This is a genomic window from Streptomyces sp. NPDC058052 (assembly GCF_042885515.1).
Lineage (GTDB): Bacteria > Actinomycetota > Actinomycetes > Streptomycetales > Streptomycetaceae > Streptomyces.
The window spans coordinates 1-226,740 of the sequence record NZ_JBHVRX010000006.1 but is presented as its reverse complement, the minus strand read 5'-3'; the positions used below and the strand labels follow the sequence as shown (position 1 = coordinate 226,740).

Here is a 226,740-nt window from a genome sequence, read left to right as displayed (position 1 = left end):
CGGTCACCAGCGCCACGGGTCGTCGGGTCTCCGGCATGGATGGCTCGTCCGCGATCGTCACGGCGCCATCCTTGGATCGCGAGGCGTTTCGCGCAACAGGGTTTCCGCGGGGCGCACTTCGGCCAGCAGCGCCTCCACCGTCACGTCCGGGTCCCCTTCGGGCGCCAGGCCGGTGAGGTGCTCGGCGACGCGGTGCCAGGCCGCCGGGTCCGTGCCCAGGCGGGAGCGGACGAGGTCGGCCAGGGCGGTGCGGGCCTGCTCGGCCTGGGGCGGTGCGTCGGTACGGCGGGCGGCGGCGTTCAGATAGGCGAGGATCCGGGCCGCCGGGGTCGCGAGGCGCAGGAGGTCCTGGGCGTCGAGGAGGCCGGCGGTGAGCAGGCCGTCCAGCTGGGTGGTCGGCGCGCGGTGGAAGAGCCCGCCGAGGCCGTGCCGGGCCCGTTCGCGGGTGAGGCGCGGACTGCCGGGGATGCCGTCGGGGCCCGGTTCGCCGAGCAGCGCCGCGTGGCGGAACCGTACGTCCTCGGGGACGCCGTCCATGCTGACGATGTCCTTCCAGTGCGGAAGCGGTTCCTCGGCGTGAACCGCTTCGAGGGTGCGCCAGTCCACGGCTTCGCCGGGCGGGAGGGAGGCGACGAGGTCGCGTGCGTGGGGGGCGTGACGCGCGCGGCGGAGCTTCCGGACGAGTTTCTCCGGGGCCAGTTCGCGGTCGAGCCGGGCGCGGAGGACGGCGGCGGGGTCGGCGGACGCGAGGGCCTTCGCGCAGAGGGCGGTGGCGGTGCGGCCCAGGACGTCCCGGCCCGCGAGCCGTGCCAGCCGGTCGGTGCCGCCGTGCTCGTACAGCCGCAGGCATCCGAGCAGTTGGTGGCCGAGGCCGAGCCGGGAGCCCTCTCGGCCGAGCAGTTCCTCCACGAGGTCGGGTTCGGCGGAGCACAGCCACGCCAGACCGCCGGGCGGCCGTGCGGTGCCCTCCGTGCGCCAGGCCGCCAGGACCAGGGCGCCGAGGGACGGGCGTTCCGTGGCGGGGCGTGACCTGGTCACGATCCGGTGGACGGTGGGCCGGGGCGTCCAGTGGCGGAGCAGGGCGAGATCGACCTCGGGGTCGTCGAGGTCCGCGAGGCGCTCCACCGCGCCGCTCCGCTCCATCCAGCGGGACTGGGCGGCGAGGACGCGGAGCGCGTCGGGGTCGCGGTCCGCGAGCAGCCGGTCGAGGGCGGCGCGGGGGGTGCGGTCGTGGCGCAGGAGGTACGCGGCGAGCAGCCACGGCCCGTCGGGGCCGAGCCGGGGCAGGACGGCCTCGACGACCTCGGGGTCCGCGAGGCAGAGCAGGGTGCCCTCCGGCCAGCCCCACAGGTGGTCGCCGCGCTCCAGGAGGCCGATCGCCTCGTCGGGGGTGCCCGGCCTGGTCCGGCCGAGGGGCGCCGCGCCCGGGTGCGCCGCCGGAGCCGAACCGGACCCTGCGCGGTCCAGCAGCTCCGCCCAGGTCAGTCCCTCGGAGGCGGCTTCGGACGCCCTCGCGGTCGCGGCGAGGCGCAGCCACGCGTCGGGGTCGGTGCCGAGTGCGGTGCGCAGGGTGCGGGCGAGCGCGGTCCGCCAGGCGGTGGCGAAAGCGAGCCGCTGCCAGTCGTGGGGCAGCAGGAGCAGGCGCCGGGCGGGGAGGAGGGTGAGGAGTTCCTCCGCGGACAGCACTCCCTGTACGTAGGCGTGTTCGATGTGCTGCGCGCCGGAGCCGTACGTCTCGGGGAGTCGCGCGCGGACCTGCGCGAGGGTCGGCGCCTCGTACGCGGGGCCGTTCTCGGAGGCGGGGACGCCGTGGGCGGCGCAGGCGGCGGCGAACCAGTGCGGGGTGGCGAGTCCGGGCGCGGTGGCGCGTTCGTAGGCGGTCAGCGCGTGCAGGACCTCGGGGTCACGGGGGCGGGGCGCCCCGGCGGGGGCGACGGCGTACAGCAGGTCGAGCGCGGCCAGGGCGTGCACCCGCTGGTACCGGTGAAGGAGCCGCCGGGTCGGCGGTTCCGTGGCCGACGGGTCGGGCCCGGTGGCGGTCGCCTCGGCGGCGCGGCCGGGTTCCGTGGCGCCTTCGGCCGCCGGCGCGGGGTCCGCGCCGGTCCCGTCCGGGGTCTTGCCCGCCTCGGCGATCAGCTCCGCCACGGTTCCGTCGTGTCCGGGCAGCAGCGTGTCGAGCGCGGTCCAGGCCGGCGCGCGCTCTCCCAGGTGTGCCCGCGTCGCGTCGGCGAGTACGGCGCGTGCCGTCGGGCCCAGGAGGTCGCGTCGGGCGAGGCGGGCGAGGGCGGACAGGGCGTGGACCGCGGGGCGTGCGGTGCCGATCAGGTCGGCCGGGTCGAGGAGGCCGGCCGCCGCCATGCCTTCCGCCCAGTCGGCGGCTCTGTCGTCGAGCCGCTCCCGCGCGAGGCGCCGGGCGGGCGGGGTGGAGTTCCCGGTGCGGCGGCCTCCGGGTCGCCACGACTCGTTGAGGACGCTCAGGCGGAAGGCGCGGCGCTGCTCCTCGGTCGCCGCCTCGTGGCGGGCCAGCTCCTCGCACGCCTTGGGCATGAACGGGGTGGCGGCGTGGGCGGCGGCGAGGGCGTCGATGTCGTGGGCGTACGGCTCGGAGAGCAGGTCGCGCAGGGTGCTGGTGCCGCGCGCGGTGGCGAGCAGGGCGGGGAGCCGGGCCGGGTCCTCGTACGGTTCGCCCTGGGCGCGCAGCCGGTGCCGTCCCTCTCCGTCCGGGGCGTCGAGGGCCTCGGTGAACGCCTTCACGACGGCCGGGCTCGGCCGGCCGGTGGAGGCGGGGGCGTCGAGGACGGCGCGCACGGCGTCCGGGCCGGTCCGGTCCCAGATCCTGAGGAGGGCGTACTCCTGGGCGACCTGGCGGACGCCCCAGCGCAGGGCCGGCAGGACGAGCCGCGGGTCGCCGGAGCCGAGGAGCGGGACGAGCCAGGTGCGGGGGACGTCGCCGTGCGGCGCCGTGAGCTCGGCACGCAGGGTGTCGTCGAGCGGGACGGTGTCGAGCCGGTCCGCGACGGTGCGGCGCAGGGACGGGGTGGTGCGGGGGTTGCGGTAGACGGCGGCGGTGACGCGGGGGTCGCCGAGCTCGACCAGCAGGGCGAGGGTCCGGGTGTCGAGCCGGGGGTGGCGGGCCAGGGCCGCGCGGGTGCGGGTGTCGCCGTGGTCGACGACGGCGGTGACAAGAACGGGCGGCGGGAGGGTCCCGCCGGCCAGCAGCTCCGTGGTGACCCGCTCGGGCAGGGCGGCGAGCGCGGCGGCGGCGTGCCGCGGCTCGGCGTGGGCGAGGAGCAGACCGAGCGTGCGGTGGACGCTGCGCGGCGCCGGCGTGCGGAGCCCGTCGTCGGGCACCGGCGGGGCGGGTGGGACGGTGAGCAGCTCGGGCAGCGCGCCGCGGTGGGTGACGAGGGCGTCGTGGAGGGCGCGCCAGCGGTCCGTGTCCGCCGCCAGGTGCCGCCGGGTCAGTTCTCGGAGGAGTACGGCCGCTTCGGCGTCGGCTCCTCCGGCGGCCTCGACCTCGGCCGCCACCGAGCGCGCGGGGCGGGACCGCAGCACCGCCCGGAGTGCGGTGTCGCGCGGTGGGCCCGCCGCGTCCGCCTCGGTCCGGCCCGCCCCGATCACCTCGCGCAGCAGTCGCTCTGCCGCCCCCGCCTGCGTGTCCGTCATGGCCGCCATGCTAGACACGGCGTCTGACAGCGCCCTCTTCCCGGTCCGGGGCGCCCGGCCGTCCCTTCCCCGTCCCGCCGGGCCGAGCCGGAGGGGTCGGGGGCGGAGGAGAACCGGCCTACGCCCGCCCGGGGACGCGTCGGGCGGGGTCGGCCGGGCGGCCGAGCTGTGCGACCAGGGTGCGTCCGGCGCCGTCCAGTTCGTAGAAGACCCGGCCGCCGACGCGCTGCTTCCAGGCGATGCCGGAGTCGGTCAGGACGGTGAGGTGCTGGGAGACCGTGCTCTTCGCCAGGCCCAGGGAGGCGGCGAGCGAGGTGGTGGTCTGCGGCGATTCCAGGGCGCGGACCACCTGGGCCCTCCCCCGGCCCAGGAGGATGGCCAGCCGGTCGTCGGCCTCCGGATGCGGGGTGTGCTCGGTCAGGACGTGGAAGTGGCCCGTGGCCCGGGCCTGGTACGCCATGGCGACGGCTCCCTCCTGGCTGCGGAAGAGGCGCAGGCCGCCGGCGAACGCGGTCGGCACCAGCAGGAGCCGGGACCGCGTCACGGTGAGGTCCAGGTCCTGGTGGGAGGGCGCGGTGAGGGTGGGGCGCGACCACATGACCCGGCCGTCGAGCTCCCGCAGCATGGCTTCGGGGCCCTGGACCACCAGGGTGCGTCCCCGGAAGAGGGTCTCCTCCTCCAGGGACGAGCGGATGGCGGCCCAGTGCGGGGCGATCGCCCCGTCCCAGTAGCGCTCGACCAGGCTGATGAGGTGGTCGGTGCGCCGGGTGCGGGGGTGGGCGGCCCGCAGGTGCTCCAGTTCGTCCGTGAGGGTGGTGCGGTCGGGGTCGGGTACGGGGACGAAGTCCGGGTCGAGGAGCGGGGAGTCGCGCCGTCTGAGGGCGTCCACGAGGTCGCGGTGGAGGTCGTGCGGCAGGCCGGGCCGTACCGAGCGGGCCCAGCTCGTGTACGGGGACGGGACCTCCCCCCGGTAGCGGGCGAGGAGGGCCAGGCTGCCGATCGCCTCCCACAGGGGGCTGATCGTCAGGCGGATCCGGTGGAGGCTGGCGTCGTCGATCTGGAGTCGGATCAAGAGGCCGGTGCCTCACCGGGAAGGGGGGCTACCACGTGACGATGCCCCTGTCGGTCATGTCGTCGAGGAACTCGCGGACGTCCGCCTCGACTTCCTCGGGGTCGGCGTCGTACTCGTCGGCGACGGCCCGGATGACTCCGGCGACGCTGCGCCGGCCGTCCAGGGAGGCGAAGATGGTGTTGGCGGGGCCGGTGAGGTGGAGGGCCTCGCTCTCCATCCCGATCACGAAGTCGCCCCGGACCAGGCGGATGCGGGTGCCGAGCACGCGGCGGGGGACGTCGTCGGGGTGGCGCGGCACGTGGGCGTTCGTCATGAGGTCTCCACCCGCATCGAGATGTCCTGGCAGATCGTCAGGACCCTGGTGATCCAGGGCCGGGGGTCGGCGGGGTCGTAGGTCTGCATGGTCTCGATCTCCCAGTACTCCTCGAAGGAGATCGCCGTCGGGGCGGCGGCCCTGAAGCGGTTGGGACGCCATTTGGGGGTCTGGCTGCCGTACTCGCTCTCGCCGTCGAGGAGCGCGTCGATGGAGTGCCCGAAGGCGATGCGCGCGGACATCGTCGCGGAGTGCAGGTCGCCCGAGTCCATCTGGCCGAGGGCGTCCTCGACGGCGTCGTCGGCCAGCACGAGGGAGCGGACGACGGTGAAGGAGCGGAAGGCCGTCCCGGCGAGCTTCTTCCTGGCTGCGTCGAGCCAGTCCTGTCCGGTGAGGGGAAGGCTGATGAGCAGGCGGGCCAGGGACTGCTCCTCCTTCCTGACGAGGGTCGTCTCGGCGACGGTGCCCGCCTCGTACGCCTCCCAGGAGACCTTGGCGAGCATCTGCTCGATCTGGCTCTCCAGCCAGTAGGTCACCTCCCAGCGCTTCCCCGACTCGAAGAAGACCTCGCTGCGGGAGCAGGGGGGGTCGAGCGGCAGGGGGGTCGCGTTCGGCGCGTCGGGCAGTTCCCGGGCGTCGAGGACGACGTAGATGTCGTAGTCGCTCCGCGCGTTGTCCCAGCCGCGCGCGGTGGAGCCGACGAGGTACGACGCCAGGGCGTTCGCGGGGAGCAGGTCTCTCGCCCGGAGCGGCGCCAGCCAGTCGTCCGTGGTCATCTTCCGCATTGCACGCGCCTTTCGCCGAATGACGGTCCGGGTCCTGCTGTCACGGTCGTGTCTCCCCCGTGGGTGGGTGGCCGCCGGGCGGCGGACGTGTGTCAGTCCTGGTGGTCGTCGCTCAGGTCGCGCCGGCGGCGGACCGAGGACATCAGGAGGATCAGAGGGGCGAGGAACGCGCCCGCGCAGGTGACCCACAGGGCGGTCCGCAGGCCGGCGCTCGCGGCGAGCACGCCGCTCAGCGCGGCGCCGAGGGGCAGCGCTCCCCACGAGACGAAGCGGACGGTGGCCATCACCCGGGAGAGGAGTTCCGGCGGCGAGTCCGTCTGGCGGTGGGTCCTGGTCATGATGCTGCCGATGACGACACCGAAGGCGAAGCCGGCCGTGCCGAGCCCGAAGAAGTAGATGTTCGAGAACGAGGTCGTCAGGGGGATGAGCAGGGCCGCCGCGCCGCCGAAGACGCAGGCGGCGATGACGGCGCGGGCCGTTCCCAGGCGCGTGGCGAGCTTCGTGGCGACGGTCGAGCCCAGCAGCGCACCGACTCCGTCCATGGCGATGACCAGGCCGACGACCGTGGGCGAGGCGTGCACCTCGCGCACGAGGTACAGCGGGGTGAGGGCGACCAGGGCCGCGTTCACGAAGTTCATCCAGGTCGCCCAGATGAGGCAGGGGCGCAGCACGGGATGGCGGACGACGTAGTTCCAGCCCTCGCGGATCAGCTGTGTGGCCTTGACGTGCGGCTGCTCCGGCGGCGTGCGTTCGGGCAGGGTGCGCAGCGTCAGTGCGGAGAACAGGTAGCTGAAGGCGTCGAGGGCGAGCACGCCGACGGGGCCGGTGAGCTGGATGAGCACACCGCTCACGGAGGGTCCGCCGGTCTGGGTGACCGCGAGGGTGCCCGACATCAGGCTGTTGCGGGAGCTGAGCTCGTTCTTGTCGATGATGGCGGGGAGGAAGGTCAGGTTGGCGACGCCGAAGAGCACGGTGGCGAGGCCGCTGACGAACGCCGCGATCATCAGATGGGGGAAGGTGAGGTGGCCCAGCCACCAGGCCACCGGCACGGAACCGATCGCCGCCATCCTGACGAGGTCCAGGGTCACCTGGAGCCCGCGGAGCGGGTAGCGCTGCACGATGACGCCGGCGGGCAGGCCGAGAATCAGCCACGCCACCCGGCTGGTGGCGACGAGCAGCGTCGTCTCCAGGACCGACGCGTCGAGCGCGGTGACCGCCACCAGGGGCAGGGCCACGGTGGTCATGGCCGAGCCGACCTCGCTGACCGTCGTGGCGAGCCAGTACCTCCTGAACACCTGACCCGCGCCCGTCTTGGCGGGTGCCGTCGTCTGCGTGGTCATGCCGTCACCTCCCTGGGGACGCGGCCGGCCTTCTCGGCCTCATGGGGGATGCCGACGAGCCCGGCCTCCTCGAAGGAGGAGAGTGTCCGAGAATCGCCGAGCGCGCCTACCTCGGTGAAGTAGTACGTCAGTTGGGCGGCGGCCTCCGCGATGCTCCGCCGCACCTGGTCGGCCGGCCATGCCTCCGAGACGACCTGGTCGATCTCGTCGCGGCTCAGCCCGGCGCCGGCCAGCTGGTGGGCGGCCCGCTCGTAGTCGGGCGCGAGGAACGCGTGGATCGCGGCGGGCACGAGGGGGCCCACGGCGCGCCGTTCGGACGGCGTCAGGGCCGGCCAGAGGCACTTGAGGACCGAGCGGAAGTAGACGTGGTGCCGTCCCTCGTCCTCGGCGTGGTCGCGCACGAGCTCCCGGACGGCGGTGGGCAGCCGGTCGTCGCGCGGGAGGTCGGAGAGGATGCCGGAGATCAGCGTCTCGCTGACGATGGCGAAGAGGAGGGACTCCACTCCTCTGAGGCCGTGCGGCAGGCGGTGCCGCAGCTCGTCGAGGCGGGTGACGAAGGCGGGCCCGGCGGGGTTCTGCGGCCCGAGGCGCGGGCAGCCCGTCTCCGTCGCGATCTGCCGGGCGAAGTCGTCGGAGAACTGGGCGTGCCACGCCTCGTCGGTGACGATCTTGTGGGCGTCCGCCCGCATCTGTTCGGGCAGGGCCAGGCCGGAGCGCCCGCGGCTGATCTTGGTCGCGACGGGGATGACGGCGAGGTTCTCCAGCTCGGTCGTGAAGTCGAGGTAGTCGTAGAGGCGTTGCAGCAGCAGCCCGGAGACCACGGCCTCTCCCCGGGCGGCGACGAGCGGGTGCAGCACCACCGGATACAGCTCCGGCGGGAAGTAGAGGCCGGCCGGGTCCGCCTCGAACTCCCGCCGGGGCTTCCTGCGCACACTGGCCAGGCTGTCCCAGCGGGCGAAGCGGCTGGTGTAGTCCCGGCCGTGCGGCCGGGCCTCGGCCGGTCCGCCGAGCAACTGCTCCTTGAACGCGTGCAGGTACATGGGGGCCGCCTTCACCCCGCGCTGGCGAGGAGCCGCTGCTCGAAGAGCGTGTCCAGCTCCGGCTTGACGTCCTCGAAGGCCACGCCGGCCTCGGCCAGGACGGCGGCGAGGGTGGACTCGCCGTCGACGAGCCGCAGGACGGTGAGGATCGGGGTCTCCTCCTCCAGGACGAACTCGATCTGGCCCTGGTCCGTCAGGTACCAGGTGCCCTCGCCGTCGGTGAGGAGCAGGACGTCGTCGCCCGTCGTGGGGATCCCGTCGAGGTCGTAGGCGGGGGGCTTCGCGAAGAGGTCCTCGGTGTCCGCGACCGGGTCCTGCCCCGCGGGCAGGGAGATCCGCAGCGGGCCGGCGGACAGGTCCTCCAGGCGGGGCGGGCTCGCCACCAGGTCGGAGAGGAGGCCCATGTTGACGATCCGCATCAGGAGCTCGACCGACGCCGAGTCCGTGTCCCGGCCGGCGAAGCGGGCGAGCTGCCGCCGGATGGCGACGGCGTCGAGGTGGTCGCCGGCGCCCGGGGCGGCCAGGGCGCGCTCGATCAGTTCGTGGTCGTCGGCACGGAGCAGGTTCACGAGCATGCGGTACGCGTAGTGGGTGCCGGGGCCGTAGAAGAACGGGCCCTTCGGGCGCTCGGCGATCCGCTCGGGCAGCAGGGACCCCACGCCGTCGCGGAGGATCCGCTTGTCCCACAGGAGACGCGGCCGCAGGCGGTCCGGGATGGACGCGGTCAGCTCGACGAGCCGGTGGTCGAGGAAGGGGACGCGTGCCTCGATGCCGCTGCCGGCGGCGGTGCGGTCCTCGTGCCAGACGTTGTACTGCTGGATCTTGCGGTACTCGGACTCCACGTAGGCGCGGTAGGCGTCCCCGCCGCGGGCGCCCCGCGGGTCGCGGAGCATCCGCTCCGACAGGAAGGACTCCCCGCCGGACCACCAGTGCCGCAGCTCCGGGCGTCCGTCGAAGCGGGTCTCCCGGTCCATCCCCTCCAGGTTGGCGAGGAAGCGGTCCCAGTCGCCGCCGATGTTGTCGGAATAGCCGCCGTTGAACTCGTCGCTCGCGGCTCCCAGGAGCATGCCGCGGAGTTCCGGGCGCTCGCTGCGGGCGAATCGGTGGAGTTCGTGCTTGTAATAGATCTCGACGCCGGTCAAGGGCGTCTCGGTCAGCCAGAGAAGACGTGTCCATTCCTCCGGAGTGGGCACGTGGTCCGGGCCGAAGACGACCTGGTGATTCGGGGCGCCGAGTTCTCCTGCGAGCCAGTGCGCATTCTCGGAGTCGCCGTTGAGGCGGGTCCCTCCGGAGAGCGCCGTGAACGAGTGGATCTCCCCTCCCTCCGCGCGCGCGAGGGCCAGCACGATCGCGGAGTCGATTCCGCCCGAGAGGAAGAGGCCGAGTTCGGTGTCGGCCGTGGCACATTCCCGGACGGATTCCCTGAGGATTTCCCCGTAGCGCTCGACGAAGAAGTCCGCCTCGGACGTTTCGTCCCGCTCCGCGGGAAGCTCCCAGTAGCGGTGCCGCGTGGTCCTTCCGCCGTTCAGGTCGATGCGGAGGATCGTGGCCGCGGGAACGCTCTCCACGCCCTCGAACCAGGTGCGCATCTCGGGGCTGGAAAAGCGCGGGGCGGCGGCGACCGACGGGGTCGTGAGCGCTTCCTCCCAGAGGAAGCGGCGGGGCGTCGCCGGGTCGGCGAAGAGTCCCTTGATCTCCGAGGAGAGAATGATGCGCCCGGCGTCGCGGTGGTAGTACAGCGGCTTGATGCCGAAGCGGTCGCGGGCCAGGACAAGCTGTCCCGCGGCGCGGTCCCAGAGGATGACGGCGAACATGCCGCGCACGTCGCGGAGGAAGTCCAGGCCGTGCCGGCGGTAGAGGTAGAGCAGGACCTCGCAGTCCGAGCCGGTCTTGAGCTTCACGTCGGAGGGGAGCGAGGCGGCCAGCTCTTTGTGGTTGTAGATCTCGCCGTTGGCGATCAGGACGAGATTGCCGTCGTCGCTGACCAACGGCTGGGTGCCGTCCGCCGGATCGACCAGCGAGAGCCGGGTGAAGGCCAGGCCCACGGGACCGTCGCGGAGCAGCTCCCGCTCGTCGGGGCCCCGGTGGTCGAGGATGTCCGCCAGGTGACGCAGCAGGGCATCCGTCTCGGGACCGAGATTCCGCCCATCAAGCCGGGCTATGCCCGCGAGACCGCACATGTCCATTCCTTCGCATTCGCGTGTCCGCTTCGTGGGCCGACGCGGACAGGGTGTGCGCGCCCCTGGGAAGTGCGCGCACACCCGAATTGGCCCCTGAATTCAGAAGGCACGTCTGGATCAGAGGTCGCCACGCAGGATGGTGCCCTGCGAGACCGTCTTGGTGCCCGGCTTCGTGTACTTACGCATGCGAATCACCTCCCTCCCCCTGAATTTCCGGTTCGAGGGACCTGCCGGCCCCGGTGTCCCGGTGGCAGGAGCTAAGCACGGCCGCTCGCCGCCCTGCCACGGATTCGCTCCTGACCGAACACCGCTGTCCCATCCCCGACTTATGATCCCTCCCGGGAGCTACCGGGATCTGCCGGGATTTGTCCGTTGTGGGGGGTGTCGTACGCCCTGGTCAGCGGCCTGTCTCAGTGGGTGAGAAATTGATGGGATCTCCTTGTTCGCATGGAGCACGCTGTGCAGGATGCAACATGATCCGGGGGGACGGCGGCTTTACCGTCGAGGCACGTCGAAACCCTCTTCGTGCTTTCGAACTCCCGAGGTGGTTCGGTGTGAAGCTGCTCTTTGCCCCTTCTGGGAAACGGGTTATTCCGTATCCCCCGGTCGGTATCGCGATACTCGCGGCACAGCTCCGGGACAAGGGCATCGAAGCCGAGGTGTGCGACCTGGAGATCGAGCTCGCCGCCCGGCACGTCGAGGGCAAGGAGACGCTGCTGCACCGCAGGTCCTTAGATCCGCTGGAGACGGTCGCCGGCGAGCTGGACCCGGAGCTTCGGGCGTACGCGGACCACCTGTGGTCGCTGGCCGGTCCGGGCGGGCAGTCCCCCGTCGGCATCTCCGTCATGGGCTTCGAGCAGGTCGCGTCCGCGCTGCTCCTGGCGCGCACGGCGCTCGAACAGGGCCGGCGGGTCATCTTCGGCGGCCAGTTCTGGACGGAACGGTCGGCCTCCGAGGCGCTCCATCTGCTGTCGCCGTTCGGGTCCGTCAGTGTGACGATCGGGGACGGCTGGGAGGCCATCGCCGCGTTCGCCGCCGGTGCCGACGCCTCCGAGGTGCCCAACACGACGTCGAGCGCCGGTGCGGGCGAGGTGGTCGCGGGTCCCCGCGTCCAGGCCAAGAGCCTTCCGCCGCAGCCCCGGTACGACTGGGTCGGCTGGGACGCCTACGAGCGGTTCGGGTCGGCCACGTACCGGGACGACCGCCGCGTCCGCCGGGCCCATCTGTACGTGTGGGACAAGCAGTGCAACTTCCGCTGCGCGTTCTGTCGCGTCGCCACCGGCAGCCGTGCCGTGCTGACGCCGCCGGCCTCGGTCGCCGACTCCTTCGCCGGTCTGCGCGCCGCCGGTGTCACTCAACTCAACTTCATGACCAACGAGTTGAATCCGTCACGGACCTATCTCCTGCGGCTGCTCGACCAGATGGAACAGCACGGGGCGACCGGCTCCGACTGGTTCACCTATGTGCGCGCCGACCGTCTGGAGCAGGACGACTTCGCGCGGATCCGCGCCCTGGGGGGCCGGCTCGCCCGCTACGGCCTGGAGAGCGGGTCGCAGCGGCTGCTCGACCTGATGCGCAAGGACTACGACGTGGCCACCATGTCGCGCACCCTCAAGAACGCCGCGGCCGAGGACGTCTGGAACCACGTCAACCTCCTCGTCGGCTTCCCCGGCGAAGTGGAGGCCGACATCGACGACACGATGCGGTTCCTGGAGCAGAACGCCGACACCGTGCACTCGGTACGGATCAATCCGTTCTACCTGCCGCCGGACACGCCGATCGCGAAGGCGCCGGAGGAGTTCGGCATCCGGCTCACGGAGTTCGCCGCCGGCTGGTGGAAGTACGAGGAGCGGGACGGGTCGCAGCCGGACGCGGAGGCGGTCGTGCGCCGCATCGAGCGCATCTCGCAGGCGTGCGTGGACCTCGGCATCGGATTCGCGGGGACCGACCCCTTCTTCCTGCTCGACGTCATCTCCCGTTTCGACAGCGTGGAGAAGGCGCTCGCCCACCTGAAGGAGGGCTATCCCATCTTCTGGGTGCCGGCTCCCACGGACGTCTACAAGGCGGCCATCGGCGGGTACGAGACGACCGCCGACTGGCGGAAGACCGCGCTGAAGCGCGGCCGCAACTACTCGCTTTCCATCTGCACGGACTGACGCGCTCTCCCCTCCGGGGGATGCACGGACCGACTGATTGACGAGGGTGCCATGGTGATTCCTGCTGCCGAGCTACGCCAGCGGATCAAGGACGACAACGACCGCATGGAGCTGGACGCGGCCACCGCCGAGCGGATCGACGACATGTACGCGGCCGTGGACTGGCAGGGCCTGTCCGGCCAGGGCTTCGACAAGCGCGGCGACTACTGCTTCATCTACAGCTATCCGCCCGTGCGGACGCTGCGTCCCCTCGGGGCGGACGCGATGTTCGAGCGGTCCGAGCTGGAACCGGCGGCGGACGTGCTCAACGTCTACCTGCACATCCCGTACTGCAGCGGCATCTGCTCGTACTGCTACTTCGCCAAGGTGGTCGACAACAAGAACGCGCCCGTCCTCAAGGACGAGTACATCGACCTGCTCATCCGGGAGATGGACACCAAGCTGGAGCGGTACAACCCGTCCGCCGGCATCGGCACGGTCCACTTCGGCGGCGGCACCCCCTCGACGCTGGAGCCCCGGCAGATCGAGCGGATCATGTCGTACCTGCGGGGCCTGCCCCGCGGCGGCGAGCTCGAGGTGACGTTCGAGTGCGCGCCGGAGACGATCCACGCCGACCTCGACAAGCTGAAGCTCCTGCGGGACACCGGCGTCACCCGCATCAACCTCGGCGTGGAGAGCCTCGACGACCGGGTGCTGAAGATCATGGCGCGCCGGCACGGCGCCGACATGACGCTGCGCAGCCTCGAGAACATCCGCGAGGCGGGCTTCGAGAACGTCAACGTCGATCTCATCTACGCGCTGCCCGGCCAGTCGACCGCGTCCTGGGTCGACACCATGCGCGAGATCTGCCGCTGGGAACTGGAGTCCGTCAGCGTCTACCGGCTGCGCATGCACCCGATGAAGCGGATCTCCAAGCTGGAGCAGGACCTGTACCCCAGCTACGAGGACGGGCTGCGGATGCAGCTGGCGCACGGGCTGGTCATGGGGGACGGCGGCTACCTGCGGGTGCAGAGCCACAAGTACGCGCGGCGCCGAGACGTCATCCAGCAGCAGACCGAGCGCAAGCGGGGCGTGGACTCCACCCAGCTGCTCAGCGCCGGCTGCGGCGCGTACGGCTTCCTGAACTCCACGTTCTACTGGAACACCAAGTCCCTGGGCGAGTGGGGCGCCGCGCTGCGGGAGAACCGCCAGCCCACCTGGGTCGGCCAGAACCTCGACCGCGAGGAGCTGATGCGGAAGACGCTCGCGCTCGGCGTGCACACGAGCTCCGGCATTCCGCGGGCGAGCTTCGCCCGCAAGTTCGGGGCCGATCCGGTCGAGGTGTTCGGCGAGGAGATCCGGCGGGCCGTCGACGCCGGTCTCTTCGAGGTCACCGACGAGGTGGTGCGCCCGACCGAGCTCGGCTACTTCTTCGGGGACGAACTCAGCGTGCTGTTCTACTCGCCGGCCGTGCGGGGCGAACTCGACGCGCTCGGAATGAAATACGGCATGTTCTTCGAACAGGACAAGTACGCATGACAGATCAGCGCCACCCCATCGACACCGTGGTCTTCGACGCCATGGGCGTGCTGTACCGCAGCGCGGACGACGTCGCGGAGCTCCTCGTCCCGTACGCGACGGGCAAGGGCAGCCCGCTGGACGCGCCGCGGATCGGCGAGCTCTACACCGAGTGCAGCCTCGGCCGTTTCGACACGGACGAGCTGTGGCGGAGGCTCGGCGTGTCCGGTGCCTCCGACGAGGAGTACTGCGCGCTGCACGAGCTCACCGAGGGCACCCTGCCGCTGCTCGAACGGCTCACGGACCGGGGTGTCGGCCTGGCCTGTCTGAGCAACGACGTCAGCGAGTGGTCGGTGCTGCTGCGGCGTCGGTTCGCGCTCGACAAGCTGATCCCCACGTGGGTCATCAGCGGCGACATCGGCGCGCGCAAGCCCGCTCCGGAGTCCTTCGGCGCGCTGCTGGCCACGCTGGACGTGACCGACGCGCGGCGTGTCCTGTTCGTCGACGACCGGAAGGCCAACGTCGAAGCGGCGCGGGCGGCGGGGCTGACGGCCGCGCACTTCGGCACCGGCTCGACCTCGGACGACCTCCGGGAGGTCCGGGACATGAACTCACTCCAAGAGGTGCTCGACACGTGGATCTCATAGCGCTGCCGCCCGGCCTGGCGCCGGAAGCGGACACCGCGCGTTCCGTGGAGGACCTGTTCCGGGCCGCCTACCACGAGTACCACTACCTCGACGACCTGCACCGCACGGACCGGCACCGCTTCCTGGCCCACCGGGACGGCCGGGTCGTCGGCTACGCCACCGCGCGCGTCGTGGGGACCAGGGCCGTCCTGGCCAATCTGCTCGTCCACCCGTCGCTCCGCGGCTCGGGGCTCGGCCGGCAGCTGGAGACCGCCAGGAGCGGCCGTCTGCGCGAGCTCGGACTGTCGCTCTACACGAGCTGCACCTGCGAGGACGGGGGGAGCCAGCGGCTGAAGTGGTCGATCGGCATGCGGCCGGTGGCCCTGCGGATCGGCTACCGGCGCGGCGTCGCCCACGCGGGCAGCTGGGGCAGCTCGGTGGTGTTCACCGACGAGACGCCCGAGGTGGGCCCGGTCGGGGAGGACCGGATCCACGAGGACGCGGAGCGGGGGCGGACCCGGTGGATCGGGGCGGACCCGGACCCCGCGCCGCTGCGCGGGATCCCGGGCTACGTGGAGCTGCTGACCGGGGCGTCCGGCGCCGCCCGTCTGCACGAGGATCCGGGTGCGGTCTACGCGGGGGTGGACCTGGACCTGGAGACCGGCACCTGGCTGTACAGCTTCCAGCTGCGCAACGCCGCGTACCGGGCGGGGCTGGCCGAGCGGCCCGTGGTCCTGCGCGCCCCGGCCGAGGTCTTCGTGCCCGTCGAACCGCAGGAGGTGGCATGAGTCCCGACGGCCCCTCCCCCACCGCGGTCCGGTTCCGTGAGGACCTGGCGGCGCTCGTGGCCCTCGACACGGTCAGTCCGCTCGACGCGGCACGGCTGGAGGCGTGCGGCGCCGAGCTGGCCCGGCACGGCTGCGTTCCGGTCGGTCCGGGGCTGTTCGGCTACGGCGACCCCCGGTCCCGCGTCTGGCTGTACTCGCACGTCGACACCAAGCCGGCGGTGCCCCCGGAGGAGTGGACGGCGGACCCGTTCACGCTGCGCGTCCTGCCCGACCGCTGGGTCGGCCTCGGCGTGTCGGACGCCAAGTTCCAGCTGCTCAACGCGCTCGCCGCGGCCGACCCGGACCGCCACTTCGTCCTGGTCGACACGTGCGAGGAGTACGACGGCGACGGCGACGCCGCCGCGTATCTCGCCGCCCACCGCCCCGACACCCTGCTCATCTGCGACGGCGCCTACGCGGGGCACGAGACGTACGCGGGGCATCTCGGCCAGGTCGACGGCGAGTTCCTCCTCGACACCGGCCGGCAGCCGCTCCACCCCGCGCGCCGGGGCGGTGACGTCGCCGGGCGACTGGCCGCCCTGCTCACGGAGCTCGGGGAGAGCGATCTCGCCTGCACGCTGACCGGGCTCTCCGCCCCGCGCACGGAACGGTCGCTGAGCCTCCAGCAGGTGACGGTCCGCTTCGACCTGCGGTACGGCCCCGGCGACGAGGGCCGCGTGCGGGAACTCCTCGCCGGCCATCCGCACCGGATCCGGCAGTGGATGCATCCGGTACTGGGAACGGAACCGGCGGCCGCGGGCACGGGCGGACCGGCGAGCTCGGCCAGCCGGCTCGGGGTGCGGGGCCCGCTGGGCGTCCGCCGGATCCTCGTGGTCCCCGGCGCCGACCCCGACAACCGCAACCACCAGCCGGAGGAGTTCATCCGGCCGTCCCAGGTGGACCGGCATCTGCGCACCCTGCGGACGGTGCTCGGCGCGCTCGACCGGGAGACCGTCCCCACCGCTGACCATCGAGAAGGGCACGACAGATGAGTGTGAGCACCGCCTCCGCGCGGACCGCGGACGGAGTGCGCCTGCGCATTTGGGGTCTCGACACCGAGCTTCACGGGTTCACCGAGCGCGAGGTCGCCGAGGTCGAGGAGACCTTCGCCGGGTCGGTCGCCCCGGCGGACGACGCCGGTCCGGCGTCCGCGGACCTGATCCTGCGGCGCGGCACCACGGCCTCCCCGGAGCGGTCCGGGCGGCGGAGGTCGCGTCACCGGGGCGGATCCTCGGCCCGCAAGTTCTTCCTGGACGGCACTCCGTACCGGGCCGAGGAACAGCACCGTGACATCACCGTCGTGTCGGAGACCCCTGGTCTCGACGTCTACGCCGAGGGTCCCGCCCGGGTGGAGGTGCGGGGGAACACCGTGACGGTGTCCTGCGACGGGCCCGTGCCGCCGATGCTCCTCGCGGACATCGTCGAGGACCGGCTGCTCAGCCGGGTCCGTGCCGTGCCCGCGGTGCAGATCCACTGCGCCGCCTGGCTGCGGGACGGCCGCGCGTCGCTCATCACCGGCGACTCCGGGGCGGGCAAGACCACCACCCTCTTCTCCGCGATGCGCGACGGCGGCGTGTTCCTCAGCAACGACCGCGCGTTCCTGCGGATGCACGAGGGCCGCCTGGAGGTGCGCAGTTTCCCGCTGCCGGTCAACGTCGGCTGCGGGACGATCCGTTCGCTCGGCCTGGATCTGCCGGACCACGGTCTCAGCGACCACGACAAGATCCGCCTGCGCCCCGCCGAGGTGGCCGAGCGCTTCGCCGCGGACTGCGAGGGCTGGTACCCGCTGGACCGCGTCCTGGTGCGGGATCCGGCGGAGCTCGACCGCAACATCTACTGGGACGAGGACGACTGCCACCCGTTCTGGGTGCGTTCCTGGCATCCGGGACCGCTGCCCGCGGAATTCCGCGCGGCGCTCTCGGAGGCCGTGCGGGCCATCGCGGTCACCGCGCCCGCGTCCGTGCCGCGGTGACCGCGATGGCCCGTCGCTGAGCACACCGGGCCGCCGGGCCGGGTGGGACGCCGTCCTCGGGCCGCACGCCGCTGCCGCCCGAGGTGAGCGTCCGCCCCGTCGTGCCGGCGCCCGGCGGGCCGTCCCGGCCCCGGTGCCGGAGCCTGCCGACGCGCCCGGGCGTGCGCCGTCCGCCCCGCGCCCGTCCGCCGGAGAACCGCTCAGGCGTCGGCCAGGGAGGCGTGGAGCCGGCGGACGGCGCGCAGGATCTCGTCCCGGTTCTTCGCCCGCTTGATCCACGCCGGCAGGCGGGCCACCAGCGTCATCTTCCGCCCCGTCTCGTACCAGGGCGCGCGTTCGCGCAGCGGCGCCTGGACGTACCGGCGGATCAGATCGAGGTGTGCGAGGTCGTAGGCCCACAAGCGGCCGTGCCGCGTGTCGGTCTGGAGCCACAGCGGCACGCCGAAGTAGGGATCCGTCGCGGGCCCGGCCGTGCCGCCGGAGAAGAGGACGTGACAGCCGTTCCATCGCCGTGAGAATCCGCAGGCACGGCACACCAGATGCCGCGGCAGGAACATCTTCGGGATGTCCGGGCCGAGGTCCACGCCCGGCGCCGGGACCACCCGGGCGGCGCGCGCGCAGCCGGGGCACCGCACGATGATCGAGTCGAGATACTCGTGCTTGGCGCTGCGCGGATCGCGGAACCGGGTGGAGTCGGCGGTCATGGGGTGAGTATGCGGCCACCCCGCGCTCCGGCGCATCCGTGTTCCGCCGCTCGCCTCCGGGCCTGCCCGTCGACCCGGCGCCGCCACGTCCACCCTCCTCCTCACCTCCGCCGGCCCGGTCGGTCGGGGCCGCGCCGTCGTCCCGTGATCTCCCCCCGATTGCGTACCGGCATGCGCGATTCCGGAGCATTGTTGCGCGAGAATGCTTCGAACGGGAGCTGAATGAACATCTATTGACATGCCTGTGACCGCCCCGTCAGAGTCGTTGCCGCACCCGCTGCCCGCCGTTTCGAGGAGCGATGACGAACATGCCTGACATCCGAGCCGTCTCACGCCGTTTGCTCCTGGGAGGGGCGCTGGCGACCACGGGGGCCCTCGCGGCCGGGGTGGGAGCCTCGCCCGCCGCCGCCGGCGTACCGTCGGCGGTCCCCGCGCCGCGGCGCCGTCCGGGGCAGACGTCCATGATCGACGTGCCCTACGCCGTGCACCGGACCGTACGGGTCGGGGTGATCGGGCTGGGCAACCGCGGCTCCGGCATGACCACGGGATGGTCCGCCGTCCCCGGCTGTGTCGTCACCGCCGTCTGCGACATCCGCGCCGACCGGGTCAAGCGGAGCGCCGACGGACTCGCGGCGGCCGGCAAGCCCCGCCCCGCCGAGTACGGCGGCTCCGCCGACTCCTACGCCCAGATGCTGAAGCGCGACGACATCGACCTCGTCTACATCGCCACTCCCTGGGAGTTCCACTACGAGCAGGGCCGGGCCGCGCTGCTGGCCGGCAAGCACGTCATCGTCGAACTGCCCATCGCGACCGGGCTGGACGAGCTGTGGGACCTTGTCGACACCTCCGAGCGCACCCGCAGGCACCTCATGCTCGCCGAGAACTGCAGCTACGGCCGCAACGAGCTGGCCATGCTCAAGATGGCGCACGAGGGGCTGTTCGGCGACATCACCAACGGACACGGCGGCTACCTGCACGACCTGCGCGCGCTGCTGTTCTCCGACACGTACTACACGGACGCCTGGCGTCGGCTGTGGCACACCCGCAGCACCGCCTCCTTCTACGCCATGCACGGGCTCGCGCCGATCGCCGCCGCCATGGACATCAACCGCGGCGACCGGATGACCACGCTGACCGCCACGGCGACGGAGCCGAAGGGCCTGGCCGACTACCGGGCGCGGTTCGTCCCGAAGAACCACCCCTCGTGGAAGGAGACGTACGTCAACGGCGATCTGGTCACCTGCATGATCGAGACCGCCCAGGGCCGGGTCATCCGCGCCGAGCACGACGTCAGCTCGCCCCGGCCGTACAGCCGGATCAACTCCCTCGCCGGCAGCCGGGGCATCTTCGAGGACTACGCGGGCGTGGTGTCGGCCGGCGGCGGCCGCATCTACGTGGAGCCGGACCACGGCGGGCACGCGTGGCGGGACTTCGGCTCGTACCGCAAGGAGTTCGACCACTGGCTGTGGAAGAAGATCGGCGACGACGCCGCGAACAACGGCGGCCACGGCGGCATGGACTACGTCCTGCAGTGGCGGACCGTCCAGCTCATGCGCGCGGGGCTGGTGCCCGACATCGACGTCTACGACTCCGCCGCCTGGTGCGCACCCGTCCCCCTGAGTGTCATGTCCCTGGCGGCCAAGGGGCGTCCGGTGGAGATCCCCGACTTCACCCGGGGCGCCTGGGTCAACCTCCGCACGGGCCTCGACTCGCGCACCACCGAGATGCCCCCCGTCGCCTGACGCAGCCTCCGCCCCTCCCCCGAAGGAGCAGCACGTGAGACCAGCAGGACTGATCGGATCGCTCGGAGCCATGGCCATGGCGGGCGCGCTCACCCTCCTCCCGGCCTCGACCGCCACCGCCACCGCGGACCGGGCCCCCTCCGTCACCGCGGCGGCCGCGGCGGCCGGGGAGACCCGGCCCGCCGCGGCCGGGACCGAGGTGACGATCTCCCCCGTCGACCTGGACGGTCCGGCCATCTCGACGGTGAAGGTGACCGTCAGGAACGCCGGGCCGGAGCGGATGCGCGGGCTGAAGGTGACCTTCGGCGGGCCGGCCGGCTGGGCGGTGCAGCCGTCCGCCGTGCAGGTGGACGGTTCCGTGGCCGCGGGCGCCTCCGCCCAGGCCACCTTCCGGATCCAGGTGCCGGAGCGGCGCGCCGGCTTCACCGTCCGGACCTTCACCGCGACCGCGACGTACAAGGGCGGCGACGGCGCGGGTTCCGCCACCGTGACCCGGTCGCAGCACAGCGGCACACCCCTGGCGAGTCTGGCCGCCGCGTACAACAACGTGGGCGTGACCGACGAGAGCGACACCGGGCCCGGCGACTACGACGGCGAGGGCAACAGCTTCTCCGCGCAGAAGCTCGCCGCCGCCGGGATCCGTCCCGGGGAGCCCGTCACGGCCCTGGGCGCCCAGCTGCGCTGGCCGGCCGTGCCGAGCGGCACCAAGGACAACGTCTCCGCCGCCGGCCAGGCCGTCACCCTCGACGGCACCGGCAGCCGGCTGGTCCTCCTCGGCTCGGGCGTCACCAGCGGGGCGTCCGGGACCGTGACCGTGTACTACACGGACGGCACGAGCGGCACGGGCACGATCGGCTTCCCGAACTGGTCGTTCGACCCGGCGAACGCGCACGGGGCGACGCTCGTCGCGTCGAGCGACGGCCGGAACCGGCCCAGCGGGTACGGCAACGCCGGCATCGCCTACCGGGTCTTCGCCCACTCCGTCCCGCTCGACCCCGCCAAGCGCGTCGCGTTCGTGGTGCTGCCGGCCAACGGCAACGTCCACGTCTTCGACATGGCCATCGCCCCCTGATCCCTCCGCCGCGCCGCCGCCCCGGACGTCCGCCTCGGACGTGCGGGGCGGTTCGCCGTCGCCTCCCGGGCCGCCGCGGCGCAGGCCCCGCGCCCCTCGTACCGGACCGGGCGCGACCCGCGCCCGGGCGGCCGGGTCAGACCCGGATCACCTTGATGCCGACGTCCTCGAGACGGGTGACCGCGTCCGCCGGGGCGGCCGCGTCGGTGACGACGACGTCGACGGCGTCGAGTCCGCAGATCCGGGCGAAGGCGCGCCGGCCCATCTTCGACGAGTCGGCGACCACGACGACCCGCTGGGCGCGCTCGGCGAAGAGGCGGCTGATGCTCGCCTCGTCCTCCTGGCGGGTCATCACGCCGAGCCGGGGGTCCAGCCCGTCGACGCCCAGGACGGCGACGTCGAGGACGACCTCGTTCAGCACCCCCGCCGTCAGCGGGCCCACCAGCTCGTACGTCTGGGGCCGGGCGACGCCGCCGGTGACGACGAGCTTGACCTGGGGGCGCACGGCGAGTTCGCCGGCGATGTTGAGGGCGTTGGTGACGACGGTGAAGACGGGGGCCGTGACGTCCGTGGCGTCCGAGGTGTCCCGCCGTCCCCCGCCGGCCCGCAGCGCGAGCGCGCGGGCCACCTCGGTGGTGGTCGTTCCCCCGTTGAACCCCACGACGTCCCCGTCGCCGACGAGTTCGACGGCCGCGGCGGCGATGCGCTGCTTCTCGGAGGCGTGGCGGGACGACTTGTAGCGCAGGGGCAGCTCGTACGAGACGCCGTGGGCGAGGGCGCCGCCGCGCGTCCGGACCAGCATCTGCTGCTCCGCCAGCTCGTCGAGGTCACGCCGGATGGTCGCGGACGAGACGTCCAGCGCCGCGGCGGTCTCCTCGACCTCCAGCCTGCCCTCGGTCGCCAGCAGTTCCAGCAGCGCGTTCCACCTCTCCCGTTTGGACATGCTTCGGAACTCCTTCGACCTGTGGACCGCGGGCTGTCGATCCAGCCTACTCTCCGCGACCAGGGCTGCTCGATTATGTTCGAAACAGTCGATCATCGCGCGTTTTCACACAGAGACGTGCGCGCCCCCTGGGCGAACACGGGTACCCGCGGGGTCGACCACGACTACCCGCGGGGTGGATCCGGAAAGCCATGGCCGACCTGGGCTCCACGATCATAAAGTCGCACCATGATCGAGAAGAACCCGGCCACCGCGCCGTTCCCGCCCCTCCTGACCCGGCACGACGAGGCCGAGACCTGTGCCGATCCGAGCAGCGTGATGAGGCTCCTCGCCGACTCGGACCGTACGGCCGACGGCTTCACCAGCTACCGCTCCACCTTCGCCGAGGGGGCCGTGGGGGCGCCCGCGCACTTCCACACCAAGGCGACCGAACTGTTCTTCGTGATCAGCGGCTCCCTCCGCGTCCTCGTCGGCGAGGAGGTCACCGTGCTGCACGCGGGCGACTTCCTCGCCGTGCCGCCTCACACCCCGCACGCCTTCGCCGCCGCGCCCGGCTGCGAGGCGGACGTCCTGTTCGTGTTCACCCCCGGCATGGGCCGCTTCGACTACCTGCGGCTGCTCGGCCGGGTCATGCGCGGCGAGGCGGACTTCCAGGAGATCGCGGACTCGGCGGAGCGGTACGACAACCACTACGTCGACAGCCCCGTCTGGCGCGCCGCCCTGGAGGCGTCCGCGTGATCACGCCCACCACGCACGTCCGGGTCGCCCGGCCCTCGCGCGATCTCGCCGCCGCCGAACGCTTCTACGTCGACGGCCTGGGCCTCGCGGTGCTCTGGCGTTCGACCGCGCGCGAACCGGGCAAGCACGACCTGCTGATGGTCGGCCCGCAGGACGGCGGCTGGCACTTCGAGCTGACCCGTGACCCGGAGGATCCGCTCGACCCGACGCCCACGGTCGAGGACCTCTTCGTGGTCTACCTGGGCGAGGCGCCCGACGAGGCCCTGGTCGAGCGGCTGGTCGCGGCAGGCGGGACCCGGGTCGCGTCGCGCAACCCGTACTGGGACGAGTACGGCGTGACCGTCGAGGACCCCGACGGCTACCGGCTGGTCCTCTGCTCCCGCACCTGGGCCTGAGGCCCCGGGACGGGGTGGCGGCCCGCGGACCGCTGCCCCCTCCCGCCCGCGCGGGACGCGGTGGAAGCGGCGGTGGCGGTGGCGGCCCTGAAGAGCCGGTCGCCCTGGTTCAGTCCGAACGCCTCGGCGGCGGAACCGCCGCGCACGACGAGCTCGGCGAAGCCGACGCCGGAACTGCCGACCGTGATCCCGGGCTCCCCGAGGGGGACGTCGGGCAGCCGGTCGTAGCAGCGCACCGGGACGTCGCGGCCTTCGCGCCGGTTGTGGACGAGGAGGCTCTCCGCCCCTTCGTGGCCCGGGAGTTCGCCGACCGGCCGGTCCAGCTTGCAGTTGCCGAAGTTGTCGACGACGGCGATCCGCACGTCGTCCTCGCCGGACGGGTCCACCGCCAGCGGCCGGGCGGGGACCGTGCGGCCGTCCGTCAGCCAGCGGGCCAGCAGGGGCACGTACCAGAGGCTCCGGAACTGGGTCCGCACCATCTCCTCGACCTCGGCCCGCGTCAGGTCGGCCCAGCCGTCGGCGGCGGCCTCCAGCACCTCGCGCACGTCGGTGACCTGGACTTCCTTCAGGCCCAGATGGGTCGCCAGCGGGGCGAGGACCCGCCGGCTCAGCGTGCTGACGACCAGGTGGTCCCCGTGGCGGAAGGAGCAGAAGGGCACGCCGTTGGGCCAGTGCCCGTCCCTCGGCGCGATGTTGACGAGGATCACGACCGGACGGGTCGGGCCGCCGATCAGCTCCGTGGAGCGCAGCACGTCGAGCAGCGTGAGCGCGGCGGCGCCCTCCGGGTCCGGACCTCCGAGCGGGAGAACGGTCGGCGTGGAGCCGAAGAGGGTGGCGATACGAGTGGCCTGCCGGGCGAGCGCGTTGGGATCGGAGCAGTCGGTGAGGGAGACGACCGGGGGGAGGGTCATGGCGGGGAAGCGCCCTTCTGTCGGGAACGAGGGGGTCGGCAGGATCGGATCGGTCGGTCGGGCGGGGCGGGCGGGCGGACCGGGAAGGCGGGCGGGCCGGGAAGGCGGGCGGGCCGGGAAGGCGGGCGGGCCGGGGAGGGCGGGCCGGGGCAACAAAAAAGGACCCTCCGTCTCCGGAGGGTCCGTCGCATCCTGTGCGCGCACGGCTTCGCTAGCGAAGCGCCTCCGGTGTCGGGGGCATCATTCGCATCATGGCGAGGGTGGCGGTGCGCTGCATGGGCGGGACGATAGCACCCGCCGGGCACGCCTCGCGCGCCCGTCCACGGCGTGAGCGGACCGCGTGGACGCGGACCGGCGCGGGCGGAGGCGGCTCGGCAGGTCCGCCGGGCACCCCGGGTGACGGCCGTCGCGGCGGTCCCGGCGGGCGGCTCCGGTCACGCTCCGTCACCGCCGGTCCGGAGCGGTGGCCCCCTGACCGGTCGTCTCCGGGGTGCCCGGCCGGTCACGCGGGCGCATCCTGTCAGCAGGACCGGATTCCTCCTGGCCCGACGAGGAGGCCGCGTGGCACCGAGCAACCAGGCGGGGCGTGCCGGATCCCGGGCTCCCGGGGGTTCGCCGCTCGCCGGTGTCGCGGCGGCCCTGGTCGACGCCGACGGGCGTGTCGTGTGGTGGTCGAGAGCCGCGCAGCGGTTGCTGGGCTGGACCGGCGGGGAGGTGACCGGCCGGCCGGCCCGTGAGCTGCTGGGCGAGGTGGGTGCGGGGCGCGACGGCTCCGCCGCGATCCGACGGGTACGGCTGCGGCACCGGTCGGGCCGGGTGGTGGAGGCCGACCTCCGGGTGTCCGGGGCGGACGGCTCCGCCGAGCGCCTGGTCCTCGTACTGATGCCCGGAGACCCGGGCGACTGGGACCAGGACCGGGACATCGCCCGGGCGCTGCTGGCCCAGGACGGCATCGGCGTCGCGCAGTACGACATGACCGGGCGGCTCGTACGGACCAACGCGGCCATGGAGGCCCTCCGGCCACCGGGGGCCGGGGAGGGCTGGCTGGCGCGGCTCGTGGCCCGGGACGGCGGCCGTACGGCGCGGGCCGCGTTCGCGGAGGTGGCCGCCACCGGAGTCCCGCTCGCCGGGCGCGTCTACGGCCTGGGCCCCGGCGGCGCGGCGGCGCTGTCGGTGTCGTGCTTCCGGATCGACGACGTGCTCGGCACGCCGCGGGGCGTCATGGTCGAGGCGTCCAGGGTGGCCGACCTGGGCACACACCTCGACGCCGCCCTTCTGGGGGCCTTCGAGATCGGGCAGTCGCTCGACGTCGTCCAGGTGGCGCGGGACCTGACCCGGGTGCTGGTGCCGGCCCTGGGCGATCACGCGACGGTGGACTATCCCGACGACGTGCTGGAGGGCCGCGATCCGCCGCCCGGCTATCCGGGGCAGGAGGCGTCCGCCCCGCACCGGGTGGCGGTGCGAGCCGCCGACGGCCGGTGGCCGGCGCCGCTGATCCAGGTGGGCGAGGCCGTCCCGCGTGTGGCGGAGACGCCGGAGATCGCGGCCAAGTTCGTGGGGGACGTCCTCGTCGCCGACGCGGAGCAGGCCCGCCGGATCCTGGGGGACGATCCGGAGCGGATCGCCCGGTTCCTGCCGGAGGGCACCCACGCCTCCCTCGGCTGTCCGCTGTACCGGCGCGGACGGTTCTTCGGGTACGCGGCGGTGTACCGCACCCGTACCGCCGCCCCGTTCGACGAGTCCGACATCAGGCTGATGCACGACCTGTGCGCGCGGACCGCGACCGCCATCGACAACGCCTTCCGCTTCGCCCGCGAGCACCAGACGGCGGTCGTGCTCCAGCGGAGCCTGCTGCCGCCGGCGGCGACACGGAGCACCGCCGCGGAGACGGCGGGCTTCTACCTGCCCGCCGGGGGTTCGGTCAGCGTGGGAGGCGACTGGTACGACGCCTTCGACCTGTCCTCGCTGCGGGTCGGGCTCGTCGTCGGCGACGTCGTGGGCCACGGCCTGGAGGCGGCCGCGACCATGGCCCGGCTGCGTACCGCGGTGCAGACGCTCGCCGAACTGGACCTGCCGCCGGACGAGTTGCTGGGCCGGCTCGACGACCTGGTCCGGCGGATGCAGATCGAGGCCGACGAGCCGGACACCGTCGGCGGCTCGTGCCTGTTCGCCGTCTACGACCCGGTCGCCCGCACGTGCCGGATGGCGTCCGCCGGGCATCCCCCGCCGGCGCTCGTCACCCCCGCGGGCGAGGTGGCGTTCGTGCCGCTCACGCCGGGGCCGCTGCTCGGCGTCGGGGACCACCTCTTCGAGGTCACCACGCTGACCCTGCCGCCGGGGAGCACGCTCGTCTGCTACACCGACGGGCTGCTGGGACGTGACGTGGCGACCGGGTCCGAGCGGCTCAAGGCGGACCTCGCCGAGCTGAGCCAGGACGGCGGGAGCCCGGCGTCCCTCGGCGACGCGCTGCTCGCGCGGAGTCCGCACGCCGAGAACCCGGCCGACGACATCACCCTCCTGCTGGCCCGTACGCACGCCGTGCCCGACGAGTCCACGGCGGTGTGGGAGTACCCGGCGGACCTCACGGCGGTCGCCGACGCGCGGGCCGACGTCCAGGCGCGGCTGAGGGAATGGGAGCTGGACGACCTGCTGTTCAGCACCGAGCTGATCGTGAGCGAGCTCGTCACCAACGCCATGCGGTACGCCGGCGGGCCGGTCACCGTACGGCTCGTCCTGGACCGTGTGCTGGTGTGCGAGGTGTCGGACCCGAGCAGCACCCAGCCCCGGCTCCGGCGCGCCCTCGTCACGGACGAGGGCGGCCGGGGTCTCTTCCTGGTCTCCCAGCTGACGAGCCGCTGGGGCAGCCGCTACACGTCCCGCGGCAAGACGATCTGGACGGAGCAGAACCTGCCGGAGCCGGCTCCCCTCCCCGGCGGGGACGGTGCCGTCAGCGGCCGGAGCACGGCAGGAGGGCCGTCTCCCGGGCGTTCCTGACAGCCGTGGCGAGGGCCCGCTGCCGCCGGGCGGTCACGCGGGGAGGGTTCCGGCACCGTCGCGCCGGGCGGTGGCCGGGTCGTACGGGCGAGGGGTCAGCCGGCGTCGAGGAGGGAGTCGAAGGCGGCGGAGAGTCCCTGCCACGTCTCGGGGCCCGAGGCGTACTCCGCGTCCGTCAGGAGGCAGGAGTCCAGGATCCGTTCCAGACCCTCGCGGTCGAGGCCGGGCGAGGTGAAGACGAGGTGCTGGCAGCGGTCTCCGTGCTCGGGGTGCCAGTCGACGGCGGCGGCGGCCCGGCGTACGGGAGGGACCAGCTCCCAGGCCGCGCCGGGCAGCGACGCCAGCCACGGTCCGGCGTTCTCGACGCGGAGCGCGCCGCCCGCCGCGTCCCAGGTGAGCAGGGTGTCGGGCCGGTCGGCGAGCCAGAGCCGGCCCCGGCTCCGGGCGGCGGCGCAGCAGAGGTCCTCCAGCGCCCGGTAGAGGCGTTCGGGGTGGAACGGCCGTGTGCGGTGCCAGACGAGGGTGGCGACGCCCGACTCGTCCGCCTCCTGGGGCAGCAGGGCGCAGGCCGGGTGCTGGGCGGCGGCCGCGGCCTCCACGTCGAATCCGGCGAGCGCGGCGCGGGCGAGTTCGGGGGAACCGGCCGGCACGCGGTGGGCGGTGGGGTGCAGCTGCGCGAGGAGGGCGTGGTCCTCGTCGTCGGCCGCGTCGCTGTCGACGACGGCGAGGACGGGCGCGTACTCCAGCTGCCGGGCCCAGGTGTCGCTCACGGTCCGCCGGTCGGTGGCGGCCGCGGCGAGGCCGGCTTCGGCCAGGTCGTCGCCGTTGGCGAGGCAGGGCAGGACGAGGGCGGGGTCGACGGCGGTGATCACGCCGGTCAGGACGAGCCGGTCGCCGTGCGCGGCGATGACCTCGGCCATGGCCTTCGGTTCGACCGAGTCCCACAGCTCGACGACCGCGAGGCGGGTCGGGCCGCCGTCGGCCAGCCGCTCCAGTTCCGGGACGAGGTCCTCGCGCAGGGCGCAGCAGGCGCAGTCGTCGACGAGCGGGGTGACGCCGCGGGAGAGGGTGCCGGAGGCGTCGCGGACCGAGCGGACGACGGTGCCGCCGGGCGCGTCCGCCAGATCGTGGTGCAGCGCCACGCTGCCGGGGACGGTCGCCAGGAGCCGGTCGACGACCTGGGTCCTGGCGTCGGCGTGCAGGCCGGCGACGATGACGACGGGGAGCCGGTACGGGTCTTCGCGGCCCATCAGCGGGCTCCGTAGCGGCGCTGGAACTTCTCGACGCGGCCGGCCGTGTCGAGGACGCGGGCCGTGCCCGTGTAGAAGGGGTGGCTCGCTGAGGAGATCTCCACGTCGACGACGGGGTAGGTGTGGCCGTCCTCCCACTCGACGGTCTTGTCGCTGGTCATGGTCGACCGCGTCAGGAACGCGGTGCCGGAGGCGGAGTCGCGGAAGACGACGGGTTCGTAGGCGGGGTGGATGCCGGGCTTCATGGCAGGGCCTTTCGACTGCGGGGTGCGGCGGGACGGGCGGGGTGGCCGGGGTGGCCGGGGCCGGGTCAGCGCTCTTCGCGGAGGTCCACGTGGCGGCCGGCGGTGGGGCGGATCTCGGTGCGTGGCATGCCGCTAGTATATGACAATGATTTCCATTACCAACACTGTCTCCCGACGAGAGAGGTGGCTCACACCATGTCCGCCCACTGCCAACTGACCGGCGCCAAGCCCGGATTCGGCAACAACATCTCCCACTCGCACCGGCGCACCTCGCGCCGCTTCGACCCGAACGTCCAGCGGAAGCGCTACTGGCTGCCCGGCGAGGGGCGGCACGTCCGGCTCACGCTGAGCGCCCGGGCGATCAGGACGGTGGACACGATCGGGATCGAGGCCGCAGTGGCCCGGATCCGCGCGCGGGGAGGGAAGGTCTGATGGCGAGGAAGAGCGGGATCGCGCGGAACGAGCGGCGCAAGCGGGTCGTCGAGCGGTACGCGGCCCGGCGGGCCGAACTCAAGGAAATCGTCCGTCGCCCGACCTCCACCACGGCCGAACGCGACGCCGCCCAGGCCGAGTTGGGGCGGCAGCCGCGCGACGCCGGCGCCACGCGCGTGCGGAACCGCGACAGCGTGGACGGCCGCCCCCGCGGCTACCTGCGCACGTTCGGACTCTCGCGGGTGCGCGTGCGGGAGCAGGCCCACGCCGGGTTCCTGCCGGGAGTGACCAGGTCGTCCTGGTAGCCGACGACCCCGAAGCGTGCGCCGGGCACCCCCTGCCCGGCGCACACCCGCCCGGTGGAGGGCGACCACGCCGCAGCTGGTCCCCGTCACCGTCGACGGGTCCGTGCACCGGCTCCCGCAGCGGCTGGTCGAGACGGCACGCTCGGGCCGGGCCCGGTGTCAGCGGGGTTCCGCCGCCGGTTCCGCCGCCTCGTCGGCCAGGAGGTCCTGCTTCAGCCTGCCGAGGACGCGGGCGAGGATGCGGGAGACGTGCATCTGGGAGAGGCCGACGCGGACGCCTATCTCGGCCTGGGTCAGGTCCTGGCCGAAGCGCAGGGCGAGGATCGTCCGGTCGCGCGCGTCGAGGCCGGCGACCAGCGGCGCGAGCGACTCCAGGTCCTCGATCAGCTCGTAGGCGGGTTCGGTGACGGCGACGCGGCGGCCGACCGTGCCCTGCGGGGCGCCGTCGTCGTCCTCGCCGCCCACGGGGGCGTCGAGCGAGTGGACGCTGTAGGCGTTGGCGGCCAGCTCGCCCTCCGCGACCTCGGCTTCGGTGAGGTGGAGGCGGTCCGCGAGTTCCCTGCGGCGGGGACGGTGCCCCTCGTCCTGTTCGTACGCGTCGGAGGTCCGGGAGAGGGCGAGGCGGAGCTCCTGGAGCCGGCGGGGGACGTGGACGGTCCAGCCGGTGTCACGGAAGAACCGCTTCATCTCACCGACGATCGTCGGCAGGGCGAAGGCGGAGAAGTCGACGCCGCGGTCGGGGTCGAACCGGTCGATCGCCTTGATGAGTCCGATCGTGCCCACCTGGACGATGTCCTCGGTGGGCTCGGGCCGGCCGCGGAAGCGGCGCGCCGCGAACTTGACCAGGCTGAGGTTGAGTTCGACGAGCATGCCGCGGAGGCAGGCGTGCTCCGGCGTTCCCTCGTCGAGCTCGCGGAGCCGGTCGAACAGCGCCACGGAGAGATTCCGCGCGGCGTCGGTGGAGACCTCGGTCGGGCGTTCCGGTGCGGCCAGGCCGTCCAGCGCCCGCAGGCGGACGGCGGCCGCCGGGCGCGCACCGCGGGATCGGGCGAGGGTGTCGGTGGCTCGGCCGGTGGGCATGGCGCTCCTCCTGCGGTTCCTGTGGACCCGCGCCACCTCCCCCGGGGAGGCGAGGTGGGGTGTGTGGCCCTTCGGCGGTACGCCCCGGACGGTCTCCGCCTGTGCGGGGCGGTCGGTGTCGGGGTTCATGGCGCTGACCGATCGGGGCGGCCGGGAGAGGCCGGGAATCCGAAGAGGGGTCCGGTCCCGGTGAGGTCCAGGAGGCGGGCGACCTGGTCGCTCGCCGAGGCGATCGACAGGGAGCCGTGCCGGCGCAGGGCGAGACGGCGTACGCGCAACAGCGTGCGGAGTGCCGTCGAGTCACAGAAGGAGACGCCGGACATGTCCAGGACGAGCGGGCCGCCGTCCGCACTCCCGGACAGGACGTCGATGAGGGCCGTCTCCAGCTCGCCCGCGCTGTCCATGTCGATCTCGCCGCCGAGGCGGACGACCGTCCTGGTCCCGGCCGGCATCGGCGTCGCGCGCACACGCATCCGCGTGCGGCCGGCGCGGTGCCCGTCCGGGGCGGGCGGCGGAGGTACGGGGGTCGTGGTCATGGCTCCTCCTGAGCGGGAGGTCCTTCACCCCGAGTTTCCGCCATAGGGACATATACGTCAATTTTTACGTGAATTTCGCTTCGCATAACGCGGGACGGAGGTGACCGGGCCCGCACAATCGCTCACCCGGTGTGTGCGCGACGGCGTCCCCGGTCGCCTTTCACGCGGGGAGGCCAGGGGCGCGATCCGGCCATCATGGCGAAGCCGCCCTGCCGTCCACCGTGACCCCTGAGACCGCGGCACCCACGCCCCGCGCCCCGGCCGCGGCGCGACCTCGCGGTCGGGCGGGAGCGCGGAGGACGGTGAGGCGGCGCGGCTCCTCGCGCGGGTCGCGCGGACGTCCGCCACGCCGGCCGCGGGTCGCGCTCACCCCGGTGCGGACCCCTTCGAGCAGGAGCTTCCGCACCGTGTGGAGGCCCGCGCCGGGCCCGTGGAGACAGGCTCAAAGTTTGACCACAAATTGCCCACATCATCGCCCCAACTCCCGCCGGGATGCTCTAGATTGACCATGCTTCAGCCGCTCGGGGCACGAGAACGACCACTCGTGATCCTCCCGTCCGGCGCCACGCACAGCGAGAAGTCAGGCCCCCGGTACCAGTCGTGGGGGTGTTCAGTTCTTCGGGTCCGGGAGGACCTTGGGCGCGGGGAGCGCCCGGGGTCTCGACGGGTTTCCGCGCACCTCGTGAGTCCGACGGCGGCAGACGACCGCGCTGCCGTCGGTGTGAGTTGTCCACAGAGCTCTGAAGACACCGGGACGTCCGCGCCGTGGAGGGGGCGGGGGCTTCCCGAAGAGTGCCGGGCGAACACCACGAACCACTGGGGACCTGGGGGGTTCCGTGCCGCAAGGGGGATTAGCCAGCCCGTTTCCGTCGACGCGCGAGCGTCCGGCGACCGGGACCGCCGACCAGCCCGCCGTCGAGTGGGAACAGCGCTACCGCCGTACCGTCGTCATCAGCGACACCCTGGCCACCGCCGTCGTGGTGACCGCGATCGGCGACTTCTTCGGGGTCAGGGACGCCGCCGACTGGCATGAGAAGTGGGGCATCCTGGCCTTCGGCACCCAGCTGCTGGTGCTGGCCTCGCTCGCCGTCGGCCGCGCCTGGGCGCCGGCCGTGCTCGGCCAGGGCGCGGAGGAGTTCCGGCGGCTCGGCCGGTCGCTGTTCGCGGCGACCGTCGTCCTCGCACTCGGCGGGATCGCCCTGACCTCGCGCAACATCAAGCTCTGGATCTTCGTCGCCGTCCCGGCGATCGCGCTCGTCACCATGACCGCGCGTTACCTGCTCCGCCTCTGGCTGCACAAACAGCGGAAGGAGGGCCGCTGTCTGCGGCCGGTGCTCGCCGCCGGGAGCCCGGACACCCTGCGCGACCTGATCACCCGGACCCGCAAGTTCCCGCACCTCGGCTGGCGCGTGGACGCGGTGTGCACGACGGACGGCCACGGACCCGACGGCGACCAGGTGGACGGCGTCCCGGTCGTCGGCCCGCTGACGGACGTCTCGAACCACGTCCGCCGCGACGGCTACCGGGTCGTCGCCGTCACACCGGACCCTCACTGGTCCCCGGACCGGCTCCGGCGGCTGGCCTGGAACCTCGAAGGCAGCGACGCCGAGATGGTCGTGGCCCCCGTCCTGATGGAGGTCGCCGGCCCGCGGCTGCACGTCGACGCGGTGCTCGGGATCCCGCTGCTGCGCGTCAGCATGCCGGCCTTCACCGGAGGCCGCCGGGCGGTCAAGGAGGTCGTCGACCGGCTGGGCGCGGCGGTCCTGCTGGTCCTGTTCGCGCCCCTGATGGCGCTCGTCGCGCTGCTCGTCCTCGCCGACAGCCGGGGCGGCGCGTTCTACCGCCAGCGCAGGGTCGGCAAGGACGGCCGCGAGTTCACGATCCTCAAGTACCGCACCATGGTCGCCGGGGCCGACCGGGCGCGGGCCGGACTCGCCGGGCGCAACGAGGGCGCCGGGCCGCTGTTCAAGCTCCGGCGGGATCCGCGGGTGACCCGCGTGGGAGCCGTGCTGCGGCGCTACTCGATCGACGAGCTGCCGCAGCTCTTCAACGTCCTCGCCGGATCGATGTCGCTCGTCGGCCCCCGGCCGCCGTTGCCCGAGGAGTCCGCCGCGTACGGCCCGGACATCCGGCGGCGGCTGCTCGTCAAGCCCGGACTCACCGGGCTGTGGCAGATCAGCGGACGGAGCGACCTGTCGTGGGAGGAGACGGTCCGGCTGGACCTGCGGTACGTGGAGGACTGGTCGCTCGCCCTGGACACGGTGATCTTGTGGAAGACGCTGCGTGCGGTCCTCCACGGGCAGGGGGCGTACTGATGCGCGGGGGGCGGCGCCGTCGTACGGCCGGCGCCGGGACCGCAGGCCCGCAGGGCCTGCCTGGGGGGAGGAACGCTTCATGAGGGTCAGCGTTTTCGGGCTCGGCTACGTGGGCTGCGTCTCGGCCGCGTGCCTCGCGAGCCTGGGGCACGACGTCGTCGGGGTGGACGTCAACCAGGTGAAGGTGGACCTGGTCAACGACGGCAAGGCACCGGTGGTGGAGGAGGGGATCGGCGACCTCGTCGCCGAGGTCGTCCGCACGGGGGCGCTGACCGCCACCGGCGACGTCCGCGAGGCGATCAGGAACAGCGAGGTGTCCCTGGTCTGCGTGGGCACCCCGTCGGAGCCCAACGGCAGCCTCTGCACCACCTATCTGGAGCGGGTCACCGAGGAGATCGGCGCGGCCCTGGCCGAGCGGGGCGGGCGGCACACCGTCGTCTTCCGCAGCACCATGCTCCCGGGCACCTGCCTGAACCTGCTCGTCCCCATCCTGGAGAAGGCCGTCGGCGGCACGGCCGGCGTGGACGTCGGGGTCGCGGTGAACCCGGAGTTCCTGCGCGAGGGCACCAGCGTCCGGGACTTCTTCGACCCGCCCAAGACCGTCATCGGCGAACTCGACCCGGCGAGCGGCGACGTGGTCGCGGCGCTCTACGACGGCCTGCCCGGCGAGGTGTTCCGGGTGCCGGTCCCGACGGCCGAGGCGATCAAGTACGCCGACAACGCCTTCCACGGCCTCAAGATCGGGTTCGCCAACGAGCTGGGCGCGGTGTGCCGCGCCCTCGGGGTCGACTCGCACCAGGTGATCGACGTCTTCCTCGCCGACCGCAAGCTCAACATCAGCCCCGCCTATCTGCGGCCCGGCTTCGCCTTCGGCGGCTCCTGCCTGCCCAAGGACCTGCGGAGCCTGGTCCACGCGGCCCAGCGGGCCGACGTCTCCGTGCCCATCCTCGCCCATGTGCTGCCCTCCAACGCCGACCACCTCCAGCGGGCGGTCGGACTGGTCGAGCGCACCGGCAGGCGCCGGGTGGGCCTCTTCGGACTGTCCTTCAAACCCGGCACCGACGACCTGCGCGAGAGCCCGCTCGTCGAACTGGCGGAGCGGCTCTTCGGCAAGGGCTACGACCTGCGGATCCACGACGCCAACGTGAACCTGGCCCGGCTGCTCGGCGCGAACCGCGAGTACATCGAGACCCGGCTGCCGCACCTCGCGCAGCTGCTCGCGGACTCCGTCGCCGAGGTCGTCGACCACGCCGAGGTCTTCCTGGTCGGGACCAGGGACCCGGCCGTCCTGGCGGCGCTGCCCCGCGGCGGCGGCGCGACGGTCATCGATCTCATCCACCTCCCCGACGCCGACGCGCGCCGGGCCGAACCGGGGTACGTGGGCCTTGCGTGGTGACTCGACCAGCGGCGACCGGGCGGACCGGCGCGCGCTGATCCTGGTGGAGAACCTCTCGGTGCCGTTCGACCGGCGCGTGTGGCAGGAGTGCACGACGCTGCGCGACGCGGGCTGGGAGGTGCACGTCATCTGCCCCCGGGGCAGCAAGCGGGACACCGAGCCGGAGGCGGTGGTCGACGGGGTGCGGATCCACCGCTACCCGCTGCGCGCGGCCACCGGAGGCCCGGCCGGCTACCTGCGGGAGTACGGCTCGGCGCTCTGGCACACGGTCCGGCTGGCCCGGAAGGTCGGCCCGGTCGACGTGGTCCACGCCTGCAACCCGCCGGACCTGCTGTTCCTGCCCGCCCTCTGGCTGAAGCGGCGCGGCGCGCGGTTCGTCTTCGATCAGCACGACCTGGTGCCCGAGCTGTACCTGTCGCGGTTCGGGCGCGGCAAGGACCTGCTCTACCGCGGGGTGTGCGCGCTGGAGCGGATGACCTACCGTGCGGCGGACGTCGTCCTCGCCACGAACGAGAGCTACCGGGACGTCGCGGTGCGCCGCGGAGGCCGGCGGCCGGAGGACGTCTTCGTGGTGCGCAGCGCGCCCGACACCGAGCGCTTCCGGCCCGTGCCGCCCGAACCCGGGCTGAAGCGCGGCAAGCCCCATCTGCTGTGCTACCTCGGCGTGATGGGCCCGCAGGACGGCGTCGACTACGCGCTGCGGGCGCTGGCGAAGCTGCGCGACGACCTCGGGCGGACCGACTGGCACGCGGTGTTCGTCGGCGCCGGGGACACCTTCGACGCGATGGTGCGGCTGGCCCGGGAGCTCGGGCTCGCGGAGCACGTGCAGTTCACCGGACGGGTTCCCGACGCCGATCTGGTGCGCTACCTGTGCACCGCCGACGTGTGCCTCTCCCCCGACCCGCGCAATCCGCTCAACGACGTGTCGACCATGAACAAGGTCCTGGAATACATGGTGATGGGCCGTCCCATCGTCTCCTTCGACCTGCGGGAGGCGCGTGTCTCCGCCGGTGACGCCGCCGTCTACGCCCCCGCGAACGACGAGGCCCGGTTCGCGGCGCTCGTCGCCGAGCTGATGGACGATCCGGAGCAGCGCGCCCGGATGGGCAAGATCGGCCAGGAGCGGATCCACGGGCCGCTCGCCTGGCGGAACTCCCAGCAGGCGCTGCTCGCCGCGTACGCCGCCGCCTGCCGCGGCCGGGGTCCGTCGGCGGGCGGCGACGGCCGGGCGGGGACGAGGCCGCGCCGTTGAGCGACGACACGATACGCCTGGTCACGGTCGGGCGGATGATCCGTCGGCGGCGGAGGCTCCTCACCCTGCTCGCCGTGCTGGGCGCGCTCACCGGGTACGGCACCTCCCTGCTGGTCCCGCCGCGGTACACGACGTCGGCGTCGGTGCTGCTTCCGGGGGCGTGGGAGGAGCGCGAGCTGCTGACGCAGGCGCAGGTCGCGACGAGTTCGGTGGTGCTCGACCGGGTCGCCGCCGCGCTCGGCCGGTCCGGGCCCGACGCCGGCGGGCTGCGCGAGCGGGTGCGGGCCGAGGCCGCCGACGGGAACATCATCAAGGTCTCGGGCACGGCCGGGACCCCGGAGGGCGCGCAGCGCCTCTCCGATCTGGTGGCCCAGGAGTTCGTCGCCTTCGCGACGAAGATCGTGGGCGACGACGCCGACCCGGAGGCGGCGGCGCGGCTCCAGGCGCTGCGGCAGACGGTGGCGCAGACCGGCCGCCGCATCACCCAGCTGGCCGAGGCCGCGGGTCCGGGGAAGTCCGTGGAGAGCGTGCAGACGCGCACCGAGCTCGCGAAGCTGCACACCTCGCTCCAGGAGGCCATGGACAAGCTGGAGCAGGCCGCCCCGGCCGCCGGCAAGGCGAACATGGTCGTCATGGGGGCGGCGGCCCGGCCGCGTGGCGAGGCGCCGCCGACGCGGCCGCAGCTCGTCGCCGCCGGAGCGCTCCTGTTCTTCCTGTGCGCGGTCGTCGGCCATCTCGCCGCCGCGCGGATGGGCCGCCGGCTGCGGACCGAGCCCGAGATCGCGGCGGCGCTGGGCGCGACGCCGCTCGGCACCGTCGACGTGCCGGGTGGGCCGTCCTGGCCCCGGCACGAGGACCGCGGCCCGCGGGCGGGGATCCGCCGGCTGCTCGGCCTCGACGTCCGGTGGGACGTCGAGGTCCCGTACGCCTCCGGGGACGAGACCGGCAGGCTGGTCCGCTACCGGCGGGTGTGGGCCCGGCTCCAGAACCTGCTGCCCGGCCCCGGCCGGCTGCTGGTCGTCGTCGCGGACGGCGACGCGGTCGCGCGCCGGGCCGCCGGGCAGCTCGCCGCCGAGGCCGCGCGGGTCTCCCCGGGCTCCCGGCACTCCCCGGAGGCCCCGGACGCCCCGGACTCTCCGGATTCCCGGGTCTCCCCGGCGGGCGGGGAGACCGTCCTGCGGGTGGTGGAGGTCTCGGTGGACCGTCCGATGGTGCCGGACCGCGCGGACGAGTCCGGTGCCCTGGTGGTGCTCAGCGCGGGCAGCTGGACCGCGGGGGAACTCTCCGCGATCGCCGAGGCGTGCGCCGACGCCGGGCACGAGGTCGTCGGCGTCGTCCTCGCCGGGCTGGTCAGGACCCGCCCGGCGCGGTCCGGCGGGCGCACCCGGAAGTCCGCCGCCCCGGCGCGCCCGGCCCCGGACGGCGCCACGGACGGCGCCCCGGAGGTCGCCCGGTGACGACACGTACGGCTCCGGAGCCGTCGGACGCGGCTCCGCTCCTCGACCTGCACACCCTGGTGGTCGCGGTCCGCAGGCGGCGGCGCCTCTGGGGCTCCATGGCCCTGCTCGGGCTGATCGGTGGCGCGGGGACGGCCGTCCTGCTGCCGCCGGCGCCGACGGCGGTGACCAAGGTCCTGGTCGCGCACCAGGAGGACCAGCCGACCGACCCCGGGACGCTGATCCGCACCGACGTGGCGCTGCTGCACACCACGCGGATCGCCGACCGCGCGCTGGCGTCCCTCGGATCCCCGGAGAAGCCCGAGGACTTCATGAAGGACTACGAGGGCAGCGGACTGACCAACAACGTGCTGCTGATCGAGGCGACCGGTGACAGCGACGCGGAAGCGGTGGCGCGCGCCCGGGCGGTGGCGGACGCGTTCGTCGCGGACCACGTACGGCGCATCCGGGAGGCGTCGGAGGCCGAGGCCCGGACCCTGCTGGAGCAGCGCGACCGGCTCCGGGACGAACTCGCCCAGGTCAACGGGGCGATCGGTGACGACACGCCGGACAGCGGGCCCGGGGCCTCGGCGGACAGGGAGTCGCTCTTCGCCCGCCGGGCCGAACTCACCTCGCAGATAGCCGAGTTCGGGCAGCGCGCGGCGGAGGCGCGGATCGGCACGCCCCAGCTCGTCGCCGGCACCCAGATCGTGGACGCCCCCCGCGCGGTGCGGCACTCCCTGCCGAGGACGGCCGCGGCCGACGCCGGGATCGGGCTGGCCCTCGGGCTCGCCCTCGGACTCGCGGTGGCCGCGGTCGGCACGGTGGTGGCCGACCGGCCCGTGCTGCGCAGGGACGTCGCCGCGCACCTGGGCGCCTCGGTCCTCGCCGAACTCCCCCGCCCGTCACGCGGGGCGTGGCGGCGCCGGCGGATCCGGGCGGCGCGGACGAGGCTCGCCGTCTCCCTGGCCCGTACCGTGCGCGGCTCCGCGGAGCCGGTGTCGCTGCTGGAGCTGGGGTGCCCTCGGGCCGCGGGCGCGATCGCCCTGGAGCTCGCCGAGGCCCTGGGGGCGGACCGTCCGGTGGTCGTCGTCGACGGCCTGCCCGACGCGCGGCTCGCCGGCCGGGGGCCGAAGCCGGGCGGCCCGGCCGTGGTCGGCGTCGACGAGGGCACGGCCGGGTCGCGGCGGGAGCTGCGGCTCGGTGTCGGCTCGGTGGCGCCGGGCACGGCGTGGAGCGACCTGCCGTACCTCGGCACCCGGACCGTGCTCGTCGTCCGGGCCGGGCACGGGAGCGCCGCGTGGCTGCACACGGTGGCGCGGCAGCTCGCGGAGCAGCGCGTCGAGGTGATCGGCGTGGTGCTGATCGACCCCGATCCGCGGGACCGGACCGACGGCACGCTGTGGGACGGGCCGCCGCGCGGCGGCGTCCGGCCGGCTCCGCGGATCGGGGTGGGGCGGCCGCGTATCGAGCGGCTGCCGAAGTGGGCGGCACGGGTGCCGGACAGCGAACAGGAGGCGCGGTAGACATGTGTGGCATCGCGGGCACGTACCGGTGGCCGGACGGGAAGGCCGTGACCGACCGGCTCACCGAGGTCCTCGCCCATCGCGGTCCGGACGGGACGGGCCGGTACGGTCATGCGGCCGGTGACGGCGAGGTGCACCTCGGGCACCGCCGGCTGGCCGTCGTCGACCTCTCGCCGACGGGCGCCCAGCCGATGGTCGCGGACGGCCTGGTCCTGACGTACAACGGCGAGCTGTACAACGCGCCGGAGCTGCGGGCCGAGCTGACCGCGGCCGGGGTGCGGTTCCGTGGCACCTCCGACACCGAGGTGCTGCTGGAGGCGTGGCGGCGTTGGGGCACGGACTGTCTGCCCCGGCTGCGCGGCATGTTCGCCTTCGGGGTCTTCGACGAGCGGACCGGCGAGCTGGTGCTCGTCCGCGACCAGCTGGGCGTCAAGCCGCTGTTCCTGCTCCGGCGCGGCGGGGGGCTGGTGTTCGCCTCCGAGCTCAAGGCGCTCGCCGCCGCGACCGGCGGCCGGTTCGAGGTGGACCACGCGGCGCTGGTCGCCTCGCTGCTGTACTACTGGGTGCCGGACTCCCGGTGCGCGTACCGCGGGGCGGAGAAGCTGCCGCCGGGGAGCTGGCTCCGGATCCGGCCCGACGGGCGGGAGGAGCGCGGCCGGTTCTGGCACCTGAGGGACGTCGCCGCCGAGGGCCGGGAGCGGGCCCGGTCCGGCGGACTGCCGGACCTGGCCGCCGTCGTGGAGGACTCCACCCGGCGCCACCTGCTCGCCGACGTGCCCGTGGCGACCTTCCTCTCCGGCGGCCTGGACTCCAGCTATCTGACGGCGCTGGCGGCCCGTGAGCGGCCGGGGATCTCCGCCTACACGATCGGGTTCCGCGCCGAGGACGCCCGCTTCGAGGCGATGCCGGACGACCTGCGGTACGCCCGGCAGGTGGCGGCGCGGTTCGGCGTCGACCTGCACGAGATCGAGATCGCTCCGGACGTCCTCGACCTGCTGCCGCGGATGACGTACCACCTGGACGAGCCGATCGGCGACCCCGCCGCGATCAACACGTATCTGATCTGCTCGGCGGCCCGGGAGGCCGGGGTCAAGGTGATGCTCTCGGGGATGGGCGCGGACGAGCTGTTCGCCGGCTACCGCAAGCACCTGGCCAATCTGCTGGCGCTGCGCTACCAGCGGGTCCCGCGGCCCCTGCGGCGCGGGGTGTCCGCCGCGGTGGACCGGCTGCCGGTCGCCACGGCCCGCCGGGGGTACCGGTCGGTGCGGTTCGCGAAGCGGTTCCTCTCCTTCGCGGACCTGCCGGAGGAGACCGCGTTCCGCCGCAGCTACACGATGTACGACCGGGGGGAGCTGCTCGACCTCGTCGACCCGGACCTGGCGGGGACGGTCGACGACGTGCTGACCGAGCACGCGGACGTCTACGAGGACAACGACCTCGACGACTTCGTCAACCGGATGTGCCTGGGCGACGCCCGGATGTTCCTGCCGGGGCTGAACCTCGCGTACACGGACCGGTCGAGCATGGCCGCGTCGACCGAGGTGCGGGTGCCGTACGTGGACGTGGAGGTGGTCCGGGCGGCGTTCGCCGTGCCCGGCGACCGCAAGATCGTCGGACGGCAGGGCAAGGCGGTGCTGAAGGAGGCGGCCGTCTCGGTCCTGCCCCGGGAGATCGTGTACCGGCCCAAGGGCCTCTTCAGCGCTCCGCTGCGGGCGTGGATGAGCCGGGACCTGGCGCCGCTGGTGCGGGAGGTGGTGCACGACGGCGTCCTCGTCGGTTCCGGGCTCCTGCGCCGCGACGCGCTGGCGCGCATGGTCGCCGAGGACGCGGCGGGGCACCGGGACTACTCCAAGCACCTGTGGCATGTGCTGACCCTCGAACACTGGTACCGCGGCGCGACCTCCGGGTCCGGGCGGACCGCCTCCTCGAACGCGTAGAGAAACAAGGGGACTTCGGGTGAAACAGGTTGTGCAGAACTACAAGAGCGGCGAGCTGGCGGTGCTCGACGTGCCCGCGCCGGGGTGCAAGCCGGGCGGGGTCCTCGTCCGCACCTCGTACTCGCTCATCTCCACCGGCACCGAGCTGATGAAGGTGTCCGAGGCCGGCATGTCGATGCTGGGCAAGGCCCGCTCCCGGCCGGACCAGGTCGCCAAGGTGATGCAGAGCGTGGCCGTCAACGGGGTGCCCGCCACCTACCGCAAGGTGATGGGCAAGCTGGACTCCTACACCCCGCTCGGGTACTCGCTGTGCGGGGTGGTGGAGCAGGTCGGCGACGGGATCGACGACGTCAAGGTCGGTGACCTCGTCGCCTGCGCCGGCAACGAGCACGCGCTGCACGCCGAGCTGAACTGGGTGCCGAAGAACCTCTACGCCCGGGTGCCGGACGGCCTCGCCGCGCGGCACGCGGCCTTCGGCACCGTCGGGTCGATCGCCCTGCAGGGCGTCCGGCAGGGCGAGCCCCGGCTGGGCGAGGTGGCGCTGGTCGTCGGCCTCGGGCTGATCGGGCAGCTGGTGGTGCAGCTGCTCACCGCCTCCGGGGCGCGGGTCGTCGGGGTGGACCCCGATCCGGTGCGCTGCGGGCTCGCCGAGCGGCTGGGCGCCGCGGTGTGCGGCGATCCCGCGTCCCCGGCCGTGGAGGCGGCCGTCGCGGAGCTGACCGACGGGCACGGCGTGGACCAGGTGTACCTGGCGGCTGGCGGCGCCGACAACCAGCCCGTCGAGCTGGCCGCCCGGCTGAGCCGGGACCGCGGCCGGGTGGTGGACATCGGCAAGTGCCGGCTCGACCTGCCGTGGAACGCGTACTACGAGAAGGAGCTCGACGTCCGGTTCTCCCGCAGCTACGGCCCCGGGCGCTACGACCCGGAGTACGAGCTGGACGGGCGGGACTACCCGATCGGCTACGTGCGCTGGACCGAGCGCCGGAACCTGGCGTGCTTCCTCGACCTGATGCACCGGGGCCGGGTCGACGTGGAGCCGCTGGTCTCGCACGTGGCGGACTTCGACGACGCCGTCGAGACGTACCGGTCCCTCAAGGACGGCGACCTGAAGGCCGTGGCGGTGCTGTTCCGGTACCCGGGACAGACGGCGGAGGCGGTGGAAGCGGCGGTGCCCGAGGTCGCGGTGCCCGCGGTGCGGGTGGCGCCCCGGCCGGTCCTGCCGGTCCGGTCGCCGGTGCGGCTCGCGTTCGTCGGCGCGGGGAACTACGCGACGTCGATGCTGCTGCCGCACCTGGTGGGGCGCGACGGCGTCGAGCTGTCCACGGTCGTCACGACGACGGCGCTGTCGGCGGCCAACGCACGGCGCAAGTTCGGCTTCGCCCGGGCGACCACCGACCTCGACGCCGTGCTCGGCGACCCGTCCGTCGACGCGGTGTTCGTCGTCACCCGGCACAGCTCGCACGCCGCGCTGACCCGCGAGGCGCTCCTCGCGGGCAAGGCGGTGTTCGTCGAGAAGCCGCTGGCGCTGTCCGGGGACGAGCTGGCCGGGGTGCTCGCGGCGGTGGAGGAGTCCGGCAACGACCGGATCCAGGTGGGCTTCAACCGCCGGTTCGCGCCGCTGCTCCAGGAGGCCAGGCGGCGGTTCGGCGCCCGGACCGGTCCGGCGAGCCTGCGGTACCTGGTCAACGCGGGCCGGCTCCAGGACGGCAGCTGGTACCTCCGGCAGGGCACCGAGGGGTCGCGGTTCGACGGCGAGGGCGGCCACTTCATCGACACGGCGAGCTGGCTCCTCGGCGCCGACCCCGTCTCCGTGTACGCGACGGCCGCGCCGGGCGGCGACGACCTCCAGGTCGTCCTGGGCTACCCGGACGGGTCGACGGCCGCCATCGGCTACGTCACCACCGGCCCGTCCGGCTTCCCCAAGGAGACCCTCGACCTGATCGCGGACGGCAAGGTGCTGAAACTCGACGACTTCGTCCGCGCGTCGGTGCACGGCCCCGAGCGGTGGGTCAGTTCGCGGCTGCCGAAGGCCCGCGACAAGGGCCAGAACGCCGAACTGGCCGCCTTCGTGCGGGCCGTGCGGACCGGCGGGCCGATGCCGGTGCCGCTGGAGTCGCTGGTCGCCACCACGGCGGCCACCCTGGCCGTCCGGGCCGGCCTGGCGGCCGGTGCGCCGGTGACGCTGGCGGGGCCGCGATGAGCATGAGCCCGGGCTGGTACCTGCGGCGGCTCTCCCGGATGGGGCCGCGCGAGGTCGGCGGCCGGACGGTCGACACCGTGCGCCGGCGCCGCTGGCGCACGGCGCGGACGGACGCCCCCCAGGTCACCGGCGCCCGGTTCACCGCCGTGCTGCCCGCCGGGACCGTCGCCGCGGTGCCGCCGGACGCCGCGAAGCGGCTCGTCGCCGAGGCCGACCGGCTGATGGCCGGGCACGCCCGGTACTTCGGCGTGGACCGCGACGACCTGACCGACCCGGACTGGTGGTACGACCCGAAGACCGGGCGCAGGGCTCCGTGGGGCTACGCCTTCGACGTGCCGTACCGGGACGAGGAGGCGGTCGGGGACATCAAGCAGATCTGGGAGCTGTCCCGCCACCAGTACCTCACCGTGCTCGCCGCCGCCTACGCGGTCACCGGGGACGAGCGGTACGCCGAACGGGTGGCCCGCCACCTGCGGTCGTGGTGGGCGGCGAACGCGCCGCTGCGCGGGGTGCACTGGACGAGCGGGATCGAGCTGGGGATCCGGCTCCTGTCCTGGGTGTGGATCCGCCGGCTGCTCGACGGCTGGCCGGGCGCGCCCGGGCTGTTCGAGGACAACCCGGTGGCGCTCCGGCAGATCTGGCACCACCAGCGCTGGCTGGCCGCCTTCCCCAGCCGGGGGTCGTCGGCGAACAACCACGTCGTCGCCGAGGCCGCCGGACAGTTCGCCGCGGCCTGCGCGTTCGGCTGGTTCCCCGCGTCGGCGCGGTGGCGGGCCGAGGCGCTGCGGTCGCTGGAGCGGCACCTGCGGAGCAACACCTTCCCGTCCGGCCTCAACCGCGAGCTGGCCACCGAGTACCACGGCCTGGTGCTCGAACTCGGCCTGGCCGCGGTGGCCGAGGCGGACGCCGCCGGCGTGCCGGTCCCGGCGTCGGTCCGGCTGGTGCTGCTGCGGATGACCGACGCGCTCGCCGCGGTCGTGGACGACCGGTTGCGGCCGCCCCGGCAGGGGGACGCGGACGACGGGCACGGTCTGGTCGTGGACGGCGCGGGCACCGACCGCTGGGGCTCCCTCCTCGCCACCGGCGACGCCGTGTTCGGCCGGCTCGCCTGGTGGCCGCGGGTGACCGGCACCGATGTGCGCACGGTGCTCCTCGCCGGGCTCGTCCGGCCGTACGGGAAGGGTGTCGCCGCTCCGGCCGTGCGCCGCCCGGCGGCCCGGCCGGCCCATTTCGCCGACGCGGGGATGACCATCCTGCGGGGCCCCGGCGGGATCTGGTGCCGCTGCGACGCCGGCCCGCACGGGTTCCTCTCCATCGCGGCGCACGCCCACGCGGACGCCCTGTCCATGGAGGTCCGGCACGACGGGGTGGACGTGCTCGCCGACCCGGGGACGTACTGCTACCACGGGCAGCCCGAGTGGCGGCGGTACTTCCGGTCCACCCTCGGCCACAACACCCTGGAGTGGGACGGCGGGGACCAGTCCGTCTCCGGCGGCCCGTTCCTGTGGACCCGGCAGGCGCGCAGCCGCGTGCTGGTCGCGGACGCCGCCGGCGCGGAGCCGGCCGTCTGGTGCGCCGAGCACGACGGCTACCGCCCCGCCGTGCACCGCCGGCGGGTGGAGCTGGCCGCCGCGAGCCGGGAGCTGCGGGTGGTCGACGAGGTCCGCGGCGCGGCGGGGGCCGTGCGCCTGGTGTTCCACCTCGGCCCGGCGATCGGCGCGGAGCTGGCGGGGAACCGGGCGGTGCTCGGCTGGGACCGGGACGGCGAGGACCGTTCCGCGGTGCTGGAGCTGCCCGGGGAGCTGTCCTGGGCGGCGCACCGCGGCGAGACCGGGCCGCCGCTGGGCTGGTACTCGCCCGGCTTCGGGCGCAAGCAGCCGAGCACCACGCTGGTCGGCACCGGTCGCTCCGGCGGTACGCGGGAGTTCACGACCGTCCTCAGGTTCCACGGCTAGGGAGGGGGAGGTTTGGGGAGCACGGGGGGCGCGGTGCCGGGGTCCGGCGGGGCGCCGGGCGGCGCGCTCACGGAGGGGTCGCACGGGGCGGCCCGTCCGGCGGGGCCGCCGCGGGCCGTCGGCGTCGTCTGGCTGCTGCTGGGGCTCAACACGCTCGGCTCCGCCGGGGCGAAGACGGTCGTGCCGCTCCCCCGCTCCCTGATCCAGATGGCGACGATGGGCGCGCTGGTCGCCGCGTTCGCGCTGGCGCTCGCGCTCAATCTGCGGCTGCGCTTCCGGCCCAGCGCCTTCGTTTTCCTGCTGACCCTGCTGCTGGTGCCGAGCGTGATCTCCAGCGCGCAGCTGGAGGTCGGGTTCGGCGCGCTGTTCCGCTGCGCGCGGCTGGCCCTGTTCGTCGCCACGCTGTGGCTGCTGAGCCGCTGGTGGGACGCGGGCCTGGCGTTCGTCCGCCTCCACGTCCGGATGTACGTGGCGGTGCTGGTGCTGGTCGCCGCGGGCCTGCTGGTCGCGCCGGGCACGGCGCTGCCCGAGTACTACGGCGGGCGGCTCGTCGGCGCGCTGTGGCCGCTCACCCCGCCGCAGATCGGCCAGTACGCGGCGGTGGTCGTGGGGCTGACGGTGCTGCTCCTGCTGGGCGGCAGGACGACCCGGGCCGGTGCGGCGGTGGTCATCGTGCCGGCCCTCGTCCTGCTGGCGATGACCCACACCCGGACGGCGACGCTGGGTCTGCTGATCGGGCTGGTGCTGGCGATCGGCTCGCTGGTGCTGACGAGCGCCCCCGCCCGCCGGTTCTTCGCGTGGGCGGTGGTGGGCGCCACGGTGGCCGCGGTGGTGTTCAGCTCCGCGCTGCGGGCGTGGTTCCTGCGCGGTCAGAGCCAGGAGAACTTCTCCAATCTGACCGGCCGGGCGAAGGTGTGGGACGCGCTGCTGTCCGAACCCCGGACCGTCCGCGAGCAGGTGTTCGGCGTCGGCCTGAGCGACAAGTCGTTCGACGGGCTGCCCATCGACAACAGCTGGCTGGCCGTCTACCACGAGCAGGGTCTGCTCGGCGTGGCTCTGGTGGCGGGGATGCTCCTCGCCCTGGGCGGCGTCGCGCTGCTGCGCCCGCCGTCGCTGCCGAGGGCCTGCGCGCTCTTCCTCATCGGCTACTGCGCCCTCTCGTCCTACACGGAGGTCGGCCTCGGCGACGCCTCGGCCTATCTGCTCCATCTGACCCTGGCCGCGGCGCTGCTCGCGGCGCCCGCTCCGGCCGCGCCCCTCCCGGCGCCCGGGCTTCCCCGACGACGTGTCCCGCGATGGGCCCGGAGGTGATCTGAGCATGCATGTCCTGGTGGTGCACAACCGCTACGCGTCGGCGCAGCCGAGCGGCGAGAACAGGGTGGTGGACGAGGAGGTGGGGCTGCTGCGCGCGGCGGGACACCGGGTCGAGGTGTTCGAGCGGCGCAGCGACGACATCGCCGGCCGGTCGCTGCTCGGCAAGGTCGCGGTACCGCTGCTGGTGCCGTGGAATCCGGCGGTCCGCACGGAGCTGGCCGCGCGGCTCCGCGCCGACCGGCCGGACGTGGTGCACGTCCACAACGTCTTCCCGCTGCTCTCCCCCGCCGTGCTGGCCGCCTGTGCCGACGCGGGGGTGCCGGTCGTCGCGACGCTGCACAACTACACCCAGGTGTGTCCGCCGGGGACGCTGCACCGGGACGGCCGGCCGTGCGGCGAGTGCGTCGGGTCCGCGGTGCCGCTGCCCGCCGTGCGGCACGGCTGCTACCGGAACTCCCGGCTGGCGACGGTCCCGCTCGCGGTCGGCCTGGCGGTCAACCGGCGGCGGTGGTGGTCCGGCGTGGACCGGTTCCTCTGCATCTCCGCGGCGCAGCGCGACGTCCTGGTGCGGTCCGGCATGCCGGCCGACCGGCTGGTGGTGAAGCACAACTTCGTGCCCGAACCGGGCGTCCGCCGTACGAACGCCGGAGAGCACCTGCTCTTCCTCGGCCGGCTCGCGGAGCCCAAGGGGGTGCGGCTGCTGATGGACGCGTGGGACGCGGTCGCGGCGGACGGCGGCGTGGGGGTGCCGCTGGTGCTGGCCGGCGCGGGTCCGCTGGAGCCGGAGGTGACCGCCTGGGCGGCGGGCCGGGACGACGTCCGGTACGCCGGGCTGTACGACCCGGCCGCGTGCCGGGAGGCGGTCGCGAAGGCGGTCGCCGTGGTGGCCCCGTCGCTGTCGCGGGAGACGTTCGGCCTGGTGGTCGCGGAGGCGATGGCGGCGGGCGTCCCGGCCGTCGCCGCCGGTCACGGCGCCTTCGTGGAACTCGTCGAGGACGGGGTGACCGGGCTGCTGCACCGGCCGGGCGAGGCCGGCTCGCTCGTGGAGTGTCTGCGCCGGATCACGGCCGGGCCGGAGCGCAACCGGGCGATGGGCCGGGCGGCCCGGAGCCGTTACGAGCAGGGGTTCGGCCCGGACGTCGGGCTCGCGCGCCTGCTGGAGGAGTACCGGTCCGCGATCGCGGACCGGTCCGGCGGCGGGAACAGCGCGCCGCCGGTGGGGAACGACAACGCCGGCTCGCGACGGGGCACCCGCGCGGGCGGAGATGGGGGGCAGGAGAAATGACACGATGCCGACTCTGCGGCTCGGCGGCGCTGGCCAGCGTCGTCGACCTGGGGGCGACCCCGCCGTGCGAGAGCTTCCTCGCCGCGGACGAACTGGACCGGCCGGAGCCCGCGTACCCGCTGCACCTGCGGGTCTGCACGGCCTGCTGGCTGGCGCAGATCCCGCCGCTGATCACGCCGGAGGAGACGTTCACGCAGTACGCGTACTTCTCCTCGTACTCGACGTCCTGGGTGGAGCACGCGCGCGCCTTCGTCGCGGGCTCCGTGGAGCGGCTGGGCCTCGGTCCCGGCGCCTTCGTGGTGGAGGTCGCGAGCAACGACGGGTACCTGCTGCGGCACGTGAGGGACCGCGGGATCCGCTGCCTCGGCGTCGAGCCGTCGGTGAACGTGGGCGCGGCGGCGCGGGAGGCGGGCGTGCCCACGCTCACCGCGTTCCTGTCGCCGGAGACCGGTGCCGCCGTCCGGGCGGAGCACGGCCCGGCGGACCTGGTCGTCGCCAACAACGTGTACGCGCACATCCCCGACGTGATCGGGTTCACCCGGGGCCTGCGCGCCCTGGTCGCCGACGACGGCTGGGTCTCCGTCGAGGTGCAGCACCTGCTGTCCCTCATCGAGGAGAACCAGTACGACACGATCTACCACGAGCACTTCCAGTACTACACGGTCGCGTCCGCGGCCCGCGCGCTGGCGAGCGGCGGGCTCACGCTGGTGGACGTGGAGCTGCTGCCGACGCACGGCGGCTCCGTCCGGCTGTGGGCGCGCCCGGCGGAGGCGGCCGGCGAGCCGTCGGACCGGGTGGCGGAGGTCCTCGACCGGGAGAAGGCGGCCGGGCTCCAGGAACTGTCCGGGTACACCGAGTTCTCCGCCCGGGTGGCGAAGGTGCGGCGGGACTTGCTGCGGTTCCTCGTCGACGCGGCCGAGCGCGGCGAGACGGTCGTCGGCTACGGAGCCCCGGGCAAGGGCAACACCCTGCTGAACCACTGCGGCGTCCGGCCCGACCTGCTCGCCTACACGGTCGACCGGAACCCGTACAAGCACGGCAGGTTCACGCCGGGCACCCGCATCCCGATCCTGCCGCCCGAGCGGATCGCCGCCGACCGGCCGGACTACGTCCTGGTCCTGCCGTGGAACCTGCGGGACGAGCTGATCGAGCAGCTGTCCTACGTGCACGAGTGGGGCGGCCGGCTCGTCTTCCCCGTCCCGGAGCTGAGCATCGTCGAGGTGACGCGATGAAGGTCGTCCTGTTCTGCGGCGGTTACGGACTGCGCATGCGCGCCGGGGCCTCCGACGACGTGCCCAAGCCGATGGCGATGGTCGGGCCGCGTCCGCTGATCTGGCACGTGATGCGCTACTACGCGTACTTCGGGCACACGGAGTTCATCCTGTGCCTCGGGTACGGGGCCCACCACATCAAGGACTTCTTCCTCAGCTACGAGGAGACGACGTCCAACGACTTCGTGCTGCGGGGCGGGCGGACCGAGCTGCTGTCCACCGACATCGCCGACTGGACGATCACGTTCGCGCAGACCGGCATCGAGTCGCCGATCGGCGAGCGGCTGCGCCGGGTGCGCCACCATCTGGAGGGCGAGGAGATGTTCCTCGCCAACTACGCCGACGTGCTCACCGACGCGCCGCTGCCGGAGATGATCGACCGGTTCACCCGGCGCGACGCCGGCGCGTCGATGATGGTGGTGCCGCCGCAGTCCTCGTTCCACTGCGTGGAGCTGGGCGAGGACGGCCTGGTCGGGGGGATCACACCGGTGAGCGAACTGCCGCTGTGGGAGAACGGCGGCTACTTCGTGCTGCGCCAGGAGGTCTTCGACCACATCCCGGAGAACGGCGACCTCGTCGCCGACGGCTGCGCCCGGCTCGCCAAGCGGGGACGGCTGGTGGCGCACCGGCACCGCGGCTTCTGGAAGCCGACCGACACCGTCAAGGAACGGGCCGCGCTCGACGAGGCGTACGCCCGGGGCGAACGCCCGTGGGCCGTGTGGGAGCGGGACCGCGCCGGAGCGGGGGCGTGATCCGGCTCGGGGCCGGACCCCTGGACCGGATCGTCGCGGTGGGCGCGCACTGCGACGACATCGCCATCGGCGCCGGCGGCACGCTCCTGTCGCTGTGCCTCGCGCGGCCGGGCCTGCGGGTCGACGCGCTGGTGCTCACCGGCGGCGGAGGCGACCGGGAGGACGAGGAGCGGGCCGCGCTCGCCGCGTTCTGCCCGGGCGCCGACCTGCGGCTGACGGTGCTGAAGCTGCCGGACGGCCGGCTGCCCGCGCACTGGGAGGAGGCCAAGGCCGCGGTGGAGGAGCTGCGCGGCCGGACCGATCCGGACCTGGTGCTCGCCCCGCGCGCCGAGGACGCGCACCAGGACCACCGCGGTCTGGCCCGGCTCCTGCCCACGGCCTTCCGCGACCATCTCGTGCTCGGCTACGAGATCGTCAAATGGGACGGCGATCTCGGCCGCCCGGTGGCCTACCAGCCGCTGTCGCCCGAGGTCGCCGAGCGGAAGGTGCGGCTGCTGCTGGAGCACTACCCCTCGCAGCGGCACCGGCCCTGGTACGACCGCGAGGCGTTCCTGGGCCTCGCGCGGATCCGCGGCATCGAATGCCACGCCCGCTACGCCGAGGCGTTCGCCGTCACCAAACTCACTCTCGATCTGGGGGAATGAACCGTGCGCGTACTGCTGACCGGACACCAGGGCTACCTGGGCACCGTGATGGCCCCGGTGCTCACGGCCGCCGGGCACGAGGTCGTCGGACTCGACGCCGGCCTGTTCGCGGACTGCGTGCTGGGCCCGCGTCCCGCCGACCCCCCGGGGCACCGGGTGGACCTCCGGGACGTCACGGCCGAGCACGTGGCCGGGGTGGACGCCGTCATCCACCTGGCGGCGCTCTCCAACGACCCGCTGGGGTCGCTGGCGCCGGACCTCACCTACGACATCAACCACCACGCGTCCGTCCGGCTGGCGCGGCTGGCCCGCGACGCCGGGGTGCGGCGCTTCCTGTACGCGTCGACGTGCTCGGTCTACGGCGCCGCCGGCGGCGACGACCTGGTGGGCGAGGACGCCCCGCTGCGCCCGGTGACGCCGTACGCGGAGTCCAAGGTGCGGGTGGAGGACGACCTGCACGCCCTCGCGGACGGCGACTTCACCCCCGTGTACCTGCGCAACGCCACCGCGTTCGGCCACTCCCCGCGGCTGCGCGCCGACATCGTGCTCAACAACCTGGTGGGCCACGCGCTCCTGTCCGGCGAGGTCCTGGTGCTCTCCGACGGCACCCCGTGGCGGCCGCTGGTGCACGCCGCCGACATCGCACGGGCCTTCACGGCCGCGCTGACCGCGCCCCGGGAGGCGGTCCACGACCGCGCGTTCAACATCGGCGGCGAGGCCAACAACGTCACCGTCGCGGAGATCGCCGCGCAGGTCGCGGAGGCGGTGGACGGCGCGAAGGTGGTGATCACCGGCGAGACCGGCGCCGACCCGCGGTCGTACCGGGTGGACTTCTCCCGGTTCCGTGCCGCGATCCCCGGCTTCGAGTGCTGGTGGACGGTGAAGCAGGGCGCGCTCGAACTCGCCGACGCCTACCGGAGGCACGGCCTGACCCGGCAGGACTTCGAGAGCCGCTTCACCCGCCTCGCCGTGCTGCGCGCCGCGTCCGGCGCCGGCACGGTCGACGAGACCCTGCGGTGGCGCCGATGACCACGCCGGGCGAGGAGATGCACGCCCTGGTGGAGCGGCTGTACCCGATCTGCCGGAGCATCACCGGCGACGGCGTGCGCGCCACCCTCGACATCGTCGGCGCGTACCTGCCGCTCGACGTGCACGAGGTGCCGACCGGGACGCGGGTGCTGGACTGGACGGTGCCGCAGGAGTGGAACATCCGGGACGCGTACGTCGCCGACGCCACGGGCCGCCGGGTCGTCGACTTCGCCGCGTCCAGCCTGCACGTGCTCGGCTACAGCGTCCCGGTCGCGGCGACCATGCCGCTGTCCGAGCTGCGCGGACACCTGCACACCCTGCCGGACCACCCCTCCTGGGTGCCGTACCGCACCAGTTACTACCGGCCGGAGTGGGGCTTCTGCCTGGCCCAGGAGACCCTGGACGCGCTGCCGGACGGCGACTACGAGGTGCGCATCGACTCCACCCTCGCCGACGGGCACCTGACCTACGCCGAGCACGTGGTCCCCGGGCAGGTCGCCGACGAGGTGATCGTCTCCTGTCACGTCTGCCACCCGTCGCTGGCCAACGACAACCTGGCCGGGATCGCGGTGGCCGTGTTCCTGGCCCGGGAGCTGGCCCGGCGCACGCCCTACTACACGTACCGGTTCCTCTTCGCGCCCGGCACCATCGGCGCGATCACCTGGCTCGCGCGGAACGCGGAGCGGGTGGACCGGGTCAAGCACGGCGTCGTGCTCGCCTGCGCGGGCGACCGGGGCGATCTGACGTACAAGCGGAGCCGCCGCGGTGACGCCGAGATCGACCGGGTGATGCGGTACGTGCTGGAGAGCTCCGGACGCCCGCACGAGATCGTCGGGTTCACGCCGTACGGGTACGACGAGCGGCAGTTCTGCTCCCCCGGGTTCGACCTCGGCGTCGGCTCGCTCACCCGCACCCCGTACGCCGGCTATCCGGAGTACCACACCTCGGCCGACGATCCGGGCTTCGTCTCCCCGGCCGCGATGGAGGACACCCTCGCGGTCTGCGCGGAGGCGTTCGCCGTCCTCGACCGCAACCGGCACTACCTCAACCTCAGCCCTTACGGCGAACCGCAGTTGGGCCGGCGCGGGCTCTACGAGGCGCTCGGCGGGCGCAGCGACACCCGGCAGGCGCAGATGGCCATGCTCTGGGTGCTCAGCCTCTCCGACGGCGAGCACGGCCTGCTCGACGTCGCCGAGCGGTCCGGGCTGCCGTTCGACACGGTGGCCGCGGCGGCCGAGGCGCTGCTCGGCGCCGGACTGATCAAGGCGTGACGCGGGTGACCACCGGGGAGGGGACGACGACACGGGCCGAGGGGCGGACCGGCCGGCGGGCCGTCGCGGGCCGGCTGTCGTGGGGCCTCGCCGACCAGGCGGCCTCCAGCATCTCCAACTTCGCGGTGGGGATCTACGTGGCGCGCTCGCTCGGGCTGACCGCGTTCGGCGTGTTCAGCCTGGCCTGGGTGACGTACGGCGTGGTGCTCAACGTCTCGCGCGGGCTGGCCACCGATCCGCTCGTGGTGCGCTTCAGCGGCGTGCCGGACGCGCCCTGGCGGGCGGCGGTGGCCCGGTCGTCGGGGACGGCGCTGGGTGTCGGCGCCGCCCTGGGCGCGGTGTCCCTGGCGGGCGGTCTCGCCGCCGGCGGCCGGGTGGGGACCGCGTTCGCCTGCCTCGGCGTCGTCCTGCCGGGGCTGCTGCTCCAGGACGCGTGGCGGTTCGCGTTCTTCGCCGCGGGCGCCGGCCGGAAGGCGTTCGTCAACGACGTGGTGTGGGCCGCCGCGCTCGTCCCGGCCCTGATGGTGGCGGCCGGAGCGGGCACGGTGTCCGCGTTCGTGCTCGCCTGGGGCGGGTCCGCCGCGGTGGCCGCCGGGTACGGCTGCCTCCAGTCCGGGGTCCGGCCCCGGCCGACCGGTGCGCGCGCGTGGCTCCGCGACCACCGCGACCTCGGCTCCCGGTACCTGGCCGAGAACGTCACCAACAGCGGCGCGAGCCAGCTGCGGGCGTACGGTCTCGGCGCGATCGTCGGGGTCGGCGCGGTCGGGGTGGTCCGGGGCGCGGAGCTCCTGCTCGGCCCGTTCCTCGCCGTCCTGATGGGCCTGTCCCTGGTCACCGTCGCGGAGGCGGCACGGGTGCTGCGCAGGGCCCCGCACCGCCTCGGCGCGTTCTGCCTCCTGCTCGGCGGCGGACAGGCGGCCGCCGCGCTGCTCTGGGGCGGGGCGCTGCTGCTCGTCCCCGACCGGCTCGGCACGTTCGTGCTCGGCGGCGTCTGGGCGGCCGCCTCGGACCTGATCGTGCCGGTCACGCTCGGCGTCGCGGGCGCCGGGCTCGGCACCGGCGCGGCGGCCGGACTGCGCGCGCTCGGCGCGGCCCGGCGCAGCCTGCGCAGCCAGCTGTTCTCCTCCGCCTGTTACGTCGCCGGCGGGCTCGGCGGCGCGGCCGCGGCCGGCACGGCCGGTTCGGCCTGGGGCGTCGCCGCCGCGACCGTCGCCGGCTCGGCCGTGTGGTGGCTGCAGCTGCGCTCCGCCCTGCGGGAGCACCACCGGAACCCCCTTCCCGAAGTGAGGACCCCATGACCGCCCGACCCCGGCTGAGCATCGGCCTGCCCGTCTACAACGGCGAGGAGTACCTCGCCGAGTCCTTCGACGCCCTCCTCGGCCAGACGTACGAGGACTTCGAGCTGGTCGTCTCCGACAACGCCTCGACCGACGGCACCCAGGACATCTGCCGCCGGTACGCGGAGAAGGACTCCCGCGTCCGGTACGTCCGGCTGCCCCGGAACATCGGCGCCGCGCCCAACCACAACTACGTGTTCACCGAGTGCCGCGGCGAGCTGTTCAAGTGGGCGTCGCACGACGACCTGTACGCCCGGGACCTGCTGCGGCGGTGCGTGGAGGCCCTGGACGAACGCCCGGAGGTGATCCTCGCCCACGCCGACCAGGCGGTCATCGACGAGGACGGCCGGGTGAAGGTGCCGTACGCGTACGGCCTCGCCACCGCCTCCCCCTCGGCTCCGGAGCGCTTCCGCAGCATGCTCTTCGAGCCGGGCGGCGACGACTTCTACGGGGTGATGCGCGCCGACGTGCTGCGCCGGGTGAAACCGCACGACAGCTACCACCACGCGGACCGCACCTTCGTCTCCGAGATCGGCCTGCACGGCCCCTTCCACCAGGTGCCGGAACTGCTGTACTTCCGCCGCGACCACCCCACCCGCGCCGAGCGGGCCAACCCCTCCAAGCGGTCCCGGTGCGTCAACCTGGATCCGCGCCGGGCCGGACCGCTGCACCCGACGCCCCGGCTGCTCGCCGAGTACGTCTGGGGTTTCGTCGCGGCGATCCGGCGGGCGCCGCTGTCGTCGGCCGACCGGCGCGCCTGCTACCGCCACCTCGCGGAGTGGGCGGCGAGCCGGTCCAGGCCGGGCGCCGGCGAGCGGGTCGAGGACCGCGCCCCGGTCGACCCGGAGCAGCTCGACGTCTCCGTCGACGACCTGGTCGCCGGGCGGGAAGGCCGGCGGACGTGACCCCGGTACGGGTGGGGGTCTTCGGTCTGCTCGGCTCCGGCAACCTCGGCAACGACGGCTCGCTCGAAGCCGTGCTCGCCCATCTCCGCGCCGCGCACCCGCAGGCGGTCGTGGACGCGCTGTGCGGGGGGCCCGAGGCCGTCACGGCCCGGTACGGGATCCCCGCGACGCGGCTGCACTGGTACCGCGGCGAGTACCGGACCGCGTCCCGGGCGGGCGCGATCGCCGGCAAGGGCCTCGGCAAGCTCGTGGACGCGGTCCGCACCGCCGCCTGGGTGCGCCGGCACGACGTGGTGATCGTGCCGGGGATGGGCGTCCTGGAGGCCACGCTGCCGCTGCGGCCGTGGGGCTTCCCGTACGCGCTGTTCCTGCTCTGCGCGTCGGGCCGGCTCCTCGGCACCCGGGTCGCGCTGGTCGGCGTCGGCGCGGACGCGATCGCCGACCGGGCGACCCGGGCCCTGGTGCGCTGGTCGGCCCGGCTGGCCGCGTACCGCTCGTACCGGGACACCCACTCCCGGGACGCGATGCGGGCGATGGGCGTGGACACCACGGGCGACGCGGTCCATCCGGACCTGGCGTTCGCCCTGCCTGCGCCTCCTGAGCGCGCACCGGGCCCGGCGGGCACGGTGTGCGTGGGTGTCATGGCCTTCCACGGCGGCAACGACGACCGGGCCCGGGCGGAGGAGATCCACGCGCGCTACCTCGACGGCACGATCCGGTTCGTCCGCGCGCTCGTCGAGGACGGCAGGCCGGTCCGGCTGCTCACCGGCGACGCGTGCGACGCTCCGGTCGTCGACGCGATCCTCGGCGCGGTGGACTCGCCGCTGGTCACCGCCGCCGGCGCGGCCTCGCTGGCCGACCTGATGCGGGAGGCGGCGGCCGCCGACACCGTGGTGGCGACCCGTTACCACAACCTGGTCTGCGCCCTGAAGGCCGGCACCCCGACGCTCGCCCTCGGCTACGCGGCGAAGAGCGAGGCGCTGATGGCCGGGATGGGCCTGGCCGCCCACTGCCATCCGGCACGCGAGGTCGACGCCGGCCGGCTGCTCGAACAGTTCCGCGAGCTGGAGAAGGACGCGGCCGGCGTGCGGCGGACCCTCGCCGACCGGAACCGGGCCGCCGCCCTGCGACTCGACGCCCATTTCGGCGCGCTGAGCGCCTTCCTGTTCCCCTCGACCGTCCCCACCCCGCGAGAGGCACCATGAGAGCGACCGAAGTACCGGCGATCGCCGGCGCCTACCTGTTCGAGCCGACGCCGCACGCCGACGAGCGCGGCTCCTTCTGCCGCACCTTCGACGCCGATGTCGTCCGCTCGGCCGGCCTCGACCCGCACGCCTTCGTCCAGGACAGCCTCTCCCGCTCGGCGCGGGGCGTGCTGCGCGGGCTCCACCTGCGCTCCGGCGAGGGCGAGGCGAAGCTCGTGCGGTGCTCGTACGGCAGGATCTTCGACGTCGTCGTGGACCTGCGGCCCGGCTCGCCGACCTACCGCGCCGTGGCCACCTTCGAGCTCTCCGGCGAGACGCAGACGACGCTGTACATCCCGGCGGGGTGCGCGCACGGCTTCCAGGCACTGACCGGGCCCGCCGACGTCTCGTACCGCATCGACCGCCCCCACGACCCCTCCGAGGACGTGACGATCGCCTTCGACGACCCCGACCTCGCCGTCCCCTGGCCCCTGCCGGTCGCCTCGGTGTCCCGGCGGGACCGGGAGGCGCCGAGCCTCGCCGAGGTCCTGAAGCGGAGGGAGGGCTGACGTGCCCAGAGAGAACGCGGAGTTCGCACTGCCCCGGTCGCGCGCGGCGAACGAGCGGCTGCACGCCCTGGTCCCCGGCGGCGCGCACACCTACGCCAAGGGTGACGACCAGTACCCGGAGGGGCTCGCGCCGGTCATCAGCCACGGCCGCGGCGCCCATGTGTGGGACGTCGACGGCAACCGGTACGTCGAGTACGGCTCCGGCCTGCGGTCGGTGAGTCTCGGCCACGCCCACCCGCGGGTGACCGAGGCGGTGCGGCGGGAGGTGGAACGGGGCGGGAACTTCGTCCGCCCGTCCGTCGTGGAGGTCGAGGCCGCGGAACGCTTCCTGGCCACGGTACCGACGGCCGAGATGGTGAAGTTCGCGAAGAACGGCTCCGACGCCACCACGGCGGCGGTGCGTCTCGCCCGCGCCGCCACCAAACGCGCCCGGGTGGCGGTCTGCGCCGACCATCCGTTCTTCTCCACCGACGACTGGTTCATCGGCACCACGCCGATGTCGGCGGGCGTCCCGGCGGCGGCCACCGACCTCACCGTGACGTTTCCCTACGGCGACCTGTCCGCCACCGGGGAGCTGCTCGCCCGGTACGAGGGCGAGATCGCCTGCCTGATCCTGGAGCCGGCCACCCAGACCGAGCCTCCCCCGGGGTACCTGGCGGGCCTGCGCGAACTGGCCGACCGGCACGGCTGCGTCCTGGTCTTCGACGAGATGATCACCGGCTTCCGCTGGTCCGAGGCGGGCGCCCAGGGGCTCTACGGCGTCGTCCCCGACCTCTCCACCTTCGGGAAGGCGCTCGGCAACGGCTTCGCCGTCGCCGCGCTGGCCGGCCGCCGCGCGCTGATGGAGCGGGGCGGGCTGCGCCACTCCGGCGACCGCGTCTTCCTGCTGTCCACCACGCACGGCGCGGAGACCCACGCGCTGGCCGCCGCCATGGCCGTGCAGACCACGTACGCCGAGGAGGGGGTCACCGCGCGACTGCACGCCCTCGGCGAGCGGCTGGCCGCCGGCGTCCGCGAGGCCGCCGCGGCCATGGACGTCGCCGACCACGTGCTCGTACGCGGCCGGGCCAGCAACCTCGTCTACGCCACCCTCGACGAACACCGGCGGCCCTCGCAGGAGTACCGCACCCTCTTCCTGCGCCGGCTCCTCGCGGGCGGGGTGCTGGCACCGTCGTTCGTGGTGAGCGACGCGCTCGACGAGACCGACATCGACCACACCGTCGACGTGGTGGCGCAGGCGTGCGCGGTGTACCGGAAAGCGCTCGACGCGGGCGATCCCACGCCGTGGACGGGCGGACGGCCGGTGAAGCCCGTGTTCCGACGGCGGGCGTGACACCGCGTCGGCGGGCTGGGGGGCCGGTGGCCGGTGGCTGTGACGCGCGGGGGGAGGCGTGTGGTGCGCGCGGTGCGTGTGGCGCTCGCGGTGCCGACCGGTGGGCCTGTTGCCGGCCGGCCGGTCAGCCGGCCGGTCAGCCGGTCGGTGTGCGGGCGGGCCGGCCGGCGGCGCGCTCGGCCGCCCGGTCGATCAGCCACGCCGTCGCCGGCACCACCGCGAGCGCGGTGCACCAGCCGCCGAGCGTGTCGGTCGGATAGTGGGCGCTCAGGGCGACCTGCGCCCAGCCCATGACGGCACCGGCGACCAGCGCCGCGGAGAGCACGAGGAGGGCGCCGGCCGCACGGCCGAGCCGGCGCGCCGCGAGCAGCGCCGGCACCAGGGCGAACGCGGTGAGGAAGGCGGTGTGTCCGCTCGGGTAGGACAGGTACCCCTCGTGGATGGTGCGCCCCACCAGGGGTTTGAGCAGCTTGGTCGCCCCCACGGTCAGGCCGGTGCCGGCGACGGCGAGCACCGCCGCGCGCGGGCGCCGGAGGACCAGGCAGAGGGCCACGGCGGCCAGGACCAGCACCGCCGCCCCGGCCGGCTCCCCCAGGAAGTCCACGGCCAGCGCGGCCCGTCGCCAGCGCGGCACGGTGCCGGCGACGGCCGCCCCGATCCGGGCGTCCACCGTGCCGGACCCGCCGGCGCCGGCGTACCGGACCCCGATGAGGACGACCGCCGACGCGGCGAGGGCCGCCGCCGGCCCGAGCCACACGCGGGTCGACGGGGGCAGCAGCGCCGGCGTGTTCGTGATCTCGGCTCCTCGGGGCGGAGGGAGGAGCGCGGCCCCTCGCGCGACAGGGCGCGCGGGCCGCGCACGGCGTTCGCCACCCTAGCGGCCCGGGGTCGCCGGACGGGGCGGCTCCAGCCCTCTCCGTCCCCGAGGGGTCACTTCCGGTCGGCCCCGTACCCGTGGGGCTCCTTCCCGCCGTGACCGTCCTCCAGGAGGGCGCAGACGAAGCGCTCCTCGGTCGCGCGCAGGCGGACCTGGAGCGCGGGGTCGAGGGGGACCTGGCTGGTGACGGAGACGGTCACGGTGCGCCGCCCGTCGCGGGTGGCGGCGGCGAACTGGGTGTAGCCGGGGGTGTTCCCGGTGTGGCCGAGGACCGTGCCGCAGCGGGTGGTGTACCGGAAGATCCCGAGTCCGGCCGCGTTCGCTCCGGGTCCGGCGGGCTGGGACTCGCCGGGGACGAACCGGGTCTGGGCGTGCCGGGTCTTCGGGGAGAGCAGGGCGGGGCCGGCGTACCCGCCGAAGAAGGCGCCCAGGTCGGCCGGGGTGGAGACGATGCCGCCCGAGGCCCACGCGCCGGAGGCGCTGACCGCCTCGCTGACGTCCTCGGGCGCTTCGCCGGGGGCGGTGCCGTAGCCGTGGAGGAAGGGGCGGGGCAGCCGGAAGCCGGAGGGAAGGCTCGTGTCGCGGAGGTCGAGCGGGCGGTACACGAGTTCCTTCAGGAGGTCCTCGTAGCGCCGTCCGGTGGCCTGTTCGGCCATCAGGGCGACGGCGATGTTGTCCGAGTTGGAGTACGCGTACCGGCTGCCGGGCGGGAAGGCGAGGGGCTCGCCCGCGGCGAACTCCAGCAGGCGCCGGGAGTCGAAGCGGTGCCGCGGATCGGCGCGGACGATCGCCTGGAACCGCGCGGTCCTGCTGTAGTCGGGCAGGCCGCTGGTGTGCTGGAGGAGCTGGCGGAGCGTCACCGCGTGCCACGCCTCCGGCAGGTGGGGCAGGCGCTGCCCCAGGGTGTCGCCCAGTTCGAGCGCGCCGCGGTCCACCAGGCTCAGGGCGACGGCCCCGCTGAACGCCTTGGCCACGCTGGCGATCCGCATGTGGTCGTGGATGCGGGGCGGCCGGCCGGTGCCGACCTCGGCGGTACCGGCCCGGTAGACCCGCGGGACGCCGTCCCGGGTGAGGACGGCGATGGCTCCGGGCGGTCCGCCGGGCGCCGCGACGAGGTCGGCGAGGGCGCGCCGCAGCTCCCGGTCCGAGGTTCCGCCGGCCGGGGCGGCGACGGGGGTGGCGTGCGCGAGGGCGGGGGCGGTCAGCGCGGCGGCGAGGAGCAGCGCGGTGACGGTGGCCCGGCGCGGCCGGTGCGGGTGCGGGGCGGAACGGGGCATGCGGGACCTCCTGGACGGGCCGGCGACCGGATGCGCCGGCCCGTCCAGCTTCCGCGCACAGCCCCGCCGCCGCCGGTCCGGGCGAGCCGTCCTGCGCCACCCGGCGGTGCGGAACCCCCCGGCGGGATGCTCCGCCGCCGGCGCCGGCTGGGCCGATCGGGTCCGGCCCAGCCCTCTGCCGCCGCGTCGGTCAGGAGGCGGGCAGGGTCTCGTCCGGCTCGGCTCCGAGGACGGTCCGCACGTGATGCTCGACGGGCGGCACGAGCGCCTCGGTGGCGACGGCGAGGAGCGGGGCCGGCACCTCGCCGTGCCGCAGGGCCGTGACGTACGCGGCGGCCTGGCCGTGGGTGAGCGCCGGCACGCTCCGGCGCAGGGCGCGCATCGCGTGCACCCGCCCCCGTGCGTCCGTCTGCGCCCGGACCTCGTCGTGGAGGTCGTCCACGGCGGTCCGTGCGGCCTCCCCGCGGATCCGGGCCCGATAGTCCGCCTCCCACGCGCCGGTCTTCGCGGCGACGACACCGATCTGGTGCAGGCTTCCGTCGACGCGGTCGACGAGGTACGGGCCGTTCCCCACCAGCGCCGAACCCGGGTCGCGGCTGCGCAGGTACTCCTCGGTCGTCCAGCACACGATCCACACCAGCTCGTGGCGTCGCACGCTCGACACGGCCATGCGCAGGGGAGTCAGCCCGAGCGCGGACTCTCTTCGGTGGTCGCGAGCGAGCTCTTCCTCGACCGTGCGCACCGCGGCATCCCGTTCGATCATCCGGTCAGCATGCCGTACGGGCGCTGCGGCCGCCGCGCCCCGCTTCCGACCCGTCCGGCCCAGGGGCGGCGCCCGCCGCACGAACGGTCCGGAGGGCAGTGCCGTGCGAGGGACGGGCGGTGCCTCGCCCTGAGCGGTCAGGGGCGAGGCGGCGGCTTTCCGTTCAGGGGGTCAGCACGTGACCCAGTAGCCCGGGGAGGTCTCCTTGAGCGTGCTGGTGACCAGGACGTTCCACAGGCCCAGGTTCTGCCCCGAGCCGTTGGCGTAGGTGTAGCCGCCGGACTGGTGGGCCCGTCCTGCCTGGGTGTGGGCGTAGTTGCTGGCCGTGACGCAGACCGGGGCGGCTCCGGTGGTGGTGGCGGAGACGGCGGCGCTCCTCGCGCCGGCCGTGCCGGAGGCGTCGGTGGCGGAGACGGCGTAACCGTAGGTCGTGCCCGCGGTCAGGCCGCTGTCCGTGTAGGTGGTGGCGGTGACCGGGGCGGTGTTCACCTTGGTGCCGTCGCGGTAGACGTCGTAGGAGGCCGCGCCCGGGACGGCGTTCCAGGTCAGCGCGGCGCTGGTGGCCGTCGTGGCGGCGGTCAGGCCCGTGGGGGCGGGCAGGGTCGGGGTGGTGCTCGTGCCGCCGGCGCCGAGTGCCTCGGCCATGTTCATCACCGCCGTCATCTGCGGGCCGCTCTTCTGGGCGTAGTCGGCGGACTTGTAACCCCACCAGTCCCAGCAGCCCCGGGGGTTGCCCGTCATGGTGGTGGCCTGCGGGTAGAGGACGATCATGTCGTTGGTGTCGGCGTACTCGTTGAGGTACGCCTTGTCCATGAGCGCGTCGCCGACCAGGCCGAAGTACTGGTAGCAGCCGTGCAGGGCGACCATCAGCGTGCAGGAGGCGCCGTTCTGGCACGACTGCGGGACGTAGGCGAAGCCCTGGTCGCCCATGCTGATCGCGCTCGGGCTGCCGCCGGGGGTGTACGCGCCCTGGCCGAACTGGACGAGCTTTCCGGTCGGCGCCACGGAGCCGGCGGGCTTCACGCTGCCCAGGAGGTGGGTCAGCATCTCCTTCACCGGGTCGCCGCCGCAGTTGTTGATGTAGGGCGAGCTGGTGGAGGTGCACGCGTTCGGGCCGATCGGACTGACCCAGGCGTGTCCCGACGCCGACGTCCTGTTGTAGACCACGTCGGACCCGAGATCGCGGTAGTAGGTGGCGAGGTCGTCGTTCACGGCCTGCTTGACGGTGGTGTCGTTGGTGCCGTGGAACAGCCAGACCTTGTCACCCGCCAGGTTGGCGACGGGGTCCACCTTGCCCGCCGTGGCGCGGTCCCGGGTCAGCTGCTCCAGCTGGGCCGGGGTCTTGCGGGCCATGAGGGTGTCCATGCACCCGTACAGGGCCGTGTTGAGGTTGTTCTGCGCACAGTCGTAGGGGCCCGCCGAGAAGATCCCCGCGCCCTTGAACACGCCGGAGTAGGCGACGTGCAGCTGGTTGGCCATGAACCCGCCGGACGAGAGGCCGCTCACGTACGTCGCGCTGATGTCGTACCGCTGCAGCGAACCGGTCGTCGGCGGAGGGACGGCGGCGGTCGCACCGCCGGGCGTCGAGGCGGCGATGCCGACGGCCGCGAGGGCGGCCACGAGGAGCTGTCTGATCTTCATTCGCGTCTCCAGGAGGGGGTGGGGGGATGCGGACATCCTGGGGACCGCAGGGGATCCCGGCCCACATGTCGTCGCACCACTTCCACGGCTCCGGATGTGGCGCGCCCTGCCATAGGAACGGAGGGATCCGGCCGTCGATCCGGGCCAACTCCCCTTGCGGGTGCTCTACCTTGGGACCTCCACCCCCTCCAGGGAGATCACCGCATGGACCACGACGCACTCCGCGCACGGCGGCCGGTCGCCGCCACGCGCGCGGCACGCCGGGTCCGTGCCGACCGGACACCGAAGGGCTGACCCCGACCGTGGAACAGCTGACGGGGGAGGACCCCGCGCACATAGGCCCGTACCGCCTGATCGCCCGTCTCGGCGCGGGCGGGATGGGCCTGGTCTATCTGGGCCGCTCCGACCTGGGGCGTACGGTCGCCGTCAAGGTCGTCCAGGCCGAACACGCGCAGCACGCCGAGTTCCGCCGGCGGTTCGCCCGCGAGGTGGCCGCGGCCCGGCGGGTGGGCGGGGCGTGGACGGCCGACGTCCTGGACGCCGACACCGAGGCCGCCGTGCCGTGGGTGGCGACCCAGTACATCCCCGGGCCCGATCTGACCACCGTCGTGGCCGAGGACCACGGCCCCCTGCCCGAGCGGTCGGTCCGCACCCTCGCCAACCGCCTCGCGCTCGCCCTCCAGGCGGTGCACGAGGCCGGTCTGATCCACCGCGACCTCAAGCCGTCCAATGTCCTGGTCACCGTGGACGGGCCCCGCGTCATCGACTTCGGCATCGCGCGGGCGATGGACGGCCTGGCCGGGGACAGCCTGCACACCCGCACCGGCATGCTGATCGGCTCGCCCGGCTTCATGTCGCCGGAGCAGGTGCGCGGCCTCGAACTCACCCCCGCGTCCGACGTGTTCTGTCTGGGCGCGCTTCTCGTGTACGCCTCCACCGGGCGCCTCCTCTTCGGCGCCGCGGACACCGGACTGAACGCCCATCTGTTCCGCGTCGCCGAGGAGGAGGCGGACCTGACCGGGGTTCCGGACTCGCTCGTCGCGCTGGTCCGCGCCTGTCTGCACAAGGATCCGGCGAAGCGGCCCACGCCGGGCGAGGTGGCCTCGCTCACGGCGGACGGCGGGTCCGACGCGGCCGACGAGTGGCTGCCGGGGGCCGTGCTCGCCCAGCTCGGCCGCCGCGCCGCCCATCTGCTGGACTACACCCCCGCCGCACCCGCCGGCGCCTCGGGGGCCGGGCCGGCCGCCGCTCCGCCCGCGTACGTCCCGACGGCCCCCGCTCGGGCCGGCGCCGCCCCCGGCTTCGGCCCGCCGCCCGGGTCCTGGGACGCCCCCGCCACCCCCGCCTCCGTCCCCGGCCCGGAGGTCCCCCGTCCCCGGCGCTGGTGGGGCCTGATCGCCCTCGCCCTGGCTCAGCTGCTCGTACTGTTCGACGCGGCGTTCACCAACATGGCGATGCTGTGGAGGGACGCCGACGGAGATCTGGGACTGCCCGTCGACGGCGTGAAGGTCTCGTCCACGGTCTACCTGGACATGATGCCCCTCGCCTACCTGCTGGCCTTCGTCTGTCTCCTGCTGTGCGGTGCCCGGATCGCGGAACGCCTGGGCCGCAGACGGACGTTGATGCTGGGCCTGGCGGGCTTCGCGGCGGCCGCCGCACTCGGGGGCACGGCGCCGTCGGCGGACGTGTGGACCGCGGCCCGCGCCCTCCAGGGCGCCTTCGCCGCACTCGTCTCGTCGTCCGCCGCCCTCCTGGTGTCCCCCTCGTTCCCCGACCCGCGGGAACGCCGCAGGGCGTTCGGCCTGTACACCGTGATCGCGGGCGCCGGCCCGGCGCTCGGCCTGCTGGCCGGCTGGCTGCTCCCCCTGAGCCTGAGCTGGCGCTGGTGCCTGTACGCCGGAGTCCCCCTCGCCCTGATCGCCCTGGCCGGGGCGGCGGCCCTGGTGCACGACCGCCCCGGCCGCACGCGCGTCCGCTTCGACGGGCGCGCGGTGCTGCTCGGCGCCGCCGGCGTCGCCGCGATCAGCGGAGCGGTCCCGCACTTCACCGGCGATGAGGTCCTGCTCCCGGCCGCCGGCATCCTCCTGGCGGCCTACGTGCACCACCGGACCAGGACGACCGGCACCCCTGCCCCACCGTCCGGGACCGAACTCCCCGCACCCGCGGGCCCCTTCCTGGCGACGGCCCTGGCCAACGTCGGCGTCGTCGCCCTGCTCGCCGCCGTCGGCCACCTCCAGTTCTGAAGCGTGCCGGGGAAGGCGGACCGTCGGCCGGCCGAGCCGGCGGACGAAACGCGCTTCCCCCGTGCGGTGGCCTGAGAGATGATCCCCGCAGTCCCGGCGGGAGGAGACGGTCATGGGCCATCACGGGCCGAGGTTGGTGCTCCTGTGCGGTCTGCCGGGCGCCGGCAAGACCACGGTGGCCAGGAGACTGGAACAGGAGCTGTCCGCCGTGCGGCTGTGCCCGGACGAATGGCTGGCGGGACTGGGGCTCGACCTCCTCGACGGCGACGCGCGGGAGCGGGTCGAGCGGTGCCTGTGGCGTCACGCGCGGGCACTGCTGGCATCCGGCGCTGTCGTGATCATGGAGAACGGTTTCTGGGAGCGGGCGGAGCGCGACGAGAAGCGGCTCCGGGCCCGCGCGCTGGGCGCCGCCGTCGAGCTGTGGTACCTCCGCGTGCCGATGGAGGAGCTGGAGCGCCGCATCGCCCTGCGCAACCACGAGCCGGGCTCCGTCGTGCTGACGGCCGGCCTCCTCAGGAGCTGCCAGACCCGGTTCGAGCCTCCGACACAAGCGGAGCTCGACCTGTTCGACACGCCCCTGCTGTAGGCCGTCTCCTTCGGCGAGGGCCGCGGCCGGCGGTGCCGCCCGGGGGCACCGTGCCGCGAGTCGTCCCTCCCTCAGGGTGGCGCCATGTCACTGGGTCGCGTCGTCCTCCTGTCCGGTCGTCCGATCCGGCTCACCGAGCTGCGGATGTCCTCGACCTACGCGGGGCTGCTGGAGGGCTACCCCTGCAAGCGCGTCAACGACCGCAAGGTCGCGTGGCTCCGGAGGGACGCCGCACGCGCCTTCCCCTCGTGGCCGGTCCATCTCGTGCCGCCCACCCTCGCATACCCGGACCGCGCCCCCGGCGGCCTCGGCCCCGTCGAGGTGCTGCCGTCCGTGGCCTGCGTCGGTGTCTTCGACTCCCAGCCGCTCGACCCGTCGATGGACGGCTCCACCCTCGTGGTCGCGTGGTTCCAGCCGGCACCGGACGTGCCGGACGGCGAGCATGCCGACGAGGGGCTGCGCGGCCTCGCGTGGGAGGAACTGGCCCAGGACTACGAGCTGTAGCGACAGGCGGCGAGGACGCCGGCGCTCCGGTCAGGGGAGATCACCACACGACCGCCACCGCCGTGACGGCTACGGCTCCTCGGTCGCCCCGCCCTCCTCGTCCGGGTAGCGGCCCGCGGGCCAGTCGGCGAAGAGGGTGTGCTCGACCTCCCGTCGCGCAGGCGCCTCCCCGGTCGCCGCCCGGACGACCGTCGCCGCCGCGTAACCGACGAGGACCCGGTCGTCGAAGCCCTCGGCACCGGCGTACGGCGCGACGGCGACATGGACGAGGGCGTCGTCGGGCACGTCCTTCAGCACCTCGCGCAACCGCCCCACCGTCCAGACGACCGGCAGGTGCTCGTACTCCGCTCCGCTCTCTCCCATACGCGGAGGCTACCGCCCGTCCTCCCGCCGCCTGCCGCGTGGCCGGTCCCGGGACCGGCCAGGTGCCGGCGGGCATCCCGGGGCCGCGTCGAATTCCGGTGGATCGCCGGTCTCGCGCGCGGCACAATCCTCGGGTGTCCGGGGCGAGAAGGAGTTTGGTTGGACGTGTTCGCGTGTGCCGGGTGCGGCACGGAGCTGACGGCGCCGGTGTCCCGGGTCGCCCTTCCCGTGCACACGTACCACGGGGGCTGGGAGGAGCTGCACCCTCCGCTGATGGAGCCGTCCACGTACGCCGTGGAGCCGGCGCCAGGCGGGTCTCCGGAAGCGGGCGGGGAACCGGCCGCCCGGCAGGACGTGGACGCCCCTGATCCCTCCGGCTCGATCGGGCCCCGGGTCCGGGTCGTCATCGCCCCCGGTGACTCGCGGTCCATGAGTCTCATCCTCGACAGGTGTGAGGGCTACTGCCGGGGCGTGAACGGCCACGACGGCCCGAATCTGGCGTGCGACGGGTGCGGACGGCCCGTGGCGACCCGCGTGGACGACTGCGGCGCCTGGCAGACGGTGTGGCTGGCACGGGGCGCGTTCGTCCGCCGCCCCTCGGGACTCCCGGCCGGACCTCCCCCCGGATGGGACGACCTCGCCCGCGCCGAGCACCGTGTGCCGCCCGTCGAACCCGACGGCACGTGGAGCCGCCGCTGGGAGGCCGCCGTCGGGGTCGCGCTGGCCCACCTCGTGGTCGCCTCCGGGGGCCGTCCGGTGACCCTGCCCGCCGGACCCGCGGCCGACCTGCTGGGTCACGCCGTCGGGCAGTACCTCCCGGCCGGGCCCGACCCCCGGTCCACGGCGCTGGCCGGCCCGGCGGTCCCCCTGCCCCGGCCGCGCCCGGACATCCTCCTCGTCCCCCGCCACCCGCTCACGGGGGCACCGTGGCGTCCGCCCGGTGACGAGGGGCCCGTGGTTCCGGTGGACAGCGGGGTCTGGGCGTACCTCGTCCACCCGGGCGAGACCTCGCCGATGCCCGTGACCGGTGTCCTCCCGAAGGGCGTCCTGCGGGACGACTACCCGGTCCCGCCCCACCCCAGCTGCCTGCTGACGGCCCATCACCACGCCTTCGAGCACACCCTGGACGAGCTGCCCGACGTGCCCGGCCTCCGGCGGGACGCCTACCGGAGGACCTACGGCTGACGTCCCTCCGGCACGGGGCCGGCGCACGACGCGCGTGCGGTCCCGTCGAGACGGGGCGGGACCCAGGCGTGGTGCCGCAGGATCATGCGCGTCGCGTGCGCGACCCCGAGCTGCGCGAACTCCTCGCCCCCCGCGAGAACGCGGGCCGCGAGGCCGTGCGCCTGTTTCTCGCCGCCGACGGGGTCCCGGACGCCGAGAACCGTACGCACACCCTGCTGGACCTGTGTCGACGGACTGGTCTTCGACCGCCTCGTGACCGGCGGCGACGTACCGCGCGAAGCCCTGGAGGGGCTGGTCGCCGCCGCCCTGCGCGAGGCCCCTGAAGTGCGGGACGCCCCCGCGGACCGGTAGGGGTCAGGCCGGGTCAGCCGAGACCCTGGTGGCCGGCCCACAGGGTCCCGGCACGGTCGGCGGCCTCGGAGACCAGGGCCGCCAGTTCGGGCTTGTCGGGGACGGGGAACGAGACGTACGCGCCCCGGCCGCCCGCGACCGGCCGGCCGTACGCCTTCACGGCGAGACGACCGTCCGGGAGGAGCCGGACGTTGAGGGTGGTCAGGGTGAACGTCTCCTCGCGGCGGGTGTCCGTCCAGCGGAGCGCCTCCGGGATCGTGACGTTGATCGCGAGAGCACTCACTTCCAGGTCGCTGCTCATGCCCGGATCCTCTCACGCGGGCCCCCGCGGGACGCCGCGCCCGCGCGGGAGTCCCGGGCCGGCGCCGGGAGCAGAACTCCGCCTCCAGGGCCGGCGACAGAGCGGACCCGACACAGAGGGGGTCGGGCACAGGGGGGACCGGGCAAGGACTCCGGCAGCTACGCGGGGCGGCCCCCGAACTCCCAGTTGTGCACCTCGATCTCGGCGTACCGGCCGGGCGTCAGGACGGCGCGTGCCGCGTCCGGGTCCGCCGCGCGGACCAGCGCCGCCGTGCCCACCCAGGTGGTGCCGTCGTCGGACAGCAGCGGCCCGTAGGCGATCAGCTCGTCCGGCTCGCCCGGCAGCACGCCGTCAGCGGCCTCCCCGCCGCCCAGCCCGAGCACCAGGTAGCGGTTCCCGCCGTCCCGCCCGCCGGGGAACTCCCCCATGGTGCGGCCCAGCAGGTTGTGCCACCGCCGCAGCAGTACGTCCCGGTACGCGCCCGCCTGGTAGTTCGGCTCGTCGAAGGCGAACGCGCGGGCCGCCGCGGGGTCGGGCACATCGACGATGTGCACGCTCCCCGTGAGGGTCTCCCCGTCGTCGGCGAAGGTCGGCCCCCGGGCGATCAGCGCTTCCGCGTACCCGTCCATGTACGCCCAGTGCTCCTGGGCCAGCTCGTAGCGCAGCGGCAGCGAGCCGACCCGGTCCCGGTGGTAACAGAGAAACTCCATGCCCGAACGATCTCTTCGCGAGGGTGTCCCCGTCGAGCGGGTTTTCGCGGGGCGGGCCCGCGAGGCGCATCCGCCGGGGGCCGGTCCGGAGGTCGGTCCGGAGGTCAGTCCGGAGGTCGGTCCGGAGGTCAGTCCGGGGGTCGGTCTCCGGAGGTCAGTCCTCGTCCTCAGGGAGGTGGTAGTAGACGGTCCCCGACCACCAGGGGCCGTGCTCGGTGGCCTCCGACGCGATCACCACGTCCTGGATCCCGGCGGGGCCCAACGCCTCGACGGAGTCCGCCAACCGCCGCAGGAGCGCGGGCACGCTGTCGCAGCCGGGGCCCGCGGGGTTGGCCTGGGAGAAGTGGCGCACCGTCCAGTGCGCGGGGGTTTCCGTCACCGACCGATCGTAGGACGTTCCGTCATGGTCCGGCACGGCACCACCGTCCCGTCAGGCGTCCCAGGCACGGGGGCGGTCCAGCCGCTCCCATTCCGGGCGCAGCAGCGAGAACACGGCGAGGTCGTGGCGGCGGCCCCGATGGAGACAGGCGGAGCGGCTGACGCCTTCGCGCACGAAACCGGACTTGGCGAGGACGGCGAGCGCGGGCGCGTTGTCGGTGTGGGTCTCCGCCGTCAGCCGGTACATCGGGAGTTCGCCGAACGCCAGGTCCACCAGGGCGTCGAGGGCGGCGGTGCCATGGCCGAGCCCTCGGTACCCGGCCGCGAGGATCAGCTCGACCTGGGCGGCGCCGTCGACGATGTTCTGCCCGGTCAGCGCCACATGGCCGATGGCGGTGCCGTCGGGGAGGACGACGAGGAAGTCGTCGCGATCGTCGTCGTCGATGTAGCGCTCGACGCGTTCGCGCAGGGCGGTGAGCGGGCGCGGCCAGACCCCCAGATGGTGGGCGGTCACGGGGTCGGAGCGCCAGCTGTGCAGGAGCTCGGCGTCGTCCGTGTCGAGCGCGGCGAGGGCGACGGACCCGGCCCGCCAGGAGAGCTGCCTCCCGGCGCCTCCTCCGTCCGCGTCCGCTCCCTCGTAGGCGTCCTCGTCTCCGCGCTCGTCCTCTCGTTCGTACGCGTCGCCCGCGATCCGCATGTCCTCGGTCATGGGCGGATGCTACGAGCGCCGCCGGACCGGGGACCACTGGTTTTCCCGCCCGGACCGGCGGCATCGCGCGGTGCGGGTACGGCCCTCGGACCGGTCCGAGGGCGCGTCACTCCGCGCCGGTGCGTTCGGGCAGTCCCCAGAAGGACCCGTGCAGGCCGACTCCGGCGAAGTAGGCCGCGGCGGACGCGGGGTCGCGGCGGATGTAGCCGGGGTCCAGGCGTCCGGTGTACCAGTCGCTCGCGAAGTGCCACAGGGTCGCGAGGTCCATGACGGCACCGCGTTCCCGGCCGACCCTCCGGAGCCATGCGTCGACACAGCGCGTGGAGCAGAAGAGGCGCTGGTTGGCGCAGGTGTGCACGACGTCGTCCCAGGCCCTGTCCATCGGGGTGAGGAAATGGGCGACCTGGTCGCCCGCCGGGGGTGCGTCCCGGCCGACGACCCAGGCGTGCGGGGTGTCGCAGGACGGGCAGCGGGTGGCGACGAGGACGTCGGGCTCGTCCGTGAGCAGGTGCGGCATGGCGAACGAGTCCCATGCGCAGCCGCCCCACCACAGGGTGCGCGCGCCCATGACGGAGAACCCGAGCGGCACGGACGCGAAGGGGTGCGCCATCACGATCCGGTCGTGGTCCCGGGGGTCGAGGACCAGGTCACGGCGTTCGTGGAGGGTACGCAGGGCGTCGCGCGCCCGGCCGGGGGCGAGTCCGGTGAGGGCGGCGAGTTCCGGCACGTCCGGCGCGTGCCCGGTGCGGGCGAATCCGCGGTACACGGCCACCCGGACCCTCTCCGTGGCGTCGGGGTCGGAGGCCGCGGTCGAGCGGTTCTCGGTCGTCATCGCTGTGGTTCCTTCACTGGGGCCGCGGCTGGTGCCGCCGCTGGTGCTGGTGGTGGTCGTACTGGTGCCGGCTCCGGTGCCGGGGCGATGGTGCTGTTGGCGCTGGTGCTGTCGTCCAGCCTGCTCCGCGCACCGGTCCGGGGGCTTGAACGCTCGTGCGGGAGAATGGGGGCATGACGTCATCCGCGGAGCGCGCGGCCTACTGGCGGGCCCCCGGGCTCGCGCTGGAGGCCATGGACGCGCGCTTCGAGCGGTACGCGTATCCGCTGCACGCCCATGACACGTACTCCTTCGGCGTCACCGACGACGGCGCGCAGTCGTTCGTGTGCCGGGGCGGCCGGCACGTCAGCGCGGCCGGACTGGTCATGGCGTTCAACCCGGACGAGCCCCACGACGGACGGTCGGCCGTCCACGACGGCTACCGCTACCGGATGCTGCACCTCGGCGAGGATCTCGTACGGGACGTGCTCGCCGACGCGGCACCGGGCGCCGGCGGACTGCCGTTGTTCGCCGCCCCGGTCGTGGACGACCCGGCCCTCGCGGGCGCCGTCGCGGACCTGCACACCGCGGTCGCCGGGAACGCGCCGCGCCTGGTCGTCGAGGAACGTGTCACCACCGCCGTACTCACCCTGAGCCGCCACGCGTCGACGAGGCCCGCGCCGCTGCCGGACGGGCCCACCCGCGTGGACCTGGCAGCCCTGGAGCGCGCCCGCCGGCTGCTGCGGCGCCGCTTCGCCGACAACGTCTCCGCCGACGACCTGGCGCGGGCGGCCGGCTGCAGCCGCTTCGCCCTCTACCGGGGCTTCCGTGCCGCGTACGGCTTCGCCCCCAGCGACTACCAGCGCGATCTGCGGCTCCGCCGGGCCCGCGCGCTCCTGGCCGAGGGCACGTCACCGGCCTCGGCGGCGGCCGAGGCGGGCTTCGCCGACCAGGCCCATCTCACCCGCTGGTTCACCCGCACGTACGGCATCACCCCGGCGGCCTACCGCACCGCGTGACCTGCGCCGTACGGGATCCCCGCCACGCCCAGGCGGAGCGTTCACTCGCACATCATTGCAATGCAACGGCATATGCCGTTGCATCAGCCTTGCATTCATTGCAATGAAATCCCTGCCCCTACCTGCTATTTCACTGGCATGACGCAACTTCCCTGTTGCCAAGGAATGGAAAGCAACGTAGCTTTTCCCATGTCGGAAACAGTGAACATCACGCCGCAGGAGCAGACATCATGCAGACCTTCGCCACCACCGCCCCGATCACCACCGTCGTCGACATCCCCGCGGGCCACCTCCGCTTCCTCGCCGACGACCGTGCCGACGCCACCGTCGACGTGCGTCCCGCCGACGCCACCAAGAGCCGCGACGTCAGGGCGGCCGAGGAGACGACCGTCGCCTTCGCCGACGGCGTGCTGCGGATCTCGGCCCCCCGCACCAAGAACCAGCTCTTCGGCCAGACCGGTTTCGTCGAGGTCACCGTCCAGCTGCCCGCGGGGTCCGCCGTCGAGGCCAAGGCCGCCGCGGCCGACCTGCGCACCGCCGGACGCCTCGGCGACGTCACCTTCGACAGCGCCCAGGGCCCCGTGAACCTCGACGAGGCCGCGAGCGCCCGCATCGCCCTCCAGGACGGCCACATCACGGTCGGCCGCGTGCACGGCTCCGCCGAACTCACCACCGCCCGCGGCGACCTGACGATCGCGGAGGCCACCGCCGGCACCGTCACCCTCACCACCCAGGCCGGCTCCATCTCCGTCGGCACCGCCCCCGGCGTCTCCGCCACCCTCGACGCCGGCACCACCCTCGGCCGCGTCCAGAACTCCCTCCGCAACTCCGACGGCGCCGCCGCCGCCCTCACCATCCGTGCCACCACCGCCCTGGGCGACATCACCGCCCACGGCAACTGACCACCGCACCCCGCCGGCTCACCGTCCGGCCCCCCTCCGGCCGACGGTCCGTCCGCCCGCCGTATATGGGTGCGCGCAGGTCAGACCCTGTGACTAGAGTGCGGCTGCACGTCAAGACCCGCCCCGAGCACGTCGGGGCGGATGAAGGATGCAGGGGTGGGTCTCATGAGGATGCGCGGCGGCGTCGCCATGGCGGGGGTTCTGCTGGCCACGGGCGCCTTGGCCGGCTGTGGAGCCGGTGGGGCGGTGAGCGCCGTCGATGACGCTGCCGGAGAGGCGGGTGACACGCTCTCGGCACTGGCCAGGTCCGCGTCGAGGACCGACGAGGCGGGGTCGGCACAGGTCGAGATGAAGCTCAGCATGCCGGGCGCGCCGAACGTCGAGATGGACGGCGTGTGGTCCTGGGGCAAGGGCATGGCCTTCGACGTCGAGATGGACGCCGCGTCGGTGGGCATGGCCGAGCTGGTCGAGGGCGAGAACATCCGGATGCTCTACGTCGACGGCGGTTACTACTACGACATCGACCCCGACCTCATGGGCGCTCCCGCCGGCGGCAAGGAGTGGATACGGGTCGACGCCGACGCCGTCGTCGGGCAGAACGCCGTCGACGTGGCCCAGAACGGCAACCCCGTGGCCGGGCTGCACTCCATCAAACTCTCCGACGACGTGGAGAGCGTCGGCGAGGAGACCGTCCTCGGCCGCGAGGCGACCCACTACTCCGCGACGCTCGACAAGGACGACATCGGCCGCGGCGCGGAGCTCCTCGCTCAGTCGGAGAAGAACACGCTGTTGCGCCAGCTCACCGGTGGCGACGTCTCGTCGATCGAGCTCGACATCTGGGTCGACGGGAAGGACCTTCCCGTCCGGATCGAGCAGAAGCTGGGCCCGGCGGTGGTGTCGATCGACTTCACCTCGTTCGGCAGGACGAAGAAGATCCTCGCTCCCCCGGCCTCCGAGACCACGGACATGACCGAGCTGATCAAGCAGCAGCAGGATGAGGAGGAGGAGGCCGCCGCCGGCAGCGGCCAGGGCTGATCTCCGCGGCGGCCCGACGACCGGACCACACGCACGCACGCACGCACGCACGCGGCCACACCGCCCTGACCTGCGGAAAGTAACGGTTCTCTCCTCCTGTGCCAACTGATGGGTGAGAGACTGCAGATCCGCACAGGAGGTCCCGCGTGCAGAGACCCACGCACGAACCCGGACGGAGCCGAACTCCGTTCAGCGACGTGTACGAGGCGCACTTCGACGCCATCTTCGGCTTCGTCACCCGCAGAACCGCCGACCGGCACCTGGCCGCCGACCTGACCGCCGACGTCTTCGTGGCCGCGCTGGAGGCGTACGACGGCTACGACAGCCGGCGCGGCACGCATCTGGTGTGGCTGTACGGGATCGCCCGCAACACGCTGGCCTCGTACGCCCGCCACGCGGCCCGTGAGCGGGAGGCGGTGGCCACCCTGAGCGGCCGCCGGCTGCTGGACGACGAGGACCTGCAGCGCTTCGAGGAGCGCATCGACGCCGAGCGCGAGGCCAGAGACCTGCTCGCCCGGCACGCCGTCCTGTCCGAACCGCTGCGCGCGGTGATCGACCTGGTCGCCGTCGACGGCCTGACCACCAAGGAGGCCGCGTCGGTCCTCCGGATCTCCCAGGCGACCGCGCGCGTCCGTCTGCATCGCGCCCGCGCCGCGCTGCGCGCCGGGCGCACCGCCCCGACCGGCACCTACACCATCCCGCTCGCGGAGGCCACCCGATGAACACTCCCACCGGATTCAAGCAGCGGCTCGGAGCGGAGCTGGCCGTCCTGGAGCGGGCGCGGGCCGAGCGGGCCTCCGAGGAGACGTCCCGGCACGGCACACCGGGAGCCACCCGCCGCGTCTGGTCGCGGCCCGGCGTACGGCGGACCACCTGGGTGGCCCTGGCCACCGGCGTGGTCGCCGCGTCCGTCGTGGTCTCCAGCGGACACGGCGTGCCGACCCGGCCCGTGCACACCCTGACGGTCGCCCAGGTCCTGGACGCCGCCGCGGTCGCCGCCTCGAAGGGCCCGGACAAGGAGCCCCGCCCGCACCAGTGGGTGTACACCGACACGGTGAACTGCACGCCCGGCTGCGGGCACCTCCCTTCCTGGGTCCGGTACGACGGCGCCAAGGGCGCGATGGTCGGGAAGACGTTCGAGACCGGTGACCGCACCGTCGTCGCCGTGACCGATCGCGTGCTCGTGCCGCCGGGGAAGCTCGGAAGCCATCCGCGCGAGACCCGCGAGGTCCTGTCCCGGCTGCCCACCGACCCCCGCGAACTGCTGGAGCGGGTGAGCAAGGACCCCTTCTTCGCCGGCGGAATGGACCCGAGCGAGAAGCCCACCGGCGGCAAGGGGCTGTTGCACAACTTCGACCGGGAGATCCCCCCGGCCGTCACCCCCGGCGCGCAGTTCGCCAGGATCCTCCACATCCTGCAGGGCGCACCGAACATCCCGCCCCGGATCAACGCCGCGCTCTACCGCGCGCTGGCGCTGATTCCCGGGGTCGAGCTGGTCGGCACTCCGATGCGGGACGCGGCCGGCAGGCCCGGGCTCACCCTCGCGTTCGACTTCGGCGACCGGCAGCGGACGCGCGAGTACCTCTTCCTGGACCCGGACACGTACGCCTACCGCGGCGTCCGCCAGGACTGGCGCGGGGAGCGCGACTTCTCCCACTCGCACGCCCGGGTGGCGATCGGCGTCGTCGACCATCCCGGCCAGGTGCCCGGCGGGCCCGCCCCGGACCCCGCGAACGTCGTGCAGCAGAAGCCCCCGGTCTTCGTGAAGGGCCCGCTGAAGCTGCCTCGCAAGGCGAAGCCCTGAGGACCGGCCCGGCCCCCGTCAGGGGGCCGGGCGCAGGGGGTGTACGGGCTCCGGTCCGCCCCCCTGCCGTCCGCCCCCCTGCCGTCCGGCCCGCTGTTCTCGGGCCGCCCCGGCCCCTGACGGACGAGGCGGCGGGACGCGCATTGCGGTGATGTTTCGGGATCCACCCGATGCCGCAGCGGATGTCCTAGGACCTGATCGTTTCTGCATGATGCTCTCCGCTGTGTGAACACACGTACCAGACTCGCTCTCGCGGGCGCCGTCCTGTCCGCTCTCGCCCTCGCCGCCCCGACGGCCACGGCGTACGGCCCCGCCGCCACCGGCCCGGATCCCGTCCCGGCGCCCCTCGTCACCGCCGCGAACGCGGTGCCCGGCAAGTACATCGTGACCCTCGACCCCACGGTCGACGCGGCCGAGGCGGCGAAGAAGCTGAACCTCGAACCCACGTTCGTGTACGAGAAGGCGATCAACGGGTTCGCCGTCCCCTTGACCTCCTCGCAGCTCGACATCGTGCGCACGACGCCCGGCGTGACGTCGGTCGAGGAGGACGCGGTGACGCTCGCCCCGCCCCAGCCGGCCGCCCCGGCGGGCGCGCGCAGCCCGGCCGGCTCCTGGGGGCTGGACCGGATCGACCAGTGGAACCTGCCGCTCGACAACGACTTCACCACCCAGGGCAGCGGCGCCGGCGTGACGGCGTACATCCTCGACACCGGCCTCGACTACGCCCACGACGAGTTCGGCGGGCGCGCCTCGTCCGGCTTCGACGCGATGGGCGACGGGCGGGCCGGACAGGACTGCAACGGCCACGGCACGCACGTCGCGGGCACCGTGGCCGGCAAGACGTACGGCGTCGCCCGCAAGGCGAGCCTCGTGAGCGTCCGCGTCCTCGGCTGCGACGGCCGCGGCTCGTACTCGGGGATGATCGCCGGCCTCGACTGGGTGGCCCGGAACGCCCGGCAGCCGGCGGTCCTGAACGGCTCCCTCGGCGGCGACAGGTCCACGGCCCTCAACAACGCCACCACGGCCCTGCGCGCCGCAGGCGTCCTGCCCGTCATCGCGGCCGGCAACGACGCGAAGGACGCCTGCACCGTCTCGCCGGCCTCGGCGACGGGCACGGTCACCGTCGCCGCCTCCAACCCGTGGGACGAGGAGGCGTCCTTCTCCAACTACGGCCGGTGCGTCGAGCTGTACGCCCCCGGCCAGGACATCGTGTCGGCCAAGCTGGGCGGCGGAGCCGTCGCCCTGAACGGCACGTCCATGGCCGCCCCGCACGTGGCCGGCGTCGCCGCGCTCTACAAGGCCGAACACCCCACGGCCACCCCGTCCGAGGTCGCCGAATGGCTCGACGACCAGTCGACGAAGGACCTCCTGACCAACGTCAGCCCCAACACCCCCAACAAGCTGCTCTACACGGGCGGACTGTAGTCACGACCCCGTCGGCACCCTGACGCCGGCGACCCACCCCACCCCCGGGGCCCAGGCCGACCGCCTGGGCCCCGGCGGCCGTCCGCCCGGCTCCTCGACGAGCGCCTCCGCGTCGTCGCGCGTGAAGCCGCCGGAGATCCGTGTCCCGTGGCCGGGCAGGGGATCGTGACCGGGGAGGCGCGCCGTCAGGAGTGGATCGGTACGGGCCCGCACAGATGGTTCCCCGGCTCGGCCGGGTCGTCGCTGATCCAGAACTGGATCCACAGTTCCGTGAACTCGGGACGGCTGAGGAACCCGTCCCCGTCCTGGTCGAGCCGGTCGAAGACGTCGGCGATGTCGACGGCCTCGCCGTGCCACGTCTCGACCAGCCGCCGGTGCTCGGCGGGCGAGATCCGGCCGTCGCCGTTCTCGTCGACGGCGTCGAAGACGGTCTCGGCGGTCGCCGCGACGACCTCGCGCATCGTGGGCAGCCGGTCCACCATGGCGAGGATCTCGTCCAGGTCGACCCTGCCGTCCCCGTCCGTGTCCACATGGGCGGCGAGATGGTCCCACCAGCCCAGCATGACCGTGTCCACGCGCGCGGCCAGCTCCGATCCCGGACGCACGCGGGGCAGCCCCCTCCAGCGTTCCGCGAGGGCCTGGAAGTCGCGCCGGTCGAGGTAGCCGTTGTCGTCGGCGTCGAACGCGCGGAACATGTTGATGAGCTTGACGCGCTGGAACTCACTCGCCACAGCATGCCTTTCTGTCCGGTTGACCCGGCGATCCTTCCCGCGAACGGCCCCGCCTCCCGCGACGCCCACCGGCGCGCGGATGCGCGCCGGCCCCGCGACCGCGCTCCCGGGCGCCCCACGCGCCTTGTTCGACCCCCGGGATCACCCCAGGTGCCCGCCACCCGCACGGGGAACGGCGCCGCCGGCCCGGCACCGACCTCACGCACGCCGCCTCTCCCCTGCCGGACACGACCGGTCTCCGGGAACGAACGCCCGGCAGGAAATCCGTTGTCGGGCGGGCGCCGCGCTCGCATGCTTCCCCTGTGACCACTCATCACCTCTTCCCCGAAGCCACCGTCACCCTGCGCGTCGGCGTGCGTGATCTGCGGCCCGGAGACCTTCCGGCGTGCACCTGGTCGGGCTCCGCCACCCACCTGCGCCACGTGGAACGGGAGCTGGCCCGCGCCGCCGCGGGCGAGGTGGACTACCTGGCCGTCTGCACCCCCGCCGACCTGCCGGTGGCGATCGGCGGCGTCGACTACCGGGCCACCGAGGGCGCCGGCACCCTGTGGCAACTCGCCGTCCTGCCGGCCCTGCAGTCCTGCGGCCTGGGCACGCTGCTCGTCCAGAGCGCCGAACGACGCATCCGGGCCCGCGGCCTGCACAGGGCCGAACTCGCCGTGGAGGAGGACAATCCCCGGGCTCGCGCCCTGTACGAACGCCTGGGCTACGTCGCGTACGACCGCGCTCCGGACGCCTGGGACGAGGAGGACCCCGACGGCGCGATCCGCCGCCACGAGACGATGTGCGTGCTCATGAGGAAGAACCTCTGACGCCTTCTACGACGACTGGAACATTTACCGGTCCTCTTCGGTCCAGCCGGTGCGGGACGCCGCCGGCATGGGTGAGGACTTCGGCTTCGACGATCCCGCCGAGACGCGCCGCCGCTTCCCGCGACTCAGCGCGCTCCACCTCCCGGAGCCCGCACCCTGAACCGCCGCACGACGAAGGCATCGGTGGGGAGGGGCGGCCCGCGGGGCCCGGTCCGTCACCTCGGTCCCGTCACCTCGGCCCGGTCCTCCTCCGGGCCACCACACACCGGGCAGTCCCATTCGTCAAGCGAGTCGATGGCCACGGGGTGGTCGCAGAAGACGCAGGGGCGCGTGTCCTCGTCGACCGGCTCCTGCACACGCGCGCGCTCATTCATGACGGACAGGGTGCCAGACGGCCGTGAAAAGGAGCCGCGCGGTCCGGGGCGGAGCTGACAGCATGCGGATCATGGCAGATGACAGCGACAGCGGGTTCCAGGCGGGGCGGACGGCACTCGTCGTCCGGGTCCCGGAGGCGGAACCGTCCGTCGGCAGGTGGCGTGAGCGGTGCGACCCGTCGGCCCGGGCCGGGGTCCCGGCCCACATCACCGTCCTCTTCCCGTTCCTCCACGAGGGCCGGATCGACGCGTCCGTCTCCTCCGCACTCGCGGACGTCCTGGGCGGTCACCCGGCCTTCGACCTGCGGTTCGAGAGGTGCGGACGGCTTCCGGGCGTGCTCCACCTCGTCCCCGAGCCGGACACGCGGCTGCGCCGGCTCACGGAGGCGATCGCCGGCCGCTGGCCCGAGGCTCCGCCGTACGGTGGCCGGCACGCCGAGATCGTGCCGCACCTGACCATCGCCCAAGGACAGGAGGACGCCGTCCTGGAGGAGATCGAGGCCGACCTCGCGGGCCGGCTCCCCTTCACCGCCCGCGTCTCGTCGGTCGCCCTCATCGTCCACGACGGCACGAAGTGGCAGGAGCGGGCGTCGTTCCCTCTCGGAGGGTGAAACCGGTCGGAGGGTGAAACCGGTCGGAGGGTGAAACCGGTCGGAGGGTCCTGGCCGGGCGCCGCGGGGACGGGAGCCCGCTCCCCGCTCGCGCCGCCGGCCGAAGATGCCGGTGGCGGCGGCCACCCGCCCCGTCCCCGGGTTCGTCCCCCGGCCGCGCACCACGGCCGGTCCGGCCCCGGCTCCGGGGGCGGGACCTGTTCGCCACGAACCGCTCCCCACGCGTACCTACGTGCCGGGCGACGCCGCTTCCGGCCAGGCGCGCGGGTAGGGCACCCGCATCGTGTCGGCGGTCACGGGGGCGTGCTCGGCGGCGGCGTACAGGCGGCCGTCGCGGAGGACGATCGCACCGCTGCGGAGCATGGTGGTGACGAGTTCCTCCGCGAGGTCCTCCGGCGTGCGGCCGAGCAGTCCGGCGGCGTCGGTCAGCCAGGCCCGGGCGTGCAGGTACGGCTCGATCCCGTCCGCGGGGACGCCCCCGCGGATCATCAGCGCGAAGGCGAGGATCCGGCGGGCGCCGTACCAGACGGCACCGTCCGGGTCGTCGACGAGCCGCTGGGCGCGGCGCAGGGCGGCTGCGAGCGTCGCGCCGGGGTCGGCGGGGATCGGGCCGTGGGAGGGCAGGATCACCCGTGGGGCGAGGTCGGCCAGGCGTTTGAGGGAGGCGAGCGCGGTGCCGGCCGCGCCGGGGCCGTCGAGGGCGAGGTTCACCCAGCCCACGTCGTAGTCCGACAGCGCGTCCCCGACCACGAGCAGCCTCTCCTCCGGCTCCCACAGCGCCAGATGGCCCGGCGTATGACCGGGGGTGCGGACGACCTCCCAGTCCGTGTCGCCGAGCCGGAGCACCTGTCCGTCGTCGAGCGCGAGGTCCACCGTGTACGGGGGGACGGGCTGGTCGAGGTACTCGGCCGAGCAGCAGCCGGGGTCCCGGCGGGCGATCGCCTCGGCCTCGGGCGCGCCGGCGGCTATGCCGGCTCCGTGCGCCTGGAGGAGGGCGTTGCCGCCGACGTGGTCGGAGTGCCAGTGCGTGTTCACGACCAGGTCGACGTGGCCCGCCGTCGCGCGGACCCAGGCGGCGGTCTCCTCGGCGTGGCCGACGAAGCCGGTGTCGATCAGGGCGGGGCGCCGTCCGGTCAGGAGCAGCGTGTGGGCGTCGGGGAACGGACGCTGCCACCACGTGAGCCACGCCGGGAGGTCCGGGGCGGCCGGGCGGGGGTTCACCCGGCGGTCCGGGACCCGGATGCGCACTCGGTCTGCGTCCCGGCCCCGGTCGCCGGCTCCGCCCCGGCCTCGATCGCCGGCTCCGTCTCCTTCTCCGTCTCCTTCTCCGTCTCCGGCTGCTTTGCCACGTACATGCTCTCCTCAAGGGGTCCGTGCGTCGGGTGGAGCGGGCGCGGGGTCCTCAGCCGGCGAGGCGTTCCACCAGCAGGAGGGCACCGATGACGATCATCATGGCACCGCTCACGCGGGTGACGACCCGGGCGGCCGAGGGCCGGGTGGCGAGGACCGTACGGGCCAGGACGCCGACGGTGAGATAGACGACGGCGCAGGCGGTCAGGTGCACCGTGCTGAGCAGTCCGGTCTGCGCGGCGACCGGCCAGCCCGTCACGGGGTCGATGAACTGCGGGAACAGCGAGAAGTAGAGCAGCAGCGCCTTGGGGTTGAGACCGCTGGTCCCCGCCCCCTTGAGCAGGACCCGCAGCGGGGACGCCTCCGCCCTGTCTCCCGCCGCCGCCGGGGTGGCCGGCTGCCGCAGCACACCCCAGCCGAGCCACAGCAGGTAGCAGGCGCCCGCGACGGTCAGCGCGGTGAGCGCCGCCGGGGAACTCGCCACGATCACGGCCAGACCGGCGACGGCCACCAGCGCGTACGCCGCGTGTCCCGTGACCAGGCCCGCGACGGCCGGGACGACGGAGCGGTCGCGCAGTCCCGCGGAGATGGCGTACGCCCAGTCCGCGCCCGGTGTGAAGACCAGGAGGAGGTCCACCGCCAGGAAGGCCGCCAGTGTCGTCGTGTCCATCGCTCGTTCGTTCCCTCTCGCATTCTTTCTCTGGGAGGGAAGACTAGGTGGGATATGCCCGAAAATGTTTGCGTCTTTTCCCCGCTGGCGGACCGCGTGGGGGAGAATCTTCTTCATGGACGCACTTGACCGGAAGATTCTTACCGAGCTGCAGCAGGACGGCCGCCTGACCATCACCGAACTGGCCGCCCGCGTGAAGCTCAGCGTCTCGCCCTGCCACCGCCGACTGCGCGACCTCGAACGCGAGGGCGCGATCCGCGGATACCGCGCCGTCGTCGACCCCGCCGCCGTCGGCCTGAACTTCGAGGCCCTCGTCTTCGCCACCCTGCGCTGGGAGAGCCCCGACACCGTCACGGCCTTCGAGGAGGCGGTGGCCACCGTCCCCCACGTCCTGCAGGCCCAGCGCCTCTTCGGCGAACCCGACTATCTGCTGCGGGTCGCCACCACCGACCTGACCGCGTTCCAGCAGCTCTACGACCAGCGGCTCGCCCGCCTGCCCGGTGTGCAGCGCCTGACGTCCACCCTGGTCATGAAGAACGTCATCGACGACCGCCCCCTGCCCGAGAGCTGAGGCGCCCCGCCCAGCCGGCCTCAGGCTCCCGTCAGCTCGCGCCGAGGAGGACCGGGGACCGGGACCAAGGCGTTCGAGCGCGCGGGGAGGACGCCACCACTACCGCTCCGCGGTGATCCGCTTCTCGAACCAGTGGTGGGCGTACGGCTCGTCGTTGAAGGGGGAGACTTCGCCGAAGCCGCAGGCGCGGTACAGGCCGATCGCGGCGTGGAGCGCCTTGTGGGTGTCCAGGCGCAGGACGTCGCTGCCGTGCCGGGCGGCCCGGGTCTCCAGCTCGGCCAGGAAGCGGCGGCCGAGGCCGAGGCCGCGGGTGTGGGGCGCGACCCACATGCGCTTGATCTCGGCCGGTGCGCCGGAGGGCAGCTTCAGGCCCGCGCAGCCGACGGGCTCGCCGTGCAGCCGGGCGACGAGGAACAGGCCGTGCGGTGGCCGGAGCCCGCCGGCGTCGGGCAGGAGGCTCCGCGCCGGGTCGAAGCCGGTCTCGAAGCGGTCCCGCAGTTCGGTGAAGTAGGAGCGCAGACAGTGGCGGGCGTCGGGATGGTCCGGATCGGCCTCGTCCAGCGTGACGGTCGCGGCGGTCAGCAGCCGGTCGACGGGCCGCTCGCGGCCGAGGCAGTGGTCGTGCGGCACGCCCACGTGCTCGGTGGCGGTTCGGTCGAACCGCCGTACCTGATCGATCTGCTCCGCCCTGTCCATCGTCCGACCCTAGTCAGAGGATGGGCGGGGCGGAACCGGAGTTCTCGCCACCCTGACCCCGGGTTCTCCCGGACGGACGCCGACGCCAGGGTGTTCCACGTGCCTCACGGGAGGCTCACCCGGCCTCGTACCGGGACGTCCGAAAAAAGTTCTGGCGATGATGTCGAGATCCCGCGTCCGGCTTCGTCCCCGGTGTGAGCGCGACCAGAATGGGTCGTACGAGCACCGAGGAGAGAACCACCATGGCCAAGTTCCTGCTGCTGAAGCACTACCGAGGCGCCCCGGCCGCGGTCAACGACGTGCCGATGGACCAGTGGACCCCGGAGGAGATCTCGGCCCACATGCAGTACATGAGCGACTTCGCCGCGCGGCTGGAGAAGAGCGGCGAGTTCGTGGACGGGCAGGCGCTGGCCCCGGAGGGGGCCTGGGTCCGCTACGACGGCGAGGGGCGCCCGCCGGTCACCGACGGGCCGTTCGCCGAGACGAAGGACCTGATCGCCGGCTGGATGATCATCGACGTGGACGGCTACGAGCGCGCGGTCGAGCTGGCCGGAGAGCTGTCGGCCGCCCCCGGGGCGGGCGGCGAGCCGATCCACGAGTGGCTGGAGGTGCGCCCGTTCCTCGCCGCGCCGCCCACGATCACCGAGTGACGTCCCCGATGGACGAGGCCCTGCTCAGAAGCCTCACCCCGAGCGTCCTCACCGTCCTCGTCCGCCGCGGAGCCGACTTCGCGGCGGCCGAGGACGCCGTCCAGGACGCCCTGGTCGAAGCGCTCCGGATCGGTGCGGCCGGCCCTTCCCCGGACCCTCGTCCCCGCCCTGGCGGGGACGACCCCCTGCGGGATCCCAAGGGCTGGCTGATCACCGTGGCCTGGCGCAAGTTCCTCGACGCTACGCGCGCCGACGCGGCCCGCCGCCGGCGCGAGGACCGCGCCGAGGAGGAGCCGGCGCCGGGACCGGTGCCCGCGGTGGACGACACGCTCCAGCTGTACTTCCTCTGCGCCCACCCGTCCCTGACACCGGCCTCGGCGGTCGCCTTGACCCTGCGCGCCGTCGGTGGGCTGACCACCCGCCAGATCGCCCGGGCGTACCTCGTGCCCGAGGCGACGATGGCGCAGCGCATCAGCCGGGCCAAGCGCACGGTCTCCGGCGTGCGCCTCGACCGGCCCGGCGACGTCGCCACCGTGCTGCGCGTCCTCTATCTCGTCTTCAACGAGGGCTACTCCGGCGACATCGACCTGTCCGCGGAGGCCATCCGGCTCACCCGCGCGCTCGCGGCCCGCATCGACCACCCCGAGGTGGCCGGCCTGCTCGCCCTGATGCTCCTCCACCACGCCCGGCGCGCCGCCCGGACGGCCGCCGACGGCAGCCTGGTGCCGCTCGCCGAGCAGGACCGGAGCCGCTGGGACACCGCCCTCGTCGCCGAAGGCATCGGGATCCTGCAGGCGGCTCTCGCCCGCGACCGGCTGGGCGAGTTCCAGGCACAGGCCGCGGTGGCCGCCCTGCACGCCGACGCGCCCTCCGCCGGGGAGACCGACTGGGTGCAGATCGTCGAGTGGTACGACGAGCTCGCGCACCTGACCGACAACCCGGTCGTCCGCCTCAACCGCGCGGTCGCCGTCGGGGAGGCCGACGGCCCCCGCGCCGGTCTGGCGGCCCTCGCGACGCTGGACGCCTCGCTCCCCCGCCACACCGCGGTGGCCGCGTACCTCCACGAACGCGACGGCGACCTGCCGACAGCCGCTCGCCTCTACGCCGAAGCGGCCCGCAAGGCCCCCAACACCGCCGAACGCGACCACCTGACCCGCCAGGCCGCCCGCCTCAACACCCACCGACCCCATTGAGGCACCCGCTCCCCCGCTCCTGCGGGTCACCAGGGCGAGGATCCTCGCACCTGGGACGCGACGCGTACCTCCCGTAGGCTCCTGGCATGTCTTACGGGGTGGACGCGCGGGAACTGTACGAGGCCCTGGGGCGGTACGAGGGGACGGAGCCGTACGCGAACGTCGTCGTGCCGTGGCTCGATCGGACCCACGGGGGCTACCGCGCCTGGCTGGCCACGGCGGCCGAAGACGGCTCGTGGTGGACCGGGAAGGGAACGGAGTCCGCCGGGCAGGAACTCCTGTGGGAGCTCTACGCCCTGCACCGGGTCGGCGACCGGCTGCTGCTCCCTCGGCAGCCGTCCTCCGGCGGACCCGGCTCCCCGGACCCGCGACCCTCGCTCTCGGAGGGGCAGTACCTCGACGTGTTCGCCTCGCTCGGCATGACGCCGTTCGAGGAGGGCGACGCGTTCGACCCGTTCCTCCACGAGATCGCCGGGGTCGAGCAGGCCGACGACCCGCACGCGCCGATCGAGATCACCGAGGTCCTGTGGCCGGGGCTGATGCTGGGTCAACTGCTGTTCAGCCGGGCCGGCGTGCGGATCCGGTGCGGCGTCGAGCACGCCCAGCGCGGTGTCGCGGACCGCTCACCGCTGTACTGGACCTTCCGGCGCCGCCACCGGCCGACGGTGGACCTGTCCCAGGGCTGGGGCAGCCGGTCCCAGTGGCGCACCGCCTTCCGCCTCGACTACCGGACCCCGGCCGGCGATCGCCTCAACGTGGCGGGGAACCGCCCGATCGACGGCCGTGCCGACCTGCACCCGGACCACCCGGACAATCTCAGCCCCGAGGAACGGCTCCTGACCCCCGGCGAACGGCGCGAACTCCTGCGCCACCGCTGTCTCCTGCGCGCCCCCGAGGCCGCCGACGCACTGGCCGCGTCGCCCACTTGGACGCAGGAGCTGATGCCCTTCGACTGGCGGCTCCCGAACTCCGAGGGCTGACGCCGGGGCTGCCCGTGGCCGAGGAGACCACGACGGCCGGACCGGCTCGCGCCGCGAGGGCGGCCACCCGCGGCTGCCGCTCGCCGACGGAACGAAAGCCGTCAGCCGGGGAAGGAGAAGTAGAGCGCATCGCCGTAGAAGGACGCGAAGTGCCGCTGCCAGTCGGCCCGGACGGAGGCCAGCCACGCGTCGTTCTGGCCGGCGATCGCCGCCTCGGCCTGGGCGACGGCGCCGGGGATCTCCTCGGACGCCAGGCGCCGCACGCTCTCCACCGGATCGTCGTCCGTCATCGAGACGATCTCCCCGGTCTCCAGGACGAAGTACTTCGCCCGCTGCTTCTCCAGGTGGGCGGTGGTCCTGGCCACGCAGTCGGCGAACTCGGCGTCGCCCTCCAGGCCCTCGCCGACCGCGCGCAGGAGGTCACGGAGCAGGGCCGCCCCGCCGGCGTAGTCCGCGGCGATGCCGATCGGAGGGTTCCAGATCATGGACGGGACGATCGTCGTGCCACGCCCCACCATGAGCTTGTGCGCGAGCGGGATGTCCCAGTTGTGCTCGGATACGCAGCGGATCGGCTGGGGGATCTCTGCCTCGTTCGGCATCGATTCCGCGGAGTAGAGGTACGAACGGTTTGCCATGGTGGTGACGCTAACAACGGGGACTGACAACGCCGGTGCCGCCGGACCCCTCCCACGCGGCCGGACCGCGCGAACCGGCCCGGCGCGAACCGGAGGACTCGCTCGTGACCACTGCCTCTAGACCATGGTCAGGAGGTGATCCGTGGGGACGTAGTCGATCTTCCAGTCGGCATAGACGCCCGAGAAGCCGTCCTCGACGCACCGCAGGCCCACGGTCACCCAGCGGACCTCGCCGTCGCCGCCGAGAGAGAACGCGACGCCGACCTCGAACTCCTCGCCCCCGCACGGGCAGCCGGCCGCGCCGGGCTCGTCGTCCTCCCAGGACTCCTCGCCCCAGTACTCCTCGCTGTCCGCGATGAACGCGCGGCCGCCGCATCCGGAACACTCCCGTTCCGCTCCGGACGCGTTGACCAGCACGAAGAAGACCCGGCCGCCGCACCCCCCGCAGACGGAGGAGGCGACCGTCACCGGACGGCCGTCGTCCCCGTCCCGAAGCAACGCCGCGAGGGCCTCGGGGACATCCGCGTCGATCCGGTCGTCAGCATGCACGGTCGCGTTCTCCCGGACGCCGTGCACCACCGACCGCCGCAGGCCCGTCGGCAGGGACACCCCGTCCGCCCCGGGCCCCAGAGCGCCGCGGCCTACAGGTCCCGCCACACATGGGGCTCCATGTAGACGTGCCGGCCGCGGAAGTACCAGTCCGCGAGGTCCACGAGTCGCTCGACGCAGGCGTCGTAGTACTCCCGCGGTTCCGGGCGGGGAAAGTTCGGATGGCTCGTCCAGCCCGGGACTTCGGTGGCCGCATGGTAGAAGCCCTCGGCGAGCCATCGGGGGAGGGTCTCCGCGCCCTGCGTGTGCGCGCAGATCGCACGCATGGCCTTCTCCAGGCGCGAGAAGGCCGCGCGGTCCCATTCCAGTTCGCAGCGCAGCCGCAGAAGGAAACTCTCCGGCTCGCTGTGGAACTCGTGCTCAAGGATCTTCAGCGCCTCGTCCATGGTCCGCATGGTCCCAGGCGGCTCTGACAGTGGTCCGGACGCTTCCCACGCGCCGAGCTCCGGCGCGCATCAACACACGTCTCCTGCCCCGCTGTTGAGGCGGTCTATACGCGTAGACCACTCATGCCCCATCATGGTCGCGCTCCACCCCGGCACCATCGCTCACCGGCCGCACACCCGCCGCCGGTGCCTCCGGCATGCCCCGACACCCGGGGCCCGCCGTCCGACTTCCGATGGAGGACGTCTTGTCCGTCAGAAAGCAGCTCCGCACCGCCCTGTGCGGCCTCGCCCTCACCGGCGTCGTGGTCACCACCGCCCACGGCACCGCCGCGGCGGCACCGGTCGAGGACCGTGCGGCGAAGGTGTCGCCCGTGGCCGCCGCCGAGGACGCGGCCGCCCGCGCGCTGGCCCGTTCGCTCGCCGACTCCGCCTGGCGGGCGGAGGCGGGGCGGGCCGTCGCGGGCGGGGCGGAGACCGGGCTGAAGGCGCTGGCCGACGGGTCCCGCACCAGGGCCGCCGCGTCGCTCGCCGCCGAGGTCGCCGCCGCCGACCGTACCGTCACCGCGGCCAAGGGGCTGGCCGCCGGGACGGACGGGCTCCTCACCGTGACCCTGGCCGGCGCCGCGGACTCCCGCCGCGCCCCGCTGGTCGCCGTCGCCCCGTCGGACGACGAGACCATGCCCGTCACCGCCTACGACACGCACGGCCGGGCGCACACCCTGGACGCCTCCCGGACCCCTGACGTGCCGGTGTACGTCGTCGGCATCGACGGCGAGAAGGCCGTCGAGGCCGGGATGGAGGTCCTGGAGCGCGAACTGGCCGCCGCCGGGGTCACCACCGCCGTCGCCCCGCCCGCGTCGGCAGCGACGGCCACGGCATCGGCCGCGGCCACCGGCTTCTGGACCTCCCGGATCACCTCGGTGCGTCTCAACGACGACAAGGAGACCTGGGTCAAGGGCGACGCCGAGATCTTCAGCATCGTCAGCGGCTTCGGGCACGACGGCAAGGTCCGCGTCGACACGGTGACCCACCCCTACCTCGACGACGCGGGGACCACGTACTACCCGAACCAGATCCTGGTGAACTGGTCGCAGTACAAGTACAACCTCGCCGACGTCGTGATGATGGAGGACGACGGCGACACGAACTACTCGGCGCTGGCGAAGGCCATCGCCACGGCCCTCCTCACCATCGCCGACCTCGGCGCGTACATCCCGCTGGTCGACCCGGTCGTGGACGCCATCCCGTCCTCCTTCTGGACGGACGACGCCGACTTCGTCGACGCCTGGTACACCCTCGCCCGGGAGACCACCGGCACCCGTGACGGGGCCGGCGCCAACGGCCGGTTCACCTTCGACCGGTACTGGGTCTCCGCCCTCTGAGCCACCCGGCTCGTCCCGTCCCTCCTCCGCGGACGCGTCACCGCGGGAGCGAGGCGGGACGACTCGGATCCCGCGACACCCACGCCGGCGCGTACCCGGCCCCTTCACGGGGACTCCCTGCGTCCGGCGTGGCTGTCGGTGCCTCCTGACACGATGTTCCGATGACCGCTATCGGCACACCGCCCGCCGGCCACGACGACCGGCCGCGCGCCCGCCTCCTGGACCTGGTCGGCGCCATCGAACCCTGGGACGACCTGGAGCGCACCCATCTGAGGACCGCGGCGGAGTGGATCGCCGGCGGGGCGCCGCTCCACCGGGTGCGGAAGCCGGACGTTCCCCCGATGCACCTGGTGTGCTACTTCGTCGTCCACGACGCGGCGCGCGGGCACCTGCTGCTGGTCGCCCACCGCAAGGCGGGACTGTGGCTGCCCGCCGGCGGGCACGTCGAGCCGGACGAGGACCCTTGGGACACGGTGGTCCGCGAGTGCCGGGAGGAGCTGGGCATCGAGGCCACGGCGTCGTCGCTCGCCGGCCGCCGTCCCCTCTTCCTCACCGTCACCAGGACCCGGGGGCAGGCCGACACCCACACGGACGTCTCGCTCTGGTACGTCCTGGCCGCGGACGCCGGCACCATCACCGACTACGACGAGGGCGAGTTCGACGCCATCAGGTGGCTGACGGAGGAACAGGTGCTCCAGGAGTCCGGGGACGTCCTCGACCCCCACATGCACCGCTTCACCCACAAGCTGCGGCACGCACGGGCCGCGAGGCGCGGCGAGCGCCCCTGAGGGAAGCACCGAGCGCGGGCTCGGGCACCGGCCGGAGGCTCAGCACCGCACGTCGGTCTCCGGGCGTTCGCCGGTCGTCAGGAAGCGGGTGACGGTCCGGTCGCCGCAGGCGTTCCCGGTGCCGCCGGCGCTGACGAGGTACACGCCGTGGCCGCCCCGGTCGACGGAGACCAGCCGGGCGCGGTCGCCGAGCGCCTTGCGCATCTTCAGGCCGGAGGAGTGCGGCGTGGAGGGGTCCCGGAGGTTCTGGATCATCAGGATGTTCGACGGGCCGTGGTCGGTGAGGCGGACCGGCTTCTCCACCGCGCCGCCCTTCCAGAAGGAGCAGGGCGTGATGTTCACGGGCATGCCGGCGGTCAGCGGGTGGCGGGCGCGGTCGGCGGCGACGGCACGGGTGTAGGCCGGGACGGAGCGGGGCCAGTCGACGTCGTTGCAGATCACACCCACGGTGATGGCGGCGGCCTCGTCGGGCATCGCGCCCGACAGCTCGGGCGGCAGCACGGGCACGGCCTTCGGGTCGAGCGCCTGGCGGACCAGGCGCGCGAAGCCGGGGAAGGCGGCGTCGGAGTAGAGGGCGGCCTGCAGCGCCTGCCGGAAGGCGGTGCCGGTGAGGGGGGCTCCGGGCACGGCGGTGGCGCGGGGTTCCCGGTCGAGGCGCGCGGCGAGATCAAGGACGAGGGTGCGCACGTCCTCGGGGGCGTCGGCCAGCCGCAGGCCGGCCGTCTCCCGGTCCGGGTGCGAGGCCCAGGCGGCGAAGTCCGGGAAACGGTCCTCGGCGCCCTTCGCCATGTCGGCGAGCCAGCCGTACGCGACCCGGCGCGGGTCCGGGTCGGCGCTGCTGTCCAGGACCCAGCGGTCGGTGCGGCGCGGGTGTTCCTGCGCGTACCGGGCGGCGACGTACGTGCCGTACGAGGTGGCCCACGCCGACACCTTCGACTCGCCCAGCGCCTGCCGCAGGGCCTCCATGTCCCGCACCTGGTTGGCGGTGGTGAGGCTCCGCAGCATGGCGCCGCCGTTGCGGGCGCACGCGTCGGCGATCCGTCGCGCCCGCTCGACGTTGGAGCCGATCGTCCCGTCGGCGGCGGGCCAGGACCGCAGGGCCACCATCCACCGGTCCTCGTCCGCGAGTCCGCACCGCGCCTTGGCCGAGCCGCCGACCCCGCGGGGATCGAAGGCCACGAGGTCGTACGCCCCACCGGTCTCCTGGGCGAGCGCGGCACCCTTCTGCGCGAGCCGCTGCACTCCGGAGCTTCCGGGCCCGCCCGGGATCACGAGCAGCGTCCCGCGGCGGGCCTCCGGCCGGGCGGAGGCCAGCCGGGAGACGGCGAGGTCGACGCGCGGGCCGGAGGGGTCGCTGTGGTCGAGCGGCACGGAGAGGCTCGCGCACCGCTGCCCGTCGGCCGGCTTCACCTGGGCAGGACAGTCCCCCCACAGCAGCCCGCCACCGACGGCGGCGCGGACCGTCTCGGTGGCCGAGGCGGTGGTGACGGTGGTGGGTGCGGTCGCCGTCCGACGCTCGTTCGCGGCCGCGCTCGCGGAACCTCCGGCGGCGACGAGGCCCGCGGAGGCGAGGGCGGCGATGGACAGGGCGGAGGCGGCAAGGGACGTACCCACACGGTGTGTTGTCATGCCTCAAGCCTGCCGCCGGACGGCCCGTCGCCCCATCCGGCCACCGGGCCCATCGGGGGTGAGGCCACCCCCAGGCAGCCGGGGGGCCTCCCCAGGACCCGGGTCTTCCCCCAGGTGTACTCCCGAAGCGGGAGTCGACGCGGTCCCGGCCCCGGACAGGGCGGCGGCGGCCGTTCCAGGGGACAATGCCGTCCGGGTCCGCGGGTGTTCGAGCCAGGGGGGATGTGTGGTGGCAGTGACGGGTGATCATGCGGAGGCGGGGGCGGGCGGCGACGGGCTGGATCTGTACGCCTACGCCTATCTCGCCGGGCGCGAGCGGCGGGTGCTGGAGAGTGCCGTCGTCGTCCTCGCCGAGCGGGGCGTGCTGTCGCTGGCGGCCGGCCGTCTCCGGGTCATGGGCGGGGAGCCGCCCCAGGACCCCGTGGAGCTCGCCGTCGTCGCTGCCTGTCCGCGCAGCAAGCCGGTCGGAGACGTCCTGGACGGCCTGCGGGGCTCCCCCGAGATCGAGGCCCTCGTCCGCCGGCTCGTCTCGCTCGGCCTGGTGCGCAACCGGCCCCGCGGGACCAGCCGGGCGGGGCGGCGGTGCCTGGCGTCCGCCGTGTCGGAGGGGCGCGTTCCCCCGTACGTGCTGCACGGCCCCGCCGCGCTCGACCCCGGACCTGTCCGGTACGGGCTGGCGGCTACCGGGAGCGGACGCGACGGTCTCGGCCGCACGCTGCGGCGGATGGGGAAGGCGCTCGACGACCCCGCGCACGCCGCGGACGGCGGCGCCGACGGCGGCGGGTTCGGAGGCGGCGGGGGTGGCGGCGGGGACTGAGGCCCCCGCCCGGAGACGGCGGCCGGTCGGCGCCGTACGGCCGTCCGTCGGGGCGGGACGGATCAGGAGGCGGGGCAGATCAGGAGGCGGGGCGGATCAGGAGGCGGGGCGGTAGGTCGCGATGATCACTCCGCTGCTGGTGGGCCGGGCGTCGACGAGGCGCAGCTTCTTCAGCGGGGCGTCGTCGGCGAAGAGCTTCTTGCGGCCCTGGCCGGCCACCACGGGGTGGATGAGCAGCACGAGTTCGTCCAGCAGGTCGAGCTCCAGGAGGGAGCGGACCAGCGTCGGGCTGCCCGCGACGGTGATGTCCTTGCCCTCGCCCGCCTTGAGCTCCTCGATCGCGTCCTTCAGGTCGCCCTTGATCAGCGTGCTGTTCGCCCAGTCCTCGACGCTGTCGAGCGTCGAGGAGACGACGTGCTTCGGCGACTCGTTGATCCACCGGGCGAAGCCGGCGTCCTCGCCGCTGGTCACCGTCGGCCAGTAGCCGGCCCATTCGGTGAAGGTCACGCCGCCCAGCAGGATGGTGTCGGCGCTCTCCAGGGTCTGGGCCAGTGCCGCGCCCATCTCCTCGTCGAACGCGAACTGCCACTCGTCGGGTGCCTGGACGACGCCGTCGAGCGAGATGAAGAGACCCGAGACGACCTTGCGCATGATTCCTCCATGACGGTTCCGGGGGTGCGCGGCCCGTCCCCGGCCGGGGCGGGCCGACCCCGTCGGCTACGTCAGGAACACTAGGCGGGTTCCCAGGGGTGGGGCTTGTACAGAAGCGACAGCGGCTCCCGCGTGTCCGGTGCGCTCAGCTGGGTGGCCGTCCGTCCCACGTACCGCTTCAGGGAGCGCGCCAGGTGCGGCTGGTCGAAGTACCCGGTGCGGTGGACGACCTCGTGGGCGGGGACGCCTTCCTGGATGAGCACCGCCGCGTGGCGGGCGCGGTGGATCTGGCGGATGGCTCCCTGGGTCTGTCCGGTCGCCGCGACGAAGCGCCGTTGCAGGGTGCGCTCGGTGACGTCCGGGGCGGCGCCGCCGAGCACGGCGGGGACGACCGGGTCGAGGTCCACGATGCCTTCGCGCACCATGCGCCGGACGAACGCCTCGGCGTTGTCGTAGTCGGGGACGTGCCAGGCCGACCCCTTCAGCCATACCGAGCGGCGCGTCACATCGGGGATCTCGGCGCTGCCGCCCACCAGCCGGCTGACGGGGACGTGCGGCATCGAGGTGCCCAGCGCGAAGCTGATCCCGAAGAAGTCGGCGTCGCCGGGGACCGGGGCGTACGACGCCTTCGCCTCCGGTCCCAGGACCGCCGCCTGCACCTCGCCCCGGTGCTCCCAGAACACCAGCTCCCAGTGGGAGGTCGCGACCGACATCATCCGGCCGGCGCCGTCGCTGCGGCTGCGCCACACCCGCTCGATGTGCGGAAGCTCCGACGACCGGCTCTCGATCTCCAGCCCCAACCCCGTTCCTCTCCCCCGGTCCCGTTCCGCTCTCCCGGCCACCCGTCGCGGGTCCCGGACCGGCGGGCCCCCAACTATGGTGCCGGACGCCGGTGTCAGGGGAAGTACAGGCCCGCCTTCTGCAGCACGTGCCGGGTGAACAGTCCGCCCCAGACGACCCTGCCCCGGTACATCGTGGTCCGGACGGCGCCCGGGGCCGTCTCGACGGTGAGGGGGCGGCCGACCACCGACGTGTCGATGGTCCGCGCGTCGTACGCGGCCCACTGGGCCGCGGCCGGCTCGACGTGTGCGCTCACGAGCGCGGGAAGCACGAGGGTCACGTTGCGGGCGCCCGGTATGCCGCCGCGCAGGCTCTTCGCGCGGCCCATGGCCCAGACGGTGAACGCCTCCAGGGTGGCGACGTCCACATGGGGAACGGCGGCGGCCATGACGAACAGCTCGGACTTCGTCCCGAACCAGCGGGCCTTGCGGTCCGCCCGCTGCCCGGCCACGACGGGGCGGCCGTGCCACTCCGGCGTCGTCACGGCGCAGGCGTCGGCCGTCAGCCGTGCGTGGAGGCCCGCCAGGTAGGCGCCGGCCGCGTCGGCGGGCGCGTCAGATGCGTGCTGAGTCATGAGCAGATCCTCCAACGCCCGCCGGAGCACGGGGAAGAGGATCGAGAGACGAATCCGGGTGGCCGACCGGACTCCCAACCCCCTTGCCCTCAGCTGCCGTTCGGCCCTTCGTCCGCCCTCACAGGGTCGGGCGGCGGGCGCTCCACGGGCGGACCGCCTCGATCGCCGTGGCCACCCGGAAGACGGCGGCGTCGTCGTAGGTGCGGCCGACGATCTGGACTCCCGTCGGCACACCGTTCGAGGCGAGTCCCGACGGCACGCTGAGGACCGGGCACCGGCTGGCGATGTTGAACACCGTGGTCATCGCCGCCTCCAGGTAGGAGTCGAGCTGGACGCCGCCGATCACGACCTTCGTCGTGAGGTAGTCGTCGTCCGCCTTGAGGGCGGGGATGGCGGTCGTCGGGCAGAGCAGGACGTCGTAGCGGTCGAGCAGGAGGCCGAGCGTCCGCTGGATCGCGGCCTCCAGCTCCAGTCCGCGCAGGGTGCTCCCGGGCTCGCGGGCGGCCTCGCCGGCCCGCTCGGCGAAGTCGAGGGCGTACGCGGTGAGCAGGTCGCGGTGGTCCGCGGCGACCGACGTGACGTACGGGCCGAAGATCGCGCCGAAGTGGATCATCGCCGCTTCCATCACGTCCGCGCGCCGGATCGGGACCTCCACCTCCTCGACGACGGCTCCGGCCGCGCGCAGCGCCTCCGCGACCGCGCGGGTGTGGGCCTCGACCTCGGGGTCGACGGGCCAGTCCCCGAGCGTGACCGACAGCGCGATCCGGATGCCCGCGACGCTCTCGAAGCGTTCGGGCAGGGTGACCCCGGGCCGCAGGGAGACCGCGTCGAGCGGGTGGGGGCCCGCGATGACGTTCTGCAGGAGGGCGCAGTCGGCGACGGTCCGCGCCATCGGGCCGTCGTGGCAGTACGTGTCGAGGTTGAAGGGCGCCATGGCCGGTACGCGGCCGTACGGCGGCTTGTACCCGACCGTGCCGGTGAAGGAGGCCGGGATGCGGATGGAGCCGCCGATGTCGGAGCCGGTCGCGAGGGTCGTCTCCCCGGCCGCGAGCGCCGCGCCGGCGCCGCCGGACGATCCGCCGGGGCTGAATTCCAGGTTCCACGGGTTGCGCGTCACGCCCCACAGCCGCGACTGCGTGTACGCCGCGCAGCTGAACTCCGGGGTGGTGGTCCGCGCGTGCACGATGCCGCCCGCCGCCTGGACCCGCTCGACGACCGGGTGCGTCTCGTCGGCGATCTCGTCCCGGAAGGCGAGCGAACCGTCCGTGCTGCGGCGGCCGGCGAGGGGCTGCTCCTCCTTGGTCGCCACCGGCAGCCCCTCCAGCGCCCGGGGTGCCGGCCCCTTGCCCGCGTAGCGCGCCTCGGCCTCGCGGGCGGCGGCGAGCGCCAGCTCGAAGGTCTGCTCGGCGAGGGCGTTGACCTTGGACTCGACGGCCTCGGCCCGAGCGATGACGGCGGTCATCAGCTCGACGGGAGACAGCGAGCGGTCCCGGAAGCGGCTCAGGGCTTCGGTGGCCGGCATGTAGGCGAGGTGGGTGGAGTCCGTGGCCGAGGAGTGCGGGGCCATGGGGCACCCGGCCGGGGCCGGATTCGTGAGCGGGTTCCGGTTCGGGCTCGGGTTCGGGTTCGGGTTCGGGTTCGGGTTCGGGTTCGGGTTCGGGTTCGGGGTGGGATCGGCGAGGCCGGTCATGCGCGGTCCCTTTCTGGGACGGAGGCGGTGGCGGATGCGGATGCCGTCGGGGGCCGGGGGCGCCCCCGACGGCAGCATCGAACCGCCACCCGTCCCCCGGGTCAACGGTGTTGACGTAAGGGCGGGACGACGGCCGCCCTCGCGCGACCGGGCAGGTCACGCTCGCCGCGCGGCGGCGACGGCCTCCTTCAGCGCCTCCGGCGCACGCGTCGACAGACAGAGGTAGGGCGTCGGGTCGGCCTGATCCACCACCTCCACCCGTACCGCGTGCGGGACGAAGCTCCGCATCAGCACGTCGTAGGGGAAGACGATGAGCGCCGCGGCCAAGCCGATCAGGGCGGCGATCACCCCGTACGCTCGCGGGGCCGTCAGGCGTTCGTCGTACGTGGTCGACACGTCACCGCCGGGGGTCACCGGGCGAGCCTGGCGTCGATCAGGGCCTTGAACTCCTCGTACGAGCCCGGGGGCTGGATCCTGATGCCGTCGACGAAGAACGTCGGCGTGCCCTGGACGCCCAGGCCGAGGCCGTCCCGCTGGTCGGCCTCGACCCGCCGCAGGGTGCCGGGTGCCTTCACGGCGGTGTCGTACCGGGCCATGTCGAGGCCGAGGCCGGCGGCGTAGGTGCGGAAGAGGTCCGCCTTGGACTCCCGCGACTCGCCCCACTCCTTCTGGGTGGTGAACATCTTCGTGTACATGGCTTCGAACGCGCCCTGCTGGGCGGCCGCCTCGACGGCGAGGGCGGCGGTGGTGCTGTTGCGGTGGCCGGGCATGGGGAAGTAGCGGGCGACGAAGGTCACCCGGTCCTCGTACTCGTCGCGCAGCCGCTCCACCGTGGGATACACGGCACCGCATCCCTCGCACTCGAAGTCGAGGAACTCGACGATCGTCAGTTCGCTCCTCGGCGGCGAGGTGAGCCGGTGGCTGGAGTCACGCACGGCACGGGCGTCGACGGCGGGTGCGGCGTCGACGCCGGTGGTGCCGTCCTGGGGCGCGAACAGGAGGAAGGAGCCGAACGCGACGGCGAGCGCGGCGAGGAGGACGGCGGCGGCGAGGAGGTTCTTCTTCAGCTTTGTCATGATGCCTCGGGTGTGGGGTGGTCGGAGTCGTGCGGCCCGGGCCGGCGCGGTGTCATCGCCGGGGCATGCGGACCGGGGCTGTCGGGTGGGGTGGCGGGACCGCTCGGATCCGCGCGCCCGGGTGGGGTGGCGGGAGCACTCGGTCCCGCCCGCCCGGGCGGTTCGGCGGGGCGCGGGATCCGGTCGCGGGCGTGGAGGGCGGCGAGGTAGGCGTTGTAGGCGGCCAGGGGGTCCCTGTCGTCGCCGCGGTCGATCTGCCGGTCGACGCGTCTGGCCTCGCGGGCGTCGGAGCGGACCCACTGGACGGCCAGGATGATCGTGGTGATCAGCACGGGGATGTCGCCGGTCGCCCAGGCGATCGCGCCGCCGTCGTACTGGTCGTCGAGGAGGGACGGCCCCCAGGGGCGGCCGAGGTCGGCCCACCAGTTCTCGCCGATGACGGCGACGGAGCTCATCAGGGAGATGCTGAACCAGGAGTGGAACGGCATCGTGAGGATGAGGACGAACAGCCGTCCCAGGTGCGGCGGCCGGCGCGGCCCGGGATCGATGCCGATGATCACCCAGAAGAAGAGCAGCCCCGCCGCGAGGAAGTGCACGAGCATCACCATGTGTCCGAGGTGGCTGCGCATCAGCGTCTCGAACAGCGAGGTGTGGTAGACGGCGAAGGCGCTGCCGATGAACAGGGCGCTCGCGGCCACCGGGTGCGAGAGGACCTTCACGTACCGGCTGTGCAACAGGCGGAGCAGGAGTTCCCGGGGCCCGTCGGGGCCTCCCCGTGCGGCGGCGGGCAGCGCGCGCAGGGCGAGCGTGGCCGGTGCGCCGAGGACGAGGAGGATGGGCACCGTCATCGCCAGGACCATGTGCTGGCCCATGTGGACGCTCATCATGACCTTGCCGTAGACGGCCAGTCCGCTCATCGTCGCCAGCACGGTGACGGCCAGGCCGGCCGTCCACGCGAGCGTCCGCCCGACCGGCCAGGCGTCGCCCCGGGCCCGGAGCTTGCGCACCCCCGCGGCGTACAGCAGGGCGGCGGCGGCCGTGCCGAAGGCGAACAGCGGGTCGAAGTGCCACTGGGTGAACAGGGGTGTCCAGGGGAAGCCCCCGAGCGGCGGCGGCATGGGGAAGCCCAGCAGTTCCTCCGCGGCGGTGAGCGGGGCGGGCCCGTTCCCGGGCGGCGGGGTACGGGAGAGGGCGACGGCCAGCCCCATGGCCGCGGCCATCAGCAGCAGCTCACCGCCGGCGAGCCGCAGGAACGGCCGCCGCGCGCCGCCCGCGAGCGCGGGCAGGGTGCGGCGGCGGTGCCACCGCCCGAGGGAGCCCAGGACCAGGAGCGCGACGAGCTTCGCGGTGACCATCAGTCCGTACGCGCTGGTGAGGAGCGCGGTCCAGGACGGCAGGCGCACCACGGCGCTCACGAGGCCGCTCGCGGCGACGGCGAGGAAGGCGCCGCCCGCCAGGGTGCTGAAGCGCCGGGCGGCGGTGGCGAGCCCGTCGTCGCGCCGCAGCACGGCCACGACGAGGAACGCCAGCCCGCCTGCCCACACCGCCACCCCGGCCACGTGCAGCGCCAGGCCGGTGACGGCGGCGTCGTGGTCGGCCGACGCGGCCGAGTGGCCGGTGAAGGCCGGCGGCAGGACACCCGCGACGGCGACCACGAGGGCCGCCCTGGCCCACCGGACGGTCGTGACGCCCAGCCCGGCGGTCGCCACGACGGCCGCCGCGCCGCACATCGCCGCATAGGCGCGTCCCCGCGTGTCGGTGACGACGAAGTCCGCCACGACGTCCGGCTCCAGCACCGTCCCGACCGGCCGGCCGGACAGGTCCGCCAGCGTGAACAGCAGCAGCGCCCCCGCCGCCACGGCCCACACGGCCGACGCGGCCACGGCGGCGAGGACGTACCCCTGCCGGGTACGGCCGAGGCGCCGGCCGCCCGGCAGCAGGACGGAGGCCATCAGCAGCGCCCCGACGGTGGCGGCCGACGCGGTGTCTCCGACGACCCGCGCGACCGGAAGCCCCCAGGAGGTCACCGCGCCCGCGTCCTCGATGCCCGGCACCGGCGCCGCCGCCGCACCGCCGTCGAGCACGCCCAGGGTGCCCGCGGTGACGGCGACCGCGAGCAGACCGGCGCCGGCGAGGACCGCCGAGGGGCGCGCGACCGTCGACCGGTCACCGGTCATGGCGCGACCTCCACCGCCGGACCGCCAACGCGCAGCCGATGGCGGCGCCGACCGCGCCCACGGCCACCGCCGCGGCGGCCGGCGCCGGTGACGCGTCCGTGGCCGGCCCCCGCTCCCGTTCCGGCGCCGCCGTGCGCGAGGACGGCGTGGCGGAGGCGACGGACGAGGAGGACGAGGGAGAGGAGGGCCGGGGAGAGGACGAAGGCGTGCCAGGCGGGGCCTTCACCGTGAAGGTGAAGGAGCCCGCGACCGGATGTCCGTCGGCGGACACCACCCGGTACCCCACCGTGTAGCGGCCGGGGCCGATCCCGGACCGCACGGTGAGCGTCGCCGACGTGCCGGCGACCGTCGGCGCGCCCTGGCCCGCGGGTGTTCCGTCGGGTGCGGTGAGCGCCACCTTGGCGTACCGCTCGGTCATCCGGTCGCTGAAGGTCAGGCGGATGTCCGCCGGGGGCGCGCCGAGCGAGGCGCCCGGTGCGGGGGTGCTGGAGACGAGGTCGGTGTGCGCGGCCGCGGGCGTCGCCGGGAACCAGACGAGCGCGGCGGCCAGCGCCGGAGCGAGGCCGCGCGCCGTCGCGCGGACGGCACACCGCCTCGGGGATCGAGGGTGCACGGAGGAGGGAGGCTCTCTACGCGGGACCCGCTTCGGACCGAACGCGGGTCGGGCAGCGCCGAGTCCCGCCCCCGGCTACGCCGCGAGGGCGTACGGAAGCAGCGGGCGGTTCTCGGCCCGGTCGTGGCGAGGGGCGTGGCGGAGGGGACCACGCCGGCCGCGCGGCGGCGCGCGGCCGGTGACCGGCTGCGGTACGAGGGCGGAGTGCGGCAGCCGTACGTCGGCCGGACGGCGCACCGGGGCGGGGCCGCTGCCCCGGACGATCAGGGGCGGCCAGAGGAAGCTCAGAACCGCGGCCACACCGGCGAGTACGGGCTCGGTGTGCCAGCGCAGCCGCTCGGCGACGCCGAGGAGGCGCACCGCGAGGAAGAGGGTGATCAGGTGCCCCGCGAGGAACGCCTCGGGCGGGGCCCCGACCGCGGTCGCGTGTCCGGCCGCCGTGTCCGGCCCGCCGGGCAGCCCGGCCAGGGCGCAGACGCCCGGGACGGCGTAGGCGAGCTGATAGGCGAGCTGCGCGGCGGCGAGCGCGGCGAGGAGCTGGGGGTCGGACAGCCGTCGGCGCGACAGTACGCACGCGCCCGCGACCGGTCCGCCGAGCAGTGCGGCGAAGAGCGCCCAGGGCGGCAGGTGGCCCTGCGTCAGCAGGTGGCCGGCCATGGGGAGCAGGACGCAGAGCGCGGCGACCGCCGCCGCCATCGGTCCCCGGCCGGCACCACGGGTTCGCTCCGTGGGGCGGGTCGGGAACAGAGGGGACATCGGGTCGGCGCTTTCGTGGTTCCGGGAGGCGTCCTCGCGACGGCATCGTGCCGCCGGGAGCTGTCCGGGAAGCGTATCCGGTGCGGTGGGACGGCCGTCGGGCGCCCTCCCCCGACGACGCCTGGCAGCGCGACGACGTCCGGCGCCCCGGCGGTTCGTCCGTACCCGGTACGACGAGCGGGACGTCGCCCGCCTGCCGGCGACGGCCTGGTGGACCGGCCCGCCGGGCACCTCACGGCGCACGTACGGACGCTCGCGTACGGCAGCGTCGCCGGCCTGGTGGCCACGGCACCGGGCGCGCGGCGGGGTGACGCGGGCCCGTGGACGACCGGTGCGGGCCCGTACACACCCGGACCGGGGGCACCGGTCCGTACGGCCCCGGGCCGGGAAGGCGTCGGCCCGTACGGCCCCGGGCCGGGAGGGTACCGGGCGCGCGGGTCAGCGCCCCACCCTGCGCCGGCGGGCGGTCGCCGCCTCGTCGACGGCGGGCCACAGCTCAGCCAGCCACGCCTCGACGGGCGTGCCGGCGGGAAGTCCCGGAGGCAGGGAGTCGTGCAGGCCGGCCGTCTCCGGCTCCAGCTCGCGGCTGCGCACCAGCGTCGCCGGCTCCCCGGCTCCGCGCGCGGCCTCGGCGACGCTCCGCAGGAACATGACGTTGGCCGCCACCAGCCACGGCTGCGCCTCCAGGCCCGCCACGCCGGAGGATCCGTCGGTCTCGGCGGCCAGTGACCACGGGTCCGGGGCCAGGTACCGTACGGCGCCCACGCCGGTGAACGCCGCCGCGGCCGTGCACATCGAGCAGGGTTCCTGGGTGCTCCACAGGGTCAGGGCGCCCAGGTCCCATGCGGTCCGGGCCGCACCGAGCGCGTTCATCTCCGCGTGCGCGAGGGGTGTGCCCCGCAGCGGTCCCGCTCCGGGGCCGTCGTCGTACGCCTGGTTGCGTCCCTCGGCCAGCACCGTGCCGTGCACGTCGGTGAGCACCGAGCCCACCGCCAGCCCGCCCTCCACCAGCGCGTCGAACGCCAGCCCCAGGCAGCGCCTCACCGCTTCGGCCGCCGCCGCCCACTCCGCCTCGAAGTCGCTCACGCCGGGCAACCTCTCACATCGTCCGCCGCCTCTCCACGCCGGTCCGCACCCCGGACGGCGCGGGCCTCGCACCCCGGCGGCCCGGAGGCTCGCGCGCTCGGCCCGACTCCTCGGGGCAGGGGTCAGCCCGCGGACGTGGTCCGGCGGGGGCGTGCGGCGCGGGTGGCCGGGCCCGAGAAGCGGAGGTGGCCGTCGGCGATCTCGTCCTGGTGGAGCAGCCTGCGGTCGCTGTGGTAGCTCGTCGACGTGACCCACGGCGTCTCCGGGCCCTGCCTGGGCAGCCGGTCGAGCGCGCGCTGCACGTAGCCTGCCCCGAAGTCGAGCATCGGGCGGGTGGGCCGGCCCGGCTCGCTCTCGGGCCAGACCGTGTCGTGACCGTGCCGGTCCATGTGGGCGAGCACCCGGCAGACGTACTCGCAGAGCAGCCCGATCTTGAGCGTCCAGGAGGAGTTGGTGTACCCGATGGCGACGTTGAGGTTGGGGATGCCCGACAGCATCGTCCCCCGGTAGACGAGCGAGTCGGAGGGCGAGACGTCCGTGCCGTCCACGGTCAGGTGCATGCCGCCGAAGAGCTGGATGTTGAGTCCGGTGGCGGTGACGACGATGTCCGCCGGAAGTTCGCGGCCGGACCGCAGCAGGATGCCGTCCTCGGTGAACGTGTCGATCCGGTCGGTGACGACCGAGGCCCTGCCGGCGCTGATGGCCTTGAACAGGTCGCCGTCCGGGACCGCGCAGAGCCGCTGGTCCCACGGGTCGTACGGCGGGTTGAAGTGCTCGTCGACCGGGAAGCCGGCGGGCAGGAGCCGGGCGTTCGCCGCGCGGATCAGCTTCCGGGTCGCGGCCGGGAAGCGCCGGGCGAAGCGCCAGACCAGCTGCTGCCGGGCGATGTTCTTGCGCCGTGTCACGGCGTGCCCGCGCTCGTCGCCCAGCGCGGCGCGGAGGAGGCGGGCGACCTTGTCCTCCTTCGGGACGGGCACGATGTACGTGGGCGTCCGCTGGAGCATCGTGATGTGCGCCGTGTCGCCGGCCATGGCGGGGACGAGGGTGACGGCGGTGGCGCCGCTGCCGACGACCACCACGCGCTTGCCGCGGTAGTCGAGGTCCTCGGGCCAGTGCTGCGGGTGGACGATCTGCCCGCGGAAGCGGTCGCGGCCCTCGAAGTGCGGGGTGTGGCCCTCGTCGTACCGGTAGTAGCCGGTGGCGCAGAAGATCCACCCGGCGGTGACGTCGATCCGCTCGGTCGCGCCGGTCTCCGGATCGGTGCGCTCCACCCGGACCGTCCAGCGCGCCGACTCGGAGGACCAGTCGGCGGCGACGACCTTGTGGTGGTAGCGGATGTGCGCGTCGAGCCCGTTCTCGGCGGCGGTCTCCCGGACGTAGGAGAGGACGCGGTCGGCGGTGGCGATGGACTCGCGGTCGCGCCACGGCTTGAACTCGTACCCGAAGGTGTACAGGTCGGAGTCGGAGCGGATGCCGGGGTAGCGGAACAGGTCCCACGTCCCGCCGGAGGCGCCGCGGGCCTCCAGGATCGCGAACGACCTGCCCGGGTGCCGGAGCCGCAGGTAGCGGCCGGCCCCGATGCCCGAGATCCCGGCACCGACGATCAGGACGTCCAGGTGCTCCACGTGCGGCTCGTACGAAGTCATAGGGAAGAGGATGCGCCACGTCCGAGATCCACTCCACAGCAGAATGCCTGGAAACGGCGTGGAAGGTGGTGCAGAGTGCTGCACATGGACCGACCGTGGCCGGAGCCGACCCCCCGCGTCCGCCGGCTCTTCCGCCATGCGGCGGAGATCGCGCTCGCGCCCCTGCCCGAGTGGGTCGAGGAGCTGAACCGGGCGTCGCTGGGCGGTGTGGGGATGCGGCCGGTCAGGGACGACCCCGTCCTCGCCGACCGCATCCGCGACTCGACGCTCGCCAACATCACGCACTGGGCCGCCGCCAACGTGCAGTACCCCGGCCGCCGGGTCCCCGCCAACCTCGGCCCCGAGATGCTGGAGACCGCGCGCGACCTGGTCCGCCGGGGCTTCGACGAGACGGCCCTGGAGGCGTACCGCACCGGGCAGGGGGCGGCGTGGCGGCGCTGGATGGAGATCTGCTTCGGACTCACCTCCCGGATCGACGAGCTCCGCGAACTCCTCGACCTGTCGAGCCGCTCCATCACGGCGTTCATCGACGACACGATCGCGGCCATCACCGCGCGCATGGCCGCGGAGCGCCAGGAGCTCACCCGGGGCACCCACGCCGAACGCCGGGCCGTCATCACCCTCATCCTGGAGGGCGCCCCCATCGGCCGCGCGCAGGCCGAGGCCCGGCTCGGCTACGCCCTCACCGGCCCGCACCTCGCGGCCGTCGTGTGGGGGCCGGCCGCCGCCCGCGCCGACCACCTCGAACGGGCCGCCGACACCCTCGTACGGACGGGGACCGGCGGGGCCGGCGGCCGGCTGACCGTGGTGGCCAGCGCGGGCGCCCTCTGGGTGTGGATCCCGACCGCCGTCGCGCCCGGCGTCCGCGCCGTCACCGAGCGGCTCGCCGCGCTGCCGGACGTCCGGATCGCCCTCGGCCGCCCGGGCCACGACCTCGACGGCTTCCGGAGGAGCCACCTCGACGCGCTCGCCGCGCAGCGCATGATGGCCCGGCTGAACTCGCCGCAGCAGGTCGCGCGGCACGAGGACGTCCAGCTGGTCGCCCTGATGACGCAGGACCTGGCGCTGGCCGACGAGTTCGTGGAGGACGTGCTCGGGGACCTCGCCGAGGCGGACGCCCAGACCCGGGACGCCGTCCTCGCGTACGTGGACGAGCAGTTCAACACCTCCCGCACGGCCCGCCGCCTCCTCACCCACCGCAACACGGTGCTCCGCCGCCTGGCCCGGGCCGACGAACTCCTCCCGAAGCCCCTGGCCGAGAACCCCCTCCACGTCGCCGCCGCCCTGAATGTCCTGCGCTGGCGCGAGCCGCGGGCACGGTGAGGCGGACCTGGACCGGCCCCCGCCTCTCCCGCCTCCTCCCCCTGTCTCCTCCCCCGCCTCCTCCCGCCTCCTCCCCCCCCTGACCGGCCGGTGAAATGAGTGTGTGACCTGCGTGCGGGACGCGTAAGGTCCGCTTGTTCGTCAGGGGAGGGATCACGTTCGATGAAGAAGGACAGAGCGGCCGGTGCGGCTGCCATGGTGGTGCTCGTGGGGGTTCTCGCGGGCTGTGCCGGGGGGAGGTCCGCCGACGGCCCGGCTGAGGCCGGGGACCCCGGGCCGGCGGCGACGGCCGCCGCCCCGGCTGCCGCGGCGGCGCGCTGGACGTCGACCGCGTCGCTGCCGGAGCGGCTCGCCGCCGACGGTACGACGATCGTGGTCGGCGACCCGGGCGCGCGCTCGACCGTGCGGGTCCTGGAGGACCCGCGGTGCCCCGTCGTCGAGGAGTTCGAGCGCACCGGCGCCCCCGGGCTGCGGTCGGGGCTGCTGTCGCGCATGGTCAAGGCCGAGTACACGTTCGCGTCGTTCAAGGACGACCGGCTGGGCGGCGACGGGTCGAAGCGGGCCGTGAACGCGCTGCGCGCTGCCCTGGAGCAGGGGAAGTTCGTCGAGTACCACGCGGTGCTGTTCCGGCACCAGGCCGAGGTGGAGAGCAGCGGCGGGTTCACCACCGAGCGGCTTCTCCAGCTCGCCGCGAAGGTCCCGCGGCTCCGCGGCGACGCCTTCGACACGGCGGTCCGGACGATGCGGTACCGCGCCTTCGTCACGGCCTCGGAGCGGGCCTACGAGACGACCGGGGACGACCCCCGCGGGCCCGGGACCCCCTCGGTCGTCGTCAACGGCCATCCCGTCGAAGGGGGCCTGTACCACCTGCTCTTCGACGAGGAAGCGGTCAAGGGCCTGGTGTTCGACCTGCACTACTTCCCGGCGCGGTGGGAGAAGTCGTACCTGCCGTACAAGGCGGAGGTGGAGGCGGAGATGGAGGCCGGGGCGGAGGCCGAGGGCGCCGCTTCCTAGGCCCGGGCTCCCGTCCGGCGCCGCCGGCACCCGGTCGTCCGGCCCGCCTCTCCCGGTGGTGCGGGAGAGGCGGGCCGGGGGTCAGATCACGGCGAGCCGGTCCACCAGCAGGTCCACGCGCTGCCCGGCGTACTGCGGCGGCAGCCGTCCCGCCCGGGTGAGGGTGGCGAGCCCGTGCAGGGCGGCCCAGAACGACTCGGTGAAGACCCCCGGGTGGACGCCGTCCCCGGCGACCTCGCCGAGGGTCTCCAGGAGTGCGGCGAAGGCGTCCTTCAGAGGCTCCGGGGTGTCCTCCTGGGCGAAGGCCAGGCCGCCGTCGAGCCGGAACATGGCGTCGTAGACCGCGGGGTTGCGCTCGGCGAAGTCGAGGTAGGCGTGGGCGAGGGCGGCGACCCGGGCGCGCGTGCCGTCCGCGGCGGCGGTCGCGGCCCGCAGCGCCGCGGCCATCTCGGTGGCGCCTTCGAGGGCGACGGCGCCGATGATCTCGCGCTTGCCGCGGAAGTGGCTGTAGAGGACGGGCTGGCTGTATTCGATGCGCTCGGCGAGCCGGCGGGTGGTGACCGCGTCCCAGCCCTGCTGCTCGGCGAGTTCACGGGCCGTCGCCACGATGAGGCGTTCGCGGAGCGCCCGTTCGCGTTCCTTGCGTTCCTGTACCGACATGCATCGACCCTAGCAGCGCTAGACAACCGAGCGACAGCAGTACTAGCGTTGCGTTGTCATCTAGCAGCGCTAGATCCTCAGGGGGTCATCATGCTCAACGCACTGGAGATCATCACCACCGTCACCGTCGGCCTGATGGTGGGGGTGGAGTTCTCCGTCGCCTTCGTCATCAACCCGATCCTCAGCGCCCTCCCCGACGACAGCAACCAGAGCGCCCGGAGCCACGGCGGCCGGATGCTCGGCGCCGTCATGCCGGTCTGGTACATCGGCTCGCTGGTCCTCGTCGCGGTCTGGGCCGTCGCCGGACGGCACCACGCCGGCGCCGGACTCGTCGTCACCGCCGGCGCGCTGCTGATCCTGAGCGTGGTCATGTCGCTCCTGCTGCTCGTCCCGATCAACGACCAGGGCAAGACCTGGACCGCCGAGACCCGGCCCGCGGACTGGAAGGAGCAGATGAGCCGCTGGGACCGCTACCACTACGCCCGCGTCGCCGTCATCGTCGCCGCCTTCACCCTGCTGGTCGCCGCCCTCGCCTGAGCCCACGGGGCCTCCCCCGCGCCGGCCCCTCGCTCAGTGCGGGGTCCAGCGCGGGGCCTCGTCGTCCGGGGTGTCCGGGCTCGCGAAGTGGAAGGGAACACCGAGCCGGGCGGCCAGGTCCGCGCCCGCTCGCGCGGCGACCACGGCCGCCGGGTGGCGTCCGTCGGCCGGCCGGGCCGGAGCCTCGCCGAGGTGCCGCACGGCGGCGCGCCGGGTGACGGTGGCCAGAGGGACCTCCTCCGCGGGCCGGTCGGCGACGGCCACCAGGACCACGAACCAGTCGTCGACGGTGTCGCCGTCCCAGATCGCCTCGATCACCACCACACGGCCGGCGACCCCCCGGGCCCGCGCCGCCAACGACTCCACGTCCAGGGGACTCTCCGGGGTACGGGCGATCCTGTCCCCGAAGTGGGCGTACCGCTCGTGGACGATCGCCTGCGCGGTGGCGACCCCGACCCCGTCCGGGACGCGGCCGACGTCGACCAGCACCTTGACCGCCGGAATCAGCGCGTCCCGCAGCACGTGCCCGTCGACCTCGTCACGGATTCCCCGGGGCAGCCGTGCCCACCACTCCCCGCGTGCCTCACGGTCCATCATCGCCGCTCCCTCGTCCCTCCGTCCCCACGCCCCGGAGACCTGCCGCCACCCTACGGACCCGCCGGCTCGGGGCGGCCCCGGCGGTTCCCGGGCGCCCGTCCGGCGAGCAGCACCGCGCAGGCCGCGGCGGAGAGGAGGCCGCCGGCCAGGACGGTGGCGCGGACGCCGGCGAGGGCCAGGACGAGTCCGCCGAGGGCGGCGCCCCCCGCGATCCCGGCGTTGTAGGCACCGGAGTTCGCGGCGAGGGCCATGTCCGTGCGGCCCGGCGCGCAGTGCAGCATCGCGTTCTGGGTGGTCATGAAGACCGGCCCGAGCGCGCTGCCGATCAGGACCAGGAACGCCACCGCCGCCACGGGCCGGGAGCCCGCCGCGTACAGGCCGAGCATGCCCACCGCCTGCGTGGCCACGGCCACGGCCGGCATGCGCCACGGATGGCGGTCCAGCAGCGCGCCGGTGACGGTCACTCCGGCAAGACAGGCCACCCCGAAGGCCATGAGCAGGACGCTGACGGTGCCAGGAGGGAAGCCGCCGACGTCGCCCAGGAACGTCACGATGTAGGTGAATCCGGCGAACGCCCCGGCGGCGGACAGGGCCCCGGTCGCGAGGACGATCCCGAACCTGCGGCGGTCGGGGGCGGTCCCATAGGCGGCCGGCTCCTCCTCGGGCGGCGAGGTCGGCAGCAGCGCGGCGATCGTCACCAGCGAGAGGCTCCCCAGCCCCGCCAGCAGGGCGACCGGCACCTGCCAGTCGCCCAGCCGGCCCAGCCAGGTCCCGGCGGGCACCCCGAGCACCAGCGCGAGCGATCCGGCGACGGACAGCGCCCCGACCACCCGTCCCCGCACCTCGGCCGGGAAGAGTCCGACCGCCACCGGCCCCATCACCGCCCAGAACAGCGCCTGGGCGAGCGCGGTCAGCAGCCGCGCCCCGAGGAGCACCCCGTAGGAGGGCGCCAGCGCGGCGACCAGGCTGGAGACGACCAGCGCGGCCAGCAGTCCGGTGAGCACCTGGCGGCGCGGCACGGCCCGCACGGCGTGCGCGAGCGGCACGGACGCGACGGCCACGGTCACACCGTAGCCGGTGACCAGGAGACCGACCGCCGGCATCGACACCCGCAGGCCGTCGGAGATGACGTCCAGGAGACCGATGGGCAGGTTCTCCGCGGTGTTGAAGGTGAAGGCGGCCAGCATCAGGGCCGCGAGCACCGCCCACGCGCGCCAGGACGCCGGCCTCGGCGCGCCCGCGCCCCCACGTCCCGCCCTCGTCCGCCGCGCCGGTTCCGTGGCACCGTCCATGGAGGTACCTCACCAAGGACGCGGCCCCCGCGCAACGGAGTAACGCGCCGGTCCCGCTCCCGACTCCGGTCCCGCTCCCGACTCCGGTCCCGCTCCCGACTCCGGTCCCGCTCCCGGCTCCGGCTCCGGCTCCGGCTACCGCACCACGCGGTAGCGGAGGAGGGCGATCTTGGAGGAGAAGGTGCGGGTCTCGACGAGTGCGAGATCCACCCGGCGTTCGTTCCGGGGGAAGTAGGGGATGCCGCCGCCCACCAGCACCGGGTGGACCACGAGGCGGTACTCGTCGATCAGGTCCGACGCCGCCGCCTCGGCGGCCAGCGTCGCGCCGCCGATCGCGATCTCGCCCTCCCCCGGCTCGGCCCGCAGCCGCTCGATCTCCTCCGCCACACTCCCGGTGGCCAGACGCGCCTGGCCCTGGACCTCCGTCAGGGTCCTGGAGAAGACCACTTTGGGGAGCGGATTCCACCGCCGCGTCCACTCGCGCGAGGCGTCGTCGAGCGACGGGTCCTGCTCGGCCGTCTCCCAGTACAGCATCGTCTCGTACAGCCGCCGTCCCAGCAGGTGGACGTCGACCCCGCGGATCTCGTCGATCCAGAAGCGGAAGACCTCGTCGTCCGGCTCCGACCAGTCGAACCCGCCGTCGGGCCCGACGATGTAGCCGTCGAGAGAGACACCCATCGAATAGGTCACGCTGCGCATCAGAAGACCACCTCGGTAGCAGGCTCGACCGTACGCCCCCGGCCGCGGCCGGGGAATCACCCCCGGCTCGCACGGCTTCGCGGGCCGACCCTCCCCACGAAACCACATCCCCGGCCGATCCACGCCGACCCACGCCCCGCCGGCGGACCGGAACGCCGCCGGCGTCGTGCCCCCCGGCCTACCGTCCTCCTGGCCCGCCGTCACGCTTTCCGCGGCACCCAGGCGTCCGCGGGTTCCTGACGACGCGTCGCCCGAGGAGGGGCGTGGCGGGGTAATCGGCTCCGGCCGAGGTCACGCAGCGCTGACGTCCGGTCACATGTGGATGAACGCCTCCGGGCTCCCCGCCGCGTCGGCCGCGGTGGTCCGCGTGGAAGCGGACCGCGGCCCTTCCGGTGGCGGTCGACCGGCAGGACCGGGACGGCCGGGCGGCGACGCGGGGCCGCCCGGCGGTCAGCAGCGATGGCCGCGCCCGTGGCGGGGCGCCCGGCGGTCAGTAGCGGTAGCCCGGCCAGTGGGGGTCCTCCCAGCGGTCGGGGCAGGTGACGCCGAGGAGCCGTATCCGGTGGAGGAGCTCCTCCGGCGCGCCGTGCGCGCGAAGGCGGGCGGGGGCGTGGCGGACGAGCCACTCCGTCAGTTCGTCACGCGTCCCGTCCTCGTCCTCCCAGGCCCACCAAGGGAGCTGGTCACCGAGGAGGTCGTAGTCCCAGTCCTTCACCGCCTCCGCCAGGTGCCCGTCGGCCACGGTGCCGTGCGACGCCTCCCAGGCGGTGAGCCACGGGGTCAGCGTGCCCGTGGCCTCCGCGACCAGGACGAGCAGGTGGTGCGGTGGCACGACGGGATCCGGGTCCGTGAGCGTGCACGCCCACCAGGCGTACAGGAACTCCTCCACCGCGGCGGCCTGCTCCGCGGGCCAGTCCCGCCAGTGCGCCAGGACGAAGGCTCGGCCGACCCGCTCCATGAGGTCGCGGTCGGCATCGAGGCGGCCGCCGACGAGGGCGGCGGCGAGCTGCGGCAGGATCCGGCGCAGGACGGCACCCGGGTACGTCCAGTCGGTCGCCTCCCACGTACGCCGCAGGAGGTCGGAGTCCAGTTCCACGTCGGGCACCTTGAGCTGCGCGAGGTCTTCCGCGCTGCCCCAGTGACAGACGCAGTTGGTCTCGTCGGGGTGCGCGGCCATCCCGCGGAAGGTGGCGGCGATGCCGTCCAGTGAGGCGTCGAGACGGCGTCGTGCGCCGGATGCCGGGGACGGTAGGGGCTGTGACACGGGCGTACGCCCTTCGGGGACTCCGGCGGCCTCCGCCGGCCGAAGATCCGCACATTACCGCCCGGCGCGCCCGGTGTCCTCCCCTTTCCCCGGTGGTCGGCCCCGGGCGCGCCGGTCGGGCTACGGGGCGACCGGCGCGTCGAAGCGCACCGAGCGGAGCTCCAGGGTGTCCTTGGCCGGCTTGCCGTGGGCCTTGAGGCGCCACTCCGGGCCCTGGCAGTTCGCGCCCAGGTAGACGGTGACGGCCGCGTCGGTGGCGTTGTGCGGGCCGTAGCCGGGGGTGTCCTCGTCGTCGCCGACGGCGTGCAGGTTGACACACTTGCCGCCGTGCGGGTCGTGCAGGGTGACGTGCCGCTCCTGGCCGTAGCCGTCGACGTACTTGTAGTGGAACTCGCCCTGCGCGGCCTGGGCCGAGCCGGCCGTCGACAGGAGGAGAGCGAGGGCGCCGACGGTGGCGCCGAGGGTGGTGCGCAGCTTCATGGCAGGAGGAGCCTCTCCGAAGACGATCAAGGAAACAGGGGCCACCGTACGGAGCCCGCCGGCGGGCGAATCGATCCGCCGGACCGGCGGAGGCCGCGTGTCGCCCCGGCGTCACCCGTCCGGCCCCGCACCGGTCCGCCGCGGCGCGGCCATCCGAGCCGATGCGCCCGTCCAGCACGTGCTCGGCGCCGGACTCCCGCTCGGCCCCGGCCACCGCAGGGCTTCTCCGACCGTCCATATGAGCGGCGGGCCGGGTGATTCCGCGTGTCGCCGCGAGCAAGATCCGCTGGCGAAACGTATCTCTCATTGCATGACCGATGACATGGAACACTCGCTGTACGCACACCTGCGCGAGCGCTTCGGTGACGAGACCGGGTGGCCGGAGGCGACCGTGCTGATCGCGCCCTATCTGCGGATCGTCGTGGACGCGCTGGGGCCGGAGGACGCCGTGACGTTCCTGACGGCGGTGCGCGGAGCGCTGGACGAGGAGACGGCCCGAGCAGGAACGATTCACCTCGGGTTCGGCGCGCACCTCTGGTCGCGGCTCGACGCGGTGTCCTGGGACGGCTCGCCGGCCAGGACCTCGGCATGGGAGGCGGCCATGGCCATGCACCGGCTGGCCGCGCTCATGCCCTCCTCCCGCCTGGTGGACCTCGTGGACCTCGGCCTGCGGTCCTGCCGCGTCGTGCGCGTCCCGGTGGGACGGTAGGCGCGAGGGCCTGTGACCTGGCCGCCGGAACGGAAGGCGGACCCGATCGCCAGGAGGCGGAGCGGCCTCGGCTCCCCGAGCGGGGCGCCGAGGCCCCGTCGCCGTGGCGGAGAGACGGCTGCCGGGCGGTCAGCAGAGAAGCCGGAAGGGCGCGAAGTCCGAGGCGGTGGAGCGTGCGGGACCGGCGCCTGCTCCGGTGGCGGTGTCGGCCGCTGGGCGGGTGTTGGGGAGGACCGGACGGCCGCAGGAGACGAAGAGGTCGTCGTACCGGGTCCGGGGGCGGGCGCGGTACTCGGGCGTGGACCGGGCCAGCATCCTGACGACCTCCTCCGCCAGCATCAGCTGATAGCGGCACGAGGCGTCGTTGAGGACGTTGAGGTCTCCGGTCGCGACGTGGTTCTCCTGACGGCAGCCCCCGCCGCACAGGTAGCGGGCCCAACAGCCGCCGCACACGGGATGCTCGTCCACGGTGCGCCGCCATTCGGGGTGGTCGCGCGTGATGCCCCGCTCGCCGGTGCCCACGTCGAAGCTCTCGTCCCCGACCAGGCGGTGGCAGGGGCTGATGGTGCCGTCCGGCGAGTGCGTGTAGTACGTACGGCCGCCGGAGCAGAAGGCGAGGGCCGCCGCGCCCTCGGTGATCATCTGGACGGTCCGCTCGTACTCCAGGACCCCCTTGAAGCGGTTCCCGGGATCGAACAGCTTCGGGTAGTGGGCGAGGAACTCTTCGAACTGGTCGACGATGCCGGGCTGGAGGAAGTGGTTGATGTACTCGATCCCGCCCTGCGGCGCGGACAGCGTGCGGTCGCCGAGGGTGAGCGCGACGGGGACCGTCGTGCCCGTCCGTACGGGGTAGACGCCCGGGTAGATCTGGAAGTGGTCGAAGAGGTCGAGCCGCCAGAGGGCGAGCACGCTCTCCTTGAGGGAGGGTTCGGCCGTGGCGATCGTCATCCGCGCGACCAGCGTGACGGCGTCGCCGCACTCCTCCCGCAGCCGCCGGAGGTTGCGGACGATCCTGTCGTACGACCCCTTGCCGTTCTTCGAAGGGCGATTGGCGTCCTGCACCTGGCGACCGCCGTCGATCGAGACCGAGACGATGAAGCGGTGGTCCCGGAACAGCGCGGTGGTGCCGGGCGGCAGGAGCGTCAGGTTGGTGGAGACGCGGTGCACGAACCGCGTGCCGGTCCGCCCGGCGATCTCGTCGGCGCGGGCGCAGATCTTCTCGATGACACCGAGGTTCGCCAGCGGTTCCCCGCCGAAGAACTCGAAGCGGACGCGCTGGTCCGGGGCCGCGTGGGTCTCGATGAAGTCGAAGATCCAGGCGATGGAGTGCTCCCCCATCGCCTCGGTGACGCGGCCGTAGTCCCCGCCCTCGGCGAAGCAGTAGGCGCAGGCGAGGTTGCAGACGTTGGTGAGGTTGACGTTGACCGCGAAGTCGGCGCCGTCGGACAGCGCGCTCCCGGCCAGCAGGGTCCGGTGGGTGTCGTCGCCGACGCCGGCGACCGCCCGGAGGCGGTCCCATGCCTCCCGCTCGGCGGGCAGCAGGTGCTCGACGCCCGCCTCCAGCCGGCGGGCGGTGGCGGCCGGGGCGAGCAGCAGCCGGTGGTTGCCGGTGAGGAGGACGGCGGCGGTGTCGCCGTGGTCACGGCCTTCGCCGGGGCCGCCCGTACGGCCGCCCCGGTGCTCGTCAGGGTCCCGGAGCGGGATGACGCGGTAGTCCGTTCCGTGTCTCATGACCGCGGGCCCCGGACGAAGAGCGGAAGCGGCGAGACGTCGCCGTTGAGCGTGCCCGCCGTCGCCTCGACCGTGGGGAAGTGGGCGCGGTCGAAGACCTGGTGGAGGGTGGACTCGCACGAGCGCTCCACGGCCACCTGCACGCCGGTCTCACCGGGCGTGCTCTTGGCCGCGATGGAGCGGAAGCTCTCGTGCGGCGCCAGGTCGATGACCTCCCACGCCTGGTCCGCGGCGGTGTCGCCGAGGCGGCGGGCGTAGGCCCGCACCGGGGCGCCGGAGGTGTTGCGCAGCTGGAAGTGGAGCGCCCGCACGTCGCCGTGCCAGTCGAAGCCGGCGACGGAGAGGTCCCGTCCGGGCGGGAGGTCGCGCACCCGCTCGCGCGGCCGGGCGTCCGGCAGCAGGGTGATGCCGGCGTGGCCGCCGCAGCCGGTGCAGCGGCCCCCGGCGTCGACACCGACGAGGTCGGCGTTCAGTCCGTACCGCGTGACCTGGAGCCGTCCGCACGCGCCGCAGCGGGTGTCGGTCGACGCGGTGTCGTAGACGTTGCCGAGGTAGACGTGCTTGAGCCCCATGCCGAGGGCGGTGCCGCGAGCCCTCTCCAGACGGTCGACGGGGGTGCGGATCGTGTCCGTCATCTTGTAGTCGGGGTGGAAGCGCACGAAGTGCGTGGGCACGTCGGGACTCAGGCGCTCCCCGACGAAGGCGGCCATGTCGCGGGCGGTCTTCTCGTCGTCGCTGAGGTCGGTGACCATGAGGGTCGACACCTCGACGTGCTTGCCGGCCCGGAACACCCGCTCGGTTCCTTCGAGGACGGGCTCCAGCCACCCCTTGGTGATCCTCCGGTAGTACGCCGGGTCGAGGGACTTGATCGACACCGAGAAGATGTCGATGACCGGGAGGAGTTCCTCGATCGCCTCGCCGGTGATGAAGAACGCGGACTTGTAGAGGTTGACGATGCCGGCGGCCTTCGCAAGCGCGGCGGTCTCGACGACGAACTCGTGCCAGACGACCGGGTCGTTGTAGGTCCAGGAGATCACCCGGATCCCGTGCCGGACGGCGATGTCGACGACCTCCTCGGGCGTGTAGTGGTGGACGTCCTTGTCCTCGACGTGACGCGCCTGCGAGGTCTTCCAGTTGTGGCAGTAGTCGCAGTTGAGCATGCAGCCGACGTTGCCCATGGACAGGATCCGGGCGCCGGGCGCGTAGTGGAACACGGCCTCGGTCTCGATGGTCTCCTCGGTGGCGTGCACCGACCGGCCGTAGTTGAGCGTGACCAGCCGCCCGTCCTGGTTGGCGCGGACCCGGCAGAAGCCGTACCGGCCGGGGCGGATGCGGCAGTTCCTGGGGCTGAGGTGACAGCGCACGGCCCCGTCCTCCAGCCGCTCCTCGAGCCGGGCGGGGCGGGCCTCGCTGTTCCAGGCCGGCGTCGGGGGTACGGCTGCGGGCGGCGGCGGGTTCGCGCCCGGGGTCGGGTGCGGGGTCGGGTGCGGGCTCGGAGTCTGGTTCGCGCTCTGGTTCTTCTGGGTCCGGTTCGGAGTCTGGTTCTGGTTCTGGTTCGGGTCGGTGCTCCGGTTCGTGTGCGTCACAGGCTGTCCTTCCGAGAAGGAGGTGACCGGGAGGGATACGCGGGTCGCAGCGGGAGCGGACGGAGGAGGGCTCGGCGGAGCCGAGGAGCGACGGGAAGAGGAGCGTGAACTCCCTCTCTCCGTCGGCGACATGAGCAGATGCCGGGAGGGGGCGCCCTGGGGTGATTCACTCCAGGAACCCCCGTTATGCCGGTTGAGGATTGTTGAACATTCCGAACCGCGCCTGGCGAAGAGCATGACCGAGCGTTCTCACCGTCGTCAAGAACCCCGACCGCCGCACGCCGGGGAGGGCGATCGTCCGCATCGCGCGGGGCGGGGGCCGGGAAGACCGCCCTCGACGCGCGCCCGGTCGCGGGTGCCCGGGGTCAGTCGCCGGTCAAGCCCCAGAAGCACAGACCGGCCGGGCTGCCGTCGTCGCCGTAGACGGCGGTGCAGCACCCGAAGCCGCGTTCGACCGGAGGGAACCACCCGTCGCCGGCCCGCGTGAGCGCCTGTTCGACCGCCGCCCGCCCGGGCCGCCCCGACCCGAACAGCTCCACGACCTCCGCCGCTTCGAGCACCCTGACGTCCCCGGGCTCCTCCAGACCCTCCGTGCAGCGCACCGCACGGGAGACGTCCAGCACCGAATGCGCCGCCTCCTCGTCCAGCCAGCCGCTCGCCGCCAGCGCCGCGAGCGTCTCGACGCCCGCCTCCCGGTAGTACGCGCCGTCCCGCTCGAAGACCACGTCACGCAGGTCGTCCAGCGCCTCCTGCTCGTTCTCCCGGAAGGGCGTGAAGTAGGTCCATCTGCTCGCTCCCATGGCGGCGAACGCTACCGGGGCGCCGGAGGCCCTCAGGTGGACGGGGTGGACGGAACACCGTGGCCACCGGGCAGGCAACGCCCGTGTCGTCGGCCTCCGACAACCCGGTGGGCCGGGCCCTGCACGAGACCCTGCTCCAGCTCGTCGCCGCCGGCATCCTGGAGCAGGACGAGGACGAAGACCGGTTCAGGTGGGCCGGCGACGTCGGGGGAGTGCTGGAGGCGGCCCGCCCGGGGCCGCCCGGCGGATCGGATCCGCACCGTGTCTGAATCCCTCACGATCACCGGCGGACCCCGTCGAGATGCCTCGGAGTTGCCGTGTTGTCAGTGGCCACGGTTACGCTCACAGCCTCGATGGGCCGGACGGAGATCGTGAGGGACTCGCGGCCATGGGGGGTGGGTCGCACAGGCCCCGGCATCCAGCTCGGGACTGGAGGTATCTTGCCGCAACCCCACCCCCCACCCCCTCCCTCCTCGCGGCCTTCAGGGCCGCACTGGGGCACCCGTCGGCCGCACCGGCCCGGCCGTCCGGCGATCGCCTGCGGGCAACGCTCAGTCGCCGGCGGGCTCGTCGATCGGCCAGGCGATCTCCAGGCGGTTGTCCGGGTGGTCGGGCGTGCCGGTCCAGCGGCGGTAGACCAGCCGGACGGGGCCCGCGAAGCCGAAGCCGTGCTCGGTGATCCAGGCGGCGACGGCGTCGTACGCGCCGAGGATCTGCGGGAACGCGGCGGCAGCGCCCTCGACCTCCGTGCAGGCGAGGGTGTTCCCGGGCAGCTCGCGCACGGTCATGCCGTCGGGCAGGTCCGCGGGCTGCGCGCCGTCCTCCCGGAACGGCAGGCACGCCTCGACGAGCGTCTCGTTCTCGTCGTCGCACACTCCGTGGAACCGCACGAAAGCAGGCCCGGTGAAGGTGAGCGGGCCATGGCCGGCGACCTCGTACATCTCCTGGTAGGCGACGCGCAGGAAGGCGTCGAGTCCGGAGTGGTCGAGGGTCGCTCCGCGGACGAGGATCCGTTGGGCGGCGCCCTGGCGGACGGTGACGCGGTGGGTCATCTCTGCTCCTTCGGTCAGTCGGCTCAACAGGCCGTGGACCACGGAGCGCTGCACCTCCAGCCGCCGTTCGGCCGCCCGCAGGTGCGCCCGGAGGGCGGCGGCGAGTTCCTCCTCGCCGCCGTCGAGCAGGCGGCGCACCTCCTCGACCGGGATGTCCAGCTGCCGCAGCGCTCTGATCGACTGCGCCGTACGCACCTGGTCACGCCGGAAGTACCGGTAGCCACTCACCGGATCGACGAACGCCGGCACCAGCACGCCGCTGGCGTCGTAATGCCGAAGCGCGGTGACCGAAAGGCCGCTGGCCTGCGAGAACTGCCCGATCGGCAGCAGGTTGCTCCTGTCCACGGCCACGACTGTGCCGTCTCGGGTAACCCGAGAGTCAACCCCGTGTCCCGACGACGGCGACACACTCACCTCCACCGTGCGCCCCCGGCCCCCTCCGAGCCCGCGCGACGCCGTCCCGCGCAGCGACCGGGAGCCTTTCACGAAGGGCTCCGCTCCCCTCGCGATACGCTGCTGCGATGTCTCGATCAGCCGAAACCGGATCAGTCCTGTCCCCCGTCACCGCGGACGACGTCGACCTCGCCGTGCGGCTCGCCGTGGACGTCCTCCGGGACGCGCCCGCGGAGAGGTGGGGCAGCAAGGCCGGTTCGCTGGAGTGGGACTGCTGGGAGACCGCCGAACACCTCGCCAACGACCTGTTCTACTACGCCGTGCAGCTGGGACCTCAGAGCCCGCCGCTGGACACCCACGTGCCCATCGCGCTGAACCGGAAGAGGCCGGACGGACCCACCGTCTTCCTGTACGCGGAACGTGCCGCGGGACCGGCCGGCCTCGTGCAGGTACTGGAGGCGTGCGGCGCGCTGCTGGCCGCCATGGTCCGCACCGCGTCGCCCCTCGTCCGCGCCCACCACGCCGCCGGGGTGTCGGACCCGGAGGGCTTCGCGGCGCTGGGGCTTCAGGAGACGCTGGTCCACATGCACGATCTGGCGGAGGGCTTCGGGATCGACTGGACCCCGCCCTCGGCGCTCTGCTCACGGGTCCTCACCCGACTGTTTCCGGATGCTCCGGACGGCGGGGATCCCTGGCTCACCCTGTTGTGGGCCACCGGCCGCGCCGACCTGCCGGGGCAGCCGCGGCTCACCACGTGGCGCTCGGACAGCACCCCGCGGTCGTAGGGACGGATCGGCCCCGGACACGGCCAGGTCGGTCCTCGTGGGCGCGGCGCGGCGAGAGCACGCCGGGCCCGCCGCTCCCGACGGCAGCCGGATGAGGAGGGCGGCCGCGTGACAGCGCCCGTGCCGAGGGAGACGTGGCCGCGCAGGGCCCCATCGGGGCGCGGAGGCAGGGGAGTTCTCCGGAGGCGGCCTGCCCTCGCCCCGCGGTCGGTCGCGGCCTTCGGTCGCGTCGTTCACATGACGGGGCGGTGGGACGCGGCGTACTCGTCCGCGATGGTGAAGACGCTGGCGCAGCGGGGACATTCCGCCTGGCCGAAGAGACAGGCGATGCCGTCGGCGAGGGTCTGCCGGCCGTCGCGGACGGCCGTCGCGTGCATCCATCTGCCGGTGCCGGAGAGGTCGTCGGGCGACGCGGGCCTCAGGGCTCGCCGGTCCACGTCGCCGAGGTGCCAGTCCCTGATCGCCGAGTAGCGCCCGTATCCACCGATGGCGATCGTCACCTCTGCCGCACAGTGGGGGCAGTCGATCTCGTAGAAGTCGTCGGAGAAGTCCCCGATGACCGCGCCCCAGTGGTACTCCTCCTCGACCGCGAGCAGGGCGCGGTAGGCCGCGAGGTAGTCGGCCGGCCGTGACCGCAGGTGCCGGTCCAGCAGCGTGCGGAATTCCGTGATCGCGCCGGCGCACTCGGCGAGCAGGTCGTCGCAGCCGTGTCCTCCCGCCGCGCACCGCATGATCGACCCGGCCAGCCCCCGCGCCCGGTCGCTGCGCGCCGCGAGTCGCACCAGACGTGGAAACGCGGCGAAGCCGGCGGGGAACACCCACTCCTCTTCGAGGAGCAGGCGGTATCCCAGCTCGTCCCACGCTTCCGCGTCGTCCTCGTCGCGCTCGACCCGTTCCAGGAGCGCGGGGACGCGATGGACGTCACCGTGGCAGTCCGCCATCTCGTCCCAGTTCACCGCGGGGCGTTCCTCTCCGGCCTCTCCGGCCTCTCCGGCCTCTCCGACCTCTCCGACCCTTCGCGCGCCGGTCCGGGCCGTCGTCGCCCGACGCGCGGTCTGTCACCTTCACCGTCGCCCCGGGCGACGAAGCGGGCGAGTGGCTCCGCGGCATCGCGGGGCAGGCCGGCCACCCCGGCCTCCGGCAGGGCCGCGATCACGGTGCGCAACCGCGCCGCGAGGTCCGGGAACGGGGCCCAGGCCGCCGCGGGGACGTCCACGGCGGCCAGGAGCAGGTCGCCCTCGTAGAAAGAGGCGTCGAGCAGCGGTTCTTCGAGCAGCAGGCGTACGGCGAGCGGAAGCACGTACGGCAGCGCCACCCGCTGGGCGACGAGGGTGCGCAGATCCGCCGGACCGAGGGCTCCCAGCGGAATCCTCCGCAGTCCATGCACCGTGCGCACCAGGCGGGTCGCGTCGGAGCCGGGCGGTGCCCAGCGCGGCGGATCCAGCTCGTCGAGGGTGCGGTCGAGGTGCAGCAGACGGTCCATGGGTTCATTGTCGCGGCACGGCGGGCTGCCGCCCGCGTGGCCCGCCGCCCCCGCCGGCCGGCCCGGAAGGGCGTCTCCACGACGTCCTCCCGGGTCGGGTTCCGGTGCGGCGGCCGGGGCGTCAGGCGACCGCGGTTCCCTCCAGTTCGACCAGCTGGCCGGGGATCGCCAGACGGGTCACGCCGAGCATGGTGGTGGTGGGCGCCACCTTCGCGGCGTCCAGGCGTGCGGCCAGCACGCCGTAGTGGCGGAAGAGGAGGTCGACGTCGGTCGTGTAGACGTTGAGGCGGACGAGGTGGGCGAGGGACATGCCGGCTCCGGCGAGCACGGCCTCCACGTTGTCGACGCTCAGGGCCAGTTGGGCCGCCATGTCGCCTTCGTGCCGGGGCCTGCCCTCCTCGTTCGTCGCGGTCTGGCCCGAGAGGTAGAGGGTCCGGGTGTGGCCGGAGACCACCTCGCCCTGGTTGAAGCCCAGCTCCACCGACCAGTTCACCGGGTTGACCGCGGTGCGCTCCATTGCCACGTCAGCTCCATTCGCTTCGTTCGCTTCGTTTCGCTGTGGTTCGTTCGCGCGCTCGTCGGCTCGAACCCCTGCCGGCTCGCGCGTTCGAACGCTCGGTCCGGACGTCCGCCGGCTCGGCCGCCGACGGCTTCTCCGTCCTGGGCAGGAGCCTTCCAAGGAATCACGACACCCTTCGTCATGTATTTCGGTACCGTTCCCGCATGCGCGCCGACCGGCTGGTCTCCCTGGTGCTCCTGCTGCGCCGACGGGGTCGGATGACGGCCGACGCCCTGGCCCGTGAGCTGGAGGTGTCCACCCGTACCGTGCTGCGCGACATCGAGGCGCTGTCCGCGGCGGGGGTTCCGGTCTACGCCGAGCGCGGGCGGCATGGTGGTTTCGCGCTGCTGCCGGGGTTCCGGACCGAGCTCACGGGGCTCAACCACGACGAGGCACTCGCGCTGCTGACGGCGGGGCCGGGGCGGGGCGAGCAGGCGTTCGGGCTCGGGTCGGCGCTCGCCTCGGCCATGCGGAAGGTGGTCGACGCGCTGCCCGAGAGCCACCAGGCGACCGCGAGCGACGCGGCCCGGCGCTTCCTCGTCGATCCTGAGACGGACCTCCTCGCGCGCCGGCTGGTCACGGACGAGATCCCCGGCTCCACGATGGTCGAGGTCCGGCGCGCGGTGCTCGCCGGGCACAAGCTGCGCATCCACTACGCGGCCACGGGACAGGCGCCGCAGTGGCGCACGGTGGACCCGATCGGCCTCGTGACCGTGCGCGACCGGGCCTACCTCCTGGCCACACGGTCCGGCGCGGACCGGACGTACCGGCTGGCGCGGGTGCTCGCCGCGGAGGAGCTCCCCGAGGCGGCGGAGCGGCCGAACCAGGTGGACCTGGACCGGATCTGGCGGGAACGCTCGGCACGGTTCCTGTCCGGCAGCGACCACGTCACCGTGCTGGTCCGGGTGGAACCGGCGCGGCGGGAGGAACTGCTGGACACGGCGCTCGCGGTCCGCGCGGAGGAGCCCGGCGAGGACGGCCGCCTACGGCTGGAGCTGATCTTCCAGGACGCCCGGCACGCCGAGTGGGCGCTGTGGCAGCTCGGCGCGGACGCGGAAGCGTTGTCTCCGCCGTCGTTGCGTACGGCGCTGCGCGCGCGGGCGGCGGCGGTCGCCGCCCTCTACGCGCCCCCCGCGTAGGAGGCGAGCCTGTGGGTACGAGGCGCGGCGGGCCACCCCTGCGTGTCCGTGCGGGCCGTGTCCGTCGGGACCGGGCAGCGGACGGGAAGGTGCGAGCGGCGGCCCGTCAGGACCCGGACGGCGGGGTCAGGACTCGGGTGACGGCTCGACGGCCCGGGGGGACCCCAGCTCGTCCAGCAGGTCGCTGAACAGGTCCTCCACGAAGGTCTCCCGCGCGCCCAGCAGCTCCTCGATCCGGGAGCGCTCCCCCGGACGCCGCACGCCGGCCGCCGTCGCCCAGACGAGCGCGCCCTCGGCATCGGCCGGGACGTCCTCCTGGAGCTCGGCCAGCGTGCGTTCCACCGCCTCGTCGCATGCGGGCGTGGCCGCCCACAGGCTGTCGTCGTCCACGTCGTCGGGCCGCTCGGTGAGCATCCCCGCCGCCACGTCCAGGTTCAGCCATGCCTGCCAGCGCCGGCCGTCGGTCCCCAGGCCGGTGACGAGGGCGACGGAGCTGTCGGAGACGTCGGCGACGCAGACCGGCGCGCCCGTGGACCCGGCCAGCACCGGCAGGAAGTCGTCCTCCCACAGCCCCTGGACGACTTGCAGGGTCTGCCAGCCGCCGGGGCGTGGCCACCAGGCGTCCACGCGCCCTTCCGTCCGCTGTCCGAGAGCGGCGAACACCGGCTCCTCCGACAGCGGACCCCGGCTACGGGCGAACACCAGGTGGCCTGAGAATCCCACGGAACCTCCTCCTCGGAAACCTTGCGGGCACCCTACGAGCCGCCACTGACAGGCCGGCTGTCCGGACCCTCGCCGTACGGGCCGGGATCACGGCGCGAAGTACCAGCAGTACAGGGCCAGGCCCCGTTCCTTCCCGTCGGCCGCCAACGCCGAGAGCCGCTCCAGGAGATCGGCCGCGCGCTCCGGAGAGACGTCGTCGCCCTGCTCGGTGGCGACGCGGGCCCACTCCCCGGCCGCCGTCCGGAGCCGCTCCCTTCCGGCCTCGGCCGACGTCTCCGTCGCTGCCCCGGCCAGCGCCTCGGCCAGCGGCCGGGGGACGGCGAAGACGGTGAAGCCGTCGTTCGCCATCGGCACGACGGCCCTGTGCGGGCTCTCCGCGCCGGTCAACGACCGCTCCCATCTCGGAACCGCGTCGTCGGGGTACGTGCCGTCGCACTCCACGGCGGCGAAGCCATGCCGCACGCGTGGCCTCACCCGCCGGGCGGACTCGTCGTCGTCGGCGAGGAAGAACTCACCAATGAGCACCATCGGTCTCTCCTTGCGCTGTCGCTGCCGTTGTCACTGCTTCCGCCTCGCTCCCTCCGCCTCGCTCCCTCCGTCTCCCTCGATCTCTCTGCCTCACGGCCTCGACCTCGGTCTCCGTCGCCCGCGGCGCCGGCGGTCGCCTGCCGGATGCGCGGGTCACGGGGCCGGCAGCCAGTGCAGGGACTGGCCGTGGGGGCCGGTGCGGGCCAGGGGGTGTTCGTTCAGGGCGAGAGTGAAGAGGAGGCCGTCGGGGGCCGGGAGAGGGGAGAGGCGGCGGTCCACGGCGGGGAGGACGCCCGGAGCCTCGTTGGAGATCCAGGCACAGCCCAGGTCCCGCATGGTGGCGGCGAAGGACTCGCGGTCCTCGGGCGGGAGGTAGGCGAGGACCGCGCTGTGGAGGACGACCGGGGTGGTGCCTGCCGGGGTGGCGGCGACCAGGTCGCGGATGGTCTCGTCGATGTCGCCGCGGACCAGCGTGGGGGGCTCGGCGCGGGCGACGCGGACGGCACCGCGCAGGCGGGTCAGCCGTGCGTGCTGTCCGGGCCAGACCAGGCACTCCAGCCAGCGGACGTCCTGGGGATCGGCGACGTCGAGCGGGTTCAGGTCGATGCCGGCCCGCCAGGCGACCTCGGGCGGCCGGGCGGGCAGCGGGACCGGGCCGGTGGTGGCGCAGTCCAGGACGACCGGGCCATCCGTCGCGCCGAACGGCGTTCCGCCGTCGTAGCGGTAGGCGTAACGGTCGGGGTACAGGCAAAGGCCCGCCGAGGCACCGACCTCGATGAGTGCCAGCGGCTGCGGCAGCCGGGCCAGGACCGGGAGGAGGACCGCGCACCGGGCGGGCTCGTTGGTCTGGGTGCGCCGCTCCAGCATCGTGCTCCGCAGCCGGGGCCAGTGCGTCACCGCCCACGCGCGGAAGGCCGCGTAGTCGTCTCCGGCCGGGCCGTCGAGGTAGCGCACGACGGCGAACAGCAGATTGGGCTGCCGCCGCGCGGGCGGGAGTTCGTCGATGAGTGCCAGGAGGCCGGGATCGCCGGCCACTCCCCCGGCGAGCCGCTCGTACGACGGGGAATGCCCCCGGGCCTCGGTCGCCGCGAACCGTCGGTACCGCCCCGCCGTGTCCATCGTGCTCGCTCCCCTCCCGCCGGCCGTTCGGCCGCTTGCCGATCATGCCAGGGGGATCGCCGGAGGGAGCGGGGCGGGGGCGCGTGGGGTGGGAAGCTGGTCGGCGGGCGCCCGCCGGCGGCGGGGTGGCCAGGGTGCTCGACGGCGGCCGGGGGCGGCACGCCGGACCGTGGGGAGGCCGGTGCGTGGTGGACGTCAGGGACGCGCGGGCGGACGAGGCGGAGGCGCTGACCGGGCTGGTGATGCGGTCCAAGGCGCACTGGGGGTACGACGCCGCGTTCCTCGCCGCGTGCGCGCCGCAGCTGCGGATACGGGCCCAGGACGTGGCGGTCCGGCGGATCCTGGTGGCCCAGGACGACGGGGGTGGGGTGGTGGGGGTGGCCTCGCTGGAGGGCGAGCCTCCCGCGGCGTCGCTGGGGCTGTTGTTCGTGGAGCCGGAGGCCATCGGGCGCGGGGTGGGGCGGCTGCTGTACCGGGAGGTGGTGCGGCGGGCCGCGGATCTGGGGGTACGGCGGCTGGTGATCGACGCCGACCCGCACGCGGCCGGGTTCTACCGGGCGATGGGGGCCGTGGCTCGGGACGTCGTGCCTGGGGGAGGTCCGGTCGCGCGGGACGTCGTACCCGGGGGAGGTCCGGTCGCGCGGGACGTCGTACCCGGGGGAGGTCCGGTCGCGGCGGGGCTGGTGCGGTTCGAGGTGGCGCCCGTTCCGCTGCCCGCGTGGGCGCGGGTGTGGACGGGGGGCGGACGGGCCGTGCATCTGGGCAACGTGGCAGAGTTCAACGCCCAGTTCGCCCGGCCCGGGGCGGACCGGAAGCGGTTCTCCCGCGTCGGGTACGGAGAGCGGCACGGAGCCGTGAGGAACGGTGCGCTGCCGGCCACCGGCGGGAACGAGGAACGGATCGCCGCCGGGCACTACGCGAGTCTCGCGGCCTTCTACAGTCCGCATCCGGCCGTCCTGGTGCTGCCGCGTGTCGTGCCGCGCGGCTGGATCGAGCTGGCCGGCCGCCAGTTGGGCTGGGCGGGTGTGGAGGTGTACGACGGTCTGGAGGGCCCGGACGGCGGGCTTCTCGACGCGGTGCGGGGGCGGCCGGCGCTTCTGTCGCGTCTCGCGGAGACCGGGCTCCCCTGGGTGGCGTGGGGGCGTACGCGAGCCCTCGGCGAGGTGGTGGGGCCGGCGCTCGGGGAGCGGGAGCTGCGGTACGAGTCGAAGTCCGCGGCGCACACGCTGTTCGCGGGGATCCTCGCGCGCGGTGGGCATCCCCGGATCCTGCTCCCCGGGCAGTGGCGGGCACGGACCCGCCGGGAGGCGGCGCGACTGCTGGCGGCGCGGGCGCGTGCCGGGAAGACGACCGTCCTGAAGACCGAGCACGGCGTGGGGGGATCCGGCACCGCCGTCGTCACGCCCCGCCGGGTCCGCGAGGCGGGCGGAGCGCGGGCCGTGCTGCGCCGGATGCCGCGCGGGCCGGTACTGGTGGAGGAGTACGTCCAGGGGCCGGGGCGGACGGAGGGCGGTCCCCGCGATCTGACCTTCGACGGCTTCGTCGACGGCGACGGTCGGGTCGTCGTGGTGGGTGGTGCGGTGATGGAGGTCCGGGACGGCTGCTACGCCGGGGCCACCGTGGGGCCCTCGGTGGTGCCCGCCTGGGCGGAGGAGCCTCTTCTCGCCTTCGGGAGCGCCGTCGGCACGGCTCTGGCCGCCTCGGGGTACCGGGGCTGGTTCGACGTGGACTTCGTCGCCGACAGGGCGGGCCGGCTCGCCCCGACCGAGACGAACCTGCGGCTGACCGGCCCGTCCGCCGCCTTCATGGTGGCGGCCCGGCTCGACGCGCTGCGGGGCGCCGGGCACCTCGTACGGATCGTCGACAGGGTCGCGCTCGGTGCGCGGCTGCCGGAGGCGCAGTTCGACGAGCTGTGCGACGAACTGGCCCGCGCCTGTGGGGAGTCGGGAGCGGTGTTCGTGCCCGCGATCCCGACCGGCGCCTTCGATCCGGCGCCCTGGTTCGGGTTCCTCGTGGCCGCGCGGGACACCGAGGGGCTGGACGCCGCCGAGGCGCTGGTACGGGACGGGGCCCGGGGCGTCGGGGCGGGGTTCGCCGGGCTGGACGGGGACGTGTCCGCGTGACGGCGGGCGGTGGAGGCGGGGAGGCGGTCGGGGGGAGGCAGACGGCGGGCGCCGGGCGCCGGACCTCCCCGCACTGCCTGCCACGCGCACCCGCAGGCCGGGCCGGGCCGCGCACGGCACGGCGCAAATCCGCGTGCGAGGCGGAACGGCGGACCGTAGGGTCCGCCCATCATGAACACGTTCCTCCACCAGCCGCGCCTTCCCGCCGACGAGCTTCTGCGTGCCCTGCGGACCCGCTTCCCTCTGACCCGTCCTCAGCGGGCCACCACGCCCGCGGGCGTGGAGGTGATCGGCGTACCGGTGAGGGGGGACGGGGTGCGTCGCGCGTGGGAGGAGTGGCGCCGGCGGCACGGTGAGACGGGCTGGTGGCCGTTCGTCACCGTGGCGTCTCCCGAGGGCCTGGCCGCCGGCGGATCCGCCGGCGACGCCTCGGCGCTGGAGGAGTCGCTGGCCGAGGTCGTGGGCCAGGACCACGACGCGCGGGCGGCGTCCGTCGTCGTGTCGGGCTTCCGCTGGTCGATGTACCGCGTCGGCGGCGACGCGGAGGATCTGGAAGGCTGGCGGGACGACTACGACCCCGATCGGCTGGCGCCGCAGCTCGGCCCCGCGATCGACGCGCCGCTCCCCGGGGTGTCGCGCTGGGCCTGCGGCGGCGGGGGCGTCGCCGGACGGAGTCGCTGGCTCGTCCTCGTACCCGCGCGAGGAGGTCATGAGGTGCCCGTGGTCCTGCCCCGTCTGCTGGGGACGGGCAACTGGTTCGGGTACGGCGACCGGGTCCTCACCCCGGCGGACGACGCGGCGCTGCTCAGGCGCTGGCAGGAACAGTGGGGCGCCGAGCTGCTGTTCGTCGCCGGCGACTCCCTGGAACTGGCCGTCGCCGGCCCTCCCCTGGGCCCGCGGGACGCGGCACAGGCCGCCACGGAGCTGCTGGGCTACTGCCCCGACACCGTGCAGGACCCGCGGACGGCCGGAGACGGCATGGTCCGCTCGACGGTCTGGTCGCTGTGGTGGGACTGAGCGATGCCCTCCCCGCCGGGGGTGTGCGGGTCAGCGTACGGTGACGTCGTCGCCCCCGTACGCGTCCTCGCCCACGCCCTCACCCACGTCCTCGCCCTCGTCCCTGTCCTCGTCGTGGGCGGACCGCGGGGCGTGGTCCGGGGCCTTCGGCGTGCTCAGGACGTGGAGCGCCACCGCGCCGGCCGCGAGCATCAGGGGGACGTTGAAGGCGTAGACGAGCGCGGCTTGTTGCGGCCAGTCGCTCTTCACCGCCAGGCGGTACAGGTTGTCCTGCGGCCACCAGGCCATCAGCAGGTACGACACGGCCAGGTGGGCGAGGGAGGTGAAGCGGCGGCCTCGTCCGCGGCGCAGCATCGTGGGGCGTCCGAAGAGGAAGAACACCGCCCCGGCGCCGAAGGCCAGCCACTCGAAGGCGTACAGCAGGCGGAACAGGTGCCGCCAGGGGGCCGGTACCTCGGTGAGGTCGGTGGAGCCGGGCCACAGGACGTCCGTCAGGAGCAAGGCGATGAACCCGAACGCCACCGTCCCCCACACCACTGCGCACGAGGCGGGCGCTCCGCTGTCGGAGCCGCCGGCCCCGCCTCCGGCCTTGGCCGTCCGCCGCCGGGCCGTGGGGTCGGGCCGCGCGGGGAGGGGCAGCGCCGAACGGTCCTCCTGCCCGGCCCTGTTGCGCGGAAGGCTCCTGACGCGGACCACCGCCCGCGGCATCGCGTCCCTGGCCACCTCGCCCGCCAGGTGGGCGCGCAGCTCCCCGACGCCGGGGCGGGCGCTTCGCTGCGCCTGGGTGTCGGTCTCTCGGGCGGGCGGCGTCACATAGGCGACGAGACGCGGACCGTCCGGCCCGGACGTGCGGGCCGCGCCGGATGTACGGGACGCGCGGGATACGCCGGGCGGGCCAGGTGTGCCGGACGGGCCGCCCGGCCGGCTCTCGACACCGGTGACGACGACCGCGCCGACACCCTCATGTCCGCGGAGCGCGGATTCGATCGGGTACGGGTCGAGGGCGCGGCCGTCCGGCAGCGTGACGCGGTCACGGATCCGGCCCGCGAACTCCAGCAGACCGTCCTCGCGGACCAGACCGAGATCGCCGGTGGGTATCGCCCCGCCGTTGCCCGGTGGGGTGAGGTGGATCTCGCCCGCGATCACGTCGACGGCGCAGCCGGGGAACGGGGTTCCGAGCAGGGAGAGCCGCTCCGGAGCGTCGAGCGGGCGGGCCAGGTGCGGAATCTCGAACCAGGCGCCGGTCCCGGCCGTCTCGGCGAGACCGTAGACGTTGAGCACGCGTGCGCCGGGCCGGAGCAGCCCCTGCAGGGCCACCTGTTCGTCCAGGTGGAGGCGGTCGCCCGTCACCGCGAGGAGCCGCAGCGACCGGAGGGCGGGGTACGGGTCGTGGCGGGACGTCGCTCCGTTCCGGGGCCGGGGTGCGCGGGCCCGCAGGTCGGTGGCGGCGCCGGGTCCGACGTACAGCATGGTGACCCGTTCGCTCTCGACGACGGCCGGGAGGTCCCCGAGGGCCCCCGCCCTGCGGGGCGCCGTCCGCGCGGGCAGGACGAGGGTCCCGCCCGAGCAGAGCGCGCGCGTCCACCCGGTGGCGAAGCCGTGACGTCCGCCCCGGTGACGATGAGGTGCCGGTCCTCGCCGGTCGCCCGCGTCACTTCGGCCCATGCCTCGTAGGCGGCGAGGAGCAGGTCGTGGCGGAGCGGCACGGCGCGCGGCTCCGCGGCACCGGTGAAGAGCCGGGCGGCGAGCGGACCGGGCGCGGGAAGGTCGTCGATCGCCGGGTCGCGGCGCGGCGCGGAGTCCGGTGCGAGGGCGTCCTGGGGCTCGTACGGCCCGGGTTCCGCGGACCGCTCGGGCGGTCCGGGCCGCCCGGGTGCTCCGGCCTGCCCGGCGGCCGGGTCGTCCTCCTGGTCGAGGAGGACGACCGGCAGGCCGTCGCCGGCGTCGAGGGCGGCCCGCTCGGCGGGGCGCGTGAGCAGGACGGAGGATCCGAGGGCGGCGAGCTGCCGCTGCCCGATGTGCGGGTGCTCCGCGTCGACGACCGCGTACACGCCGCCCGCCTTGAGGACGGCGAGGATCGCGGCGATCAGCGAGGTCCGGTCGGAGACGCCGACGGCCACGAGGCCGCCCGGCGTGAGCCCAAAGGCGCGCAGACGGCAGGCCGCCCGGGCCGCGCGCTCGTCGAGCCGCGCGTAGGTCAGCCGCTGGGGACCGGTGACGAGTGCGGCGGCGTCGGGAGTGGTCCGGACCCAGTGTTCGAAGCGATGCGGGACGGTGTCGGCGGGGCTCCCGGTCTGGCGACCGGAATCGGATCGCTGCGTCATGGATCGATGGTGCCACCGACGCGAGCAGAGACCGGATCGTCCCGACAGCACTGCCGTTCAGGGCACTTCACGGAACACCCGCGGGGGTCAGTCGGTGGGGTGCCGGGTGGGGGTCGCCCGGTAGGCGGTGGGGTGGTGGCCTGTGTGGCGGAGGAAGAGGGTGGTGAGGGTTCCCGGGTCGCGGTAGCCGACGTCGGCGGCGATGGTGGCCACGGGGCGGTCGGTGGTCCGGAGGAGGTGGCGGGCCCGGCGTACGCGTGCGGTGTGCAGGTAGGTGAGGGGGGTGCGGCCGGTCTCGGCGCCGAAGCGGCGCAGGAGGGTGCGGGTGCTGACGCCGAACTCGGCCGCCAGGGCCGGGAGGTCGTAGCGGGTGGCGAGGTTCTGGTCGAGCCAGCGCATCACCCCCGACGAGAAGTCGCGGCCCGGCGTCGGGAGGAGGTCCGTGTCGACGTACGGGGTCTGCCGGGAGCGCGTGTCGTCGAGGAGGGCGACGCGTGCGGTGCCGTCGGCGACGCGGGGGCCGTCGTGGTCGCGGACGAAGCGGAGGGCGAAGTCGTACATGGCGCTGAAGGCGGCGGTGGTCGTCACGCCGCGGTCGGTCACCACCAGGAGTTCCTGGCGCATCCGGACGTCGGGGTAGCGGCGGGCGAGGCGGTCGGCGTACAGCCAGCTCGTCGTCGCGTCGCGGCCGTGGAGCAGGCCGGCCTCGGCGAGGAGGAAGGCGCCGACGCAGATCGACACGACGGCGGTGCCCGCTGCCGCGTGTGCCTGGATCGCGGCGATCTCCGGCCCGAGCCGCGCGAGTGTCGCGTCGAGGTCGAGGGCGGGCGGGAGTTCGAAGCCGGGCACGACGAGGACGTCGGCGGGGCGGACCGCCGCGACGTCGAGGCGGGAGCCTCCGGAGGCGACGACGCGCCGGCGCGGCGAGACCACGGAGGTCTCGTACGCGGGCTCCGGCCGTCCGTGCGCCGCGGCGACGTGGCCGGCCATCGTCAGGAGGTCGGGGACGCCGAAGACCTCCGACGCGAAGCAGCCGGGGTAGGCCAGGACGCTCACTCTCAGCGGGCTCATGCGGGGCCTCCGGCGGACGGGTCGGCGGGGGACGCGGCGGTGCCGCCGCGTGGCGGGATGCCCGGGAAGCGTGGCGGCATCGCCCGTTCCTCTCCGGCGCCCGGTCCCCTCATCCTGCCTGACATGGCAAGCACACATAGGCAGGACGACGACCCTCTGGACGACTTCGAGCGCAGGGACGTCGAGGTGGACGGGGTGGGCAAGCGCGTGTATGTGTCGGGGGCGGGGCCCGCGGTCGTGATCATGCCGGAGATGCCGGGCATCAGCCCGGACGTCGCACGGTTCGCGCGGTGGGTCAGGGAGGCGGGATTCTCGGTGTACCTGCCGTCGCTGTTCGGAGTCGACGGGGCCTATCCCCGGGCCGAGGCCGCCGGCACCGTGATGCGGCGGGCCTGCGTCAGTGCCGAGTTCCGGGCGTTCGCCGGGGGCGGGACGAGTCCGGTGGTGGCGTGGCTGCGGGGTCTGGCGCGGGCGGCGCACGCCGAGCGGGGCGGGCCGGGGGTGGGAGCGGTCGGGCTGTGCTTCACCGGGAACTTCGCGCTGTCCATGACGCTCGAACCCGCGGTCGTCGCACCGGTGGTCAACCATCCCTCGCTGCCGCTCGACGATCCCGCCGGGCTCGAACTGGGCGAGGAGGACGCGGCGGCGGTGGCCGAGCGGGTGCGGCGGGACGGACTGAGGGTGCTCGCGTACCGCTTCGAGAACGACCGCTGGTGCACGGGCCGGAGGTTCGCCGCGTACCGGGCGCTCCTCGGGGACGCGTTCGACGGGCGGACGCTTCCCGCCGAGGCGGCGAACACCGATCCCCCGCCCTTCTTCCGCGACGTCGTCGGCTGTCCGCACAGCGTCGTCACGGCCCATCTGGTGGACACCGCCGGTCACCCCACGGTGCGGGCCCGCGACGAGATCATCGGTTTCCTGACGGAGCGGCTGGGTGCCCTCGGGCCCGTGCCGGCGGACGGCTGACAGGACCGTGCCGGGGTTGCCCCCGGTACTTTTCATTGCAACGCGCCGTTGCGTTCGAACCTCACTCATTGCATCAATTTCTCTTCACTATCTGCACGTTCACGTTTATGCGGTTGACGAGTTTCTGAACGCAACGTAGCTTTCAGAAAGCTTCGAACACGTCATATCGCGAGACGAGGACTGGTCATGAGCGAATCCCTCCACACCGTCCCGGCGCTTCCGACGGAGCGCCGGACGGGCTGTCCGTTCGATCCGCCGGCCGAGCTGACCGACGCCCGCCGGCACGGGCCCATCAGCCGCCTCACGCACCCCGGCGGCATGCAGGGCTGGCTCGTCACCGGGTACGACCTGGTGCGGTCGGTCCTGGCCGACCCGCGGTTCAGCGCCCGCAAGGACCTGCTGAACGTGGTCGACTTCGAGCTTCCGCCGGCGCCGCCGGGCGAGTTCCTGCTGATGGACGACCCGGAGCACGCGCGCTACCGGAAGCCGCTCGTCGGCAGGTTCACCGTGCGGCGGATGCGGCTGCTCACCGAGCGGATCGAGCAGGTCACCGCCGAGTGCCTGGACGCGATGGAGAAGGCCGGTCCGTCGGCGGACCTGGTGACGGCGTTCGCCAAGCCCATCCCCACCATCGTGATCTGCGAGATCCTGGGGGTCCCGTACGAGGACCGCGCCTCCTTCCAGCAGCAGATCGACACGTTCATGGGCGGGGAGGTCTCCGACGAGGAGCTCATCGCGGCCTACACCGCGACCCAGGAGTACCTGGCGCGGCTGGTGGCCGCCAAGCGCGCGAACCCCACCGACGACGTGCTCAGCGAACTGACCGAGAGCGACCTGTCCGACGAGGAGCTGAAGGGGATCAGCCTGATCCTGCTGGCCGCCGGGTTCGACACCACCGCGAACATGCTGGCCCTCGGGACGTTCGCGCTGCTCCGTCACCCGGAGCAGCTGGCGGCCCTGCGGGCCGACGCCTCGCTCACCGACGGGGCGGTGGAGGAGCTGCTGCGGTACCTGAGCGTCGCCAAGACGTTCATGCGGACGGCGCTGGAGGACGTCGAGGTCGGCGGGCGGACCATCGAGGCGGGGACGACCGTCGTCCTCTCCTACAACACCGCGAACCGCGACCCCGAGCGGTTCACCGACCCGGACGTGCTGGACATCCGCCGCCCGTTCGACGGGCACCTGGCGTTCAGCCACGGCATCCACCAGTGCCTCGGGCAGCAGCTGGCCCGGATCGAGATGCGGGTCGCGTTCCGCGCGCTGATCGACCGCTTCCCGACGCTGCGGCTGGCCGTGCCGGCCGAGGACGTGCCGCTGCGCCCGGAGACGGCGGACATCTACGGGGTGAAGAGCCTCCCGGTCACCTGGGACGCCAGGTGACGGCCGCCGCGACGCGGCTGAGCGTCGACCGGGAGCGCTGCATCGGTGCGGGGATGTGCGCGATGACCGCGCCCGACGTCTTCGACCAGGATCCCGACGACGGACTCGTCGTCCTCCTGGAGGCGGAACCGCCGGCCGGCGGCCGCGCGGCGGCGCGCATGGCGGCCGGCGTCTGCCCGTCGGGCGCGATCACCGTCCGGGACACCCTGCCGGGCGACTAGGCCGCCCTTCCGGACCGTGCCGGGCTCGCGCCCCGGTCCGGAGGGGACGGCACGGGCCGGACCGGGGTCCGGCGGTTCGCGGGGGCGACGGAGCCGCACCACCCGCCGGCGGTGGCCGGCGGTTCGTGGGCGGCTCCGTCGCCGCGCCCGTCGCGGCCCGGGTCAGGCCAGGACCCGGAGGGCGGCGGGCTGGACCCGGAGGGTCACCGGGAGGGTGGCGTCGACCTCGCCGTCCGCGCCGTACGGCAGGGGACGGTCGGCCTCGACGCGTATCTCCTTGCCGCGCAGGATCTCGACCTGCGGGCGGTCCAGGTGGGCGCCCGTCTTCAGCTCGTTCATCATGGCGAAGAAGAGCCGCTTCGGGGCCTCCCGGATCACCACGATGTCCAGCATCCCGTCGTCGACCCGGGCGCCGGGCGCGACCTTCCTGCCGAAGCCGTAGAAGCCCGAGTTCGCCGCGACGACCGTGTAGCCGGTGCGTTCGTGGCGCACGCCGTCGACCGTGATCCGGTAGGCGGCGGGCTTCCAGGCGAGGACGGCCCGCAGGCCGCCCGCGTAGTACGACGCCGCGCCCCGGAGGATCCGGGAGGCGTTGGCGTGGCGGTTGGCCACCGCGTCCACGCCCGCGTACACACTGCCCAGGACGCAGGTCCTGGCGTGGGTCGCGGACTCGACCTCGATGGTGTCGACGGCGCGCGGCTCGCCGTGGAGCAGGACGGCGGCGAGCCCCGCCGCGTCGGTGGGCAGGCCCAGGGCCCGGGCGAAGTCGTTGCCCCGGCCCGCGGGCACGAGGCCGAGCACGGTGTCGGTGCCGCTGAGCGCGCCGCCGACACCGCCCGCCATGCCGTCGCCGCCGACGGCGAGGACGACGTGGCCCTGCGCTCCGGCGTGCAGGGCGAGTTCGCGGGCGTGCTCCAGGCTCCGGCTGTAGACGGTGTCGAGCCGGGCGCCCGCCTCCCGCAGCAGCCGGGCCAGCGGGAGCAGGCCGGCCGTACCGCTGGAACCCCCTGCGGTGGGGTTGACGACGGCGGTGAACTGTCGCATGGATGAGACCTCCGGGCGGCAGGAGAGGGGGTCAGCGGACGGGGACGAGAACTCCGGGGTTGAGCACGCCGGACGGGTCGATCTCGTCCTTGACGGCCTGGAGCATGCGGATGCCGAGGGGGCCGACCTCCTGGACGTACCAGTCGCGGTGGTCGGTGCCGACGCCGTGGTGGTGACTGATGGTGCCGCCCGCCGCCAGGATGGCGTCGTTGGCCGCCCGCTTCACCGGCTGCCAGTGGGCGACGGGGTCCTCGCCCTGTGCCGAGACGACGGTGAAGTAGAGCGAGGCGCCGTTCTCGTACGTGTGCGAGATGTGGCACATGACGAGCGGCGGGGTGCCGGCCTCGGTGAGCGTGGTCGTCAGCGCGTCGCGGACGGCGGTGTAGAGGCCGGGGATCGCGGACCAGAAGGCGGCCGTCTCCAGCGTCTCGGCGAAGGCGCCGGCGTCGAGGAGGGAGTCGCGGAGGTAGGGGGCGTTGTACCGGCCGTGCTCCCAGCGGTCGCCGGGCTCCTCGCCGAGGTACTCGCCGTCGCAGGCGAGCAGGACCTCACGGGCGGCGGCGCGGCGGACCGCGGTCTCCTCCTCGGTGCCCTCGTAGCCGACGATCGCCATGCAGCCCGGGTTCTGCGGGACTTCGCTGCTGCCGATGGCGTCCGGCTGCGCGAGGCCGATGAAGGTCTCCGACTCGTCGGAGAGCCGCAGCACGGTGGGGCGGGGGCCGTCCTGGGCGAGGCGGCGCAGCGCGGTCGTACCGGCCTCGAAGGAGGCGAAGCGCCATCCTTCGTAGATCCGCCGGGCGGGGAGCGGGCGGATGCGGACGGTCACCGAGGTGATGACGCCGAGCGCGCCCTCGGAGCCGAGGATCAGCTGGCGGAGGTCGGGGCCGGCGGCCGAGCGCGGGGCACGGCCGGTCTCCAGGGTGCCCTCGGGGGTGGCGACGGTGAGGCCGACGACCATCTCGTCGAAGCGGCCGTATCCGGCGGACGCCTGGCCGCTGGAGCGGGCCGCGGCGAAGCCGCCGACGGAGGCCCACTCGAAGGACTGCGGGAAGTGGCCGAGCGTCCAGCCCTGGGCGTTGAGCAGCTCCTCGCAGCGGGGGCCGCGCAGGCCGGGCTGGAGCGTGGCGGTGCGGGAGACCTCGTCGACGGCGAGGAGCTGGTCCATCCGGCGCAGGTCGAGGGCGACGAACGGGCGCTTGGTGGTGGGCGCGAGGCCGCCGACGACGGAGGTGCCGCCGCCGAAGGGCACGGCGGCGAGGCCGTGGTCGGCGCAGGCGCCCAGGACCGCGAGGACCTCGTCGTGGCCGGCCGGGAGGACGACGGCGGCAGGGACGTCGGCGACCTCGCCGGCGCGGATGCGCAGCAGGTCGGGGGTCGACTTGCCGCGGGTGTGGCGGACGCGGCTCTCGGCGTCCTCGCGCAGGGCGTCCGGGGCGGCGAGAGCGGTGCGCAGCGCGTCGCGTGCCGCGTCGGTGAGGGCCGGGGCCGGCGGTTCGATCGCGGCGAGTTCGGCGGGGCCGCCCTCGCGGGGGGTGACGCCGAGCAGGTCGCGCAGGAGGCCGGTGACCGCTTCGGGCAGGGGTGCCGCCTTGGCCGGGTCGCCCCAGCCGCTCCACAACATGTCCACTTCGAGAGCTTCCTCACGTTCTGATTCACGGACGGCTCTGCCGCTCGGCCCGCACTGGCATTACACTGTGACAGATGACGCCCATTCGTCACAACCATGCAGACGCAGATCCCGTGCTGGACGCCGCACGCGACTGCGTGCTCGCCGTCGGCGTACGGCGAACCACCCTCACCGACGTCGCCCGGCGCGCGGGCGTGTCCCGGATGACGCTCTACCGGCGCTGGCCCGACGTGCGCAGCCTGGTCGGCGACCTGATGACCCGTGAGTGGATCGGCGTCGCCGCCGGGGCCATGCCCCCGTCCGACGACGACCGGCCGGAGCGGGAACGCATCGTCGAGGGGCTCGTCGCGGGCACCGCCGCCTTCCGGGCCCACCCGCTCTTCCACAAGATCCTCGACGTGGACCCGGAGCTGCTGCTGCCGTACGTCCTCGACCGGCGGGGAGCGAGCCAGGACGCCCTCCTCGGCCTGCTCCACTCCGCGCTGGAGGACGGCCACGAGGACGGGTCCGTCCGCCGCGTCCGGGCGGACCTCCAGGCCCGCTCCCTGCTGCTCGTCGTCCAGTCCTTCACGCTCTCGCTGCGCACCATGACCGACGAGAACGATCCCGAACTGAGCGAAGCCGCCTTCCTCGACGAGCTGCGCACCCTCCTGGAGAGGACCCTCACCCCGTGAACCCCACGAGCGGCACCGCCCTGCCCGGCTCCTCCCTCGACGCCGAGCGCCGCCGGCGCGACCTGGAACGACTCGCCGGCGGCGCCGACGGGACCGTGGACGTGCTCGTCGTCGGCCTCGGCGCCACCGGCGCCGGAGCCGCGCTCGACGCGGCCACCCGCGGACTCTCCGTCGTCGCGATCGACGCCCACGACCTCGCGTTCGGCACCTCCCGCTGGAGCTCCAAGCTGATCCACGGCGGCCTGCGCTACCTCGCCTCCGGACAGCTCGACGTCGCTCACGAGAGCGCCGTCGAACGCGGCGTCCTCATGGAGCGCACCGCCCCCCACCTGGTCCGTGCCCAGCCCTTCGTGCTGCCGCTCACCCCGCTGGTCAGCCGCGGCCAGGCGGCACTTGCCCAGGCCGGATTCGTCGCGGGCGACCTGCTGCGGGTCGGTGCCCGGACCTCGCGCGGCACGCTGCCCCGGCCGCGCTCCCTGTCCGCCGTCGAAACCCGCCACCTCGCCCCCGCGCTGCGGCCCACCGGGCTGCGCGGCGGGCTGCTCTCCTGGGACGGCCGGCTCTCCGACGACGCCCGGCTCGTGACCGCGATCGCCCGCACCGCGGCGGCCCACGGCGCGCGGATCCTCACCCGCGCCCGCGCCCTCGAACTCCACGGCGACGGCGCGCTGGTCCGCGACGAGACCACCGGCGAGACGCTCCGCGTCCGGGCGCGCACCGTGATCAACGCCACCGGGGTGTGGGCGGGCGGGCTCGTCGACGACGTCCGCCTGCGGCCCTCGCGCGGCACCCACCTCGTCCTGCGCGCCGAGGACCTGGGCCGGCTCTCCGCCGGCCTGCACATCCCGATCCCCGGCGAGACGAACCGCTTCGTCCTGGTCCTGCCCCAGGGCGACGGACGCGTCTACGTGGGCCTCACCGACGAACCCGTCGACGGCGACGTGCCCGACGTGCCGGAGGTCCCCGAGACCGACATCGGGTTCCTCCTCGACGTGCTCGGCTCCGCGCTGGACGTCTCCGTCCGGCGGAGCGACGTCGTCGGCGCCTTCGCGGGCCTGCGGCCGCTGCTGGAGACCCGGGACGCGGCGGGCCGCACCGCCGACATCTCGCGCCGGCACGCGGTGCTGACCTCTCCCGAGGGCGTCGTGACCGTCGTCGGCGGCAAGCTCACCACCTACCGGCGGATGGCCCAGGACGCGGTCGACGCGGCGGTGGCCGCCCGCGCCCTCGACGCCGGCCCGTGCCGCACCACGTCCGTCCCGCTCGTCGGCGCCGCCTCGCCGCGGGTCCTCGCCGGGCTCGACGTCCCGTCCCGGCTGGTCCACCGGTACGGCACCGAGGCCCCGGCCGTCCACGCCCTCGGGCTCCGGGACCCGGCGCTCGCCGAGCCCGTCGTCGCCGGCCACCCCGTCACCGGCGCCGAACTGGTCTGGGCCGTGCGCCACGAGGGCGCCCTCGACGTCTCCGACGTCCTCGACCGCCGCACCCGGATCGGCCTCGTCCCCGAGGACCGCGCCACGGCCGAGGAGGCGGCCCGCGCGGCGCTCGCCGGCGTCCACCAGACGCACTGACGGACGCGGCCCGTCCCCGGTGCCGGGGACGGGCCGCGGGCCCGGGTGGCAGGCGGCGTCCCCCGTTGGGACCATGGGCGTCGGAGGACAGCCATGACTCCTGATCCGCACGACTCCCCGCCGGACCCGGCCCGCGAGGAGGCGAAGGCGGGGAGCGAGGACGCCGGACCGGCCCCGGAGACCGGCCGGCGGCGTCGTTCGCTCCGCCTGACCCTCCCGGGCTGCTGGGGCGCCCTGCTGCTCGCGTGTCTCTCCTTCACCCCGTCGCTGCTCCCCCGCGGAGGCGTGCTCCAGGGGGTCGTCTGCGGCATCAGCGCGGCGATCGGTTACGGGCTCGGCGTCGTCGCGGCCTACGTGTGGCGGGCCTTCGCCGACCGGGACCCGCGCGAACCGTCCACCCGCTCGTGGCAGGCCCTGGGGATCGCCGCGCTCGTGCTGTTCGGCCTCGCGTTCGGCCTCGGCCAGTACTGGCAGCACAGGATCCGCGTGCTCATGGACGTGAAGGACTACGACGTCCTCACCACCATCGCCTGCCCGTTCGTCGCCGCCGCCCTCTTCCTGCTGCTCCTGACGGCGGGCCGCGGGCTCCGGCGTCTGTACCGGTGGCTCGCCCGGCTCCTCCGGCGCTGGATCGGCCCCCGGGCGGCCCGGGCCGTCGGCTGGATCGTCGTGACCGGCCTGGCCTGGTCCCTCGTGAGCGGGGTGCTGCTGTCCGGATTCGTGAACGCGGCCAACGAGGCGTTCTCCCTGCGGGACACCGAGACGCCCGAAGGCGTGCGGCAGCCCGTCTCCGCGCTGCGCTCGGGCGGACCGGGTTCGCTGGTGCCCTGGGACACGCTGGGCCGGCAGGGCCGGGTCTTCACCGGCAGCGGCCCCACGGCCCAGGACATCGGCGCGTTCACCCACCGCCCGGCGCTGGAACCCGTCCGCGCCTACGCCGGGCTCGCCACCTCCGACGACGCCGAGACCCGGGCGGACCGGGCCGTCGCGGACCTCGTACGCGCCGGCGGCTTCGAGCGCGCGAACCTGCTCGTGATGACCACCACGGGCAGCGGCTGGGTCAACGCCGCCGCCGTGGACTCCTTCGAGTACCTCGGGGACGGCGACGCGGCCACCGTGGCGATGCAGTACTCGTACCTGCCGTCCTGGCTGTCCTACCTCGTGGACCAGTCCAAGGCGCGCGAGGCCGGCCGCGAGCTCTTCGACGCGGTCTACGACGTCTGGTCGAAGCTGCCCCAGGACGAGCGTCCGCGGCTCTTCGTCGCGGGCGAGAGCCTCGGGTCCTTCGGCGGGGAGACCGCGTTCAGCGGCGAGTACGACCTCCGCAACCGCACGGCCGGCGCCGTGTTCGCCGGTCCGCCGAACTTCAACACCCTCTTCCGCGAGTTCAGCGACCACAGGGACGCCGGGAGCCCCGAGATCGAGCCCGTCTACAAGGAGGGGCGCACCGTCCGGTTCACCGACGACCCGACCACCGGCATCACGCCTCCGGACGAGCCGTGGGACGGCACCCGGGTGCTGTACCTCATGCACCCGTCGGACCCGATCGTCTGGTGGAGTCCGCAGCTGGCGCTCTCGGAGCCCGACTGGATCGGCGAGGCGCCCGGCGGCGACGTGCTGGAGGAGATGGTCTGGATCCCGTTCGTGACCTTCTGGCAGGTCACGGCCGACCTGCCGTTCTCCACCGGCGTGCCGGACGGCCACGGGCACACCTACAAGGCCGCGTACGTGGACGCCTGGAACGCCGTCATGCGGCCGGCGGACGTCACCCCGCAGGACCTGGAGCGCCTGCGCGAGGTCGTCCAGCCGCCGGAGGACTGACCCGTCCGTCGCACGCGGCGCACCTGGGGCCGGCCCCTCGGTCAGCGCAGGACGAAGCCGACGACGTAGCCGAACGCGTTCAGCGCCCAGTGGAGTCCCATGGGCGCCAGCAGACTGCCGCTGCGGCGCCGCAACTCGCAGAAGACGACGCCGCCCGCGGCGGTGAAGAGCACGGCGGCGGCGATCGCGAGGACGGCGCCGGGCCCGGAGTCCCCGAAGACGTCCGACAGCGCCGGTTTCGCGGCGGACAGGTGCAGCGACGGCAGGACGTGCCACAGGCCGAACAACAGGCTCGACACCGTGGTCGCCCAGACCGTCCCCCGGGCCCGCCGCACGAGCCCGTAGAGCACTCCGCGGAAGGCGACCTCCTCGACCAGGACGGTGCCGACCGGCACCACCACGAGGACCCGCACCGCCAGCTCGGACCCGGTCATCCCGTCGTACCGCTGGTCCTCGAAGAGGGGCCGGGTGGCCGGCACCAGCGCGGCGACGGCGTAGACGACCGCCACCACCGCCATCAGGGCCAGCGCCCACCGGGCCCCGCGCGCCCGTGTCCCGGGCGCCAGGCCGGCGTCCGCGAGGGTGCCGCCCGCCAGGCGCAGGATCCCCAGCAGCAGGGCGGTCACCGTGAGGGCCGTCAGCAGCCGGAGCGGACCCGCCCAGTGGTTCAGGAGCAGATTGGCCGCGACGAGCACGGCGACGGCGAGGGCCACGGCCCACCAGGTGGGGACCGGCCCGCGCCACCGGCTCCGCGGCGGGGTGCGCGCGGAGCCGAGGTCATGGGGCGGGCGCGGTTCGGCGTCGCCCGGTTCGCGGGAGGACACAGGGCTGTTCCGTCCTTCGGCAGCGCCGGCGGGTCGTCTCGCCCCTCCCTGCCGTCCACGCTACCCGGCGCCCTCCCGCCGCGCCCGGCAGCGCCGGCGGTGCCGGTGCCGGGCGGACGGCGGGGAGGCCGGGGCGGGCCGCGTCAGGCGACGCGGTGGAGCCAGCCCCGGGGGTCGGGGCCGGTGCCGTGGTGCAGGTCCACCAGGGCGTCGCGGAGGGCGAGGGTGACGGGGCCGGGCTCGCCGTCGCCGATCGTCCAGTCGCCGTCGCGGTCCTTGACGTGCCCGACGGGAGTGACGACGGCGGCGGTGCCGGAGGCGAACACCTCGGTGATGCGTCCCTGCGCGCACTCGCGGCGCCACTGCTCCAGCGAGATCTTCTCCTCGCGGGGCACGTACCCCAGGCTCTCGGCGAGACCGAGGAGCGTGTCACGGGTGACGCCGGGCAGGAGGGATCCGCTCAGGGACGGCGTCACGATCTCGGCTCCGGGCCCGGAGCCGCGCACGAAGAACATGTTCATGCCGCCCATCTCCTCGATCCAGGTGCGCTCCAGCGGGTCCAGCCAGACGACCTGCTGGCAGCCGGCCTCCTGCGCCTGGAGCTGGGCGACGAACGAACCGGAGTAGTTCCCGGCGCACTTGACGTTGCCGGTGCCGCCGGGGATGGCGCGGCTGTGCTCGTGGCTGATCCACACCGACACCGTCTCCAGCGCCTTGCCGAAGAAGCCGCCGGCGACGAACGCCATCATCAGGTACTCGTAGGTGTGGGACGGGCGGAGCATCAGGTTGGCGTCGGCGCCGAACATCATCGGCCGCAGGTAGATGCTGTGGCTGGGGTCGTCGGAGAGCAGGCCCTGGTCGGCGCGGAGCACCTGGTCGATCGAGTCGACGAAGATCTCCTCGGGCAGCTCCGGCATGGCCAGCCGGCGGGCGGAGCTCTGGAAGCGACGGGCGTGGTCCCAGGGGCGGAAGACGGCCACGCCGCCGTCGGCCTGGCGGTGGGCCTTCAGCCCCTCGAAGATGACCTGGGCGTAGTGCAGGCCGATCGTCCCCGGGTGCAGGGTGAGGGACCGGAGCGGGCCCAGCTCGGGCTTGTGCCAGCCGTCGGTGGGGTTCCACGACAGCGTGAACATGTGGTCGGTGAACGCGTCGCCGTGGCCGGGGGAACGGACGGGCTGGGGCGCGGCGGCGGTGGCGGAGTCGTGGCCGAAGGTGAGGGTCATGGCGGGTCCTTGGAGGTCGATGGGTGGAGGGGCGGGGTGGGGTGCCGGTCAGACGAGCGGCGCGAAGAAGAAGGTGTCGCGGCGGCCGAAGCGGCCGTCGGCGGCGAGCTGGAAGAAGTCGGCGAAGCGCAGGCCGACCGCGGTGCCGTCGTGCAGCTCGCCGTGGAACTCGCCGTGCACGGCGATGTCGGCGCCGTCGACGACGATCTTGGTGAGCGTGTGGCGTCCGGTGCGGATGACGCGGTCGCCGCCGTAGAAGCGGGTGAGGCCCTCGTGGCCGGCGAACGGCTCGTAGCCGGGGCGGTGGTAGACGGCGTCGGGCGTGAAGAGGCCCACGAGGCCGGGGACGTCGCCGGCGTCGACCAGGTCGTAGTAGCGGCGCACCTCGGCTTCGGTGGAGGCCGTCGTGGTGGCGGTGGTGGTGTCGGTCCGCATGGGGTTCTCCTGTCGCGGTGGAGGAACGGGGACGAGTGGGTCGGTGTCTCGGAGCGCCGGCGGGGTGAGCCGGTCGATCAGTACGGAGGCCAGGCGCGCGAGCGGTTCCGGCCGGGTCATGTCGCCGTGGGTGCAGGGGACGTCGTGGACGTCGAGCCGGCCGGCGACGTACGGCCGCCAGTCCTCCGGGCGGGGCCGGTGGCCGGTCCGGCCCTCGGTGGCGGCGAAGAGGAGCAGGTCGCCGTCGAAGCGTTCGGGGACGAAGTCGTGGCGCATCCGGACGTTCGCGGAGAAGACGTCGGCGAGGGCGGCGAGTTCGGGGCCGTCGAAGGGGGCGAGCGGGCCGCCGTCGGCGCGTACGGCCTCCTCGAAGCGGGCGAAGGTCAGCGGCTCGTCCGGGACCGGGAGGCCCAGGGAGGCCAGCAGGGCGGCGAGGGTCGTCGGGCAGGAGGCGGGCGGCGGGCCGCCGGCCCTCCAGGACGGGGGCGGGGTGGCGGCGGCGGGTCCGGCGTCCGGGGCGGTGCCGGTGCGGGTGCCGGTCTCGGCGGACTCCGGCGGGCGGTGCGGGTAGCCGTCCATGATCGCCAGCAGGGCCACCTCCTGTCCTTCGGCGCGGAGGCGGGTCGCCATCGCGTGGGCGACGAGCCCGCCGAAGGACCAGCCGAGGAGGTGGTACGGCCCTTCGGGCTGCACCGAGCGGAGCTGGGCGAGGTAGTCCTTCACCATCGCGTCGAGGCCGGCGGCCGGGAGGTCCGGCGGCGTCAGCCCGCGGGCCTGGAGGCCGTACACCGGCCGCTCGGGGCCGAGGTGGCGCAGCAGTCCCGCGTACACCCAGCTGATGCCGGCCGCGGGGTGGACGCAGAAGAGGGGCGGTGCCTGGGCGGTGCTGCCGCGCGGGCGCAGCGGCAGCGGGGAGGCGAGCGAGGTGTCGGTCCGGGTGGGGGGCGTGGGGCCGGCGCCGGCGATCCGGGCGGCGAGGCCGGCGACGGTGGGAGCCTCGAAGAGCGCCTGGATGCCGAGGTCGGCGCCGAGGGCGCGGCGGATGCCGGTGATGAGGCGGGTGGCGAGGAGGGAGTGGCCGCCGAGGTCGAAGAAGCCGTCGTCGACGCCGACCGTCTCCACGCCGAGGACCTCCGCGAAGAGTCCGCACAGCGTCGCCTCGCGGCTGTCCCTGGGGCCCCGTACGGGAGCGGTGTCCGCGCGGGTGGGCCGGGGCAGGCGGCGCCGGTCGAGCTTGCCGCTGGGGCTGAGGGGCAGGGCGTCGATCCGGACGAACAGGCTCGGCACCATGTGGGCCGGCAGGGCCCGGGCGACGTGGTCGCGCAGGGCGCCCGTGCCGTCGTCGCCGTCCGGGCCCGCCGGGGCGCCGTCGCCGACGACGTAGGCGACGAGGCGCTGGTCGCCGGGCCGGTCCTCGCGGACCACGACGGCCGCCTGGCGGACGCCCGGGTGCCGGGTCAGCTCGGCGGTGATCTCGCCGAGTTCGACGCGGAACCCGCGGATCTTGACCTGGTCGTCGGCGCGGCCGAGGAACTCCACGGCGCCGTCGGCGCGCCACCGGGCGAGGTCGCCGGTGCGGTACATGCGGCTGCCGGGCGGGCCGGAGGGGGCGGCGGTGAAGCGTTCCGCGGTGAGGCCGGGGCGGCCGAGGTAGCCGCGGGCGAGCTGGACGCCGGTCAGGTAGAGCTCGCCGGTCACCCCGGGCGGCACCGGGCGCAGCGCCGCGTCCAGGACGTGGACTCCGGTGTTCCACACGGGCCGGCCGATGGGCACCCCGGCGGCGGCCGCGGGCGATCCGGTCGCGGTGTCGGCGGGGTCGAAGCGGTGGCTGGTGACGTCGACGGCGGCCTCGGTGGGGCCGTAGAGGTTGTGCAGTTCGGCGTCGCTGACGGCGGCGAGGCGTTCGGCGAGGGCGGTGGGCAGGGCCTCGCCGCTGCAGAGGACGCGCCGCAGGGAGGGGCAGGGGGCGACGTCGGCGGCGAGGAAGGCCGCCAGCATCGAGGGCACGAAGTGGACCGTGGTGACGGAGTGGCGCCGGATCAGGGCGGCGAGGTGGTCGGGGTCCTTGTGTCCCTCGGGCCGGGCGACGACGAGGGTGGCGCCGGTGATCAGCGGCCAGAAGAACTCCCAGACGGAGACGTCGAAGCTGGACGGGGTCTTCTGCAGGACGCGCTCGCCGGGTGCGAGGCCGTAGGTGTGCTGCATCCAGGCGAGCCGGTTCACGATGGCGGCGTGGGTGACGACGACGCCCTTGGGCCGGCCGGTGGAGCCCGAGGTGTAGATGACGTAGGCGGGGTGTCCGGGCAGGGCGTCGGGGAGTGCGCGGACGGAGCCGGGGGCGGGCGTCGCTTCGAGCCGGGCGACGAGCTCGGGGGTGAGGACGAGGGCCGGGGCGGCGTCGTCGAGCATGTGGGCGACGCGGTCGCGCGGGTAGTCGGGGTCGATGGGCAGGTAGGCGGCGCCGGCCTTGTGGACGGCGTGGAGGGCGACCAGGAGTTCCGCCGAGCGGGGCAGGGCGACGGCGACGGTCCGTTCGGGTCCCGCGCCGTGGGCGACGAGGTGGCGGGCGAGGTGGTCGGCGCGGGCGTCGAGGCCGGCGTAGGAGATCCGTTCGTCCTCGAAGAGGACGGCGGTGGCGTCGGGTGTGCGGCGGGCCTGTGCGGCGAAGAGGCGGGGCAGGGTGGTGGCCGGGACGGGGGCGGAGGTGTCGTTCCAGCGGTGGTGGATCAGGTCGTGCTCGCCGTCGGTGAGGAGGTCGACGGCGCCGAGGGCGAGGTCGGGGTCGTGGGCGAGGGCGGTGAGGAGGACGGAGAGGCGCGCGGCGAGCCGTTCGACGGTGGCGTAGTCGAACAGGTCGGAGGCGTAGCCGAGCGTCCAGTCCAGGCCGGCCGGACGCCCCTCGGAGTCGTACCGCTCCTCGATGCCCACCGTCAGGTCGAACTTGGCCACCCAGGTGCCGACCGGGACCACCTCGGTGCGCAGGCCGCGCATGGCTTCGGCCTGGCCGGAGGCGGTGGGGTCCTTCTTCACCAGGAGGACCTGGAAGAGGGGGTGCCGGGCGAGGGACCGGGTCGGATTGAGCTCCTCCACCAGGCGTTCGAACGGCAGGTCCTGGTGGGCGAACGCCTCCAGATCCGCGTCCCTGACACGGCGGACCAGAGTGCGGAAGCTCGGGTCCCCCGAGGTGTCCGCGCGCAGCACGAGGGTGTTGACGAAGAAGCCGATGAGATCGTCGAGCGCCTCGTCGGTGCGGCCGGCCACGGGGGTGCCGAGGGGGATGTCGTGCCCGGCGCCGAGCCGGGTGAACAGCCCCGCCAGCGCTGCCTGGCAGACCATGAACACCGTCGCGCCCGACGCCCGGGCCAGCTCCACCACCCGGCCGTGGACCTCCGCGCCCAGGGCCAGCGGCACCGCGTCGCCCCGGTGGCTCGGCACCACCGGACGCGGCCGGTCGACCGGCAGCGCCAGCTCCTCCGGCAGGTCGGCCAGGGCCTGGCGCCAGTGGGTGAGCTGACGGGAGGCGACGCTCTCCGGGTCGTCCGCGCTGCCGAGGACCTCCTGCTGCCAGAGCGTGTAGTCGGCGTACTGCACCGGCAGTTCGGGGCGGACCGGTTCCCGGCCGGCCGAACGGGCGGTGTACCCGTCGGCGACCTCGCGGGCGAGGGCGCCCATGGACCAGCCGTCGCAGACGATGTGGTGCAGGACGAGCAGGAGGACGTGGTCGTCCTCGCCGACCGTGAACAGGGCCGCGCGCAGGGGCAGTCCGGTGGTCAGGTCGAACGGGCGGCGGGCCGACGCGCTGAGGTCGGCGGTCAGCCGTTCCTCGTCGGTGGTGGCGAACTCCCAGGGCACGTCGGCCTGTTCGGTCGGGACGACGTCCTGCCATGGGCCCGCGTCGGACTCGGGGAAGCGCGTGCGGAGCGCCTCGTGCCGGCGGACCGCGTCGCCGAGCGCCTCGCGCAGCGCGCGGCGGTCCAGGGGGCCGCGCAGCCGGAGGGCGAAGGGCACGTTGTACAGGGGGCTGTTCTCCACCCGGCTGAAGAACCAGAGGCGCTGCTGGGCGAAGGAGAGCGGGGGCGCCTCGGGGCGGGGCGCCGGGCGGAGGGCGTGCCGGGCCCGGGCGGCGGAGTCGAGGCGGTCGGCGAGGCCGGCGGGGGTCGGCGCCTGGAACAGGTCACGGACGGTCATCTCGACGCCGAGTGCGGCGCGGACGCGGGTGATCAGCCGGGCGGCGAGCAGGGAGTGGCCGCCGAGGTCGAAGAAGCCGTCGTCGGCGCCGACGTCCGCCAGGCCGAGGAGTTCGGCGAAGAGGCCGCAGAGGATCTCCTCGCGGGGGGTGCGCGGCGCGCGGTGGGCGGCGCCCGAAGCCATGTCGGGGACGGGCAGGGCGCGGCGGTCGAGCTTTCCGTTGGGCGTGAGCGGCAGGGCGTCCAGGACGGTGAACGCGGACGGCACCATGGCGTCGGGCAGTCGTGCGGCGAGGTGGGCGCGCAGGCCGGCCGGGGCCGTGCCGGGGCGGGCCGGGACGACGTAGGCGACGAGGCGCCGGTCTCCGGGGCGGTCCTCCCGGACCACCACCGCCGCCTGGCGGACGTCGGGGTGGGCGGTGAGGTGGGTCTCGATCTCGGCGGGCTCGACGCGGAAGCCGCGGACCTTGACCTGGTCGTCGGCGCGGCCGAGGTATTCGAGGACGCCGTCGGCCCGGCGGCGCACGAGGTCGCCGGTGCGGTAGGCGCGCTCGCCTGGAGCGCCGTACGGGTGGGCGACGAAACGCTCGGCGGTGGCCGCGGGGTGGTGCAGATAGCCGAGGGCGAGGCCGGTGCCGGACAGGTACAGCTCGCCGGGGACGCCGGGCGGCACCGGACGGAGTCGGTCGTCCAGCACGAGGGCGTGCTTGCCGTGGACGGGGGTCCCGACGGGGATCGGCGCGCCGGTCAGGTCGGCGGCGGTGATGGTGTGGGTGGTGGTGAAGCCCATGCTCTCGGCGGGTCCGTAGCCGTTGGTGACGCGGACCCGCGGGAAGCGGTCGAGGACCTGGGCGGCGTGGGCGGCGGAGGCGGCCTCGCCGCCGGTCAGGGCGGCGGTCAGGTCCCGGAACGCCTCGGGGTGCTCGTCGAGGAGGTGGTTGAAGAGACTGGCCGACGCCTTGAGGACGGTGACGCCGTGGCGGGCGACCAGGGCGGCCATGACGGCCGGCTCGGGGCGCTGTCCCGGCTGGAGCACCACCCGGCCGCCGTTGAGCAGCGGGCCGAGGAGTTCGGTGGCGAAGGCGTCCCAGGACATGGGCGCGCTCTGCAGCCAGGTCTCGCCGGCGCCGAACGGGGCGTACGTCTGGCCGGTGAGGGTGCCGGTGAGCGCCCGGTGCGGTGCCACCACGCCCTTGGGGACGCCGGTGGAGCCGGAGGTGAACATGACACAGGCGGGTGCCTCGGCGCTGTCGGGTCGGGCGAGGGGCCGGGGGGCGGGCGTGGGTCCGGCCTCCGGGTCCACCGGGTGGATCGGCGGGACGCCGGTGGCGGTGAGCCAGGCCGGTACGTCCGGGGCCGTGACGACGGCGGCGGCCCGGGTCCGCGCGAGGACGGCGGTGAGCCGCTCGGCGGGGAAGTCCGGGTCGAGCAGGGTGTAGGCGGCTCCGGCCTTGAGCACGGCGAGGAGGGCGCGGACGAGGTCGGGGCCGCGTTCCAGGTGGACGGCGACGATGTCCCCCGCGCGCACCCCGCCGGCGCGGAGGCGGTGGGCGAGGAGCGTGGCCCGGGTGTCGAGTTCCCGGTAGGTGACCGTCTCGTCCTCGAAGAGGAGGGCGGTCGCGTCGGGGGTGCGGGCCGCCTGCGCCTCGAAGAGGCGGTCGACGCGGCCGGGGGTCGTCGCGGGTGCGCGGTCGCCCGGTGCGGGGAGGGCCTGGCGGCGTTCCTCGTCGGTGAGGAGGTCGACGGTGCCGAGGGAGAGGTCGGGGTCGTGGGCGAGGGCGGTGAGGAGGACGGAGAGGCGCGCGGCGAGCCGTTCGACGGTGGCGTGGTCGAAGAGGTCGGAGGCGTAGCCGAGCGTCCAGTCCAGGCCGGCCGGACGCCCCTCGGAGTCGTACCGCTCCTCGATGCCCACCGTCAGGTCGAACTTGGCCGATCCGGTGCCGATGGGGAGGGTCGAGACGTCGAGGCCCGGCCAGGAGACCGTGCCGCCGCCGGGCCCGCTCGCGTCCTTCTGGACGAGCATCACCTGGAAGAGGGGGTGCCGGGCGAGGGACCGGGCCGGGTTGAGCTCCTCCACCAGGCGTTCGAACGGCAGGTCCTGGTGGGCGAACGCCTCCAGATCGGTGTCCCTGACGCGGCGGACCAGGGTGCGGAAGCTCGGGTCCCCGGACGTGTCCGCGCGCAGGACGAGGGTGTTGAGGAAGAAGCCGACGAGGTCGTCGAGCGCTTCGTCGGTGCGGCCGGCCACGGGGGTGCCGAGGGGGATGTCGTGCCCTGCGCCGAGCCGGGTGAACAGCCCCGCCAGCGCCGCCTGGCAGACCATGAACACCGTCGCGCCCGTCGCCCGGGCCAGCTCCACCACCCGGCCGTGGACCTCCGCGCCCAGGCTCAGCGGCACGGCGTCGCCCCGGTGGCTCGGCACCACCGGACGCGGCCGGTCGGCCGGCAGCGCCAGCTCCTCCGGCAGGTCGGCCAGGGCCTGGCGCCAGTGCCCGAGCTGGCGGGAGGCGACGCTCTCCGGGTCGTCGACGCTGCCGAGGACCTCCTGCTGCCAGAGCGTGTAGTCGGCGTACTGCACCGGCAGTTCGGGCCAGGCGGGTTCCCGGCCCTCGGCGCGGGCGGTGTAGGCCGCGGCGAGGTCGCGGACGAGGGGGCCGAGGGACCAGCCGTCGGCGGCGATGTGGTGGCAGACGAGGAGGAGGACGTGCTCGTCGTCGGCGACGGCGAACAGGGTGGCCCGGAGCGGGAGTTCGGCGGTCAGGTCGAAGACGTGCCGGGCCGCTTCGCCCAGTCCGGCGTCGATGCCGTCCGGTCCGGTGGCGACCGTCCGCCAGGCGACGTCCGCCTCCTCCGGCGGGACGATCTCCTGCCGGGGGCCGGTCCCGGTCTCCGGGAAGCGGGTGCGCAGGGCCTCGTGCCGGCCGAGCACGTCCGCCAGCGCCAGGCGCAGGGCGTGGGTGTCCAGGCCGCCGCGGAGGCGCAGCGCGAGGGGGATGTTGTAGCTGGGGTTCGGCTGGGTGCGGCTGAGGAACCACAGCCGCTGCTGGGCGTACGACAACGGGATCATGGCTTCTCCTCAGGAGCGGGACCGGCGCCGCAGGGCGGGCCTGGCCTTCTCGGCGCCGTCCAGGCGCTCGGCCAGGGCGGCCGGCGTGGGCGCTTCGAACACGGTCTTGATGGACAGTTCGGTGTCGCATACCGCGCGGACGCGGCTGATCAGGCGGGTGACGAGGAGGGAGTGGCCGCCGAGGTGGAAGAAGTCGTCGTCCACCCCGATGCGCGGGGCGCCGAGGACCTCGGCGAAGAGATCGCAGAGGAGCTTCTCCTGCGCGGTGCGCGGGGCCCGGCCGCCGGACGCCGGAGCGGTCGCGGGGGCGGGCAGGGCGCGGCGGTCGAGCTTGCCGTTGGGGGTGAGCGGGAGGGCGTCCAGGACGGTGAAGCCGCTCGGCCGGAGGTGTTCCGGGAGCCGGCCGGCCGCGTGGGACCGGACGTCGGCCAGGTCGAGCACGGTGCCGGGTTCGGCGACCAGGTAGGCGGCGAGGCGCTTGTCGCCGGGGCAGTCCTCCCGGACCACGACCGCCGCCTGGCGGACGCCCGGGTGCGTCATCAGGACGGCCTGGACCTCGCCGGGTTCGACCCGGAAGCCCCGGATCTTCACCTGGCCGTCGGCGCGCCCCAGGAACTCCAGGACGCCGTCGGCACGCCACCGCACCAGGTCGCCGGTGCGGTAGACCCGCTCGCCGGGAGCGCCGTACGGGTGGGCGACGAACCGTTCCGCCGTGAGGTCGGGCCGGCCGAGGTATCCGTGGGCCAGGCCCACGCCGGCCATGTACAGCTCGCCGGCCACACCGGTGGGCACGGGCCGGAGCCTGTCGTCGAGGACGTACACCCGCTTGTTCGCGACGGGCCGTCCGACAGGGACCGACGGGCCCGTGGTGTCGCGCTCCTCGATCGTGTGGCAGCAGGTGAAGATCATCGACTCGACGGGCGAGTACCCGTTGACCAGGCGCATCCCCGGGTACGCGGCGGACGCCCTGGCCATGTGGGCCACGGAGAGCGGTTCGCCGCCCGTCATCAGCTGGCGTACGCCGGCGAAGCAGCCCGGGTACTCGTCGAGCAGGAAGTTCAGGAGACTGGCCGAGACGTGGACGGTCGTGACGCCGTGGGCGGCGATCAGCCGGGCGATGAGCGACGGCTCGGGCTTGAGGCCGGGCTGGAGGACGCAGGTGCCGCCGTGCAGCAGCGGGCCGAAGACCTCCAGGGCGAAGGCGTCCCAGGACACCGGCGCGCACTGCAGCCACACCTGGTCCGGGCCGAAGGTCACGTAGTCCTGGCCGATCAGGGTGCCGGTGAGGGCCCGGTGGGGGGCCACCACGCCCTTCGGCAGGCCCGTGGAACCCGACGTGAACATCACGCACGCCGCGTCCTCGGGTCCCGCGACCCGGCCCGGGGGCGCTTCGTCCCGGCCGGCGATCTCCGCCGCCTCGGTGTCGAGGCGTACGAGGACGCCGGGCGCTCCGTCGACGCGGTCCGCGAGGGCGGCGGTCGTGACCACGGCCGTGACGCCGGCCAGGGACGCGACCTCCCGGAGGCGTTCCGCCGGGAAGCCGGGGTCCAGCAGGGTGTACGCGGCCCCCGCCTTCAGCACCGCGAGCACGGCCACGACCAGCCGGGGGTCGCGCTCCAGCAGCACGCCGACCGTGTCGCCGCGCCGCACTCCCCCGGCGGCGAGATGGCGCGCCAGCCGGTTGGCCTCCTGCTCCAGCCGTCCGTACGTCATCCGCTCGTCCCCGCAGACCAGCGCCGTCGCCCCGGGCGTCCGGGCGGCGCGCCGCCCGAACAGTTCGTGGACGGTCGCGTCGTGCGGGAAGGAGGCCGCCGTGGCGTTCCGCTCCTCCAGGAGCAGGCGCCGCTCCTCCGCCGTCAGGAGCTCCAGGTCGCCGAGGGGAACGTCCGGGCGGGCCGCGGCCGCCGTCAGGAGCCGCAGCAGGCGCTCCACCAGGGTCTCCGCGCCGGTCCGGTCGAAGAGGTCGACGGCGTATTCGAGGGTGCCGGCGATCCCGTCGGGGGTGCCGTCGCCGGTGTGGGTCTCCGTGAAGGCGGCGGTGAGGTCGAACTTGGCGGTGCCGTTGAGCACGGTCTCCATGCGGGCGGGTGCTCCGGGGAGGGAGCGGGCCGCCCCGGCGTTGTTCTGGAGGACGAGCATGACCTGGAAGAGCGGGTGCCGGGCGAGCGACCGCACCGGGTTCAGCTCCTCGACGAGGTGCTCGAAGGGCACGTCCTGGTGGGTGTAGGCGGCGAGGTCGGTCTCCCGCACCCGCCCGATCAGTTCCCGGAAGGTCGGGTCGCCGGAGGTGTCGGTCCGCAGGACCAGGGTGTTGACGAAGAAGCCGACCAGGTCGTCGAGCGCCGCGTCCGCGCGGCCCGCCACGGGCGTCCCCAAGGGGATGTCCGTGCCGGCCCCGAGGCGCGTCAGGAGCGCGGCCAGGCCCGCCTGGAGGACCATGAAGAGGGTGCCGCCGGAGGTGCGGGCGAGGCCGAGCAGGTCCTGGTGGAGCCGGGCGTCGAGGTGGACGGGGACGGTGTCGCCGCGGTGGGTGGCGACGGGGGGCCGGGGCCGGTCGGCGGGCAGGGCGAGGGTGTCGGGGACGCCGGCGAGCGCGGCCCTCCAGTGGGCGGTCTGCCGGGAGAGCAGGCTGTCCGGGTCGGTGGCCTCGCCGAGCAGGTCCCGCTGCCACAGCGTGTAGTCGGCGTACTGGACGGGCAGCGGGTCCCGGTCGGGCGCCCGTCCCCCGGAGCGGGCCGCGTACGCCTCGGTCAGGTCCCGGACCAGCGGGGCCATCGACCAGCCGTCGCAGGCGATGTGGTGCACCACCAGGAGGAGGACGGACTCCCCCGCGGCCACGTCGAACAGGTGGGCGCGCAGCGGGAGATCGGCGGCGAGGTCGAAGGGGCGGGCGGCGTCGGCGGAGAGCAGGGCGGGCAGGCCGGTCTCCTCGCCGGGGGCGACGGCCGTCGCGGCGAGCCCGGGCCGCGCCCGGTCGGGGGGCAGGATCCGCTGGTGGACCTCGCCGTGCTCCTCCCGGAAGACGGTGCGCAGGGCCTCGTGCCGGCGGACGACGTCGGCGAGCGCGGCGGCGAGGGCCGTCCGGTCCGGCGGGCCGTCGAGGCGCAGGGCGTGGGCGACGTTGTAGGCCGCGGAGCCCTCCTCGGCGCGGTCCAGGAACCAGAGGCGCCGCTGGGCGTGGGACAGCGGCAGGGCGTCGGGGCGTACGGCGGGGAGCAGGGCGGGCCGCGGCGGCGCGGCGCCGTCGAGGCGTTCGGCGAGGGCGGCCACGGTCGGGGCCTCGAAGAGGTCGCGGAGGGTGAGTTCGGCGCCGAGGGCGGCGCGGATGCGGACGGCGAGCCGGGCGGCGAGGAGGGAGTGGCCGCCCCGGGCGAAGAAGTCGTCGTCGATGCCGGCGCCGGTGAGGCCGAGGAGTTCGGCGAAGAGGCCGCAGAGGATCTCCTCGCGGGGCGTGCGCGGCGCGCGGTGGGCGGCGCCGGAGGTGAAGTCGGGTGCGGGCAGGGCGCGGCGGTCGAGCTTGCCGTTGGGGGTGAGCGGCAGGGCGTCCAGGGGGACGATCGCGGACGGCACCATGTGGGAGGGCAGGGCGCGGGCCAGGTGGGCGCGGAGTCCGGCCGGGTCGGCGCCGCCGACGACGTAGGCGACGATGTGCCGGTCTCCGGGGCGGTCCTCGCGGACGACGACGGCCGTGTGGGTGACACCGGGGTGGCGGCCGGCGACCGCCTCGATCTCGCCGGGTTCGACGCGGAAACCGCGGACCTTGACCTGGCCGTCGGCGCGTCCGGCGACCTCCAGCGCGCCGTCGGTCCGCCACCGGGCGAGGTCGCCGGTGCGGTACATGCGGGCGCCGCGCGGGCCGTGCGGGTGGGCGACGAACCGTTCGGCGGTGAGGGACGGGCGGTGGCGGTAGCCGTGGGCGAGGCCGTCGCCGGAGACGTACAGCTCGCCGGTGACGCCGGCGGGGACGGGCCGGAGGCGTGCGTCGAGGACGTACACCTGGGTGTGGGCGAGGGGGCGGCCGACGGGGACGGCGGCGCGTTCCGTGTCGGCGGCCGTGACGGGGTGGCAGTTGGTGAAGACCATCGACTCGACGGGGCCGTAGCCGTGGACGAGCCTCAGGTGGGGGAAGTCCCCGCGGACGCGCAGGAGATGGGCGAGGGAGGGCGCCTCGCCGCCGGTCATGACCTGGCGGAGGGTGCCGAAGACCTCCGGGCGGGTGTCGGCGATGACGGCGAAGAGACCGGCGGAGAGCCAGACGGTGGTGACGGCGTGCTCGGCGACGAGGTCGGCGATCACCGCGGGGTCGGGGCTCTGGCCGGGGGCGAGGACGCAGGTGCCGCCGTGCAGCAGGGCGGGCCACAGCTCCAGGGTGAGGCCGTCCCAGGACACGGGGGCGCACTGGAGGTGGACCTGGTCGGGTCCGAAGGCGATGTAGTCCTGGCCGAAGAAGGTGCGGACGGTGGCGCGGTGCGGGGAGGCGACGCCCTTGGGGCGGCCGGTGGAGCCGGAGGTGAAGAGGACGCAGGCGAGGTCGTCGGCGAGGACCCGCACGCCGGGGGCGGTGGCGGGCCGGCCGTCGACGAGGGCGCGGTCGGCGGGCGTGTCGACGCGGACGAGGGTGAGGTCCTCGGGCAGCAGGGCGGAGAGGCGGTCGTGGGTGATGGCGGTGCGGACGCCGGCTTCGGCGGCGAGGGCGCGGAGCCGGTCCGCGGGGTGGTCCGGGTCCAGGGGTACGTAGGCGGCGCCGCACTTGAGGGCGGCGAGGATGCCGGTGACGAGGTCGGGGCCGCGGGCGACGAGGACGCCGACGACGTCGCCGCGGGTGACGCCGAGGGCGATGAGGTGGTGGGCGAGGCGGTTGGCGCGGGCGTCGAGCTCGCCGTAGGCGATCCGTTCGTCCCCGGCGATCAGGGCGGTGGCGTGCGGGGTGCGGGCGGCCTGCTCGGCGAACAGCTCGTGCAGGCAGCGGTCGTGCGGGTAGGGGACGGCGGTGTCGTTCCAGGTGGTGAGGGTGGTGCGGCGCTCGTCCTCGGAGAGGAGGTCGAGGTCGCCGAGGGGACGGTCGGGGTCGGCGACGGCCGCGCGCAGCAGGCGCTCCAGGCGGGTGAGGAGGGTGCGCGCGGTGCCGGGGTCGAAGAGGTCGGTGGCGAATTCGAGGCCGCCGTCGAGGCCGGCGGGGGCTCCGGCGGCGTCCTGGGTCTCGGTGAGGGCGAGGGACAGGTCGAACTTGGCGGAGGTGTTGGTGACGGGCTCGGGGCGGGCGGTGGCGTCGCCGAGCCGTACGTCGGACTCCCCGGTGTTCTGGAGGACGAGCAGGACCTGGAAGAGCGGGTGCCGGGCGAGCGAGCGGACCGGGTTCACCTCCTCGACCAGCCGCTCGAACGGCACGTCCTGGTGGGCGTAGGCGGCGAGGTCGGTCTCGCGGACCCGGGCGACGAGTTCGCGGAAGGTCGGGTCGCCGGAGGTGTCGGTGCGCAGGACCAGGGTGTTGACGAAGAAGCCGACCAGGTCGTCGAGGGCTTCGTCGGTGCGGCCGGCGACGGCGGTGCCGAGCGGGATGTCGGTGCCGGCGCCGAGCCGGGTCAGCAGGGCGGCCAGACCGGCCTGCACCACCATGAAGAGGGTGGCGTGGGACTCCCGGGCCAGGTCGCGCAGCCCCTGGTGGAGCCCGGGTCCGAACCGTACGGGCAGGACGGCGCCGTCGCCGCGGGTGTCGCCGGGGCGGGGCCGGTCGGTGGGCAGGGGCAGTTCGTCGGGCAGCTCGGCGAGGGCGCCGCGCCAGTGGTCGAGCTGGCGGGCGAGGAGGCTGTCGGGGTCGGTGGCGTCGCCGAGGAGGTCGCGCTGCCAGAGGGTGTAGTCGGCGTACTGGACCGGGAGCGGGGTCCACGCGGGTGCGGCGCCGGTCGCGCGGGCGGCGTAGGCGGTGGCCAGGTCGCGCAGGAGCGGGTTCATGGACCAGCCGTCGGCGGCGATGTGGTGCATCACCAGGAGCAGGACGTGGTCGCCGGTGCCGGCCGCGAGGAGGTGGGCCCTGAGGGGGAGTTCGCCTGCCAGGTCGAAGCGGTGGGAGGCGGCGGCCCGGACGGCCGCGTCGAGCTCCTCGGGGGTGTGGGGGCGGTCGGCGACGGCCAGGGCCGGGCGGGCGTCGCCGGCCGGGACGACGGACTGGCGGGGCAGGCCGTCGACGGCCGGGAAGCGGGTGCGCAGGGGCTCGTGGCGGCCGGCGAGGTCGGTGAGCGCGGCCCGCAGGACGTCCGGGTCGACGGTGCCGCTCAGCCGGGCGGCGAAGGTGAGGTTGTAGGCGGTGCCGCCGGTGTCGCCGCGGGCCGTGTCGAGGAACCAGAGGCGCTGCTGGGCGTAGGAGAGCGGCAGGTCCTCGGGGCGTTCGGCGGGGCGCAGGGCCGGGCGGGCCCTGCCGGCGCCGTCGAGGCGGCGGGCGAGCGCGGCGACGGTGGGTGCCTGGAAGAGGTCCCGGATACCGGCCTCGACGCCGAGGGCGGTGCGGATGCGGCCGATGAGCCGGGCGGCGAGGAGGGAGTGGCCGCCGAGGTGGAAGAAGTCGTCGTCCACGCCGATGTGCGGGGCGCCGAGGACGGCGGCGAAGAGGCCGCAGAGGACCTCCTCGCGCGGGGTGCGCGGGGCGCGGCCGCCGGCCGCCGGGGCGGGCTCGGGGGCGGGCAGGGCCTGGCGGTCGAGCTTGCCGTTGGGGGTGAGCGGGAGGGCGTCGAGGACGACGGCGGCGGAGGGGACGAGGTGTTCGGGGAGCAGGCCGGCCACGTGGGCGCGCAGCTCGTCGGGGGTCGCGGCACCCGTGCCGTGGAGGACGGCGTAGGCGACGAGCCGCTTGTCCCCCGGGCGGTCCTCGCGGACGACCACGGCCGCCTGGCGGACGCCCGGGTGGCTCATGAGCGCGGCCTGGACCTCGCCGGGTTCGACCCGGAAGCCCCGGATCTTCACCTGGCCGTCGGCGCGGCCCAGGAACTCCAGGACGCCGTCGGCCCGCCACCGCACGAGGTCGCCCGTGCGGTAGACCCGCTCGCCGGGAGCGCCGTACGGGTGGGCGACGAACCGTTCCGCCGTGAGGTCGGGCCGGCCCACGTAGCCGCGGGCCAGGCCCACGCCGGCCATGTACAACTCGCCGGCCACACCGGTGGGCACGGGCCGGAGCCTGTCGTCGAGGACGTACACCCGCTTGTCCGCCACGGGGCGGCCGACCGGGATCGACGGGCCCGTGGTGTCGCGCTCCTCGATCGTGTGGCAGCAGGTGAAGATCATCGACTCGACGGGCGAGTACCCGTTGACCAGCCGCGTCCCCGGGTACTCCGCGAGGGCCTTGGCCACGTGCGGCACCGACAGCGGCTCGCCGCCCGTCATCAGCTGGCGTACCCCGGCGAAGCACCCCGGGTACTCGTCGAGCAGGAAGTTCAGCAGGCTCGCCGAGACGTGGACGGTCGTGACGCCGTGGGCGGCGATCAGCCGGGCGACGGCGGCGGGTTCGGGCCGCAGGCCGGGCTGGAGGACGCACGCGCCGCCGTGCAGCAGCGCGCCGAACAGCTCCAGGGCGAAGGCGTCCCAGGACACCGGCGCGCACTGCAGCCACACCTCGTCAGGACCGAACGACACGAAGTCCTGGCCGGTCAGCGTCCCGGTCATCGCCCGGTGCGGCGCCACCACACCCTTCGGCACGCCCGTCGAACCCGACGTGAACATCACGCACACCACGTCGTCCGGCCCCGCGATCCGGCCCAGGTCCGAGGCGTCCAGGGCGGCGACCGCGGCCGCCTCGATGTCCAGGCGTACGAAGGTGGCGGCACCGTCCCGCCAGCCGTCGGCGGGCTCTCCGGAGGTGACGATCAGCCGGGCGCCGGCCGTGTCGGCGACGGCGCGCAGGCGTTCCACCGGGAACTCCGCGTCCAGGAGGGTGTATCCGGCGCCGGCCTTGAGGACGGCGAGGACGGCGACGACGAGGTCGTGGTCCCGGTCCAGGAGGACGGCGACGGTGTCGCCGCGGCGCACGCCGCGGTCGCGGAGGTGGCGGGCGAGCCGGTTGGCGGAGGCGTTGAGCTCCGCGTAGCCGATCGTGCGGTCCGGGAGGACGAGGGCGGTGGCGTCGGGGGTGCGGGCGGCCTGCCGCTCGAAGAGCTCGTGGACGCACGCGGGGGCCGGGGCGCCGGCGGTGGTGGTGGCGGTCGCGTTCCAGGTGTCGAGGAGGGTCGTGCGCTCCTCGGCGGCGAGGACGTCGAGGTCGCCGATGCGGCGGTCCGGGTCGGCCGCGGCGGCCGTGAGGAGGCGGACCAGGCGCGCCGCGAGCGACGCGGCGGTGGCGCGGTCGAAGAGGTCGGTGGCGTACTCCAGGAAGCCGGAGAGGCCGGCGGGGGCGCCGTCCCGGGTGCGGTGCTGTTCGGCGACGACGGTGAGGTCGAACTTGGCGCTGTGGCGCTCGGGGTGTTCGACGCGCACCTCGCAGCCCGGCAGCGACGGGACCGGAGGGGCGTCCTGGAGGGCGAGCATGACCTGGAAGAGCGGGTGCCGGGCGAGCGAGCGGACCGGGTTCACCTCCTCGACCAGCCGCTCGAACGGCACGTCCTGGTGGGCGTAGGCGGCGAGGTCGGTCTCGCGGACCCGGGCGAGGAGTTCCCGGAAGGTCGGGTCGCCGGAGGTGTCGGTGCGCAGGACCAGGGTGTTGACGAAGAAGCCGACGAGATCGTCCAGGGCCTCGTCCGGCCGGCCGGCGACCGGGGTGCCGAGCGGGATGTCGGTGCCGGCGCCGAGCCGGGTCAGCAGGGCGGCCAGACCGGCCTGCACCACCATGAAGAGCGTGCACCCGTCACGGCGGGCGAGGTCCAGCAGGCGTCCGTGTAGCCCGGCGTCGAGGGCGAGGGGCACGCTGTCGCCGCGGTGGCTCGCGACGGCCGGGCGCGGCCGGTCGGCGGGGAGGGCGATCTGGTCGGGGGCGCCGGCGAGGGCCGCCCTCCAGTGGTCCAGCTGCCGGCGGGCCGGGCTCTGCGGGTCGTCCTCGTCCCCGAGGAGCGCGCGCTGCCAGAGGGTGTAGTCGGCGTACTGGACGGGCAGCGGCGTCCACTCCGGCACGCGTCCGTCCCGGCGGGCCGCGTAGGCCGTGGCGAGGTCCCGGGTGAGCGGGGCGAGGGACCAGCCGTCGGCGGCGATGTGGTGGCAGACGAGCAGGAGGACGTGGTCGTCGTCGGCGACGGTCAGCAGGGTGGCGCGCAGCGGGGGCTCGGAGGCCAGGTCGAAGCGGTGGACGGAGGCGTCGTGGAGGGCGCGGGGCAGGTCCTCCGCGGTGCACGGGGCCGTGTGCCACCCGGCCGGGCCTCCGCCCGGCGCGCCGGCGGCGGAGTCGAGGACGTGCTGGCGGGGCTCGCCGTCCGTGGTGGGGAAGACCGTGCGCAGGGCCTCGTGGCGGCCCGTCACGTCGTCCACGGCACGGCGCAGGGCGTCGGCGTCGACGGGGCCGCGGAGGCGGAGTGCGAGCGGCACGTGGTACGAGGCGCTGGGCTCCTCGGCCTGGTCGAGGAACCAGAGCCGCTGCTGGGCGGCGGAGAGCGGGACGACTTCGGGGCGCGGGGCCGGGACGAGAGCCGGGCGGGGGGCGGCTCCGGCGTCCGGGCCGGCTCCGTCGAGGTGGCGGGCGAGCGCGGCCGGGGTGGGGTGGTGGAACAGGTCGCCGATGCCGAGGTGGGCGCCGAGGGCGGTGCGGAGGCGGCTGATCAGCCGGGCGGCGAGGAGCGAGTGGCCGCCGAGGTCGAAGAAGCCGTCGTGCACACCGACCCGCTCGACGCCGAGGACGTCGGCGAAGAGGCCGCACAGCGCCTCCTCGCGCGGGGTGCGCGGGGCGCGGCCGCCCGACGGCGCGGTGGGCCCGGGTGCGGGCAGGGCCTGGCGGTCGAGCTTGCCGTTGGGGGTGAGCGGCAGGGCGTCCAGGACCGTGAGGGCGGCGGGGCGCAGGTGCTCGGGCAGGCGGGCGGCGGTGTGGGCGCGGACCTCGGCGGGGTCGAGCACGGTGCCGGGTTCGGCGACCAGGTAGGCGGCGAGGCGCTTGTCGCCGGGGCGGTCCTCCCGGACGACGACCGCCGCCTGGCGGACGGCCGGGTGCGTCATCAGGACGGCCTGGATCTCGGCGGGCTCGACGCGGAAGCCGCGGATCTTCACCTGGCCGTCGGCGCGCCCGACGTACTCCAGGACGCCGTCGGCGCGGCGGCGCACCAGGTCGCCGGTGCGGTAGACGCGCTCGCCGGGAGCGCCGTACGGGTGGGCGACGAACCGCTCGGCCGTCAGGCCCGGCTGGCCCAGGTATCCGTGGGCGAGTCCCGCCCCGGTGAGGTAGAGCTCCCCGACGACGCCGAGCGGGACGGGGCGCAGTCGCTCGTCGAGGGCGTACATCCGCTCGTGGGCGATCGGCCGGCCGATCGGGATCGCGGGGCGGCGGGTGTCGTCCTCGGTGACGCGGTGGGTGGAGACGAAGATCATCGCCTCGACGGGTCCGTAGCCGTTGACGAGCCGCATCCCCGGGTACTCGGCGAGCGCCTTCGCCGCGTGGGCGGGCGAGGCGGCCTCGCCGCCGCCGATGACCTGGCGCATCCCGGTGAAGCAGCCCGGGTACTCGTCGAGCAGGAAGTTGAGCAGGCTCGCCGACAGGTAGGCGGAGGTGACCCGGTGGCGGGCGATCAGTTCGGCGATGAGCGCCGGCTCCGGCTTGCCGCCGGGCTGGAGGACGCAGGTGCCGCCGTGGAGCAGCGGGCCGAAGACCTCCAGGGCGAAGGCGTCCCAGGACATCGGGGCGGACTGCAGCCACACCTGGTCCGGGCCGAAGGCGACGAAGTCCTGGCCGGTCAGGGTGCCGGTGAGGGCCCGGTGGGGAGCGACGACGCCCTTCGGCACGCCGGTGGAGCCCGAGGTGAACATCACGCACGCCGCGTCCTCGGCCCCCGCCGCGCACACGGGCGGCGTGTCCGGGAGGGCGGCGATCCGTGCCGCGTCCGGTTCCGCGTCCAGCCGCACCAGGCCGGTGTCCGGGGCGAGTCCGTCGCCGAGTCCGCCGGCGGTGACGACCCGCGCGAGGCCCGCGCGGGCGACGACGTCGCGCAGCCGGTCGACGGGGAACGCCGGGTCGAGGAGGGTGTACGCGCCGCCCGCCTTCAGCACCGCCAGCAGGGCCACGATCAGCCGCGGCTCGCGTTCCAGGAGCACGCCGACCGTGTCTCCGCGGCGTACGCCGAGGTCGGTCAGGTGCCGCGCCAGACGGTTGGCCCGCCGCTCCAGCGCGCCGTAGCTCAGCCGCTCGTCGCCGTGGACGAGGGCCGTCGCGTCCGCCGAGAGACGTGCCTGGCGCGCGAACAGCTCGTGGACGGGCACCTCGTACGCGGCCGCGCCGGCGGGGGCGGGGGTCTCCTCCCCCAGCAGCAGCCGCCGTTCGCCGGCCGCCAGGACGTCCAGGTCGCCGATCGGGGTGTCCGGCCGGGCGGCGGCCGCCTCCAGCAGCCGCACCAGGCGGGCCACGAGCGTCTCGGCGCTGCCCCGGTCGAAGAGGTCCACGGCGTACTGGGCCGTGCCGCGGACCCCGGTGGGGCGGCCGGCGTCGTCGTAGCCCTCGGTGACGTCGAAGGTCAGGTCGAACTTGGCGACGTCGAGGGTGAGGACGGACTGCTCGACGTGCTCGACGCCGGGCAGCCGCGGCGTGGCGACCGCGTTGTTCTGGAGGACGAGCATCACCTGGAAGAGCGGGTGCCGGGCCGCCGCGCGGACCGGGTTCAGCTCCTCGACGACCCGGTCGAACGGCACGTCCTGGTGGGCGTAGGCGGCGAGGTCGGTCTCCCGGACGCGGGCGACGAGCTCGGCGAAGGTGGGGTCGCCGGAGGTGTCGGTGCGCAGGACGAGGGTGTTCGCGAAGAAGCCGACGAGGTCGTCCAGGGTCTCGTCCGGCCGTCCGGCGACCGGGGTGCCCAGCGGGATGTCGGTGCCGGCGCCGAGCCGCGTCAGCAGGGCGGCGAGGCCCGCCTGCACCACCATGAACAGCGTGGAGTCGCTGCGGCGGGCGAGGTCGAGGAGGCGCGCGTGCAGTCCGGCGGGGAGGTCGACGGGGACGACGCCGCCGCGGTGCGAGGGCCGGTGCGGGCGGGGGCGGTCGGTGGGGAGCGCCGTCTCGTCGCCGAGCCCCGCCAGGGCCTGGCGCCAGTGCGCGAGGTGCCGGGAGAGCGTGCTCTCCGGGTCGGCCGGGTCGCCGAGGAGGTCGCGCTGCCACAGGGTGTAGTCGGCGTACTGGACGGGCAGCGGCGCCCATCGCGGCGCGGCTCCCCCGGCGCGGGCCGCGTACGCCTCCGCCAGGTCGCGGACCAGCGGCGCCAGGGACCAGCCGTCGCAGGCGATGTGGTGCACCACGAGGAGGAGGACGTGTTCGCCCTCTCCCGCGTCGAAGAGGTGGGCGCGGAGGGGGAGTTCGCGGGCGAGGTCGAAGCCCTGCCGGGCGGCGGCGTCGAGGGCCCCGGGCAGCCCGGTCGCGCCGGGTGCGGTGTGGGTCCACGGCACCGTGGCGTCCTCGGGCGCCCGCACCTCCTGGCGGGGGCGGCCGTCGGTCGCGGGGTGGACCGTGCGCAGGGCTTCGTGGCGGTCCACGACGTCGGCGACGGCCCGGCGCAGGGCGCCGGCGTCGAGCGTGCCGCGCAGCCGGAGGGCGATCGGGACGTTGTACGTGGCGCCGCCCGCATCGGCCGGGCCGGCGGTGTCGCCGCTCGCCTCCGACGGGCGGTCGGTGTCGGCCCCCGCACGGGCCGGGCGGGCGCCGTCCTCCTCGGTCCGGTCGAGGAACCAGATGCGCTGCTGGGCGTGGGAGAGCGGGAGTTCGGCGGGCCGGGCGACGGGGCGCGGGGCGGGCGGGGCCTGCCCCGCGCCGTCGAGGGCGCGGGCGAGGGCGGCGGGGGTCGGGTCCCGGAACAGTTCGCGGATGCCGATCTCGGCGCCGAAGGCGCGGCGGACGCGGCTGATCAGACGGGCGGCGAGCAGGGAGTGGCCGCCGAGCAGCAGGAAGCTCTCCTCCGGGCCGACCTCGTCGAGTCCGAGGACGTCGGCGAAGAGCTCGCAGAGGGTGCGCTCGGCGGGGGTGGCGGGAGCGCGGCCCGCGGGCGCGCTGCGGATCTCCGGGGCGGGCAGCGCCTTGCGGTCGAGCTTGCCGTTGGAGGTGAGCGGCAGGGCGTCGAGGACGACGACGGCGGAGGGGACCAGGTGCTCGGGGAGCAGGCCGGCCGTGTGGGCGCGCAGCTCCTCCGCGGTCGCGGCGCCAGGGGCGTCGAGGACGGCGTAGGCGACCAGGTGCTTGGCGCCCGGGCGGTCCTCGCGGACGACGACCGCGGCCTGCCGGACGGCGTGGTGCCGCGTCAGGACGGCCTGGACCTCGCCGGGCTCGACCCGGAAGCCCCGGATCTTCACCTGGCCGTCGGCGCGCCCGATGAACTCGACGACGCCGTCGGGCCGCATGCGGACGAGGTCACCGGTGCGGTAGAGGCGTTCGCCGGGAGCGCCGTGCGGGTGGGCGACGAAGCGTTCGGCGGTCGCTCCGGGCCGGCCGGCGTAGCCGCGGGCCAGGCCGACGCCGGCCATGTACAGCTCGCCCTCGGCGCCGGGCGGGAGGCGCCGGAGGCGGGCGTCGAGGACGTGGACCTGCTTGTGGGTGAGGACCGAGCCGACGGGTACGGCGGAGTGCCCGGTGTCCTCGGGGGTGACGGTGTGGCAGCAGGTGAAGATCATCGATTCGACGGGCGAGTAGCCGTTGACCAGGCGCATCCCCGGGTACGAGGCGAGGGCCCGGGCGACGTGCGCGACGGAGAGCGGCTCCCCGCCCGTCATCAGCTGGCGTACACCGGCGAAGCACCCCGGGTACTCGTCCAGGAGGAAGTCGAAGAGGCTCGCCGAGACGTGGACGGTGGTGACGCCGTGGTCCGCGATCAGCCGGGCGATGACGGCGGGTTCCGGCCGGACTCCGGGCTGGAGGACGCACGCGCCGCCGTGCAGGAGCGCGCCGAACAGTTCCAGGGCGAAGGCGTCCCAGGACACCGGCGCGCACTGCAGCCACACCTCGTCAGGACCGAACGACACGAAGTCCTGGCCGGTCAGCGTCCCGGTCATCGCCCGGTGCGGCGCCACCACACCCTTCGGCACGCCCGTCGAACCCGACGTGAACATCACGCACACCACGTCCTCGGGGCCCGCGATCCGGCCCGGGTCCGAGGCGTCCAGGGCGGCGACCGCGGCCGCCTCGGTGTCGACGGGGACGGGGAGCACCGGCGTGCCGTCCCAGTGGCCGGCGAACCGGCCGAGGGTGACGACGCGGGTGACGCCGGCGAGGGAGGCGATGTCGCGGATCCGCCCGGCGGGCAGACCGGGGTCGAGGAGGGTGTAGCCGGCGCCGGCCTTGAGGACGGCCAGGACGGACACGACCAGCTCCGTGTCCCGCTCCAGGAGCACCCCGACGGTGTCGCCGCGGCGCACCCCCCGCGCGGTGAGGTGGCGGGCGAGCCGGTTGGCCCGGGCGTTCAGCTCGCCGTACGTGGTGCCCCGTCCCTCGAAGACCACGGCGGTGGCATCGGGGGTCCGGGCCGCCTGCTCCTCGAAGACCTCGTGGACGCAGTCCAAGGACACCTTCATCATCTCCATCACTCGGCGCCCGGTCGGGGCGTGGGGTGCGATCGCGGGTGGGGCGTGGGTCGGCCGGCCGGTCCTTCTCGTCCGGTGCGCCGGTGCGCGCCGGCCGCCCGGAGGGGCCGTCAGCCGGCGGCGGTCTCGGCGATCAGTCCGGCGGGGCGCATGTCGGTCCAGTGGGCGTCGACGTAGTCGAGGCAGCTCTGCCGGGAGGCGGCTCCGTGGGCGGTGTTCCACCCCTCGGGGACCTCGATGTCGGCGGGCCACAGCGAGTGCTGGTTCTCGTGGTTGACAAGGACCAGGTACGTGCCGTCCGCGTTCTCGAAAGGATTGGTGCTCATGCAGAATTCTCCTTTTCGTGCGTCGATTCTTCGGAGCCATCGAAAAGTTATCGGCGCGGCGCCTTTCCGAAAGGCAGCGGGCGGGGCAGCCGATCGGCAGTTGGCGGCGTTCTCAGGGGCGGGGGAATTCCCGCAGAACTGCCGGTGTGCGGCGCGGGTCGCCGTGCCGTTCGGCGAGGAACGCGCAGGGCAGCAGTTCTTCCAGTGCGGCCGGGCCGAACAGGGAGACGCCGACGGGCAGTTCGCCGGAGAATCCGGCGGGGACGGCGACGACGGGCCGGCCGGCCAGGGCGGGCAGCGTGGAGCTGGTACGGGTGAACGGGTCGGGGCCGTGGTCGATGCGCCAGGCCGGGCCGCTCGTCGCGGCCATCAGGACGTCCACCCCGTACCGCGCCAGGGCCGTGTCGATCAGGTCGCGGGCCCTCCGCCGGGAGCGCCGGCGGAGGTCCGGGGCGCGCTCGCGGTCCTCGTCGGTGAGGGCGGCGCACCGTTCGAAGAGCTCCTGGCCGAACGGGCCCATTTCCACCGGGTCCCGGAGGTTGGCCGCGACGATCTCGTCGAGGGTGGCGGGCGCGCCGCGCCGGCTCCCCAGATACCGCTCCAGCGAGGGCCGGAACTCCGCGCAGAGGGCGTCGAGTCCGTCGACCAGCATGTCCCTGGGCAGGGTGAGCTCGACGGGGACGACGACGGCGCCCGCGTCCCGCATCCGGGCGGCGACGCGTTCCGCGACGGCCTGGGCGTCGGGCGCCATCCCCCGGACGTGCCAGAGGCCCACCCGGACGGCAGCGGGCGGGGCCGGCCCGTCGGGGAGGGGTCGGCCGGTCAGGGCAGCGAGGCAGAGCGCCGCGTCCTCCAGGCGTGCCGCCATCGGACCGACGCTGTCCTGCACGGCGGAGATCGGCACGACCCCGGCCGCCGGGAGGGTGCCGGGGGCCGGCTTGATCGCGGCCACCCCGCAGACGCCGGCCGGGCAGACGAGGGAGCCGTCCGTCTCCGTGCCGAGGGCGAGCGGTGCCATCCCCGCCGCGACGGCGGCGGCCGAGCCGGCGGACGAGCCCCAGGGGCTGTGCTCGGGGTCGTACGGATTGCGGGTCTGGCCGCCGACGGCGGACCAGCCCTCGATGCTGGCGGTGGAGCGGAAGTTGCCCCACTCGGTGAGGTTCGTCTTGCCGAGGACGACGGCGCCGGCGGCGCGCAGCCGGGTGACGACCTCCGCGTCCCGGTCGGGCGGGGTGCCGGCGAGCAGCCGGGATCCGGCGGTGCCGGCGAGCCCCGCCGTGTCGATGTTGTCCTTGAGGAGGACGGGGATGCCGTCGAGGGGGCCGAGGGGGGTGCCGCGGGCGTGGCGGCGGTCGGCGGCGCGGGCCTGGTCGCGGGCGGTGCCGTCGAGCGCGAGGACGGCGCGGACCACGGGGTCCACGGCGCCGATCCGGTCCAGGCAGGCGGCGACCAGGTCCGTGCTGGTGAGGGCGCGGGAGCGCAGGTCCCGGCCGAGGACGGCGACGGGCCGGTCCTGGACGCCGGGCGGGTACGGGGGCGAGGGGGCGGGGTCCCGGGAGCCGGGCGGGTACGGGGGCGAGGGGGCGGGGTCCTGGAGGCGGTCAGTCAAGGCGGGCCTGCCTGAGGAGGGGGGTGAGGAGCACCGTGCCGACGGCGGTCAGGGCCACCAGGGCGTGCAGCAGCAGCGCCCAGGTCATGCCGGCCCATTCGACGAGCACGCCGATGACGAGGTTGCCGAGGGGGGCGGCGCCGAAGATGAGGAGGGCCTGGATCGACACCACGCGGCCGCGCACGGCCTCGGGCGCCCAGCGCTGCACGCAGGACACCAGGACGGTGCCGACCAGGGCGGAGACGAGTCCCAGGCCGGCGTACGGGGCGAGCGCCGCGACCGTGGTGGGGGCCCAGGCGAGGCCGACCAGGCAGAGGGTCTGTCCGAGGGTGCCGACGACGAGGACGCGTCCGGCGCGGCGGCGGGCGGGCCACACCAGCGACAGCAGGAATCCGGCGGCGGCGCCGACGGTGAAGGCGGTCAGGAGGAGGCCGGCGCCCGCGGCGGCCGACCCGTTCCTGCTCGCCATCAGCGCCACGCCGATGTTGATCGGGCCCGCCCCGGCGAACTCGGTGAGGCCGATCACGGTGATCACCGCCCGCAGCCGGGGCGCGGCGGCCACGGCCTTGAGCCCTTCGCCGATGCGGGCCGCCAGGGAGGGCCGCCGCTCCGGCGTCGCCGCTCCGGCGCCGGCGGGCCGCGAGGTGTCCGGGTCCGCCGCGGGTGCGGGGGCCGCCGCCTCGGCGGACCGCCCGCCCCGGTTCCGTACGCGCAGCACCGCGAGGGCCGACACCGCGTACGTCACCGCGTTGACGGCGGCGACGAGCGGGATGCCGCCGAGGGCCATGAGCACCCCGCCGAGCGGGCCCCCGGCCGCCTGGCCGCCGCGGAGCGCCCCCAGGTAGAGGGCGTTGCCGCGGACCAGGTGGCGGTCGGGCAGCAGTCCGGCGCGGAGCGATCCGGAGGCCGGGATGAAGAAGGCGCCGAAGAGCGCGAGCCCGGCCGCCGCCGCCACGAGCAGCGGCACCCCGGGGCCCAGGGCGAGGGCGCCGGCGGCCGCGAGCGCCATGACGGAGCAGCGGGCCAGGTCGGCGCCGGCCATGACCCGGCGGGGGCCGACGCTGTCGACGACGGCGCCCGCGCCGAGCAGCGTCACCAGCCGGGGCAGCGAGGCGAGCGCGAGGACCGCGCCCGCCCGGGCCGGGCCGGTGTCGGCGGTCACGGTCCAGGCGAGCGTCACGTACCAGGCGGCGTCGCCGAGCGCGGAGAGCCCCATGGCGAGGACGAAGCCCAGGTAGCCGCCGTCGGTGAGGCGCGCGTCCTCCGGGCGGGTCTCGGCGGGCGCGGGCCCGGTGGCCATGGATCCGCTCACGGCTGGGTGCCCAGCGGTGCGGCGAGCGGCGCGGCCGGGGTCCCGGACCCGGTCCCGGCGGCCCACACGTCCTCGTGGGCGAGGGCGTCCGCCCGGTACTTGCCCACCGCGCTGATCAGCAGGCGCAGTTCCAGGGCGAGGGCCTCCACCAGCCGGACGAGGCCCTCTTCCGGGTCCTCCTCGACGGCGAGGAGCGCGGCGCGTCCGAGGCCGACGGCGGTGGCGCCGAGCGCGAGGGCCTTGGCCGCGCGGGTCCCCTCCCACATGCGTCCGGAGACGAGGAGGGCTCCGGCGGGCGGGCCGATGCGGCGCAGGCACTCGCCCAGCGGCAGGCCGACCCCGTCGAGGAAGCCGAGGGGGGCCCAGCCGGTGCCGCCCTCCGCTCCGTCGACGGTGACCGCGTCGGCGCCGGCCGCCCAGGCGACGCCGGCGGCCTCACGGACGTCCCGGCCGGGGTGGAGCTTCACCCACACCCGGGCGCGGGGGAAGTTGTTGCGCATCAGGCGGATCTGCTGGCGCAGGATCTCCTCGGTGAAGGTGCCGGGGCTGCTGCACCGCAGGACGCGCCCGTCGCCGCCGAGGACGTCGTCCACGGCGTACTGCCCGGCGACACGGGCGGCGGCGGCGTGGTCCAGGACGGTCATGCCGCCGAGTCCCGGCTTGGCGCCCTGGCCCACCTTCAGTTCGAAGGCGAGCCGGCCGGAGTCGAGGAGGGGCCGGGCGGAGGGGTCGCTGTAGACGAGGTTCCACACCTCGGCGTCGGCGTCCTCGGTGCTCTGCTGGACGGCGACGCCCCCGGTGCCGTCGGGCAGTTCGTCGAGGTAGGCGTGGATGCGGCCGAGCAGGGACCGGCCGGTGTCGCCGGACGGCGGGGTGCCGAGCCGGCCGTAGCCGTTGACGGGGATGACGTTCTCGCCGATGACCATGGGGATGCCGAGCCGGCCGGCCTGCCGGCTGGCGGCGGTGCCGAGGTCGGCGCTGGCCACCTGGGTGGATCCGAAGGCGGAGAGGTAGGCGGGCAGCGGGGAGCCGAGGGCTCCGATGGTGGTGGTGAGCTCCACGTCGTGGTGCATCGGCTCGCGGGCGAGGTCGATGAGCTTCTCCAGGCGCCGCGGCATGAAGACCGGCGGCACCAGGCGGAGTCCGTCCAGGAGGTCGGCGCCGGCGGGGTGCGCGGGCGGGCGGGCGGCACCGAACAGGGTCCGGCCGTACGCCTCGCCGGGCGGGAAGAGGGCGGCGGTGCCGTGGCGGGCCCGGTCGCGCACGGCGTCGGCGGGGAAGCCGTCGGCGCGCAGGCCGGAGTCGTGCGGGGCGGGCGGGCCGGAGTCGTGCGGGGCGGCCGGGGCGGGGCGCGGGTTCACGGGGCGACCACTCCCGGCACCTTCGGGTAGGCGCTGGCCTGCCAGACGGCGTCGAGGCCCGCGAGGTAGCGGGTGAAACGCTCCAGGCCGATGCCGAATCCGGCGCTGTCGGGGATGCCGTCGCGGACCATCTCCAGGTACCAGCCGTACTTGGCGGGGTTCTCGCCCGTCTCCCGCATCCGGGCGACGATGCGGGCGTACTCGTACTCCCGCTCGCTGCCGCTGCACAGTTCGCCGTAGCCCTCGGGCGCGAGGATGTCGAAGTTGCGCAGGGTGCCCGGCTCGTCCCGGCTCTCGCGGTCGTAGAAGCCGCGCGAGCCCTTCGGGTAGTCGGTGACGAAGAAGGGGCGGGCGGACTTCGAGGAGAGCAGTGCCTCGCCGTGCCAGTCGATCTCGGCGTCGGCGCTCTGCTCGTGGCCCAGGGCGCGCAGTTCGGCGACGGCCTCGGCGTGGGTGCGGTGGCCGAAGGGCTCGCCCAGCAGTTCGGTGAAGGCGCCGGTGTCGCGGCCGAGGCTCTCGAACTCCTCGGCGTGGTGGGTGACGGTCTCACGGACGATGTGGCGTACGAGATCCTCGCCGAGCCGGGTGATCTCCTCGCGGGAGGCGCCGGCGACCTCGACGTCGATCTGGTGGAACTCGGCGAGGTGACGGCTGGTGTTCGCGGTCTCCAGGGGTTCGAGCCGGACGCAGGGCGCGATGCAGAAGATCTTGTCGAAGGCGAGCAGCGACGCCTGCTTGTACAGGATGGCGCTGGTCATGAGCTTGTAGCGGTGGCCGTAGTAGTCGACGTCGACCTGCTTGGAGCCGCGGACGCCGGGGTCGGTGACCGGGCCGATCATCGGCGGCAGCATCTCGGTGAAGCCGTGCGCGCGGAGGAAGCCGCGGGCGGCCGTGAGGACGCCGTTCTGGAGGCGGATGACGGCGCGGGTCGTCGGGTCGGTCAGGTGCCGTGCCGGGGTGTCGGGCAGGCGGTCCGTGGTGTGCGGCATGGGTGTCTACCGTCCTTCTTCGGAGTGGGCCTCGCGGGCCGGCGGGCGGTGCCCGTCGTCGAGGGGCCGGTGGGCGGGCGAGGGGTCGAGGGCGGCGGCGTCGGCGCGCCGTTCCACGTGGCGGAGGGCGGTGAGGAGGCCGCCGGAGGTCAGCCGGGGTGCCCGGGCGAGCTCGACGACGCCGCCGAGCGGCATCCCCCCGACGGCGGACCAGCGCAGCCGCCCGTCGGTGTCGAGGTAGCTGCGGCTCCGCTGGGCGTTGTCGGGGTGGAGGCAGAAGGGGACGTCGAGGTAGCCCCGCGCGAAGGCCCGCGGCAGGGCGCGGCCGAGGTCGGAGGAGAGTTCCAGGACGGCCTGGACGAGGGCGGACGCCTCGGCGTGGATGCCGGTGTCGGCGACGGGCCCGGGCGCCGGTCCGCCGGCGGCCGCGCGGAGGGGCGTGGGGCCGGGGGCCGTCGGGTGGCAGGCCGCGGGGCCGGGGGCCGTCGGGCCCGTGGCGGCCGGGAGCCGGCGCGCCGTCTCCGCTTCGGCGGCACGCGCCGCGGCCTCCAGGGCGGCGACGTTCTCCGGCACGGTCGGGATGCGGTGGGCCTCGGCGGCGGTCTTGACGATGAGGCGGGCGGCGCCGGTGCGGACCGCCAGCCGGGCCGACTCCTCCAGGAGGAGCCGGGCGCCGCCGGGGGTGCGCGGGTACACGCCCATGTACGTGTAGACGACGATGTGCCAGTCGAGGCCGGGCAGCAGCTCCTCCGCGAGCCGCCGCAGCGCGTGGAGGGCCTCCTCGTCCTGCGCCGGGTCGGTCTGCTGGGCGTAGCTCAGGGAGACGCTGCGCAGGCCGTGCTGGGCGAAGAAGAGCGCCTCCAGGACGCTGAGCGCCACGAGCAGGCCCGGCGGGCAGAGCTGGCCCATCATGCAGCCGCCGAAGGTCTCCAGGTGGGGCTCGGCGCCGTGGTCGCGTGCCCGGGCGAGGAGTTCGCAGCTGCGCGCCCAGTTCTCCACGGAGACGGTCAGCGGAGTGCGGCCGTAGGGCAGGCAGTACGAGACGGGGCCGCCTTCGGTGGCGTCGAGCCCGGCGAGGAGCAGCGCGGTGACGATGTCCTGCGGGGTGGCGGAGCCGTGGCGCACCTGCACGGGGAAGGCGTGGTCCTGGATGCCGTGGAGGACGGAGCGGGTGACGGCGGTGTCGTAGGTGACGAGGGGGTAGCCGTTGAGCGGGACGCCGTCGGCGAGCGCGCGCCGGGCGGCGGTCTGGTCGCCGACGCGGGTGTAGCTGTCGAGGGTGACGGTGCCGACGGTGGTGGCGTCGGCGGCCCGGGTGGCGGCGAGGCCGGCCCGCATCGCGCGCGGGTCGCTCATGCCCATGCGGGGCTGGACGACGAGCCGTCCGGCGTGCCGGGCGGCGGCGACGAAGGCGCCGAAGGAGCCCGGGGGCGCCGGGCGGGCGGCCGGGGTGCCGGCGGGGCTTCCGTGACCGGCCGCGCTCGCGGTGGTGGGGGGTGCGGCCGTGGATCCCGCGGGGGGTGCGGGTGCGGTCATGCGGTCACGCCCGCGGGGAGGGATCTCAGGAAGGACCCGAACGAGGCCAGCCCGGTGCTGTCGTCGAAGACGGCGTCGAAGCCGGCGTCGAGGAGGCTCGCGTGCTCGCCGTCGCCGGCGCCGCCGATGCCGAGCTTGCCGCCGATCACGACGGGGATGGCGGCGGTCTCGGGATGGCCCCGCAGTTCTCTGACGACCCGCCGTCCGTCGTTGGCACCGTGTCCGTTGACGCTGCTGATCACCACCAGGTCGGGGCGGTGACGCCGGCACTCCTCGACCAGGAGTTCGTCGGGCACGCACGCCCCGAGGTTCGCGACCCGGTGGCCCAGTTCCTCCAGCAGCAGTTGCAGGAACACGAGGTTCCAGGTGTGCGCGTCCGACGCGACACTGGAGACGATCACCTTGAGTCCGGAGTCCGGCGGTGACGCCGCGATCGGGGTCTGTACCGGGGTGACCGGGCTGCCCACTTCCATAGCCTGCCTTCGTTCGACATGACGGATGACGTCCTCGCGCCCGCGACGGCCGGCCGCCCTCCGGACGGTGTGCCGGAGAGGGGACCGCGGGGCGCGTTCCCGGCGTGTGCCGGACGGGATTCCCGTTGGTTCCTCGCGCGTGTTTCTCGCGCGTTCGTCGCGCTTTCCTCTTACTTTTCCCGTGCGTTTCTCGTGTGTTTCTCGCACGCTTCTCGCGCCTTTCCCGCGTGCGCTGCACTTCTGGCGCCCTTCTCGCGCGCCGTCCTTCCGGCGTTCTTCTCGCGCACGGCTCGTTCGTACGCCGCTCCCGGGGTTCCGGGGAATTCCCAGGGATTTCCCGGGAATTGCCCGCCGTGGGGCGTAGGCCCAACGTAGGGCGCGCTCGGAGGCGAGGGCGGAAGTACGGGCGGCAGGTGTCCGGCAGTAAGGACGCCGTGCCCCGGACGGGGTCAGGCGACGGCGCGGACGGCCTCCGGGGCCGTCCCGCACGCCCCGGGCACCGCCTGCCCGCCGGATTGCGCGGAAGGCCCCAGGGCGGACCGGACCTGGTGCAGGACGCGGAAACGGTCGCGGCCGTCCTCGTCGGCGGTGCGGATCAGGCCGTGGACCAGCAGGCCGTACACGGTGGCGGCGGTGTCGGCGAGGGACGCGCCCGTGAACTGGGCCGCCTCCTCCAGGGTCCAGCTGCCGGGCGGCGCGGCGAGGACGGGGAGCCGCTCCCTCAGCGGCGCGTCCAGCGCGGCGAGGCCGCGGCGGACGGCTCCGGGGCCGTTCACGGGGCCGGGACCCCAGACGGCGGGGGACGCCGAGAAACACTCGGGGTCCCGGGCGAGGGAGTGCAGCAGTTCTTCCGGTGAGTGGACGAGTCCCCAGGCGGCCGTGGTCTCCAGGGCGCCGGGGACGCCGTCGAGGGCACGGCAGAGCGCGGCGACGGCGGCCGTCGCGGCCGGGCGCGGGGCGTACGGCCGCAGGCGTCGCAGGTGGGAGAGGAACAGCCGGACGGCGGAGAACTCGCCGAGCGCGTCGGGATCGTGGTCGAGGGCGCGCCCGGGGACCGGCAGCGGGGCGATCGGCATGACCTGTTCGCCGGCGATCCGGGACGGGGCGGGCGCGGTGAGGACGACGCGCAGGCCCGGCCGGCGTTCGAGGAGACGGTGGACGGCCGTGCCGTCGGCGCCGTGGCCGAGGCCGTCGAGGACGAGCAGCAGGTCGCCCCCGGGACCGTCTCCGGCCCCGGTCGCCGGCTCGATCCGCCGCAGTTCGCGCGGGTCGGGCGACCGGCCGGCGGCCGGGACCCAGAGCACGTCCCAGCCGTGCACGTCGCGCAGGACGCCCGCGGCCTCCCGTACGAGCCGGGTCTTGCCGACGCCGCCGAGCCCGACGACGCTCACCAGGCGCTGCCGGTCCACCGTCAGCAGCTCGACGAGGGAGTGGAGTTCGTGCTCGCGGCCGACGGTGGGGCCGTGCAGGACGGGCAGGTCCCGGGTCGCGGTCGCGGCTCCGGCGGTCCGGAGGTCCTCGTCCGGGAGGTGCTCGCACGCCGCGGCGCGGAACGTCTCGCGGGCGGTTCCGGTGAGCCGCAGGACGTCGGCGAGGAGTCGTACGGTCTCCTGCCGGGGGCGCCGGGCGCGGCCGCTCTCCAGGTCCCGTATGGCGCGGACGCTGAGGGTGGCCAGGTCGGCCATCTGCTGCTGCGTCATGCCCCGGTGCCGGCGATGGGCGCGCAGAAGCCCGCCGAACTCGTCCGTGTCGATGGCTGTGGTCATGGGTCCCCTCCGTCGGTCGGCCGTTGTGTCACCCATGGTCGGAAGGGGTGGGCGGGCGCCGCATGGGTCGGCCGCCCCCAGATTTGGCGGCGGCCCGCCGGGGGTGCCGGAGCGGCCGTGACTGTGGGCCCGGGCGGCCCGGTGGCGGGTGGGGCGACCCCACGGGGAGGGGGACGGGAGGGGTGTGGGGGGTGCGGCGGGCGATCGGGGTGCGGCGGGCGTGCGCGGGTGGGTGGGGGGTGCGGAGCAAAACATGGGGGCGTTGCCCCCATGTGGGGGCGGTGCCCTCGCTGCCACCGTTGTCCACGTGACCCTCACGACCTCCACACACGACACCGCGACGGGCCTGGCCCCGGGATGGTGGGCTCCCGCCCTCCATCTGCGGGAGCGGCTCGCGGCACCCGGCGCGCCGGCCCCCGAGCCGTCCGGGCCCGCGGCGGCGCGCCTCGCCGACCGGGTGAACGACCTGGGCCAGGACGAGGCGTTCCGGGCCCGGCTGGCCGCGCTCGGCGCCGACGCGCCGACGGTCGCCGCGCTGGTGGCGGAGCCGGCGGCGCGCCTGGCGGCCCGGGCGGAGCGCCCGGTGTGGGCGGAGTTCGTGGAGCGCGCCGTGGCCTCGGCGCCGCCGCACCCGGTCCCCGGCGCGGACGGATCGGCGGCCGGCCAGGACCCGGTCCGCCCGTCGGACCCGGACGCCGGCGCGGACGCGTGGCAGCGGGCGTTCGCGGAGGCCCTCGCTCCCCTGACCCGGGCGGCGGGCGACGCCCTGGCCGAGCGGGTACGGGCGCTGCCGGGCCCGGCCGGCGACGTCGACGCGGAGTCCGTACGGGAGCGGTTCGAGCGGCGGCTCGGGCGGCGGCTGGTGGCGACGGCGGCGCGGACCCTGGTCCTCGAACTGCACCGTGCCCGCGCCGCCGGACGGCTGGCCGGGTCCACGCCCGAGCGGCGGTTCGCCGGCTTCGCGGCGGAGCTCGGCGCACGCCGCTCGCTGGCCGGGCTGTTCGGCCGGTACCCGGTCCTCGCGCGGCTGCTCGGCACGGAGTGCGTGCACGCCACGGCCGCCGCGGCCGAGCTGCTGGGCCGGTACGCCGCCGACCGGTCCGCCCTCGTGGCGGACCTCCTCGGCGGCGTCGATCCCGGCGCGCTGACCGTGCTGGACCTCGGGCACGGCGACACCCACCAGCGGGGGCGCGCCGTGGCGATGCTCCGCTTCGCCGACGGCCGCACGGTGGTGTACAAGCCGCGCCCGCTCGACCAGCACGCCTCCTTCGACGGGCTGGTGGCCTGGCTCGCCGCCCGGCTGCCCGGCCTCGGTCCGCGCACGGCGCGGACGGTGCGCCGGGACGGGTACGGGTGGCTGGAGTTCATCACCGGGCGGCCCTGCCGGTCGGTGGCCGAGGTGGACCGGTTCTACCGGCGGCAGGGCGCGCTCCTGGCACTGCTGTACGCGGTCGACGGGGTGGACATGCACTGCGAGAACCTGGTGGCGTGCGGGGACCAGCCGGTGCCGGTCGACGTGGAGACGCTGCTGCACCCCTCGGTCCCGGTGGCCGCCACGGCGGGCCCCGATCCGGCGGCGGTCGCCCTCGCCGCCTCCGTCCACCGGACGTGTCTGCTCCCCCAGTTGCTGATCGGGGAGCACGGGGCCCTGGACGTCTCGGCCGTCGGCGGCGGCCTGGCCGACCTGTCCCCCACCGATCTCGCCGGCTGGGCGGACGCCGGCACGGACACGATGCACCTGGTGCGCCGGCGCGTTCCGTACGCCGCGAGCCCCAACCGGCCGTCGCTGGACGGGCGGGAGGTGGATCCGGGCGCGTACGAGGCGGCGCTGCTGACGGGATTCCGCGCGGCGTACGACACCTTGGTGGCGCATCGCGCCGAACTCCTCGCGCCGGACGGTCCGCTGGCCGCGTTCGCCGCCGCGCCGGCCCGGCTGGTGGGGCGGGCGACCCGGCTGTACGCGACGCTGCTGGACGAGTCGGCCCATCCCGACGTCCTCGGCGACGCCGTCGACCGGGACGTGCTCTTCTCCCTGCTGTACGCGGAGTCCGCGGGCGACCCGGTGCGCCTGCGGCTGGTGGAGCACGAGATCGCGGATCTCTGGGACGGTGACGTCCCGGTCTTCGTCCACCGGCCCGGGGGCGCCGACGTCTGGTCGTCCCGGGGGGTGCGGCTGCCGGACCTGCTGGCCGCTCCGGGGCTGGCCGCCGCCGCGGAGAAGATCTCCGCGCTCGGCGAGGTGGACCGCCACCGGCAGGAGTGGCTGGTCTCCGCCGCGCTGGCCACCCGCAGGGCCCGCCGGGTCGCGCACCGCGCCGGCGCGCCGGTCCTGCCGCCCGCGCCGGCCGCGGTACCTGAGCCGCGACGGCTGTTGACGGCGGCGTGCGGCATCGCCGACGAGATCGTGGGGCACGCGCTCCACGACGGCTCCCGGGCCAACTGGATCGGTCTGGAACTCGTCGACGGCAGCCATTGGACGGTGTCCCCGATGGGGGCGGGTCTCGCCGACGGCTACACCGGAGTGGCGCTGTTCCTGGCCCAGTTGGGGCGGCTGACCGGCGTCGGCCGCTACACGGAGCTGGCGGCGCGGGCGGTACGGCCGCTGCCGCGGCTGGTCCGCGCGCTCGCCGGCTCCCCGGAGCTGAGCCGCGCGGTCGGTCCCGGCGGCTTCCACGGCCTGGGCGGCCTCTGTTACGCGCTGGCACGGCTGGCGGGCCTGCTCGACGACGAGCGCCTGGCCGCGTCGCTGCCGCTCGCGCTGCGGGCGCTGGCCGACTCGGCCCGACCGGACGAGCCCTCGGGCGCCCCGGCGGACGTGGCCACCGGCCTCGCCGGAGGACTGGCCGCGCTCCACGCGGTGCACCGCGAGTCCGGGCTGCCGGAGGCCGCCGCGCTCGCCGCGGACTTCGCCGACCGGCTCCTTCCGGCCGCCGGCGCCCTCTCGGACGGATTCCTGCGGGGGCGGGCCGGGGCCGGCTGGGCCCTGCTCCGCCACGACGCGTCCGGCGGCTCGCCGGAGGGCGCGTACGCCTCCGCCGGGCGGGCCCTGCTCGGCGCCGTGCCGGACGGCACCGGACCGGAGCCGGACCTCGGCTGGTGCTCGGGCCTCGCCGGAACGCTCCTCGCCGGCCTGGCCGGGGCCGGACCGGCCGGCGTACCCGGCGCGCTGTGGACCCGGCTCGCCGAAGAGCGGCCGCTGCCCGCCGACTTCAGCCTCTGTCACGGCGAACTCGGCACGCTGGAGCCGCTGATCGTGGCCGCCGAACGGGGCCTTCCCGGGGCCGACGGCCTGCTCACCCACCGGGCGGGGCTGCTGCTCGGTGCGCTCGACCGGTACGGGCCGGGCTGCGCCACCCCGGACGGGGTGGCCTCGCCCGGACTCCTCACCGGACTGTCCGGCATCGGGTACGCCCTGCTGCGGCTGGGCTTCCCCGGCGCCGTCCCTTCCGTCCTGCTGCTCGAACCCGCTGACGGAGAGCGGTGACCCCGCCCTCCCCCGCACGGCACGCACCTTCCTCGAACCGCACCCGCGAAAGGACCTTCATGAACCCGCAGACGCCCTCCCGTGAGACCATCGCCGCGCTCGACGCCACGGCCGCCGACGCCCCGGAGTCCACCGGCGCGGCGGAGCCGGCCGGGCGGATCACGCTCTCCGGACGCGACCGGGCCACGGCCCGCGCCCGGGCCCTCGCGGGCCTCGCCCTCGGCACCGGCCTCGTGGCGATCCTCCACGACATCGACACCACGGTGAGCGTGCCGATCCTTCCCCTCTGAGGCTCCGCTCCGGACCGCCCGCGGCCGCCTCCGTCCCCCACGGAGGCGGCCGTCGCCGTGGTGCCGCGGGGCAGGGCGCGCGGTCCGGGGCGGAGGTGGCGCAAACCTTTCGCGGCGTGACGGAGACCTGACAGAGCGTCGCTTGAACGCCCGTGTGAACAGGTACATTCGCGGGCATGCATCCCCGAGCGCCCCTCCTCGTCGGACGTGACGCGGAAATCGCCCAGTTGGAGCGCGCCCTCGACTCCGTTCGCGAGCGGCGCGGCAGCACGGTGTTCCTGGTCGGCGACGGCGGCATCGGCAAATCACGGCTGGCGGCCGAGGCGACGGGCAAGGCGTTCTCCGCCGGGATGCGGGTGCTCCGCGGCCGGGGCAGCACGATCGGGCCGATGGTGCCGTTCCGCCCGCTCACCGAGGCCCTGATGTCGCTCTTCCGCGGGGGCGACCCGTGGGACGAGGCCGAACTCGGCCCCTTCCGGCCGGTGCTGGGACGCCTGGTCCCCGACTGGGCGGGCGAGGCGCAGAACGGCGGCTCGCTCGTGGTGCTCGCGGAGGCCGTCCTGCGGCTGCTCTCCGTGGTCTCCCGGGAGCGCGGCGCGCTGCTGGTCCTGGAGGACCTGCACGACGCCGACACCGAGACGCTGGTGGTCCTGGAGTACCTGGTGGACAACCTGGAGCACCTGCCGGTGGTCCTGCTCGCCACCACCCGCGCCGAGCAGTGCGCCGCTCTGGACCTGGCGCACTCGGTCACCCAGCGGCGCTCCGGCGTCCTGCTCGCCCTGGGGCCGCTGGACCGGTCCGAGGTCGCCCGGATGGTCGCCTCCTGCCTGGACTGCGCGGCGGAGCAGGTGCCCGGCGCGCTCGTGACCCGGCTGTGGGACACCGGCGCGGGCAACCCGTTCGTCGTCGAGGAACTGCTCCACGGCATGATCGGCAACGGGACCGTGGTCCACCGGGGCGACGCCTGGGAAGTGGTCGGACCGCTGCGCACCGAGGTGCCCAGCACCCTGGTCCGGGGCATCGCCCACCGCACCGACCGGCTGGGGCCGCAGGGCAGGTCGCTGCTGTCGGCGGCGGCCGTGCTCGGCCGCCGTTTCCCGCTGTCGGTGCTCCAGCGGATGTCCGGCACCGACGACCACGGGTTGCTCGGGCTGCTCCACGCGGGCGTCGCCGCCCAGCTGGTGGTCCCCGACGAACCGGCGCCGGACTGGTACGCGTTCCGGCATCCGCTCACCGCCGAGGCCCTGCTGGCCCAGCTCACCCCCACGGACCGGGCGAAGCTGTCCGGCCGGGCGGCCGACGTCGTGGAGGAACTCCACCCCGGGCTGCCCGGCGAGTGGTGCCCGCTCGCCGCCGCGCTGCGCCGGGACGCGGGCGACCAGGTGGGCGCGGCGCGCCTCTTCTCCGAGGCCGGCCGGCGCGCCCTGGCCGACGGGGCCGTGGGCTCGGGCGTGTCGCTGCTCCTGGGGGCCGACGACCTGCTGGCGAAGCGCCAGGACTGGGTGGCACGGGCCGAGGTGCTGGAGTCCCTGCTGCCCGCGCTCGCCGAGAGCGGCGAGTTCGACCGCGCCTTCGAGCTCGCGGAGGGCCTGCACGAACTGGTCGGCGCCGGGGTGGAGGCCGGCCGGCTCGCCGTGCTGCACACCCGGCTGGCCAAGGTGGCCCACCTGGCGGGCCGCTGGGCCGACGGCAACGCGCAGATCGCCGAGGCCCGGGCGCTCCTGGAGACCGTACGGGACCCGGCGCAGACGGCCGCCGTCGACGTGGTGGCCGCCTATCTGGCCCTCGACACGCCGGGGCCGGACCGCACCGAGACCGCCGAGAAGCTGGCGCGCGCCGCGGTCTCGGCGGCCGACGCCGGGCCGCTCCCGGCCGTGGCCTGCCAGGCGTGGGAGCTGCTGGGGGTGCTGGCCCGGGAGCGCGATCTGCACGAGGCCCAGCTGTGCTTCGAGCGGGCCCGGCGGATCGCCGAGCAGCACCGGATGCCGATACCGCGCACCTACGCGCTGGTGCGCATCGGCGGCAACCAGTGGCTGGCGGACGGGGAGACCAGGACCCTGGAGCTGGCGCGCGACGAGGCGTTACGGCTGGGCGCGGTGACCATCGCGTACTCGATCGACGCCATCCTCGTCCTCCAGGCGGTGCTGGTCGGCCGGTTCGAGGAGGCCGCGCGCCTCGGCGACGAGCTCCTGACGACGGCGTCCCGGCTGCGGCTGGCACCGGTCGTCCGGTACGTGCTGATGACCCGGGCGACCCTGGCGGCGCACCAGGGAGACCGGGCCACGATGCAGGGCGCCCTGCGCGAGTTCACCTCCTGGGACGGGGCCGGCTCCCAGGAGGAGCCGCTCTGCATCGGCCTGGCCCGGGCGTTCTGCGCCCTTCTGGAGGAGAACCGGCCGCTGGCGCTCGGGGAGCTGGACCGGGCGCGCGTCCAGGAGCGGGACAGTCCGACGACGTTCCACCTCAGCGGTCTGCACGGGCTGCGGCTGCTCCTCGACGTGCTGTCGGGGGAGGCCGGCTGGGACCGGTACCACCGGGCGGCGGCCACCTCGGCGAGCCGGATGCGGTGGAACCGCCAGTTCGTCCTGCTGGCCCACGCGGTGCTGCTCGGCCGGTCGGACGAGGGGGCGGCGGCCGCGGCCGCCGTCGCCGAGGCGGAGCTGCTGGCCGCCCCCTACCCGACCACGCTCCATCTGGGCCTGCGGCTGACGGCCGAGGCGGCGCTGGAGGACGGCTGGGGCGATCCGGCGACCTGGCTCCGCCGCGCCGAGGAGCACTTCCACGCCGCGTCCGTGCCGGACGTGGCGGGGGCGTGCCGGGCCCTGCTGCGCCAGTCGGGGGTCTCCGTCCGGCAGCGGCGCAGCGGGGCGGACCGGATCCCGGCGCCGCTGCGGGCGCTGGGAGTGACGGTCCGCGAGTACGAGGTCTTCCAGCTCCTGGCGGAGCGCCTGAGCAACAAGGCCATCGCGGGCCGCCTCTACATCTCGCCCCGGACGGTCGAGAAGCACGTGGCGGCCCTGCTGACGAAGACCGCCCGCGCGGACCGCGAGGCGCTGTGCGACCTGTCCGCGTCGGAGACGGTGGCCGCCCCCCGCTGAGGCCGGCCGCCGCCCCCGCGGCCCGATCCGCCGTAGCCGTCGGACCCCGCGGAACCCCACCGGGCTCCGCGGGGCCCCGTCCGGGCGTCAGGAGTCCCGGCCGCCGGGAGTCCCGGCCGTCAGGAGTCCCGGCCGTCAGGAGTCCCGGCCGTCAGGAGACGAGCCGGGTCTCCACCTCCCGCAGCTTCACCGTGCACAGACCGCCGCGTTCGGCCTTCACGTCGGTGACCTCCAGCTGGGTGCCGGGGGCGAGGATGTACTCCTCCTCGCCGGTGAAGGCGGAGAAGCTGCGGATGCCCACCGCCCGGGCCGGTGTCACCTCGAACAGGGTCCGCTTGCCCCGGCTGCCGAGGAAGGAGCGCGCGACACCCAGCTCGGAGGTGCAGGAGGAGACGCCCCACCAGGTGACCGTCTCTCCGACGGGGTACTGGCGGCGCAGGTCCAGGGCGACGCCTCGCCACAGCGGCTCGGTGCGGGCCGGCAGCGACTCCACCGCGGCGAAGAGCAGCCGCAGGTAGGGCAGGTAGGGGACGACCCGGTCGCGGTCCGGGGACCGGAGGACGGCGTTGATGGTGCGGTAGAAGCCGGACTCGCAGGTGTAGAGGAAGAGCGCGGCGATGGCATCGGCCGAGAGACCGGCGCCGGCCTGTTCGTCGGCGCGCCGCTTGCCGAACTCGCGGGAGCGGTCGATGTGCCGCCCGAGGCCGTTCAGCACCTGGGTGACGGGGGCGACGGCGTCCTCGAAGGGCATCAGCGGGGTGTCGAACACGCCGGTGAGCGGGGGCAGGACGTGGCCCTCGTCGCGGACGCTGGTGAGCCGCTCCAGGTACAGCTGGTGGAGCTCCATGGTGGAGGCGATGAAGGCGCCCATCCGGGCGGCCACGTCACCGTCCCCGCCCCCGTCGCCGGCCGTGGCGTCCGCGCCCGTGCCGCTGCCCGGAGAGGGCTGGTTCCAGCCCTTGCTCGGCAGCCAGTCGACCGCGTCGGCGCCGAGGGACATGAGGGCGTCGTTGACCGTGGCCAGGTGGTCGCCGTCGCAGAACAGGTCTCCCTGGGCGGCCGGGTTGGCGTGGTCGAGGTGGCGGACCTCGACGCCCGGGTACTTCTTCTCCAGGCGCTGCACGGTCCTCTTCAGACTGCGGGCGTGCGCGCCCCACCAGGCGAAGACGACACCCCGGTCCTCCGGGTCCTCCGCCTCCTGCTTGGCGCGGAGGATCTCCTCGACGATCCGCTCGGCGACCGGCCGCCAGAACCCGGTGTGCTGGTCGGTGGCCATCGCGCCGTCGGCGCTGGCGGTCAGCGAGGCGTTGAGGAGGAGGACGCCCTGGGTGAGCATGGCCTGGAACCACTCGGGCGGCTGGACCGTGTCCCGTTCCTTCAGCAGGGCCCGGATGTCGGCGATGGGGGTCTTCTTGGCGATGCCGTACTTCCACATCGCCGCCGCCTTGATGAGGCAGCGGATGCTGACGACCCGTCCGAACTGGCTGTCCTTCCAGTCGTTGAAGGTGTTGTCGAACATCGCGATGCCGGTGGCGCTCTCCGGCCGCGGGTACGGGTTCTGCCCGAAGACGACGACCTTCCACCGGTGCGCCGGATGGGGCTTGAGCGCCTGGAAGGTGAGCTCCCGGACCGGGACGACCTGCGGGCTGCGGCCCGGTCCGATGAACCGCTCCGCGTCCGGCCGGGCCTCGATCACGGGCTTCAGGACCGGCAGCCAGGGCTCGCCACCGCCGGTGAAGAGCTCGGCGAGGGCGAGGGGGTCGTTCGGGTCGGGCTGGGTGGCGGGCGTGGTCGCGTCGCTCATGGCGGGGGAACTCCCGGTGGTCGTGCCTGCGGGGTCGGGGACACCGGCGGTCGCGTCCCCGGACTGCGGGGCGCCGGCGGGGTGCGCGGGGCCGGCGGAGTGCGCGGGCCCGGCGGCCGGTGGGGCCTGCTCAGGAGTGGAGGGAACGCCCTTTGGCGAGTGCTCCTTCGGCAGGTGCCCCTTTGGCAGAAGCTCCTTTGGCAGGTGCCCCTTTGGGCGGCGTGATCCGCACCCGCGTGGTGTGCGGCGTCTGGTCGATGCCGGCGAGCTGGGAGGTGATGGTGGCGCGCAGCTCGTCGTCGTCCTCGAACCAGTGGTCGTGGAAGAGCGTGTAGCCGGTCCACATCAGATTGGCGCACACCCGGGCCGGGACCCGGCCGGTGCGCGCGCCCATCCCGACGAGCGCCACCGACCGGATGCTGCCCGGAGCCTTCCGGTTCTGCCGGTGCACGGCCTGGAAGGCGGCCGCGCAGGCCATCGCGACGTTGAGCGTCTCGCTCACGTTCTGCGAGGAGCCGACCATGGTCGGCGTGGAGATCACGAAGCGCGGCACGGTCGCCCCCGACGGGACGCACACGGCGCTGCCGACCGGCATGCCGCCGGCGAACCGGTCACGGATCGCCCGCTGCACCCGCAGCTGGATCCCGGCGCCCAGGTGGCGCTTGATCGCCGCGTCGACGCCGCCGTCCATCCGCCCGGCCGCGTTGGTCGGCGTCACCCACGCGTCCACCTGCTCGTCGAGGATCGAGCCCCGCCGGATCTCGATGCCGGGCACGTCGGCGAAGGCCGCGCGCCACGCCTCCACCACCCCCGCGCTGACGTCCGTCAGTACCACCCGCAGCGCGGTGCCCACCTGGTCATACGTCATCGAAGCCCCCTGTCGGAACGTCCTCCTGCAACACCTCCGAACCTAGTGGGCCCCACTGACAACGGACCTCGGCGGAGAACCGTCTGACGCTCAGTCGGGCTTCCTGGCCATGACGACCACGCCCGGCCCGGTCTGCTCGTCCGCCGGGAGCCGCAGCTCTGCCACGGGACGCAGCCCGGCACGCTCGACCAGCTCCACGAGCTCCTCCGGGCGCCACCGGTGCGTCGTCCACCGCACGGGCACTCCCCCGTACGCCTCGGTGCGCACCAGGTCGCCGTCGCCGACGTGGGTGGCGGTGAGGAAGTGCCCGCCGGGCTCCAGCGCCCGGGTGAAGGCGGCGAGGACCTGGGGGAGGACGTCCCGGGGGAGGTTGAAGAGCGACCACCATCCGAGGATCCCGCCGAGGGAGGCGTCCCCGAGGGCGAGTTCGGTGGCGGAGGCGACCTCGAAGCGGCACTCCGGGTACAGCCGGCGGGCGTTCTCGATCATCCGGGGCGAGAGGTCCACCCCGGTGACGTCGAGGCCGCGCTCGGCGAGGTAGCCGGTCACCGTGCCGGGCCCGCAGCCCACGTCGAGGACGGGTCCTTTGCTTGCCACGCTGTCGGCGAAGGCGTCGATCGACGCCTTGAGCCAGGGGTGGACCCGGATGTCGCCCATCCCCGTCGTCAGCATCATGTGGGCGTAGGTGTCGGCCACCCGGTCGTAGGACGCTCGTACCTCGTCGAGGTCGGCGGGGCGGTCGATGGAGTGTGCGTTCATCGGCACACGATAGGACGACGGGGCCGGCCGCGGACACGGAGGCCCGCGTGGGGTGTCACGTCCGGCGCGCACGGCCCGGTGCATCGTCTTCCGGCGAAAGCGCCCCGTTCCCCGCGCACTTGGTGTCTAGTGGAGGTCGTCTGTGATCACCGCCCGGCCGGCCACGGACGCGAAGCCCCGCCGGGACCGTCGAGAACCAAGGGAGCACGTACAGATGGCGAGTGTGGAGACGTCTCTGAAAGAGGCGATGACCTCGATCGAGGGCAGTGTGGGGGCCGCGCTGGTCGACTACACGAGCGGCATGGCGCTCGGGACGCTGGGCGGGAGCAAGGACCTCGACCTGACCGTCGCGGCGGCCGGCAACACCGACGTGGTCCGGGCGAAGATCCGGACCATGGAGATGCTGGGCATCAACGACGGCATCGAGGACATGCTGATCACCCTCGACACGCAGTACCACCTGATCCGGCTGATCAAGAGCCGCGGGGCCAACGGGCTGTTCCTGTACATAGTCCTGGACAAGGGCAGGGCCAACCTGGCCATGGCCCGGCACCAGCTCAAGCGCATCGAGGCGGAGCTGGAGCTGTAGTTCCTCGTCCCGTTCCCCGGCTCCGCACGCCCTCCACTTGAAGAAGTCTTCAACTCGACACATCAGAAAGTGATCAGTCGAGGGCGGGCGGGAGCCGGGACACGGGAGAATGACCGCCATCTGTGGATCAAGGATCCGGCAGGTCGGACCGTCGTCGTCCGGGCAGGTCGATCCGGGGGGAGTGTTGTCGCATGCAGGTGCCGCTGTACCAGGCCAAGGCGGAGTTCTTCCGCATGCTCGGGCACCCCGTCCGGATCCGCGTGCTGGAACTGCTCCAGCACGGCCCCCTCCCCGTACGCGAACTCCTCAAGGACATCGAGGTCGAACCGTCCAACCTCTCGCAGCAGCTCGCGGTGCTGCGCCGGTCGGGCATCGTCATCTCCATCCGCGACGGCTCGACCGTCAGCTACGCCCTCGCCGGCGGCGACGTGGCGGACCTCCTGAAGGCCGCCCGGCGCATCCTCACCGAGCTGCTGGTCGGCCAGAGCGAGCTCCTGGAGGAGCTCCGCCACGCCGACGTGGCGGCCGTTCCGCACCGCGCGGGGGATGATGAGGACGGAACGACGGAACACGAGGTCAGGAGCGTGCATGGCGAAGCGGGTGCACCAGCCCCGTGAGGACGCGGAGTTCGATTTCATCCTCCGGATGAGCGGAGTCCCCGTGCTCGCGCACTTCATCGGGACGTGGCCCAAGGCGATCGAGCCCTGCCGCGAGGCGGACCTCGTCGTGGGAGCCGTCGCCGAGGAGTACGCGGGCCGCCTGACGGTCGTCCGCGCGGACATCGCGCGCTGCCCGGACGCGACCAGGCGCTACGGGATCACCGGAGCCCCGTCCCACGTCCTCCTGAAGGAGGGCGAGGCGGTCGCCCACGGCACGGGCGCCCCGACCGTCGCCGCCCTGCGGAAACTCCTCGACGAGCACCTCTGACCGGCCGCGTCCGCCGGGGCGCCCCGGCGGTGGTGGCTCAGCGCTTGCGCAGGCGGACCGAGTTCCAGCTCGCGTCGGCCGTCCAGCCGCCGTCGACCGGCAGCGCCACGCCGTTGACGAAACCGCCGCGGGCCGGGTCGGCCAGGAACGCGACGGCCTGGGCGATGTCGTCGGGGGCGGCGAACCGCGCCATCGGCACCCGGTCGACGATGTCGGAGTCCGTGTAGCCGCCGGACGCCTGGTCGGCGGCGTCCATCTCCGTCTTGACCCACCCGGGGCACACCGCGTTCACCCGCACCCCGCGACCGCCCCACTCCGCGGCGAGCGTCCGTGTCAGACCGATCAGACCGTGCTTGCTCGCGTTGTACGCGGCCCGGTCCGCGACCGCGTGGAGTCCCGCGATCGAGGCGATGTTGACGATCGAGCCGCCGCCCGCGTCCAGCATGAGCCTCCCCAGCGCCCTGGACAGCAGGAACGGGCCGGTCAGGTTCACCTCCAGGACCCGCCGCCACTGCTCCGCGGTGGTCTCCTCGGCCGGGGTGAGCAGGGACACGCCCGCGTTGTTGACCAGGACGTCGACCCGGCCGAACCGCTCCCGCACCCGCTCCGTCAGCTCGGCCACGTAGGCGTCCGAGGCGACATCGCCCACCACGGCGATCGCCTCGGCGCCGGCGTCCCGCACCGCCGCCAGCGTCTCGTCCGGCCGCCGCAGATCGGCGAGGACCAGGGCGTACCCCTCGCCCGCCAGGACCTCGGCCACCCTGCGGCCGATGCCCTGCGCCACACCCGTCACGACCGCGACCGGCGGCCGTCCGTCCCCCTGCTTCACGCTCTCGTCCATGCGCACAGCCTCGCCGAGCCGGTGCGTCATGGGAAGCGACGGGCCGACGCGGTCGCGGCCGCCCACACCGAGGGCGACCCCGGTGCGGGCGGCACGGCGTCCGGGCGGGCGTTCAGACCTCGCCGCTGACGACGGAGCCCAGCTCCACCCTGGCCCAGGTGCACGCCAGGACGTTCGCCCGCTCGACGCACAGCCAGAGACTGCACGAGTCGTCCGGGTGGCGCACCGCGATGATCTCGCCCGGCACCCCGAACCGCGGCAGCAGGGGGTACGGAGCGCCGTCCTCGCCCTGGCCGAAATCGACGTCCCGGGGCACCAGCCTGATCTGACCGCGCGTCCCGGAGCTGAACTCCCCGCCCCAGCGGTCGTGCGAGGCGGCGATCAGTCCCGGGCCCGTCTCGCCGTCACGCTGCCGGGTGGCGGAACACTCCGCACCGACGAAGCCCTCGAACCTTCCCCCGGACGCCGCCTCGCTCGTGCCCGCGACACCCGCGCCCCGCTTGGCCCTTCCGGCCACGCCCGTCGACTTCTCGCTGAAGCCGGCGACGCCCGCGTCCCTGATGCCGATCCCCAGGACCCCGTACCCGAATCCGCCTCCCGCCCCGGACTCCCCGATGACCCCGGCGGCCTGTTTCCTGCCCTCCCCGTCCGTGGGCACGTCCTCCTGGAGGCCGACGACTCCGCGCACGCCGCTGCTGAGGGCCGGGACGACCGCCGGGTTGCTCTCGAACCAGTCGCTGAACCAGCCCAGGACACCGGCCTCGTTGCGGGAGTTGGACCTCCCTTCGACGCCCACGCCCGAAGCGCTCTGGCCGAAGACCCCGGGCCCGTGCCCGTTCGTCTCCCCCGCGACGCCGGGTCCCCCGCCGTCATTTCCTCCGTAGACCCCCGGCCGCCCGAACGGCGGGTCCGACTTTCCCACGAGTTCCATGATCCACCTGCCTCGCACGGTGTCCTGGGTCCCCGGTTCTCATTCTCGTCCCGCCGGCCCTCGCCTGCACACCGGCCGCGCGGGCCCCGAGGGTGGGGCGGGGCCGGGCCGAACGGCCCTTTCGGGGCGTTCCCGCACGTCGCGTACGCTGCGGGCGGTGGGGGCGGCGCGGTGCGGCCCCGTCCGGACGAGACGAGAGCAGGCGGCCGACATGCCCGAGACAGCCGACCCCGCGGTGGACGGGACGGCCGGCGCGGCCGTACCCGACGACGGGCCGGCCGGCGTGCCCGCCTGGCCGCGGCTCGACGTTCCCGAGCGGACGCAGGCGCTGCTCACGGCCGTCATGGAGCTCGGCCGCGACCTCGAACTCCCGCAGGTGCTGCGGAGCATCGTCGAAGCGGCCGTCGGCCTGACCGGCGCCGAGTACGGGGCGCTCGGGGTGATCGACGACCGGCGGAAGCTGTCCCAGTTCCTGCCCGTCGGCATGGCCGAGGAGCTGGTGGCCCGGATCGGCCCGGCTCCGTGCGGCCACGGCATCCTCGGCGAACTGATCCGCAACCCGGCGCCGCTGCGCCTGGACGACCTCACCCGGCACCCCAGCAGCTTCGGATTCCCGGACCATCACCCGCCGATGCGGACCTTTCTGGGGGCGCCGATCCGGATCCGGGACGAGGTCTTCGGCAACATCTACCTCACGGAGAAGCGGGGCGGCGGGGCCTTCGACCCGGACGACGAGGCCGTGCTCACCGCGTTGTCGATGGCGGCGGGCGTCGCGGTCGACAACGCGCGCCTGTACCACGACAGCCGTCGCCGGGAGCACCGCCTGGAGGCGCTGGGCGAGATCACCCGGGCGCTGCTCGCGGGCACCGACACCGACGAGGTGCTGCGGCTGATCGCCCGGCGGGCGATGGAGGTGGCGGACGCCGATCTCGCCGCCGTGCTGCTGCCGTCCGGGCCGGCCGGCGACCTGACGGTGCGGGTGGCGCACGGCGACGCGGCGGCGCGCGTGCGGGGCGAGCGGCTCCCGGCCTCGGGCTCCCTGGCCGGCCTCGCGGCCCGTACCCGCGGCCCCGTCGTCACCGCGGACGTCCGGACCGATCCCCGGGCGCGGACGCTGGACGGCGGCGGCCCGGAGGGCGCGGCGGCGCACGGGCCCGTGGTGGCGGTTCCGCTGCCCGTGGACGACGCCGTGTGCGGTGCGCTGCGGCTCAGCCGGAGAGCGGGGCGGCCCGCCTTCGACCCGAGCGAGACCGAGCTGATCAGCGGCTTCGCCGACCAGGCGGCGATCGCGCTCGAACTCGCCCGCAGGCGGGCGCAGTCCGAGGAGCTGGCGGTGCTCCACGACCGCGACCGGATCGCGCGGGACCTGCACGACCTGGCGATCCAGCGATTGTTCGCGACCGGGATGACGCTGCAGAGCGCGACCCGGGTCATCGAGCGGCCGGAGGCCGTCGAGCGGGTCACGCGCGCGGTCGACGACCTGGACGCGACGATCCAGATCATCCGCTCGACCATCCTCCAGCTGCGGACCCCGGCCGACGACCGGACCAACGGCACGGCCCTGCGCCGGCGGATGGCCGAGACCGTGCAGCTGGCCGCGCAGCACCTCGGTTTCCCGCCGGCCCTGCGGATCACCGGCCCGGTGGAGACGAGCGTGCCGGAGGGGCTGGCGGAGCACGTGCTCGCGGTCACGGCGGAGGCCCTCAGCAACGCGGCGCGGCACGCCCGGGCCGGCCGGGCCGAGGTGACGCTGTCCGTGCCGGACACGGCCGACCGGCTGGTGCTGACCGTGACGGACGACGGCACGGGACTGGGCGCGGCCGTCCCGACGGGCGGGCTCCTGAACATGCGCTCGCGGGCGGAGCAGTGCGCCGGGTCGCTGCGTCTGGAGTCGCCTTCCGGGGGCGGCACCAGGATCGTGTGGAGCGCGCCGCTGCCCACCGCGTGACGGCGGAGCGGCGAGCGGCGCGGCGCGCGGCCGGCCGGCCGCCTCAGGGCTGGTCGTGGTGGGGTTCCCGGAAGCGTTCGGCGATCATCGCGGCCTGGATGCGGCGGCCGACGCCGAGCTTGCCGAGGATGGCCGAGACGCGGTTCTTGACGGTCTTCTCGGCGAGGTAGAGCCGCTCGGCGATCTGCCGGTTCGTCAGGCCGAGGCCGATGAGGTCGAGGATCTCCAGTTCGCGCGGGGTGAGCCGGTCGAGTTCGGCGGGCGCGTCGCTGCGGGGTCCGCCGTCGGTGCCGCGGATCCTGGCCATCACGCGCTCCGTCATCCTCGGGTCGAGGAGGGACTGGCCGGTGGCGACGGTGCGGACGGCGGTGACCAGGTCCGAGCCGCCGATCTGCTTGAGGACGTAGCCGGCCGCCCCGGCCATGATGGCGTCGAAGAGCGCCTCGTCGTCGTCGAACGAGGTGAGCATCAGGCAGGCCAGGCCGGGGAGTTCGGTGCGCAGCTCGCGGCAGACGGCGACTCCCTCGTGGTCGCCGCCGGAGGCGCCGCCGAGCCGGACGTCGAGCACGGCGACGTCGGGCCGCGCGGCGGGCACGCGGGCGAGCGCCTCGCGGGCGTCGGCGGCCTCGCCGACGACGACGATGTCCGGCTCGGCCTCCAGGAGGTCCCGCACGCCGCGGCGGACGACCTCGTGGTCGTCGAGGAGGAAGACCCGGAGGGGGGCGGTGCCGGTGGGGCCGCCGGGCACGGGGACCGGCGACATCAGCATGCGGGCCCCGCCGGTGCGGCGTGGGCCCGGCCCGCGGCGGTGCGCGGGCGCGGCTCGTGGACCGCCGGGGCGGTGGGACGACGCGGTGGGGGCTTCACGGGAGGACTCCTGGGCAGGGGGTGCGGCGGGCAAGCAGCCTGGGGCGCGCCGGACCACGGCCATGATCGCCGGGCCCGGGCGAGCGCCAGTATGGCACCGGGGCCGCCGGGTCCTTCGGCCCCGGTCCCGGGGGGTCGAACGGCCCTATGAGGGCGGCCGGGTCCTTGGTCGAATGCCTCCGCGACCCGGGGCGCCGATCTCCCCGCCCGGTCCGGCCGTCCCCCGGACCGCGTCGGCGCGCCCGGGCCGCGGCTTCCGTGGCACGGGCCGTCCGGACCGGTCCGGACGGCCTCGTGGGCGCGGGCCCCCGGGGGCCGAAGGACCCTTCCGCGGGGCGGTCGGGTGGCGTGTACTGGGGCGACCGGGTCCCGTGCCCGCCGCGCGCCGGGGGGCGCGCCCCATCGAACTCCCGGGAAGGCACCGTGCGCGACGACGCCGCATCCGTCCTCGTCGAGGCCCGCGAGGGCGCCCCTCCGGCCGGGCCGCGCCGGCGGACGGTCGAGCTGGGCCCCGAGGAGGCGCTGCGGCTGCTCTCCGGGGTGCCGCTCGGGCGGATCGTCTTCACCGAGCAGGCGCTTCCGGCGATCCGCCCCGTCAACCACGTCGTCGACGGAGGCGACGTGGTGATCCGTACGGACGAGGGGGCGGCGCTGGCCCGGCGGGCCCGGGAGGCGGGGACGCGCGGGGTCGTCGTGGCGTACGAGGCCGACGAGATCGACACCGCCGGCCGGCTCGGGTGGAGCGTGGTGGTCACCGGTTACTGCCGGCTGGTCACCGATCCGGAGGAGGCGGCCCGTTACGCGGCGGTGCTGCGGTCGTGGACCGACCGGCCGCGGGAGCAGGTGGTCCGGATCCGGCCGGATCTGGTCACGGGCATCCGGCTCGTCGCGGCGGACTGAGCCTCAGGCCCGCGCGAGGGGGGCGGTGCCGCCGACCGGGTCGTGCCGTATCCGTCCGGCGGGCACACCGGCGTCGGCCAGCCGGTCCAGGGTGGCGGTGACCATGGCGGGCGGGCCGCTGACGTAGGCGAGGTGGCGGGACCAGTCCCCGTGCCGGGCGACGGCGTCGGCGACGGAGCCCTGCTCCGCTCCCCCGGCCCGTTCGCCGACGACCGGGACGACCCGGAGCCAGGGCCGGTGCCGTTCGAGTTCGGCGACGGCGGCGGTGTCGTAGAGGTCGTCCAGGGAGCGGGCGCCGAGGAAGAGGTGGGCGGTGCGGCCCTGCGGGCGGCGGGCGGCCAGCTCCTCCAGGAGCGCCTTGGCCGTGGCCCAGCCCGTGCCGCCGGCGACCAGCAGCAGATCCCGCGGGCCGTCCGCCGCGGGGGCGTCCTCCAGTGTGGTGGTCCCCCGGGCGGGTCCGAGGCGCAGCGTGTCGCCGGCGCGGGTGTGCGTCACGAGGGCGTCGCTGAGACCGCCGGGGCCGGTGCGGCGGACGTGGAACTCCAGTTCTCCGTCGGCGCGGGGCGCGCAGGCGATCGAGTACGGCCGCCAGGCGTGCGGGAGCCTTGGGGACTCGATGCTCGTGTACTGGCCGGCGCGGTACGGGAACGGCTCCGCGGTCCGCACCCGGAGGACGGCGAGGCCGGGGCGGCGCAGCTGGTGGCCGGTCACCGTGGCGTGCCACGAGGCGGGTTCGCCGACGGCCTCCTCCGCGCCGCCGACCATGGCGGCGACGGCGAACCTCACCATGCGCAGCCACGCCTCCTCCAGCTCCGGCACCCAGTCCGCGCCGGCCCTGCGGCGGAGCGCCTCGGCGAGGGCGGCCTCGAACACCTCGAAGTGCACCGGGCGGACGCCGAGCTTGCGGTGGTCGCGGCCGAGCCGGGCGCAGAAGGCGGCCACCTCGTCGGGCCGGTCCAGGTTCTCGGCGAGGTACCAGAAGGCGCGCTCCAGGTGGGCCCGCTGGAAGTCCATCGAGTCGGGGAAGAGCCCCCGCAGGTAGGGGTGCTGCTCGAACATCGCCCGGTAGAGGTGGGTGATGAGCCCGTCGAAGGGGGTGACCAGCGGCAGGTACCGCCGGATCGTCTCCTGGTCGGCCCGCCCGTCGTAGGGGGCCGGGGCGCGGTGGCCCGGGGGCGGGGACGCCGGGGCGGGGCCGGGCGTGCGGGCGGGGGCGAGCAGGCGCTGCCGCAGTCGCATGGCGTCCTGCCGGGCGAGGAGGGTGTGGTACTCGTCGTACCCGCCGCCTCCCGCTGGGTCCGGGTGCCGGTGTCCGGCTCCCGTTCCCGCGTCCCACAGCTCCGTCCGGTCCGCCGTCGTCATCGGCACCCCTTCCACGTCGTCCTCCACGCTCGCGCGCTCCGCCGCACGCGGCCGGCGGACGGCCGGCCGCCGCAAGATCACGAACGGAGCGGGCGTCAGTGTGGCACCGCTGCGCAACCGCCGTCCGGCCCTCCATGACAAGGGCCGACCGGCCCTGTCGGCCGCCGGGCCGACGGTGTAGGGGCCCGCCCGGGCGGGGGCGTGCGGGGGTCAGTCCGCCGGTGCGGCGGCTCCGGAGAGGCGCGCGAAAGCGGCGGTGACGCCGGGGGTGCGGGCGAGTTCCACGAGGGCGCGGGCCATGGCCGGGCCCGGGTCCCGGGCGAGGGTGACCAGGCCCACCGGGACGGCCCGGGAGGGGCCGGCCATCGGCACGGCCCGCATGCCGTTCGGCACGCCGAAGACGTTCAGCCAGGCGGAGGGCACGATGGTGGCCCAGCGGCCGGTGCGGACGTGGGCGAAGAGCGCGGCCACCGAGTCGGTCTCGACCCGGGGCGAGGGGCGCGCTCCCGCCTCGGCGAAGACCTCCTGGAGGACCTGCCGTCCCTGCATGGCCTCGGTGAGGAGGCAGAGCGGCAGGCGGGACGCCTCCGCCCAGGTGGCCTCGGTGCGCCGGTCGAGGCCGTCGGCGTCGGCGTCGTCGGTGAGGAGCACGTACCGCTCCTGGTAGAGCGGGACCGTGCGGAATCCCTCCGGGACGCGGTGCAGATAGGTCACTCCGGCGTCGATCTCGAAGGTCTGGAGCTGCCGGAGGATGTCGTCGGAGCGCAGATCGGCCGCCACCTCGACGGTGACGAGCGGGTGCCGGGCGCAGAAGGGGCCGGTCAGCTGGGCGACGGCGCCCGAGGCGGTGGGGACGGCGCCGATCCGGAGCCGTCCGCTGAGACCGGTCCGCAGGGCGTCGACCTCGCTCTTGAGCGCGTCGCGGTCGGCCAGGATGCGCTGGGCCCGGACGACGATCCGCTCTCCCTCGGGGGTCAGCCCCTCGTAGCTGCGGCCGCGCCGCACCAGGGAGACGCCGAGTTCGTCCTCCAGCTTCCGGATCGCCTCCGACAGGGCGGGCTGGGAGACGTAGCAGGACTGTGCGGCGCGGGCGAAGTGACGTTCGCGGGCGAGGGCGACGAGGTATTCGAGTTGGCGGAACAGCACTCCTCGGGTTTATCCGAACGCCGGCCGGAACGCCAACACGTGTCGTCGTGTCGGCCCGCGCGGCCGGGCGGGCCTCTCCGAGCGGGAGCTACGGCGCGATCCGCTGCTCGCCCGCGTACACGTTCATCGACGTGCCCCGCAGGAACCCGACCAGGGTCAGGCCGGTCTCGGCGGCGAGGTCCACGGCGAGCGACGACGGCGCGGAGACGGCCGCGAGCAGGGGGATGCCGGCCATGACCGCCTTCTGCGCCAGTTCGAAGGAGGCGCGCCCGCTGACCATGAGCACGGTGCCGCGCAGCGGCAGCAGCCCCTCGCGCAGGGCGTGGCCGACGACCTTGTCGACGGCGTTGTGCCGGCCGACGTCCTCGCACAGGCGGAGCAGTTCGCCGTCGGGCCCGAACAGGCCGGCCGCGTGCAGTCCCCCGGTGGCGTCGAAGACCCGCTGGGCGGCGCGCAGCGCGTCGGGCAGGCCGGTGAGCAGGGCGGTGTCCACGCGGAGGGGGTCGTCGGCCACGGACCAGGCGGCGGTCGTTCGGACGGCGTCCAGGCTCGCCTTGCCGCACAGTCCGCACGAGGAGGTGGTGAAGACGTTCCGCTCCAGCGAGGCGTCGGGTGCGGGGACGCCCGGGGCGAGGCCGACGTCCACCACGTTGTAGGTGTTGCCGCCGTCGGACGTGGCCCCCGCGCAGTAGCGGATTCCGGCCACGTCGGCGGCGGTGCGCACCACCCCCTCGCTCACCAGGAACCCGGCGGCGAGGTCGAAGTCGTCGCCGGGGGTGCGCATCGTGACGGCGAGCGGGCGCCCGCCGACCCGGATCTCCATCGGTTCCTCGACGGCGAGGGTGTCGGCCCGGTGGGCGCACAGGCCGTCCCGCACGCGCAGGACCCTCCGGCGCGCCGTCACGCGTCCCACGGCGCGCCTCCCTGCCCGGCGGTACGGCCGGTGGCGGGCTCCAGGCGGATCAGGACGCCCTTGGAGGTGGGGCAGTTGCTGATGTCGGCCACGCTGTCGAGCGGCACGAGGACGTTGGTCTCGGGGTAGTAGGCGGCCGCGGAGCCGCGGCTCGCCGGGTAGGCGACGATCCGGAAGCCCTCGGCCCGCCGCTCCCTGCCGTCGTGCCAGACGCTCACCAGGTCGACGAGGTCGCGGTCGGCGAGGCCGAGGGCGGCGAGGTCGCCGGGGTTGACCATGACGACGCGGCGGGCGTCGTGGATGCCGCGGTAGCGGTCGTTCGGGGCGTACCAGACGGTGTTCCACTGGTCGTGCGACCGCAGGGTCTGGAGGAGCAGGTGGCCCGGGGGGATGTCGGGCATGGTGAAGTCGTTGCGGGTGAAGACGGCCTTGCCGCTCGGGGTGGGGAAGACGCCGTCGTTGACCGGGTTGGGCAGGTGGAAGCCGCCGGGCACGGCGACCCGGGCGTTGAAGTCCTCGAAGCCGGGGACGACGCGGGATATCCGGTCGCGGACGGTTCCGTAGTCGGCCTCGAACTCCTCCCAGGGGATGTCCGGGGTGGTGCCGAGGGTGCGCCGGGCGAGCCGGCTGACGATCGCGACCTCGCTGAGGAGGTGCGGGGAGGCGGGCGGCAGTTTGCCGCGGGAGGCGTGGACGTCGCTCATGGAGTCCTCGACGGTGACGAACTGCTCGCCCCCGGCCTGGACGTCCCGGTCGCTGCGGCCGAGGGTGGGGAGGATGAGCGCCGTGTCGCCGCAGACCGTGTGGGAGCGGTTGAGCTTGGTGGAGACGTGCGCGGTGAGCCGGCAGCGCCGCATGGCCTCCTCCGTGACGGCGCTGTCCGGTGTGGCCCGTACGAAGTTGCCGGCGACGCCGAGGAAGACCTTGGCGCGGCCGTCGCGCATGGCGCGGATGCCGTGCACGGCGTCCAGTCCGTGGTGGGCGGGCGGGGTGAAGCCGAACTCGCGGCCGAGGGCGTCGAGGAACGCCGGGGGCATCTGCTCCCAGACGCCCATCGTGCGGTCGCCCTGGACGTTGCTGTGGCCGCGCACCGGGCAGACGCCGGCGCCGGGGCGGCCGATGTTGCCGCGTGCCATCAGGAAGTTGACGATCTCGCGGATGGTGGGCACGCCGTGCTTGTGCTGGGTGACGCCCATCGCCCAGCACACGATGACGCTCCCGCTCCTCAGGACCCGGGCGAAGAGCTCGTCGATCTCGTCGCGGGCGAGTCCGGTCGCGGCGAGGATGTCGTCCCAGGGGACCTTGCGGGCGTGGGCGGCGAACTCCTCGAAGCCGGTGCTGTGGGTCCGGATGAAGTCGTGGTCGAGCACGGTGCCGGGAGCGGCGTCCTCGGCCTCCAGGAGGAGCCGGTTGAGTGCCTGGAAGAGGGCGAGGTCGCCGCCGGCCCGGATGTGCAGGAACTGGTCGGCGATCGGGGTGCCGCGGCCGAGGACGCCGCGTGCCTTCTGCGGGTGCTTGAAGCGCATGAGGCCGGCCTCGGGGAGGGTGTTGACGGCCACGACGTGCCCGCCGTTGCGCTTGGTCTCCTCCAGCGCCGACAGCATCCGGGGGTGGTTGGTCCCCGGGTTCTGTCCGACGACGAAGATCAGGTCGGAGTGGTGGATGTCGTCCAGCGAGACGCTGCCCTTGCCGATGCCGAGGGTCTCCCCGAGCCCGAAGCCGCTGGACTCGTGGCACATGTTGGAGCAGTCCGGGAGGTTGTTGGTGCCGAAGGCGCGGGCGAGGAGCTGGAGGAGGAAGGCGGCCTCGTTGTTGAGCCGGCCGGAGACGTAGAAGAGGGCCTCGTCGGGCGAGTCCAGCGCCTTGAGCTCGTCGGCGAGCAGCCCGAGCGCCTCGTCCCAGCCGATCGGCTCGTAGTGGGTCGCGCCCGGCCGCTTGACCATGGGCTCGGTGAGCCGGCCCTGCTGGTTGAGCCAGTAGTCGGACATGCCGTCGAGCTCGGCGATCGAGTGGGCGCGGAAGAAGTCCCGGGTGACGCGGCGCGAGGTGGCCTCGTCGTTGATGTGCTTGGCGCCGTTCTCGCAGTACTCGTTCATGTGCCGCTCGCCCGGGGCGGGTTCGGGCCAGGCGCAGCCGGGGCAGTCGGTGCCCTTCGCCTGGTTGATGTTGAGGAGCGTCAGCGCGGTGCGGCGCGGCGAGGTCTGGCGCAGCGAGTACTCCAGCGCGTGCGTCACCGCGGGCAGACCGGTCGCCCAGGTCTTGGGCGGCGTGACCTTCAGGTCGTCGACCGGGTCCTCGATGCTGCGGCTCATTTCGCGTACGCCTCTTTTCCGGATGTGCGCGCCGACGCGCTGGGGGATCAGCTTCGCGACGCTCCGGACATGCCGTCAAAGAGGGGGCTCCGATGAGCTGATCGGCGCCGCTTATCTGTCGGCCTCAGACCCTTCTGACCAGCGGATACGACGGCGATAGGCGTCTTCGACCGGGCCATCGGGATTCCCGGTCCGGGGTCTTCCGGGGAAGGCCGGCGCATTCCCGGGCAGGAATGCGGGGACGGGAATTCCGCCGGTACGGGACGGGGGCGCCGTCCCGCGCCGGCCGCGGCCCGGGCATGCCCGCCGTCGCCGCCGGCGCGGCGCGGGGCGACGGGGCCCGCGCGCGCCCGGCCCCGCACGGAGGCCCAGGACCCCACCGTCCAGGAGGGGCCGGCCGCAGGATCCATCATGTCTGTTGGTGTGTGTTTATGTTGATGATGTGTGGGGGATTTCGCTGGGTGTTCAGCGGGAAGTTACCGGACGGTCAAGGAGCGGTGGCCCACGGACGCTCTCCTTGGGGCGCTCCGCGCCGCTCCCCGGCCGCCGCACCACTCCCGTTCCGCCCGACTTCCGGAGGACTACTCCCCCATGGCCGACCTCGATCGCCGCCGGTTCCTTCAGCTCGCCGGTGGCACCGTCGCGTTCAGCGCGCTGTCCGAGTCCATCGCCCGCGCCGCCGCCATCCCCGCGCAGGGATCCACCGGCACCCTCCAGGACGTCGAGCACATCGTCGTCCTCATGCAGGAGAACCGGTCCTTCGACCACTACTTCGGGGCGATGAAGGGCGTCCGCGGCTTCGGCGACCCCCGTCCCGTGACGCTGCCCAGCGGGAAGTCCGTGTGGAACCAGTCCGACGGCTCGAAGGTGACCCTGCCCTTCCGTCCCGAGAGCGCCAAGCTCGGCATGGAGTTCCTCCAGGGGCTCAACCACGACTGGGCCGGTGGCCAGAAGGCGTTCAACAAGGGCAAGTACGACAACTGGATACCGGCCAAGACCAAGGCCACGATGGCGTACCTCACCCGGGACGACATCCCGTTCCACTACGCGCTCGCCGACGCCTTCACGATCTGCGACGCCTACCACTGTTCGTTCATCGGCTCGACCGACCCGAACCGCTACTACCTGTGGTCGGGCCACACCGGCAACGACGGCACGGGCGGCGGCCCGGTCCTCAACAACGCCGAGGCCGGCTACGGCTGGAAGACGTACCCCGAGCGCCTGGAGGCGGCCGGCGTCTCCTGGAAGGTCTACCAGGACATCGGCGACGGCCTGGACGCCGCCGGCTCGTGGGGCTGGATCAACGACGCCTACCGCGGCAACTACGGCGACAACTCGCTGCTCTACTTCAACAGCTACCGCAACGCCCAGCCGGGCAGCCCGCTCCACGACAAGGCCCGCACCGGCACGAACGCCAAGGCGGGCGAGGGCTACTTCGACCGGCTGCGCGCCGACGTGCAGGCCGGGCGGCTCCCGCAGGTCTCCTGGATCGCCGCGCCCGAGGCGTTCTCCGAGCACTCCAACTGGCCGTCCAACTACGGCGCCTGGTACATCGCGCAGGTGCTGGACGCCCTGACGTCGAACCCCGACGTGTGGGCCCGCACCGCGCTCTTCATCACGTACGACGAGAACGACGGCTTCTTCGACCACGTCGTCCCGCCCTTCGTCCCGGCCGACGCCTCCTGGGGCCTCTCCACCACCCCCACCGCGCTGGACCACTTCCCCGGGAAGATCGGGTACGTCGCCGGGCCCTACGGCCTCGGACCGCGCGTTCCCATGATCGTCGTCTCCCCCTGGTCCACCGGCGGCTACACCTGCTCCGAGACCTTCGACCACACCTCGGTGATCCGCTTCATCGAGCGCCGCTTCGGCGTCCAGGAGCCGCAGATATCGCCCTGGCGGCGGGCCATCTGCGGAGACCTCACGTCCGCCTTCGACTTCACCCGCGCACAGCCCCGGCCCGTCCCGCTGCCGCCCACGGCCGGCTACTACCCGCCGGACCGCGACCGCCACCCCGACTTCCCGGCCACCGCGCCGGCCGTCGGCACGATGCCCCGCCAGGAACCCGGCTCCAAGCCCACCCGCCCGCTGAAGTACGCCCCGTACGTGGACGGCTCCGCCGACACCTCGGCCGGCACCTTCCGCCTGACGTTCAGCGGCGGCCCCGCCGCCGGCGCCCAGTTCTACGTGACCTCGGCCAACCGCACCGACGTCCCGTGGACGTACACGGCGGAGGCCGGGAAGTCGGTCGCGGACACCTGGAACACCAAGTACTCCAAGGGCACCACCGACCTCACCGTGCACGGCCCCAACGGGTTCCTGCGCCGCTTCCGGTCCCCCGGCAGGACCGCCGTCCCCGAGGTCACGGCACGGCACAACGCCGCCACCGGCGCCCTCGACCTCACCTTCACCAACGCGGGCCCGGCGACGACGGTGACCCTCACCCACGCCTACGCCGGCGGCCCGCAGACGCTGACGGTGGCCCAGGGCGCGACGGTCACCCACGCGGTGCCCCTCGCGGCCTCCGGCCGCTGGTACGACATCACCGTCACCTCGGCCGCCCACGCCGACTACGCCCGCCGGCTCGCCGGACACGTGGAGACGGGCGCGGAGGGAGTGACGGACCCCGGGATCCTGACGTACTGATCCGCCGGCGCACGGATCCACCGGCGGACCGCCGCACGGACGCCCCTCGGGCACCATGGCGACGTCACGGCGACGTCATGGCGCCCGCGCGGGTGCGGAAGGTGCGGCGGTAGCTGTCCGGGGGGACACCCAGGGTCCGGTTGAAGTGCCGGCGCAGGGTCGTGGCGGTGCCCATGCCGGTGGCCGCGGCGATGACGTCGACACTGTCGTCGGTGCGCTCCAGGAGCTCCTGGGCACGGCGGATCCGCTGGGCCAGCAGCCACTGCAGCGGCGTGGTGCCGGTCGCCGCCCGGAAGTGGCGGGTGAGGTGGCGCGAGCTCAGGCCGGCCCGGCGGGCGAGGTCCTCCACGGTCAGCGGCCGGTCGAGCCGCTCGACGATCCAGGGGAACAGCACGGTGAGCGGGTGGTCGTCCTGGGCCGGGACCGGCGCGGTGACGAACTGCGCCTGCCCGCCGGAGCGGTGCGGTGGCACGACGAGCCTGCGGGCGACGGTGTTGGCGACCGACGAGCCGTGGTCGAGGCGGACCACGTGCAGGCACAGATCGAGTGCGGCGGCCTTGCCGGCGGAGGTGAGGACGCTGCCGTTGTCGACGTAGAGGACGTCCGGGTCCACCTCGACCTCGGGGTGGCGGGCGGCCAGGGCGTCGGTGTGGGCCCAGTGGGTGGTGGCGCGCCGGCCGTCGAGCAGCCCGGCGGCGGCGAGGACGAAGGCACCGGTGCAGAGGGAGACGATCCGGGCTCCGGCGGCGTGGGCCGCGCGGACCGCGTCGACCAGGTCGGCGGGCGGGTCCACGTCGATGTCGGCCCAGCCGGGGACGATCACGGTGCCGGCCTGCCGGAGCCGGTCGAGGCCGTGGTCGGGCACCAGCCGGAACGGGCCGAAGGGGACGGGGCCGGGTCCGCAGACCGTGACGTCGTACCAGGGGACGGTCACCGCGTCGGGCGCGGAGCCGAACACCTCGTGGGCGACGGACAGTTCGAAGTGCAGCATTCCGTCGGTGACGGCCAGCGCGACAGAGGTCATGTCCGAAACTGTACGGGGCACGTCGTTTCCGACACTCACGGTTGCATGTTCAACCATTCCAGGATGGTCCTACGAGCCGCAGTCGACCGGACGCGGCACAGGGCAGGGAGAGACCTCATGACCGCGGGACAGACGGTGACGGTGTACGGCGCTTACGGCCACACGGGCCGGTTCGTGGTGGCCCACCTGCGGGAGCGCGGCTTCGTCCCGGTCCTGGCCGGGCGGGACCGGGACAAGCTGGCCGCCCTCGCGGAGGAGCACCCGGGGCTCGACACCCGCCCCGCGCCGGTCGACGACCCGGCGGCGCTCGACCGGGCGCTGGCCGGCGCCGACGCCGTCGTCAACTGCGCGGGCCCGTTCGCCACCACGGCCGGCCCGGTGATCGAGGCGGCGCTGCGGGCCGGGATCCCCTACGTCGACGTGGCGGCCGAGATCGAGGCCAACGCCGACACGTTCGCGCGGTTCGCCGGCCGGGCGAAGGCGGCGGACGCGGTCGTCCTCCCCGCGATGGCCTTCTACGGCGGCCTCGGCGACCTGCTGACGACCGCCGCGCTCGGCGACCGGACGACGGCGGACGAGGCGCACATCGCGTACGGGCTCAGCGGCTGGGAGCCCACCGAGGGGACCCGGCTCGCCGGGAAGGTGTCGGCGGAGCGGCGCGGCGGCCGGCGGGTCCGCTTCGCGGACGGGCGGCTGGAGTACCACACCGACGAACTGCCCACGCTGACGTGGCCGTTCCCCGAGCCGATGGGACCGCGGACGGTCGTCGGCGAGTTCACGATGGCCGACGTCGTGACCCTCCCGAGCCATCTGTCCGTCCCCACCGTGCGCACCTACATGTCCACCGAGGCGGCCGGCGGCGTCACGGGCGCGCGGACGCCCGCCCCGACGGCGGTCGACGAGCGCGGCCGGTCCGCGCAGACCTTCCTCGTGGACGTCGTGGTGCGCTCCGGCGGCACCGAGCGGCGAGCCGTCGCCACCGGACAGGACATCTACGCCGTCACGGCGCCGCTCGCCGTCGAGGCCGTGCACCGGATCCTCACCGGCCGGACCCGTACGACCGGGGTCGCGTCCGCCGGCGCGCTCTTCGACGCGGCGGACTTCCTCCGCTCCCTCGCGGCGGCCGGCCACCTCACCTGGGAGACGGACGTCGCGGCGAGCCCGTCGGCGGGGGCGTAGCGGACCGCCCGCCGCTCGCTCCGGGCCCGCCGCGGCGGGGGGTCAGTGACCGAGGGCGTCGATGCCGGCCTGGGCGAACTGCTCGTCCTGGAGCCCGCTGGGCGCGCCGGCGACGCCGATCCCCGCGATCGGGGAACCCTGGTACCGGATCGGCAGGCCGCCGGCGAGGAAGAGCGTGTCCGGGATGTCGGCGAGCGTCGGGGTCTGTTCGAGCCGGCCGACGAGCACCGACGTCGGGGCGTTGAACGAGGCCGCCGTGTACGCCTTGCGCTGCGCCGACTCGTAGGTGTGCGGGCCCGCGCCGTCGCCGCGCAGGACGACGATCGGGTTGCCGCTGCGGTCCAGCACGGCGACGCTGACCCGCTGCCCCGCGGCGACCGCCGCCGCGAGCGCGGCCCGGGCCGCCTTCGCCGCGGCCCGCTCCGTCAGATGGGCGGTGCTGACCACGTTCTGGGGCGCGACCCCGCCGTCCGTCGCCGGCGCGGTGCACGCCGTCGCGCACGTGGCGCCGACGGCCTGCACGGGCCCCGCCAGGCCGAACCCCAGGCCGACCGCCAGCAGACTGCCGCAGGCGGCGGCGCGTACACGCGGCGTGGATCTCTTCACGGACACTCCCCTTCCGTCACGGCGGCCACCGGGACGGGGGCCGCCTTCGTAGCGGCATTGCAGCCCCGCGGGACCCGTCCCCGGGGCACCGACACGGTCCACTGGCCCGGACGGCCCGATGCCACCGCCCGGGTGGACCGGCCGGACGGGACCGGGCGGGTGTCAGGGGGTGTCCGGGCCGTCGGGGGTGTCGCGGAGCCGGCGGAGGTAGGTCGCGGTCAGCGAGACCGCGCGGTCCTCGTCGCGCGTCAGGTCGCCGAGGGCCCTGAACGCGGCGGGGCCGGGGACGTCGGCGAGCGCCTGGGTGAGGCGGCCCCGGGCGGGAGGCGCGGTGGCGGGATCGGCGAGACGGGCGACGAGCCGGGCCGCGATCGCGTCCGCCGTACCGGTGTCGACGGCCAGGACACCGAGGGCGTCGGCCGCGTCGGTGTCGTTCCTGCCGGCCACGATCATCTCGACGAGCACCGGGATCACCTCCGGCTCGCCGCGGCTCCCGAGGGCCAGGGCCGCCTGGCCGCGGACCACCGGGTCGGCGTGGTCGAGGGCCTCGCGGAGCCGGTCGGCGGCGTCGTCGCCGGGGAGTTCGGCGAGGGTCCTGACGGCCCGTTCCCGCACCTCCGCCGTCGGGGCGGCGAGGGCTCGGGCCAGCAGGGCGGGGCCGCCGTCTCCGGAGCGGGCCAGCGCCCAGCGGAGGGCCCCGGCGACATGGGGATCCGACTCGTCAAGGGCCGCCTCGACCAGCGCCTCCACCGGTACGGGGACCTCGTCGGCCGAGGACAGGGCGGCGCGCTGCCGGATGTCCTCGCTCGGCGAGCCGAGGGCCTGGAGGAGCGCGACGGCCTGGAGGGCGTCGTCCCAGCTGGCGGGCCCGGTGGCGTCGATCCGGCGCAGGCGGGTGAGCAGCTCGGTCTCGGCGGCGAGGCGGGCGACGGTCTGGTCGATGAGGTCGCCGACGAGCTGCGCGGGGGTGAAGCCGGGGTCGTCGAGGGCGCGGCCGATCTCCCGCAGCGACAGGCCCAGCGAGCGGAGGCTCTCGATGTGGAAGACCCTCCGGATGTCCTCGTCGCCGTACTCCCGGTAGCCGGAGCCGGTGCGGCCGGAGGGCCGCACCAGGCCGAGCGACTCGTAGTGGCGGAGCATCCGGGCGCTCACGCCGGAACGACGCGCCACCTCACCGATCAACACGCCCTGGGCCCTCCCCCTCCGATCGCGCCGGCCGCACCGGCCGGGCCCGCACCGTCCGGTGCCGTGCGGTGCGGGCCCGACGGCATCCGGAGGAGTCGGCCTAGTCTCCCCCTCGCGGCGCCCCCGCGAGGGCCACGACGCGCTTCGCCTCCTCGATCGCTTGCGCGAAGCCGGTCTCCGGGTCGGCCAGGATCCGCTCGGTGGCGAGCGCGTGGGCGCGGACGCCCGGGTCGGAGTCGGTCGCGGCGGCGCGCAGGACCGGCAGGATCACGTCGCCGAGCTCGATCAGCGCGCGGCTGAGGCTGAGCTGCGTGTCCGTCCCGCCGCGCCCCAGCTGCGTGCCCAGCACCCCGGCGAGGGCGGCCTCCTCGCCGTCCGGCACGAGCAGCGCCGCCGTCCGCCACGCGGCGCGCGCCACCTCGTCGTCGGTGTCGGTCAGGTGCCCGCGCGTGATCTCGGGCCACGCCTGCCGGTCCCCGATCTTGGAGAGCGTGTGCAGGGCCTGGCTCCGTGCCTGCGGCCGCTCCGAGCGGAGTTCCCGGAGCACCCTGGGGAGCGTCAGGGTCACAGGGTGGCGGATGAGGGCCCAGGTCAGCATGTCGCGGACGAAGAACTCGGGCTCGACCGCGCACCGCTCGACCAGCGTGTCCACGAGCCGGGCGTCGGGCGCCGTGCCGGCCGCCATCGCGGCCCGCAGCCGCACCGACGAGCTCCCGTCCTCCAGCGCCCGGACCGCCTGCCGTACCTCCGGGTCCTGCTCCGTCATGGTCATCGGGACCACCTCCTCGACCGGCAGTCAAAGGCTTGTCACCGTGTCAAGGTCAAGTCCGGCCGCCCCCGGGCCGGTCGGAGACGACGCGCGCCGGGGGTCCCGCGCGTACCCCTCCGAGGCCGGCCGGGAACCGGGGCGCATCCGCACGCGAGATCGGGAAGAGGCCGCGGGCGGCGGGAGTTGACCTTCGTATCGGCATACGGCGAGACGGAGGAGCGGTCATGGCGGGAGCGTTGGTCATCGGGGCGGGGCCGGGGATCGGACAGGCGGTGGCGCGGCGGTTCGCCCGGGAGGGGCTGCCGGTCGCGCTGGTCGCGCGGACGGAGAAGACGGTGACGGAGGCGGCCGCGGCCCTCGGCCCGCTCGGGGTGCGGGCGGTGCCCCTCACCGCCGACGTCGCCGACGAGAAGGGCCTGCGCGCCGCTCTCGACACGGCCGTGGCGGAACTCGGCGAACCCGACGTCGTGGTCTACAACGCGGCCGTCATCCGGCCCGACGCCGTCGGTGAGCTCGCTCACCGCGACCACCTGGACACCTACGCGGTCAACGTCCTCGGCGCCCTCTCCACCGCCGCCCACCTCCTGCCCGGGATGGCCCGGCGGGGCCGGGGCACGTTCGTGGTCACCGGCGGGATGCCCGAGATGAAGCCGCCGTACGTGAGCCTGTCGCTGGGGAAGGCCGGGGTGCGGGCCCTGGTCGAACTGCTCGACACCGAGTACGGGCCGTCGGGTGTGCACGTCGCCACGGTCACCGTCGGCGGGGCGGTCGCGCCCGGGACGGCGTACGACCCCGACGACATCGCCGAGCACTACTGGCGGCTCCACACCCAGCCGCGGGAGCGGTGGGAGCGCGAAGTGCTCCACTGACCGCGCCCGGGAGCCGGCGGCGTCCGCGCGTCCGGGTCCTGACACTCCCCTGACCCTGGGTTTGCGGGGTCCGGACGTTCCTGCGGGAAGCGGCGGGAAGCTCACCGAGTCCTGGACCGGGGCGTCTTGAGGCGGTGGGCGGCGCCTGCCGATGCTGGAGGGGTTCGGTTCTTCGGCAGGCAGTGGGCGGGGAGGGGAGGGCGGATGACCGTCGTGACGTCGCGGGTGTCGCCCGGGGTGCGTCGGGTGACGCTCGGGACAGGCCGGGGTGCGCCGGTGACGGGGCTGCTGGCCGAGCCGGAGCCCGGAACCGGTGCCCCGCGCGCGCTCGTGGTGGCGCTGCACGGCGGCGGGATGAGCGCCGGGTACTTCGACGGGCAGGCCCATCCGGACGTGTCCCTCCTCGCGCTCGGCGCGCGGCTCGGCTACGCGGTCCTCGCGCTGGACCGGCCGGGGTACGGGCCGTACGCCGGGCTGGAGCCGGACGGGCGGGACGTGGCCGGGCAGGCCGGGGCCGTCGCCGAGGCGCTGGACGGGTTCGCCGGGGGCGCCGTGCTGCTGCTCGGGCACTCCTTCGGCGGCAAGGTCGCGCTCGCCCTGGCGGCGGACCGGCCGCCCCGGGGACTGGTGGGCGTGGACGTGTCGGGGGTCGGGCACCGGCTCGCCGTACCGGCCGGACGGGCCGCGCGGGGCCCCGGGTTCGCCGCCCGGCGGCTCGACTGGGGTCCGACGTTCGGTCTCTACCCGCCCGGCACGTTCCGGGCGAGCCGGTCCGTCGTGGCGCCGATGCCGCGGCGGGAGGTGGAGTCGGTGGGCGGCTGGGCCGGCGGCGGCGCGGACGTCCTGGAACGGGTGCGGGTCCCCGTGCGGTTCACGTTCGCCGAGTACGAGGCGTGGTGGCGGCACGGACCGGACGACGTGGCCGATCTGACGGGCCGACTGGCCCGCGCGCCGCGGGTGGTGGTGGACCGGCTGCCGGCGGCCGGGCACAACGTGAGCCTGGGGTGGGCGGCCCGCACGTACCACCTGCGGGTCTTCGCCTTCCTGGAGGAGTGCCTGGCGGCGTCCGGCGCGCCGGCGGGGTCCGCGCCGTGAGCGGTGCCGGAGGCGGCGGGGTGTTCCGCGCCCTGCGGGTGCGGGACTTCCGGCTGTTCGTCCTCGGGCAGATCGTGTCGGTGGCCGGCACGTGGATGATGGTCGTCGCGCAGGACTGGCTCGTGCTCGGTCTCACCGGCGGGTCGGCGACCGCGCTGGGCACGGTGACAGCGCTGCAGTTCGCTCCCCTGCTGCTGTTCACGCTGTACGGCGGGCGGCTCGCGGACCGGTACGACAAGCGGGCGCTGCTCACGGCCGCGAACGTGCTGTCGTGCGCGCTGGCCCTGGTGCTCGCGCTCCTGGTCCTGGCGGGCGCGGTCCAGCTGTGGCACGTGTACGCGTTCGCCTGCGCCCTGGGGATGGTGAACTCGGTCGAGGTGCCGGCGCGGATGGCGTTCGTCGGGGAGCTCGTGGGGTCGGAGCTGCTGCCCAACGCCTCGGCGCTCAGCGCCGCGTACTTCAACGTCGCCCGGGTCGTCGGCCCCGCCCTGTCGGGGCTGCTGATCTCGGCGGCCGGCGTCGGCTGGGTGATGCTGCTGAACGCGGCGAGCTACGCGGCCACCGTCGTCGCCCTGCGGCTGATGCGGGGCGGTGCCGGGCGGCCGCGGCCGCGCCCGGGCCGGGTGCGCGTGGTGGACGGGCTGAAGGCGGCGGGCCGGTTCGACCTGGTGGTGCCGCTGGTGCTGGTGGCGGTCGTGAGTCTGTTCGGACTGAACTTCCAGCTGACGCTGCCGCTGCTGGCCGCCCGGGTGCATCACGCCGGTGCCGGGACCTTCGGTGTGGTGACGGCGGTGTTCGCGGCGGGGTCGCTGGTGGCGGCGCTGCTGACGACCGTGCGGCGGGGGCGGCCGTCGGCCCGGCTGGTCGCCGGCGCGGCCGTCGCGTTCGGAGTGCTGGAGGCGTGCGTGGGACTGGTGGCGTCGTACGGGCCGTCCCTGGTGCTGCTGTTCCTCACCGGCGGGGCGTCGATCTTCTTCGTGCAGGCCGCCAACCACCGGGTCCAGTTGGGGGTTCCGCCCGAGCTGCGCGGCCGGGTCCTGGCCCTGTACACGCTGATCCTCCAGGGCTCGACGCCCCTGGGCGCGCTGCTCGTGGGCGTGCTCGCGGAGCGCTGGGGGGTGCGGTGGGGGTTCCTGGTCGGGGGCCTGGTGTCGCTGGCGGCGGGGGTCGCGGCCCTCGCGGTCGGGCGTCGCGGCGGGGACGGCCCGGGAGACGGCGACGCCGAGGAGGACGGACACGGGACCGTGCCGGACGGCCCGGTGACGCGGGAGCGGGAGCCGTCCGGAGAGCGGACGCGGCCGTGACGGGGCGGGGCCCCGCAGGGACCGTGGAGGTGTGGCTGCTGACCGTGCCGGAGGGCGTTCCTCCGGAGGCGTACGGGCTCCTCGACGCGGCCGAGCGGCGCCGGGCCGGGGAGTTCGCGACGGCGGGCGGCCGGGGGCGGTACGTGTGGGCCCACGTGGCGCTGCGGCGGGTGCTGTCCCGGTACACGGGGGTCGATCCGGCCGCTCTGCGCTTCGGCCGGGAGGGCCGGAACGGGCGGCCCGTGGTGCGGGGCGTGGCGGCGCCCGGTTTCTCGCTGTCGCACAGCCACGGGCTGGTCGCCGTCGCCGTCGCCCCGGGGGCGGTCGTGGGGGTCGACGTGCAGCGGATGTGCCCGCCGGGCACGGTGGCGGCCTGCCTGCCGCGGCTGCACCCGAGGGAGCGGGCGGAGCTGGAGGGGCTGGCCCCGGCCCGGCGGGCGGAGGCGTTCACCCGCCTGTGGGCGCGGAAGGAGGCGTACCTCAAGGGCCTGGGGACGGGACTGGGCCGGCCGCCGCGCGCCGACTGTCTGGGCGACGCGGATCCGGCGGCGCGGCCGTCCGGGTGGGACGTGCACGACGTGCCCGCCCCGGCCGGGTACGCGGCGGCGGTGGCCGTGCCCGGCGGGGCGGCGTGGTCGGTGCGTCCGGTCGGGTCAGCCGCCGGCGCGGGGTGAGGGGTTCCGGCCGGGGATCGCGTCGAGCAGTTCGCGGGTCCAGGGGTCCCGGGGCGCGGTGAAGACCGTCTCCACGGGGCCCGTCTCCACGATCCGGCCGTGACGCATCACGGCCACCCGGTGGGCGATCTGCCGGACGACGGCGAGGTCGTGGGTGATGAACAGATAGCTCAGCCCGTCCTCCCGCTGGAGCTCGGCGAGGACGTCGAGGACCCGGGCCTGGGCCGACACGTCGAGGGCGGAGACGGGTTCGTCGCACACCACGAGGTCGGGGCGGAGGGCCAGGGCGCGGGCGACGGCGACCCGCTGCCGCTGGCCGCCGGAGAGTTCGGAGGGGCGCCGGCGGGCCACGGCCGCGGGCAGGTGGACGCGGTCGATCAGTTCGGCGGCCCGCCGGGCCCGCTCGGCGCGGCCGGCGACGCGGAACGCGCGGAGGGGCTCCGCGACGATCTCGGCGACGGGGAGCCGCGGGTCGAGGGAGGTGTACGGGTTCTGGTAGACGATCTGGAGGCGGCGGCGCAGGGCGCGCAGGGCCGGGCCCCGGAGCCGGGTGACGTCCTGGCCGTCGAAGGTGATCCGGCCGGCCGTCGGGGTGGTGAGCCGCAGCAGCAGCCGGGCCGTCGTGGACTTGCCGGAGCCGGACTCGCCCACCAGGGCCAGGGTCTCGCCGCGCGCGATGCGCAGGCTGACGCCGTCGACGGCGGGCGCCGGCGGTCCGCCGGGGCCGGAGCGGCGGCGCGGGTACTCCTTGACGAGGTTCTCGGCGGTGAGCAGGTCGGGCCGGCCGGCGCTCCGGACGGCGGCCGGGAGGGTGCGGCGGGCGGGGGCGAACGCCGGGGCGGCGGCCAGCAGGGACCGGGTGTAGGGGTGCCGGGGCGCGGTGAGGACCTCATGGGTGGGGCCGGTCTCGACGATCCGGCCCCGGGCCATGACGGCGATGCGCCGGGCCCGGTCGGCGGCCACGCCGAGGTCGTGGGTGATCAGCAGGACCGCGGTCCCCGAGGTGCGGGTGAGGGTGTCGAGGTGGTCGAGGATGGTGCGCTGGACGGTGACGTCGAGGGCGCTGGTGGGTTCGTCGGCGACGAGGAGGCGGGGGCGGGCGGCGAGGGCGATGGCGATGAGGACGCGCTGCCGCATGCCGCCGGAGAGTTCGTGGGGGTACTGGCGGGCCCGTTCCCGCGGCCGGTCGAGGCCGGCTTCGCCGAGGAGTTCGGCCGCCCGGTCGAGGGCGGTGCGCCGGTCGGGGGCGAGGCCGTGCAGGAGGAGGACCTCGGCGACCTGGCTCCCGACACGCTGCACGGGGTTGAGGGAGACGGCCGGATCCTGCGGGACGAGGCCGATGGCGCGGCCGCGGTGGGCGCGCAGGACGGCCTCGTCGGCGCCGGCCAGGTCGGTGCCCTCGTACCGGATCGTGCCGCTGTCGACGCGGGCGCCGGGCGGGAGGAGACCGAGGACGGCGTGGGCCGTGGTGCTCTTGCCGGAGCCGGACTCGCCGACGAGGGCGAGGACGTCCCCGGCCCTGACGGTGAGGTCCACGCCCCGGACGGCGGGCACGGGGGCGGCGCGGGCGCCGTAGGTGATGGTGAGGTTCCGGACGGCGAGGAGGACGTCGGGTCCCGCGTCCGGTTCGGTGACGGCGGCGGACTCCGGGCCGAGGGCCGTGGCGGGTTCCGGGCCGAGGACCGTGGCGGGGGCCTGAGGCGTGGCGGGGCCGGCGGCCGGGGGCGGGGTGCTGGTCATGGGGTCTCCCTCGCCTCGCCGTCGAGGGCGCGGGCGATGCGGTTGGCGGCCAGGACGGTGGCCGCGAGGGTGAGGCCGGGCAGGGTGGTCAGCCACCAGCCTGCGGCGAGGTAGTCGCGCCCGGAGGCGACGAGGGAGCCCCACTCGGGCTGCGGCGGGCGGGCCCCGTAGCCGAGGAAGGACAGGGAGGACACCTGGAGGACCACGGCCCCGAAGTCGACGGCCGCGTACACGAGGACGGGCGCGGCCGCGTTCGGCAGCACGTGGCGGAGCAGCACCGCGTACCAGCGGACGCCGCTCGCCCGGGCGGCCTCGACGTACGGGGTGCGCGCGACCCGCTGGACCTCGGTGCGCATGATCCGGGCGAACATGGCGACGCTGGTGACGCCGACCGCGACGGCGACCTCGACCGTGCCGAAGCCGAGGGCGGTCACCAGGGCGAGGGAGAGCAGCAGTCCGGGCACGGCGAGCAGGACGTCGGTGAGGCGCATGAGGGCGGCGTCGGCCCGCCCGCCGAGGTAGCCGGCGAGCAGGCCGACGAGCGAGCCGGCGACGAGTCCGACGGCGACCGCGAGGCCGGTGGCGCGCAGGGTGAGGGCGCTGCCGTGCACGACGCGGGCGTAGAGGTCGCGGCCGAGCTGGTCGGTGCCGAAGGGGTGGTCGGCGCCCGGGGGCAGGAGCCGTTCGCCGGGGACCCCGGCGAGGGGGTCGCGGCCGGTGAGGAGCGTGGGGAAGAGCGCGGCGAGCAGGACGACGGCGATCAGCGCCGCGGAGAGCAGCAGCCCCGGTCTGGCGAGCCAGAAGGCCACCGCGCGGCGGGCGCGCGAGCGGGGGGCGGGCGGCGGTTGGCCCGGTGCGCCGTGCGGGGCGGCGGGCCGCGCGGCGGCGTCGTCGGGGGTTCCGGTGCCGGCGGGGCCGGTCGTGCGGTCGGTGGTGAGGTCGGTCACGCGGTCACCGCCGGGCGGTCCGTCGCCGCGATGCGGGGGTCGATCAGCGGGTGGACGAGGTCGACGACGAGGTTGGCCGTGACGTACACGACGGCTCCGAGGACCACGAGCCCCTGGACGACGGGGATGTCCTGGGTGGTGACCGCGGTCGCCGTGAGCCGGCCGACGCCGGTGCGGGCGAAGACGGTCTCCACCACGACGGACCCGGCCAGCACCCCGCCGGTGAGGACGCCGGCGACGGTGAGCGGCGGGGCGAGGGCGTTGCGGGCGGCGTGCCGGAAGTGCACCCGGACGCGGCCGGCGCCCTTGGCCCGCGCCGTGTCGATGTACGGCTCCGCCAGCGCGGTCCGCAGGCTCTTGGCGAAGACCTGGGCGACGAGGCCGGAAGCGGGCAGGGCCAGGGTCGCCGAGGGCAGCACGAGCGAGTTCCAGCCCTCGTTGCCGAAGGCGGGCAGCAGCCCCCAGCGGAACGAGACCAGCTGGACGAGCAGCAGTCCGACCCAGAAGGTGGGCGCCGACACCCCGGCGGCGGGCAGGGACAGCAGGAGCTGCCGGAGCCAGCGCCGCCGGGTGTAGGTGCCGAGCAGGGCGATGGCGCCGCCCAGCGGCAGGGCCAGGAGGAGCGTGGCGCCCGCGAGCTGGAGGGTGGCGGGCAGGGCCTCGGCGATGAGCTCCGTCACCGGCCGGCCGCCGTGCACCGAGGTGCCGAGGTCTCCGCGTAGGGCGTTCCAGAGCGCGGTCGCGTACTGCTCGGGCACCGGCCGGTCGAGCCCGTAGCGGACGCGCAGTTCGGCGATCTGCTCCGGGGTGACCGAGCCGGCGTCGCCGCCGCCCGCGGCCATGATGGTCACCGGGTCGCCGGGCAGCAGGTACAGCACGACGAAGGAGACCGTGTACGCGGCCCAGAGCACGAACAGCGCCTGGGCCAGGACGCGCGGGAGGCGGCGCTTCACCGGAGTGCCTCCGTCTCCGTGGGCCGTACGGGCCCGGTCCGGGCCGTCACGACAGCCACGTGTCGTGGAACTGGAGGCGGGAGGACGAGTCGAAGGTCAGGTCGTGCACGTCCCGGGAGAGCGCGATGACGCTGGTCATCTCGAACACCGGGATCTGGTAGCCCTGTTCGAGGATGCGGCGCTGCGCGGCGGCGACGTGGGCGGCGCGGCGGGCGGGGTCGGTCGCGGCGGCCTGGGCGTCGAGATCCCGCTGGAGGGTGGTGTCGCTGATGCGGGAGAGGTTGAGCAGCTTGGAGGAGAACGCGGTGCGCAGGATGTCGGGGTCGGTGCGGGTGCCGTTGCCCCAGGCGAGGTCGTAGTCGCCGGCGCCCCGGGCCTTCTGGTAGTCGGCGATGGACAGGACGCTCAGGGTGAGCTGGATGCCGGCCTTCTTGACCTGCTGCTGGATCAGTTCGAGCGCGGACTGGTTGGGGCCGAAGTTGGTGCCGAGGATGACCTTCAGCTCCAGCCGGCGCCCGTCCTTGACGCGGATGCCGTCGTCCCCGGCGCGCCAGCCCGCCTCCTCCAGGAGGGACTTCGCGCGGGCGACGTCGTGGGCGAGGAGGGCGCGGTGGTCGCGGTAGCCGTCGGTCGTCGCGGCGAGGGAGCTGGTGGCGGGCCGGTAGCTGGGGCTGAGGACGGTGTCGACGACCTCGTCGCGGTCGACGGCGGCCTGGAGGGCGCGGCGGACGGCGGGGTCCTTGGCGACGGGGCTCGCGGTGTTGGCGCTGAGCGCCACGGGCACGCCGGGGTTGGCCCGGCCGACGACGGAGACCTTCTGCCCCTTGAGGAGGGCCTCGTCCTGGGGTGCGACGCCGGCGACCGCGTCGACCTGGCCGGAGGTGAGGCTGCCGGAGCGGACGCCGGACTCGGGGACGATCCGGAAGGTGATGCCGTCGAGGCGGGCCGCGCCCGGGCTCTTCCACAGGGAGGATCCCCAGGCGTAGTCGCCGCGCCGCTCCAGTTCGACGGAGGTGTCGGGGGTGTAGGTCTTGAGGGTGAAGGGGCCCGAGCCCACCAGGGGGCCGGTGCAGCGCTCCTCGGGGGTGCGGCGCAGCGACGCGGGGCTGAGCAGGCCCAGGCTGGGGGTGGACGTGGCCTGGAGGAACTGGGCGTTGGGCCCGTCGAAGGCCACCTCGACGGTGTGCGCGTCGACCACACGGGTCTGCCGGTAGCCCTGGAGGAATCCGGAGCCGAGGATCGAGCGGGCGCCGAGGGCGTGGACGGCGTCGAAGTTGGCCTTGACGGCCTTCGCGTCGAGGGGCGTCCCGTCGCCGAAGGTGGCGTCGGTGCGCAGCCGGAAGGTGAAGCGGGAGGCGTCCTTGCCGACCTCCCAGGAGCTCGCGATCCAGGGGACGATCCGGCCGGTCTTCGGGTCCTGGTCGGTGAGCGAGTCCACGAGGCCGCGGGTCACGTACATGGCGTCGTTGGTGGCGGCCTGGTGCGGGTCGACGCAGGTGGGGTCGGAGGAGAGGGCGAAGGTGAGGCGGCCTCCGGAGCGGGGCGCGGCGGCGTCGCCGCCGGAGCCGGCGGCGGTGCAGGCGGTGAGCGCGAACGGCAGCGCGAGGAGGAGGGCGGTGGCGAGGGCGGCGGGGCGTCTGCGCTCCGCGGGAGCGCGGGGAGGGGTCTGCGTGCGGGTGGCGGGCATGGCGGGGTGGCTCCTGTCGTGCGTTCGGGATGAGGGCGCGAGGCCCCGGGGACCGAGGGGGGTGGTGGTACGTGGGGGGGGGTGGTGCGTGGGGGGGGTACGTGGGGGGGGTGGTGTTACGTGGGGGTGCGAGGGGGATGGCGGGTGTGCGGGTGCAGGGGCGCGTTCTCAGGTGCGGCCGAAGCGGAACCCGACGCCACGCACGGTGACGATCCAGTCCGGAGCCCCCAACTTGGCCCGGATGGCGCTGACATGGGTGTCGATGGTGCGGCTGGCGCGGGCGTCGGGCGCGTAGCCGCCGCGGTAGCCCCACAGGTCGGCCATGAGCCGGGCGCGGGAGTGGACGGTGTGCGGTTCGGCGGCGAGGCGGTGCAGCAGGTCGAACTCCTTGCGGGTGAGCTTGACGAGCCGCCCGTTGAGCCGCACCTCCCGGGTCGCGGGATCGATGCAGAGCGAGCCGCGGGCCAGCACGGCCGGCGTGCGGCGGGACGACGCCTGTGCCGGGCGGGTCCGGCGGAGCACCGCCTCGATGCGGGCGATGAGTTCGCGGGGTCCGTAGGGCTTGGCGAGGCAGTCGTCGGCGCCGGCCTGGAGGCAGAGGACCCGGTCGAGTCCCCGGTCGGCGGAGGCGAAGGCGATGAGCGGGATGTCGCTCGTGGCGCGCACCGCCCGGCACACCTCCAGACCGTCGATGTCGGGTAACCGCAGATCGAGGAGAAGCAGATCGAATTCTTCGTGCATGTCGAGGGCCTCGGCCCCTGTCACGCATTTCATTGCGTCGAATCCATGGCGTTTCAGCTCGTCGCTGATGAATGAGCTTTCGGCCTGGTCGGAATCGACCACCAGTGCATGCATCAATTCCCCCGGTTCCATGCCGCGGCCGTACGACTTTGCAGCCTGGCAGTGCCTGGCGAGTCGTCACAACCCCGGGCTCGGACAATTCACAAGCCTGTAAAGACGGCGGGGAGCGGCGTCGGTGGCGCTCCCTGTCCAGCTCGGACACAGGTCAAGAGGCTAGGCACACCGTGACCTTCCGGCAGTGACCGGGGTCACAGCCTGCGGGTTCCGGAGGCCGGTCCGGGAGATTTGCAGTTCCTCTGACATTCGCTTGTCGATTTCTTTGCGCGGCCCCTCGCGTTGACTCTCGCCTCACACGTCCTTTTGCCGGTCCTGAGAATCACGGGTTGAAAACTCCGGACGGCCGGGCCGACGATATTCATGGCCGTTCGGCGGGCCGCCCGTAAAAGGCGGCGCACCGCCGGCAGGGGCCGGGAATTCCTTCACCGGTCGCACGGGAGTCGTGAGAGGAGATCCGGATGGACGCGTCCGTCGTCGTCGTGGGAGCGGGACCGGCCGGTCTGGCGCTCGCCGGGGAGCTGCGGCTGGCCGGTGCCGGCGTCGTCGTGCTGGAGCGGCTGGCCGGACCCACCGGGGAGTCCCGCGGGCTCGGGCTGACGATCCGCACGATGGAGACGTTCGACCAGCGCGGGCTGCTGCCCCGCTTCGGCGACCCGGTGACGAGCCCGCAGGGCCACTTCGGCGGCATCCCCCTGGACTTCGGCGTCCTGGACGGCGCGCACCAGGCGGCCAAGGCGGTGCCGCAGTCGCTCACCGAGCGCGTGCTGGAGTCCTGGGCCCGCGAGCTGGGCGCGGACGTCCGGCGCGGTCACACCTTCCTCGGCTTCGAGGAGGACGCCGACGGCGTCCGGGTGCGGGCCGAGGGCCCGGACGGGCCGCTGACCGTGGCGGCCCGGTACCTGGTCGGCGCCGACGGCGGCCGCAGCGCGGTCCGCAAGGCCGCCGGCTTCGACTTCCCCGGGACGGAGGCGACCACGGAACTGCTGCTCGCCGACGTCCGCGGGGTGGAGGTGCCGCCCCGGGGCATCGGAGAACTGGTCCCCGGCGGCATGGTGATGTCCGCGCCGCTGGGCGACGGCGTGCACCGCCTCATCGTCGGGGAGCGCGGCGCGCCGCCCCGGCGCCGTACCGCCCCGCCCCGCTTCGAGGAGGTCGCCGACACCTACAAGCGCCTCACCGGCCACGACATCGCGCACGCGGACCCGGTCTGGGTCAGCGCCTTCACCGACGCGGCCCGGCTGGTCACCGAGTACCGGCGCGGCCGGGTGCTCCTGACCGGGGACGCGGCCCACATCCACCTGCCGGCCGGCGGCCAGGGCATGAACACCGGCATCCAGGACGCGGTGAACCTGGGCTGGAAGCTGGCCGCCGTGCTCCACGGGCGGGCACCCGCCGCGCTCCTCGACACGTACCACTCCGAGCGGCACGCGGTGGGCCGGCGGCTGCTCGCCAACACCCAGGCCCAGAGCCTGCTGATCCTCGGCGGCGCCGAGGTGGGCCCGCTGCGCGAGGTGCTGGGCGAGCTCGTCGCGTACGAGGAGGTCGCCCGCCATCTCGCCGCCAAGGTGAGCGGCGTGGAGATCCGCTACGACGTCGGCGGCGGCACCCATCCGCTGCTCGGCGCCCGGCTGCCCGCCCTGCCGCTGACCGTCGCCGGCCGCACCACCGGCAGCGCCGAGCTGCTGCACCGGGGCCGGGGCGTCCTGCTCGACCTCGACGACAATCCGTGGCTGCGCCGCCGGGCCGCCCCCTGGAGCGACCGCGTCGACGTGGTGACCGCCGCGCCCGCGGCCCCCGCCCCGCACGGCAGCGCCGCCGTGCTCCTGCGCCCCGACGGCTACGTGGCGTGGGCGGCGCCCGGCAGCCACGACGACCTGCCGACGGCCCTGGACCGCTGGTTCGGGCCGCCGGCCGGCTCCCGCCCGTGACACCCCCGACCGGCCCGGCCCGACCCCGACCGCCCCGGCCCGGCCCGCGCACCGCCCCACCGCACCGGCTCCCGAGAGAGGTATCGATGCACAGCACCCTGATCGTCGCCCGGCTCACCGGCTCGGACGACGAAGTCGCCCGGCTCTTCGGCGCGTTCGACGCGACGGAGATGCCCCATCTGATGGGCACCCGCAGGCGTCAGCTCTTCGCCTACCGCGGCCTGTACTTCCACCTCCAGGACTTCGACGACGCCGACGGCGGCGCCCGCATCGAGGGCGCCAAGAGCGACCCGCGGTTCGTCGGGATCAGCGACGACCTGAAACCGCACATCGAGGCGTACGACCCCGCCACCTGGCGCTCCCCCGCCGACGCCATGGCCCGCCGCTTCTACCACTGGAGCGCCCGGTGAGCCGCCCCGACGACCGCAGGGTCGTCATCACCGGCATCGGGGTGACGGCGCCCGGCGCCCTCGGCACCAAGAACTTCTGGCAGCTGCTCACCGACGGCCGGACCGCCACCCGCCGGATCTCCTTCTTCGACCCGTCGCCGTTCCGCTCCCAGATCGCCGCCGAGGTCGACTTCGACGCCGAGCTGGCCGGGCTGACCCCGCACGAGATCCGGCGCACGGACCGGGCCGCGCAGTTCGCGATCGTCACCGCCCGGGAGGCCGTGGAGGACAGCGGCCTCGACCTCGGCGCCCTCGACCCGTCCCGCACCGGCGTCACCATCGGCAGCGCGGTCGGCGCGACCACCGGCCTCGACCAGGAGTACCGCACGGTCAGCGACGGCGGCCGGCTCGACGTCGTGGACGACACCTACGCGGTGCCGCACCTGTACAACTTCCTGGTCCCCAGCTCCTTCGCCACCGAGGTCGCCTGGGCGGTCGGCGCCGAGGGCCCCAGCACGGTGATCTCCACCGGCTGCACCTCCGGCCTGGACGCCGTCGGCTACGCGGCCGAAGTCATCCGCGACGGCCTCGCCGACGTCATGGTCGCCGGCGCGACCGACGCCCCCATCTCCCCCATCACCGTCGCCTGCTTCGACGCCATCAAGGCCACCACGGCCCGCAACGACGACCCCGCGCACGCCTCGCGCCCCTTCGACGCCAGCCGCAACGGCTTCGTCCTGGGCGAGGGCTGCGCCGTCTTCGTCCTGGAACGCCTCGACCGGGCCCGGGCGCGCGGCGCCCACGTCTACGCGGAGATCGCCGGCTACGCCACCCGCTCCAACGCCTTCCACATGACGGGCCTGCGCCCCGACGGACGGGAGATGGCGGAGGCGATCCGGGTCGCCCTCGACGAGGCCCGGCTCGACGCCGACGCCGTCGACTACATCAACGCGCACGGCTCCGGCACCAAGCAGAACGACCGGCACGAGACCGCCGCCTTCAAGGCGAGCCTCGGGGAGCACGCGTACCGGACCCCGGTCAGCTCCATCAAGTCGATGGTCGGGCACTCGCTCGGCGCCATCGGCTCCATCGAGATCGCCGCCTCGGCGCTCGCCATGGAGCACCACGTCGTCCCGCCGACGGCGAACCTGCACACCCCCGACCCCGAGTGCGACCTGGACTACGTGCCGCTCACCGCCCGCGACCAGCTCGTGGACGCCGTCCTCTCGGTCGGCAGCGGCTTCGGCGGCTTCCAGAGTGCCGTCGTGCTCGCCCGTCCCGACCGGAGCGTGCGATGAGCGCCCGCGCCGTGGTGACCGGCCTCGGCGTCGCCGCGCCCAACGGCCTGGGCCTGGAGGAGTACTGGTCCAACACGCTCGCCGGGCGCGGCGCCATCCGCGAGGTCACCCGCTTCGACGCCTCCTCCTATCCCTCACGGCTCGCCGGCGAGATCGGCGGGTTCGAGGCCGGCGAGCACCTGCCGAGCCGGCTGCTGCCGCAGACCGACCGGATGACCCGGCTGGCCCTGGTGAGCGCCGACTGGGCGCTCGCCGACGCCGGGGTGACGCCCGACGAGCTGCCGGACTACGCCGCCGGTGTGATCACCGCGAGCCATTCGGGCGGCTTCGAGTTCGGCCAGAACGAGCTCAAGGCGCTGTGGAGCCGGGGCGGGCAGTACGTCTCCGCGTACCAGTCCTTCGCCTGGTTCTACGCCGTGAACAGCGGCCAGATCTCCATCCGCAACAAACTGCGCGGCCCGAGCAGCGTCGTCGTCAGCGACCAGGCCGGCGGCCTGGACGCGGTGGCGCAGGCCCGCCGGCAGGTCCGCAAGGGCACCTCGCTGGTGGTCTCCGGCGCGGTCGACGCCTCCATCTGCTCCTGGGGCTGGGTCGCCCAGCAGGCCGGCGGGCGGCTGACCACGCGCGACGACCCGGAGCGTGCCTATGTGCCGTTCGACGAGGAGGCGTCGGGGCACGTGCCGGGCGAGGGCGGCGCGCTGCTGGTCGTCGAGGACGCCGAGCACGCCCGGCGGCGGGGCGCACCCCGGGTGTACGGGGAGATCGCCGGGCACGCGGCGACGATGGACCCCCGGCCGGACAGCGGCCGGCCCCCGGGGCTGCGGCGCGCGGTCGAGCTGGCCCTGGCCGACGCCGGGGCCGCGCCGGGCGACGTCGACGTCGTCTTCGCGGACGCGGCCGCCGTCCCGGAGCTGGACCGGATCGAGGCGCGGACGCTGGCCGAGGTGTTCGGGCCGCGCGGCGTCCCGGTCACCGCGCCGAAGACGATGACGGGCCGGCTCTACTCCGGTGCGGCGCCGCTCGACCTGGCCGCCGCGCTGCTCGCGATCCGCGACGGCGTGATCCCGCCGACGGTCGCCACCCGGCCCGACCCCTCCCACGACCTCGACCTGGTCACCGGCGCGCCCCGGGAGGCCCGGCTGCGGACCGCCCTCGTGCTCGCCCGCGGCCAAGGCGGCTTCAACTCCGCGCTCGTGGTCCGCGCGGTGGGCGACTGAGCGTCCGGACCCTCCGTCCGCGCCACCCCGCCACCCCCGTCCCCCCCCGTCCCGCCCCCGCGATGCGTGCCCCGACCGTCCCGCCGTCACCACCCCGTCCCGACCGCCCCTTCCCCGCACGTCCGACGAAAGGCACCCCCATGTCCACGACCTCCTTCACCCTCGACGATCTGCGCCGTGTGCTGCGCGAGGCGGCCGGCGCCGACGAGGGCGTCGACCTCGACGGCGACATCCGCGACACCGAGTTCGACGCCCTCGGCTACGAGTCCCTGGCCCTCCTGGAGACCGCCGGCCGCATCGAGCGCGAGTGGGGCATCACCCTCGACGACGACACGCTCGCCGAGGCCCGTACCCCGGGCGCGCTCGTCGACGCGGTCAACGCCCACCTGTCCGCCGCCCGCGCCGCCTGAGGGAGCACGAGATGACCCAGCAGAGCCCCGCCCCGCGCGTCGCCCTGGTCACCGGTGCCACCAGCGGCATCGGCCTCGCCGTCGCCCGGCTGCTCGCCGCCCAGGGCCACCGCGTCTTCATCGGGGCGCGCGGCGCCGGGAACGTGACGGCCACCGTGAAGGAGCTGCGCGCCGAGGGCCTCGACGTCGACGGCGCCGTCCTCGACGTGCGTTCCGCCGACGACGTGCGGGAGTTCGTGCACGCCGCGGTCGAGCGCTTCGGGCCGGTCGACGTCCTCGTCAACAACGCCGGGCGCAGCGGCGGCGGCGTCACCGCCGACCTCGCCGACGAGCTGTGGGACGACGTCATCGACACCAACCTGACCAGCGTCTTCCGGGTCACCCGGGAGGTACTGAACGCCGGCGGGCTGCGCGCCAAGGACCGCGGCCGCATCATCAACATCGCCTCCACCGCCGGCAAGCAGGGCGTCGTCCTCGGCGCGCCCTACTCCGCCTCCAAGCACGGCGTCGTCGGCTTCACCAAGGCGCTCGGCAACGAGCTCGCGCCCACCGGCATCACCGTCAACGCCGTCTGCCCCGGCTACGTCGAGACCCCGATGGCCCAGCGGGTCCGCCAGGGGTACGCCGCCGCCTACGACACCAGCGAGGACGCGATCCTCGAGAAGTTCCGGGCCAAGATCCCGCTCGGCCGCTACTCCACCCCCGAGGAGGTGGCCGGCCTGGTCGGCTACCTCGCCTCGGACACCGCCGCCTCCATCACCGCGCAGGCCCTCAACGTCTGCGGCGGCCTCGGCAACTTCTGATCCACCCGACCACCCTTTGACTCACGGGAGTTCACCATGACCGTTCGCGAGGTCGAACACGAGATCACCGTGCGGGCCGCGGCCGCGGAGGTGTACCGGCTGCTGGCCGAGGTGGAGAACTGGCCGCGCCTGTTCCCGCCGTCCGTCTACGTCGACCGCCTGGAGCGGACCGGCGACGAGGAGCGCATCCGCATCTGGGCCACCGCCAACGGCGAGGCCAAGAACTGGACCTCCCGCCGGGTCCTCGACCCCGAGGGGCTGCGCATCCGCTTCTGGCAGGAGGTCTCCTCGCCGCCGATCGCCGAGATGACCGGGACCTGGATCCTGGAGGCGGCCTCCGAGGACGAGACCCGGGTGCGGCTCCTGCACAGCTACCGCGCCATCGACGACGACCCCGACTCCCTGACCTGGATCGACCAGGCCGTCGACCGCAACAGCAGGGCGGAACTGCCCGCCCTCAAGGAGAACCTGGAGCGGGCCTCGCACGCGGACGAGCTGACCCTCTCCTTCGAGGACAGCGTCCGGGTCGACGGCGCCGCCGAGGACGTCTTCGACTTCCTCAACGAGGCCGACCGGTGGACCGAACGGCTCCCCCACGTCGCCTCGGTCGACTTCACCGAGTCCACGCCCGGCCTCCAGACCCTGCGCATGGACACCCGCACCAAGGACGGCTCCACCCACACCACGGAGTCGGTCCGGGTCGCCTTCCCCCACCACAGGATCGCCTACAAGCAGACCACGCTGCCGCCCCTGCTGGCCCTGCACACCGGGTACTGGCAGCTCACCGAGGACGCCGGCGGCGTCACCACCGCCACCTCCCAGCACACCGTGATCCTCAACGCCGACGCCATCACCGGGGTCCTCGGTCCCGACGCCGGCGTGCCCGAGGCCCGCGCCTTCATCCGGGAGGCGCTCGGCGGGAACAGCCGCGCCACCCTGGGTCTCGCCAAGCGGTACGCGGAAGAGCGGCGCTGACCATGGCCGCCCTCCCCCGCCCCGCTCCCCCGTACGCCGGCGCGCCGGAGCGGACCGACGTCATCGTGGTCGGCGCCGGCCCGGTGGGCCTGCTGCTCGCCGGGGACCTGCGCCGGGCCGGTGTCCGCGTCACGGTCCTCGAACAGCTCGCCGCGCCGGTCACCGAGTCCCGCGCCTCCACCCTGCACACCCGCACCATGGAACTCCTCGCCGAGCGGGGGCTGCTCGCCCGGCTCGGCCCGCTGCCGCCGGGCGGCCCCGGCCACTTCGGGGGCCTGCCGCTCGACCTGCGGGCCGCCGCCCCCGGCCATCCGTACGCCGGCCAGTTCAAGTGCCCGCAGCCACGCCTCGAAGCGGCCCTGGGCGCCTGGGCGACGGGGCTCGGCGCCCAGGTGCGGCGCGGGCACGCGGTCACCGGGCTGCGCCAGTACCCGGACCGGGTCGTCGTGAGCGGCATCGCGCTCGGCTCCGGGCCGCGGCGGTTCGCCGCCTCGTACGTCGTCGGCTGCGACGGCGAGCGCAGCACCGTGCGCCAGCTGGCCGGCTTCGACTTCCCCGGCGACGATCCGACGCTGGAGATGTTCCGTGCGGACGTGGCGGGCATCGGGGTGCCCAACCGGCGCTTCGAGCGCCGGCCGAACGGCCTGGCGACCGCCCACCGGTGGCCCGACGGCACGACCCGGATCATGGTGCACGTCCATGGCGCCGCGCCCGTCCCCCGGACCGGGCCGCCGTCCTTCGACGAGGTCGCCGCCGCCTGGGCGAAGGTCACCGGCGAGTCCATCGGGCACGGCACCCCGCTGTGGCTCGACGCCTTCGACGACACCAGCCGCCAGGCCGCCCGGTACGTCAAGGGCCGGGTGGTCCTCGCGGGCGACGCGGCCCATGTGCAGATGCCCGTCGGCGGGCAGGCCCTCAACCTCGGGCTCCAGGACGCCGCGGCCCTCGGGCACCGGCTCGCCGGCCACATCGCCGGCCGGACCGCCGGGGCGGGCCTGGAGGAGTACGAGCGGCTCCGCCACCGCGTCGGCGCCCGCACCCTCACCGGCATCCGGGCCCAGTCCCGGCTCCTGCTCGGCGGGCCGGAGGTGGAGGGGCTGCGGACCGTCATGGCCGAGCTTCTCGACCTCGACTCGGCCGCCGGCTACCTCGCCCGCATCATCAGCGGCGTCGATCACGCTCCCGACGCCGCCACCCGACCGGACCACCGCACGGACGAAGGAGTTGCCGCATGACCCGGCTCACCGGCAGGACCGCGCTCGTCACCGGCTCCAGCCGCGGCATCGGCCGCGCCATCGCCGTCCGCCTGGCCCGCGAGGGCGCGCTGGTCGCCGTGCACTACGCGGGGAACGAGGCCGCGGCCGAGGAGACCCTGCGGCTCATCGAGAAGGACGGCGGGCGCGGTTTCACCGTCCGGGCCGAGCTCGGCGTCCCGGGCGACGTGCACGCGCTCTTCCTCGGCCTGGAGGAGGGGCTGAAGGAACGGACCGGCGCCACCACGCTGGACATCGTCGTCAACAACGCCGGCGAGACCAGCCAGAGCGGCGTCGCCTTCGAGGACGTCACCCCGGAGCAGTTCGACCGCTTCTTCGCCGTCAACGCCCGCGCCCCGTACTTCCTCCTCCAGCGGGCCCTGCCGCAGATCCCCGAGGGCGGGCGCGTCATCAACATCTCGTCGGGCCTCACCCGGGTCGCCAACCCCGACCAGGTCGCCTACGCGATGACGAAGGGCGCCATCGAGCAGCTGACCCTGCACCTGGCCCGGCAGCTCGCCCCGCGGGGCATCACCATCAACACCGTCGCGCCCGGCATCACCGACAACGGCAGCGCCGTCTTCGGCATCCCGGAGGCGGTCGAGGAGATGGCGGCGCTCTCCGCCTTCGGCCGGGTCGGCGCGGCCGGCGACGTCGCCGACGTCGTCACCTTCCTCGCCACCGACGAGGCCCGCTGGATCACCGGGTCCTTCGTCGACGCCAGCGGCGGGACGCTCCTCGGATGACGCCGCCGACCCCGCCCGCACCGGAGGAACAGACCACCGTGGACGTCGGACTCCTCTTCGACCTGCGCAATCCCGACGCGTGGCACCGCCCCCGGGCCGGGCACTACGCGCAGACCCTGGAGTTGTGCGAGGAGGCCGACCGGCGTGGAATCGGCGGCCTCTGGTTCACCGAGCACCACCTCTTCGAGGACGGCTACCTCCCGCAGCCGCTGACCTTCGCCGCCGCGGTCGCGGCCCGCACCCGCCGGGCCAGGATCGGCACCTCGGTCGTCCTCCCGGCGCTCCACCACCCGGTGGACCTCGCCGAACAGGCGGCCCTGGTCGACCTGATCAGCGGCGGCCGACTCGAACTGGGCCTCGGGGCCGGCTACCGGCGGCCCGAATACGCCCTGTACGGAGCCGAGTTCGGGCGCCGCTTCCAGCACACCGAGCGGAACATCGCCGAGATCCTGCGGCTGTGGCGGGAGCGGGAGATCACCCCGGCCCCGATCCAGGACCCGCCGCCGGTCTGGGGCGGCTTCTACGGACCGCGCGGTGCCCGCATCGCCGGCCGGCTCGGCCTCGGCCTGCTGCACATCAACCCCACCGTCCACGAGCACTACGTGAAGGGGCTGGCGGAGGGCGGGCACCCGCCGGAGACGGCCCGGGTCTCCGACCTGCTGCCGATCATCCTGTCCAGCGACCCGGAGGCCGCCTGGGCGCGGGTCGGACCGCACCTGCTGCACCAGGTCAACTCGTACCGGCAGGGCGCCCTCCAGGGGACGGGGCTCGACGGACCGCCGCCGCTGACGCTGGAGGACCTGCGCGACCCGGACGCCACGGACACCCGGGGCCTCCTCGACATCCTCACGCCCGAGGACGCCGCCGCCCGGATCAAGGAACTCACGGCGGGGCTGCCGGTGCGCCACCTCATCTTCTGGGCGAGCATCGCCGGCATGCCCGACGACCTGGTCGAGGAGAACGTCGGGCTGATCACGGAGAAACTGCCCCCGCTCCTCGCCGCCGCTCCCGTCGCCGGCGCCGCCGGTCCCGGACCGCGGTGAGCGGCGGCGCCACGGCGAAGGCCACCGGGGCTCCCCCGGCGCGGGACGGCTGGGACGTGCGGCACCGGGCGGTCCTGCTGGTGCTCTCCGCCAACATGATCCTCGACGCCGTCGAGGTCTCGGTGGTCCTGGTGGCGCTGCCCGCGATCCGGGCGGAACTGGGCCTGTCGCCGCTGACCGTCCAGTGGCTGATGAGCGGGTTCGCCCTCGGGTTCGCCGTCGCCCTGCTCACGGGCGTCCGGCTCGTGGCGCGGCTCGGCACCCGGCGGGTGTACCTGGCGGCCATGCTCGGCTTCGCCGTGGCGTCGGTGGCCGGCGGTCTGCTCGACGACCCCGCGCTGCTCGTCGCCACCCGGGTGGTCAAGGGCGTGTGCGCGGCGCTGACGGCCCCGGCGGGGCTCGCCATCATCGCCACCGCCTTCCCGGAGGGACCCCGCCGGCAGCGCGCCGTGTCCGTCTACTCCCTGTGCGGGGCGGCCGGGTTCACGGCGGGGCTGCTGCTGTCGGGGGCGCTGCTGGCGGCCGACTGGCGCTGGACCCTGGCGTTCCCGGCGCCGCTGGCGCTGCTGGTGCTGGTGCCCGCGCTGCGGGTGCTGCCGCGCGACCGGAGTGCCGGGGCTCCGGTCCGGCCCTCCGGGGCGGTGCTGCGGCCGCTGCGCGACGGACGGCTGCTGCGCGCGGCGGTGGGGGCGGCGACGCTCAACGGCACGTATCACAGCGTGCTCTTCCTGATCACCCTGCACGGCCAGGAACGGCTGGGCTGGTCGCCGTGGCTCAACGCGCTCGCGCTGCTTCCCGCGTGCGTGCCGCTCGCCGTGACGGTGCCGTTCGCCGGGCGGCTGACGGCCCGCTGGGACGCCGGGCGGCTGATCGCGCTCGGCGCCGCCGCGCCGCTCGCCGGGTACGCCCTGCTCCTGGTGCGGCCGGAGCTCTCCCCGTACGCGACCGGGGTCCTCCCGGTGCTCCTGCTCGTCGGGGCGGGGTTCGTCCTGTCCTTCGCCCCGCTCAACATGCGGGCCGCCTCGGCCGGTCCGGCCGAGGACCGGCCGGCGGCCGTCCGCGCCTACCAGTCCGCCGTCCAGCTCGGCGCCGTGGTGCTGCTGCCGGCGACCGGCGCGCTCCTCGCCGCCGGGCCGGGCGGACGGCCCGTCTCCGCCCTGCTGACCGTCGCCGCCGCCGTCGGCCTGGCGGCGGCCCTGCCCTCGCTCCTCCCCTCCTCCCGAAAGGCCCGACCATGACCGCTTCCCCTCCCCCGCTCACCGTGGCCGTCATCACGGCCAGCGTCCGCGACGGGCGGCTCGGCCCCGCCCTCGCCGGCTGGTTCGCCGCCCGGGCCCAGGCCCGGCCCGGCCTGGCCGTCGAGACCGTCGACCTGCGGGAGGTGCCGCTGCCGCTGAACCTGCCCGAGCCCGGCCAGGAGCCGCCCGCCGAGATCGCCGCCATCCGGGACGACCTGCGCTCCGTGCTGGACGGCGCGGACGCCTTCGTGGTGGTGACCCCCGAGTACAACCACAGCTTCCCGGCCTCGCTGAAGAACGTCCTCGACTGGTTCCTCACCGAATGGGCGGCCAAGCCCGTCGGGTTCGTCTCCTACGGGGGCCTGGCGGGCGGGCTGCGCGCCGTGGAGCAGCTGCGTCAGGTCTTCGCCGAGCTGCACGCCGTGACGGTACGGGAGACGGTCAGCTTCCACACGGCGTGGGAGCGGCTGGACGCCGACGGGCGGGTCCTCGACGACAAGGCGGCGGACGCCGCGGCGGTCACCCTCCTCGACCAGCTGGAGTGGTGGGGGCGGGCGCTGCGGACGGCCCGGCGGGAGCACCCCTATGGGGCGTGACACGCCGGTCGCGCCCGCGGGGCCCGACCTCGGCCGGCCGGACGCGCGCGCCGTCTTCGTGACGCAGTGGTACGTGCCGGACCGTGCGGCGGGGACACGGCTGCTCGACGAGGTCGCGGACGCCTGGCGCGCCGCGGACCCGCCGGACGGTCTGCTGGCCTTCCACGCCCACCTCAGCACGGACGGCGACACGGTCCTCGCCTACGCGCAGGCGCGGGACCCGGACGCCTACCGGCCCTTCGTGCGGTCGCTGCGCGGGGCCGCCCGCGCCGAGCCGGTCGAGTACCGGCTGCGCCGGGGTGTCGTCCTCGCGTCCTCGGCCCGCCCGCCGGGGTGCGCGGTGGTGGCGACCTTCGACGTCGACGGCGCCGAGCGGCAGGACCGGATCATCGAGTCCGTCGTCGGCGCGCTCGACGGCGCCCCCGCCGACCAGCACCGAGGCATGCTGAGCGCCCACTTCCACACCAGCACGGACGGCAGCCGCGTCCTCAACTACGCGCGGTGGACGAGCGACGAGGCCCACGAGGCGTTCCTGGCGGGCGCCACCCGGAGGGCCACGCTGCGGGCCACCGGGGCGACCCCCGGCGTGCGCCCCATCGGCTTCAAGCGGTACCACCTGCATCACGCCATCGACCTCGGCCGGTCCCGTACCGGTCGCGACAGGAGCACCTCATGACCTTTCTGGTGACCGGAGTCCGCGGCCGCGTGGGAGCCTCCGTGCTGCGCCGGCTGCGGGCCGCCGCGGTGGACGCGCGGGGCGCGAGCGGCGCCCCGGGGGCGGCCGGGCCGGTGTCCGGGGAGGCGCCGGTCCACCTCGATCTGGGGGTGCCGGAGACCTTCGCCCCGGCGCTCGACGGGATACGCAAGGTGTTCCTGTACGCGCGTCCCGACACCGCCGAGCGGTTCGCCCGGGAGGCGGTGGCGGCGGGTGTCGAGCACGTCGTGCTCTTCTCGTCGCTGGCCATCGACGAGGACGGGGCGGAGCACAGCCCGATCGCCCGGCTGCACCGGGGCGCGGAGGACGCGCTGCGGGCGTCGGGGCTCGACTGGACGTTCCTGCGGGCGGGGGCGCTTGCCTCCAACGCGCTCCAGTGGGCGGATCCGATCCGTGCGGGCCGGGGCGTGCGGGTGGCCTATCCGGAGACGTACAGCGAGCCCGTCCACGAGGAGGACGTCGCCGAGGTGGGCGTCCGGGCGCTGCTGGACGACGCCCATCGCGGGGAGGTGCTGCGGATCACCGGGCCCGAGTCGCTGTCGGCGCGGCAGCAGGCGGAGCTGATCGCGGCGGCGGCCGGGGTCGGCGTGCCGGTGGAGCGGGTCGCGCGCGCCGAGCACCGGGCGGTCCTGACGACGGTGCTGCCGGAGCCGGTCGCGGACTTCCTGCTGGACTTCCAGCGCGAGCGGGACGGCCTTCCGGGGACGCCGCTGCCGGACGCGGAGCGGGTGCTCGGCCGGGGCGCGGCGCCGTTCGCGCAGTGGGCCCGGGAGCACGCGGCGGCGTTCCGCTGACGGCCGGGCCGGTGGCGCCGGCCCCGTGTACCGCGACGGCGCGGTCCCCCTCGTGCGGGAGGGGGAC

General features: G+C 74.6%; 190 protein-coding genes and 3 pseudogenes (1 of these 193 only partly in view). 95 read left to right on the top strand and 98 right to left on the bottom strand.

All coding sequences use genetic code 11. From position 1 onward, the window contains the following. From ACFVU3_RS11600 to asnB (ACFVU3_RS11565), 8 genes are all read right to left on the bottom strand, one after another. Positions 1 to 37, bottom strand: partial view of an SDR family oxidoreductase gene (locus ACFVU3_RS11600; protein WP_390065751.1) — the 5' end (the start) only. 728 nt of this gene lie to the left of the window's left edge; only the first 37 of its 765 coding nucleotides appear in the window; the start codon lies at positions 35 to 37; the stop codon falls past the left edge of the window. Positions 38 to 57: 20 nt separating this feature from the next. Beyond that, positions 58 to 3,666 (bottom strand): hypothetical protein, encoded by a 3,609-nt coding sequence (locus ACFVU3_RS11595; RefSeq protein ID WP_390065671.1) that lies wholly within the window; start codon positions 3,664 to 3,666, stop codon positions 58 to 60. Between the two features lie 118 nt (positions 3,667 to 3,784). Then, positions 3,785 to 4,738, bottom strand: coding sequence for an ArsR/SmtB family transcription factor (locus tag ACFVU3_RS11590; RefSeq protein ID WP_390065670.1), 954 nt, complete (start codon positions 4,736 to 4,738; stop codon positions 3,785 to 3,787). Between the two features lie 28 nt (positions 4,739 to 4,766). After that, entirely contained in the window at positions 4,767 to 5,051 is a 285-nt protein-coding gene (locus tag ACFVU3_RS11585; RefSeq protein WP_390065669.1) for a PqqD family protein, read from the bottom strand. Beyond that, on the bottom strand, positions 5,048 to 5,827 hold the full coding sequence (locus ACFVU3_RS11580; protein WP_390065668.1) for a hypothetical protein: 780 nt from the start codon (positions 5,825 to 5,827) through the stop codon (positions 5,048 to 5,050). The genes ACFVU3_RS11585 and ACFVU3_RS11580 overlap by 4 nt, the downstream gene beginning before the upstream one ends. Before the next feature lie 101 nt (positions 5,828 to 5,928). Continuing rightward, positions 5,929 to 7,176: an MFS transporter gene (locus ACFVU3_RS11575; protein ID WP_390065667.1), complete on the bottom strand. Its 1,248-nt coding sequence runs from the start codon at positions 7,174 to 7,176 to the stop codon at positions 5,929 to 5,931. Continuing rightward, positions 7,173 to 8,216: a diiron oxygenase gene (locus tag ACFVU3_RS11570; protein WP_390065666.1), complete on the bottom strand. Its 1,044-nt coding sequence runs from the start codon at positions 8,214 to 8,216 to the stop codon at positions 7,173 to 7,175. Before ACFVU3_RS11570 ends, ACFVU3_RS11575 begins: the two co-directional genes overlap by 4 nt. Positions 8,217 to 8,227: 11 nt before the next feature. Then, positions 8,228 to 10,396 carry an asparagine synthase (glutamine-hydrolyzing) gene (gene asnB, locus ACFVU3_RS11565; protein WP_390065665.1) on the bottom strand — a complete coding sequence of 723 codons (2,169 nt, stop codon included), beginning with the start codon at positions 10,394 to 10,396 and terminating at the stop codon, positions 8,228 to 8,230. Positions 10,397 to 10,950: 554 nt separating this feature from the next. Between asnB (ACFVU3_RS11565) and ACFVU3_RS11560 the strand changes: the two genes are divergently transcribed. The 6 genes from ACFVU3_RS11560 to ACFVU3_RS11535 are packed head-to-tail and all read left to right on the top strand — an operon-like array spanning position 10,951 to position 17,474. Further along, positions 10,951 to 12,552: a B12-binding domain-containing radical SAM protein gene (locus ACFVU3_RS11560; protein ID WP_390065664.1), complete on the top strand. Its 1,602-nt coding sequence runs from the start codon at positions 10,951 to 10,953 to the stop codon at positions 12,550 to 12,552. A gap of 51 nt (positions 12,553 to 12,603) precedes the next feature. Continuing rightward, the gene (locus ACFVU3_RS11555) at positions 12,604 to 14,070 is read left to right on the top strand and encodes a coproporphyrinogen-III oxidase family protein (RefSeq protein WP_390065663.1); all 1,467 of its coding nucleotides are present in this window, start codon (positions 12,604 to 12,606) and stop codon (positions 14,068 to 14,070) included. Further along, a complete protein-coding gene (locus tag ACFVU3_RS11550) occupies positions 14,067 to 14,696 on the top strand; it encodes an HAD family hydrolase (RefSeq protein ID WP_390065662.1) in 630 nt (209 codons plus the stop codon). The genes ACFVU3_RS11555 and ACFVU3_RS11550 overlap by 4 nt, the downstream gene beginning before the upstream one ends. Then, positions 14,684 to 15,463, top strand: coding sequence for a GNAT family N-acetyltransferase (locus ACFVU3_RS11545; protein ID WP_390065661.1), 780 nt, complete (start codon positions 14,684 to 14,686; stop codon positions 15,461 to 15,463). Before ACFVU3_RS11550 ends, ACFVU3_RS11545 begins: the two co-directional genes overlap by 13 nt. Then, positions 15,460 to 16,494: a M20/M25/M40 family metallo-hydrolase gene (locus ACFVU3_RS11540; RefSeq protein WP_390065660.1), complete on the top strand. Its 1,035-nt coding sequence runs from the start codon at positions 15,460 to 15,462 to the stop codon at positions 16,492 to 16,494. The genes ACFVU3_RS11545 and ACFVU3_RS11540 overlap by 4 nt, the downstream gene beginning before the upstream one ends. Next, on the top strand, positions 16,491 to 17,474 hold the full coding sequence (locus ACFVU3_RS11535) for a hypothetical protein (protein ID WP_390065659.1): 984 nt from the start codon (positions 16,491 to 16,493) through the stop codon (positions 17,472 to 17,474). Before ACFVU3_RS11540 ends, ACFVU3_RS11535 begins: the two co-directional genes overlap by 4 nt. Positions 17,475 to 17,674: 200 nt before the next feature. Here ACFVU3_RS11535 and ACFVU3_RS11530 read toward each other — a convergent pair whose 3' ends face one another. Further along, positions 17,675 to 18,178, bottom strand: a complete 504-nt coding sequence (locus ACFVU3_RS11530) for a hypothetical protein (RefSeq protein ID WP_390065658.1) — start codon at positions 18,176 to 18,178, stop codon at positions 17,675 to 17,677. A gap of 308 nt (positions 18,179 to 18,486) precedes the next feature. Between ACFVU3_RS11530 and ACFVU3_RS11525 the strand changes: the two genes are divergently transcribed. Both ACFVU3_RS11525 and ACFVU3_RS11520 read left to right on the top strand, forming a co-directional pair. After that, positions 18,487 to 19,920 (top strand): Gfo/Idh/MocA family protein, encoded by a 1,434-nt coding sequence (locus tag ACFVU3_RS11525; protein WP_390065657.1) that lies wholly within the window; start codon positions 18,487 to 18,489, stop codon positions 19,918 to 19,920. 34 nt (positions 19,921 to 19,954) lie between these two features. Continuing rightward, positions 19,955 to 20,992: an NEW3 domain-containing protein gene (locus ACFVU3_RS11520; protein WP_390065656.1), complete on the top strand. Its 1,038-nt coding sequence runs from the start codon at positions 19,955 to 19,957 to the stop codon at positions 20,990 to 20,992. Positions 20,993 to 21,128: 136 nt separating this feature from the next. Here ACFVU3_RS11520 and ACFVU3_RS11515 read toward each other — a convergent pair whose 3' ends face one another. Next, positions 21,129 to 21,935: a DeoR/GlpR family DNA-binding transcription regulator gene (locus ACFVU3_RS11515; RefSeq protein WP_390065655.1), complete on the bottom strand. Its 807-nt coding sequence runs from the start codon at positions 21,933 to 21,935 to the stop codon at positions 21,129 to 21,131. Positions 21,936 to 22,163: 228 nt separating this feature from the next. Here ACFVU3_RS11515 and ACFVU3_RS11510 point away from each other — a divergent pair, with 228 nt between their 5' ends. Beyond that, positions 22,164 to 22,673, top strand: coding sequence for a cupin domain-containing protein (locus tag ACFVU3_RS11510; RefSeq protein WP_390065654.1), 510 nt, complete (start codon positions 22,164 to 22,166; stop codon positions 22,671 to 22,673). Continuing rightward, positions 22,670 to 23,068, top strand: a complete 399-nt coding sequence (locus ACFVU3_RS11505; protein WP_390065653.1) for a VOC family protein — start codon at positions 22,670 to 22,672, stop codon at positions 23,066 to 23,068. Before ACFVU3_RS11510 ends, ACFVU3_RS11505 begins: the two co-directional genes overlap by 4 nt. Here the strand turns inward: ACFVU3_RS11505 and ACFVU3_RS11500 are convergent. Continuing rightward, a complete protein-coding gene (locus ACFVU3_RS11500) occupies positions 23,032 to 23,979 on the bottom strand; it encodes an SAM hydroxide adenosyltransferase (RefSeq protein ID WP_390065652.1) in 948 nt (315 codons plus the stop codon). The two genes, ACFVU3_RS11505 and ACFVU3_RS11500, sit on opposite strands and share 37 nt — an antisense overlap. A 561-nt stretch (positions 23,980 to 24,540) precedes the next feature. Here ACFVU3_RS11500 and ACFVU3_RS11495 point away from each other — a divergent pair. Further along, complete coding sequence (locus ACFVU3_RS11495) at positions 24,541 to 26,973, top strand: SpoIIE family protein phosphatase (RefSeq protein ID WP_390065651.1); 2,433 nt, start codon at positions 24,541 to 24,543, stop codon at positions 26,971 to 26,973. A gap of 95 nt (positions 26,974 to 27,068) precedes the next feature. Here the strand turns inward: ACFVU3_RS11495 and ACFVU3_RS11490 are convergent, their stop codons facing one another. Together ACFVU3_RS11490 and ACFVU3_RS11485 are read right to left on the bottom strand one after the other, a co-directional pair. Then, complete coding sequence (locus tag ACFVU3_RS11490) at positions 27,069 to 28,223, bottom strand: CobW family GTP-binding protein (RefSeq protein ID WP_390065650.1); 1,155 nt, start codon at positions 28,221 to 28,223, stop codon at positions 27,069 to 27,071. Then, positions 28,223 to 28,468: a type B 50S ribosomal protein L31 gene (locus ACFVU3_RS11485; protein WP_043221702.1), complete on the bottom strand. Its 246-nt coding sequence runs from the start codon at positions 28,466 to 28,468 to the stop codon at positions 28,223 to 28,225. The genes ACFVU3_RS11490 and ACFVU3_RS11485 overlap by 1 nt, the downstream gene beginning before the upstream one ends. Positions 28,469 to 28,663: 195 nt before the next feature. Here ACFVU3_RS11485 and rpmB point away from each other — a divergent pair, with 195 nt between their 5' ends. Both rpmB and rpsN read left to right on the top strand, forming a co-directional pair. After that, positions 28,664 to 28,900: a 50S ribosomal protein L28 gene (gene rpmB, locus ACFVU3_RS11480; RefSeq protein WP_390065649.1), complete on the top strand. Its 237-nt coding sequence runs from the start codon at positions 28,664 to 28,666 to the stop codon at positions 28,898 to 28,900. Continuing rightward, positions 28,900 to 29,205 carry a 30S ribosomal protein S14 gene (gene rpsN, locus ACFVU3_RS11475; protein WP_390065648.1) on the top strand — a complete coding sequence of 102 codons (306 nt, stop codon included), beginning with the start codon at positions 28,900 to 28,902 and terminating at the stop codon, positions 29,203 to 29,205. The genes rpmB and rpsN overlap by 1 nt, the downstream gene beginning before the upstream one ends. Before the next feature lie 159 nt (positions 29,206 to 29,364). On the opposite strand, the gene ACFVU3_RS11470 is transcribed toward rpsN, so the two are convergent. Together ACFVU3_RS11470 and ACFVU3_RS11465 are read right to left on the bottom strand one after the other, a co-directional pair. Beyond that, positions 29,365 to 30,285, bottom strand: a complete 921-nt coding sequence (locus ACFVU3_RS11470; RefSeq protein ID WP_390065647.1) for a SigB/SigF/SigG family RNA polymerase sigma factor — start codon at positions 30,283 to 30,285, stop codon at positions 29,365 to 29,367. A 125-nt stretch (positions 30,286 to 30,410) separates the two neighbouring features. Beyond that, positions 30,411 to 30,821, bottom strand: coding sequence for an STAS domain-containing protein (locus tag ACFVU3_RS11465; RefSeq protein ID WP_390065646.1), 411 nt, complete (start codon positions 30,819 to 30,821; stop codon positions 30,411 to 30,413). An 836-nt stretch (positions 30,822 to 31,657) separates the two neighbouring features. Here ACFVU3_RS11465 and ACFVU3_RS11460 point away from each other — a divergent pair. The 20 genes from ACFVU3_RS11460 to ACFVU3_RS11365 all read left to right on the top strand — a co-directional run bounded on the left by ACFVU3_RS11460 (position 31,658) and on the right by ACFVU3_RS11365 (position 57,732). Further along, a complete protein-coding gene (locus tag ACFVU3_RS11460; protein WP_390065645.1) occupies positions 31,658 to 33,136 on the top strand; it encodes a sugar transferase in 1,479 nt (492 codons plus the stop codon). Positions 33,137 to 33,215: 79 nt separating this feature from the next. Then, the gene (locus tag ACFVU3_RS11455; RefSeq protein WP_390065644.1) at positions 33,216 to 34,532 is read left to right on the top strand and encodes a nucleotide sugar dehydrogenase; all 1,317 of its coding nucleotides are present in this window, start codon (positions 33,216 to 33,218) and stop codon (positions 34,530 to 34,532) included. After that, the gene (locus tag ACFVU3_RS11450; protein ID WP_390065643.1) at positions 34,522 to 35,784 is read left to right on the top strand and encodes a glycosyltransferase family 4 protein; all 1,263 of its coding nucleotides are present in this window, start codon (positions 34,522 to 34,524) and stop codon (positions 35,782 to 35,784) included. The genes ACFVU3_RS11455 and ACFVU3_RS11450 overlap by 11 nt, the downstream gene beginning before the upstream one ends. Continuing rightward, a complete protein-coding gene (locus ACFVU3_RS11445; protein WP_390065642.1) occupies positions 35,781 to 37,241 on the top strand; it encodes a Wzz/FepE/Etk N-terminal domain-containing protein in 1,461 nt (486 codons plus the stop codon). Before ACFVU3_RS11450 ends, ACFVU3_RS11445 begins: the two co-directional genes overlap by 4 nt. Further along, the gene (locus ACFVU3_RS11440) at positions 37,238 to 38,746 is read left to right on the top strand and encodes a Wzz/FepE/Etk N-terminal domain-containing protein (protein WP_390065641.1); all 1,509 of its coding nucleotides are present in this window, start codon (positions 37,238 to 37,240) and stop codon (positions 38,744 to 38,746) included. Before ACFVU3_RS11445 ends, ACFVU3_RS11440 begins: the two co-directional genes overlap by 4 nt. Positions 38,747 to 38,748: 2 nt before the next feature. Then, positions 38,749 to 40,683, top strand: a complete 1,935-nt coding sequence (asnB, locus tag ACFVU3_RS11435) for an asparagine synthase (glutamine-hydrolyzing) (RefSeq protein WP_390065640.1) — start codon at positions 38,749 to 38,751, stop codon at positions 40,681 to 40,683. A 19-nt stretch (positions 40,684 to 40,702) separates the two neighbouring features. Further along, positions 40,703 to 42,883 (top strand): bi-domain-containing oxidoreductase, encoded by a 2,181-nt coding sequence (locus ACFVU3_RS11430; protein ID WP_390065639.1) that lies wholly within the window; start codon positions 40,703 to 40,705, stop codon positions 42,881 to 42,883. Continuing rightward, entirely contained in the window at positions 42,880 to 44,838 is a 1,959-nt protein-coding gene (locus ACFVU3_RS11425; protein WP_390065638.1) for an alginate lyase family protein, read from the top strand. Before ACFVU3_RS11430 ends, ACFVU3_RS11425 begins: the two co-directional genes overlap by 4 nt. A 12-nt stretch (positions 44,839 to 44,850) precedes the next feature. After that, positions 44,851 to 46,149: an O-antigen ligase domain-containing protein gene (locus tag ACFVU3_RS11420; RefSeq protein WP_390065637.1), complete on the top strand. Its 1,299-nt coding sequence runs from the start codon at positions 44,851 to 44,853 to the stop codon at positions 46,147 to 46,149. 7 nt (positions 46,150 to 46,156) lie between these two features. After that, on the top strand, positions 46,157 to 47,437 hold the full coding sequence (locus ACFVU3_RS11415; RefSeq protein WP_390065636.1) for a glycosyltransferase: 1,281 nt from the start codon (positions 46,157 to 46,159) through the stop codon (positions 47,435 to 47,437). Further along, positions 47,434 to 48,669 (top strand): class I SAM-dependent methyltransferase, encoded by a 1,236-nt coding sequence (locus tag ACFVU3_RS11410; RefSeq protein WP_390065635.1) that lies wholly within the window; start codon positions 47,434 to 47,436, stop codon positions 48,667 to 48,669. The genes ACFVU3_RS11415 and ACFVU3_RS11410 overlap by 4 nt, the downstream gene beginning before the upstream one ends. Continuing rightward, entirely contained in the window at positions 48,666 to 49,460 is a 795-nt protein-coding gene (locus ACFVU3_RS11405) for a glucose-1-phosphate cytidylyltransferase (protein WP_390065634.1), read from the top strand. Before ACFVU3_RS11410 ends, ACFVU3_RS11405 begins: the two co-directional genes overlap by 4 nt. Continuing rightward, complete coding sequence (locus tag ACFVU3_RS11400; protein WP_390065633.1) at positions 49,457 to 50,104, top strand: PIG-L deacetylase family protein; 648 nt, start codon at positions 49,457 to 49,459, stop codon at positions 50,102 to 50,104. The genes ACFVU3_RS11405 and ACFVU3_RS11400 overlap by 4 nt, the downstream gene beginning before the upstream one ends. A gap of 3 nt (positions 50,105 to 50,107) precedes the next feature. Continuing rightward, positions 50,108 to 51,133: an NAD-dependent epimerase/dehydratase family protein gene (locus tag ACFVU3_RS11395; RefSeq protein ID WP_390065632.1), complete on the top strand. Its 1,026-nt coding sequence runs from the start codon at positions 50,108 to 50,110 to the stop codon at positions 51,131 to 51,133. Beyond that, a complete protein-coding gene (locus tag ACFVU3_RS11390; RefSeq protein ID WP_390065631.1) occupies positions 51,121 to 52,404 on the top strand; it encodes a DUF4910 domain-containing protein in 1,284 nt (427 codons plus the stop codon). Before ACFVU3_RS11395 ends, ACFVU3_RS11390 begins: the two co-directional genes overlap by 13 nt. Next, on the top strand, positions 52,401 to 53,702 hold the full coding sequence (locus tag ACFVU3_RS11385; protein ID WP_390065630.1) for a hypothetical protein: 1,302 nt from the start codon (positions 52,401 to 52,403) through the stop codon (positions 53,700 to 53,702). Before ACFVU3_RS11390 ends, ACFVU3_RS11385 begins: the two co-directional genes overlap by 4 nt. After that, complete coding sequence (locus ACFVU3_RS11380; RefSeq protein ID WP_390065629.1) at positions 53,699 to 54,646, top strand: glycosyltransferase family 2 protein; 948 nt, start codon at positions 53,699 to 53,701, stop codon at positions 54,644 to 54,646. The genes ACFVU3_RS11385 and ACFVU3_RS11380 overlap by 4 nt, the downstream gene beginning before the upstream one ends. After that, positions 54,643 to 55,851: a polysaccharide pyruvyl transferase family protein gene (locus tag ACFVU3_RS11375; protein ID WP_390065628.1), complete on the top strand. Its 1,209-nt coding sequence runs from the start codon at positions 54,643 to 54,645 to the stop codon at positions 55,849 to 55,851. The genes ACFVU3_RS11380 and ACFVU3_RS11375 overlap by 4 nt, the downstream gene beginning before the upstream one ends. Beyond that, on the top strand, positions 55,848 to 56,399 hold the full coding sequence (locus ACFVU3_RS11370) for a dTDP-4-dehydrorhamnose 3,5-epimerase family protein (protein WP_390065627.1): 552 nt from the start codon (positions 55,848 to 55,850) through the stop codon (positions 56,397 to 56,399). The genes ACFVU3_RS11375 and ACFVU3_RS11370 overlap by 4 nt, the downstream gene beginning before the upstream one ends. Before the next feature lies 1 nt (position 56,400). After that, positions 56,401 to 57,732 (top strand): glutamate-1-semialdehyde 2,1-aminomutase, encoded by a 1,332-nt coding sequence (locus tag ACFVU3_RS11365; protein ID WP_390065626.1) that lies wholly within the window; start codon positions 56,401 to 56,403, stop codon positions 57,730 to 57,732. A 136-nt stretch (positions 57,733 to 57,868) separates the two neighbouring features. Here the strand turns inward: ACFVU3_RS11365 and ACFVU3_RS11360 are convergent, their stop codons facing one another. The 4 genes from ACFVU3_RS11360 to ACFVU3_RS11345 all read right to left on the bottom strand — a co-directional run bounded on the left by ACFVU3_RS11360 (position 57,869) and on the right by ACFVU3_RS11345 (position 62,290). Then, entirely contained in the window at positions 57,869 to 58,489 is a 621-nt protein-coding gene (locus tag ACFVU3_RS11360) for a phosphatase PAP2 family protein (RefSeq protein WP_390065625.1), read from the bottom strand. 173 nt (positions 58,490 to 58,662) lie between these two features. After that, on the bottom strand, positions 58,663 to 59,886 hold the full coding sequence (locus ACFVU3_RS11355; protein WP_390065624.1) for a serine hydrolase domain-containing protein: 1,224 nt from the start codon (positions 59,884 to 59,886) through the stop codon (positions 58,663 to 58,665). A gap of 190 nt (positions 59,887 to 60,076) precedes the next feature. Continuing rightward, a complete protein-coding gene (locus ACFVU3_RS11350) occupies positions 60,077 to 60,649 on the bottom strand; it encodes a YrhB domain-containing protein (RefSeq protein ID WP_390065623.1) in 573 nt (190 codons plus the stop codon). Positions 60,650 to 60,820: 171 nt separating this feature from the next. Further along, positions 60,821 to 62,290, bottom strand: coding sequence for a poly(3-hydroxybutyrate) depolymerase (locus ACFVU3_RS11345; RefSeq protein ID WP_390065622.1), 1,470 nt, complete (start codon positions 62,288 to 62,290; stop codon positions 60,821 to 60,823). Positions 62,291 to 62,592: 302 nt separating this feature from the next. Between ACFVU3_RS11345 and ACFVU3_RS11340 the strand changes: the two genes are divergently transcribed. From ACFVU3_RS11340 to ACFVU3_RS11330, 3 genes are all read left to right on the top strand, one after another. After that, positions 62,593 to 64,533: an MFS transporter gene (locus ACFVU3_RS11340; protein ID WP_390065621.1), complete on the top strand. Its 1,941-nt coding sequence runs from the start codon at positions 62,593 to 62,595 to the stop codon at positions 64,531 to 64,533. Between the two features lie 112 nt (positions 64,534 to 64,645). Next, entirely contained in the window at positions 64,646 to 65,119 is a 474-nt protein-coding gene (locus tag ACFVU3_RS11335) for an AAA family ATPase (protein ID WP_390065620.1), read from the top strand. A gap of 84 nt (positions 65,120 to 65,203) precedes the next feature. Beyond that, positions 65,204 to 65,623, top strand: a complete 420-nt coding sequence (locus ACFVU3_RS11330) for a hypothetical protein (protein WP_390065619.1) — start codon at positions 65,204 to 65,206, stop codon at positions 65,621 to 65,623. Positions 65,624 to 65,692: 69 nt separating this feature from the next. Here ACFVU3_RS11330 and ACFVU3_RS11325 read toward each other — a convergent pair whose 3' ends face one another. After that, complete coding sequence (locus ACFVU3_RS11325; RefSeq protein WP_390065618.1) at positions 65,693 to 65,986, bottom strand: DUF6225 family protein; 294 nt, start codon at positions 65,984 to 65,986, stop codon at positions 65,693 to 65,695. A 165-nt stretch (positions 65,987 to 66,151) separates the two neighbouring features. On the opposite strand from ACFVU3_RS11325, the gene ACFVU3_RS11320 reads away from it, so the two are divergent. Together ACFVU3_RS11320 and ACFVU3_RS11315 are read left to right on the top strand one after the other, a co-directional pair. Then, positions 66,152 to 67,171, top strand: coding sequence for a hypothetical protein (locus tag ACFVU3_RS11320; protein WP_390065750.1), 1,020 nt, complete (start codon positions 66,152 to 66,154; stop codon positions 67,169 to 67,171). A gap of 95 nt (positions 67,172 to 67,266) precedes the next feature. Beyond that, a pseudogene (locus ACFVU3_RS11315) lies at positions 67,267 to 67,522 on the top strand (TetR family transcriptional regulator C-terminal domain-containing protein); the annotation flags it as partial. Positions 67,523 to 67,535: 13 nt separating this feature from the next. On the opposite strand, the gene ACFVU3_RS11310 reads toward ACFVU3_RS11315, so the two are convergent. The 5 genes from ACFVU3_RS11310 to merB all read right to left on the bottom strand — a co-directional run bounded on the left by ACFVU3_RS11310 (position 67,536) and on the right by merB (position 70,452). After that, a complete protein-coding gene (locus ACFVU3_RS11310) occupies positions 67,536 to 67,823 on the bottom strand; it encodes a hypothetical protein (protein WP_390065617.1) in 288 nt (95 codons plus the stop codon). A 158-nt stretch (positions 67,824 to 67,981) separates the two neighbouring features. Continuing rightward, positions 67,982 to 68,533, bottom strand: coding sequence for a YciI family protein (locus tag ACFVU3_RS11305; RefSeq protein ID WP_390065616.1), 552 nt, complete (start codon positions 68,531 to 68,533; stop codon positions 67,982 to 67,984). 154 nt (positions 68,534 to 68,687) lie between these two features. Continuing rightward, positions 68,688 to 68,912, bottom strand: a complete 225-nt coding sequence (locus ACFVU3_RS11300) for a hypothetical protein (protein ID WP_390065615.1) — start codon at positions 68,910 to 68,912, stop codon at positions 68,688 to 68,690. 51 nt (positions 68,913 to 68,963) lie between these two features. After that, positions 68,964 to 69,620, bottom strand: coding sequence for a GNAT family N-acetyltransferase (locus ACFVU3_RS11295; protein WP_390065614.1), 657 nt, complete (start codon positions 69,618 to 69,620; stop codon positions 68,964 to 68,966). A 106-nt stretch (positions 69,621 to 69,726) separates the two neighbouring features. After that, positions 69,727 to 70,452 carry an organomercurial lyase gene (gene merB / locus ACFVU3_RS11290; protein ID WP_390065613.1) on the bottom strand — a complete coding sequence of 242 codons (726 nt, stop codon included), beginning with the start codon at positions 70,450 to 70,452 and terminating at the stop codon, positions 69,727 to 69,729. A gap of 173 nt (positions 70,453 to 70,625) precedes the next feature. Here merB and ACFVU3_RS11285 point away from each other — a divergent pair, with 173 nt between their 5' ends. The 6 genes from ACFVU3_RS11285 to ACFVU3_RS11260 all read left to right on the top strand — a co-directional run bounded on the left by ACFVU3_RS11285 (position 70,626) and on the right by ACFVU3_RS11260 (position 76,616). Next, entirely contained in the window at positions 70,626 to 71,450 is an 825-nt protein-coding gene (locus ACFVU3_RS11285; protein WP_390065612.1) for an AraC family ligand binding domain-containing protein, read from the top strand. A 230-nt stretch (positions 71,451 to 71,680) separates the two neighbouring features. After that, positions 71,681 to 72,352 carry a DUF4097 family beta strand repeat-containing protein gene (locus tag ACFVU3_RS11280; protein ID WP_390065611.1) on the top strand — a complete coding sequence of 224 codons (672 nt, stop codon included), beginning with the start codon at positions 71,681 to 71,683 and terminating at the stop codon, positions 72,350 to 72,352. 246 nt (positions 72,353 to 72,598) lie between these two features. Then, positions 72,599 to 73,387 carry a hypothetical protein gene (locus ACFVU3_RS11275; protein WP_390065610.1) on the top strand — a complete coding sequence of 263 codons (789 nt, stop codon included), beginning with the start codon at positions 72,599 to 72,601 and terminating at the stop codon, positions 73,385 to 73,387. Positions 73,388 to 73,533: 146 nt separating this feature from the next. Continuing rightward, positions 73,534 to 74,109 (top strand): RNA polymerase sigma factor, encoded by a 576-nt coding sequence (locus tag ACFVU3_RS11270; RefSeq protein WP_390065609.1) that lies wholly within the window; start codon positions 73,534 to 73,536, stop codon positions 74,107 to 74,109. Next, positions 74,106 to 75,191 carry a CU044_5270 family protein gene (locus tag ACFVU3_RS11265; protein ID WP_390065608.1) on the top strand — a complete coding sequence of 362 codons (1,086 nt, stop codon included), beginning with the start codon at positions 74,106 to 74,108 and terminating at the stop codon, positions 75,189 to 75,191. The genes ACFVU3_RS11270 and ACFVU3_RS11265 overlap by 4 nt, the downstream gene beginning before the upstream one ends. 225 nt (positions 75,192 to 75,416) lie before the next feature. After that, entirely contained in the window at positions 75,417 to 76,616 is a 1,200-nt protein-coding gene (locus tag ACFVU3_RS11260; RefSeq protein ID WP_390065607.1) for a S8 family peptidase, read from the top strand. A gap of 185 nt (positions 76,617 to 76,801) precedes the next feature. On the opposite strand, the gene ACFVU3_RS11255 is transcribed toward ACFVU3_RS11260, so the two are convergent. Continuing rightward, a complete protein-coding gene (locus tag ACFVU3_RS11255) occupies positions 76,802 to 77,347 on the bottom strand; it encodes an EF-hand domain-containing protein (RefSeq protein WP_390065606.1) in 546 nt (181 codons plus the stop codon). A 302-nt stretch (positions 77,348 to 77,649) separates the two neighbouring features. On the opposite strand from ACFVU3_RS11255, the gene ACFVU3_RS11250 reads away from it, so the two are divergent. Then, positions 77,650 to 78,159, top strand: a complete 510-nt coding sequence (locus ACFVU3_RS11250) for a GNAT family N-acetyltransferase (RefSeq protein WP_390065605.1) — start codon at positions 77,650 to 77,652, stop codon at positions 78,157 to 78,159. A gap of 215 nt (positions 78,160 to 78,374) precedes the next feature. Here the strand turns inward: ACFVU3_RS11250 and ACFVU3_RS11245 are convergent, their stop codons facing one another. Beyond that, positions 78,375 to 78,533, bottom strand: a complete 159-nt coding sequence (locus ACFVU3_RS11245; RefSeq protein ID WP_390065604.1) for a hypothetical protein — start codon at positions 78,531 to 78,533, stop codon at positions 78,375 to 78,377. A gap of 71 nt (positions 78,534 to 78,604) precedes the next feature. Between ACFVU3_RS11245 and ACFVU3_RS11240 the strand changes: the two genes are divergently transcribed. Next, complete coding sequence (locus ACFVU3_RS11240) at positions 78,605 to 79,144, top strand: 2'-5' RNA ligase family protein (RefSeq protein ID WP_390065603.1); 540 nt, start codon at positions 78,605 to 78,607, stop codon at positions 79,142 to 79,144. A gap of 228 nt (positions 79,145 to 79,372) precedes the next feature. Here ACFVU3_RS11240 and ACFVU3_RS11235 read toward each other — a convergent pair whose 3' ends face one another. The 3 genes from ACFVU3_RS11235 to ACFVU3_RS11225 are packed head-to-tail and all read right to left on the bottom strand — an operon-like array spanning position 79,373 to position 81,164. Beyond that, the gene (locus ACFVU3_RS11235; protein WP_390065602.1) at positions 79,373 to 80,365 is read right to left on the bottom strand and encodes an MBL fold metallo-hydrolase; all 993 of its coding nucleotides are present in this window, start codon (positions 80,363 to 80,365) and stop codon (positions 79,373 to 79,375) included. Beyond that, positions 80,362 to 80,493, bottom strand: coding sequence for a hypothetical protein (locus ACFVU3_RS11230; RefSeq protein WP_390065601.1), 132 nt, complete (start codon positions 80,491 to 80,493; stop codon positions 80,362 to 80,364). Before ACFVU3_RS11230 ends, ACFVU3_RS11235 begins: the two co-directional genes overlap by 4 nt. Positions 80,494 to 80,546: 53 nt before the next feature. Then, the gene (locus ACFVU3_RS11225) at positions 80,547 to 81,164 is read right to left on the bottom strand and encodes a LysE family translocator (RefSeq protein WP_390065600.1); all 618 of its coding nucleotides are present in this window, start codon (positions 81,162 to 81,164) and stop codon (positions 80,547 to 80,549) included. 115 nt (positions 81,165 to 81,279) lie between these two features. Here ACFVU3_RS11225 and ACFVU3_RS11220 point away from each other — a divergent pair, with 115 nt between their 5' ends. Continuing rightward, a complete protein-coding gene (locus tag ACFVU3_RS11220; protein ID WP_390065599.1) occupies positions 81,280 to 81,735 on the top strand; it encodes an Lrp/AsnC family transcriptional regulator in 456 nt (151 codons plus the stop codon). 99 nt (positions 81,736 to 81,834) lie between these two features. On the opposite strand, the gene ACFVU3_RS11215 is transcribed toward ACFVU3_RS11220, so the two are convergent. Continuing rightward, a complete protein-coding gene (locus ACFVU3_RS11215; protein WP_390065598.1) occupies positions 81,835 to 82,431 on the bottom strand; it encodes a GNAT family N-acetyltransferase in 597 nt (198 codons plus the stop codon). Between the two features lie 242 nt (positions 82,432 to 82,673). On the opposite strand from ACFVU3_RS11215, the gene ACFVU3_RS11210 reads away from it, so the two are divergent. From ACFVU3_RS11210 to ACFVU3_RS11200, 3 genes are all read left to right on the top strand, one after another. Further along, positions 82,674 to 83,081, top strand: a complete 408-nt coding sequence (locus ACFVU3_RS11210; protein WP_390065597.1) for a YciI family protein — start codon at positions 82,674 to 82,676, stop codon at positions 83,079 to 83,081. A gap of 8 nt (positions 83,082 to 83,089) precedes the next feature. Beyond that, a complete protein-coding gene (locus tag ACFVU3_RS11205; protein WP_390065749.1) occupies positions 83,090 to 84,274 on the top strand; it encodes an RNA polymerase sigma factor in 1,185 nt (394 codons plus the stop codon). An 86-nt stretch (positions 84,275 to 84,360) separates the two neighbouring features. Continuing rightward, positions 84,361 to 85,254, top strand: coding sequence for a hypothetical protein (locus ACFVU3_RS11200; protein ID WP_390065596.1), 894 nt, complete (start codon positions 84,361 to 84,363; stop codon positions 85,252 to 85,254). A 101-nt stretch (positions 85,255 to 85,355) separates the two neighbouring features. Here the strand turns inward: ACFVU3_RS11200 and ACFVU3_RS11195 are convergent, their stop codons facing one another. The 3 genes from ACFVU3_RS11195 to ACFVU3_RS11185 all read right to left on the bottom strand — a co-directional run bounded on the left by ACFVU3_RS11195 (position 85,356) and on the right by ACFVU3_RS11185 (position 86,893). After that, positions 85,356 to 85,889 carry a hypothetical protein gene (locus tag ACFVU3_RS11195; RefSeq protein ID WP_390065595.1) on the bottom strand — a complete coding sequence of 178 codons (534 nt, stop codon included), beginning with the start codon at positions 85,887 to 85,889 and terminating at the stop codon, positions 85,356 to 85,358. 117 nt (positions 85,890 to 86,006) lie between these two features. Continuing rightward, positions 86,007 to 86,546: a hypothetical protein gene (locus ACFVU3_RS11190; RefSeq protein ID WP_390065594.1), complete on the bottom strand. Its 540-nt coding sequence runs from the start codon at positions 86,544 to 86,546 to the stop codon at positions 86,007 to 86,009. After that, positions 86,531 to 86,893 (bottom strand): hypothetical protein, encoded by a 363-nt coding sequence (locus ACFVU3_RS11185; protein WP_390065593.1) that lies wholly within the window; start codon positions 86,891 to 86,893, stop codon positions 86,531 to 86,533. The genes ACFVU3_RS11190 and ACFVU3_RS11185 overlap by 16 nt, the downstream gene beginning before the upstream one ends. A gap of 236 nt (positions 86,894 to 87,129) precedes the next feature. On the opposite strand from ACFVU3_RS11185, the gene ACFVU3_RS11180 reads away from it, so the two are divergent. Then, on the top strand, positions 87,130 to 88,266 hold the full coding sequence (locus ACFVU3_RS11180) for a DUF3103 family protein (protein ID WP_390065592.1): 1,137 nt from the start codon (positions 87,130 to 87,132) through the stop codon (positions 88,264 to 88,266). A 161-nt stretch (positions 88,267 to 88,427) separates the two neighbouring features. Next, positions 88,428 to 89,054, top strand: coding sequence for an NUDIX hydrolase (locus ACFVU3_RS11175; protein WP_390065591.1), 627 nt, complete (start codon positions 88,428 to 88,430; stop codon positions 89,052 to 89,054). A 39-nt stretch (positions 89,055 to 89,093) separates the two neighbouring features. On the opposite strand, the gene ACFVU3_RS11170 is transcribed toward ACFVU3_RS11175, so the two are convergent. Further along, on the bottom strand, positions 89,094 to 90,683 hold the full coding sequence (locus tag ACFVU3_RS11170) for an alpha/beta hydrolase (RefSeq protein ID WP_390065590.1): 1,590 nt from the start codon (positions 90,681 to 90,683) through the stop codon (positions 89,094 to 89,096). Positions 90,684 to 90,918: 235 nt separating this feature from the next. Here ACFVU3_RS11170 and ACFVU3_RS11165 point away from each other — a divergent pair, with 235 nt between their 5' ends. Further along, positions 90,919 to 91,500 (top strand): TIGR04222 domain-containing membrane protein, encoded by a 582-nt coding sequence (locus ACFVU3_RS11165; RefSeq protein WP_390065589.1) that lies wholly within the window; start codon positions 90,919 to 90,921, stop codon positions 91,498 to 91,500. 96 nt (positions 91,501 to 91,596) lie between these two features. Here ACFVU3_RS11165 and ACFVU3_RS11160 read toward each other — a convergent pair whose 3' ends face one another. The 11 genes from ACFVU3_RS11160 to ACFVU3_RS11110 all read right to left on the bottom strand — a co-directional run bounded on the left by ACFVU3_RS11160 (position 91,597) and on the right by ACFVU3_RS11110 (position 102,609). Beyond that, complete coding sequence (locus ACFVU3_RS11160) at positions 91,597 to 92,151, bottom strand: dihydrofolate reductase family protein (protein ID WP_390065588.1); 555 nt, start codon at positions 92,149 to 92,151, stop codon at positions 91,597 to 91,599. Between the two features lie 80 nt (positions 92,152 to 92,231). After that, entirely contained in the window at positions 92,232 to 92,951 is a 720-nt protein-coding gene (locus tag ACFVU3_RS11155) for a helix-turn-helix domain-containing protein (protein ID WP_390065587.1), read from the bottom strand. Between the two features lie 95 nt (positions 92,952 to 93,046). Further along, on the bottom strand, positions 93,047 to 93,565 hold the full coding sequence (locus tag ACFVU3_RS11150) for a hypothetical protein (RefSeq protein WP_390065586.1): 519 nt from the start codon (positions 93,563 to 93,565) through the stop codon (positions 93,047 to 93,049). 118 nt (positions 93,566 to 93,683) lie between these two features. Continuing rightward, positions 93,684 to 95,255 (bottom strand): amidase, encoded by a 1,572-nt coding sequence (locus tag ACFVU3_RS11145; RefSeq protein WP_390065585.1) that lies wholly within the window; start codon positions 95,253 to 95,255, stop codon positions 93,684 to 93,686. A 156-nt stretch (positions 95,256 to 95,411) separates the two neighbouring features. Beyond that, positions 95,412 to 95,669 carry a DUF3093 family protein gene (locus ACFVU3_RS11140; RefSeq protein ID WP_390065584.1) on the bottom strand — a complete coding sequence of 86 codons (258 nt, stop codon included), beginning with the start codon at positions 95,667 to 95,669 and terminating at the stop codon, positions 95,412 to 95,414. Beyond that, complete coding sequence (locus ACFVU3_RS11135; protein ID WP_390065583.1) at positions 95,666 to 96,331, bottom strand: DsbA family protein; 666 nt, start codon at positions 96,329 to 96,331, stop codon at positions 95,666 to 95,668. The genes ACFVU3_RS11140 and ACFVU3_RS11135 overlap by 4 nt, the downstream gene beginning before the upstream one ends. Continuing rightward, positions 96,328 to 98,508 (bottom strand): cytochrome c oxidase assembly protein, encoded by a 2,181-nt coding sequence (locus ACFVU3_RS11130; RefSeq protein ID WP_390065582.1) that lies wholly within the window; start codon positions 98,506 to 98,508, stop codon positions 96,328 to 96,330. Before ACFVU3_RS11130 ends, ACFVU3_RS11135 begins: the two co-directional genes overlap by 4 nt. Continuing rightward, positions 98,498 to 99,121 (bottom strand): copper resistance protein CopC, encoded by a 624-nt coding sequence (locus tag ACFVU3_RS11125; RefSeq protein WP_390065581.1) that lies wholly within the window; start codon positions 99,119 to 99,121, stop codon positions 98,498 to 98,500. Before ACFVU3_RS11125 ends, ACFVU3_RS11130 begins: the two co-directional genes overlap by 11 nt. Before the next feature lie 75 nt (positions 99,122 to 99,196). After that, positions 99,197 to 99,817 carry a hypothetical protein gene (locus ACFVU3_RS11120; protein ID WP_390065580.1) on the bottom strand — a complete coding sequence of 207 codons (621 nt, stop codon included), beginning with the start codon at positions 99,815 to 99,817 and terminating at the stop codon, positions 99,197 to 99,199. Positions 99,818 to 100,315: 498 nt separating this feature from the next. After that, positions 100,316 to 100,963, bottom strand: a complete 648-nt coding sequence (locus tag ACFVU3_RS11115) for a nucleoside deaminase (RefSeq protein WP_390065579.1) — start codon at positions 100,961 to 100,963, stop codon at positions 100,316 to 100,318. A gap of 122 nt (positions 100,964 to 101,085) precedes the next feature. Then, positions 101,086 to 102,609 carry a flavin-containing monooxygenase gene (locus ACFVU3_RS11110; RefSeq protein WP_390065578.1) on the bottom strand — a complete coding sequence of 508 codons (1,524 nt, stop codon included), beginning with the start codon at positions 102,607 to 102,609 and terminating at the stop codon, positions 101,086 to 101,088. A gap of 84 nt (positions 102,610 to 102,693) precedes the next feature. Here ACFVU3_RS11110 and ACFVU3_RS11105 point away from each other — a divergent pair, with 84 nt between their 5' ends. Continuing rightward, positions 102,694 to 103,932, top strand: coding sequence for a PucR family transcriptional regulator (locus ACFVU3_RS11105; RefSeq protein WP_390065577.1), 1,239 nt, complete (start codon positions 102,694 to 102,696; stop codon positions 103,930 to 103,932). Between the two features lie 162 nt (positions 103,933 to 104,094). Further along, the gene (locus ACFVU3_RS11100; RefSeq protein ID WP_390065576.1) at positions 104,095 to 104,946 is read left to right on the top strand and encodes a DsbA family protein; all 852 of its coding nucleotides are present in this window, start codon (positions 104,095 to 104,097) and stop codon (positions 104,944 to 104,946) included. 81 nt (positions 104,947 to 105,027) lie between these two features. On the opposite strand, the gene ACFVU3_RS11095 is transcribed toward ACFVU3_RS11100, so the two are convergent. After that, positions 105,028 to 105,606, bottom strand: a complete 579-nt coding sequence (locus ACFVU3_RS11095; RefSeq protein WP_390065575.1) for a TetR/AcrR family transcriptional regulator — start codon at positions 105,604 to 105,606, stop codon at positions 105,028 to 105,030. A 90-nt stretch (positions 105,607 to 105,696) separates the two neighbouring features. On the opposite strand from ACFVU3_RS11095, the gene ACFVU3_RS11090 reads away from it, so the two are divergent. Next, on the top strand, positions 105,697 to 106,143 hold the full coding sequence (locus ACFVU3_RS11090; RefSeq protein ID WP_390065574.1) for an anthrone oxygenase family protein: 447 nt from the start codon (positions 105,697 to 105,699) through the stop codon (positions 106,141 to 106,143). A gap of 33 nt (positions 106,144 to 106,176) precedes the next feature. Here ACFVU3_RS11090 and ACFVU3_RS11085 read toward each other — a convergent pair whose 3' ends face one another. From ACFVU3_RS11085 to ACFVU3_RS11065, 5 genes are all read right to left on the bottom strand, one after another. After that, positions 106,177 to 106,740 carry a hypothetical protein gene (locus ACFVU3_RS11085; RefSeq protein ID WP_390065573.1) on the bottom strand — a complete coding sequence of 188 codons (564 nt, stop codon included), beginning with the start codon at positions 106,738 to 106,740 and terminating at the stop codon, positions 106,177 to 106,179. 50 nt (positions 106,741 to 106,790) lie between these two features. After that, a complete protein-coding gene (locus ACFVU3_RS11080; protein WP_390065748.1) occupies positions 106,791 to 107,927 on the bottom strand; it encodes an MFS transporter in 1,137 nt (378 codons plus the stop codon). A gap of 240 nt (positions 107,928 to 108,167) precedes the next feature. Next, entirely contained in the window at positions 108,168 to 108,731 is a 564-nt protein-coding gene (locus tag ACFVU3_RS11075) for a dihydrofolate reductase family protein (protein ID WP_390065572.1), read from the bottom strand. A gap of 490 nt (positions 108,732 to 109,221) precedes the next feature. Beyond that, entirely contained in the window at positions 109,222 to 109,908 is a 687-nt protein-coding gene (locus tag ACFVU3_RS11070; protein WP_390065571.1) for a hypothetical protein, read from the bottom strand. A 207-nt stretch (positions 109,909 to 110,115) separates the two neighbouring features. Next, on the bottom strand, positions 110,116 to 110,475 hold the full coding sequence (locus ACFVU3_RS11065) for a hypothetical protein (RefSeq protein WP_390065570.1): 360 nt from the start codon (positions 110,473 to 110,475) through the stop codon (positions 110,116 to 110,118). 310 nt (positions 110,476 to 110,785) lie between these two features. Here ACFVU3_RS11065 and ACFVU3_RS11060 point away from each other — a divergent pair, with 310 nt between their 5' ends. Next, positions 110,786 to 111,184, top strand: a complete 399-nt coding sequence (locus ACFVU3_RS11060) for a hypothetical protein (RefSeq protein WP_390065569.1) — start codon at positions 110,786 to 110,788, stop codon at positions 111,182 to 111,184. A 129-nt stretch (positions 111,185 to 111,313) separates the two neighbouring features. On the opposite strand, the gene ACFVU3_RS11055 is transcribed toward ACFVU3_RS11060, so the two are convergent. The 3 genes from ACFVU3_RS11055 to ACFVU3_RS11045 all read right to left on the bottom strand — a co-directional run bounded on the left by ACFVU3_RS11055 (position 111,314) and on the right by ACFVU3_RS11045 (position 115,301). Continuing rightward, positions 111,314 to 112,915, bottom strand: coding sequence for a radical SAM protein (locus tag ACFVU3_RS11055; RefSeq protein ID WP_390065568.1), 1,602 nt, complete (start codon positions 112,913 to 112,915; stop codon positions 111,314 to 111,316). Beyond that, positions 112,912 to 114,501 carry an AmmeMemoRadiSam system radical SAM enzyme gene (gene amrS, locus ACFVU3_RS11050; protein WP_390065567.1) on the bottom strand — a complete coding sequence of 530 codons (1,590 nt, stop codon included), beginning with the start codon at positions 114,499 to 114,501 and terminating at the stop codon, positions 112,912 to 112,914. Before amrS ends, ACFVU3_RS11055 begins: the two co-directional genes overlap by 4 nt. A gap of 365 nt (positions 114,502 to 114,866) precedes the next feature. Further along, positions 114,867 to 115,301, bottom strand: a complete 435-nt coding sequence (locus ACFVU3_RS11045; RefSeq protein WP_390065566.1) for a hypothetical protein — start codon at positions 115,299 to 115,301, stop codon at positions 114,867 to 114,869. A gap of 83 nt (positions 115,302 to 115,384) precedes the next feature. On the opposite strand from ACFVU3_RS11045, the gene ACFVU3_RS11040 reads away from it, so the two are divergent. After that, positions 115,385 to 115,570, top strand: coding sequence for a hypothetical protein (locus tag ACFVU3_RS11040; protein WP_390065565.1), 186 nt, complete (start codon positions 115,385 to 115,387; stop codon positions 115,568 to 115,570). 282 nt (positions 115,571 to 115,852) lie between these two features. On the opposite strand, the gene ACFVU3_RS11035 is transcribed toward ACFVU3_RS11040, so the two are convergent. After that, a complete protein-coding gene (locus ACFVU3_RS11035) occupies positions 115,853 to 116,698 on the bottom strand; it encodes a MerR family transcriptional regulator (RefSeq protein ID WP_390065564.1) in 846 nt (281 codons plus the stop codon). 176 nt (positions 116,699 to 116,874) lie between these two features. Here ACFVU3_RS11035 and ACFVU3_RS11030 point away from each other — a divergent pair, with 176 nt between their 5' ends. After that, positions 116,875 to 117,531 carry a hypothetical protein gene (locus ACFVU3_RS11030; protein ID WP_390065563.1) on the top strand — a complete coding sequence of 219 codons (657 nt, stop codon included), beginning with the start codon at positions 116,875 to 116,877 and terminating at the stop codon, positions 117,529 to 117,531. Positions 117,532 to 117,764: 233 nt separating this feature from the next. On the opposite strand, the gene ACFVU3_RS11025 is transcribed toward ACFVU3_RS11030, so the two are convergent. The 3 genes from ACFVU3_RS11025 to ACFVU3_RS11015 form a co-directional block, all read right to left on the bottom strand. Continuing rightward, positions 117,765 to 118,487, bottom strand: coding sequence for a hypothetical protein (locus ACFVU3_RS11025; RefSeq protein WP_390065562.1), 723 nt, complete (start codon positions 118,485 to 118,487; stop codon positions 117,765 to 117,767). Further along, positions 118,484 to 119,014, bottom strand: a complete 531-nt coding sequence (locus ACFVU3_RS11020) for a contact-dependent growth inhibition system immunity protein (RefSeq protein ID WP_390065561.1) — start codon at positions 119,012 to 119,014, stop codon at positions 118,484 to 118,486. The genes ACFVU3_RS11025 and ACFVU3_RS11020 overlap by 4 nt, the downstream gene beginning before the upstream one ends. A 121-nt stretch (positions 119,015 to 119,135) precedes the next feature. Beyond that, complete coding sequence (locus tag ACFVU3_RS11015) at positions 119,136 to 119,531, bottom strand: RidA family protein (RefSeq protein WP_390065747.1); 396 nt, start codon at positions 119,529 to 119,531, stop codon at positions 119,136 to 119,138. Positions 119,532 to 119,737: 206 nt separating this feature from the next. On the opposite strand from ACFVU3_RS11015, the gene ACFVU3_RS11010 reads away from it, so the two are divergent. Further along, positions 119,738 to 120,712 carry a helix-turn-helix transcriptional regulator gene (locus ACFVU3_RS11010; RefSeq protein WP_390065560.1) on the top strand — a complete coding sequence of 325 codons (975 nt, stop codon included), beginning with the start codon at positions 119,738 to 119,740 and terminating at the stop codon, positions 120,710 to 120,712. Between the two features lie 126 nt (positions 120,713 to 120,838). Here the strand turns inward: ACFVU3_RS11010 and ACFVU3_RS11005 are convergent, their stop codons facing one another. From ACFVU3_RS11005 to ACFVU3_RS10995, 3 genes are all read right to left on the bottom strand, one after another. Beyond that, complete coding sequence (locus tag ACFVU3_RS11005) at positions 120,839 to 121,435, bottom strand: hypothetical protein (RefSeq protein WP_390065559.1); 597 nt, start codon at positions 121,433 to 121,435, stop codon at positions 120,839 to 120,841. A gap of 87 nt (positions 121,436 to 121,522) precedes the next feature. Then, positions 121,523 to 121,963: a hypothetical protein gene (locus tag ACFVU3_RS11000; RefSeq protein WP_390065558.1), complete on the bottom strand. Its 441-nt coding sequence runs from the start codon at positions 121,961 to 121,963 to the stop codon at positions 121,523 to 121,525. Positions 121,964 to 122,116: 153 nt separating this feature from the next. Beyond that, a complete protein-coding gene (locus ACFVU3_RS10995) occupies positions 122,117 to 123,082 on the bottom strand; it encodes a DUF2332 domain-containing protein (RefSeq protein WP_390065557.1) in 966 nt (321 codons plus the stop codon). 185 nt (positions 123,083 to 123,267) lie between these two features. On the opposite strand from ACFVU3_RS10995, the gene ACFVU3_RS10990 reads away from it, so the two are divergent. After that, the gene (locus tag ACFVU3_RS10990) at positions 123,268 to 125,205 is read left to right on the top strand and encodes a GNAT family N-acetyltransferase (RefSeq protein ID WP_390065556.1); all 1,938 of its coding nucleotides are present in this window, start codon (positions 123,268 to 123,270) and stop codon (positions 125,203 to 125,205) included. A gap of 171 nt (positions 125,206 to 125,376) precedes the next feature. Then, complete coding sequence (locus ACFVU3_RS10985; RefSeq protein WP_390065555.1) at positions 125,377 to 126,222, top strand: DUF4253 domain-containing protein; 846 nt, start codon at positions 125,377 to 125,379, stop codon at positions 126,220 to 126,222. 30 nt (positions 126,223 to 126,252) lie between these two features. Here the strand turns inward: ACFVU3_RS10985 and ACFVU3_RS10980 are convergent, their stop codons facing one another. The 3 genes and pseudogenes from ACFVU3_RS10980 to ACFVU3_RS10970 form a co-directional block, all read right to left on the bottom strand. After that, positions 126,253 to 127,887, bottom strand: a complete 1,635-nt coding sequence (locus ACFVU3_RS10980) for an AMP-binding protein (protein WP_390065554.1) — start codon at positions 127,885 to 127,887, stop codon at positions 126,253 to 126,255. Continuing rightward, positions 127,860 to 128,546: pseudogene (locus tag ACFVU3_RS10975) on the bottom strand (AMP-binding protein); the annotation flags it as partial. The pseudogene ACFVU3_RS10975 and the gene ACFVU3_RS10980, both read right to left, overlap by 28 nt. 87 nt (positions 128,547 to 128,633) lie before the next feature. Beyond that, positions 128,634 to 129,617 (bottom strand): GlxA family transcriptional regulator, encoded by a 984-nt coding sequence (locus ACFVU3_RS10970; RefSeq protein ID WP_390065553.1) that lies wholly within the window; start codon positions 129,615 to 129,617, stop codon positions 128,634 to 128,636. A 123-nt stretch (positions 129,618 to 129,740) separates the two neighbouring features. On the opposite strand from ACFVU3_RS10970, the gene ACFVU3_RS10965 reads away from it, so the two are divergent. From ACFVU3_RS10965 to ACFVU3_RS10955, 3 genes are all read left to right on the top strand, one after another. Then, on the top strand, positions 129,741 to 130,583 hold the full coding sequence (locus tag ACFVU3_RS10965; protein WP_390065552.1) for a dienelactone hydrolase family protein: 843 nt from the start codon (positions 129,741 to 129,743) through the stop codon (positions 130,581 to 130,583). A 186-nt stretch (positions 130,584 to 130,769) separates the two neighbouring features. Further along, positions 130,770 to 131,963, top strand: coding sequence for a cytochrome P450 (locus tag ACFVU3_RS10960; protein ID WP_390065551.1), 1,194 nt, complete (start codon positions 130,770 to 130,772; stop codon positions 131,961 to 131,963). After that, positions 131,960 to 132,184, top strand: a complete 225-nt coding sequence (locus ACFVU3_RS10955; RefSeq protein ID WP_390065550.1) for a ferredoxin — start codon at positions 131,960 to 131,962, stop codon at positions 132,182 to 132,184. The genes ACFVU3_RS10960 and ACFVU3_RS10955 overlap by 4 nt, the downstream gene beginning before the upstream one ends. Before the next feature lie 162 nt (positions 132,185 to 132,346). Here ACFVU3_RS10955 and ACFVU3_RS10950 read toward each other — a convergent pair whose 3' ends face one another. After that, a complete protein-coding gene (locus tag ACFVU3_RS10950; RefSeq protein ID WP_390065549.1) occupies positions 132,347 to 133,228 on the bottom strand; it encodes a YegS/Rv2252/BmrU family lipid kinase in 882 nt (293 codons plus the stop codon). A gap of 31 nt (positions 133,229 to 133,259) precedes the next feature. Then, positions 133,260 to 134,855, bottom strand: coding sequence for an FAD-binding oxidoreductase (locus ACFVU3_RS10945; RefSeq protein WP_390065548.1), 1,596 nt, complete (start codon positions 134,853 to 134,855; stop codon positions 133,260 to 133,262). A gap of 74 nt (positions 134,856 to 134,929) precedes the next feature. Between ACFVU3_RS10945 and ACFVU3_RS10940 the strand changes: the two genes are divergently transcribed. The 3 genes from ACFVU3_RS10940 to ACFVU3_RS10930 all read left to right on the top strand — a co-directional run bounded on the left by ACFVU3_RS10940 (position 134,930) and on the right by ACFVU3_RS10930 (position 138,921). Further along, positions 134,930 to 135,529, top strand: a complete 600-nt coding sequence (locus ACFVU3_RS10940; protein ID WP_390065547.1) for a TetR/AcrR family transcriptional regulator — start codon at positions 134,930 to 134,932, stop codon at positions 135,527 to 135,529. After that, positions 135,526 to 137,100 carry a glycerol-3-phosphate dehydrogenase/oxidase gene (locus ACFVU3_RS10935; protein WP_390065546.1) on the top strand — a complete coding sequence of 525 codons (1,575 nt, stop codon included), beginning with the start codon at positions 135,526 to 135,528 and terminating at the stop codon, positions 137,098 to 137,100. Before ACFVU3_RS10940 ends, ACFVU3_RS10935 begins: the two co-directional genes overlap by 4 nt. A gap of 93 nt (positions 137,101 to 137,193) precedes the next feature. After that, positions 137,194 to 138,921, top strand: coding sequence for an alpha/beta hydrolase (locus tag ACFVU3_RS10930; protein ID WP_390065545.1), 1,728 nt, complete (start codon positions 137,194 to 137,196; stop codon positions 138,919 to 138,921). A gap of 41 nt (positions 138,922 to 138,962) precedes the next feature. Here ACFVU3_RS10930 and ACFVU3_RS10925 read toward each other — a convergent pair whose 3' ends face one another. From ACFVU3_RS10925 to ACFVU3_RS10870, 12 genes are all read right to left on the bottom strand, one after another. Continuing rightward, on the bottom strand, positions 138,963 to 139,745 hold the full coding sequence (locus ACFVU3_RS10925; RefSeq protein WP_390065544.1) for a CPBP family intramembrane glutamic endopeptidase: 783 nt from the start codon (positions 139,743 to 139,745) through the stop codon (positions 138,963 to 138,965). A 143-nt stretch (positions 139,746 to 139,888) separates the two neighbouring features. Beyond that, positions 139,889 to 140,968, bottom strand: a complete 1,080-nt coding sequence (locus ACFVU3_RS10920) for a branched-chain amino acid aminotransferase (protein ID WP_390065543.1) — start codon at positions 140,966 to 140,968, stop codon at positions 139,889 to 139,891. 48 nt (positions 140,969 to 141,016) lie between these two features. After that, positions 141,017 to 148,657 (bottom strand): amino acid adenylation domain-containing protein, encoded by a 7,641-nt coding sequence (locus ACFVU3_RS10915; protein WP_390065542.1) that lies wholly within the window; start codon positions 148,655 to 148,657, stop codon positions 141,017 to 141,019. Positions 148,658 to 148,666: 9 nt separating this feature from the next. Next, complete coding sequence (locus ACFVU3_RS10910) at positions 148,667 to 163,306, bottom strand: amino acid adenylation domain-containing protein (RefSeq protein WP_390065541.1); 14,640 nt, start codon at positions 163,304 to 163,306, stop codon at positions 148,667 to 148,669. Positions 163,307 to 163,431: 125 nt separating this feature from the next. Continuing rightward, the gene (locus ACFVU3_RS10905; RefSeq protein ID WP_390065540.1) at positions 163,432 to 163,647 is read right to left on the bottom strand and encodes an MbtH family protein; all 216 of its coding nucleotides are present in this window, start codon (positions 163,645 to 163,647) and stop codon (positions 163,432 to 163,434) included. A gap of 112 nt (positions 163,648 to 163,759) precedes the next feature. Further along, positions 163,760 to 165,256 carry an amidase family protein gene (locus ACFVU3_RS10900; protein ID WP_390065539.1) on the bottom strand — a complete coding sequence of 499 codons (1,497 nt, stop codon included), beginning with the start codon at positions 165,254 to 165,256 and terminating at the stop codon, positions 163,760 to 163,762. Then, complete coding sequence (locus ACFVU3_RS10895; protein ID WP_390065538.1) at positions 165,249 to 166,556, bottom strand: MFS transporter; 1,308 nt, start codon at positions 166,554 to 166,556, stop codon at positions 165,249 to 165,251. The genes ACFVU3_RS10900 and ACFVU3_RS10895 overlap by 8 nt, the downstream gene beginning before the upstream one ends. A gap of 8 nt (positions 166,557 to 166,564) precedes the next feature. Next, the gene (locus tag ACFVU3_RS10890; protein WP_390065537.1) at positions 166,565 to 167,929 is read right to left on the bottom strand and encodes a glutamate synthase-related protein; all 1,365 of its coding nucleotides are present in this window, start codon (positions 167,927 to 167,929) and stop codon (positions 166,565 to 166,567) included. Then, entirely contained in the window at positions 167,926 to 168,918 is a 993-nt protein-coding gene (locus ACFVU3_RS10885) for an asparagine synthetase A (RefSeq protein WP_390065536.1), read from the bottom strand. Before ACFVU3_RS10885 ends, ACFVU3_RS10890 begins: the two co-directional genes overlap by 4 nt. A gap of 6 nt (positions 168,919 to 168,924) precedes the next feature. Further along, on the bottom strand, positions 168,925 to 170,454 hold the full coding sequence (locus ACFVU3_RS10880; protein WP_390065535.1) for a methylaspartate mutase: 1,530 nt from the start codon (positions 170,452 to 170,454) through the stop codon (positions 168,925 to 168,927). Beyond that, positions 170,451 to 170,927, bottom strand: coding sequence for a cobalamin B12-binding domain-containing protein (locus ACFVU3_RS10875; RefSeq protein ID WP_390065534.1), 477 nt, complete (start codon positions 170,925 to 170,927; stop codon positions 170,451 to 170,453). Before ACFVU3_RS10875 ends, ACFVU3_RS10880 begins: the two co-directional genes overlap by 4 nt. 449 nt (positions 170,928 to 171,376) lie before the next feature. Further along, complete coding sequence (locus tag ACFVU3_RS10870) at positions 171,377 to 172,693, bottom strand: helix-turn-helix domain-containing protein (protein WP_390065533.1); 1,317 nt, start codon at positions 172,691 to 172,693, stop codon at positions 171,377 to 171,379. A 307-nt stretch (positions 172,694 to 173,000) separates the two neighbouring features. On the opposite strand from ACFVU3_RS10870, the gene ACFVU3_RS10865 reads away from it, so the two are divergent. The 3 genes from ACFVU3_RS10865 (at position 173,001) to ACFVU3_RS10855 (ending at position 179,565) form a co-directional block, all read left to right on the top strand. After that, positions 173,001 to 176,177, top strand: coding sequence for a type 2 lanthipeptide synthetase LanM family protein (locus ACFVU3_RS10865; RefSeq protein ID WP_390065532.1), 3,177 nt, complete (start codon positions 173,001 to 173,003; stop codon positions 176,175 to 176,177). A 59-nt stretch (positions 176,178 to 176,236) separates the two neighbouring features. Then, positions 176,237 to 176,467 (top strand): hypothetical protein, encoded by a 231-nt coding sequence (locus ACFVU3_RS10860; protein WP_390065531.1) that lies wholly within the window; start codon positions 176,237 to 176,239, stop codon positions 176,465 to 176,467. Between the two features lie 176 nt (positions 176,468 to 176,643). Continuing rightward, positions 176,644 to 179,565 (top strand): AAA family ATPase, encoded by a 2,922-nt coding sequence (locus tag ACFVU3_RS10855; protein WP_390065530.1) that lies wholly within the window; start codon positions 176,644 to 176,646, stop codon positions 179,563 to 179,565. Positions 179,566 to 179,716: 151 nt separating this feature from the next. On the opposite strand, the gene ACFVU3_RS10850 is transcribed toward ACFVU3_RS10855, so the two are convergent. From ACFVU3_RS10850 to ACFVU3_RS10840, 3 genes are all read right to left on the bottom strand, one after another. Continuing rightward, positions 179,717 to 181,369 carry an ADP-ribosyltransferase domain-containing protein gene (locus ACFVU3_RS10850; protein WP_390065529.1) on the bottom strand — a complete coding sequence of 551 codons (1,653 nt, stop codon included), beginning with the start codon at positions 181,367 to 181,369 and terminating at the stop codon, positions 179,717 to 179,719. A 130-nt stretch (positions 181,370 to 181,499) separates the two neighbouring features. Continuing rightward, positions 181,500 to 182,237, bottom strand: coding sequence for a macro domain-containing protein (locus tag ACFVU3_RS10845; RefSeq protein WP_390065528.1), 738 nt, complete (start codon positions 182,235 to 182,237; stop codon positions 181,500 to 181,502). A gap of 90 nt (positions 182,238 to 182,327) precedes the next feature. Continuing rightward, positions 182,328 to 182,996 carry a class I SAM-dependent DNA methyltransferase gene (locus ACFVU3_RS10840; protein WP_390065527.1) on the bottom strand — a complete coding sequence of 223 codons (669 nt, stop codon included), beginning with the start codon at positions 182,994 to 182,996 and terminating at the stop codon, positions 182,328 to 182,330. Positions 182,997 to 183,210: 214 nt separating this feature from the next. On the opposite strand from ACFVU3_RS10840, the gene ACFVU3_RS10835 reads away from it, so the two are divergent. The 3 genes from ACFVU3_RS10835 to ACFVU3_RS10825 all read left to right on the top strand — a co-directional run bounded on the left by ACFVU3_RS10835 (position 183,211) and on the right by ACFVU3_RS10825 (position 184,512). Beyond that, positions 183,211 to 183,585 carry a hypothetical protein gene (locus ACFVU3_RS10835; RefSeq protein WP_390065526.1) on the top strand — a complete coding sequence of 125 codons (375 nt, stop codon included), beginning with the start codon at positions 183,211 to 183,213 and terminating at the stop codon, positions 183,583 to 183,585. A 191-nt stretch (positions 183,586 to 183,776) separates the two neighbouring features. After that, positions 183,777 to 184,202 carry an ArsR/SmtB family transcription factor gene (locus tag ACFVU3_RS10830; RefSeq protein WP_390065525.1) on the top strand — a complete coding sequence of 142 codons (426 nt, stop codon included), beginning with the start codon at positions 183,777 to 183,779 and terminating at the stop codon, positions 184,200 to 184,202. After that, complete coding sequence (locus ACFVU3_RS10825) at positions 184,174 to 184,512, top strand: thioredoxin family protein (protein WP_390065524.1); 339 nt, start codon at positions 184,174 to 184,176, stop codon at positions 184,510 to 184,512. Before ACFVU3_RS10830 ends, ACFVU3_RS10825 begins: the two co-directional genes overlap by 29 nt. Positions 184,513 to 184,549: 37 nt before the next feature. Here ACFVU3_RS10825 and ACFVU3_RS10820 read toward each other — a convergent pair whose 3' ends face one another. Further along, positions 184,550 to 185,353 (bottom strand): SDR family NAD(P)-dependent oxidoreductase, encoded by an 804-nt coding sequence (locus ACFVU3_RS10820; RefSeq protein ID WP_390065523.1) that lies wholly within the window; start codon positions 185,351 to 185,353, stop codon positions 184,550 to 184,552. A 112-nt stretch (positions 185,354 to 185,465) separates the two neighbouring features. Beyond that, the gene (locus tag ACFVU3_RS10815; RefSeq protein ID WP_390065522.1) at positions 185,466 to 186,284 is read right to left on the bottom strand and encodes a hypothetical protein; all 819 of its coding nucleotides are present in this window, start codon (positions 186,282 to 186,284) and stop codon (positions 185,466 to 185,468) included. A 343-nt stretch (positions 186,285 to 186,627) separates the two neighbouring features. On the opposite strand from ACFVU3_RS10815, the gene ACFVU3_RS10810 reads away from it, so the two are divergent. Then, a complete protein-coding gene (locus ACFVU3_RS10810) occupies positions 186,628 to 188,232 on the top strand; it encodes a GAF domain-containing protein (RefSeq protein WP_390065746.1) in 1,605 nt (534 codons plus the stop codon). A 43-nt stretch (positions 188,233 to 188,275) separates the two neighbouring features. On the opposite strand, the gene ACFVU3_RS10805 is transcribed toward ACFVU3_RS10810, so the two are convergent. Further along, entirely contained in the window at positions 188,276 to 189,001 is a 726-nt protein-coding gene (locus tag ACFVU3_RS10805; protein WP_390065521.1) for a response regulator, read from the bottom strand. Between the two features lie 521 nt (positions 189,002 to 189,522). Between ACFVU3_RS10805 and ACFVU3_RS10800 the strand changes: the two genes are divergently transcribed. Then, positions 189,523 to 189,999 carry a pyridoxamine 5'-phosphate oxidase family protein gene (locus ACFVU3_RS10800; protein WP_390065520.1) on the top strand — a complete coding sequence of 159 codons (477 nt, stop codon included), beginning with the start codon at positions 189,523 to 189,525 and terminating at the stop codon, positions 189,997 to 189,999. Positions 190,000 to 190,002: 3 nt separating this feature from the next. On the opposite strand, the gene ACFVU3_RS10795 is transcribed toward ACFVU3_RS10800, so the two are convergent. From ACFVU3_RS10795 to ACFVU3_RS10780, 4 genes are all read right to left on the bottom strand, one after another. Beyond that, positions 190,003 to 191,388, bottom strand: a complete 1,386-nt coding sequence (locus tag ACFVU3_RS10795) for a globin domain-containing protein (RefSeq protein WP_390065519.1) — start codon at positions 191,386 to 191,388, stop codon at positions 190,003 to 190,005. A 183-nt stretch (positions 191,389 to 191,571) separates the two neighbouring features. Continuing rightward, positions 191,572 to 192,507, bottom strand: coding sequence for a LysR family transcriptional regulator (locus ACFVU3_RS10790; protein WP_390065518.1), 936 nt, complete (start codon positions 192,505 to 192,507; stop codon positions 191,572 to 191,574). A gap of 88 nt (positions 192,508 to 192,595) precedes the next feature. Next, positions 192,596 to 193,420 (bottom strand): formate dehydrogenase accessory sulfurtransferase FdhD, encoded by an 825-nt coding sequence (gene fdhD / locus ACFVU3_RS10785; protein WP_390065517.1) that lies wholly within the window; start codon positions 193,418 to 193,420, stop codon positions 192,596 to 192,598. After that, the gene (locus ACFVU3_RS10780; protein ID WP_390065516.1) at positions 193,408 to 195,732 is read right to left on the bottom strand and encodes an FdhF/YdeP family oxidoreductase; all 2,325 of its coding nucleotides are present in this window, start codon (positions 195,730 to 195,732) and stop codon (positions 193,408 to 193,410) included. The genes fdhD and ACFVU3_RS10780 overlap by 13 nt, the downstream gene beginning before the upstream one ends. Before the next feature lie 591 nt (positions 195,733 to 196,323). Here ACFVU3_RS10780 and ACFVU3_RS10775 point away from each other — a divergent pair. After that, on the top strand, positions 196,324 to 198,378 hold the full coding sequence (locus ACFVU3_RS10775) for a phosphocholine-specific phospholipase C (protein WP_390065515.1): 2,055 nt from the start codon (positions 196,324 to 196,326) through the stop codon (positions 198,376 to 198,378). Between the two features lie 64 nt (positions 198,379 to 198,442). Here the strand turns inward: ACFVU3_RS10775 and ACFVU3_RS10770 are convergent, their stop codons facing one another. Next, positions 198,443 to 199,402, bottom strand: coding sequence for a helix-turn-helix domain-containing protein (locus ACFVU3_RS10770; RefSeq protein WP_390065514.1), 960 nt, complete (start codon positions 199,400 to 199,402; stop codon positions 198,443 to 198,445). Positions 199,403 to 199,519: 117 nt separating this feature from the next. Between ACFVU3_RS10770 and ACFVU3_RS10765 the strand changes: the two genes are divergently transcribed. Next, a complete protein-coding gene (locus ACFVU3_RS10765; RefSeq protein ID WP_390065513.1) occupies positions 199,520 to 200,581 on the top strand; it encodes a saccharopine dehydrogenase family protein in 1,062 nt (353 codons plus the stop codon). Between the two features lie 42 nt (positions 200,582 to 200,623). Here ACFVU3_RS10765 and ACFVU3_RS10760 read toward each other — a convergent pair whose 3' ends face one another. From ACFVU3_RS10760 to ACFVU3_RS10750, 3 genes are all read right to left on the bottom strand, one after another. Next, on the bottom strand, positions 200,624 to 201,187 hold the full coding sequence (locus tag ACFVU3_RS10760; RefSeq protein ID WP_390065511.1) for a heme-binding protein: 564 nt from the start codon (positions 201,185 to 201,187) through the stop codon (positions 200,624 to 200,626). 162 nt (positions 201,188 to 201,349) lie between these two features. Further along, positions 201,350 to 202,372 (bottom strand): HEAT repeat domain-containing protein, encoded by a 1,023-nt coding sequence (locus ACFVU3_RS10755; protein ID WP_390065510.1) that lies wholly within the window; start codon positions 202,370 to 202,372, stop codon positions 201,350 to 201,352. Positions 202,373 to 202,472: 100 nt separating this feature from the next. Continuing rightward, on the bottom strand, positions 202,473 to 203,144 hold the full coding sequence (locus ACFVU3_RS10750) for a HEAT repeat domain-containing protein (RefSeq protein ID WP_390065508.1): 672 nt from the start codon (positions 203,142 to 203,144) through the stop codon (positions 202,473 to 202,475). Positions 203,145 to 203,365: 221 nt separating this feature from the next. Here ACFVU3_RS10750 and ACFVU3_RS10745 point away from each other — a divergent pair, with 221 nt between their 5' ends. The 4 genes from ACFVU3_RS10745 (at position 203,366) to ACFVU3_RS10730 (ending at position 207,083) form a co-directional block, all read left to right on the top strand. Next, a complete protein-coding gene (locus ACFVU3_RS10745; protein ID WP_390065506.1) occupies positions 203,366 to 204,010 on the top strand; it encodes an SDR family NAD(P)-dependent oxidoreductase in 645 nt (214 codons plus the stop codon). 204 nt (positions 204,011 to 204,214) lie between these two features. Next, a complete protein-coding gene (locus ACFVU3_RS10740) occupies positions 204,215 to 205,105 on the top strand; it encodes an alpha/beta fold hydrolase (RefSeq protein ID WP_390065505.1) in 891 nt (296 codons plus the stop codon). Continuing rightward, positions 205,102 to 206,409 carry an MFS transporter gene (locus ACFVU3_RS10735; RefSeq protein WP_390065504.1) on the top strand — a complete coding sequence of 436 codons (1,308 nt, stop codon included), beginning with the start codon at positions 205,102 to 205,104 and terminating at the stop codon, positions 206,407 to 206,409. The genes ACFVU3_RS10740 and ACFVU3_RS10735 overlap by 4 nt, the downstream gene beginning before the upstream one ends. After that, positions 206,406 to 207,083 (top strand): 4'-phosphopantetheinyl transferase family protein, encoded by a 678-nt coding sequence (locus ACFVU3_RS10730; protein ID WP_390065503.1) that lies wholly within the window; start codon positions 206,406 to 206,408, stop codon positions 207,081 to 207,083. Before ACFVU3_RS10735 ends, ACFVU3_RS10730 begins: the two co-directional genes overlap by 4 nt. Here the strand turns inward: ACFVU3_RS10730 and ACFVU3_RS10725 are convergent. From ACFVU3_RS10725 to ACFVU3_RS10705, 5 genes are all read right to left on the bottom strand, one after another. Then, on the bottom strand, positions 207,063 to 208,823 hold the full coding sequence (locus ACFVU3_RS10725) for a dipeptide ABC transporter ATP-binding protein (RefSeq protein WP_390065501.1): 1,761 nt from the start codon (positions 208,821 to 208,823) through the stop codon (positions 207,063 to 207,065). The two genes, ACFVU3_RS10730 and ACFVU3_RS10725, sit on opposite strands and share 21 nt — an antisense overlap. Further along, the gene (locus ACFVU3_RS10720; protein WP_390065500.1) at positions 208,820 to 209,770 is read right to left on the bottom strand and encodes an ABC transporter permease; all 951 of its coding nucleotides are present in this window, start codon (positions 209,768 to 209,770) and stop codon (positions 208,820 to 208,822) included. Before ACFVU3_RS10720 ends, ACFVU3_RS10725 begins: the two co-directional genes overlap by 4 nt. Continuing rightward, positions 209,767 to 210,723 (bottom strand): ABC transporter permease, encoded by a 957-nt coding sequence (locus ACFVU3_RS10715; protein WP_390065498.1) that lies wholly within the window; start codon positions 210,721 to 210,723, stop codon positions 209,767 to 209,769. Before ACFVU3_RS10715 ends, ACFVU3_RS10720 begins: the two co-directional genes overlap by 4 nt. Positions 210,724 to 210,769: 46 nt before the next feature. Continuing rightward, on the bottom strand, positions 210,770 to 212,410 hold the full coding sequence (locus ACFVU3_RS10710) for an ABC transporter substrate-binding protein (protein ID WP_390065497.1): 1,641 nt from the start codon (positions 212,408 to 212,410) through the stop codon (positions 210,770 to 210,772). 168 nt (positions 212,411 to 212,578) lie between these two features. Next, complete coding sequence (locus ACFVU3_RS10705; protein WP_390065495.1) at positions 212,579 to 213,265, bottom strand: response regulator transcription factor; 687 nt, start codon at positions 213,263 to 213,265, stop codon at positions 212,579 to 212,581. Between the two features lie 461 nt (positions 213,266 to 213,726). Between ACFVU3_RS10705 and ACFVU3_RS10700 the strand changes: the two genes are divergently transcribed. The 13 genes and pseudogenes from ACFVU3_RS10700 (at position 213,727) to ACFVU3_RS10640 (ending at position 226,673) form a co-directional block, all read left to right on the top strand. Beyond that, complete coding sequence (locus tag ACFVU3_RS10700; protein ID WP_390065493.1) at positions 213,727 to 215,196, top strand: FAD-dependent monooxygenase; 1,470 nt, start codon at positions 213,727 to 213,729, stop codon at positions 215,194 to 215,196. A gap of 86 nt (positions 215,197 to 215,282) precedes the next feature. Continuing rightward, positions 215,283 to 215,606 carry a TcmI family type II polyketide cyclase gene (locus tag ACFVU3_RS10695; RefSeq protein WP_390065491.1) on the top strand — a complete coding sequence of 108 codons (324 nt, stop codon included), beginning with the start codon at positions 215,283 to 215,285 and terminating at the stop codon, positions 215,604 to 215,606. Next, entirely contained in the window at positions 215,603 to 216,883 is a 1,281-nt protein-coding gene (locus ACFVU3_RS10690; protein ID WP_390065489.1) for a beta-ketoacyl-[acyl-carrier-protein] synthase family protein, read from the top strand. The genes ACFVU3_RS10695 and ACFVU3_RS10690 overlap by 4 nt, the downstream gene beginning before the upstream one ends. Continuing rightward, positions 216,880 to 218,100 carry a ketosynthase chain-length factor gene (locus ACFVU3_RS10685; protein WP_390065487.1) on the top strand — a complete coding sequence of 407 codons (1,221 nt, stop codon included), beginning with the start codon at positions 216,880 to 216,882 and terminating at the stop codon, positions 218,098 to 218,100. Before ACFVU3_RS10690 ends, ACFVU3_RS10685 begins: the two co-directional genes overlap by 4 nt. Positions 218,101 to 218,240: 140 nt before the next feature. Further along, complete coding sequence (locus tag ACFVU3_RS10680) at positions 218,241 to 218,510, top strand: acyl carrier protein (protein WP_390065485.1); 270 nt, start codon at positions 218,241 to 218,243, stop codon at positions 218,508 to 218,510. An 11-nt stretch (positions 218,511 to 218,521) separates the two neighbouring features. After that, complete coding sequence (gene fabG, locus ACFVU3_RS10675; RefSeq protein ID WP_390065483.1) at positions 218,522 to 219,313, top strand: 3-oxoacyl-ACP reductase FabG; 792 nt, start codon at positions 218,522 to 218,524, stop codon at positions 219,311 to 219,313. Positions 219,314 to 219,349: 36 nt separating this feature from the next. Continuing rightward, positions 219,350 to 220,288 (top strand): aromatase/cyclase, encoded by a 939-nt coding sequence (locus ACFVU3_RS10670; protein WP_390065482.1) that lies wholly within the window; start codon positions 219,350 to 219,352, stop codon positions 220,286 to 220,288. Positions 220,289 to 220,290: 2 nt separating this feature from the next. Then, a pseudogene (locus ACFVU3_RS10665) lies at positions 220,291 to 222,287 on the top strand (SDR family oxidoreductase). After that, on the top strand, positions 222,284 to 223,330 hold the full coding sequence (locus ACFVU3_RS10660) for an LLM class flavin-dependent oxidoreductase (protein WP_390065480.1): 1,047 nt from the start codon (positions 222,284 to 222,286) through the stop codon (positions 223,328 to 223,330). The pseudogene ACFVU3_RS10665 and the gene ACFVU3_RS10660 overlap by 4 nt, the downstream one beginning before the upstream one ends. Next, the gene (locus tag ACFVU3_RS10655) at positions 223,327 to 224,568 is read left to right on the top strand and encodes an MFS transporter (protein WP_390065479.1); all 1,242 of its coding nucleotides are present in this window, start codon (positions 223,327 to 223,329) and stop codon (positions 224,566 to 224,568) included. Before ACFVU3_RS10660 ends, ACFVU3_RS10655 begins: the two co-directional genes overlap by 4 nt. Continuing rightward, positions 224,565 to 225,164, top strand: a complete 600-nt coding sequence (locus ACFVU3_RS10650) for an NADPH-dependent FMN reductase (RefSeq protein WP_390065478.1) — start codon at positions 224,565 to 224,567, stop codon at positions 225,162 to 225,164. The genes ACFVU3_RS10655 and ACFVU3_RS10650 overlap by 4 nt, the downstream gene beginning before the upstream one ends. Continuing rightward, entirely contained in the window at positions 225,154 to 225,840 is a 687-nt protein-coding gene (locus tag ACFVU3_RS10645) for an antibiotic biosynthesis monooxygenase family protein (RefSeq protein ID WP_390065476.1), read from the top strand. The genes ACFVU3_RS10650 and ACFVU3_RS10645 overlap by 11 nt, the downstream gene beginning before the upstream one ends. Beyond that, on the top strand, positions 225,837 to 226,673 hold the full coding sequence (locus ACFVU3_RS10640) for an SDR family oxidoreductase (protein WP_390065475.1): 837 nt from the start codon (positions 225,837 to 225,839) through the stop codon (positions 226,671 to 226,673). Before ACFVU3_RS10645 ends, ACFVU3_RS10640 begins: the two co-directional genes overlap by 4 nt. The last annotated feature ends 67 nt before the right edge of the window (positions 226,674 to 226,740 follow it).

Bases quoted from the DNA above. Each gene is read 5' to 3' on its own strand.
- ACFVU3_RS11595 (WP_390065671.1), bottom strand. From the start codon at position 3,666: ATGACGGACACGCAGGCGGGGGCGGCAGAGCGACTGCTGCGCGAGGTG.
- ACFVU3_RS11585 (WP_390065669.1), bottom strand. From the start codon at position 5,051: ATGACGAACGCCCACGTGCCGCGCCACCCCGACGACGTCCCCCGCCGC.
- ACFVU3_RS11580 (WP_390065668.1), bottom strand. From the start codon at position 5,827: ATGACCACGGACGACTGGCTGGCGCCGCTCCGGGCGAGAGACCTGCTC.
- ACFVU3_RS11575 (WP_390065667.1), bottom strand. From the start codon at position 7,176: ATGACCACGCAGACGACGGCACCCGCCAAGACGGGCGCGGGTCAGGTG.
- ACFVU3_RS11570 (WP_390065666.1), bottom strand. From the start codon at position 8,216: ATGTACCTGCACGCGTTCAAGGAGCAGTTGCTCGGCGGACCGGCCGAG.
- asnB (WP_390065665.1), bottom strand. From the start codon at position 10,396: ATGTGCGGTCTCGCGGGCATAGCCCGGCTTGATGGGCGGAATCTCGGT.
- ACFVU3_RS11555 (WP_390065663.1), top strand. From the start codon at position 12,604: ATGGTGATTCCTGCTGCCGAGCTACGCCAGCGGATCAAGGACGACAAC.
- ACFVU3_RS11550 (WP_390065662.1), top strand. From the start codon at position 14,067: ATGACAGATCAGCGCCACCCCATCGACACCGTGGTCTTCGACGCCATG.
- ACFVU3_RS11540 (WP_390065660.1), top strand. From the start codon at position 15,460: ATGAGTCCCGACGGCCCCTCCCCCACCGCGGTCCGGTTCCGTGAGGAC.
- ACFVU3_RS11535 (WP_390065659.1), top strand. From the start codon at position 16,491: ATGAGTGTGAGCACCGCCTCCGCGCGGACCGCGGACGGAGTGCGCCTG.
- ACFVU3_RS11530 (WP_390065658.1), bottom strand. From the start codon at position 18,178: ATGACCGCCGACTCCACCCGGTTCCGCGATCCGCGCAGCGCCAAGCAC.
- ACFVU3_RS11525 (WP_390065657.1), top strand. From the start codon at position 18,487: ATGCCTGACATCCGAGCCGTCTCACGCCGTTTGCTCCTGGGAGGGGCG.
- ACFVU3_RS11515 (WP_390065655.1), bottom strand. From the start codon at position 21,935: ATGTCCAAACGGGAGAGGTGGAACGCGCTGCTGGAACTGCTGGCGACC.
- ACFVU3_RS11510 (WP_390065654.1), top strand. From the start codon at position 22,164: ATGATCGAGAAGAACCCGGCCACCGCGCCGTTCCCGCCCCTCCTGACC.
- ACFVU3_RS11500 (WP_390065652.1), bottom strand. From the start codon at position 23,979: ATGACCCTCCCCCCGGTCGTCTCCCTCACCGACTGCTCCGATCCCAAC.
- ACFVU3_RS11490 (WP_390065650.1), bottom strand. From the start codon at position 28,223: ATGGGCCGCGAAGACCCGTACCGGCTCCCCGTCGTCATCGTCGCCGGC.
- ACFVU3_RS11485 (WP_043221702.1), bottom strand. From the start codon at position 28,468: ATGAAGCCCGGCATCCACCCCGCCTACGAACCCGTCGTCTTCCGCGAC.
- rpmB (WP_390065649.1), top strand. From the start codon at position 28,664: ATGTCCGCCCACTGCCAACTGACCGGCGCCAAGCCCGGATTCGGCAAC.
- rpsN (WP_390065648.1), top strand. From the start codon at position 28,900: ATGGCGAGGAAGAGCGGGATCGCGCGGAACGAGCGGCGCAAGCGGGTC.
- ACFVU3_RS11470 (WP_390065647.1), bottom strand. From the start codon at position 30,285: ATGCCCACCGGCCGAGCCACCGACACCCTCGCCCGATCCCGCGGTGCG.
- ACFVU3_RS11465 (WP_390065646.1), bottom strand. From the start codon at position 30,821: ATGACCACGACCCCCGTACCTCCGCCGCCCGCCCCGGACGGGCACCGC.
- ACFVU3_RS11455 (WP_390065644.1), top strand. From the start codon at position 33,216: ATGAGGGTCAGCGTTTTCGGGCTCGGCTACGTGGGCTGCGTCTCGGCC.
- asnB (WP_390065640.1), top strand. From the start codon at position 38,749: ATGTGTGGCATCGCGGGCACGTACCGGTGGCCGGACGGGAAGGCCGTG.
- ACFVU3_RS11425 (WP_390065638.1), top strand. From the start codon at position 42,880: ATGAGCATGAGCCCGGGCTGGTACCTGCGGCGGCTCTCCCGGATGGGG.
- ACFVU3_RS11415 (WP_390065636.1), top strand. From the start codon at position 46,157: ATGCATGTCCTGGTGGTGCACAACCGCTACGCGTCGGCGCAGCCGAGC.
- ACFVU3_RS11410 (WP_390065635.1), top strand. From the start codon at position 47,434: ATGACACGATGCCGACTCTGCGGCTCGGCGGCGCTGGCCAGCGTCGTC.
- ACFVU3_RS11405 (WP_390065634.1), top strand. From the start codon at position 48,666: ATGAAGGTCGTCCTGTTCTGCGGCGGTTACGGACTGCGCATGCGCGCC.
- ACFVU3_RS11380 (WP_390065629.1), top strand. From the start codon at position 53,699: ATGACCGCCCGACCCCGGCTGAGCATCGGCCTGCCCGTCTACAACGGC.
- ACFVU3_RS11370 (WP_390065627.1), top strand. From the start codon at position 55,848: ATGAGAGCGACCGAAGTACCGGCGATCGCCGGCGCCTACCTGTTCGAG.
- ACFVU3_RS11355 (WP_390065624.1), bottom strand. From the start codon at position 59,886: ATGCCCCGTTCCGCCCCGCACCCGCACCGGCCGCGCCGGGCCACCGTC.
- ACFVU3_RS11350 (WP_390065623.1), bottom strand. From the start codon at position 60,649: ATGATCGAACGGGATGCCGCGGTGCGCACGGTCGAGGAAGAGCTCGCT.
- ACFVU3_RS11345 (WP_390065622.1), bottom strand. From the start codon at position 62,290: ATGAAGATCAGACAGCTCCTCGTGGCCGCCCTCGCGGCCGTCGGCATC.
- ACFVU3_RS11335 (WP_390065620.1), top strand. From the start codon at position 64,646: ATGGGCCATCACGGGCCGAGGTTGGTGCTCCTGTGCGGTCTGCCGGGC.
- ACFVU3_RS11330 (WP_390065619.1), top strand. From the start codon at position 65,204: ATGTCACTGGGTCGCGTCGTCCTCCTGTCCGGTCGTCCGATCCGGCTC.
- ACFVU3_RS11325 (WP_390065618.1), bottom strand. From the start codon at position 65,986: ATGGGAGAGAGCGGAGCGGAGTACGAGCACCTGCCGGTCGTCTGGACG.
- ACFVU3_RS11310 (WP_390065617.1), bottom strand. From the start codon at position 67,823: ATGAGCAGCGACCTGGAAGTGAGTGCTCTCGCGATCAACGTCACGATC.
- ACFVU3_RS11305 (WP_390065616.1), bottom strand. From the start codon at position 68,533: ATGGAGTTTCTCTGTTACCACCGGGACCGGGTCGGCTCGCTGCCGCTG.
- ACFVU3_RS11295 (WP_390065614.1), bottom strand. From the start codon at position 69,620: ATGACCGAGGACATGCGGATCGCGGGCGACGCGTACGAACGAGAGGAC.
- merB (WP_390065613.1), bottom strand. From the start codon at position 70,452: ATGACGACCGAGAACCGCTCGACCGCGGCCTCCGACCCCGACGCCACG.
- ACFVU3_RS11285 (WP_390065612.1), top strand. From the start codon at position 70,626: ATGACGTCATCCGCGGAGCGCGCGGCCTACTGGCGGGCCCCCGGGCTC.
- ACFVU3_RS11280 (WP_390065611.1), top strand. From the start codon at position 71,681: ATGCAGACCTTCGCCACCACCGCCCCGATCACCACCGTCGTCGACATC.
- ACFVU3_RS11265 (WP_390065608.1), top strand. From the start codon at position 74,106: ATGAACACTCCCACCGGATTCAAGCAGCGGCTCGGAGCGGAGCTGGCC.
- ACFVU3_RS11245 (WP_390065604.1), bottom strand. From the start codon at position 78,533: ATGAATGAGCGCGCGCGTGTGCAGGAGCCGGTCGACGAGGACACGCGC.
- ACFVU3_RS11240 (WP_390065603.1), top strand. From the start codon at position 78,605: ATGGCAGATGACAGCGACAGCGGGTTCCAGGCGGGGCGGACGGCACTC.
- ACFVU3_RS11225 (WP_390065600.1), bottom strand. From the start codon at position 81,164: ATGGACACGACGACACTGGCGGCCTTCCTGGCGGTGGACCTCCTCCTG.
- ACFVU3_RS11220 (WP_390065599.1), top strand. From the start codon at position 81,280: ATGGACGCACTTGACCGGAAGATTCTTACCGAGCTGCAGCAGGACGGC.
- ACFVU3_RS11215 (WP_390065598.1), bottom strand. From the start codon at position 82,431: ATGGACAGGGCGGAGCAGATCGATCAGGTACGGCGGTTCGACCGAACC.
- ACFVU3_RS11210 (WP_390065597.1), top strand. From the start codon at position 82,674: ATGGCCAAGTTCCTGCTGCTGAAGCACTACCGAGGCGCCCCGGCCGCG.
- ACFVU3_RS11205 (WP_390065749.1), top strand. From the start codon at position 83,090: ATGGACGAGGCCCTGCTCAGAAGCCTCACCCCGAGCGTCCTCACCGTC.
- ACFVU3_RS11200 (WP_390065596.1), top strand. From the start codon at position 84,361: ATGTCTTACGGGGTGGACGCGCGGGAACTGTACGAGGCCCTGGGGCGG.
- ACFVU3_RS11195 (WP_390065595.1), bottom strand. From the start codon at position 85,889: ATGGCAAACCGTTCGTACCTCTACTCCGCGGAATCGATGCCGAACGAG.
- ACFVU3_RS11185 (WP_390065593.1), bottom strand. From the start codon at position 86,893: ATGCGGACCATGGACGAGGCGCTGAAGATCCTTGAGCACGAGTTCCAC.
- ACFVU3_RS11175 (WP_390065591.1), top strand. From the start codon at position 88,428: ATGACCGCTATCGGCACACCGCCCGCCGGCCACGACGACCGGCCGCGC.
- ACFVU3_RS11170 (WP_390065590.1), bottom strand. From the start codon at position 90,683: ATGACAACACACCGTGTGGGTACGTCCCTTGCCGCCTCCGCCCTGTCC.
- ACFVU3_RS11160 (WP_390065588.1), bottom strand. From the start codon at position 92,151: ATGCGCAAGGTCGTCTCGGGTCTCTTCATCTCGCTCGACGGCGTCGTC.
- ACFVU3_RS11150 (WP_390065586.1), bottom strand. From the start codon at position 93,565: ATGACTCAGCACGCATCTGACGCGCCCGCCGACGCGGCCGGCGCCTAC.
- ACFVU3_RS11145 (WP_390065585.1), bottom strand. From the start codon at position 95,255: ATGACCGGCCTCGCCGATCCCACCCCGAACCCGAACCCGAACCCGAAC.
- ACFVU3_RS11135 (WP_390065583.1), bottom strand. From the start codon at position 96,331: ATGACAAAGCTGAAGAAGAACCTCCTCGCCGCCGCCGTCCTCCTCGCC.
- ACFVU3_RS11130 (WP_390065582.1), bottom strand. From the start codon at position 98,508: ATGACCGGTGACCGGTCGACGGTCGCGCGCCCCTCGGCGGTCCTCGCC.
- ACFVU3_RS11120 (WP_390065580.1), bottom strand. From the start codon at position 99,817: ATGGCGGCGGCGGTCGCCGCGCTCTGCGTCCTGCTCCCCATGGCCGGC.
- ACFVU3_RS11110 (WP_390065578.1), bottom strand. From the start codon at position 102,609: ATGACTTCGTACGAGCCGCACGTGGAGCACCTGGACGTCCTGATCGTC.
- ACFVU3_RS11105 (WP_390065577.1), top strand. From the start codon at position 102,694: ATGGACCGACCGTGGCCGGAGCCGACCCCCCGCGTCCGCCGGCTCTTC.
- ACFVU3_RS11100 (WP_390065576.1), top strand. From the start codon at position 104,095: ATGAAGAAGGACAGAGCGGCCGGTGCGGCTGCCATGGTGGTGCTCGTG.
- ACFVU3_RS11095 (WP_390065575.1), bottom strand. From the start codon at position 105,606: ATGTCGGTACAGGAACGCAAGGAACGCGAACGGGCGCTCCGCGAACGC.
- ACFVU3_RS11090 (WP_390065574.1), top strand. From the start codon at position 105,697: ATGCTCAACGCACTGGAGATCATCACCACCGTCACCGTCGGCCTGATG.
- ACFVU3_RS11085 (WP_390065573.1), bottom strand. From the start codon at position 106,740: ATGATGGACCGTGAGGCACGCGGGGAGTGGTGGGCACGGCTGCCCCGG.
- ACFVU3_RS11080 (WP_390065748.1), bottom strand. From the start codon at position 107,927: ATGCTGGCCGCCTTCACCTTCAACACCGCGGAGAACCTGCCCATCGGT.
- ACFVU3_RS11075 (WP_390065572.1), bottom strand. From the start codon at position 108,731: ATGCGCAGCGTGACCTATTCGATGGGTGTCTCTCTCGACGGCTACATC.
- ACFVU3_RS11070 (WP_390065571.1), bottom strand. From the start codon at position 109,908: ATGGCCGCGCACCCCGACGAGACCAACTGCGTCTGTCACTGGGGCAGC.
- ACFVU3_RS11065 (WP_390065570.1), bottom strand. From the start codon at position 110,475: ATGAAGCTGCGCACCACCCTCGGCGCCACCGTCGGCGCCCTCGCTCTC.
- ACFVU3_RS11060 (WP_390065569.1), top strand. From the start codon at position 110,786: ATGACCGATGACATGGAACACTCGCTGTACGCACACCTGCGCGAGCGC.
- ACFVU3_RS11055 (WP_390065568.1), bottom strand. From the start codon at position 112,915: ATGAGACACGGAACGGACTACCGCGTCATCCCGCTCCGGGACCCTGAC.
- ACFVU3_RS11045 (WP_390065566.1), bottom strand. From the start codon at position 115,301: ATGGGAGCGAGCAGATGGACCTACTTCACGCCCTTCCGGGAGAACGAG.
- ACFVU3_RS11030 (WP_390065563.1), top strand. From the start codon at position 116,875: ATGTCTCGATCAGCCGAAACCGGATCAGTCCTGTCCCCCGTCACCGCG.
- ACFVU3_RS11020 (WP_390065561.1), bottom strand. From the start codon at position 119,014: ATGGACCGTCTGCTGCACCTCGACCGCACCCTCGACGAGCTGGATCCG.
- ACFVU3_RS11015 (WP_390065747.1), bottom strand. From the start codon at position 119,531: ATGGAGCGCACCGCGGTCAACCCGGTGAACTGGTCGGTGGAGCTGGGC.
- ACFVU3_RS11010 (WP_390065560.1), top strand. From the start codon at position 119,738: ATGCGCGCCGACCGGCTGGTCTCCCTGGTGCTCCTGCTGCGCCGACGG.
- ACFVU3_RS11000 (WP_390065558.1), bottom strand. From the start codon at position 121,963: ATGGTGCTCATTGGTGAGTTCTTCCTCGCCGACGACGACGAGTCCGCC.
- ACFVU3_RS10995 (WP_390065557.1), bottom strand. From the start codon at position 123,082: ATGGACACGGCGGGGCGGTACCGACGGTTCGCGGCGACCGAGGCCCGG.
- ACFVU3_RS10985 (WP_390065555.1), top strand. From the start codon at position 125,377: ATGAACACGTTCCTCCACCAGCCGCGCCTTCCCGCCGACGAGCTTCTG.
- ACFVU3_RS10980 (WP_390065554.1), bottom strand. From the start codon at position 127,887: ATGGGCCGAAGTGACGCGGGCGACCGGCGAGGACCGGCACCTCATCGT.
- ACFVU3_RS10970 (WP_390065553.1), bottom strand. From the start codon at position 129,617: ATGAGCCCGCTGAGAGTGAGCGTCCTGGCCTACCCCGGCTGCTTCGCG.
- ACFVU3_RS10965 (WP_390065552.1), top strand. From the start codon at position 129,741: ATGGCAAGCACACATAGGCAGGACGACGACCCTCTGGACGACTTCGAG.
- ACFVU3_RS10960 (WP_390065551.1), top strand. From the start codon at position 130,770: ATGAGCGAATCCCTCCACACCGTCCCGGCGCTTCCGACGGAGCGCCGG.
- ACFVU3_RS10950 (WP_390065549.1), bottom strand. From the start codon at position 133,228: ATGCGACAGTTCACCGCCGTCGTCAACCCCACCGCAGGGGGTTCCAGC.
- ACFVU3_RS10940 (WP_390065547.1), top strand. From the start codon at position 134,930: ATGACGCCCATTCGTCACAACCATGCAGACGCAGATCCCGTGCTGGAC.
- ACFVU3_RS10930 (WP_390065545.1), top strand. From the start codon at position 137,194: ATGACTCCTGATCCGCACGACTCCCCGCCGGACCCGGCCCGCGAGGAG.
- ACFVU3_RS10920 (WP_390065543.1), bottom strand. From the start codon at position 140,968: ATGACCCTCACCTTCGGCCACGACTCCGCCACCGCCGCCGCGCCCCAG.
- ACFVU3_RS10915 (WP_390065542.1), bottom strand. From the start codon at position 148,657: ATGATCCCGTTGTCGTACGCCCAGCAGCGGCTGTGGTTCCTCAGCCGC.
- ACFVU3_RS10905 (WP_390065540.1), bottom strand. From the start codon at position 163,647: ATGAGCACCAATCCTTTCGAGAACGCGGACGGCACGTACCTGGTCCTT.
- ACFVU3_RS10895 (WP_390065538.1), bottom strand. From the start codon at position 166,556: ATGGCCACCGGGCCCGCGCCCGCCGAGACCCGCCCGGAGGACGCGCGC.
- ACFVU3_RS10885 (WP_390065536.1), bottom strand. From the start codon at position 168,918: ATGCCGCACACCACGGACCGCCTGCCCGACACCCCGGCACGGCACCTG.
- ACFVU3_RS10880 (WP_390065535.1), bottom strand. From the start codon at position 170,454: ATGACCGCACCCGCACCCCCCGCGGGATCCACGGCCGCACCCCCCACC.
- ACFVU3_RS10875 (WP_390065534.1), bottom strand. From the start codon at position 170,927: ATGGAAGTGGGCAGCCCGGTCACCCCGGTACAGACCCCGATCGCGGCG.
- ACFVU3_RS10870 (WP_390065533.1), bottom strand. From the start codon at position 172,693: ATGACCACAGCCATCGACACGGACGAGTTCGGCGGGCTTCTGCGCGCC.
- ACFVU3_RS10860 (WP_390065531.1), top strand. From the start codon at position 176,237: ATGAACCCGCAGACGCCCTCCCGTGAGACCATCGCCGCGCTCGACGCC.
- ACFVU3_RS10855 (WP_390065530.1), top strand. From the start codon at position 176,644: ATGCATCCCCGAGCGCCCCTCCTCGTCGGACGTGACGCGGAAATCGCC.
- ACFVU3_RS10850 (WP_390065529.1), bottom strand. From the start codon at position 181,369: ATGAGCGACGCGACCACGCCCGCCACCCAGCCCGACCCGAACGACCCC.
- ACFVU3_RS10845 (WP_390065528.1), bottom strand. From the start codon at position 182,237: ATGACGTATGACCAGGTGGGCACCGCGCTGCGGGTGGTACTGACGGAC.
- ACFVU3_RS10840 (WP_390065527.1), bottom strand. From the start codon at position 182,996: ATGAACGCACACTCCATCGACCGCCCCGCCGACCTCGACGAGGTACGA.
- ACFVU3_RS10835 (WP_390065526.1), top strand. From the start codon at position 183,211: ATGGCGAGTGTGGAGACGTCTCTGAAAGAGGCGATGACCTCGATCGAG.
- ACFVU3_RS10830 (WP_390065525.1), top strand. From the start codon at position 183,777: ATGCAGGTGCCGCTGTACCAGGCCAAGGCGGAGTTCTTCCGCATGCTC.
- ACFVU3_RS10825 (WP_390065524.1), top strand. From the start codon at position 184,174: ATGGCGAAGCGGGTGCACCAGCCCCGTGAGGACGCGGAGTTCGATTTC.
- ACFVU3_RS10820 (WP_390065523.1), bottom strand. From the start codon at position 185,353: ATGGACGAGAGCGTGAAGCAGGGGGACGGACGGCCGCCGGTCGCGGTC.
- ACFVU3_RS10815 (WP_390065522.1), bottom strand. From the start codon at position 186,284: ATGGAACTCGTGGGAAAGTCGGACCCGCCGTTCGGGCGGCCGGGGGTC.
- ACFVU3_RS10810 (WP_390065746.1), top strand. From the start codon at position 186,628: ATGGAGCTCGGCCGCGACCTCGAACTCCCGCAGGTGCTGCGGAGCATC.
- ACFVU3_RS10805 (WP_390065521.1), bottom strand. From the start codon at position 189,001: ATGCTGATGTCGCCGGTCCCCGTGCCCGGCGGCCCCACCGGCACCGCC.
- ACFVU3_RS10780 (WP_390065516.1), bottom strand. From the start codon at position 195,732: ATGAGCCGCAGCATCGAGGACCCGGTCGACGACCTGAAGGTCACGCCG.
- ACFVU3_RS10775 (WP_390065515.1), top strand. From the start codon at position 196,324: ATGGCCGACCTCGATCGCCGCCGGTTCCTTCAGCTCGCCGGTGGCACC.
- ACFVU3_RS10770 (WP_390065514.1), bottom strand. From the start codon at position 199,402: ATGACCTCTGTCGCGCTGGCCGTCACCGACGGAATGCTGCACTTCGAA.
- ACFVU3_RS10765 (WP_390065513.1), top strand. From the start codon at position 199,520: ATGACCGCGGGACAGACGGTGACGGTGTACGGCGCTTACGGCCACACG.
- ACFVU3_RS10750 (WP_390065508.1), bottom strand. From the start codon at position 203,144: ATGACCATGACGGAGCAGGACCCGGAGGTACGGCAGGCGGTCCGGGCG.
- ACFVU3_RS10745 (WP_390065506.1), top strand. From the start codon at position 203,366: ATGGCGGGAGCGTTGGTCATCGGGGCGGGGCCGGGGATCGGACAGGCG.
- ACFVU3_RS10740 (WP_390065505.1), top strand. From the start codon at position 204,215: ATGACCGTCGTGACGTCGCGGGTGTCGCCCGGGGTGCGTCGGGTGACG.
- ACFVU3_RS10725 (WP_390065501.1), bottom strand. From the start codon at position 208,823: ATGACCAGCACCCCGCCCCCGGCCGCCGGCCCCGCCACGCCTCAGGCC.
- ACFVU3_RS10710 (WP_390065497.1), bottom strand. From the start codon at position 212,410: ATGCCCGCCACCCGCACGCAGACCCCTCCCCGCGCTCCCGCGGAGCGC.
- ACFVU3_RS10705 (WP_390065495.1), bottom strand. From the start codon at position 213,265: ATGCATGCACTGGTGGTCGATTCCGACCAGGCCGAAAGCTCATTCATC.
- ACFVU3_RS10700 (WP_390065493.1), top strand. From the start codon at position 213,727: ATGGACGCGTCCGTCGTCGTCGTGGGAGCGGGACCGGCCGGTCTGGCG.
- ACFVU3_RS10695 (WP_390065491.1), top strand. From the start codon at position 215,283: ATGCACAGCACCCTGATCGTCGCCCGGCTCACCGGCTCGGACGACGAA.
- ACFVU3_RS10685 (WP_390065487.1), top strand. From the start codon at position 216,880: ATGAGCGCCCGCGCCGTGGTGACCGGCCTCGGCGTCGCCGCGCCCAAC.
- ACFVU3_RS10680 (WP_390065485.1), top strand. From the start codon at position 218,241: ATGTCCACGACCTCCTTCACCCTCGACGATCTGCGCCGTGTGCTGCGC.
- fabG (WP_390065483.1), top strand. From the start codon at position 218,522: ATGACCCAGCAGAGCCCCGCCCCGCGCGTCGCCCTGGTCACCGGTGCC.
- ACFVU3_RS10670 (WP_390065482.1), top strand. From the start codon at position 219,350: ATGACCGTTCGCGAGGTCGAACACGAGATCACCGTGCGGGCCGCGGCC.
- ACFVU3_RS10660 (WP_390065480.1), top strand. From the start codon at position 222,284: ATGACGCCGCCGACCCCGCCCGCACCGGAGGAACAGACCACCGTGGAC.
- ACFVU3_RS10650 (WP_390065478.1), top strand. From the start codon at position 224,565: ATGACCGCTTCCCCTCCCCCGCTCACCGTGGCCGTCATCACGGCCAGC.
- ACFVU3_RS10645 (WP_390065476.1), top strand. From the start codon at position 225,154: ATGGGGCGTGACACGCCGGTCGCGCCCGCGGGGCCCGACCTCGGCCGG.
- ACFVU3_RS10640 (WP_390065475.1), top strand. From the start codon at position 225,837: ATGACCTTTCTGGTGACCGGAGTCCGCGGCCGCGTGGGAGCCTCCGTG.